Below are 178885 nucleotides of genomic sequence, written 5' to 3'. Positions count from 1 at the left end.
GCCTGCGCAGATGGTACTGCAGTTATGTGGGAGAGTATGTCGTCGCCTTTCTTTTTAAAAACCCTTCATCATAAGATGAAGGGTTTTTTCGTTTATAATGGGTTGTGTGTTTTTGCCATTTATTGCCTTTAAGAGACAAACCGGTGCTCTGAGAATCTGTTATTTCAAAAATACTAAACAAAAATACCGATAAATCGATTCTCAGAGAGGCGAGAGGTATTATCAATTTCTATTTAGCACTAAAATAGAATTAAAGAAATAATATTAATCTTTTTTTTATACATTAGATTCAAATTTAATCTATCTGAATTATGAAGTTTTATGTTATAATTTTATTGCTTTCAGGATTATCTGTAAATGCACAAAAGCTTGAAGTTCAAAAAACTATTGATATCTTTTTTGAAGGATTTCATCAAAAAGATACATTAAAGATACAGTCAGTTTGTTCGCCTAAAATAATTTTACAATCAATTAATGAAAGTGTTATCAAAGGAAATAAACTATCTGATGAAAGCGCAAAGGAATTTTATAAATCTATTGCCACAATTCCGTCAAGTATAAAATTTAACGAGAAAATCTTAAGTTATAATATTCAAATAGATGGCACAATGGCGCATGTTTGGGCACCTTATGAGTTTTATTTAAATGATAAATTAAGTCATTCTGGTGTTAATACTTTTACATTATTTAAAGAAAAAGATACTTGGAAAATTATTTATTTAATAGATACCAGAAGGAAATAAACTTATTTGGGTTTCACTACAGTATTGTAATAGAGACAGATATCTGTTAATTCACATTCCTCACACTTTGGTTTGGGTCTGCAAATTTCTCTTCCGTGAAACGAGATGGCCATTCCAATTTCTGACCAAATCTTTTTAGGTAAAACTTGCATAAGGTCTTTTTCTATTTTATTTCCATCCTTATTATCTTTTACGATTCCAATTCGTGGTGCAACTCTGATAACATGTAAATCTGCAATTATACCTTCTGCGGGCTTATCATTTTCCCTTAAAATTACATTGGCAGATTTTCTTCCAATACCTTTAAGGGCTGTTAATCCCTCCATAGTTAGAGGAATAGCATCATCATTTTTAATTGTTTTTGCAATTTCCAATAACCAGCTCGCTTTTGTAGAATGGTTGCGAACTTTACTGATGTAGGGTATAAATGTTTCAGGATCAGTTTTAGATAAACTTTTTAATGTTGGATATTTTTCAAATAATGGAGGTGCAACATTATTGATATTAGCATCAGAATCTTGTGCAGACAAAACTACCATTACCAATAATTGATAGGTATTTTCATATTCTAATGGATGCTTTTTTCCTTTATATTTCTTTAAAATAGGCTTTAATTCTACTTCCCAATTTGTTGTTTCTCCAAATAAATCCATTTTAGCATTTTTTAAAATTGAATGACAAAAACATAACTATTATAAAGTTAAGCACTTTTAATAAACTCTAAGATTTTTTTTATAACATTTTGATTCCCTAGTATTTTCCTATGACCTAAACCTTCTGTTAGATATAAAGTTCCATTTTGCAGTTGTTGATGAATATGAATTCCAGCTTTTACAGGAACTTCAGGATCGTCTTTGTCATGTATTACTAAAACTGGAATTTTTATTTTTTGTGCTGCTTTATATGCAGAAAAATCATTCATCTTAACCTTATATTTATTCTCAAATAGATCACGTAAACGATTGCTTATTTCTTGTTTTAATGTTAATTTAGAAATAAACTCATCTAATATGTCCTGAACAATATCTCCGCTTCCAATTATTATCACTTTTTCAACCATTAAGCCATCTTTAATTGCATTTAATACAGACATTCCTCCCAGTGAATGACCTATTGCAATTTCAAATGGTCCATACAACTTTTCAATTTCCAAAATAGAAAGAATAAATTCAGACATTATTGTCGTTTTTCCTTCAGATTTCCCATGTGCGGGAGCGTCAAAACTTATTGTTGAATATCCGGTTTTTACTAACTCATCTGCAATTTTAAACAATTGAGTTCCTCGTCCGGACCAACCATGAACTAGTAAAATCTGTCTTTCACTTGTTCCATATTTATAGGTTACAATGTTTTTATTAATTGCAGGAACAAATATTGTGGTTTGAACGCTTTTATGATCCATATCCAGTTCTCTCTTGGGAACTTTATGTTTTATTGGCGTTGTAAAAAGTCTGGCAGCGTATTTTGTAACGAGATTGGTTGAAATAAAAGCGCATATTCTACTTGTTAATATGATAAATTGTGGAATTTTTAAAGATTGTGTGGGATTGCTAGCCTTTTTTGCCATATTACTAATTTTTTTAGGAACTCTTTATTTCATTTATTTTTCCCTAAATTTAGGAAACATAAAAGTAGCATATTAATAGATGTTTACTAAAAAATAATTCCAAATTTAATTTTAATAATTGTTATACATTTCTAAAATGGAAATATTTCATATTAGTGCAGAATGCTATCCTATGGCAAAAGTTGGCGGATTAGCCGATGTTGTGGGTGCATTGCCAAAATATCAGACGAATGCAGGTCATAAGCTTCGGGTTGTTGTGCCTTGTTATGATACAAAATTTAGAAATGAAAATGAATTCGAATATGTTCATTGGGGAAGTGTAACATTGGGAAATTTCGAATTTCCTTTCAGCGTCTTAAAAGAAACCACTGATAAACTTGGTTACGAATTATATCTGATTGAAATTAAGGAATTATTTGATCGTCCAAATGTTTATGGATATGAGGATGATATCGAACGATTTGTATCTTTTCAAATAGCTGCTTTAGATTGGATTTCTGGTCGAAAGATAGTTCCGGCTGTTATTAATTGCCATGATCATCATACTGGTTTAATTCCGTTTTTACTTAAGTATGCTTATAAATATGAAAATTTAAGAGAGGTAAGAACTGTAATTACAATTCATAATGGTTTGTATCAAGGGTGGTTTGGTTTTGATAAATTGCATTATTTACCTGAATTTGATTTGATTCACGTTGGGTTTTTAGAATGGGGAAATTCTCTTAATTCTTTAGCTGTGGGAATTAAATGTGCAAATTTTGTTACTACCGTTTCACCAAGTTATTTAAATGAAATTAATATTTCGGCGAATGGTTTGGAATCCTTGTTTAATTCGGTTCGAACTAAATCAAGAGGAATTTTAAACGGAATTGATATTGAAGTTTGGGATCCTTCAAAAGATAAAATGATTATTAAAAATTATTCATTAGAATCTTCTGAAATTGGAAAACAAAAAAATAAAGAAAAATTATGTGAACAATTTGAATTAGATCCTTCAAAGCCGCTATTTAGTTTTATAGGACGTTTATTTGAAGAAAAAGGTGGAGATTTATTGCCTCAGGTTTCGGCATTAGCGTTGTCTGAAAATTTTGAAAATATCAATATCTTGATTTTAGGATCAGGAAATTCTGTTATAGAAGACCAATTGGTTCAATTGAGAAATGATTATAAAGGAAATTATAATGTTTTTATTGGTTATAATGAAGAATTGGCCCATTTAATATACGCGGGTTCAGATTTCATTTTAATGCCTTCGAGAGTTGAACCTTGTGGACTAAATCAGATGTATGCTTTGCGATATGGAACGATTCCGATTGTGAGAAGAACCGGAGGATTGCGCGATACAGTAATTGATTTTGGAGATGACGGAAACGGAATTTGCCATGATCAGGCATCGGTTGGAGATATTTGTTATTCTGTAAATCGTGCAGTAAAATTGTACGATGATAAAATAAACTTCAATAAAATTAGAAAAATCGGAATGGAAACAGACCATTCCTGGGAAAGAGTTTGCCAAGAATATATTGAGATATACAACCTAATAATTGAGAAAAATGAAATTTAAAAAGAAGAATGTCGTTGCTATTATTTTAGGAGGAGGACAAGGATCACGTTTGTTTCCGTTAACAGAAACCCGATCAAAACCTGCAGTTCCGATTGGTGGAAAATACAGATTGGTTGATATTCCTATTTCAAATTGTATTAATTCGGATATTTTTAAAATATTTGTATTAACGCAATTTAATTCTGCGTCATTAAATGCACATATCAAAAACACTTTTAATTTTAGTATTTTCAGTCAATCATTTGTTGATATTTTAGCTGCAGAACAAACTCCTGATAATCCAACATGGTTTCAGGGAACGGCAGATGCTGTTCGCCAATGTATGTCGCATTTTCTTAAACATGAATTTGACTATGCCTTAATTTTATCTGGAGATCAATTGTATCAAATGGATTTTAATGAAATGTTAGAAGCCCATATTGCTGCTAATGCTGCTATTTCTATTGCAACTTTGCCTGTAAACGCTAAAGATGCGCCTGAATTTGGAATTCTTAAAACGAATCATGAAAACTGTGTGGAATCTTTTATAGAAAAACCTGATGCCTCGCTTTTACCTGAATGGGAATCTGAAGTAAGCGAACAAATGCAGGAAAAAGGGAAAAAATATTTGGCTTCAATGGGAATTTATATTTTCAACCGCCAATTATTAGAAGATTTGATGTGTGATCCGCATACCAAAGATTTTGGGAAAGAAATCATTCCACAAGCGGTTGGAAAACACAAGATTCTAAGTTATCAATATGAAGGTTATTGGACGGATATCGGAAATATAGAATCATTTTTTGAAGCAAATATTGGCTTAACAGCTGATATTCCGGAGTTTAATTTATTTGATAATGATAATAAAATTTTCACCCGACCAAGATTATTACCTCCATCAAAATTTAGAAATTCAGTTATCAATCAATCTCTAATTTCAGAAGGATGTATTATCAATGCTAAAGAAATTAAAAGTTCTGTTATTGGCATTCGTTCCAGAATTGGTACAGGAACTGTATTGGAGAACTGTTATGTAATGGGTAATGATTTTTATCAGGACCTTGACGAAATGAATCATGAAAGTACGATCAATAAAATTCATATTGGAATTGGAGAAAACTGTTATATCAACAATGCTTTAATCGATAAAAATGTGCGAATTGGAAACAACGTTCACATTAGCGGTGGTAAGCATTTAGATAATTTTACCAACGAATTATATAGTATAAAAGACGGAATTGTCGTTATTAAAAAAGGAGCTGTTCTGTCTGATAATTTTAGAATAGAATAAACTCAAAAATAATTATTGCCTTAAAAACCAATTATGAATAAAGTCATCACGCACTCTTTATTTACTGATTTTGATATTGACTTATTCAAAGCAGGAAAACACTTCAAATTGTATGAAAAATTAGGAGCGCATTTAATTGAAGTTAACGGAGTTAAAGGCGTGTATTTTGCTGTTTGGGCCCCTACAGCACAATCTGTTTCTGTTGTTGGTGATTTTAATTATTGGACACAAGGTGAACATTTACTGCAAGTTCGTTGGGATTCTTCCGGTATTTGGGAAGGATTTATTCCGGAACTTAACAAAGGAGCAGTTTACAAATATAAAATTCAATCGAATATTGATGGAGTTGTAACCGAAAAAGCGGATCCATTTTCTTTGTATTGCGAAAAACCACCACATACAGCTTCTGTTGTTTGGGATTTAGATCATCATTGGAAAGACGAAAAATGGATGCAATCCCGCAAGGAAAACAATTCGTTAGACAAACCATATTCCGTTTACGAAGTGCATTTAGGTTCCTGGAAACGAGGAGAAAACAATCGTTTCTTAACTTATTTGGAACTGGCTGAAGACTTAGTTTCTTATGTAAAAGAAACCGGTTTTACGCACGTAGAATTTATGCCAATTATGGAATATCCTTATGATCCGTCATGGGGTTATCAATTGATGGGTTATTTTGCACCAACTTCCCGTTTTGGGAAACCACAGGATTTTATGGTTTTGGTAGATAAATTGCATCAGGCTGGTATCGGCGTAATTTTAGACTGGGTTCCGTCGCATTTTCCTGATGACGCACATGGTTTAGGTTTCTTTGATGGTTCACATTTATATGAACATCCTGATCGTCGAAAAGGCTATCATCCGGATTGGAAAAGCCTTGTTTTTAATTACGGAAGAAATGAAGTTCGCGCTTTCCTGATCAGTAACGCTGTTTTCTGGCTGCAAAATTATCATGTTGATGGTTTGAGAGTTGATGCCGTTGCTTCGATGTTGTATCTTGATTATTCGAGAAATGAAGGCGAGTGGGAACCGAATATTTATGGCGGAAGAGAAAATCTGGATACGATAAGTTTCCTTAAAGAATTTAATGAAGTTATCTACGCCAATTTTGATGGAGTCCAGACAATTGCTGAAGAAAGTACTTCGTTTCCGATGGTTTCCCGACCAACGTTTACCGGTGGCTTGGGTTTTGGAATGAAATGGATGATGGGCTGGATGCACGATACTTTACAATATTTTCAAAAAGAAACGGTTTACCGAAAATACCATCAAAATGATTTGACTTTCTCGATGACGTATGCTTTTACGGAAAACTTTATGCTTCCGTTTTCACACGACGAAGTCGTTTATGGAAAAAAATCTATTGCCAATAAAATGCCTGGCGATGAATGGCAGAAATTTGCTAATTTAAGATTATTGTACGGCTATATGTTTACACATCCCGGAACAAAATTATTGTTTATGGGATCTGAATTTGGGCAAAGCGATGAGTGGAATTTTGAACAAAGTTTAGACTGGCATTTGTTGCAGTATGATTATCATTCTGGCATTAAAAAATTAATTACAGATTTAAATCAATTGTATAAATCTCATCCGGCTTTGTATGAAAAACAATTTAGCGGAGAAGGGTTTGAATGGATTAATTATTCAGATCATCAAAATGCCGTATTATCGTATATCCGTAAAGGAAATAATTCTAAAGAAAATGTTATAGTAGTTTGTAATTTTACTCAAGTTTTAAGAGAAAATTATCGAATAGGAATTCCTCAGAAAGGTAATTTAAAAGAAATATTTAATAGTGATGCTATTGTTTATGGAGGAAGTGGAGTTTCAAATTCAAATGCATTGAAAATTGAAGCCGTACCTTACGATGGCAGAGATTTTTCTATCGAATTAATTTTGCCACCTTTAAGCGTTACCGTTTATTCTTTCGAATAAAAAAAGATAGACCAATTTCTGCGATACCATTTTATCAATTTAAGGTATTAAAATTATTGATTTGCTGATTTTACCAATTGTAATTTATTAGTCAGACAACAAAAACGTTTTCGTGAATAAACCTTTTATTCATAGAGGCTTATGAAGTTTTTTTGTATGTTTGAAATGGAGATAGAATTAGAATAATTAATTCATTAGCGATATGATTACAAATACATCATTAGAATATAAAGGCGATTTATACCCGTCAAAAATCGTTTCATACGAGCATGAGGGCGATACTATTTTTTTTAATACAGACAATAAAGTAATTTTAAAAGTCACCATTCTTAGAGATAGTTTAATACGGTTTCGCTTTACTACAAAAGGTTATTTTAGTAATGATTTCTCATATGCAATTGATAAAACCCAGTTACACGGCTATAATTTTCTGGAGCTGACAGAGGAAGAAACTTTTTTTCAAATCAGAACCAGCAAAGTAAAATGCAAAATTCAGAAAGCAGATCTTCGCTTGTCTATTTACGATTTAAATGATCTTTTAATTCTCGAAGATGAACTTGGTTTTCATTGGGAAGAAAGCTATGAATATGGCGGAAATATTGTAAAAATGAGTAAATCTTCTAAAGATGGAGAATGTTTTTACGGTCTTGGCGACAAAGCCACTCAAATGAATTTAAAAGGCAAAAGATTAGAAAATTTTGCTACAGATCAATACGCTTACCAAAAAGATCAAGATCCGTTATATAAAGTAGTTCCGTTTTATATTGGCTTACATAATAAACAATCGTACGGAATTTTCTTTGATAATACCTTTAGAACTTTTTTTGACTTTTGTCAGGAAAGAAGAAACGTTGCCAGTTTTTGGGCAGAAGGTGGCGAAATGAATTACTATTTTATTTACGGGCCACAAATGGAAGATGTGGTTGTAACGTATACCGATTTGACCGGTAAACCTGAATTACCACCTTTATGGGTTTTAGGCTATCACCAATGCAAATGGAGTTATTATCCTGAAAGTAAGGTAAAAGAAATCACCTCAAAATTTAGAGAACTTAAAATTCCCTGTGATGCCATTTATTTGGATATCGATTATATGGAAGGTTTTCGATGTTTTACCTGGAGTAAAGAATATTTTCCTGATCCGAAACGAATGGTAGCTGAATTAGCCGAAGACGGTTTTAAAACCGTTGTAATCATAGATCCGGGAATTAAAATAGATAAAGATTACTGGGTTTACCAGGAAGCACTCGAAAAAGATTATTTCTGCAAAAGAGCCGATGGACCTTATATGAAAGGAAAAGTTTGGCCAGGAGAATGTAATTTTCCTGATTATACAAATCCCGTAGTTAGAGAATGGTGGGCTGGATTATTTAAAGAATTAATTTCAGATATTGGCGTAAAAGGAGTATGGAATGATATGAATGAACCAGCTGTTATGGAAGTTCCTAATAAAACCTTTCCGATGGATGTTCGTCACGTTTATGACGGAAATCCTTGCAGTCATAGAAAAGCTCATAATATTTACGGTACCCAAATGGCAAGAGCCACTTATCATGGTGTAAAACGTTTTGCATATCCAAAAAGACCTTTCGTAATTACGAGATCGGCTTATTCTGGTGCACAGCGTTATACGTCTTCGTGGACAGGCGACAACGTTGCCACTTGGGAACATTTATGGATTGCCAATATTCAGGTTCAGAGAATGTGTATTTCAGGAATGGGTTTTACCGGTTCTGATATTGGAGGTTTTGCAGAACAGCCAACAGGAGAATTATATGCGCGTTGGATTCAGTTAGGTGTTTTTCATCCGTTTTGCAGAACACACTCTTCTGGAGATCACGGAAATCAGGAACCTTGGGCTTTTGATGAAGAAGTAATCAATATTACCAGAAAGTTTGTCAGCCTTCGTTACCAGTTATTACCTTATTTGTATACCATGTTTTGGCAGTATATTGAAGAAGGAATTCCAATGTTAAAACCATTAGTTTACTATGATCAGGATGATACACAAACGCATTATCGTAATGATGAATTCATCTTTGGAAACCAAATTTTGGTATGTCCAATTCTTGAACCTAATGCTTTAGGTAGACGTATGTATATTCCAAGAGGTGAGTGGTATAACTATTGGACAAATGAATTTATAATTGGAGGCCGAGAAGTTTGGGTAGATACTAAATTTGACGAGATTCCGGTTTTTGTTAAAGCAGGCGCTATAATCCCGAAATATCCCGTTCAGCAATATGTTGGAGAACTTGAATTTGATGAATTGACACTTGATATTTATTATAAAAAAGGCAAAGAAAAATCAGTTGTTTATGAAGATGCTCAGGATGGTTATGATTATAAAAAAGGACGTTACAGTTTTTTATCCTTCAAAACAATCGGAAAAGAAAAAGAAATGATCATTCAATTGCACAAAGAGGGAAAATTTGATACGCCTTACACCAAATATAAAATCAATTTACTTGGATTACCTTTTAAAGTTATTGAAATCGAAATTGACAATGAAAGAGTAGCATTTGACAGTATTAATTTTGGTGAGAATAATTCCTTAATCGTTGATAAAGAATTTACGGAGTTGCATATTGTTGGTGAATGATAAAATTATGATATGTTTAGCTTTAATTATATAAAATATCTGACTAAAATATTCGTTATTTTTACGCTATAATTAAAACATATGATCATGAAAAATTACTTTTTTTTAACAATTTTTACAGCACTTTTATTTTGTGCATGCGCAACCAATCCTGTTACAGGAAAATCAAATCTAAATTTTGTTTCAAATAGTGAACTATTTCCAACTTCTTTTCAACAATACAATTCTTTTATAGCCGAAAATAAAGTTATAACAGGAACAGCAGATGCAAAAAGAGTTGATGCAGTTGGCGGCAGAATAAAAACTGCAGCAGAAAAATACCTAACTTATTTAGGACAATCACAATATTTAAAAGATTATCGCTGGGAATATAAATTAGTTGATAACAAAGAAGTAAATGCATGGTGTTTGCCTGGAGGTAAAATCGTAGTGTATTCAGGAATTTTGCCTGTTACTCAAAATGATGCCGGTTTAGCAACCGTTATGGGACACGAAGTTTCTCACGCATTAGCAAATCACGGAGCACAAAGAATGAGCGCTGCACAATTGCAACAAATTGGCGGAGTAGCACTTGGTGCTGCAACAAGTGGTAAATCTGAGTCTACACAAGCAATATTTTCGCAAGCTTACGGGCTTGGTACTGAGGTAGGAGTGATGCTGCCATTTAGCAGAAGCAACGAAACTGAAGCTGATAAAATAGGCTTAACACTTATGGCAATTGCTGGATATAATCCGGATGATGCAATTGCATTTTGGAGCAGAATGTCGGCGAAATCAGCTGCATCAGGAACTCCTGAATTTATGAGTACGCACCCTTCTGACGCAACCAGAATTGCAAATTTAAAAGCGTTAATACCTGAAGCAAGAACTACAGCGGCTAAAGTTGGTATTATAAGATAAACAATATTTATATAGTAAAATATTTAGAAAGCTATTCACCGCGGTGAATGGCTTTTTTTTATGTTGTATGGTTTAAATTGTTTATAATTTATTAATACACGATTTATCAAATTTCTATTAGTTTATGATAAAAATTAGATAAATTCGTAGCCACTAACAAAACCATTTTTATGAAGAACTTACAAAAAGGAGATAAAAAATTACTAAATGCCTGGGCTTTTTACGATTGGGCTAATTCGGTTTATCCATTAGTTATTTCATCGGCTGTTTTTCCAATTTTTTACGAAGCTTTATTCTCAGACAGAGATCATTATATTGATGTTTTCGGTATGAATCTTAAAAATTCTGCCTTAATAAGTTTTATTACAGCTGCAGCATTTTTGGTTGTTGCTTTTATTTCTCCTCTGTTATCCGGTATTGCAGATTATGTGGGAAATAAAAAAACTTTTATGAAATTCTTTTGCTACATGGGCGCCTTGTCATGTATGGGTTTATACTGGTTTAATCTTGAAAATATATATGTTGGCTTACTTTTCTATTTTTTAGGATTGATTGGTTTCTGGGGAAGTTTAGTTTTTTACAATTCTTATTTACCGGATATTGCGTTTCCTGAACAACAAGATAAATTGAGTGCCAAAGGATATTCTTTAGGGTATTTTGGGAGTGTTCTTTTGATGGGTATTAACCTTTTCATGATTATGGGAGCTGAAGGTGGTGAAGCTAAAATGGCAGCAATGCGATATTCTTTTTTAATGGTAGGCATTTGGTGGATCCTTTTCAGTCAGTATACATATTATTATCTGCCAAAAGGAAATAATAATAAAGACCAAAAAGTAACCAAAGATGTAATTTTTAATGGCTTTAAAGAATTAAAAAAAGTATGGAAATTATTGGAAGATAATATTTCTTTAAAAAGATATTTAGGAAGTTTCTTTGTTTACAGTATGGCAGTTCAAACCGTGATGATTGTCGCCACTTACTTTGGTGCACAGGAAATTCAATGGAGTTCAGAAAGTGAAAGCACAACAGGGTTAATCATCTGTATATTGTTAATACAAATAGTTGCCATTTTTGGTGCGTTTTTAACATCAAGAGCATCTGGGAAATTTGGAAATATTCCCACATTAATTGTAATCAATTCTATCTGGGCAGTACTTTGCGTATTAGCATTTTTCATAACATTGCCCATTCATTTTTATGTTATGGCAACTCTAATAGGCTTTGTAATGGGAGGAATTCAGGCATTATCACGTTCAACCTATTCTAAATTATTACCGGAATCAGAAGATACAGCCTCTTTTTTTAGTTTCTATGATGTGGCAGAAAAAATCGGAATAGTAATCGGAATGTGTATTTATGGAATAATCGATCAGATTACAGGAAGCCCTAGATTTTCTATTGTTATTCTGGCCGTATTTTTTACAGTTGGAGTTTTGCTGTTAAGACGAGTGCCAAAAAAAGGTGTTCTAAATTAATAAAACACCTCATTTAACTTTGTAATTTTAGATTATAATCTATAAAAAAGCTCAATAATAAAAAGAAATGATTTGGTTCGTTTTAAAATGGATTGATGATTTTGTAAAATTATTATTGAGCTTTTTATTGAATTAACCTTTTGTGATATTTCCTGAACCTGAAACTTTTACGTCGCGCTTGTCAGGATTTCCAATATATTTGATGTCGCCTGAACCGGAAACTCTTGCCGTTAAATTTCCTTCGCAATTCACAATACTATTTCCTGAACCGGAAACATTTGCATTCACATTTTTAGATTTTAAATTTGATGCATTAATATTTCCTGACCCTGAAAGTTTCGTCGTAAAATTGTCAGCAGATCCTTTTAAAGCTACATTTCCTGATCCACTCACATTCAATTCAAAATCATTTGAATCAACATCTAATTTAAAATTTCCTGAACCTGCCAGTTTAGCTTCAAACTTGTCATTTTTAATGATGTTTTTTGTCTGAATATTTCCTGAACCTGCAAGGCTTACCGATGAAATTTTTTCAAACGGAACCGTAATTTCAATTTTATGTCCTGAACTAGAGCGAATATTTACTGTTTTATCAACATAGATTTTAAGCGCATTATCTTCAACTTCAATTTTTATAGATGATAATAAATTTTCTTCACCCTTAATCGTAATTTTTCCTTCATTTCCAGAAACTAAATTCACATCAAAAGGTCCTCCAACTTTTATAGCGTCATAATCTCCCGTATTTCTGGTTTCTGTAACAACTTTACCATTTCCTTTAATTTTGTTCTGATCATTTGATGACCATTGTGCATTAGCAATAAATCCTGTTAAGAATACACTGCAAGCTAATAATTGAATTGATTTTTTCATTTTGATTGATTTTTGATTATTGATTTTTGATTAATGTAACATTGCCGTAATTAGAGTTAACAATCACTTTATTCTGGCCTTTTTTATTATTAAATCCGCTGATTCTTTTACTGGTATTTTTACTTTCGCTAACTGAAATATCCAACGAGTTATCATTTTTAATGTTTCCGTATCTCGTATTAATATCAAAATCAAAAGAATAATTGTTATCGTAACCTAAAGAAACATCTGAATAACCGGAGCTGATATTTATATTATTGGCTTTTTCCGTAATATTCGAAATATTTACTTTACTGTAATTCACGTTTACATTTACACTGTTCGAAATTTCAGCAATATTTATTGTCAGATAATTTCCGGATCCTGAAAAAGAATTTATTTTTTGAAATTTAAAAGTTCCGTAATTGCATTCGTATTTAATATTCTGACCGTCTGCAATAGCTAAATCAGTATAATTAGTATCTAAATTTAAATTGCCCGAATCATTAATTTTTAAACCCGAATAACGAGCTTCAAGGGTTCCATTTTTAATATAATCAATACTCGAATTTTGACAATATGCAATTTCAACACGATTGCTTGAACCATTTAATTTCCCGAGTGTTACCTTACCATATTTACAGCTAATATCAGTAGCACCTTCTAAAGTAAACGTTGTAATATTTCCATACTTATTATCCAGTTTTACCGTTCCGTTTTTCGGAATTTTTATCACATAATTTATCTCAAAACTATTGCTGCTTCCCTGACTTTTTAAAGACGAACTTCCCATAGTAGTAACAGCTGTAACCATCGATTTAAGAGCAGTAATATCAATATCAATGCTATTCAGTTTTTCGTTCACCCAATTTTCATTTCCGCCCGTTACTTTTATAGTAATGTCAAGATCAATTTTGTCTTCATCCCAGGTACTTACCGTAATGCTTCCGTATTTATTTTGAATATCAATTCCGGCATTAGAATTTACGATATACGTTTTTTTGATTGTTTTTTGTTTTGAAATAAAAGTATCATCATTTGAAAACCCCAAAAACGGAATTAAAATGAATAGAATTAATATGTTATAATGTTTTTTCATGGGTCGTGTTTTTTAAATTTTCGTTTTCTTCAATGTGCTGCAAAACTGTTTGTAAAAAAGATATTCTCGTTTGCAAATTGCTAATCATTGCGTAAATAATCTGTTTGTTCTCTCCGTTTTTCTGAACTTCTTTTATGATTTTTTGATAATCAGCATCAAAAACTTTCATTTGTTTTAAAGCATCATTTACGATTTGTTCATTTTCCGGAGAACTTTTTTCTTTTAATTTAACTAGCTCATTCTCAATCAAAACATTAAAGATAGAATCTGTACGCTTCGTTTCATTCGATGCAAATTTAAATTCCTTAGGTTTTGCGTTATTATTGTATAAAACAGATGTTCCTAACAATAAAGTTATCGAAGCTGCAATGGCCCAAACCGCGTAATTCTTTTTCTTTGGCTGTTTTTTATTTAATTTATTTAAGAAATCAACCTGATGATCAGAATTCATTTCATGAACATCCCACTGGTTCTCTAATCTGTTAAATAATTGGTCTAAATCGTCATTTTCCTTTTTCATATACTCTCTAATTTTTTTCGTAAACTTTCTTTAGCTCTGCTTAATGTCGTCCTGCAATTGGCATAACTAATATTTAAGATTTCGCTGATCTCTTCCTGATCGTAACCTTCAATATAAAATAGTGTCAAAACCATCCGATAATTATCTTTTAAATCTGAAATGGCTTCTAAAACCTGTTTCACTTTAAGGTAATCCAGATCTATATTTTCAGAAAAGAAACTATCATTTTCTTCTATTTTATAAAGCGTTTTGTTGATGTCTTCCATCTGAAAAGCATTGTTCTTTTTATAAAAATCAATACTATAATTGATAATGATTTTTTTAAGCCATGCTCCAAATGCGACTTCCTGTTTATAATCGTTAATTTTTGTAAAAGCCTTCAAAAAACCTTCCTGCATGACGTCTTGTGCAAAATGTTCATCTTTTACGATTCTGTAAGCCACATTGTACATGGCTTTACAGTAACGGTTGTAAACTTCAAATTGCGCTTTCTGATTATTTGTTTTACAAAGCGCAATTAATTCTTCGATATTTTGATTGGTTGTACTCAAGTAATGGTTGCTAGTTTTTTATAATGACTTTGCTTTTTTGAAGATGTTACAGTTTTTGATTATTTTTTTAAAATTAATTAAAAGAACTTTAAAAGTAACCGTCATTTTAAGATCGCTATTTTAAAATTAAAGCTAATAATTTGATAATGAATAAACTAACTGTGAATATTGATTTTAAGAATTCATTTGTTAAAAAATGTTAAAATAATGCCAATGATTTTATTATTTTTGGAGAACTAAAAACAAAATTTAAAACTATGAAAAAATTAAAAAGCATTGCTTTAGTGGCATTATTTATGTCAACATCGTTATTCGTTTCTTGTTCTAGCGATACTGATAATCCTACTAATGAAGAAACTCCAGAAGTATCAACAGGAGATTATTGGCCAACTGCAATTAGCAATCAATGGGTTTTAAACCAAGGTGGTTCTGAAACTACTATGAAAATTATTAGTTCAGAAAAAATAAATGGAGAGACCTATTTTAAATTTGATAAATTTTTCTCAGCAAATACTGACGTTACAGCTTCTGCTACAGCTTCACTTAAAAAAGTACAAGGAGATTATTTTATTAAACTAGATGATATTGTAAGTAACGCCAACGGTATCTCAAGTAAAATTAGCGGATATGAATTTGTTTTCTTTAAAGATTATTTAGAAGTAAATAAAACATGGACAGGAACTTATACACAAACTACTACAATTGATTATCCTGGAATTCCTGTTATAAAAATGAATGTTAAATATACTGGAACAATTTTAGAGAAAGGAATAACAGCTTCTATCAAAAATGTTACTTATAAAGATGTTATCAAATTTAAACTAAAATTAGAAACTTCATTAGAAGGACAAAGTGCTGGTTCAACAGAAGCAGAATATTTGATTGCAAAAGGTGTTGGTGTCATTAAGTTTTCTTTTAATGATTCATCTTCTGAATTGGTTTCTTATAAATTAAATTAATTGTATTAAAAAAATAAAAAAAACCTGAAAGTAATTTCGGTTTTTTTTATGCTTTGTTTTTCTTTGTGTTATAAATATTAAGTATTAAAAACTAAATTTCAAAGCACACTCTTTTGCATTTGGCACAATGATTGTCTATTTTTACGATCTATCTTGTAAATGAAACACTTATTATAGTTTTTATAAAAACGTTAATATTTAAGTCAGCAAATACAATTAGGATTAAACTTTTAATGACAAAAAGACTTATATATTATTATGTCAAATCATAAAATACTTACTATTGACAATCTGTCACTTCAGGAATTTGATTCAGAAGCAGAATTAATTCCATTATTAACTCCAGAAGACGAAGAGGAAATGAACAATGAAGAGCTTCCGCTTTCGTTGCCAATTTTACCTTTACGTAATACCGTTTTATTTCCTGGAGTAGTTATTCCGATTTCTGCTGGAAGAGATAAATCGATAAAATTGATAAATGATGCTAATGCCGCCGGAAAGATTATTGGTGTAGTTTCTCAAATAAATGAAGAAGACGAAGATCCTTCAAAAGAAGATATTCATAAAATAGGGACTGTAGCAAGAATTCTGCGTGTTTTAAAAATGCCTGATGGAAATGTTACCGTCATTCTGCAAGGAAAAAAACGTTTTGAAATTAATGAAGTAGTTTCAGAAGAGCCTTATATTACGGCAACTATTAAAGAAGTTTCAGAAGAACGTCCTGACGAAAATGACACAGAATTTACAGCAATTTTAGATTCTGTAAAAGAGCTGGCCATTCAAATTATAAAAGAAAGTCCAAACATTCCTTCAGAAGCCACCTTTGCGATCAAAAACATTGAAAGCCAATCGTTTTTAATCAATTTTGTTTCTTCTAATATGAATTTATCCGTAAAAGAAAAACAAGGTCTTTTATCGATAAACGGACTAAAAGACAGAGCGCTTGAAACCCTGCGTTATATGAACGTAGAGTTGCAAAAATTAGAATTGAAAAATGACATTCAGTCAAAAGTTCGTTTTGATTTAGACCAGCAACAACGCGAATATTTTCTTCATCAGCAAATGAAAACCATTCAGGAAGAATTGGGAGGGGTTTCGCAGGAAGAAGAAATGGACGAAATGGGCATTAAGGCCAAAACCAAAAAATGGGACGAAAAAACGCAAAAACATTTCGAAAAAGAATTGTCTAAAATGCGTAGAATGAACCCACAATCTCCAGATTTTGGAATTCAGCGTAACTATTTAGAATTGTTTTTAGAATTGCCTTGGGGCGAATATTCTAAAGATAAATTTGATTTAAAATATGCTCAGAAAATATTAGATAAAGATCATTTTGGACTTGAAGAAGTTAAGAAAAGAATGGTAGAACATTTGGCAGTTTTAAAACTTCGTAACGATATGAAATCGCCAATTATTTGTTTAACAGGTCCTCCGGGAGTTGGTAAAACATCTATTGGGCGTTCTGTTGCCGAAGCTTTAGGCCGTGAGTATGTTCGTATATCGTTAGGTGGTTTGCGTGATGAAGCTGAGATTCGCGGACACAGAAAAACCTATATCGGTGCCATGCCAGGCCGAATTATTCAGAGTTTGAAAAAAGCAGGAACTTCAAATCCTGTTTTTATATTAGATGAAATCGATAAATTATCAAGCGGAAATAGTGGCGATCCTTCTTCTGCCTTATTAGAAGTTTTAGACCCGGAACAAAACAGTTCATTTTATGATAACTTCCTAGAAATGGGGTATGATTTATCTAAAGTGATGTTTATTGCAACGTCAAACAATATGGCGGCAATTCAACCCGCATTGCGTGACAGAATGGAAGTAATCAAAATGTCAGGTTATACTATTGAAGAAAAAGTAGAAATTGCAAAAAGACACCTTTTTCCAAAACAATTAGAAGCACACGGATTAACAAGCAAAGATTTAACGATTGGAAAAAAACAATTAGAGAAAATTGTTGAAGGTTATACACGTGAATCTGGTGTTCGTAATTTAGAAACTAAAATTGCTCAGGTAATTCGTAATGCTGCAAAAGCAGTTGCGATGGAAGAGGAGTATAATAAAAAGGTTACTGACGAAGATATTGTGACTGTTTTAGGCGTACCAAGACTAGAACGTGACAAATATGAAAATAATGATATTGCCGGAGTAGTTACAGGTTTAGCCTGGACTAGTGTTGGTGGAGATATTTTATTTATAGAATCTTTAATTTCTGAAGGAAAAGGTTCTTTGACCATTACAGGAAATCTTGGAAACGTCATGAAAGAATCGGCTACAATTGCTTTAGAATACATTAAAGCAAATGCCAAAAAGTTAGGACTTGGCGTAGAATTATTCCAAAAATATAATATTCATTTACATGTTCCTGAAGGTGCAACACCAAAAGACGGACCAAGTGCAGGTATTGCAATGTTAACCTCATTAGTTTCTTTATTGACTCAAAAGAAGGTTAAGAAAAGTTTAGCGATGACAGGTGAAATAACACTTCGCGGTAAAGTTTTACCAGTTGGCGGAATCAAAGAAAAAATCTTAGCAGCTAAAAGAGCTAACATCAAAGAAATCATTTTATGTCACGAAAACAAAAGTGACATTGATGAAATTAAAGCCGAATATTTAGAAGGTTTGACGTTTCATTATGTAAAAGAAATGAGCGAAGTTTTAGCCTTGGCTTTAACAGATCAAAATGTAAAAAATGCAAAACAGTTAAAGTAAACTTCAACTTTAATTTCAATATCTAAAATCCAAATTCCAATTATCAAATTGGGATTTGGAATTTTTTTTGACATTTATGAACGATTTAAAATTTTTAATTCTGCATATTAGTTGAATTTTAGATAGTTATAAAATTTATTTTTTAAATTATATAATTTTATATTTGTATTTGCGTTATTACCATATGAGAACGCCACCAAAAGTATGTTAAAACAATTTGTTTTACTTTATATAATACTAATTTGCTCGGTTTCTTACGGACAAATTGGAGGGCGTTACACCTATCAGTTTCTAAATTTAACGACTTCACCAAGGCAGGCAGCGTTGGGAGGAAAGACAATAACGATTTATGATGAAGATGTTAATCAGGTCATGTTTAATCCGGCAACTTTAAACGAAGATATGGATAATCATCTGGCCATGAATTATGGAAGTTATTATGGAGAGGCTTCTTATGGAACTGCTTCTTATGCTTATACTTACGACAGACACGTTCAAACTTTTTACGCCGGAATAAGTTATATAAATTACGGATCATTTGAAGGTTATGATGAAAACGGACAGGCAACTTCAGATTTTACCGGAAGTGAAGCCGCATTTTCTCTGGGTTACGCATATAATATTCCTTTTACAGATCTTCATATTGGAGCTAGTGCTAAGCTAATAACTTCGACATTAGAAAGTTATAATTCTATTGGTGGTGCAATTGATGTGGGAATTATGTATGAAATTCCAAAAAATAGTGTAAATTTGGCTTTGGTAATCAGAAATGTAGGTACTCAATTTACGACATATTCAGGAATTCATGAAAAATTACCACTTGAAATCATTGCAGGAGTATCACAAGAATTAGAGCATGTGCCTATACGTTGGCATCTATCTTTAGATAATTTACAGCAGTGGAAAGTTTCTTTTTCAAATCCGGTTCGTGGTGAAACCAATATCGACGGAACAACAAGTGAAGAAAAGGTTTCTTTTGTAAATAATGCTTTAAGACACGTAGTTTTAGGTGTAGAACTTTTTCCGAAAAAAGCAGTCAATTTGCGTTTAGGTTATAATTTTAGAAGAGCAGAAGAATTAAGAATAGATGATCAGCGCAATTTCTCCGGGATTTCTTTGGGATTTGGTTTGAGAATCAACAAATTAAAATTTAATTATTCATATTCACGATATACATTAGCAGGCAATTCGAGTCTTTTTGGACTAATTTTAAACTTTCAATAATTAGGTAATTTTATGAAGATATTTTATTTGATTCTATTTGTTACTGTAGGTTTTTTTAATACCTCAAAATTAAATTTTAAAGATGAAAATTTAACTGATGCTGAAATCGTAAGATTTAACAATCAGATAAACGTAGTAAAAGAGAAGATTGCAGCTGGCTCTAACTACAACACTAAAATTGCTTTTTTAGTGGACATGCGAATAAAATCAGGTAAAAATCGTTTTTTTGTTTACGACTTAGTAAACGATAAAATCTTAGATCAAGGGCTTGTAGCGCACGGATCAGGTTCTGAAACAGGAATTGGCGGCGAATTGAAATTTAGCAATGAACCAAATTCAAATTGCACTTCATTGGGCAGATATTCTATTGAAAAGTGCTATAAAGGAATTTTTGGAAAAGCTTACAGATTAACCGGTTTAGATGACACTAATAACAATGCTTTAAAAAGAGCAATCGTTTTACATCACTATTCTGCAGTTCCGCTTGATGAACAAGATCATTATATTTCACGTAGCCATGGCTGCCCGATGGTTAATGAAGCATTCTTTAAAAGAATTGAAAAGCTAATTGATGGTTCTAAGTCGAAAATCATTTTAGATATCTATTACTAGTATACTTCTTAAAAAATAAAAATCAAAAGCAATTCATTATATTATGAATTGCTTTTTTTATTGCTATTAAAATCTTAGGTAATTTTCTGTTTCTCAGTTATTATTTTAAAATAATAAAATTATTAATCAGGTTTTAGCTGTACATGGTTACAGTTCTGAACCTTAATTAATATTGGTTTTCATTGCTATTTTGATGTTTCATATAAGGAGAAAGATGGTTATATTTGCAACAGTATTGGCTACCAATTCAGATATTCTAATGAGTATCTATGATTAAATAGAATTTAGAAAATTTAAAAACATACAATTGAAAAAAATAACCATTGCAATCGACGGATTCTCGTCAACAGGAAAGAGCACATTAGCAAAACAGTTAGCAAAACAACTAGGATATGTATATGTTGATACTGGTGCAATGTACCGTGCAGTAGCTTTTTTTGCAATGCAAAATAAATTGATAGGAACTGATTTCTTTGATAAAAAAAGCCTTATTGATGCCTTACCAAATATTCGATTAGAATTCAATTTGAATGCTGACTTAGGATTCTGCGAGATGTATTTGAACGGAGAAAATGTTGAAAAACAAATTAGAACGATTGAGGTTTCTAATTTCGTTAGTATCGTAGCCGAAGTTTCTGAAGTGCGTTCTAAATTAGTAGAACAACAACAGGAAATGGGAAAAAACAAAGCTATTGTTATGGACGGAAGAGATATAGGAACGGTTGTTTTTCCGGATGCAGAACTTAAAATTTTTATGACAGCAAGTGCAGAAACCCGCGCACAAAGACGTTTTGATGAATTGCAGCAAAAAGGTGACAATGTTTCGTACGAAGACGTTTTGAAAAATGTAGTCGAAAGAGATCATATAGACACGCACCGTGAAGATTCTCCTTTAGTAATTGCAAATGACGCAATTGAAATTGACAATTCTTATTTAACAAGAGAAGAACAGTTTTCAACTGTTTTAGAATTAATAAATGACGTTGTTAAAACAGTTTAATTTTTTGCAGATATCATTTTTAATGGTAGTTTTACCGCTTCATTTATTTTTAAAGACAAATTCATCATATGGGCATTAAAAACAGGTTGATTATAATGAGCTTTCTTCAATTTTTTGTTTGGGGAGCCTGGCTTATAACAATTGGAAATTATTGGTTTGGAACTAAAAATTGGGAAGGAACTCAATTTGGTCTTGTTTTCGGAACCATGGGAATTGCTTCTTTATTCATGCCCACTCTTACCGGAATTATTGCTGACAGATGGATCAATGCAGAAAAATTGTATGGTTTTCTACATATATTATATGCAGTAGTTTTATTTGGTATTGCACAAATAACTACACCGGATAATTTTATTTATGTAATGTTTGCCGCAATGTGTTGCTATATGCCAACAATTGCTTTAAGTAATTCGATTTCGTATACTTCGCTTAAACTAAATGATAAAAACATTGTAAAAGATTTTCCGCCAATTCGTGTTTGGGGAACTATTGGTTTTATTGCCGCAATGTGGATTACTAATTTAAGTGGAAGCAAAGCAACAGAATATCAGTTTTACATTGCAGGAATAGGAGCTTTAATACTTGGTATTTATGCTTTTACATTGCCAAAATGCGCGCCGCAACGTTTAACTAAAGAAGATGCTTCATTGGTAGAAACATTAGGTTTAGAAGCTTTTAAATTATTTGGAAATTATAAAATGGCATTGTTTTTTGTGTTTTCTATGTTTTTAGGAGGTGCATTGCAATTAACGAATGCTTATGGAGATGTATTTTTAGATGAATTCAAGCATTTTCCTAAATATGCAGATTCTTTCGTAATTAAATATTCGACTATTATTATGTCGATCTCTCAGGTTTCTGAAACCTTATTTATCTTGGCAATTCCGTTTTTCTTAAGACGTTTTGGAATCAAACAAGTAATGTTAATTAGTATGTTAGCATGGGTTTTACGTTTCGGATTATTTGCTTTTGGAGATCCTGTAGGTGGCTTATGGATGATTATTATGTCTTGTATCGTTTACGGAATGGCATTTGATTTCTTTAATATTTCAGGTTCGTTATTTGTAGAAAGTAATACCGATTCTAAAATTCGTTCATCGGCACAAGGTTTGTTTATGATGATGACCAATGGAGTAGGAGCAGTTTTAGGAAGTTTAACTTCTGGTTGGGCTATTGATCGTTTCTTTACAAAATCGTTTAGTAATACAATTGAATTATCTGGATTTTTGCAAACAGAAACTACTAATCCTAAAATGTTAGAATTTGTAAAAAGCCAGGGAAATTCAATTTCTCCAGACGGAATTTTTAGAAACCCGATTCTAATGAAAGACTGGCATACAATCTGGTTGTCATTTGCAGCTTATGCTTTGGTTATTGCAATAGCTTTTGCAGTTTTGTTTAAACACAAGCATGATCCAAAGGAATTGGAAAATTTAAGTCATTAAAAAACTTATAATTTATACATAATCCCCATTTTCTTATTTTTAGAAATGGGGATTTTATTTTATAAAATAAATTGATTATATAATGAAAGATTTTATTAAAAAGTCATTGAGCTTAAGAAGATGTATTATTTATTCTTTTTTGTAATTAAAATAAAACTTTCTAATCTAGCCCCGATAAAACTGACATCCTTTTGTGCCGGGGTTCGGCGCAAAAGATATAGGGGATAGCGGGATGTCAGGTCTTGAAAAATCAGAAATCTTCTGCTCCTGAACAAATGGCTGATAATCATTTAGAATTGTTTTGCTATTACAAATAAATGTATTAATTTTGCAAACCTTTTGGCAAAGAAGAGTTTCCTTTAGGTATCAACTATTTATGTAAAACAACTTCTGTTTTTTCTACTGCTTTATGAAACTCAAGGAAAACAGAATACAAATTTTTTATCAGAGCATGTCTGAACAATTAAAATCACAAGAAGAGTTTTTAGCAAATTTTAACTGGCATAACTTCCAAGAAGGAATTGATGCAGTAGATGAGAAAAACTTACAAGAATTCGAAGAACTAGTATCTAAAACTTTCATCGCTACAGACCAAGAAGAAGTAGTTGAAGGAGTAGTTGTTAGAATTACAGATAGAGACGTTATCGTTGATATCAACGCAAAATCGGAAGGTGTTATTTCTTTAAACGAATTCCGTTACAACCCAAACTTAAAAGTTGGTGACAAAGTAGAAGTATTAATCGACATCCGTGAGGATAAAACAGGTCAATTAGTATTATCTCACAGAAAAGCACGTACTATTAAATCATGGGATAGAGTTATTTCTGCAAACGAAACAGGAGAAATCGTTAATGGTTTTGTAAAATGCAGAACTAAAGGTGGTATGATCGTTGACGTTTTCGGAATTGAAGCTTTCTTACCTGGTTCTCAAATTGACGTTAAGCCAATTAGAGACTACGATGTATATGTAAACAAAATGATGGAATTCAAAGTGGTAAAAATTAACCACGAATTCAAAAACGTTGTTGTATCTCATAAAGCGCTTATCGAAGCTGATATCGAAGTACAGAAAAAAGAAATCATCGGTCAATTACAAAAAGGACAAGTATTAGAAGGTGTTGTTAAAAACATTACTTCTTATGGTGTGTTCATTGACTTAGGTGGTGTTGATGGATTAATTCACATTACTGACCTTTCTTGGAGTCGTATTAACCACCCAAGTGAAGTTCTTGAATTAGACCAAAAATTAAACGTTGTAATCCTTGATTTCGATGATGAGAAAACAAGAATTCAATTAGGATTGAAACAATTAAACGCTCACCCATGGGATGCTTTAGATGCTAATTTAACTATTGGTGATAAAGTAAAAGGTAAAGTAGTTGTAATCGCTGATTACGGTGCATTTATCGAAGTTGCTGAAGGTGTTGAAGGTTTAATCCACGTTTCTGAAATGTCATGGTCTACTCACTTACGTTCTGCTCAGGATTTCGTAAAAGTTGGAGATGTTGTTGAAGCTGTTATCTTAACTTTAGATAGAGATGACCGTAAAATGTCATTAGGTATCAAACAATTGACTCAAGATCCATGGACTGATATTACTTCTAAATACCCAGTAGGTTCTAAACATACAGGTATCGTTAGAAACTTTACAAACTTTGGTATTTTCGTAGAATTAGAAGAAGGAATTGATGGATTAATTTACATCTCTGACTTATCTTGGACTAAGAAAATCAAACACCCATCTGAATTTGTAAATGTTGGTGAAAAACTTGATGTAGTTGTATTAGAATTAGATGTTGACGGACGTAAATTATCTTTAGGTCACAAACAAACTACTGCTAATCCTTGGGATCAATACGAAGATTCTTTCGCTGTAGGAACTATCCACAATGGTGAAATTTCTGAAATCGTTGACAAAGGAGCTACTGTAGAATTCGGAGATGATATCGTTGCTTTCATTCCTACTCGTCACCTTGAAAAAGAAGACGGAAAGAAATTGAAAAAAGGTGATACTGCTGATTTCAAAGTAATCGAATTCAACAAAGAATTCAAAAGAGTAGTTGCTTCTCACACTGCTATCTTCCGTGAAGAAGAAGAGAAAAACGTGAAAGCTGCAACTGAAAATACTTCATCTAACTCTACTACAAATGCACCAGCTGCAACTTTAGGAGATAACAATGATGTATTAGCTGCATTAAAAGCTAAAATGGAAAAAACTGAGAAAAAATAATTCTTAGTTTCCTCTAAATAGAAAGTCCCACATTCCTGTGGGACTTTTTTTATGCTCTTTTGTTTCAGGTTTTATTTGTTTTAAATTTAAATTCTGAGTTTTACGTTTTGTCAGTTCGAGAGGAATCGAGAACTTGAGCGTATTTCGACTTAGATTAATGTAAAACTAAAAAAGAAATAAATAGTCTAAAATTCTTTTTCATCAGGGGTTGGCAGTAATTTAAAAATAGATTTTATATTTTATTTGATTGCCAATAATTTTGTTTCTTCAGGAGTAAAATCATCTACAATTGCATAGCTATTTATTCCGATTATTTTTATTTCATCAAGTATATCAACCAAATTACCATAATTAGATTTTTTGCTTGGTTTTATTATTACAGAAATTCCTTCTCTTCTGCCTAATTTTGAGGAGCAAGCCTGCATAAATGTGTTTCTTACTAATAATTCCTTATGTATACCTTCTTTGCCATATGCAATTGTTTGAGGTTTTTTTATAGGATTTTCTAAAAAACCTATAAAGTAGATTAATTTATCATTTTTATCTAATAAAATTGTAATCGATCTATTTTCTTCACTGTGGTGAGGAATACAGTCACAACATCCGTGGTCAGAAAAATCTAAATCCATAATTTTTGGTTTAGACAATTCAATAGTCACCATAAAAAATATAATCAGCAAGAAAGAAACGCTGACCATTGTTCTTACTTTTTTCGGTAGATTTTGCATCGATTTTGGTTTTAGTTAATTTAAGAACTATTTAGAAGCCAATAATTTTGCTTCTTCAGGCGTGAATTCAGGCACAATAGCGTAAGTGTCAATTTTAGCAATCGCCATTTCATCCAGAATATCTACTAGATTTTTATAATTGCATTTTTTACTAGGTTTTATAATTACGGTAATTCCTCTTCCGGCTTTGCCAAGTGCAGCAGAATATTCTAATACTTTTTTATTTCGGGCATAAAGTTCCTTCCTAATTCCATTTTTACCATATATTGTTTCTTTAGGAGCAACAATAGGTATATGTAAAAGTCCTGTATAAGTTACTAATTTGTTGTTTTCTCCTAATAAAATTGTAACGGATCTATTTTCTCCTCCACATCCACCGCGCCATCCGCATGTGACATCATTATCAGGCAATCCCAAATCAATTCCCTTTGGTTTAGCCAACTCAATAGTAACCATAAAAAATATAATCAGCAAAAAAGAAACGCTGACCATTGCAGTTAAATCAACTCTTGTACTTAACTTTTTACTTCTTACTTTTTTTGGTAAATTTTCCATAATGAATTTATTTATTAGGAAAGTTATCGAAAAAAAGAATACAATACAGATGAAGATTCTAAAAATATTTAAAAATAATTTTAAGTAGTAAAACCTTGTTTTACAGTGTTTTTTGAGGATGTTTTAATGAAGTTAATGTTTTTTTAATTTTTTCACAAAACCAAAACTAATATTCCAGCGTAAATGAGCTTATAACTTAAAATATTAATTATGAAAACTAGAAAATTTTTAGCTGTAGCAGTATTAGCATTAGGATTTGGATTTACATCATTTGCACAAAAAACAGTAATGGTTGGTGGAGCAGCAATGTACCCAAATAAAAATATTGTTGAAAATGCTGTTAACTCAAAAGATCATACTACACTTGTTGCTGCTGTAAAAGCTGCAGGATTAGTAGAAACATTACAAAGTAAAGGACCATTCACCGTTTTTGCCCCAACAAATGCCGCGTTTGATAAATTGCCAGCAGGAACTGTTGACACATTATTGAAACCAGAAAATATCAAAACATTACAAAATGTTTTAACTTACCATGTAGTTGCAGGAAAAATGAATGCATCTGATATTGCTAAAGCAATAAAAGTAGGTAAAGGAAAAGCAACTCTTAAAACTGTTAGCGGTGGAACTTTAACAGCCTGGATGGATGGTAAGGATTTATACATAAGCGACGAAAGCGGAAGCAAAGCTAAAGTTACTATTGCAGATGTAAACCAATCAAATGGTGTAATTCATGTAGTTGATACTGTATTGTTACCAAAAATGTAATACCGATTTTAAATTGCCAATTCTAAAATTCCAAATTCCCAAATGAAATAAGTTGGGATTTGGAATTTTTAATATTTTAGAATTTGTTAATTTATTTCTTCGCTGTTAAAGTAGATCCAGCCGAAGCAACAACTACACAAACAACGGCTAAAATCTCATAAAAACTTAGATTTTCCTGCAAGAATATAAAAGCACAAATAGAAGCTGCTGCAGGTTCTAAGCTCATTAAAATACTAAAAGTACGCGGAGGAAGCTGACCTAAAGCTTTCATTTCTAATGTAAAAGGAATTGCACTTGATAACAATGCCAAAGCAACGCCCATTCCGAAAAGTTTTGGAGTAAGATTTGCCAATCCGTTTTCGTAAAAGCCAAAAGGTAAAATTAAAATGGCTGCAAATAACATTCCGGTTGAAACTGCCTGGCCGCCATTCATTATTTTAGAAATTTTTCCGCCCAAAACAATATAAGCTGCCCAAAGCGCACCTGCAATTAGAGCAAATAAAACGCCCAAGGGATCTATTCTATCATTCGACCAAGGAGCAATTAAAACAATTCCTGCTGCGGCAAGCAAGACCCAGCAATAATCGACCAAACGTCTTGATCCAATAATAGCAACTAGTAAAGGTCCTATAAATTCAAGTGTAACGGCAAGTCCAATCGGAATTCTTTCTATAGCGAGATAAAAAATTAAATTCATGGCACCTAAAGACAAACCATACGGAACTACAATTTTCCATTGTTCACGTGTAATTTCTTTTAAATTCGGTCTATAGGCTATAAGTAAAATTAAAGCCGAAACTCCAATTCGAATTGATGCTGTTCCTGCCGCTCCAATCGCAGGAAAAAGTGTTTTAGCTATTGCTGCACCGCATTGTACACTTATAATAGCTAAAAGGACTGCCGGAACAGGAGGGATGTTGAATTCTTTATTTTTCATAGAAATTGAGCTGAAATAGGTAAACTACAAATAGCAGTTAAAGAGCATGATTTTGTTCAGCTCAGTAGTTATTTAAAGGAAATTCTTTTAAATTAATTACTCTAAAGCACGTTTTGTAACGTAAGCACGATAGCCAATAATAGCCATTTGCCATTTTTTTGCTTTTGCAATATCTAAACCTTGTTTGGTAAAACTCGGTAAAAGAATTTTATTTATTTTGGCTAAAATTTTATACATGGAAGGTTAATTTTCATCAAAGATATAAAAAAAGACTTTGCATTTTAACAAAGTCTTTTTAGGTTTTAAATAGTAATTATTTGGTTATTCAATTTTTAAAATCAAATTTTTATCTCCGCCAGTTTCAATGTTTAGAGCATTTTTTGGTGCTTCAATCCAGCCTGTTTTATTGATTACAAATTTAAACATTTGGCTTTTGTCTTTTTCAAATTGACTTTTCGGAACAGAAAGTTCAAAAGTATTTTTGTTTTTTCTAATCATTTGATAATTTTTATCTTTAGGATTCCAATTGTCAAATGATCCGGCTATCGAAACACTTTTTACTAAGTCAGCATCCAATTCTTTATCATGTTGATATATAAAAACGACATTATCTTTTATGATTTTATATCCGTAAATTTCCTTTCTAGAATTTTCATTAGATAGTAAAGCTCCTGACAAACTCACAATAGCATTTCCTAATGCATTTGCCGTTTTTTCGTTGCTAATATTTACAATTATCGAAATTCCTAAACCACGTTCTGGATAAACTAAAAACATGTTTTGTGTGCCAAAAGCTCCACCATGTTTCCAACAATTTTTACCATTGTTATCAATTTGTATTCCGTCCCAAAAATAACCGTTAAAATCGCTGTCGCTGTTGTTGATATTTCTTTGAGATTCCAGAACCAGTTTGTTTTTGGTATTTAATTCAAAAGCAAGGAATTTGGTTAAATCACCTAAAGTAGATTTTAAATAACCCGCAGCACCCCAAAGATTATCAGAAATTGTTGGCATCAGTTTTTTGCCATTATAACCATTAGCAATCATATTTTTGTCTACGTTTAGTTGTGTAGATTTCATGTTGAGCTTTGAAAATATATTTTCTTTAAGTAGCGTTTCATAACTTTTATGATAAACATTTTCTAAAATATGCGCAGCAAGTTGTACACTTCCGTTGCTATATTTAAACTTTGTTCCAGGTAATGTATCTAATTTCATTGTTTTTAAATCTTCGAAGAATTTTTCTTTGTTATAAGATTCATCAAGTTTTTTAAAACCAATATAACTGCTGTCATTTTGAATTTTTCTCAACTCGCTATCGGGTAAATCTTTACTAAAACCGGACCTAAAAGAAACCAAATCTTTAATTCGAACAGGTTTCCCCTGATATTCTAAATTCGGATACGATCCTGTTATGTATTTTCTGATATCATCTTCTAAATTTATTTTATGTTCCAGAACTGCTTGAGCCATTAATAATCCGGTAAAACAATTTAGTGATTGAGGCAACTTCAAAAATGGTGTTATTATTGGCCTGATTGCCTTTTTCTTTGTCTATTTCGCCGTAATGTCTGGTGTACGTTTTGCCATCTTTTACAATGCCAATTGAAACCGAATTTGACTTTGAATTTTCTAATAATGTACTGGCATTTTTATCCATTAATGCCAAAATTTCTTTCTCAGAAAATGCAGCAATTTTTTGTTGCGCCAAACAAGAAAAACTGATTTTCATTAGGACTATTAAAATTATTTTTTTCATATTTATATAACTTAGAATTAGTATTTGTTTCACTTTCATGAAATAGTTAATCTCTATTTTTTTAACGATAAATCATAAAAAAAACCAGTGAATCATTCACTGGTTTTTATTCCTTCTAAAAAGATTTAAAAGCATTTTTCTCTTACTTCTGTCACTTCTTTAATATAACGATCTATTTTGTGTTTCGTTTCTTTACTTTCTATTTTAGGACCAAAACATAAATTTAGAACGAACAATAACGCTGCAATAAAAAATGTCTCTTTCATTCTAAATATTATTAAGATCGTTTATTTTCTTTCTGAAATTTCTTCAAAGCTTTTTCATGTTCCTTCATGTTCTTTTCATGAGCCTTCATGTCTTTTTCGAACTGTTTCATATTCTTACTATACTCTTCAGTATCCTTACCGTATTTTTGTTCTATGTACTGATTGTAGGTTTCCATTTCAGCATCATATTTCTCCATAGCAACATCATATTTTTCCATTTCTTTATCGAAAATAGCTTCGCGTTTAGACATGATTTCTTCTACTTGTTTTTCATAAGCAGATAAATCCGGTTCAAAAGCTTCCATTTTTTTCTCAAATTCCTCCAGTTCTTTTTCAAACTGTTTCATAGCTACCTTATCATTCACATTTTTAGGAGCTGTGGGAGCTTTTGGCATTTTAGACATGTCTATAGCAGGAGCAGGTGGCATTGGCCCAACAGGAAAGTTTGGCATTGTTGGAGGAGAAGGCGGAGAGGGTGGAGACGGAAGGTCAGCAGCGTCTACATTACTGTTATTATTATAATTATGCATCTCTCTTACTTCGACAATACGATTATCAATAATCATAGGTTCATCGATACCTCCATCTGTGATAACATTAATTTTTTTAGTACCATTGTTAGTTGTAATTACAATTCCACAACTTTTTATGGCATTATCGCCTTCAATCTGAATGGTTTGTGCTTTTCCTGTTCCTTTTTCGATATCAACTTTGATTGCAGTTAATTCGTTAGCAGAATTTCTCTTTACTTCAGATATTTCACAATTTACATCATGATTTTGCTTTAGCTTTTCAGCCATTGTTTTTAATTCCTGATCTGTTGTTGTTTTTTTGATTTTGTAAACATCGAGGTTTACATTTTTCTCAACTTTTTCAGTTTGCTCTTCAACTTCTTTTTTTTCTTGTGCAATTGTTTTAATTTGGAATAATAAAACAAAGGCTACAAGGGCAGGAAGTACCGCATAGTATTTCCAGTAATTCCTCTTTTTTGATTGATTTTTGTTTAACATGACAATTCGTTTTTTGATTAATGATTGATAAAAATGATTGGTAATGGCAACACATGATTCGTGTGTTGTTATTTTTAAAAGCGTGTATTGATACGCTTTTTTGTCGGATATTTTTTTGGCAGCCTCGCTGTCGGCAATAAATTCAAGGTTTTGAAGAATGGCTTTTTTGTACAGCCAAATAATTGGATTGAACCAGAAAAGCACACAAAAAACTCTCGAAATTAAAACATCAATAGTATGATTTTGATCACTATGCACTTTTTCATGTTCCAGAATATTTTCTAATTCTGCTTCCGTATACATTGATGAGTTGTACACGATATAATCAAAATAAGAAAACGGAGCAATATTTTCGTTGATATCTATAAATTTAAAATCAGCTTGTTGCTGCACTTTTTTTCCTTTTAAAACCGAATTTAAACTATAAAAATCAAGTGCAAATTTGATCATAAAAGCAGAAAATCCTATCGCATAAATAGCAAGTGAAACTAAATTCCAATTGATCTCAAAAGTTTCTTTCTCAATTGTTTGCGGAAAGTAAGCATGAGAATAATCAAGATTTGGCATTGGAGTAGGATCGACCCATACAATTTTAGTGTAAACCAAAAAAGGCAATACTACAGAAGTGATCAAACCTATTAATAAGAACCATCTGTTACTATTAAAAAATGTTTCTTTGCGTAGTAAAAAATAATAAGCAAAGTAAAACAAGACTAAAAGTCCACTTGATTTTGCGATAAAAATGAAAAGTGCTTCCATAAATAAATAATTATTTTGCTTCTATTTTTCTTCCTTTGGATTTTCGATCATAGCCAGAATTTCGCGTAATTCATCTGCCGAAATTTTTTCTTCCTTGGCAAAAAATGAAACCATATTTTTATATGAACTATTAAAGTAGTTATCAATGGCCGTTTTCATATACTTTTTGCTATAGGCTTCTAAAGTAATGATCGGAAAATATTGATGTGTGTTTCCAAAAGCATTATGCCCCACGAAACCTTTCTCTTCAAGATTACGAACAATAGTCGAAAGGGTATTGTAATGCGGTTGATCTTCAGTAATTTCTGCCTGAACTTCTTTTACGAATGCTTTTTTAAGCTTCCATAAAATGTGCATGATTTCTTCTTCTTTGTTGGTTAACTTTTGCATGTTTTCTAATTTTAATTCAAACCTACAACTATATTTTTAGTTACGCAACTATAAATATAGTTATTTAACTAAAAAGTAAGTTTGATTTAGGTTTGAAGTACCAAAAAGTGATTCAAATTTAAATGTAATAAATTGAATATTAGTAATTTATGAGGAATAAATTTTTTATGAAATTTTTTCGTCGAGTAATGCTTTTTTGATCCAAAAGCAACATAATGTAGCAACAATGCCAATGCAACCCATAAAAAGCCAATTGATTTGATAGCCTAAACGAGAAATCATTTCGAAACCAACTTTTGAACTTACAATATGTGCCAAACTAAAACTCATTGTATAAAGTGCCATATAACGGCCTTCCTGACCACGTGGAGCTCGGCTTAAAGCAAATGCATTCGAAAAAGGAAAGGTTAGAATTTCTCCTATCGAAATACAAATCATGCTAATAACTAACATTCCTGCCCAGACATTTATCAATAACAAAAAGAAACTCAAAGCCATTATGAACGATCCGAGAATGATAATTCGTATTTTAGGAAAACTTTTTCTTTCCATAAAACCAACAGTTGGCATTTCTAGAGCAAAAATTAAAAGTCCGTTTAAAGTCATAAGTAATCCGGTTTGAAATTCACTCAAACCAAATTTCTCATTATGATATAAAGGTAAAGTAGTAAACAACTGAAAGAAAATCATGGCCGTTATAAAACTTACAAACAAGAAAACCCAAAAGATACGATCATGAAAAACCGATTTTATTTCTGCCGGAATTTCCATTTTATCGCCGTGAACTGCTTTTTTCTTCTCCTTAACTAATAAGGCAAAAATTGAAATCGAGATAATGCATGAAGCGCCATCAACCCAAAAAAGTCCCTGATAACCAATTCCCATAATTATTAAACCTCCCAAAGCAGGTCCCGCAGCAAAGCCTAAATTTACCGCTAAACGTACTAAAGTTAAGGCACGGGTTCTGTTTTCGGGTTTTGCATAAGCGCCCAATGAAACAAACATTGCAGGCCTAAACATATCTGCAATAGCCATTAACACAAACATTGCAACGCACAATGCCCAGAAAGTGGTAATATATTGTATAAAAAACAACGAAACACCGCTGGTAAATAAACTAAAAATCATGATTTTATAGAAACCAATTTTATCAGATAATTTTCCGCCCAGCCATGAACCCAACATTGATCCCAATCCGAAAGAAACCATAATCCAGCCTACTTGATTATAAGTAAATTGCAAATCTTCTTTTAAGTATTTTGATAAAAAAGGAAGCACCATTGTTCCGGCACGATTTATAAAAGTAACGAGCGTAAGTATCCAAATTTCTCTTGAAAATCCTCTAAAATTATTGATGTATTGGTTAAAAACGGTTTTGAGCATTGTAAATGAAGTTATTTGCCACAAAGTTAGGAAACTTTGTCGGGTATAGCGGTTGGTGCTTTGTTACTTTTAAACTATTTTTGCTCAAAATTTCAAAGATGAAAAATGGTATTGCTTTTTTAGTATTGCTTGCTTTTAATTTCTGCTTTAGCCAAAGCAAATTTAACAAAGCTGACACAGAAAAATTTCAGAAAACAATAAACTCAGAATATGCTGATGCTAAGAAGAGTCCGTTGATGGAGGAAGATTTAAAAACTTTTAAAACTTTAGAATTTTATCCAATTGACGCAAAATATTTTGTGAATGCAAAGTTTGTAAAAGCAAAGAATGAAAAGGTTTTTGAGATGAAAACTACCGGGACAAGAACTCCAAAATATATCAAATACGGGACTTTATACTTTAAGTTAAATGGTGTTGCACTGCATTTGAATGTGTATAGAAATATTGAACTTTCTAAAACGGAAGAATATAAAGATCATTTGTTTTTGCCTTTTTCCGATTTAACTTCCGGAAAAGAAAGTTATATAGGAGGACGATATATCGATCTAAAAATTCCGAAAGGAAATACTATTGCAGTAGATTTTAATCAGGCTTACAATCCGTATTGTGCTTATAATCATAAATATTCTTGTCCGCTAGTTCCTCTGGAAAATGATTTGAATGTCGAAATTAAGGCTGGAGTAAAAACATTTCATTAATGGATTTCTTTAATTTTCATACGCATCACTTTACCAATCAACCCAATATTTTAGAGTTGGTTAATCAATATCCAAATGAATTTGATGCTGCAATTCCATCTTATTCAATCGGGATTCATCCCTGGTATATTACAGAAAACAGAGTTGATGCCGATTTGAAAATTATTGAAGAAAAATTGCAAACCGAAAATTGCCTTGCCATTGGTGAATGTGGTTTAGATAAACGAATTGAGATTCCGTTAGAATTACAAATTTCAGTTTTCGAAAGACAATTGGTTTTGGCCGAAAAATATAAAAAACCTGTTGTAATACATTGCGTCGCCGCTTTTCAGGAAGTTATAGCCATCAAAAAGAAAATGAAAATTTCGGTTCCGATGATTATGCATGGTTTTTCTAAAAACAATCAAATTGCGGAACAGCTTATTAAAGAAGGTTTTTATATATCGTTTGGAAAATATTTGCTCCGAAATCCAGAATTAAAAACCGTTTTTCAGAATGTACCCAATGATCTTTTTTTTCTGGAAACGGATAAAATTGAAGAAAATATTAAACAAGTTTACGATCTGGCGTCAGAATATAAAGGCATAACTATTAAAGATTTACAAGAGATTATTTCAAGTAATTTTAAGGAAGTGTTTGAGAGATAAAAGAATCAAGATTGAAGAATTAAGACTTGAAACTTGAAACAAAGAAAATTAAAACAAATAACATATATGGCAGAGTGGACAGAAAGAGCCGAGCTTTTATTTACAAAAGAAGGATTGCAAAATTTACAAAACGCGAATGTTTTAGTAGTAGGTTTGGGTGGAGTAGGATCTTTTGCGGCTGAATTTTTGGCAAGAGCGGGAGTAGGAAATATGACAATTGTTGATGGTGATGTAGTCGATATTACAAATATTAACAGACAATTACCGGCTTTGCATTCGACAGTTGGACAACCAAAAATTACAATTGTTGGAGATCGTTTGATGGATATTAATCCGGAATTAAAACTGACTCGTGTACAGGAATTTTTATCTCCGGAGCGCGCTTTCGAGATTGTTTCTCCAGAATTTGATTATGTTTTAGATTGTATTGACAGCATTACTCCAAAATTAAATCTAATTATTGGCGCAAAACGCAAAAGGGTTAAAATTATAAGCAGCATGGGTGCTGGCGGAAAAATGACAGCTTCTAAAGTAAAAGTAAGTGACATTTCTAAAACCATTAATTGTTATTTTTCTAAAGCAATTCGCAAGCGTTTAAAAGAAGTAAAAATCAATAAATTGAAAGTAGTTTTCTCATCTGAAATTCAGGACGAAAAAAGCTTAAAACTTACAGACGGAAAAAATTTCAAAAAATCTTTTTACGGAACTAACAGTTATATGCCGGGTTTATTTGGCCTTCACGCTGCCGAAACTGTAATTAGATATTTACTTAAGAAATAAAGGGGCTAAGATACTAAGGTTCTAAGTTGCTAAGGTTTTTTGGCATCGGAAGAATCCTTAGAACCTTAGTTCCTCAGAGCTTTAAAAAAGACTTTTAAAAAAGAACTTAGAACCTTAGCCCCTCAGAACCTCAGTACCTTAAAAGAAAAAAATGATTAAAACAGTAATTTTTGATATGGACGGTGTAATTGTAGATACAGAACCTGTTCACCGTTATGCTTATTACAAACAATTTTCAGAATTAAATATTGATGTAACCGAAGAAATGTATACTTCGTTTACGGGATTTTCAACTCGCAATACATTTCAGACCTTAAAAGGTTTTTTCCCAACAATCGAACATGAAGTTGAAGATTTGATTCAGAGAAAAAGAAACATTTTTAATGAAGCTTTTGACACTAAAGAAGATTTATATTTATTAGAAGGTGTTGAAGATTTAATTAAAGATTTGTATGCTAATGGAATTCAGTTGATTTTGGCATCTTCTGCATCAAAAGTAACGATCGAACGCGTTTTTACAAGATTCAATTTGCACCAATATTTTACGGATGTTGTAAGTGGTGAAGATTTTCCTCAATCGAAACCAAATCCGGCTATTTTCTTGCATGCAGCTTCATTATCAATTGCTCCAAAAGAAAATTGTATTGTAATTGAAGACAGTACAAATGGTGTAAAAGCAGCAAAGGCAGCTGGGATTTTTTGTGTGGGTTACAATAGCCATCATTCTAAATTACAGGATTTAGCTGATGCCGACTTAATAATAAATGAGTTTAGCGAATTAAATGCGCAAAAAATATCACAGTTAGGAACTTGAATTATGTAAAATTTAACATTTGTTCCCTAATTGAATTTGTAAATTTGAACAAAACAAATAAACTCAAGAAATGAAAAAACTACTAATTGCATTGGCCATCATTCTGGCACCTTTTGCTACAGAAGCGCAAATAAAAACACCACAAGCGAGTCCTAAAGGATATATTAAACAAACTGTTGGTTTAACTGATGTTGAAGTTACGTATTCAAGACCTGGAGCGAGAGGCAGAGCGGTTTTTGGAAATTTGGTTCCGTTTGGTAAATTGTGGAGAACCGGAGCAAACGAAAACACGATCATTAATTTTAGTGATGATGTTGTTATTGATGGTAAAACATTAAAAAAAGGAAAATATGCAATTTATACAATTCCTAAGATCGAAAGCTGGGAGATCATTTTTTATCTGTCTACTGATAACTGGGGATTACCTGAAAACTGGAACGAGGCTAATGTAGCGTTAAAAACAACTGTAAAAGAAGATGCTTTACCAACTCCGGTTGAAACTTTTACGATTGGAATTAATGGTTTAGATCCTAATTTTGCTTACTTAGAAATGGCTTGGGAAAACTCTCATGTTGCGTTGAAATTTGAAGTTCCTACTTCTAAAAATGCAACGGCAAGCATCGAAAAAACTTTAGCCGGACCAACTTCAAATGATTACTTTGCTGCAGCTCAGTATTTGTTTCAATCAAACGGAAATATTGCAACTGCCAAAGTATATGTTGATAAAGCCTTAGATATGAGCACTGATAAGCCATATTTTATGTCAAGATTAAAATCATTGATTCAGGCAAAACAAGGTGATAAAAAAGGAGCAATCGAAACAGCAAAAGCATCATTAGCTGCTGCCGAAGCTGCCAACAATCAGGATTACGTAAAAATGAACAAAGATAGTATTGCGGAGTGGAGTAGATAATAGCTTCGAAATTCCAATATTTTAAAATTCCAAATTCCAATGTTTTAGCTTGGAATTTGGAATTTTTTTATGCTTTATTGACAATAAGCGCATTGTGTGTCATTTCGACGGAGGAGAAATCACATCCAGAGAGCAACATTACGTTATCTGCAAACGTGTTCAGCACATGTGATTTCTCCTCCGTCGAAATGACAAAAGCTTAAGTCAGCAGAGACCTGACAGGTTTTTAAAACCTATCAGGTCTAACTATAAGAACTCGTAACTCGTAACTGTCAACTTGAAACTTAAAACCTTCTAATTCATAATAGGTGGTTCCGGAATTTTGATTTTTGTTTTGATTTTCTTTACAATGAGCAAATAAAAAGTTATTCCTCCCAAAATAATAAGCAAAGCAATCTGAAGTTGTCCTAAGCTATTATTTTTGTTATACATCGCATTAGCATTCGCTAATTTTGCTTTTCCTTCTTTAATTTGAATTTCAGATAAAGATTCTAAAGTTCTTAAAGCCTGATCACTAACAAAAACAATTTTATTCCAATTTTTATTTTCGACCAGATTGTTGATTTCTTTACAGGAAGCCAGAAAATTATCAAAATGTTCTTTTTCTTTATTGGTTAAAACGGTTTTAGCATACAGATCATCAATGTTGTGAACGATATTTAAAGTACGAATGATTTCATTTTTTTTGATGGCATCATTCAGATTCATTTTTTCGGCTTCACTTTTTATAAAGTGAAGTTCTTTTGAGTATTGAAAAATATAATGCGCTACAACAAGTCGGTCGTTATAAATCGCATTGATGTTCTCGTTGACTTTTTTAGAATTTTGCAGCGTATTGAAATTGCTTAAAAGTATAATCAACATTACAATCAGCAGTATGAAAGCAGCTTTTGTTTTATTACTATATTTATTTAAATCTTTCATAACGCTAAAATTAAAAAAGAAAATTACAATAATTATTCAAAAGAAATTTCAGAATTCGATTTCCTTTTACAAAATATAAACTGAATAATCAAAGCAAGTATAATTGTTAAAATCGCTCCAATAAAGTTCAGCCACAAATAACCCAGTTTTTCCTGTTGGTATATCAGGAAATAATAAATTATAAAAATGGTTGTCTGGCTTATTACAGCACTTGTAAACATTGCTTTTGCACCCACATGACGCAAATAAAATCCAACTAAAAATATTCCCAAAACAGTTCCGTAAAAAATAGAACCAATGATGTTTACGAGCTGAATTAAATTTTCAAATAAAGTTCCTACGCAGGCGAAAAGAATTGCTACAATTCCCCAAAAAAGCGTGAAAAATTTAGTTGCATTCAGATAATGTTTCTCTGATTTTTCGGTTTTGAGGTTTCGTTTGTAAATGTCAATTGCTGTTGTAGAGGCTAATGCGTTTAATCCTGAAGCTGTTGATGACATCGCTGCTGAGAGAATTACCGCCAGCAATAAACCAATAAGACCTTTTGGTAAATAATGCAAAATGAAATGAAAAAAGACGTAATCTTTATCGTTGGTTTCACTGTTGCTATCTGCCCTCGAAATGATTTCTTTGGCACGATCTCTTAAATCTCTTTCTTTGTTTGATAAAGTTACTAATTCTTTACGCAAAATAGGGTTATCAAAATCCTGATTTAACTGATCGATGTATAAAAGATTAATTACTTTTTTATCTTCAGAAAGTGTTGCTAGTTTTTTTTCTAAAGCATGATATTCTTCTTTGTAAGCTGATTTTTCAATGACGATTTTATTATTCGGATTAAAGTTCAGCGGAACGGGATTGAATTGAAAAAACACAAAAACCATAACTCCCGTTAACAAAATAAAGAATTGCATCGGAACTTTTAAAAGCCCGTTCATGATCAATCCCATTTGACTTTCGCGAACTGATTTTCCGGATAAATAACGTCCAACCTGAGATTGATCAGTTCCAAAATAGGCGAGGGCAAGGAAAAATCCACCGGTAATTCCGCTCCAAAAAGTATATTTTTCTTCCGGATTAAATGAAAAATCCACAATATTCATTTTATCATTTGCTCCTGCAATATGCAAAGCACTTGTAAAGGTCATATCGTTTGGTAAGTAATGCAGAATCAGAAAGAAAGTGATAATCATCCCCGTCATAATCACAAACATTTGCTGCTTTTGCGTTACGTTTACGGCTTTTGTCCCTCCGGAAAATGTATAAATAATAACAAGAAGACCAATAATGATATTCATGTACGTTAAATTCCAACCTAAAAGAGCCGATAAAATAATGGCTGGAGCATAAATCGTAAGTCCGGTACCTAAACCTCTTTGAACCAAAAATAAGATTGCTGCCAGAGAACGGGTTTTTAGATCGAATCGTTTTTCGAGAAATTCATAAGCGGTAAAAACTTTATTTTTGTGATATAACGGAATAAAAGTCACGCAAATCACAATCATGGCAATTGGCAAACCAAAATAGAATTGCACAAAACCCATTCCGTCATGATACGCTTGTCCGGGTGTCGATAGAAAGGTAATAGCGCTGGCTTGAGTTGCCATAACCGAAAGCCCAACGGTATACCAAGGCGTTTCGTTGTTTCCGAGAATAAAATCTTCGACGTTTTTACTTCCTTTGGTTTTCCAGGAACCATATCCAACAATAAACAAAAGGGTGACAATCAGTACGATCCAATCAAATAGTTGCATAGGTTATGAGTATAATTGCATGATTAAGAAAAAAATCACAATGTAAACAGCGTTCGCTACCAAAACGTAGGTATAGCTTTTCTTCCACTTTTTTGTTTTTTTAGCTTCCATAATTTTGATTTATTAGTTTTTTAGTTCCTGTTTAGGAGCTTCTATTGGCTGCTTTAGTGAAATTATATTCGACAACAATCGGTAAGCTCCGGCCACGCCTTCGGGTAATTCTCTAAAAAAGCTTAAACCGGTGTAAATATAATATCCTTTTCCATATGGTGCTACTAACAATGCACCATCTTTAGCAGATTCGCCTCTGTCGTGCGAGGATATAACAGGAGTAAAGGCAGGATCATATTCATTAGGATAATACAATCCTTGTTCTTGTGTCCAGCCTTCAAAATCTTTTGTACTGATTTTATTTGGCGTGTTTAAAACGGGATGATTTGGTGCCAAAAAAGTAATTTTTGCATTTTCTTCAGTAACACGATCATTCGAAATTTTTAAATCGTATGGTGCAATCTTATCTGTAACTAAACTATGTGGCGTATTGTACTGAACGATCATGTTTTTTCCGCTTTTTACAAAATCAAAAAGTATCTTTTGTTTGTTTGCTAAAACATTCACTGTATTATAGGCACGAATTCCTGTAATAACGGTACTAAAAGAATCCAGTTTTTCAGGAGTAATTTCTTCTGCTTTTAAAATCGTTACTTTATATCCCATTTGGGTTAAACTTCCCGGAACTTCGTCACCGGCTCCCATAATATAACCAATAGCGTCTCCGGATGTTTTTAAATCTATTCGAATACATTTAGATTCAGCTGGTTTTAAGACCATTTGTTTCGTGATATGACTGTAATCAATAATAGTTTCATCTTTATCAAAACGTTTATTATCAATCGTTATGATGCTTTTTGCAACAGCTTCTTCCGGTAATGTTGGTGGCGTAACTTCAAAATAAAATATTTGTTCATTTCCTTTTTTCTCTAAAGAAAACGGAATTTGCTGTGGAGAAACGGCCCAGCTTTTTGGTAGTTCAAGTTGTAAATTTCCTTTGATGCCATCTTTTCCGGCACGAACTTTTACCGGAATCATTTTGCTTTTGGTATCTTTAAAAATCAAAACTCTTTCAGGGATCGAAGTTGTCGCTTCCGGAACAATATCTAGAAAATTGTACATTTCGCCTTTTACACCATCATTATATTTATAAACAACGGTACGCTCAAACGGAATTTCAACTCCATTTATTTTTACATTAAAAACAACTTTGACTTCTCTTATAATATCCGGAATTCCAATATTTTCCTGGTTTGATACCGTGTACATTCCAACACTTGCTTTTTCTTTAAGCCAGTACGGTTGTGTATATTCAATCGTATTTGGAATTTGTAGTTGCAGGTTTATTTTCTGATCGTTATTATTTTTTAAAATAGCATTTTGAATCGTTGTTTTATTATCCGGTAAAGTTGTTACGCTGGTTAATTGCATTTCAATAGAAGATCTGTTAATGGCTTCAAGACTTAATTTTAGGGTACTTCCCGGAGTTGCTTCCTGTTCATTTGCGACGGCTTCAAGATATAAACCTGAACAAGAAGAAATGATATTTTTTATAGCGGTTGCTTTTAAGGTTTTCCAATGATCATCATCTAAAGCTTGGATCATGGTGTAAGCTTTTACTAAATCCGGAATGCTTGCTGACGGATTACTGAAGTTGTAATTCTGAATGATATTAGTAATTAATTCACCAACTGGTTTTCCGTTTTTAACACGGTTCCATGTTGTATCAATTCCGTCAAATAAATTATCACGATCTTTTGGATTTTCTCCATTAATAAGTTCCAGATATTCGGTTTCATTACCTCTTGCGCCTGTACTTCCAAAACCTTGCGATTGATGGCGGCTGCGGCTTAAAGCGGCAATTTCCTGATTTGATTTTCCAATTCCGGTATAATAAACGCCTGTTTCCAGCTTTGTAAATTTTGATTTATTCGCAGCATCAAATTTTTCCTGACTTCCGTAAAACCACCACGACGGATTAAAAAATTGACGTTTTACCTGCCATGGCGTTACATATTTTAATTGCTCAGGATATATTTTTGGATCGTTGGTTAGCTTAAAACTTTCGACACTCAACATTGCAGATGATGTATGGTGTCCGTGTGTTGTACCGGGCGAACGATGATCGAATCTGTTGATAATTACATCAGGCTGAAATTTTCTGATAGTCCAGACAACATCGGCAAGGACTTTATCTTTATCCCAAATTTGTAAAGTTTCATCAGGATTTTTAGAGAAACCAAAATCATTGGCGCGCGAAAAAAACTGTTCACCACCATCAATTTTTCTGGCTTCAATTAATTCTTGGGTTCTTATTACACCTAATAATTCTCGCAATTGGGGTCCAATTAAATTTTGTCCTCCGTCGCCACGTGTTAATGATAAATATCCTGTTCTGGCATTCATTTCATTTGCCATATAGGTTATTAAGCGGGTATTTTCGTCATCCGGATGTGCAGCAATATATAATACAGAACCTAAAAAGTTTAATTTTTTTATCTGATTATAAATTTCTACAGAACTGGGTTTTTGTGGTTGTTGTGCAAAAGAAATAGAAATCCCTGTAAAGAAAAATAGAAGAATTTGTAAATGAATTTTTCGCATGGCGCAATTAATATTTTTGAAAGAGCTTCAAAAATACTAATTATATTTTTGAAGATTATTTAAATGAAATGTTAATGTTGAATTTTAAAGATGACCACCAATAAAAAAAGAGCATCATTGTCTGATGCTCTCTGGTATTTGCTTGATTATCTTCTTCCGTGGTGATCATCGCGTCCGTGGTGATCATCATGTCTGTCATGTTTATCGTGCTTATCGTGTCTATCATGTTTGTCATGATATCTATTGTCTCTATGTTGGTGGTGGTCATTATATCCATAAACCGGTCTTGGTCTGTATGGTCTTTGTGGCGCACCGTGATATCCTTTATAATAGGTAACTCTATGTCTATCAAAGTAAGCGTAAGGAGTTCTTCCATGGTAATCATTCAAAACTACTTTATATCCTCCGTACAAATCATAATTACGGTATTGTCTTGGTAAACGACTTGCTCTAATCCATCTTCCTCCACCAAAATAAATAAATTGTGAAGCTCTAACATCATAATATGATTCTACATCAGGTAAATAGTAATATTCTGTTTCTGCATAACCCGATGGTCCCCAATCCGGACGTGTTCCAATATTTACGTTTACTGATACTTGGGCTTGTGTGGCATTTGCAATCAAAAGAAATAATCCTGCGATTGCTATCTTAATTGTTTTCATTTTTTTTAGTTTTTATGTTAATCTTAATGTTACTTAGCGATATTCATATACTGTGCCAAAAATGAAAATGAAGTGTATTTCGACGAATAAAATACATGTTTTGTCGAGTAAAATTCCTTACTGTAGATGGAAATGATTGATTATTAAAAAGTTATAAAAAGGTTAAAAAATAAAATAATTTTCAATTTATTTCATCCTATTTATATTCTACAGTTCTTGGTTTTGCAAGTTCAAAATTTTGTAAACCATAGTCTGTAGTTTCAAAAGTATTGGTTTTAAATACATTATCTCCCTGTAGTGGAATACTTGGATAGTATGACATGGATAACTGAAAAGAACTGAAAACCAAATAATCATTACTTATTAATAGACCAAGAGTAATTTTATGGTACGCTTTGTTATTGAACATAGCATCGTTTGGTCTTCCTAACAACGCCAATGTGTAATTAAAAAATGGATTCATACGAAATCCCCAAAGCGCATGAGGAGCATACGTTTGTGTTTGTACAGACAAAAGCATTTTACTGGTACCATACAAAGCAGTATTAAAACCCTGCAAACCATTTTGGTTGTTTAAATTAAGTTCATCTCCTATAATTTCTTCCCGATTTGCACCAAGAACTACTTTCGGATTAATGAATTGTCTTAATTTCCAGTTTCCAATACTATATAATTTTGTAAAATAATTGGTTTCAAATAAATAGGCAGTTTGATAGGTTTTTGATTGGTGAATAAAAGTTCCCACTTCAAAATTCCCACTTAAAAATCCCCAGTCATAATAATTTCCATACGAAAACTGCGCTCCTACATAAGGCCGCCAAATTTTATTTTTATATTGGTATCCAAGTGTTATACCATAAATCCGGCCAAGGGGTACGTCTTCTGTAACACCATTCCTGAAAATATAACTGTCCTTAATAAATTTTCTTGTATTGATTCCGATTCCGCTTAAAATCAATTTTTCATCCGAATAAAAATGAGTCGGGTCATATACTTCCGAAGGCATTTCTGTATAATCGACATTTAAAAAACGAGCAGAAACAATCAAATTTGTAATTCCGTTAACATCGTCTTCAAAAACCTTTGTAGCTTTTCCTACCCATAAATCCTGAATATTGTTTTTAAAAGGCTGAAAAGCAAAAGTTGTATCAGGTTTTGGTGCCTGAAGTGTATCTTTTCTAAAGTTCTGCGCAACCAAAATTCCTCCGGCCCATTTGGTTAAGGGAGAGTAAAATGCGCGTTCGAAATCAACACTTTTACTATAATTATTATCTAAGTCCATATTATATTTTAATACGGCGCTGATATAAGTATTGGTGATGTTTGGAACGGTATAAGTTATGTCATTTCCATTTTGACCATCGTCGAAACGGTTGGTAAAACGGTATTCAAGCTGTTGTCCGGAACCAAAGAAATCTTTTTCTTTGAATCCAACTGAAACCCGGCTGCCTGATATCGAAAATCTTGGAATAGTACTCCAGGAATCTAAAACACGAATGGTAACATCGACAGAATCTGATGCCGGGCTTACCAGTTCATTTGTAATTTTTACTGCGGAAACATATCTTTGAGAACGTATCAAACGTTCAGATTCCTGTATTTTATAAGAATCATAAATAGTATTTCTTCTAAAAAGCAATAAATTATAAATCGCTATTTTCTTTGTCTTTAAATGCAGTTTATTACCCGTTCTTTCACCCCAGTTTTTCGGTTGTTTTGTCGTGTCTACTATTGATTGACCGAAAGGATCGAGCGTAATAACATTAATTTTTCGAATAATTTTACCATCATAATTTTTGATCTTCTTTTCTATAAGCTGATCTTCTTCTCTTTTTGGTCTATTAGCCCTGAAAAGTAATTTATGAAGTGTTTTGGTAAATTTTCGTTTTTTAGAGTAATTCTGAATTTGTTTATATACTGCTGCACTGTCTTTTTTAGCCTCTTTTTTAGTTTTATTTGTTTGTGCACAAACGCTTTGTAGACAAAGGCAAAGTATAATAGAAAATAGTATTTTTAATTTTCGAATCATTCAGATGTAATTTGGCTTTAAAAAGATGATTTTTCATACGGAATATAAGATAAATATTACTCATATTCTCTCAAAGATCTGTTAATTGTTAATTTTCAACTTTTACTTTTCGAACTCTCCAGGTAAACTTTTTAGGCATGTGATTGCCCATTAAATAACCCCAGGGTTCTAACGATTCAATTCTCTCAAAAATGATTTTTACAATTGCTAAAAGTGGAATTGCTAAAAACATTCCTGAAATTCCTGCTGCAGCGCCACCAATGATAATCCCTAAAATGGATACAAAAGCATTAATTTCAACTTTAGAATTAATGATTAAAGGAACAAGTAAATTGTTGTCAATTAGCTGAACAATTACGTTTACTATTAAAATACTTAAAATTACAGAGGTTTCAAAAGTTCCGGTTAACGATGCCAACACCGTTATGATTCCCGCAATTACAATACCTATATATGGAATAAGGTTTAGAAGTCCTGTGATTAATCCTAACAGAATAAAATATTTAACGCCCACAATCCAGAGCCCTAAACTTGTTAGTACAGAAACGACAATCATTTCTAGTATTAAACTAATAATGTAATTATTTATTGAAACTTTTACCTGCGATAATATATCTTTCAACGCGGCATGGTCTTCTTTAGAAAATAATTTTGCCATAAAAAGAATAAAGTGATCTTTATACAACAAGAATAAAAAAGTATAAATTGGAATAATGGTACAATCTAAAAGCAAATCTGTTATTGATAAAATGGCAGTTCCCAATGTTCCGGTACCATTTTTTACAGAATCTTTAGTAACGTTATCCAGGTATTTTTTTTGTTCGCCGATGCTAACATGAAAATTATCTTTTACAAATTTATGAGTATCAGTAATAAGCGCATTTGTATTTTTCTTTATCATATCATAATCATTGGCAATATCTTTGACTTGATAAGATATAAACATTAGGATACCAAAGATACAGGCTGCAAAAAGCAGTACACAAATAATTGCCGCAAGATGTCTGGGGAATTTAAGTCTTCCGTTTAAAAAAGTAAAAATGGGAAGTAATAAAACTGAAAACAAAAAAGCCATTAAAACGGGCGTAATAATATCTTTTCCAAGGTAAAAAATAGTAGCTAAACAAATTAAACTTACAAGAACGAGAGAAAGTTTAGCATAAAAAGGCAATTCTACTGAACGAATCATTTGGTGGTGGAATTAGGTTGTGAATTAGATAGTATCAATAACAAAATTCCTGTTTATTATATAAATAATGTTCTACGTTTTTTAAATTACGTTACAAGATTCCCATTCAATTTTTAATCAAAAAATTCTTTTTCTTCGTAATGAGTTGGCATTATAGATATACCTTTTTGAAGTAGTAGGTTGTTTGGATATATTATTCTTTCACCTTCTCTCGTTCTTAAGTTAACGTGAAAGGCGCTAATATCTTCGATTTCTGCTTCGATAGGAAAATCCTTATCGTGTATTTTTATGGTATCTCCAATTCTAAAAGGAAATGAAAAAAATAAAATCATTCCTGAAGTAATATTGCTTAAAATAGACCATTGCGCAAAAAATGCCACACCAATCACGGTTGCTATTGAGGAAACTGTTATAAGAATATCTTCTGTATTAACGCCCCAGATAACAACTAAGCTTATAACAACTAACACATTCATTAATAAATGAATATATTTTATTACCAAATTTGTCCGATGTTCTAACAGTTGGCTTGTTTTTGCATAACGGCGAATTAATTTGGCAATAATCACTCGTAGAGCGACTAATGCAAAAAATAGAATTCCTGTAGCCAATATTTCCTGGCTATATTCTTTAAAAGAAAACATAGATATTTTTATGCTAAATTACTTAAATATTCGTAGACTTTGGCTGTTGGAAGTCCCATAACATTGGTGTAAGAACCTTCTACTTTTGCAACTGCCATAAAACCAAACCATTCCTGAATGCCATATGCACCGGCCTTATCGTAAGGTTTATAATTCTCAATGTAATACAAAATAGCTTCGTCAGACAAATCATTGAAAGTTACTTTGGTAATATCGTGCAAAAGAGTAGAAGTAGAGTGTGTTTTAAAACAAACAGACGTAATAACCTCATGTGTGGTATTCGACATAGATTTGATCATCTCAAAAGCTTCCTCAGCACTTTTAGGTTTTCCTAAGGCTTTATTCTGATGCCAGACAATAGTGTCACTTGTTACTAAAATCTCGTTTGGTTTTAGTTTTCCTTCAAAAGCGGCTGCCTTTAATTCAGCTAAAAAATTAGTGATTTCAACGGCTTTTAATTCCGGAGGATAAATTTCTTCAACCTCTTTTATTCTAATTTCGAAATCAAGATCTAAATCCTTGAAAAATTGCTGTCTGCGCGGTGATCCCGAAGCCAGGATTAAAGTATATTTTTTTAATTTTTCTTTAAGCATTGTACTTGATATTTAGAGTGATAACCAAAATTGATAAAATTCCGAAAAGTAAAATCAACTTTAAAATTGTACTTAAATGATGAAAATCCTTTTGTGATTTTGCGCTAAATATTTTTACGATAAAATATAAAAGTGGTGCTAAAACAAAAGCAAACGCATAAAAAGTAACAATAAAAAGACTGTTTTCTACAAAGTATTTATTGATGTAAAGCAAACATAAAATAAAAGGAATAATAGCTAATCCGATAACAATTTTAGAAGTTCGGGTTTTGCCAATCGCAATAGGTAAGGTATTCATTCCCTGATTGTAATCGCCATTTACATCTTCGATATCTTTTACGATTTCACGAATAAAATTAATCATAAAAGCAAATAAGGCATAATCTAATAAAATAGAAAACATACTCGCCATTTGCGCCTGATTTTCAGGATTTGTAGCCGGAAAAAGATCAAATACACCAATAATAATGACACTAAAAGACAATACCGCCGCTACAACAAAATTCCCTAAAACCATAATTTGTTTTAAGGATGTCGAATAAAAATAAAGCACAGAAGCAATCAGAATAAATATAACGGCAAAACTTGGTCTCATTATCACATTCGATAAATAACAACCTATAGCTACACCCGTTATATTTAAAGCGATGTAAATATTATAAGCAGCAGTCTCTGAAATTCCTTTACCAATAATAACATCATTTGGTTTGTTGATAGTATCTGTGGCTACATCAAGAATGTTATTAATTACATATCCCGCTGCTGCCAATAAAACAGTGCTTAAAACCAACAATCCGTATTGCCAGTCAGCCAAAGACAAAGGAATATCCTGCTGTTTTAAAAAGGCATAACGAAATAAGAGTTGCATAAAAGCAAGCATTAGTAAATTTTTATATCGAATTAGTTTTAAAAATTTCATTTTTTTTGAAGGTTCTGAGTGGCTAAGTTACTAAGGTTCTAAGGCTTAAAGGAACAAAGGTTTTTTGTTACTTTTAAATTTTGTCAAAGTTTTAAAACTTTGATAAGTATGCCGTGAAAAAATAATTTACAATTAACAATTCATAATTAACAATTACTAGTCGTGTTGCCCATTAAAATATTCCATCCATTTCCCTTGTACTTTCATGACTTGTTCAATTACATCACGTACAGCGCCTCTTCCGCCTTTTACATGTGAAACATAACGGCAAATATTTTTAATTTCCGGACTGGCATCTTGCGGGCAAGTTGGTAAACCAACTAATTTCATAACATGGAAATCAGGAATATCATCGCCCATGTATAAAACTTGTTCTGGTTTTATATTGTAACTATTGGTGTATTCTTTAAAAGTTTTAACTTTATCAGGAGTTCCTAAATGAATATCGGTAATTCCCAAATTACGAAGTCTCACACGAACACCTTCATTGCTTCCGCCAGAAATAATACAAACTTTAAAACCACTTTCTACAGCCGCTTTCATTGCATAACCATCACGAATATTCATGGTGCGAAGCATTTCTCCTTCATTGGTTACAAAAACTGAACTGTCTGTAAGTACGCCATCAACATCAAAAACAAATGTTGTAATGTCGTTCATTATTTCTTTAAAGTGTTTTTCTATCATCTTGAATAGATTGTGTTATGAGTTTATAGATGTTTTTTTGATTTTCATTTGTTAAATACTCCAAATGCGCGGCAATTGTTGTCGAATCATTGCGTTTTGCTGGCCCTGTTTGTGCATCAATAGGATTTAGCGTATTTATTTTTTCTGCAGTTTCCTGAATTAGAGGTTTCAGAATTTCAAATGGAACCTGATGTTCTTCGCAAATTTCGTGTCCAATTTGATATAAATGATTGCTAAAATTATTGACAAAAACAGCGGCAACGTGCAAAGCTTTTCTCTGATCTGAATTGATCGGAAAAACAGCAGTTGAAATGGTTTTAGCCACAGTTTCTAAAATACGAAAATCAAAAGTATTTTCAGCTTCCAAACAAAGAGGAACAGTTGAAAAATCAATTTCCTTATTTTTAGAAAATGTCTGAAGCGGATAAAAAACACCTTTTCTGTTTTTTGCGTCTAAAACGTCAAGTGAAGCCGCGCCCGAAGTATGAACTACAATTCGGTTTTGAAAAGGCAATTGCGCAGAAACATCTGAAATCGCTTTATCAGAAACTGCGATAATATATAAATCAGCTTCTTTTAGTTCTTCAAAATCATTGGTGATTTTATCAAACTCTATTAAAGAAGCCAGCGTCTCCTTTTTTCTGGAATATACTTGTACTATTTCTACAAGTTCAGTATTAGTGAAAGCTTTTATTAAATGTTGTGCAACATTTCCGGAGCCAATTAGCGTAATTCGAATCATATCGCAAAATTAGCATTATTTTTTAAAAGTAAAGACGCACAGAAGTGCGTCTTTACAATGTTCTCTGTATTTATTTTATTTAAAACTTCACAGCTCCTTTAGAAACTGTTTCTGAGATCGTTGTCTTTTTCGAATAATCTAATTTTTTATCCGTTACTAATTCAATATTTGAACTTGCTGCACCATCAATGGTAATAGCTTTCGTTGAAGTTGAGTTAAATTCGACATTTTTAAAGGACATATTTTTACCATTATAGATTTCAAAAACCGTCGGACTTTCGATGTCTAATTTAGCATTGCTAATTTTGATTCCGTTCGCATCAATAATCGAAAAACCCTTTTGTGCTTTTGCCGTTAGATTAGAAATTTCGATATTGTCAAGGTTCATTTCAGGCAAACCTTGTAAAAATACTGCCTGATAAGCTCCTGAAATGGTTATGTTTTTTATTGAAATATTTTTAAACTGTGGTGTCTCTTCATTTACAGGAACCATTTTTGTACTGACTTTATTTCCTCCATCAGCCAAAGTTTCAGCAATCGATTTTCCTCCGTAATAAAGATCAAAAGAAATCGCCTGCGATGGAATATCAATCATATAAATGTCAGAAATAAAGATATTTTCAACAATTCCGCCACGTCCGCGTGTGCTTTTAAAACGCAAACCAACATCAGTTCCCATAAAAGTACAATTCGATACGTGAAGGTTTTTTACGCCTCCTGACATTTCACTTCCCACCGTTACGCCTCCGTGTCCGTGATAGACGATATTGTTTTTTACAATAATATTTTCGCACGGAACACCACGATCACGGCCATCTTTGTCTTTTCCGGATTTAATACAAATGGCATCGTCACCAACATCAAAACTGGAGTTTTCTATGACCACATTTTTGCATGATTCTACGTCAAGACCATCTCCGTTTTGAGAATACCACGGATTTCTGACTGTTACATTACGCACAATTAAATCTTCAACCATTAAAGGATGGATGTTCCAGGCTGGAGAATTTTGAAAAACTGGTCCGTCAAAAAGAACTCTTTTGCTGTTTTGAATACTTACCATAACCGGACGAAGGAAATCTCGAATAGCCAGAAAGTCTTCTTTTGTTTTTAAATCCGACCGTACATTTTGATCCGCGTTTTGATTTCCTTTTACATATTGTTCAGAGGGATACCAGCTTTCTTTTTTATCATTAAGAACACCGCCTGAAGTAATTAGAGTTTTCCATTGGCTCTCTGTCAATTTACTTTTTTTCACCATACGCCAAACTTCTCCCGAACCATCATAAACACCGTTTCCTGTAAAGGCTACGTTTTCTAAATTTTTTCCATAAATAGGAGAGATGCAACGCCATGTATTCAATCCTTCAAAACTGGTTTCTATAATAGGATATAAATCTTTGTTTGGTGAAAATTTAATTAGCGCTCCGGTTGAAGCATATAATTCGATATTGCTTTTTAAAATAATTGGACCTGTTAACCAAATCCCGGGCGGAATTATAACTTTTCCTCCGCCTTTTTTAGAAACAGCATCTATAGCATCGGCGAAAGCCTTTGTATTTAGAACATATCCACCGTTCACGGCACCAAAGTCTACGATGTTTACGCTGTTTTTAGGTATAACAGGTTCCTGAACTTTTGCCATTTTGAATTCTATATTTTTATAGGTTTCATTTGACTTAGAATTTTGAGCAGTGCTTTCCTGAGAGTTTATCGCTAAAATCGTCAGAGCAATCCACAAAATGTTAGTTGGTTTAATTTTCATGTTAGTAATTATGAGGTGGTTATTAGATGAATTCTTAGCACGATTACCTTATTTTGCCGATATTGAAAAAATAGATGCTTATAAAAACAAATTAATAATGTAATCGATTACACAAATCTAATGAAAAATATCAATTTTCAAAGTAATTATTCGATAGTATTTCGGTGTAGAAATAAACTTACTTTTTAACAAAATTCAGTATTGATCAATGAGCTTTTTTGGTTTTAATTAACAAATCACAAATATTGGAACTCAACATTTTTAAGTACTTTTGTGGCACTTTTATACAATGTAATTCCTCAAAAATGGATAAAAAAATATTCTCTTTTTTATTTTCTACACGATTAATGGCCGTTCTTTTTTTAACATTTGCAGTTGCAATGGGTGTTGGAACTTTTATCGAAAGTAAGTACAATACAGACACAGCCAGAATTTTAATTTACAATACTTGGTGGTTTGAGGCTATAATGGCCGTTTTTATGTTGAATTTCTTCGGAAATATTAAGCGTTATCAATTACTTAAAAAAGAAAAATGGGCAACTCTTTTGCTTCATATTGCTTTTGTTTTTATCATTTTAGGAGCTTTTATTACACGATATATCAGTTATGAAGGAATGATGCCGATTCGTGAAGGCGCGGCAGAAAATCAAATTTATTCAGACAAAACATTTATCACTGTTTTTGCAGATGGAGAATATAAAGGTGAAATGAAACGCAGGGTTTTTGATAAAAGCCTTTTACTTTCTCCGGTTACCAATAATGATTTTTCTCTTTCAGGAAAGTTTGACGAAACTCCTTTTGAAGTGAGTTACGTAAACTACATTATGGGAGCGAAAGAAACCATAAAACCAAGCGCTAACGGAACTTTATACCTGAAATTAGTCGAAGCGGGAGCAGGCGGACGTGAAGAACATTTCCTGAAAGAAGGTGAAGTTCAAAACATTCATAACGTTTTATTTGCTTTGAATAAACCAACAGAAGGTGCGATCAACATTAATACAAAAGGTGAAAAATATACCATTCAAACTCCTTTTGAAGGGAAGTTTATGCGAATGGCAGACAAATTACAAGGTGATGTAACCAAAGATAATGTTCAGCCATTAATGATGCGTTCGTTATATAGTATTGGCGATATCAGAATCGTTTTTCCGGATCCTGCTGTAAAAGGAATTGTTGATTATGAATCGAATAAAGACTTTAAAGCGAAATCTCATACTGATGCTTTAATTGTAAAAGTGAAAGCCGAAGGTCAGGAAAAAGAAGTACGACTTTTAGGTTCTAAAGGAAGTATAGGAGAACCACAAACGGTTAAAATTGGTAAAATTGAATACAGTTTATTCTACGGAAGTAAAGCTTATGTTTTGCCTTTTAAAATTAAGTTGAACGATTTTATTGCTACAAAATATCCGGGAACAGAAAAAAGTTACTCTGCTTTTGAAAGTAAAGTAACTGTTCAGGATTCATCTGAAACATTTGATGCTGACATTTATATGAACCACGTTTTAGATCACAAAGGATATCGTTTTTTTCAATCATCATTTGATCCGGACGAAAAAGGAACTGTATTATCTGTAAACCATGATTTCTGGGGAACTTCAATTACTTATTTAGGATATTTTATGTTGTTTTTTGGATTGATGGCGATCATGTTTACCAAACATTCTCGTTTTGCAGATTTAAAACGCAAATTAGAAGTGGTTAAAAAGAAAAAAGAAAAATTAATTACCATTTTGGTTTTAATTATTGGTTTGAATGGTTTTGCACAAGCGCCTCACGTTCACACGCCAAGCCATGAGCATAATCATACAACAGATCCAAACGATCACGCCAATCACGTTACAGCGCCGCCGAGCCAAAAACAATTAGATTCATTATTGTCTATTTATAAAGCTCCGGAAGCACACGCCGCTAAATTTGGCCGTTTGATTATTCAGGATGCCGGAGGAAGAATGAAACCAATCAATACTTTTTCATCTGAATTGTTGAGAAAAGTAAGTCATGATGATAAGTATAACGGAATGAATTCTGATCAGGTATTTTTGTCTATGACACAATATGCACAGGTTTGGATTCAGATTCCGATTATTCATTTAAGATCAGGAAATGATAGTATTCGTAAAATTATTGGAGTTGACAAAGATGCTGAGAAAGCGCCTTTTGTTCAGTTTTTTGATGCGAATGGAAACTATAAACTTTCACCTTATTTAGATGCAGCTTACAAGGCCGCAAATCCGAATCAGTTTGAGAAAGATTTTATTGAAACTGATAAAAAAGTAAACTTAATGGAATCTGCATTAAGCGGAAGTATTTTAAAGATATTCCCGATTCCGAATGATCCAAACAACAAATGGGTTTCCTATTTAGAACGTCAAAATGGTGGTTTTAAAGGAATGGATTCTACTTATGTGGCACAAATTTTACCAATGTATTTTAGTGCTTTAAATACTGGTTCTATTTCTAAAAACTTTGGCACAGCAGACCAATTGGTTGAAAGCATTAATGGATTTCAAAAGAAATTTGGAAGCAAAGTACGCCCAAGCGAACAAAAAATTGATGCTGAAATCGCTTATAATAAATATGATGTTTTCAAAAAACTGCCTTATTGGTATATAACAGCTTCTATCTTGATGTTGATTTTTACGATAATAAATATCTTTTTTGAGAAAAAATGGCTTCGTATAACCGTAAATGGATTCCATATTATTGTTGGATTTTTATTTCTATTGCATACTATGGGATTAATTGCACGTTGGTATATTTCTGGTCACGCACCTTGGAGTAATGCTTATGAATCGATTATTTATGTGGGGTGGGCAACAATGTTCTTCGGATTGGCTTTTGATAGAAAATCTAAATTAACAGTAGCTTCATCTGCGTTTGTAACAGCCATGATTTTAATGGCAGCTTACATGAACTGGATCGATCCTGAAATTGCTAATTTACAACCTGTATTGAATTCTTATTGGTTAATGATTCACGTAGCAGTAATTGTAGCCAGTTACGGGCCTTTTGCTCTTGGAATGATTTTAGGTTTTGTAGCCTTATTATTGATTTTCTTTACAACAGAGAAAAACAAAGAAAAAATGAGCTTAAACATAAAAGAGATTACGTACATCAACGAAATGGCATTAACTATTGGTTTGATTATGTTAACAATAGGAAACTTTTTGGGAGGACAATGGGCCAACGAAAGTTGGGGACGCTACTGGGGATGGGATCCTAAAGAAACCTGGGCATTAATCTCGATAATGGTTTATGCGTTTGTAATTCACGCACGTTTTGTGCCTTCGTTACGCGGAAAATGGTTTTTTAACTTAATTAGTATGTACGCGTTTGTTTCTATTTTGTTTACTTATTATGGAGTAAACTTTCATTTAGTTGGTTTACACTCGTACGCAAGTGGAGAAGCACATTCATTAAACTGGATTTGGTATTCGTTGGCTACAATTACAGCAATTGGAGCGATAACCTATCCTAAATACCACAAGTATTATAAAAGTAAAAAATAATTAATTTCATAAAAAAAGGTTCAACGTAAGTTGAACCTTTTTTGTTATTAGATATTTGATCTGAATTCTTTATTCCTTTATGGCAGATTTATTTACTTCAACTGAAAAATATTTCTTTCTAAACCAGAAAGCTACATTTACTAAAGCAATCAAAGCAGGAACTTCAACCAAAGGACCAATTACTCCGGCAAAAGCCTGGCCACTATTAATTCCGAAAACACCAATCGCAACTGCAATTGCAAGTTCAAAATTATTTCCGGTGGCTGTAAACGCAATTGCTGTACTTTTAGAATAATCGGCTCCAAAATATTTTCCGGTAAAAAAGCTAAGAATAAACATGACCACAAAATATATTGCAAGCGGTATTGCAATTCTAATAACGTCTAATGGAATCTCAACAATTAATTTTCCTTTTAAGCTAAACATTATTATAATCGTAAATAATAGTGCAATTAAAGTAATGGGAGAAATAAAGGGAACATATTTATTCTGAAACCATTCTTCACTTTTTAGCTTTATTAAAGCATAACGGCTAATTATACCAAGTGCAAAAGGAATTCCTAAATAAATACCCACACTTTCAGCAATTTGACTAATACTTATAGCGACATTAAAACCTTTATATCCAAAAAATGGAGGTAAAATGGTAATGAAAATATAAGCGTAAAAACTATATAGCAGAACCTGAAAAATACTGTTTAGCGCAATTAATCCTGCAGCATATTCTCTGTCACCATCAGCAAGATCATTCCAAACCACGACCATTGCAATGCAACGCGCTAGTCCTATCAAAATTAGTCCAATCATATATTCTGGATATTCCTGCAAGAACAATAAAGCTAAAGCAAACATAAGAATTGGACCAATAATCCAATTTAAGAATAATGATGCGCCAAGTACTTTTACATTTGTAAAAACATTCAGCATTCGTTCATATTTTACTTTTGCTAACGGCGGATACATCATTAAAATAAGTCCAATGGCTAGTGGAATATTGGTACTTCCGTTCGAAAATGAGTTGATCGTATTTCCGCTTGACGGAATAAAATATCCAATTGAAACGCCAATTGCCATTGCCATGAAAATCCAGAGCGTTAGAAAACGATCCAGAAATCCTAATTTTTTTCTTTCTGCTGCCGGACTACAGTGATCTATTGCCATAATTATTTTTTTATTTGTGAAAACACATAAAACATCTCAGTAGCAATTTGCAGACTTCGTTCCTGATATTTTTCTGTTTGTTCATTAGTATTATCAAAAGCTTTTGGATCCTCATAAGTAATCGCAATTCTTTTTTCGGCTCCGGCTATAAAAGGACAACCGCCATCTGCTTGTGAGCACGTCATAATAGCTGCAAAAGCACTTTCAGGATTAAAAGCATCATCATAAGTTTTAGAAAATCCTATAATTGGAATTTCATTCTCAGAAAACTTTATCGCATAAACGGGATTATTTTCCTCTGATAATTTTCTGATATTAAAACCTGATTTTTCTAATGTCTCGGCAACTTTTGGAAATAAAGCGGTTGCTTCAGTTCCGCCAGAATAACAAAATACATTTTTTATATCATAATGATACGCCGCCGTTTGCGCCCAAACTTGAGACAAATGACTTCTTCTGGAATTGTGTGTACAAATTAAATTTAATCTGATTTGTTGTTGTGCATCACTTTTTAATTGAATAAAATCAATCAACAGTTGTAAAACACTTTTACGTTCTTCACTAATTGTTTCAAAATTGAGAGAAGAAATTGTTTCTTTTATTTCAGGAAATAACATATTGAATGGCTTTAATTATTAATTAACAACAACCTCCACCAGGAGTGCAGGAATTTGCCTGATCAGCATTTAATTCTGTAAGTTTCAATTTTGGTTTTTCTGCAGGAATCCCGCATTGTTGCTGCGCAAGGCAGGCTGTAGCTTTATTCAGTAATTCGAAATCTTTTCCATTAAAACCTAAATCATATTTACCAATTGTTTGATCCTGGTATTCAACTTCAATTTCAAAATCTTCAATTCCTAAAACTTTTTCTGAAAGTTCGATTATGTGAATTAATTTTTGAGGTTTTAAGCGGTGTTCAAAATCGTTTGCATCCCAAAGCTGAAAGTTTACAACAGTTTCTTTACGTACAACTCCGCCACAATCGATGAAGTTTTTTGTAATTAAACCTACTTCAGTAACATGAAAATGTTCCGGAACAAAATTTCCGTTAGGCAACTGAAAATTTACTGTTTCAACAGTATTCAATATTTTTTTAATTTCTGAAAGTTTCATAATAATTCAATTTTATAATTAACAACATTCGTTTTTTCTTTTCTCTAAATGAAGCGTAACAACATCAAAGAAGCCTTTTATTTTTTCAAATCCGGATTCATTAATACAATAACAAATTGCATTTCCTTCTATATTTCCTTTTATTAATCCGGCATTTTTAAGTTCTTTTAAATGCTGAGAGATAGTAGGTTGCGATAGAGGAAGTTCATTTACGATATCGCCGCAAATACAAGCATTTACTTTAAGTAAGTATTGTATAATAGCAATTCGTGCCGGGTGGCCTAAAGCTTTTGCTAAAACGGCCAGTTCGTTTTGATGACCTGTAAAATGATCAGATTTAGTTATTCCCATCGTTTATTTTTATATTGCAATATTACGATATAGATTTGTATTACAAAAGAAAAACGGGTTAAATTATTTTTTTAAGATTCTATTCAGGAAAATTGCCGGAGAGTTTTAAAACAATATATACCGTCAACATAAAAACAATTACGAATATAATATGACTTAAGAGAGATAATAAAAATGTTTTTATTTTTGAAATTCTATTAAAAAACTGAAGGTTGGTCCAGTATATTAAAATAATATCTATCGCATAGATGATGTTTATAATTTTTTGAATATAAGGTGTTCCATTGTAATGATATATTATTGGAAACAACAAAATATGTGCAAAAAGTCGTTGTGAAGCCTTGTAAGTATTTAAGACAAAAAATTCAACAAAATTATAACCTTGTTTTCTAAAGCAAATATAGGTTCCGATAGTGTAAAGGGGAATAGTCAGAATTGTAACCCACGAAAAATGCATTGCCATCCATTCATTAAATTCAGGATAATTTAAATTTGTTTCTGAATGATCCGGAAATAAATTGATATTAAAGTAATGATACAAAACGCCATAAAGGGTCCCTAAAACAACAACTAGTGATAATGGTTTAAAATGATCTACTCTTTTTCCTTCGATAAATTCCCGAATAAAATGTCCGGGTCTGGTAAATAACTGTTTTATTGAATAAGGAATTCCTTTATCAAAGTGCAAAAGTCCGTGCTGAATGTCGTGCCATAAAAAGTGCCAGTTTATTTTATGAGTATCAGCAGGCTGCCCACAATTGTTGCAATAATGTCCTATGTAAGTTTGATGACAGTTTTTACAAATTATTTCCATCTTTAAATGTGTTTTTCAATTATATTATTCTGCTGCCTTCTTTACTCCGTTTGGATACATAATGGCTAATAAAACGCAAATCAATAAAAAGTTGTATTCAACACCATTTCTTCCGCCACCAACTACAAACCAGCCTTCCTGAGAATGAACAAGGATAATTCCCATAATCAAAACAAAAATGGTTACAAATCCAGCCAGTTTTACATACTTATTAAGGAGTAAAAGTATAGCAGCAATAATATGCGATAATTTAATAGACCAGGCCAAAAAAAGGCCAAAAGGAGCAAACCCAATCTGGTTTAGATACAGATTTCCAAAATCATTAATTCCGTTATTGAAAATTCCGACAACAGAATGGGAGAGGAGGATAATCGCGGTTGCAACTCTTAAAAGTAAATTTCCGTTCATAAATTGATTTTGGTGGTTGATTTTATTTAAAAATAATAAAAAAACGCATATTAAAATAAATTAATATGCGTTTTAATTTTATAACAAATTGATTTTTAAACTTTTCCTAAAGTATACAACTGCGTCATTGTAGGAGTTAAACTTCCACCGGCCGGTTCGAGTGTAATTCCAAAAGCTTCAGCTGAATCTGTTTGTTCAACAGAAAATATCTTCTGATCATTTCCTTCAAAATTATCCAATAAACCTATACTTGTTGGTGTAAGAACCGGACTAAGTTTTAAAGCCCAAACCTGATACACCATTCCTTTTGGAGGTTTTGGTAAACCTGCAGCATCGATATAAGTAGTTTTGGTATCTTTATTCCAGTATACTTTTGCAAATGATGAAGGAGAAACTGCCTGACCGCCAAGGGTTACACCAGTGTTTTTGATGTCCCTAACAATGGTTAAGTTTTTCTCAGTTTCTTTGTTTTGTTGGTCTAAGTAAGCAAATTCTCTTTCAATTTTATTTTTTTCATTGCCAACTGTAGCAATTGCTTCTTTTGTTTTTGTTAACTCTAAGGTTTGGTATCCAAGTCCTAAAAGCAACACAACAGCAGCTGCCCAGCCCACATATTGAGCCCAGTTTGAAGTCGGTTTCATTTCGACTACTTTGCCATGTTTAAGTTCTAAACGAGCTTTTATCTTCTCGAAATTGGCTACCGAGTGAAATGGTGAAAAGCTTGATGATAGGGCTACAATAGCTTTTTCTATATCAATAATTTCATTATCAACGTCGGGATTTTTTTTGGCCAGTTCCGCTATTTCCAGATTTTCAGTTTCAGTTAATAAACCGTAAACGTACAATTCCAGAATTCCTGATTCTATATATTCTTGTGCTTCCATTATACTTTTAAATAATTACGTAAATCGTTAATACAGTTTCTGTTTTGAGTCTTGATAGTTCCCAACGGCATTGCCAATTCTTCTGAAGCTTCTTGTTGGGTATATCCTTTAAAAAATAATAAATCTATAATTTCAATACATTTTGGCTTTAGTTTTTTTACAAATTCCTGAATTCCAATTGTATCAATTCGATTAGTCAATTTATTACTGTCATCTAACAGATTTACGAAATTATCTGAAGAAAGGTTTTTTTGACTGTTATTAAAGTTTTTGGATCTTAACTTATCAATCGACGTATTGCGAGCAATATTAAGGATCCAGGTATAAAATCGGCCTTTGCCTTCATTATATGAATCTATGTTTTTCCAGATTTTGACAAAAACTTCCTGCAAAACATCTTCAGCTTCTTCACGGTTTTTTATTAAAACATTAATGACTGAAAACAGACTTTTAGAATACATGTCGTACAAATGGGTAAAAGCTCTTTCGTCTTTTTTGTAAATTAAAACTAATAATTCTTCCTGACTCATAGATGTGGATTTTAAGCTTAAACAAAATTTACAGAATCTTTTTTTAGATCCTGAGATAAAGATAATTTATTTTTTTGTGAAAAACATATTTTTTTTAACAGTCTAAACCTTAGTAAAATAAGGTGTTTTGAAAAAAAATAAGTTTTTTTCACATTTTTTAAAACCAAAAGTAATCCTATTACGTAAATGCTATTATAACATGAAATGAATGTTTTGATAAATAGCAAAAAAGATCCAATTTGTAGGAATTCAAATATTTGCGGATACATCAATTCAATAATGACTTTTAGAAATAATGATTTTTCAGACTGAAATTGGAAAATATTTGAATAATTAGAGAATTAATATCATGAATAATATGACAAATAATTTAAAAATATTAATTGTAGGCTTAACCACTGTTTTAGCATTTACAAATTCTAACAATAGTAGTTTTCAAAAAGGCAAAAAAGGTTTAAATATTTCGATTGATTCTAATGATAATGAAAATAGATTTAAAAAATTATAATAGCTTATAGTTGATGTCCTTGGACTTCCAGTGAACATTTATTTATAAACACTAAATATATACCGACAAATTAAAATAACATTTACAAGCCAAATTAAAATATTTTGAGAATTAGTGTAATTTATTGATAGATAATATGATTTCATTATAACCAAGGCGTCAGCTATAATTTTAATTAAAAACAAAATTTTAGAAAAATATAAAGATTAATTCATGGTTTGATTTGTTTGTATGGGGAGAAGCCTAGCGTCTGATTAACGCTAGGCTTCATTTTTTTATTTAACTTATGTTTAATAAAAATAAAGGACGCAAACGTAAACTCGAAAACAGATTTTCATTAATTTTATAAAAAATTATCAAAGATGAAAAAAATATTATGTCTAGCGTATGGTGCTCTATTTTTGTTTAGCTGCCAAAATCAAGCGCAAACCAATAAAACTAAAACGCCTAAAACGGATCAAGTCATGACAAAAGAAACTATTTATCAATATAAAGTAGAAGATTTATCTGGAAACACTTTTGATTTTGCTTCTTTAAAAGGTAAAAAGATATTAATTGTAAACACCGCTTCAAAATGCGGATTAACGCCTCAATACAAAGATCTTGAAGCTGTTTATAAAGAATATAAAGATAAAGGTTTTGTAATTGTAGGTTTTCCTGCTAACAATTTTGCTTCTCAGGAGCCGGGCACAAATGCAGAAATTGGTGCTTTTTGCCAACAAAATTACGGAGTGACTTTTCCTATGATGGATAAAGTTTCTGTAAAAGGAGACAATATGTGCGAAGTATATAAATTCCTGACACAAAAATCTAAAAATGGCTTACAGGATTCTGAAGTAGAATGGAACTTTCAAAAATACCTAATCAACGAAAAAGGAGAATTGGTAAAAGTAATCAAACCAAAAACTTTAGTTACAGAGCCGGAAGTTATCAATTGGATAAAAAGCTAGTTGAATTTATAAATAAAAAAAATTCACAAATTTGAATTATTTCAGGTTTGTGGATTTTTTTTTATTTATAATGTATGTGTCATTTCGACGGAGGAGAAATCACATAACGCAATTCCGTTTCGTTGCTCTCTGGATGTGATTTCTCCTCTGTCGAAATGACACAAATTGCGAAAAATATTTGCGAGTTTTGAATTAAAAACACTAGTAGTAATAATAAAATCCGCGTTAAATCTGCGTTTTCGCTTTAGCGAATCCGTGTCATCCGTGTTTTAATAAATTACTTCAATATCAACTGCATAAAAACCAAATCAAGCCAATGATCAAATTTGTAACCCACTTCACGGACGGTACCCGTAACAACAAATCCGAATTTTTCATGAAAGGCAATACTTCCTGCATTATCTGCATCAATAGCACCAATCATAACGTGCAGACCTTGTTCTTTTGCTAAGCGAATTAATTCTGTTAGTATTTGAGAACCAATACCTTTACCAATAATGCTATCTACAACATAAACAGAATGCTCAACCGTATATTGATAGCCAATTTTTTCGCGGAATTGTCCGTAACTTCCAAAACCAACAACTTCGCCATCTAACTCAGCTACAACGATTGGCAGGTTTTTAGCCTTTTTATCTTCAAACCATTTTGTCTGAACTTCAAGAGTTTGAATTTCATAATTATAATTTGATGTTGTATGCAGAATAGAATAATTTACAATATCAAGGATTTTTTCTAAGTCGTTTACTGTTGCGGGTCTAAGGGTAACGTTCATGGTTTTTGTATTAGATTATTTGGTATTTAATTCAGCTAATAAAGTATCAACTTCTTTAGCATTCCAATTCATTTCCTGAGAAATAATTTTGGCATCTTTAGCATATTTTAAAGCTGCTTTTTTATCTTTAATTTTATTGTAAAGCCTTGCTACGAGCAAATTCCCATCATAAGAATCACTTAATTCCAGAGAATGTTTTACCCAGAAAACAGCTTTTTTTAAACTCGAAACATCTGAAATATGCTTTAAATAAGTTTGACCAATATCTTTTAGAAAACTTGCGTCATTCCAAACCAGATTTTCTGTTTCTTCAAGAGTAACTTTTTTGTAAAACTCCCATTTTTCTGTTCTTTCAGCTAAAGTGAGATCAAATTTAAAAACCAGAGAATCTGCTTTTTGCAATCTGATTGATTTTGCAATTTCTCTTTGTTTATAATAGTTTATTATATCTAAATTATCTACATACGGGCGAAGCGATTCTGTCACAATACTTTCTATTTTGCGGTCAACGCGATTTTGAGAAGCCACAGCGGCAAATTCCTTCTGATGCTTTAAAACATATTGAAATTCTCTCGAATTAATATCGGTAACTCCATTTGAGATGATACGCCAATTTGTTTCACTCACCAATTGCGCATCCGTTTGTGTATTAAGATAAACATGTGTCGGAATTGATAAATCAGATCGCTCTCTTCCTTTTTTTAGAACATTCAATAAAGCAAAAAATTTGTCTGAGTTACTCGAATCTGCCATAAACGCGGCCTCCAGATGTGGATATTGCATTTTCGTGTTCAAAGCATTATTGGCTTCAGTCATAAAATCCGGAGTCTTCATTTCGCCTTTTAAAGCATACAAAAGTGTTTCATCAGAATCTAAAAACAAAAAAGTAGGCAATGCTTTTGTATTGAATTTATTTTTGAGCGCAATTCCTTCTTCCTTTTCAATATTTTTCCAAATACAGATGTAATTTTTCTTCAGAAAATCCATAACGACCGGATCACTAAAAACTTCTTTTTTCATCTGATTACAATGCGGACACCAATCGGCATAAAGCATTACAAAAAGTGGTTTTCCTTCTTTTTTAGCAGTTTCTAAAGCAACTTTATAAGGTACATCATCAGGAACAAACTGATTTTGGGATTGTAAAGTTTGCAGCGAAATACAAAGAAAGAACATATATAAAAAACGCATACCAAGTATATTTTATCGAAAGATTTTGCTTTTACAAATATATTCCCTTTTTCTAAAAGCATACTTAATATCTTCCTAATTTATAAGTAAATCCGATGCGAAGTTTGTAACTTTGTACTATCTAAAAAGAAATCTTTTATTATCGATTTTCTTTAAAAAAAAGTAATACGCCATAAGAATGATTTACCCCAAAATACCGCTTGCACAAAGCATTATCGAAATTTGTTTAGCAAAAGGAATCACAAATATTATTATTTCCCCAGGATCCAGAAATGCTCCTTTAACTATAGGTTTTGCACAAAATCATAATTTTAAATGTTACAGTATTGCAGATGAGCGTTGTGCTGCATTTTTTGCCTTAGGAATTGCTCAACAAACCAAACAGCCAACCGCAATTGTATGTACTTCAGGATCAGCTTTGTTAAATTATTATCCAGCTGTAGCCGAAGCGTTTTACAGTCAGATTCCGTTAATCGTGATTTCTGCCGATCGACCTCAGAGTAAAATTGATATTGGAGACGGCCAAACTATTCGTCAGCAAAATGTTTATGAAAATCATTCTGTTTTTAATGCGAATCTAACCGAAGAAGCTTCTGTAGAAAATGATTTAAAAATTAATCAGGCAATCGAAACGGCTATTCTTCAAAAAGGACCGGTTCACATAAATGCTCCGTTCGAAGAGCCTTTGTATGAAACCGTTGAAGCACTTTCTATAGAACCAAAAATCACACATTCTGAAGAAATTATGGGAACAAAAATTATAGAAAATGTAGACGAATTTATTTCTATTTGGAATTCGGCCAAACGAAAATTAGTTTTAGTTGGTGTGAACGAAGCAAATTCTATCGACGAAAAAATTATTGAAAATTTCGCCAGCGATCCGTCAATTGTAGTTTTAACAGAAACTACTTCAAACTTACATCATCCTGATTTTGTTAGTAGCATCGATACTTTAATTACACCTTTTGATGATGATGATTTTGAGGCTTTTAATCCTGAAATTCTGGTAACTTTTGGTGGAATGATTGTTTCAAAAAGAATAAAAGGCTTTTTGCGAAAGTATAAACCAAAACACCATTGGCATGTTGATACCTTACGTGCTTATGATACATTTGGTGCCTTGACAAAGCATTTTGTCATGAAACCAAACGATTTCTTTAATGAATTACTAACCAAAGCCAGTTTTACAGAAAGCAATTATTTTGATGAAATAAAAGAAGTTTATGATCTGAGAAAGTTAAAACGAATTGAATATTTAAATAAAATTCCATTTTCAGATTTCAAAGTTTTCGAAAAAGTAATAGAATCCCTGCCAGTCAATTCGCAATTGCAAATAAGCAATAGTTCGGCAATTCGCTACGCACAATTAATTGATATTGATCCTTCAATTGAAGTTTTCTGCAACAGAGGAACCAGCGGAATCGACGGTAGCACATCTACAGCAATTGGAGCTTCGGTTGCAAGCCAGAAGCAAACCGTTTTTATTACAGGCGATATTAGCTTTTTATACGATAGTAATGCATTATGGAATTCTTACATTCCTAAAAACTTTAAAATTATTTTGATTAATAATGGAGGAGGAGGAATTTTCAGAATCTTGCCTGGCCATGAAGAAAAACCTGTTTTTAATACCTATTTTGAAACATCACATAAGTTGACGGCTGAACATTTAGCCAAGATGTACAAGATGAATTATTTTACAGCTGCCAATTTAGATACTTTAAAAGAAGGTATTGATCTTTTATATGCAAATGATGAAGTGGCGGGAATATTGGAGGTCTTTACACCAACTGTTGAAAATGATGCAATCTTAAAACAGTACTTCAAAGAGCTGATTTAATTTGTAAGTTAAATAGTGTTAAAATTAATCATTCGATACTTATAATTTTTATATTTGGGACATTAAAAAAGTAACCAATATTAAATTTACTATGAGTGCAAGAGAAGAATTAATTAAAAAGTATGCAGAAGATTTAAAAGAAAAATGTGGTGTAACTCCTGATATGGATTTACTGACAAAAGTAACAATCGGTTGCGGACCATCAATTTACAATGCAGATGCATCGACAGTTGCAGGAAGTGACAAGTCTGAATTAGAAACGGTTAAAAATAATTTTTTAATTAAAAAATTAGGACTAAAAGATTCACCTGAATTAGATGCTGCAATTCATGCCGTTTTAGAACAATATGGCAAATCAAACAAACATAAACACAGAGCAGTGGTTTATTACTTACTGACTTTGCACTTTAAAAAAGAAAATGTTTATAAATAAGTTTTAAATTTCTTCAGGAATTACAAAAAGCACCTTTCATAAGGTGCTTTTCTTTTTTATATTACAATAATTGTTGATTTATTTAAAACATTTCTTTGAACCATTTTCAAACTTCGTACATTTGCACCTTAGAAACTTAGTTGCTTTACAACTCAGAACCTCATTAGAATGATTGAAATAGGAAAATACAATACACTTACCATATTACGTGATACCAAAGTTGGTTTATTTTTAGGAAATCCTGAAGAAGACCCTGAAGGAATTCATGATATATTATTACCCAATAAATATGTTCCAAACGAATTTGAAATAGGCGAAGAGCTTATTGTTTTTGTTTACCTGGATCACGAACAACGTCCGATCGCAACAACGCTTGAACCTTATATTTTACTAAATGAATTTTCACTTCTAAGAGTAAATTACATTAATCAGGTTGGTGCTTTTATGGATTGGGGAATGGAAAAAGATATTCTGGTTCCGTTTAAAGAACAGGCACGCCCTATGGAAAAAGGAAAACGCTACCTGGTTTATCTTTATATGGATGAAAAAACCAATCGTTTAGTGGCTTCAAGTAAATTGAACCAATTTTTAAAGAACGATGAGCTTACAGTTGAAAAAGGTGAAGAAGTGGATTTGATAGTTTCACATATTACCGAATTAGGAATCAACGTTATCATTAATGAAAAACACAAAGGATTATTGTACAAAGATGAAGTGTATGATGATGCTATTAGAACCGGCGACAGAATGCGCGGTTATATCAAAAACATTCGACCTGATAATAAAATAGATGTTGCTTTGCAAATACAAGGTTATGAGAGTATTGAACCAAATGCAGAAAAGGTTTTAGATGAGTTAAGAGCCAACAGAGGGTTTTTACGCTTAAATGACGCTTCGCATCCGGAAGATATTAAAACCGTATTGAAAATGAGCAAAAAAACCTTTAAAAAAGCAATTGGAGCTTTATACAAAGAAAAACTGATAGAAATCAAAGATGATGGAATTTATCTCGTAAAAGAAGAATAATTTCTTAAAATTCTAATAAAAAAAATCCAAATTCCATCTTGTCTAATAGTGCTGGAATTTGGATTTTTTTATTGGTTTTATTTATCAATTATAACAAGAAAGGCTACTCATTACGAGTAGCCTTTCCCTTTTTTATTCTAGTTTTAAAAAAAATTGTAATTAAAAAAAAACAGAAATAAAATTATTCGAATCAATCAAAAAAATAAAAGCTTTAAAAATTTTAGAAATTACTTCTTTGATCCTTTTTGTATGTCTTTAAATAGTCTAATGCATTCGTATTAAAAGCAAAAAATCAATTTCACGGCAGAACCATTTAGTTGGATATATATTTATAGAAAGCACTTCAATTTTTAATTAAGTCCCCATTATCGTAATCCTTTTAGACAAATTGAATAAACAATTCTATTCTTTTAACCATAGGTGTTACTATCTCTTTTTTGAAGTTTCAACAAACGAATAAACCATTTGCTCATCAATTAAAGTTTTAGCATTTAAAACCCCAAAAAAATGAGCGACAAATTTTTTAAATTTTCTCAAAAAAATCATTTTTTAGGTTAATAAATCAGTGAAAGAAAATCAATCTGAAAAGAATGAAATAAAATGTATCTCATTGATTTCTAGAGTATAAAATTAATTCTTTTTTTTTATATCCAATGTTAAATAATGTTATTTTTTGTAAGTAAATACTAATTGTTAACATTCGGAGACATTTTCACAAAGACTTAAAGCAAATTGAGTAGGTAAAAATATAAAAATGCTTTATTTTTACGCTATAATTTTAAAACAAAACAAATAGCAATGGATTGGATTACTGCCAGAGAATTTGAAGATATAACCTACAAAAAATGTAACGGAGTTGCAAGAATCGCTTTTAACAGACCAAACGTTAGAAATGCTTTCCGCCCAAAAACAACTTCAGAATTATACCAGGCTTTTTACGATGCACAAGAAGATACGTCAATAGGAGTAGTTTTGCTTTCTGCAGAAGGTCCTTCGACCAAAGACGGAGTTTATTCTTTTTGTAGCGGCGGAGATCAAAATGCCCGCGGACATCAGGGTTATGTTGGAGAAGACGGTCAGCATCGCTTAAATATTCTTGAAGTACAGCGTTTAATTCGCTTTATGCCAAAAGTAGTTATTGCAGTTGTTCCGGGATGGGCAGTTGGTGGCGGACACAGTTTGCACGTAGTTTGCGACATGACTTTGGCGAGTAAAGAACATGCTATTTTTAAACAAACAGATGCCGATGTAACCAGTTTTGATGGTGGATACGGATCTGCTTATTTAGCTAAAATGGTCGGACAGAAAAAAGCGCGTGAAATTTTCTTTTTAGGGAGAAATTATTCGGCTCAGGAAGCAATGGATATGGGAATGGTAAATGCTGTAATTCCGCATGATGAATTAGAAGATACTGCTTATGAATGGGCGCAGGAAATTCTTCAAAAATCGCCAACATCTATAAAAATGCTAAAATTCGCCATGAACCTTACAGACGACGGAATGGTTGGTCAGCAGGTTTTTGCCGGCGAAGCAACCCGTTTGGCCTATATGACCGAAGAAGCAAAAGAAGGTAGAAATGCCTTTTTAGAAAAAAGAAAACCAAACTTTGGAGAAAATAAATGGCTTCCATAAAAATATTTTAGATTTTCGATTGCAGCTTTTAGATTTTTAAAATTTGCAATTTAAATTCAGAATGTAACTATGTATCTATCTAAAATCTATCCCGAGGGTTCGGGACTAAAATCTAAATCAAAAATAAATGAAACATTGGATTGAAGCCGCCAGATTACGCACATTACCTTTATCAGTTTCTGGAATTATAGTAGGAAGTATTTATGCTTTATCTAACCCAACCGAAACCATTAATACTCCAACCGAAGTTTTTAGCTGGAAAATTTTTGGTTTTGCACTTTTAACAACACTTGGTTTGCAGATTTTATCAAATTTCGCAAACGACTACGGAGACGGTGTAAAAGGTACGGATAACGCGGATAGAGTTGGACCTGCAAGAGCAATTCAGAGTGGTGTAATCACGCCTCAGGCTATGAAAAAAGCCATAATAATAACTTCTATATTAACATTATTAGCCGCAATTACCTTAATCTATTTTGCGTTTGGACAAACAAATTTTGTTTACTCCATCTTTTTCTTATTGCTTGGCATCGCTGCAATTGCTTCTGCAATTCGTTATACCGTTGGAAATTCAGCTTATGGTTATAAAGGATTTGGAGACCTTTTTGTATTTGTTTTCTTCGGACTTGTAAGCACATTGGGCGTTAACTTTTTATATTCAAAAGAAGTTGATCCGATTTTAATCTTACCGGCAATTTCAATTGGTTTGTTAAGCGTTGGGGTTTTAAACCTGAACAATATGCGTGACGAAGAATCAGATAAAAAATCCGGAAAGAATACAATCGTAGTGCAAATTGGTGGCAAAAAAGCAAAAATTTACCATTTTACCCTGATCATTACCGCAATGCTTTTGGTTGTTATTTTTGCTGTTTTAAGCGATTATAATTTCGATCAGTATTTGTTTTTATTGGCTTATATTCCTTTAACCAAACATTTAATTACTGTTTATAAAAACCAAGATCCTAAGCTGTTAGATCCGGAATTAAAAAAACTGGCGCTTAGTACATTTTTGCTTTCAATATTATTAACAGTATGTATGATTTCATTAATTTCAGACATTATTGTTAACCTTTTCTTAGGCGGAAGATAAAACAAGTTCAACTTTAAAATTTACAAAAATGAAAATTACATTTTACGGACACGCATCTTTAGGCATCGAAGTTGGAGGAAAACACATTATCGTTGACCCATTTATTACTGGAAATCCGAAAGCGGCAGCAATCGACATAAACACATTAAAAGCAGATTATATTTTACTGACACATGCACATGGCGACCACGTTCTTGACGTTGAGGCTATTGCAAACCGTACGAATGCCGTTATAGTTTCAAATGCAGAAATAACAAGTTATTATGCTAAACAAGGACTTAACGCGCATCCTATGAATCATGGCGGAAGCTGGAGTTTTGATTTTGGAAAAGTAAAATATGTAAACGCAATTCATTCAAGTTCATTTCCTGACGGAAGTTACGGCGGAAATCCCGGTGGTTTCGTGATCGAAGGCGAACACAAAAACATTTACATTGCCGGAGATACAGCACTTACATACGATATGAAGTTGATTCCGTTACGAACAAAATTAGATTTAGCCATTTTTCCAATCGGAAATAATTTTACAATGGATGTTGAAGATGCAATCATCGCTTCAGATTTTGTAGAATGCGATAAAATTCTAGGCTATCATTTTGATACTTTTGGTTATATCGAAATCAATCACGAAGATGCAATCCGTAAGTTTTTTAATAAAGGAAAAGATTTGATGCTTTTAGAAATAGGAGAATCGATAGAATTGTAATATTTTCATCCTGAGCGAAGTCGAAGAAGGAGCTAATCCCGCTTTCGGCTATATCTTTTTTAAGTCGATGAAAAATCTCCTCAAAAAAGTATACCGCCTCTATCGGGGCTAAGACAATCGGTTTCATAAGAAAATTATTTTTGGCATAATATATGTCATTTCGATTAAAGAGAAACCAAAATGAAATAACAAATCATCTATCAATATGAATTTAAAAAGATTAGCCCTATTTTTTTTAATTACAATTTCATACAACACATTCGCCCAAAAAGACGGTTATTGGGACAAAGAACGTGCAACTACAAAAGAAATTATTGCGTACGCCCGTGATAGAATAACCCTTAAAACAGAAGATTTACCAGTAGGTACAACTGAAATTGTTTACAGAGTTACACTTTTAGATGAGAACCAACAAATGGCAAATAGTTTGGTTTCCGTTTTGAAAGCAATTCCGGACCCAACCGGAATCAGTCAGGGTTCTGCCGGAGCGGTTTTTATAATGTCTAAAATTTCAGGCGATGACACGTGTACGTATGCACTTTTTACTTCAAACGATGATGTAAAAAAGTATGTTGATGATGGTAAAACAAATAAAGCGTGTTATGCACAAGAAGAACCTATTAGCAAAGATGCCAAACGATTATCTTTAGATAAATCATCTTGTCTGGGACAGAATATTAGTAACATTTATTTTGGATTTCATAGCAAAAACTGGGTTTTAAGCCAAAAAATAGTTTTAGAAGTCGTGCCTTGGGTTGATACAAAACTAAATCGCGGTTGGAATCAGGATAATAAAAATGAAATTATAAGTTTGTGCAAAACATCAACGATGGCACAAAAAATGGCCGATTCTGATGATTTTTGCGTTTGCATTTTAGAAAAAATAATGAAACAATACCGTTATACGGAGTTTCAGAAATTATTACCAATCGAAAAAAACAAAGTGTATAAAGATTTCGGTAATCTATGTTATAACGATGCCGCTATTTCAAAAAACGTTTATAACGATTTAAGAACACAAGCAGCAACATTAATAAAATTACAGAAATACAACGAAGCAATTCCGAAATTAAATACTATAATTAATGATGGAAAAGCAACAGCAATTGATTACAGTTCAATTGGTTATTGCTATATTTTAACAAAGCAATATGCAAAAGCAATTAAATCTTTAAAAGAAGGTGAAAAGCTTGACGATACAGAATTATTGGTAAAACTAAATTTAGCGCATGTTTATTTGGTAAGTGACGATTATAGCGAAGCAAAAGCAATCTACAAAAAATATCAAACTCAAAACGTAACTGATAGTTTGAGCTGGACAGAGAAAACAAAACAGGACTTTACCATTTTCCAGAAAGCAGGATTACCATCAAAAGATTTTGAACGTGTTTTAAATCTTTTTAATTAAATCTTTTCTACCATATAAGTTATATAAGAAAATTTAAGCTCAAAATTGGCGTAAAGTTTAATGAACTTATATAACTTATATGGTGAAAAAATATTTCTATGAAAGCAACTTACCATAAATACATGCTCGAGTTTAAGCGCCCGTCCGGAACTTCTCGCGGCATTATGACCGAAAAAGAAACCTGGTTTATTGTTCTTGAAGAAAACGGTAAAAAAGGAATAGGCGAGTGTGGTATTTTACGTGGTTTAAGTGCAGATGACAGAGATGATTACGAAGAAAAACTAAAATGGACGTGTGAAAATATTCATTTGGGAGAAACGGCACTTTGGGAATCTCTATTAGAATTTCCATCCATACAATTCGGCATAGAAATGGCTTTTTTATCCTTAAAAAGTCAAAATCCATATTTATTATTTCCTTCTGAATTTACAAATAGTTCCAAGTCAATTGTAATAAATGGTTTGGTTTGGATGGGAGAAGCTTCTTTCATGAAACAGCAGATAGAAGAGAAATTAGCCGACGGATTTAACTGTATCAAACTCAAAATTGGAGCAATTGATTTTCAAAAGGAATTAGCATTATTAGAATTTATTCGAAGCCATTTTTCTGCTGAACAAATAGAAATAAGAGTAGATGCTAATGGCGCATTTTGTTTAAACGAAGCTTTAGATAGATTAAATCAACTCAATAAATTTCAGCTACATAGCATAGAACAGCCTATTAAAAAAGGAAATATCGAAGCAATGAAAAATCTTTGCAAAACCACTCCGTTTCCAATAGCTTTAGATGAAGAACTAATAGGCATTTTTTCATTAGAAGGAAAAGAAAAATTACTTCAGCAAATCAAACCACAATACATTATTCTTAAACCAAGTTTTATAGGAGGTTTTAGAGGAACTCAGGAATGGATAACATTGGCTAATAAATATAAAATTGGCTGGTGGATAACATCTGCATTAGAAAGTAATATTGGCCTGAATGCGATTGCACAATGGACATTTTTACAAAATTCTCAAATGCCTCAAGGTTTAGGAACCGGAGGTCTTTATACTAATAATTTTGATTGTCCGCTCGAAGTAGAAAAAGGACAGCTGTGGTACAATTCATTAAAAAAGTGGGATTCCAGTTTTCTTGATAAAGCATAAAAAACTGGCCGAAACAAGTAAAAAACGACAGAGTAGAAAAACCTTGTACTAGTGTTGTTTCTGAGCTAAATCAGCTTCTAAAGATAAAATTTTTGCATTTAAGCTTTTTGTATGTGCTTTGCAGGCATCTAAATCATCCTGAAGTGCTTCTTCAAGTGAATTGTCGCGTTTAGAATTCAGTTTTCCTAATAAGTAGCCCAAAATTCCACAGATTAATCCTGTTAGCACAGGAATTAAGATATAAGGCATATTCATAATAGTATATTTTATTATTTAATCATTTGCGAAAGCAGTGTTTAAAGTTTCAAATCCAGATACCTAAAAGCAGGTATTAAATTATAAGATTAAAGTTACGTAATTTTAAATTAAAAATGATGTATAAGTCTGTTTTTCAATACTTTATTTTAAAATCACAATTAAATTATTTGTAGCTTTTTAAGATAAGTTTAAAAGCTTGTTAATTGGTTTCCATGTTTTTTTTAAGTAAATTGAGTAACTTGCATATAAATTAATTTTCAAACTAAAATGATCGAAATAGAAAGAAAGTTTCTTGTAAAATCTGATGATTTTAAAGAACAGGCTTTTACTCAAAATAAAATTGCTCAGGGATACTTAAGTTCACTTCCTGAAAGAACAGTTCGTGTTAGGATTAAAGGCGAAAGGGGGTTTTTGACGATAAAAGGAATTGGTCATCACGGTGGCATGTCGCGTTTTGAATGGGAAAATGAAATTCCGATTGATGAAGCTCAGGAATTGCTCAAACTTTGCGAAAAAGGCAAAATTGAAAAAACCCGTTTTGAAATAAAATCTGGAGAACATGTTTTTGAAGTAGATGAATTTTATGGCGAAAACGAAGGATTGGTTATGGCTGAAATTGAATTGAAATCTGAAACAGATACTTTTGAAAAACCGGATTGGCTGGGAGAAGAAGTAACCAATGATAAACGCTATTATAATGCCTATTTGAGTAAAAAACCTTTTAAAGATTGGGCAAAAGAATAGATTATGACAGAACAATATGATTTGATTATTGTGGGAGGCGGCCCAATTGGACTTGCCTGCGCAATTGAAGCTCAAAAGAAAAATTTAAGTTATTTAATTATAGAAAAAGGCGCCATTGTAAACAGTATTTTTAATTATCCGTTATACATGACCTTTTTCTCTACGGCGGAAAGGCTGGAAATTGGAGATATTCCTTTTAATTGTCTGGCACCAAAACCCGGACGTCAGGAAGCATTAGAATATTATCGAAACATTCACCGCTATTTTAATTTTTCGATTCATCTGTTTGAAAAAGTAAATCAGGTTCAAAAATTGGAAAATTCCTTATTTAAAATTACAACTGATAAAGCAGTTTACGAATCAAAAAACGTAATTATTGCGATCGGTTTTTATGATATTCCGATCGAAATGAATATAAAAGGCGAGGAGTTGCCAAAAGTTCGTCATTATTATAAAGAGGCACACGAATATGCATTTAGAAATATTCTGGTTGTTGGTGCTAATAATTCATCTGTTGATGCGGCTTTAGAATGCTGGAGAAAAGGCGCTAACGTGACAATGGTTATTCGTAAGAATGAAATTAACAGCAGAGTTAAATATTGGGTAAAACCGGATATCGAAAACCGAATTGAAGAGGGAGGCATCAAAGCTTATTTTGAATCGAATATTTCTGAGATTCGAGAAAATGAAGTTGAAATTGAAACTCCAACAGGCAAAATAACTATAGAAAATGATTTTGTTCTGGCTTTAACCGGCTATAAACCAGATTTGAGTTTTCTTGAAAAAATGGGTATTCAACTTTCTGAGGATGAGTTAAAAACGCCAACTTATAATCCCGAAACAATGGAAACAAATATTGAAGGATTGTTTTTGGCAGGCGTTGTTTGCGGAGGAATGCAAACACATAAATGGTTCATTGAAAACTCACGCATTCATGCAAATATGATTGTGGATTATATTACATCTAAGTAAAAGTTTGCCACGAATTGCCCGAATTTACACTAATTTTTTGGCAGTTCGAGCGAAGTTGAGAACACTTTGCGTGCATTTCGACTTCGCTCAATGTGACATGCTTTGGAACAAAAAATTAGTGTAAATTCGGGCAATTCGTGGCAAAAAAATATTAAGAACTACAAGAAAGCATAGAGCAACCCACTTTAGAACGTGCCCAATCTGGTCGTTTCGCAAACCATTTCTCAGACTCAGGTTGTTCCTCGTAAGGCTTTTGCAAAAGCACAAATAATTCATCAACCAGAGAATAATCTCCCTCATCAGCGGCATCAATTGCTAGTTGCGACATATAATTTCGCAACACATATTTAGGATTTATGGTATTCATTTTTTCTGCGCGATTTTCATCAGAAAGTTCTTCAGTATTTAATCTTTCGATATAAACCGAAAACCATTTTGTCCAGGAATCTAGAATATCACCCGAAATTTCTTCTGGAATATAAAATGCATCATGAATTTTTTCAATGGGCACTTTTGCAGAATCTGTCTTTTTTATTTTGTTTAAATTTCTAAAAAAAATTGTCATATCAGTTTCAGATAATTGCAAAACTTTTTCTAGCCCTTCAATTAATTTATTGTCACTTTCTGTTGAAGTAAATAAACCTAATTTACTCAAAAACATTGTTTTATAATCAGAATCAAAATCAGTAATAAACGTTTCTAAGATTTTTTCTAAAGGTTCTGCCTCATTAATTAAAGGATAAAGCGCATTTGCCAATTGATACAAGTTCCATTGTGCCACTTGTGGTTGATTTCCGAAACGGTATCTTCTATTTTGACTGTCTGTTGTATTTGGAGTCCAATTTGGGTCATAATTTTCCAGCCAGCCGTATGGGCCATAATCAATTGTGATTCCGTGAATCGACATATTATCCGTATTCATAACGCCATGTACAAAACCAACTCTTTGCCAATGCAAAATCATTTCGCGTGTTTTATCGGCCACCGTTTTAAAGAATTGTAAATATTGTTCCTTAGGCTCGCCTTTAATTTCAGGGAAATAATGTTTGATGTTATATTCTACAAATTCTTTTAGATTTTTGAGTTCGTTTCGGGCTGTAAGCATTTCAAAACTTCCAAAACGAATAAACGATGGAGCAACACGACATACAATGGCACCTTTTTCGTAAGCAGGATTTCCGTTGTATAAAATATCGCGTAAAACTTCATCGCCGGACAACATTAAGGAAAGCGATCGGGTAGTGGGAACTCCCAAATAATGCATCGCTTCGGCACATAAATATTCTCTTATTGACGAACGTAAAACGGCCAAACCATCAGCAGTTCTGGAGTAAGGTGTTTTTCCTGCACCTTTTAGTTGCAGCGTAAAAAATTGATTATTATGTTCAACTTCAGTTAAATTAATGGCGCGGCCATCTCCTAATTGTCCAGCCCAATTCCCGAATTGATGTCCGGCATAACACATTGCGTACGGACGAGTTTCAGGAAGAATTTCTTTTCCTGAAAAAACATTCAAAAATGACTCAGACTGAATTTCTTCTGCAGAAATACCAATTAATTCTGCGACTTCTTTTGAAGCATGAATTAACTTAGGATTTGCCGGTTCTGTTGGATTCACATACGAAAAAACCGCATTTGATACCTGACGAATTTCATTATTTTCATTAGGATCAGCAGGTAATTCAGCTGTAAATCGATTATTTATTTTTAAATTTTTCATTTGAGTTTTTGTTTTTTTGCTACAGATTAAAAAATTAAAATGATTTTGTTTCACGCAGATCCTGCAGATTTAAGCAGATTTTTTAGATTTAGAAATAAAAAAAATCTGCTTAAATCTGCTTAAATCTTTTTTAAATCTGCGTGAAATAAATATTTAAATAATCTATGTAAATCATTTTAATTTGTGGCTAACATTTTTAATCAATTAATTTATCAGCGTACATTTTTTTTAATTTCTGTACTTTCGGATCGATTACGATTTGGCAATAACGAGCTTCCTGATTGTTGTTGTAATAATTTTGATGGTCTTCTTCTGCATTATAAAAAACTTCAAAATCCTTTAATTCAGTTACAATCGGATCTTCATAAAAAGCTTTAACTTCTTCAAAAACCTGAGATGCAATGCTTTTTTGTTCTTCATCATGATATAAAACAATAGAGCGATATTGTGTACCGCTGTCTGCACCCTGGCGATTAAGCGTTGTTGGATCATGGCTCGTCATAAATATAAAAACCAAATCGTGATATGAAATTATGTCAGGATTAAAGGTTACTTGTATGACTTCGGCATGACCGGTTCTTCCGGTACAAACTTCCCGATAAGGCGGATTTTTAATAAAACCTCCCGAAAATCCAGATTTTACGGATTCTACTCCTTTTAAACGCTGAATAACAGCTTCTACACACCAAAAGCATCCTCCACCAAAAGTGGCTACGGATAAATTTTCCATAAATGTAATAGTTAAGTTTATATGCCCTATTAATCTGATAGAATATTATGATAAATTATTTAAAAAAAGACCGTTTAGTTAAAGATACTAAAAGGTTGTTTAATGTTTGAAGTTTATAATTGATAAATTCACAATTCTATAAAAAAGCAATATATTTGCAATCAAATTTAGGCACAGCAATGAATAGCAAAAATAATACCATCACTTTAGAAACCTATTTTCAGAATTTTAGGCAACATATTGTTGGTGTAAATCAAGAATTTACATCTCCATACGGAAAAAAACAGATTATTTATACTGATTGGACTGCCAGCGGAAGATTATATCGACCAATTGAAGACAAACTTCTCAATGAATTCGGGCCTTTTGTAGCTAACACGCATACTGAAACAACTGTGTCAGGTACTGCCATGACAAAAGCATATCATCATGCCAGAAATATTATCAAGCGTCATACAAATGCTAATAATGATGATGTTTTAATAACTGATGGAACTGGAATGACGGGAGTTATTAATAAATTTCAGCGTATTCTGGGTTTAAAAGTGCCTGAAAATTTAAAAGATTTTATTACAGTTCCGGCTGAGAAAAAGCCTGTTGTTTTTATCTCACACATGGAGCATCATTCTAATCAAACTTCCTGGTTAGAAACTATTGCTGATGTTGAAATTATTCCTTCTTGCGAAAAAGGCCTTTTTTGTTTGGATAATTTAGCTCTATTACTTGAAAAATATGAAGACAGAACCATCAAAATTGCTTCTATTACTTCGTGTTCGAATGTTACGGGATTGAAAACACCTTTTCATGAAGCTGCCAAATTAATGCACCAAAATAATGGTGTTTGCTTTGTAGATTTCGCTTGTTCAGGACCGTATGTAGAAATTGATATGCATCCTGAAGATCCTGAATCGTATCTTGATGCTATTTTCTTTTCGCCACATAAATTTTTAGGCGGACCTGGAACTTCCGGAGTTTTGATTTTTAGTAAAAAATTATACAACAATATGATTCCTGATTGTCCGGGTGGAGGAACGGTAAGCTGGACAAATCCTTGGGGCGAACATAAATATATTGACAATATCGAGGATCGCGAAGATGGCGGAACTCCGGGTTTTCTGCAGGTTATCAAAACAGCTCTTGCAATTGAACTTAAGGAAGAAATGGGAATTAAAAACATCTTACAGCGCGAGCATGAAATTGTCGATTATGTTTTTAATGAATTAGATGCTGTACCAAATATCAAAATTTTGGCCGGACAGCACAAAAACCGTTTGGGTGTAATTTCATTTTTTATTGAGGATTTGCATTTTAATTTAGGTGTAAAATTGTTGAATGATAAATTTGGAATTCAAACCAGAGGCGGATGTAGCTGCGCGGGAACTTACGGTCATTTTTTACTTCACGTAGATCAGGAAACTTCGAATAAATTAGTTAACGAAATTACGATTGGAGATTTGATCAAAAAACCGGGATGGATCAGAATGTCGATTCATCCAACAACTACTGATGAAGAAATTGCTTTTGTTTGTAATGGCATTAAAGATTTAGCAGAAAATCACAAAACATGGGCTTTGGATTATTCTTATAATAAAAACACAAATGAGTTTATTCATAAAAACGCAAATTCATTTGAAGATGAATTAGTGGCTGGTTGGTTTAAATCCTAAAGTTATTAACCGCAAAGGGCACTAAGATTTTTTTATTTTGAGACTTATAAAAACGCAAAGTTCGCAAAGCTTTATATCGATTTTAGCTTTGCGAACTTTGTGTTTTTAAACCCAAAAACGCCACTTTATAAAAAAAATACTTTGTGAACTTTGCGGTAAAAGTAAGCCTTGTAATAATTTGAATCCGGTTTTTTTTTAAAACTTTGTTAGTTTTGTTACGACAACATTAAAGTTTTGGTCCTTAAAAATCTAGGTCTAAATAATTAAATTATTTTGCTTCCTGAAATTTTCTTAGTGATAATAAAGCCTGATCTTGTATTTTGTCCTGAAAAAATCCTGTCCAGCCTAATAATAATCCTGTAATTCCAAAAGCTTGTTTCGACCATTTCCAAACATCAAAATTATCGGTGTGTTTTATCATCAAGCCATCCTGAAAAACAAATTCTGCAGCAATTTTATTAATGACATTTCTATTGGTTCTGCTAAATTTATAAGTAGCAACCCAATTTGCTGAACCGGTAAAATCATCGGCCTTAATATTAAAGAACTCAATTTTTAAAGTTCCTTTGCTTCTTAATAGCAGCATTTGCCACATGTCAGAAACTTGTTCTTCTTTAAGCAAGCCAAAAGCCGGATCTATAAAATGAATTTTTGGGTGGTAGCATTCGCTCATTGTTTTGTAATCAGCGTTTGCAAAAGCAGAGTAGAATTTTTCTATAAGTTTTTCGTTTGAGTTCATAAAATACGTTTAGATCATAAATATAACATTTATTAAAGAAAAAAATCTTTATAAAACACTTATTTCTTTAGCCGTATTAAATGTTTTTTTTGATTGATCGTATGCGGTAGAAAAGTATGATATTTTATTTTGTGCCGTAAAATATCCTGTTTGATTGCCAAAAGTATTTGAACTGCCTGTAATTATAAATCTAATTGCTTTAATATCAGTGTTTTTGAGTTTGTTCATTTCTGCCGGCGTAAAATAATAGTAAGATGTTGTTTTACCATCAGCAGATTCTTTAACATTTTTATCGGTGCAGGCGATAACATCTGCATTTGCCAAATCTACATAAACTCCTCCTGCAATTCTGGCTTTATCATTTGCAGTAGCAATTGTTAATTTTAAAATTCCTCCTTTTTCTGTTTTCGCAATCTGAACATTTACTTCGCCGGTAAAAGCATATTTTTCGCAGATAAAAGTATAATTTTGTGTTGCTGAAAAAGGTTTAGAACCATTTACAATCATGGTTTGCTGGGCATTTGTCAAAGCCGAAATAAACAATAACACAAAAAGGGGGAATTTTATATTCATATTTTTTAGATTTATTAATCTTTTATTTGAGAATCGAATTTTTCGTCCCAATCCATTGATTTTATGGCAGAAACTAAATTATCTTCATTTACAAAAACGCGCAGTTCTTTGTTCGCTACTTTTTTTGTATACACTGCATGATAACGATAAATCGTTTCTTGTTTTGTTTTATAAACACCATCTAATTTCAAATCAACAAAACTTCCATAATATTGTCTAAACCTTTGGCAGGTTTTAGTCAATCGTTCTTCAGTTGTGTTTTCCATTACAGACTTCGTAACTTCTGTTTCATCAAAAGGTTTAAATTTTGATGTATTGCAAGTTTCCAGAACTCGCTTACCCAAGTCATAAGCCTTTCTTTGTTGGTCTGAATTGACTTCAGTAATTTTTTTAATTTTTAAATCTTCTGTGTCTCTGCTAATGTTTTTCGATTTGCAGCCAACTAGCAACAACAAACATATAATCAATCCCGCTTTCTTCATAATCATTTAAGTTATTTTTAATAATAAGTTTGGGTCGGGACAGTTTTCAATATAAAAGTTCAAGTCGTTTATGTTGCAAACTCCCGGATAATCGCCATTATAATTTTCAATATTATTTATAATCTGAAAATGCAGGTGTGGAGCATAATCTCCATTAACTGCCGAATTTCCAAAGGTTGCAAAACTTTCACCTTTTTTGAAAATAGTCCCAACGGTAAGGTTTTCTATACTTTCTAACGACAAATGTCCGTATAAAGTATAAAATTTTTCATTTTCAATTTCATGTTCCAAAATAATAGTCGGGCCGTAATCTCCCAACCCTACATTGTCTTTAAAACTGTGTACTTTGCCATCAATAGGAGCTAAAATTATAGTACCTTCTTTGCTCCACAAATCAAGACCGATATGAATATTACGTTCCGGATTTGATTCGTTTTTAAAAATGGTACTTCTTTGATATAAATTCCGTCCTTCAATATAGCCTCCATATGCAACTTCTGCATTATTTTTTTTCAAATAATTAGATATAAAAACTTCAAATTCAGCAGCATTATCAGGTTTTTTTTCAACCAATTCCTGATTTGTAGTGGATAAATCCAAAGCTATATATTTTGATAATTCTATACTCGAATCGATAACTTTAGTAGGTGGTAAAGTTTTTAAAATAGAAACAAGGGTCTTCATAAAATGGTAATTTAAGCGACTTTTTCGATAATTATTAATTCGTTGTGATCTTCTATGCGGGGCAACATTTTTGCGGTAAACAATTTAGGATTTATTTCTGAAATATACTTTCTATTCCTCACATTATGCGCTTCATCTAAAATCATTGTATTAAAAATAACAAATCCCATATTTTTTAAAAGAAATAAAATACGCTCTGTAAAAAATGTTTCAAATAAAAAATTCGGCATTTTGATATCTTCAAAAACATCAATAATAATTAAATCATAATTGTCTTTGGTTTTCAATACAAATTCAAAAGCATCATCAATAATTATTTCAAGTTGTTTAATTTTATCAAGATTAAAATATTGATTAGCAATCTGAATGATATCAGAATCAATTTCGACTCCCGTAATTTTACCTTTATACTCAACTTCGTCAACTAAGGTTTTAATTACACTTCCGCCGGCTACTCCCAACAATAAAATATGATCCATTTTGGTAATTTTTTCATAACCAATATTTCGTAAACCATACCTTAATATACGTTGCAAACTTCCGTACGAGTAATTGGTATTTTCAGAATCTAAAACTAATTCTCCGTTTGCCCAGGTAACTTCGATCGTTTTACTTCGGGCTGATTTCTTTTTAAATATTTTAATTGGAATAATATAACTAAATATTTTTTGGATCATTTTGTACGGGTTTTACTCAAATTTACCATTTTAAATCTTTTATTTTGCATGAAATAATAAATTTTAATGAAGAAACAATTGTACAAGTTCATCTTTTTTAAGTTAATGGGCTGGAAGATAGTAGGATTAGAAAATGCTGAAGTGAAAAAATCTGTTATGATGGTAATGCCCCATACAAGTAATCATGATTTTTATTTGGGAGTATTCACCCGTGGAATTTCCGGATTGAAAATGAATTGGGTGGGCAAAAAGGAATTATTTAAATTTCCTTTTGGATATTATTTTAAAAGTGTAGGAGGTGAGCCGCTGGATCGTACCGGAGGTTTGAATAAAGTAGATTCTATTGCTGCAATTTTTGACAGAAAAGAAGTTTTTCGTTTAGCTGTTGCACCTGAAGGAACCCGAAAAGGAGTAAAGGAAATAAAAAGCGGGTTTTATTATATTGCGCTTAAAGCTAATGTGCCAATAATTCCTGTTGCTTTTGACTGGGGCAAGAAAGAGGTTAATTTTGGAAAACCATTTTTCCCGACTGGGAATTATGAAGCCGATTTACAAATTTTAAAAAAGCATTATGACGGAGTTATAGGTAGAATTCCCGAAAATGGATTTCAACTCTAAATTTAGTTGTTTTTTGCTTCCCTGAGAATCGCTTAAATAAAAAATAATTGCAAAAATTTTCAAATACGCGAAAATTTTAAATCAAGGATTATATACCTTAAATGTTCCGTTTTTATAAAAAAACACAATTTTTTCAATTTCACTTTCTTCTGAACTAAAATTTGAATTTTTTGGTTCAGAGAATGTTCTTGTTTCTGAACTTTCATTTTTGGGCTGATTAATTTCAGAAAATAAATCAGATGAAATAATATTTTCATTTGACAAAATAGGAGCAGAAGATTTTTCAATTGCTACAGTTTCTTCAATTTTTGAAATAGTAGTTTCTTCATTTTTAGGAAAACTTCCCTTGCCATTTAAAATCCAATAGAGATCTACATCCGGAAAAACATCCAGAATTTTTAGTACAAAATCAAGACTCGGTTTGTTTCTGCCAGAAAGCAGGTGAGACATACTCGATCGCTGTACACCAATTTTATCGGCAAAAGAGGAGGCATTTAAACCATAATAATCAAGGATTATTTCAAGCCTTTTCACAAAATCATCTATGTTTACCATTGTAAATTATGTTTCTAAATTTATGTGTTTACAAATGTAACTAAAAGAAATAGAATAAACAATTTTACAGTTGTGAATCTCGTTTTAAAGGTGATATTTTAGCTAAAATCACTATAAGTAACTCAGTTTAATTAGTTGATTTTTAATAATTTAACTAAGTATGTTAACAATGATAACAATTGTTAACTCAAAGGTATTCAAATATTGATTTTAAGCTTTAAAACCTGTTTACATTTATAAATTATGGCGTTTTTTAATTGTTTACAATTGTAAAAATAAAGATGTTTACTTTTGTAAACTAATCGAAATACAATGAATTTAGAAGAATTATTTAGCCAATACAAAGAGCAATCTATTACAGGTCGTTATTTGACTTTAGATCATATTCAGCCATTATTAGATAAATTAAATACTAATAATCAAATAAATATTATTGGCAAATCTGTTTTAGATAAACCTATATATAGTTATCAAATTGGTACAGGAGAAACGCGTGTCTATTTGTGGTCTCAAATGCACGGAAACGAAAGCACAACCACTAAGGCATTGTTTGATTTCATTAATGTCTTAAACAGCGGTTCTGATTTTGCAGCTAAAATGCTTGAAACCTTTACTTTTTATGCAATTCCGATATTAAATCCTGATGGAGCAGCACTATATACGCGTGAAAATGCCAATAAGATAGACCTAAACCGTGATTCTCAAAACCTGACGCAACCCGAGAGTAATGTTTTAAGAAACGTATTCGAAACTTTCAAACCTCATTATTGCTTTAACCTGCACGATCAGCGTACTATTTTTGGTGCAGGAGAGACAGGTAAACCAGCAACAGTTTCGTTTTTAGCACCATCTTATAATGAAGAAAGAGCTATTAATGATAATAGATTAAAGGCAATAAACCTTATTGCAGGACTCAACGATGTTTTACAACACTATATTCCGGGTCAGGTAGGTCGATTTGATGATTCTTTTAATATTAATTGTATAGGAGATACATTTCAGTTTCTGGGAGTTCCGACAATTTTGTTTGAAGCAGGTCACTTTCCTAACGATTATCAAAGGGAAATTACCAGAAAGTTCATATTTTTCTCACTAATTTCAAGTTTCAAACTACTTTCCGAAAACGATTTAGTTGATAATCGAATTAATGATTATTTGAATATTTCACAAAATAAAGCTGTTTTTTATGATTTTATGTATAAAAACATCAAAATAAATTATGATGGTATCGAAATTATTACGAATTTTGTCGCACAATACAAAGAAGAATTGATTGAAAATGAGATTCAGTTCAACGCTTATATAGTTGAAGTAGGCGAATTGGAAAATTATTTTGGACATTTTGAATATGACGGGCAAGGAGCCAGTTACTCAGATGACGATACCAATTTTCCGAAATTGAATCAAAAAGCAGATTTTTATTTAAATAAAAATGTTAAATTTGTTAACGGATTGACAAAAAGTTAATTTTTATGTGAATTTGTTATTTTTTATACATATTTTTATACTTTGTTATAGCAATTAGTAATATTAATTAAAGAATTATGAGTAAATTTCGTTTAGATGAAGTAGATCACCAGATTTTAGATATGTTAATAGACAATACGCGAGTTCCGTTTACTGACATAGCAAAAAAATTATTGATATCTGCTGGAACAGTACATGTTAGAGTAAAAAAAATGGAGGATGCCGGAATCATAATGGGATCATCACTAGCCTTAGATTACGATAAATTAGGGTATTCATTTATTGCTTATGTAGGTGTATTCCTTAATAATACGTCTCAAACAAAATTTGTATTAGAGAGAATCAATCAAATTCCGTTCGTAACTGTAGCTTCAGTAACAACAGGAAAGTTTAATATTTTTTGCAAAATCAGAGCAAAAGATACTAAACACGCAAAAGAAGTTATTTTCATGATTGACGATATTGAAGGCGTTTACAGAACAGAAACAATGATTTCATTAGAAGAAAGTATAAACGATAAGAAGCGTTTGATGCATACTATTTTTAAAAATATGTAATATTTTCTTGAATGCTATATTAAAATATAACCTCAAGTTTATTCTTGGGGTTTTTTTATGACCTATTAACCAACCAACTACAACACACGATTATGTACACGTTACCAAAAATTGAACGTTTTAATCAAGACGTTTTATCAAAATATCATATTTATAATAGTGTTTTTATAACATTACCGTTTGATTCAATAGATAATACAGGAGTTTTACTTCCTTTATTTACAGAAACTTGCGAAACAGGATTTAAAAAACAGGAAACACCTAAAGAAATTTTTGATTTCTTTTCAGATAAATATTTAAATAATGCATCTGAAAGCGAAAAAATTGATTTAATGTTTCGATTTATTCAATATATAGAACGTCAAATTGTATTATTTGACGCTATTGAAGATGCTGCTTTCCCGGAAGTTAATAACATGGAAGGACGTGGTTCTCTTCGTGATATTAAAGAGAAAACAGATGCTAAGGAAAAAGAGGACGAGCTAGTTGAATTCCTTGAAAACTTTAATGTTAGAACAGTATTAACAGCGCATCCTACACAATTTTACCCAGGTCCGGTTTTGGGTATTATAAACGATTTAACGGCAGCAATTCGTGGTAATGATTTATTTCAAATAAAACAATTACTGGCGCAGTTAGGTAAAACGCCTTTTATTCAAAACGAAAAGCCAAATCCGTATGATGAAGCAGTTAGTTTGATTTGGTATTTAGAAAATGTTTTTTACGCAACTTCCGGAGAAATTGTTCATTATTTACAGAAAAATATTCTTCACGGAAACGCAATCCAAAATCAATTAATAAAACTTGGTTTCTGGCCAGGAGGAGACAGAGATGGAAATCCTTTCGTAACAACTGAAATTACTTTGAAAGTTGCTGATCGTTTACGAACTTCAATCTTAAAGTGCTACTATGTTGAAATGAGAAAACTAAAAAGAAAGTTAACTTTCTCAGGAGTAGATACTTTAGTAACTGAACTTGAACAAAAACTTTACCGATCTGTTTTTTATTCTAAAGGAGAAATTTACATTACTTTAGAAGAAATGCTTTCGCAATTAAACAAAATTAGAAGCATTATAATCGAGAAACATCAATCTTTATATTTAGATGAATTAGATGCATTTTTGGTTAAGATCAATTTATTTGGATTTCATTTTGCTACTTTAGATATTCGTCAAAACAGTAAAATTCATAATGTTGTTTTTAAAGATGTTGTAAATCATTATCTAAATTCAGGTTCGCAAATTTTCCCTAAAAATTATTTTGATTTATCTGAAGCGGAGAAATTAATTGTTTTATCTAAAGTTAAAGGAGAATTGAATCCTGCTGATTTTGAAGATGAAATTACAAGATCTACTTTAGAATCTGTACAGGCTATTAAAACGATTCAAAAAAACAATGGTGAATTTGGTGCAAACCGTTACATTATTAGTAATAACGAAAGTGCACTGAATGTAATGGAGACTTTTGCCATGATTCGTTTGAACAATTGGGAAAATCCTACGGTTGATATTATTCCGCTTTTCGAATCAGTTGATGATTTGCAAAAAGCGCATCAAATAATGGAGCAATTGTATACAAATCCTGAATATTCCAAGCATTTACAAGCAAGAGGAAATAAACAAACGATCATGTTAGGTTTCTCTGACGGAACTAAAGATGGTGGTTATTTAATGGCGAACTGGAGTATTTATCAGGCAAAAATTGCATTGACAGAAATTTCAAGAAAATATGGCATAAAAGCGATTTTCTTTGACGGTCGTGGTGGACCTCCGGCACGTGGTGGCGGAAAAACCCATAAGTTTTATGCTTCTTTAGGTCCAAAAATTGAAAACAACGAAATTCAGATTACCGTTCAGGGACAAACCATTAGTTCAAATTTTGGAACTCTGGACTCTTGTCGTTACAACATCGAAAACTTATTAAGTGCCGGTGTAACAAATCAGGTTTTTAGTAAAGAAAAAAATGAGCTGAGTAAGACAGAAACTGAAATTTTAACACAGTTGGCTGGTTTAGGTTATGATAAATATTTGAGTTTTAAAAATCACCCAAAATTTATTCCCTATCTAGAGAAGATGAGTACTTTAAAGTATTATTCTAAAACAAATATCGGAAGTCGTCCTTCTAAAAGAAGCAAATCTGAACAATTAGATTTTGCAGATTTAAGAGCTATTCCTTTCGTAGGTTCTTGGAGCCAGTTGAAACAGAATGTACCTGGTTTTTTTGGAGTAGGAACTGCATTGAAATATTTTGAAGAAACGAATCAATGGGATAAAGTGCATGATTTATATCAAAATTCTTTATTTTTCAAAACGTTGCTGGAAAACAGTATGATGTCGTTGGCAAAATCATTTTTCCCATTAACAGCATACATGAGAAAAGATCCTGAATTTGGGGAATTCTGGCAAATTATTTATGACGAATTTTTAGAAACAAAACGTCTTTTGCTTAAAATTGCAGATCATAAAAGTTTGATGGAAAATTATCCTGATGGTATAGCATCGATTCAAATAAGAGAGCGTATCGTAATGCCTTTGTTGACAATACAACAATATGCTTTATTAAGAATTAACGAATTGAACAAGGAAAATGATAATCATGAAGAGTTGATTAAAGTGTACGAAAAAATCGTAACAAGATCTCTGTTTGGAAACACAAATGCGAGTAGAAATTCAGCTTAATTTATATTTTAAATAAAATTTATAAAAAATATCAAAATGAATTCAGACCAATTATTAGAAACGGAATACTCAGGCGGATTTAAAACCTATATTCAGGAAGCAGGAAATGTAAATTTGATTGAAGAGTTAGAGATTTCTTTGCATGCTTTTATCAGGTTTGTACAAGATATTCCGATGGATAAATTTGATTATCGTTACGCTGAAGGCAAATGGACAATTAAAGATATTATTCAGCACATCATTGATTGCGAACGTATTTTTGCTTACCGTGCATTACGTTTTTCAAGGAATGACAAAACACCTTTGGCAAGTTTTGAAGAAGATCATTATGCAAATAATACAAACTCAAACGGAAGAAGTATTCAGGATTTATTAACAGAGTTATCTGCTGTAAGACATTCAAATTTATTGTTTTACAAAAGTTTATCTGAAGAACAACTTCAACGAATAGGAACAGCATCTAATAATCAGATTTCTGTTCGCGCTATGGGATTTGTGATTATTGGTCACCAAAAACATCATCAAAAAGTCTTTGCAGAAAGATATTTGTAGATTTTTGTAATATTTGAAAAATAAAAATCCTGTGAAATTTTAATTCACAGGATTTTTTATTTTTAGCAATCTTACTAACAAGAATAAAAAAGAATCACTTATTTCTCTCTACATAAGCAAGCCCAAATCTAATCTTATCATACGACATTTTTTCTTCAAAATGATCATAATAAGGTTTTAAGGCTGTAGGGTATTCAAGTTCGATTTGCGCTTTATACAATAACATAACTTCTTCTTCAGAAACAAACTGACTTAAATCGATATCATTTCCGTCTACATATAATTTTGCTAAATGCGAAACAATTGTAGTTTGTCCCAGATTTCGTTTTTCTGCAATTTCCTGAACAGAATCACCGTTTTGAAACATTTCTAAAGTTGTTTTATACGTGTTGCCTTCTTTTTTAGCCTTTGCAATTGTTTTTTTTGCTTTTTCATAATACACAATAGCGTCTATAAATTCCTGACCATATTTTTCAAGTTTTACTTTACCAACACCATCAATGGCGAGAAATTCTTCATCGCTCATTGGACGTAAAGTTTCCATTTCTCTTAAAACGGCATCACTAAAAATTACATAAGCCGGAACTTCTTCATCTTTAGCAATCTCATAACGTAATTTTCGAAGTATTTCAAATAGGGAACTTTTGGCAGCTTTAGTTTTAGTTTCCTTAATTTCTGTTTTATCAATTACTTTTTTAACTACAGTTGTCAGTTTTACTTTTTCTCCTTCAAATAAAACTTTCTTTGCAAAAGGGGTAAGTAAGATTTTATTATGCTGATGAAAAGCAATTTCACAATATCCCAAATTTATTAACTGAATCAAATATTGATTCCAATCGTACCAGGAAATATCGGCGCCAATTCCGTACGTTTTTAAGCTTTGATAATTTTTTTCGTAGATATACGCGTTTCTCGAACCGCGCAAAAAATCTACAATTACAGCCAAAGGCTCAGATTCCTGCAAACGACTAATAGCTGACAAAGCTTTTTGCGCGAGAATCGTACCATCAAAAAAAGTTGGAGGATTTTTACAAATATCGCAGTTTCCGCAATTCTCTTTAACAAGTTCACCAAAGTAAGAGAGTAAAATTTTTCTTCTGCAGCTCAAAGCATCAGCATATTGCTTCATTCTTTCCAATTTTGCCAACTGAACATCTGAGTTCAATCCTTCTGAAGCAAATTTTTGCAACTGAATCACATCAGCATAACTTTCAAACAAAACCGTTTCCGCAGGCAATCCGTCACGCCCGGCGCGTCCAATTTCCTGATAATAACCTTCAATATTTTTTGGTAAATTATAATGAATTACCCATCGAACATTTGATTTGTCAATTCCCATTCCGAAAGCAATCGTAGCACAAACTACCTGACAATCATCATTTATAAACTCATCTTGAGTTTTTGCACGAAGCTTATTTTCTAAACCTGCATGATATGCTTTTGCTTTAATTCCGTTTTTTTGTAATTTATCTGCGAGTTCCTCTGTCGTTTTTCTGCTTAAGCAATAAATAATTCCAGATTCATTGGGCTTATTCTCTACAAAATCAATGATTTGTTTAACCCTGTCTAATGCCGGACGAACTTCTAAACTTAAATTTTTACGGTCAAAAGAAGCTACAAATGTTTTAGGGTTTATTAGTTTTAACTGTTTTATAATATCTGTACGTGTAGCTTTATCTGCCGTAGCTGTCAAAGCTAAAACAGGAGTAGAAGGGAAGCGGCTTTTTAAATATCCTAAATTAGTATAAGCCGGGCGAAAGTCATGCCCCCAGGATGAAATACAATGGGCTTCATCAATTGCAATTAAGCTGACAGTTAGTTCATTAAAAATAGCATCTAAATAAGATAAACTTTCGGGAGCAATATAAACAAGTTTAAAAGTATTTGATTTTAAATTATCAATATAAAATTGCTGTTCTTCACTCGATTGGCTGCTATTTATATAACAAGCATTAATTCCATTGGTTTTTAAACTATCTACCTGATCTTTCATCAATGCAATTAACGGAGAAATAACAATAGTAATTCCCGGCAATACTAATGCTGGCAACTGAAAACAAATTGATTTCCCTCCACCGGTAGGCATAATGGCCAATGTGTCCTGACCAGAAAGTATGGTATTTATAATGGTTTCCTGATTGGGCCTGAATTTTTCAAATCCAAAGTTTTCCTTTAGTTTGGCGTGTAATATTTCTGATGTCATTATGATGCTAATTATAAATCGTTAAATATAATAAAAGTATTTTATATAGTATTTTTCTTATATTTAAAATTTGTTTTATTAATAAAAAAAGGAACCCGAATAGAGTTCCTTTAGTTTATTTTGAAAGAGAAAAATTAATCTTCGTCGTCTTCGTCATCTTCATCGTCAGCAATATCATCTTTATCTTTGTCATCGTCATCATCGTCATCATCTCCGGCATCAACATCTGGTTTGTCCAGCGTATCATCATCATCGTCGTCATCAATATCATCGTCAAGATCAAGACCTTTTACTGGTTCGATTACATCATCAACATCAACGTCGATATCATCATCTTCATCGTAATTTTCAATTCTGTCTGCAAGTTTAGTACTAATTTTTACTAAATAAATAGTGTCTTCAGTACGAACTTCAACAGCTTCGATCAGTTCGTTTTTAGCATTTCTAAAACGGATAACATCCGAATCATCATAACCATCAGGAAATTTTTCCACCAAAAGGTTTAAAATTTCGTTGGTAAGTTTAGCGTAGTCTACTATAACTCTTTTCATAAATATCCTATAAATCTAATAAGTAAGCAAAAATTAACGGCGCTACAATTGTTGCATCCGACTCAATAATAAATTTAGGGGTTTTAATATCTAATTTACCCCAAGTGATCTTCTCGTTTGGAACTGCTCCAGAGTAAGAACCATAACTGGTTGTTGAATCTGAAATCTGGCAAAAATAAGACCAAAACGGAATATCATGCATTTCCATATCCTGATATAACATTGGAACCACACAAATAGGAAAATCTCCTGCAATACCACCACCAATTTGGAAAAATCCAATTCCGTTTGCGCTATTTTTTGGATACCAATCTGAAAGGAAAACCATATACTCAATTCCTGATTTCATGGTAGAAGCTTTCAAGTCTCCTTTGATTACGTATGATGCAAAGATATTTCCCATTGTACTATCTTCCCATCCCGGAACAATAATAGGTAAATTTTTCTCAGCAGCTGCATACATCCAGCTATCTTTTAAATCTATTTCATAATATTCTTCTAAAACGCCGGATAGTAGCATTTTATACATAAATTCATGAGGAAAATAACGCTCACCTTTATCATCAGCATCTTTCCAGATTTTGTAAATATGTTTTTGTAAACGACGAAATGCTTCATGCTCAGGAATACAAGTGTCAGTAACACGATTTAATCCTCTTTCCAGCAAAGCCCATTCATCTTCTGGTGTCAAATCACGGTAATTAGGCACTCTTTCATAATGAGAGTGTGCAACTAAGTTCATGATGTCTTCTTCTAGATTGGCTCCAGTGCATGAAATAATTTGCACTTTATCTTGTCTAATTATTTCGGCAAATATTTTACCAATTTCTGCTGTACTCATAGCGCCAGCCATACTTACCATCATTTTGGCACCATTTGCTAATTGTTGTTCATACGCTTTTGCAGCATCAACCAGAGAAGCAGAATTAAAGTGTAAATAATGTTTTTCAATAAACTGACTGATTGGTCCTTTCATTTTGTCTTGTTTTTTTGTTTTTTTTTGAATTAAAAGTTAACCTTTTAGATGGTACTGCAAATTAATGATTTTATGGATATTAACATTTAATTTGCAGGTTTTTTTTTATACTTTTTTTGTATACCCTAAAATTTTCAATACATCGTCAGAAGTTTGCTGTTCTGAGAAAACTTCAGTAGCTAAAATTCCATTCTCATCGCGATCTATTAGGATATGTTTAGGTTGTGGAATCAAACAGTGGTGCAGACCTCCGTAACCCCCAATAGTTTCCTGATAAGCGCCTGTATTAAAGAAACCAATATAAAGTGGCTTTTCTTTGCTGTATTTAGGCAAATAAATGGCGTTCATATTTTGTTCGGAATTGTAATAATCGTCACTATCACAAGTCAAACCTCCTAACAGAACCCGCTCGTAGGTATCATTCCAACGGTTAACCGCTAACATGATAAAACGTTTGTTTATCGCCCAGGTATCCGGCAAAGTGGTGATGAAAGAAGAATCAATCATATTCCATTTTTCTCTGTCATTTTGTTGTTTTTGATACAAAATCTGATAGATAGCGCCACCGCTTTCTCCTACTGTAAATGATCCAAATTCAGTAAAAATGTTTGGAACATCTACTTCTGCTTCGTCACATGCAATTTTAATCTGATTGATGATTTCATCAATCATATATTGATAATCATATTCAAAAGCCAATGAGTTTTTAATTGGAAAACCGCCTCCAATGTTCAAACCATCAAGAGTAGGGCATTCCTTTTTTAGCGCAATGTATACTTTGATACATTTTACCAACTCATTCCAGTAATATGCTGTATCATTTATTCCGGTATTAATGAAGAAGTGAAGCATTTTCAGCTCTAGCTTATCATTTTCCTGAATTTGTTTTTTATAGAACGAAACAATATTTTTGTATCCAATACCTAATCTTGAAGTATAAAACTCAAATTTAGGTTCTTCCTCAGCGGCAATACGGATTCCAATTTTGAATTTTCCTTTTATTTCAGCCTGAAGCAAATCTAATTCTTCATAATTATCAATAATCGGAATAGCATTTCTATGTCCGTTATTAATTAATCTCGCAATATTGCTAATGTATTCGTCTCTTTTAAAACCATTACAAATAACATAAGTACTTTTGTTAATTTTACCATTTTCTAACAAATTCTCTACTATATTAACATCAAAAGCCGATGATGTTTCAATATGAATGTTATTTTTGAAAGCTTCATTCATAATATATTCAAAATGAGAGCTTTTTGTACAGTAACAATAGTAATACTTTGCTTCGTACTTATTTTTTTCCATTGATTTTCTGAACCAGGCTTTTGCCTTATTGATATTTTCAGAAATTTGAGGTAAGTAAGTAAATTTTAATGGTGTACCATATTGCTCAACTAATTTCATCAAATCGATATTGTGAAATTGTAAGTTGTCTTTATTTAATTTAAATTCCTCTTGTGGAAAATAATAAGTTTGATTTATTAGGTCAGAATATTTTGTATTCATTTATTTTTCAATATTATAAGTTGCAATTATTAAATTTAGTGATTTTATGCTAAATCTAAAATTCAAACTCTAATATTGGCAAATACAATTTGCAGTTTTTCGTGTTCTGCTTTTGAGCATTGAAAAACATCAAAACAAAACGGACTTTTACTATTATAAAATCGATTCAACATTCTTAGTAAGGAACTATTGAGCCGGTTTCTATAAGAACTAAAGCGTCTTTGTTTGTTGTTTGTTTTCATTGTGGCAAATGTAAAAAATAATATGTACCTAAAGCAAATGGTTTCGATTAAAAAAAGTTTAAGATTTATAATCTTGAAACGCGTTCAGAATCAATTTATTTTCAACGGATTGGTTAATTTTTATTCTTCCGATTCCTTCAATTAATGCAAATTGAATTAAACCATATTCATTTTTTTTGTCATGAATAAGCAATTCCAAGATCGGTTCGATGTCATTTTCATCAATAATAACATCATCATAAATGCTTTTAATAGTGGTTTTAATTTCAGCATATTCTTCTGCTGTAATTAAGTTTTTATGCAAGGAGATATAACTTTCCAAAATCATTCCAATCGCAATTGCTTCTCCATGCAATAATGTCGTTTTAGTATCACTTTCTAAAAAGTAACTTTCTATCGCATGCCCTAAAGTATGTCCGAAATTCAATGCCTTACGAATGTTTTTCTCGGTTGGGTCCTGAATTACAATATCATTTTTAATTTCAACTGAACGAAAAATCAATTCATCAAAATCAGCATAGTCAATAGCTTTTAAATCTAAAAACTGTTTCCAGTATGCTGTATCATATATTAAACCGTGTTTTAGCATTTCTGCCAAGCCGGAACGCATTTCACTTTGTGATAAAGTTTCAAGATATTGTGTATCAATTAATACCATTTGCGGTACATTAATTACACCAATTTGGTTTTTAAGATTTCCTAAATCTACACCGGTTTTTCCTCCAACAGAGGCATCAACCATAGACAGTAGGGTAGTAGGAATATTGATAAAATCAACACCACGTTTAAAAGTTGAAGCTACAAATCCGCCTAAATCTGTTACTACGCCACCGCCAAGGTTAATTACAAGAGATTTTCTGTCGGCACCAAGTTCAGTCAAGACGTTCCAGATTTCAATACAAGTCTCAATGTTTTTATTTATTTCACCTGACTCAAATTCAATAATTTCTATCGTTAAATCAGTTTCAAGTAAAGGTAAAAACTTCGGCAAACAATACTCATTAGTTTCATTATCAACTATAATGAACAAATTAGAGTATTTATTTTCTTTTAAATGTTTATTTAAAGCTTCGTAGGCATTCTGGTTAAAATGGACGAGGTAATTGTTTGCTTGAATAGATTGCATAATTCTTCGGTTAATTGAAAGCGCAAAATAAGGGATTTTTAGCTAAATAACGCTCAAATTTTGTCTATTATTTGCAGAAAAATAATGTCTAAAAAAAATAATTTTGTGTCATTTCAATTAATATGTAAGGCTTTCCATCTTTTACTTACAGCTTTGCATTATCATTCCATTTGCGTTTGAAAAATTCTTGGTTTTAGCTATATTAAAATATTTACAGGCATTTGCTTTGTCATTTACCTTTAAGTAGCAAATTCCTAAAAAGAATTCAGTTTTTCCGTCATATAAACCCGGATATTTTAATGCTTCTAAAAGGTAACTTATTGCTTCTTTATTTTGACCTTTTTTTAAATAATAGAAACCAACATTTTGCAGGACATACACATTCTTTGAATCCAATTTTAAAGCTTTCATATAAGATTCAATCGCCTTTTCAGATTTTGCCTGTGACTCAAAATTTTGACCTTCAACAATATAATTTGTAATTAAAATTGTGTTTTTTCGTTTTGTTAAAATGCTGTCATTTGGCATTTTTTTTAATCCTTCATTTAGAAAATTAATTATTCTTTTTTGATCAGCGCCGTTGCTTTCTAGTGTAGCAGCCACAGCAGACCAAGCCTCAGGAACATTTCTAAATTGAGAAAAAATCTTATGTTGCTTCAGTAATTCCAGCGTATCCTTTTTTTGCATGGCATAATAAGATGCTGATTTATATAAATCGTAATTTCTCGGACGAAGATAAAATGCTCTTTTGGCATAGATATAGGCGCTATCAATATTTCCCCTCTTAGAGGCTATTAGCTGCTTATAAAAATCGATTCTTCCTGAATACGGATTTACTTTTGAAGCTTTCGAGAAACACTTAAAAGCTTTTTCATAGTTTTTCTCACGTATGTAATAAATTGCGGCATACTCATAAAATGACTCAGAAGTACTAAGGGTATTTGGGTATTTAGGAATTCGAGCCACCACTTCATCGCCGGTAAGAGTTCCTTTCAAATTCATATTAATGTTATCAGTTGACAATAAATATTCAAGATTTGAAGCTTTATAAATTATATAACCAGAATAACTTGTCAATGATGCAATGACAATTAATACGACACTGACGATTTTAATTTTCCGAGCATTATTTTGCGCAGGCTGAGAATTTAAAATTGAATTATTAACAACCGTAAAAGCAAGGATTAAAGCAAAGAAAATCTGCATAGTGGGTCTATACATCGGGAAGTTAAGAGATGAATCGATCCCGTATACAATAACCATCATTAATATTAGTAACGACAGTATTCTTTTATTTCTATCAATAGATTTTACTAAGTTTCTCACATTAATAATTACTACAAAAACAAATAAAGAAAGATAAATCAACCCATTTAATATGCCGGTTTCTGCAGCAATTTCTAAAAAATCATTATGTGTATGAAGTGAAACAACGAAATCATCAGCAGCTTCCTTTTCATAAGGAATAGATTCTACCTGATAATTGCCTAAACCTATACCTAAAACAGGATTTTTCTTGCTCAATTCTATTGCATTACCCCAATAAGCTAATCGGAGTTTTGATGATCCATCTTCTGCATTAATACGTCCAATTTTATTTTCTAGTGAAACGTATCTGTTTTTGTCTTTTGACTTTTCAAAAATTGAATTTGAAAATAAAATTGCAGTTAGAGCAGGAATAATTAGATATAAACTTTTAGTAAGAGTAGCTTTTTTAAATGAATTATCTTGTACTAAATAAATAATGTAGACAGAAAATATTAAAAATAAATTAATTAATGGCGTTCTTGCCCCTGTTAAAAAGATTACTGAAGTCACTGAGAATAAGACAACAACCAAAAACCATTTTTTATAACTCGTAAAGTGAGTAATACCAATTAATAAAAAAGGAACTTTGATTGTAAGACTGGCTGCAAGAATATTTATGTTACCAGTATTACCTTTCATATTGGTTAAAAGATCTGTAATCGAAGCAAATCTTGGTATAATTACAAAATGACAAAGCTGTTGCCATGATTGTAAAAAAGCAGCAACAGAAACTAAAAAAATAATTTTATAAAGCTCGTTAATCTTGTCTTTAAGTAAAATGGAAAGATTTATAAATAAGCAAAATACAATTGTTATTTCGGTAAGTTTAGTTACTACAAGTGATGTGTTTTTAGCAGAAAAAAAAGAAATTCCACAGAAGAATAAAAATAAAAGATAGATTCTAAAGACATAATTTAGTTTAAACAAAGGAAAAACATCAAAAGAAATACGATCTGAATTAAAATAAAAATAAATACCTACAATTAAATTTATTATTGATAAATATAAAAATTGTGGATTGATAATTTCAAGACTTTTAAAATAAGGAAAAAAGTCAATTACTAAAAGTGAGACTATAAAGGATAATACAACAAAGTTTGGAATGGATTGTTTTCCTTTCGTTTCATTAATTATATTTTCAATCGTATTATGCATGAGATCTTATTTTTTGCAAAAATACACAAAATTTAAAGTAAAATCCTACTTTTTAAATATAAAAAATTTTTGAAGAGATTAAAGATATAAAAAATTATGATGCGTTTAAGTAAATAATATTCAAAACAGTCTATATCTTTGCACAAAAACTAAACTTAATGGAAAAAATATTCGATAACACTCAAGTTGCATTCTCATTAAAAAGCGATACTGAACTTGATAGAGCTTATTTTCTTTTTAAAATGATTGACAGTGAACCTTTAGTTCGTATTGGAACTGCTGTTACTAATTTTGCCATCAAAGCACACCTTCCGGTAGAAGGGCTTATTCGTGCTACAGTATTTGATCACTTTTGTGGTGGTGTCAACGAAAACGATTGTATTACAGTTGTAGATAAAATGTTTACTAAAGGCGTTTCATCTGTATTGGATTATTCAGTTGAAGGAAAAGAAGAAGAGGCTCAATTTGATGCAGCTTTAGAAATGACATTAAAAACAGTAGAATTTGCTAAAGAACGTTTAGCAATTCCTTTTGCGGTTTTTAAACCAACTGGTTTAGGACGTTTTGAATTATATGAAAAGCTGGGAGAAAAACAGACATTATCTCCGGCAGAGCAGGAAGAATGGAATAGAGTTGTAGCCCGTTTTGATAAAATTTGCAGCGAAGCTCACAAAAAAGATGTTGCATTATTAATTGATGGTGAAGAAAGCTGGATGCAGGATGCTGCTGATGATTTAGTTACTGAAATGATGCGTAAATACAATAAAGAAAAAGCAATTGTTTTTAATACATTGCAAATGTACCGTTGGGATCGTTTGGATTATTTGAAAAAATTGCATGAGACTGCTAAAAATGAAGGTTTCTTTATTGGAATGAAATTGGTTCGTGGCGCTTACATGGAAAAAGAAAACAAAAGAGCGGAAGAGAAAAATTATGTTTCGCCAATTTGTGTTTCTAAAGAAGCAACTGATGTTAATTATGATGCTGCAGTACATTATATGTTAGAGCACTTAGATATTATGTCAATTTTTGCAGGAACTCATAACGAATTGAGTTCATACAAATTGATGAAAATGATGCAGGAAAAAGGAATTGCAACCAACGATAATAAAATTTGGTTCGGACAATTATACGGAATGAGTGATAATATTAGTTATAACCTGGCTGAAAACGGTTATAATGTTGCTAAATATTTACCTTTTGGTCCTGTTAGAGATGTTATGCCATACTTAATTCGTCGTGCTGAAGAAAATACATCTGTAGCCGGACAAACAAGCCGCGAATTGTCTATGATAAAAGCAGAACGTAAAAGAAGAAAAGAAAAATAGTCTTGATTTAGATTTTAGATTTTACAAAAAAGTCCATTTGCGTTGCAAATGGACTTTTTTTTTGGGAATTTGTATTTTTAAAATTGAAATTTCGATCCTTAAGAATTACTAAATTGTAAGTTGCTTAGGTTTTTATAAATTCCGTTTTCAAGGTTTATTAATTCCTGATGTGTTCCTTCTTCAGTAATTCTTCCGTTATCTAGAACTAGGATTTTATCTGCGTTTCTAATGGTTGAAAGGCGATGCGCAATGATAATGCTTGTTCTTCCTTCCATTAATACCTCTAAAGCTTCCTGAACTAGTTTTTCGCTTTCACTATCTAATGATGATGTTGCTTCATCCAAAATTAAAATACTTGGATTTTTAAGTAATGCTCTTGCAATAGCAATACGCTGACGCTGACCACCTGATAATTTCACGCCGCGTTCTCCCACTAAAGTTTCGAATTTTTCAGGAAAACCTTCCACAAAATTCAATGCGTTTGCTTGTTTAGCAGCCAGCATAATTTCTTCATTTGTTGCGTCTGGCTTTCCGTATGCGATATTTTCTCTAATAGTTCCTCCAAATAAAATAACATCTTGAGGAACAATACTCATATTGCCACGAAGATTTTCTAAGTCGTAATCATAGATGTTTTTTCCATCAACCAGGATTTCTCCCGAAGTAATATCGTAAAAACGTAATAATAACGAAGAAATAGTAGATTTTCCTGCGCCACTCGGGCCAACAATAGCAATTTTTTGACCAAAATCGGCTTTGAAATTAACATCTTTAAGAACCTGAACTTCCTTACGGGAAGGGTAACTAAAAGCTACATTATTGAACGCTACAATTCCTTTAATTTTTTCTACAGCTGATGTTTTTTGGTTTGCTTTGATGTCTTCCGGAACTTCTTCTAACAATTCAAAAACACGTTCTGTTGCTCCAACCGCTTTTTGAATTTGGGCATACATTTCAGCAATTCCTCCAAAAGAAGCACCAATAAATGTTGTATAAAGAACAAAGGAAATTAAATCCCCAACACCTTGAACTTCACCTTTAATGGTTAACGTTATTCCGTACCAAACTACGGCAACAACACATCCAAAAAGACATAGAATTATAAACGAAGCAAAATAACCTCTGTACTGACCGCCTTTTATAGCGATTTTTACAATTTCTTTAATCTTGTTTTTATAACGCTGAATTTCGTACCATTCGTTAGCAAATGCTTTTACATTACTAATTCCCTGTAAAGTTTCTTCAACAATTACCTGGCTTTCGGCTACTTTATCTTGTGTTTTTTTTCCGTATTTACGAATAAATCTTCCGAAAATTACGGCTGCAACGGCCACGATTGGCACAATTGCCAGCATCATTAAAGTTAATTTTGGGCTAATGTTTCCTAAAATAACAAAACCACCAATAATTAAAATAAATTGACGCAAAAACTCTGCAATTGTCGTTGTAAATGTGTCTTGCAATTGTGAAATATCAGCACTGATTCGGCTATTAAGTTCTCCTACACGTTTTTGAGAGTAAAAAGACATTGGAAGTTTTACCAAATTTTCATACAATGCAAAACGAATATTTGATAACGAGTTTTCAGTAAAATTTACAAAAAGAGAAATTCTGAAAAAAGAGAAAACAGCCTGCAGCATTAGTATTACTATAAGTGCAACGGCTATTTCGTTAGCCCTGTTTAAGTTTTTATTGGTTACACAATCTACAAGCATTCCCATTAATTTAGGAAAGGCGAGGGCAGTGGCACTGGTTAAAAGTAAAAAAATTAAGCCCAGAAAAAATTTCCATTTATGATTTTTACCATATTTAAAAATTCGGAGTGCTTTTTGAAGTGAATTAGAGTCTAATTTAGCTTTCGGTAAATCATTTTCTTGGTATCTTGCCATTTGAATATACGATTAAGGTATGCAAATGTATGATTATAGCAAGTGAATACAAAAGAATATTATTAATTAGACTTGTAGATTTTGTTTTTTAACGTAATGCTAAGAAAAACATAATTTTTATTTTCATTTTAAAAAGCTGAAAAATAGATTGATAAATAAAATTGCAATAAAATATTTGATTTTTTTACGAAAAACACTTGCAAATACAAATTCTAGCTGTATATTTGCACACCTTTAAGAAAGGGCGATTAGCTCAGCTGGTTCAGAGCACCTCGTTTACACCGAGGGGGTCGGGGGTTCGAACCCCTCATCGCCCACAAAATAACTCCATTAGAAATAATGGAGTTATTTTTTTTATAACCTTTTTCCATAAACCTACACTTTTCTGTTTTCCCCTTTTCGAAGAAGTAAATTGTAATTTATAAAATTTCATAATCGCTATATCTATTTTTTAAGTAATATTGTGAAACTTAACAGACACATGATAGCGTAGATACACTTTGTTATAGATATATGCATTGCAAAGTTTAGGATATACATAAGTTAGCGGCAACCCTGACAAAGCATATGATGAAAAAAAATATTCCAACAATTTCTTTAAATGAGTTTACAAATCAGGAAATAAGTGTTTTTCATTTTGTCGCTGCGGAGGATAATAACGCTTTATATCAAAAAACACCACATCGGAGGGATGACCATTTCTTGTTCATTCTTCAAAAAAATGGATATAGCAAACTTGTGATTGATTTTAAAGAAATTATCTTAACAGAAAACTGCATAATCTGTATTTTACCGGGACAAGTACATTACGTTATTTTTGTAGATTCCGGTACAGAAGCGTGTTTATTGGCTGTTGATTCAGAACTGATAAGCAAAGAAAACAGAAGTATCTTCGAAGAAAATTACTTTGATTACCAGTCTATAAACTTAAATCCAACTACCAGCCATTTTTTTAATTCTTGCATAGAATTGGTAGAAGCTTCTCAAAAAATAAATACAAGTTCAGAAGTAATTTATTCGCTTACAAATACTTGTGTCTGTCTATTTGCAAATGCTTATGAGCAAATAAAAGTTAGTCAAACTATTATTTCCCGAAAGCATATCATTACAAAACAATTTAAAAGTTTGTTATTACAGCATTTCAGAACTCATAAAAGTGCGGTAAACTATGCAAATGAATTACACATCTCTTCGGCTTACCTGAATGAGGCTGTTAAATTAATTACCGGTTTAACTGTTAGCTATTGGATACAACAAATGATACTAACTGAAGCTAAACGATTACTTTATGCCACTGATACTACAGTAAAGGAAATCGCCTATCAACTTGGTTATGATGACCACGCATATTTTAATCGTTATTTTTCTAATTTAGAAAAGATGACTCCACTGCAATTTAGGGTAAGTTCCCGCAAATAGTCCAATCATTACCATTGTATTTGTATTGTTATTAAAAGAGTATTGAAATAGCTTTGTAACAAAATTACAACTATGATAAATCAACTTATTTGGAGCATTGGAATTCTCACATTAACGGTATTGCTTTTTCAACTTTTTAAATTCATAATACCATATTTACGTTCCTCACAACTACTTAAATACAAAACAGAAGATGCCTATGCTTTGATAACAGGAGCAACTGACGGGATTGGCAAAGCAATTGCATTAGAACTTGCTAATAATGGATTTAATGTCATTATTCATGGAAGAAACGTAGAAAAGTTAAAATCGGTAGAAAACGAGATTATGACAAAAAATACAACTTGTAAGGTTATACATTTGTTACATGATGGAAGCGAAAGCAGTAAAATGGATATATCATCTATTGCCAATTTACCGATAAACATTTTAGTAAACAATGTTGGTGTTGGTCCCATTTCTGAACTAACCGAAATGAGTAATGAGGAAATTGACAAAACAATTATGCTGAATACTACATTTCCTTCGCAACTAACACATGATTTAATACCCTTTTTCAAAAGGCCCGCTTTAATACTCAATATGTCTTCTTATGCAGGGCTTTTACCTCCGCCTTATTTAGCAATATATGCTGGAACAAAAGCATATAATAATGCTTTCTCTATTTCTTTGGCTTGTGAACTTGAAAATATAGAAGTAATTTCATTGGTGACAGGAAGCGTAAATACCGGAAGTAATAGAAAGCCTGTTTCCCTTATGCGTCCAAGTGCCGAAACTTATGCAAAATGTGTTTTAAATAGAATAGGTTGTGGTAAGCAAACTATAATGCCTTATTGGCAACACGCAATACAGACTTTTTTGATTTCAATTTTACCACAAAAATTTATAGATAAAGTTACCAAAAATGCATTAAAAAAAGAACTTGCGACAAAGGGCGCCATATAATAGGCTTTTGGAATTTGTATTTTAACTGAAACATTTCAGCGTTGGAAGTCTGGCTGAAGGCAAAGCTTAGAAATGCTTTTATCATACATCAATTTTGCCAAATATTTTATTTTATATTTTCGAAAAACGTCAAAATTGGCAGTAAGTGTTCGATTGCTATCCCTAACACTCCACAAAAAAAACTCCATTAGAAATAATGGAGTTTTTTTATGCTTATATATTTCTAAATTATAAGTTTATAACACATACACTATTTTTTTTCTTTCATCAAGATGACTTACTAAGCTGGCTCCCAGAGCTCAATCTTATTGCCATCTGCATCTAAAATATGAACAAATTTACCGTAATCATAAGTTGCAATATCATCAAGTATAGTTACTCCGTTTTCTTTTAGTTTTTTGATAAGACCTTCAATATTTTGAACTCTGTAATTAATCATGAATTCTTTTTTGGATGGAGAAAAATATTCGTCTCCTTTTTTGAAAGGGCTCCATTGAAGCGACTCTATTTCTTCTGGATTAGCAACATTTCTGGATTCAAAAGTTGAACCCCAGTCATTTGTATCAAGTCCTAAATTTTTAGCATACCATTCTCTCGTTTCTTTCGGATTGTCTGAAAAAAAGAAAATACCGCCAATTCCGGTTACTTTTGGAGTTGGATCTGATGATGAAGTTGAGCTTTTTTGATCTTCCATAATAAATTTTTTAGTTGTCCTATTACAAATGTAAAGAACTCCTAATAATGGTTATTGATTTATTTATAAATATTTAATACTGAATATCAAACCTTAAGCTTTGATAATAAAAGGAAAAACCTCCAAAATCAAATGATGATGGAGGTTTTTGGTTTTTAAAAGAAACAATAATAAATTATTTCATCAGGCTGATATTGGTTAAACCGCCATCTGATAAAATTTCTGTACCCACTATAAAAGCAGAATCATCTGATGCTAAAAACACAGCCGCATTTCCAATATCAGACGGAAGTCCTTGTCGGCCAACCGGTGTAATATCGATCCAAAGTTGTTTTACCTGCTCTAATTGTTCCTGCGGCACTAGTTTTCCAAAAACCGGTGTATCAATAGAACCCGGTGAAAGTGTATTAACCCTTATTTTTCTGGACAGTAAATCCAGCGATAAACCTTTTGCTAATGATATAATTGCCGCTTTTGCTGCTGAATAAATGGCCATTCCCGGTGCAGCGCGATGTGCAGCACTCGAACCAATAAGAATAACAGAAGCTCCGTCGTTTAAATACGGAAGCGATTTTTGTACCGTGAAATAAGCACTTTTAAGATTCAAATCCATATACTTATCATAACTTTCTTCTGTAGTATCGATTATACTGCCCATTGCAACGCCGTCTACAACACCGCCGGCATTTACTACCAATGCATCAATTTTTCCAAATTTCTCAAATGTTTTTTTGAAGATGTTTTCCAAATCGTCTCCATTGGTAACATCACCTGTAATACCAATAAAATCAGTACCCAAGGCTTCAACAGCTGTATTTAACCTTATTTGATTTCTTCCTGTAACAGTTCCAACAGCGCCTTCGTTTCTAAATGCTTCTGCTATACCAAAACCGATACCGCTATTTCCACCTGTAACAACTGTTACTTTGTTTTTTAATTTGCTCATTTTTTCAATCTTAAATTATTAAATAGGGAAATTATAATCCGTAAATACCTCCTGAAACTGAAATTTTTTCACCTGTAATCCAACCTGAATCATCAGAAGCTAGAAATACTGCTACTTTTGCAATATCTTCTGGCTGTCCGGTGCGGCCAAGTGGCGTAGTAGCGACAAATTTTGCTTCGGCATCGCTGCCAATAAATCCCGCACTGCGAGAACCTTCTGTTTCTACAACTCCGGGTAAAATTGAATTGATACGAATATTTCTTCCGCTGAATTCTTTCGATAAAGCAATTGTAATGGCATCCAGAGCCGCTTTGGTTGCTGAATATACAGCTCCGGTTGGAAGTGGTGTTTTACCGGCTTCTGAACTGATATTGATGATATTTCCACCCTTCTCTCCAAATAATTTTAAAGACTCCTGAATAGCCAATAAAGATCCTAAAACATTAATGTTGAATTGAGAATGAAAAGAAGCCGCAGAGAATTCTTCGATTGGTGCATATTGATAAATTCCGGCATTGTTAACCAAAATATCCAATGTACCGAAAGCTTTTTTGGTTTCTTCAAACAATCTTGTCACATCCGATTCTTTAGAAACATCACCCTGAACAGCAATTGCAGTTCCGCCATTGGCTGTTATGGACTTTACTACATTTTCTGCATCCTCTTTACTTGATGCATAATTTACGACTACTTTTGCGCCTTCTGCAGCGAAATATTTAGCGATAGAAGCACCAATTCCTTTTGATGCGCCAGTAACTATTGCTACTTTGTTTTTTAATTTGCTCATTTTATATGTCTTTTATAATATTGATGATGCAAATTTAGAACGGATTAATTTATTTTAGTAACTTTGTAACCAAAAGTAACAGTAACCTTGAAGTAACAAAGTAACATTATGGAATGTAAACCACTTGAAAAAGAACTACATAAAAAGGAAATGATGGCAGTCCAGGACTCAATGGACGTGCTAAGTGGCAAATGGAAAATTTCTATTATATCTTCGATTTGTTATTATAATAAAAGAAGATTTTCTGATATTTTGAATGATGTAGTAGGCATTTCAAATAAAATGCTGAGTAAGGAATTGAAGGAATTGGAAATAAATAAACTGATTAAAAGATCGGTTTTGGAAACGCAGCCGATAACTGTGCAATATACACTGACAGATCATGGAAAAACCCTTCAGACTATAATTAATAACCTGACAGATTGGGGAAAAGAACACCGTAAAAAGATTATTGAAGATTAAAATTATAATACTTCTTTCTGTTTATATTTATGGGAAATAGCTTAAATCATCTCTGTAAATCATTGTTTCAGATTGAACTGAAGAAATCACTTTATCATTCATTTTTGATTCAATTTTAGAAATTTCATCCATTATATTTTCGGATGCAGCATATTCTTCCCAATTAGAAAAACCTAACAGGATAATAAATTCATTCAAATTTCCACCATCTGCTATTTTGAAAGTATTTACGGTTTTAATATTTTTAGATTTATAAAAATTTTGAAGCTCTTCAAATACAATTTTTGTTTTACTGCTATTTGCGAACTTAATTGTGAGCATTTTAGTTAATTTAAATTTACTCGAATAAAGATCTTGCGTACTTAATTCCTTTAGATGCATGACTTTAAAGACAGTTTGAACATCTGCATACGGAAAAACATTAATTTTATTATCTGCCATATCATCAGAAGGATTAACAGGTTTGTCAAAATCTGACCATTTTAAATTAAAAGTCGCATCAACAAATTGTCCATATCTCTCGCCGGAAATAATAAACCAGCCATACCAACTCCAGGAATCGCCATTTGTTTTATGCCAGTTCAAATGTTGTTTGTAACCGTTTTCAAAATTTTTGGTTTGTCCTTCTTTTGGTTTCCATATTGCAAATTGCCCAATATTTTTAGTTTGTCCAAAAATAAAAATTGAAAACAATAAGAAGAAGCAGGTAATTTTAGTTTTTTTCATGTGTTTATCTCTTTAAGCTTTCCAAAGTTTAATTTTATTTTCCTCAATATCATTGGTATGAAGAACTAAATTTGTAGTATACCAGTTTATTGCTTCTTTTACAAATTTAATCTTTTTTATAAACCTTTTTCAGATCATTTTGATAAACTCTTTTAATTGGCACAAAACAAAACCTCTGAAATCAGCTGATTCAGAGGTTTTTAAATTTTAGGTTTTCTAATTTTACCAAGGACTCACTTCAGTTCCATCCTCAATATCATTACTAAAGAATTTCCCGGTTGGCGCATTTTCATCTGTAAAAGTATGTTTAATGATAAATGATGCTGCACTTTCTACTGTTCCGGGACCACTATGATGGTTAAAGTCTGTTGCTGTATAACCCGGATCAATTGCGTTTACTTTGAAAGGCAAATCTTTAAGTTCATATGCTAGAAGAATAGTAAAAGCATTTAAGGCTGTTTTTGATGGTAAATAACTCGCTAATTTAACATTGTAATATTTCCAGTTAGGATCGCTGTGCAAAGTTTGAGAAGCCAGGCCTGAAGTGATATTACTTATTCGTGGACTTTCAGACTTTTTAAGCAATTCTAAAAATGTTTGTGTAACTTTTATAACACCAAAATAATTGGTATCAAATACTTCCTGAATATCTTCTATAGAAGTCGTTAAAGCACTTTCAGGAAATCCTTTACTTATTCCGGCGTTGTTAATCAAAATATCTAATTTTCCCTGTTCGCTTTCTACAATGTTTTTTGCGGCCAGAATTGAAGCTTCATTTGTAACATCAATTTCGATAGCTTTGATGTTTTGGAAGCCATTTTCGTTTAACTCTTTTACAACGGCATTTCCTTTTTCGAGATTACGGCTTCCTAAATAAACAAATAATCCTTTTTCTGAAAGTTGTTTGGCTGTTTCTAAACCAATGCTTCTATTTGCTCCTGTAATTAATACTGATTTCATTTTTTATAGTTTTAAATTATTGAAGCAAAGTTCCTTACTTTAAAAATAGAATCATTTGTCATTTGGCAAAAAGCGAATTATTAAATGTTTTTTCTGATTCTGCTTAAAGAAGATTGTGTAATACCCAAATAAGAAGCCACAAACGAAAGCGGAACACGATTTACGATATTAGGATAAATTTCGAGAAATTTTAAATAACGATCTTTGGCATCTTCTGTAACCAACGGGCTTCGTCTCTCTACTTTTTGGCGTAATGCATGCGAAACCAATTTATATACAATAGCTTCCCATCCAACGATGATATTAAAAAGTTCTGTCCAGTCTTTTTTAGAAAAAACCAGGATTTTAGTATCCACAACAGCTTGTACGTAAGCCGTTGAAGCAATTTGATTGTCAAAACTTTCTAAATCGACTACCAGATTATTTTCGTCAATAAAGTATTTGGTTATTTCTTCGCCTTTGTTACTGTAATAACAAACCCGGACAATGCCATCTAAAACAAAACCAACTTGTTGCGCTATTTTTCCGGCTTCAGAAAAATATTCGTCTTTTTTAATTTCTATTACAGTTGCTTTCTTAGAAATCAAATCGATTTGCTGCTGGTTTAAATTGCCAAACTGCAGTATATAGTCTATAAATTGTTTCATACCGCAAGATAAGTAAAGTTATTTTTTGATGATTTGTCATTTGGCAAAAAGTGATCTTGTTTTATTTAATCTCCACCACAACCTCGCAGGAACTCCCGCAAGAACTGCCACAAGAGCTTCCGCATGAACTTCCACCAGAGCCACAGCTGCTGTTTGAACTGCCATTAGAACTTCCAAAGTTACTTGTATTTGTTGTGGCAATTAACGGCATAAAAGAATTAACCAACACCATATTTCCAAATAAAAAATAATTTAATTCCCAGTCTTTTTCAACTGCAGTGTTGTTTTTTTGCTCTTTAAAAGATTGAGGTATGGTTTTTTGAAATAAGTGTTTTATTACCCGATTGAAATAATAATCACAGATTACGATTAAAAATATCATAGCAAATACTAAAAAAGTAACCGGTTTGTCTCTGGTAATTCCCGAAATAAGCCTGCTAAAACCTACGCTTAACAATAATCCTAAAACAACCATTACGACTATTATAACTGATATAAATTGTTTTGAATTGCTTATTGTTTCCTTTATTCGGTTTACCGATTTTTGTATCTGATCATATACAGGAATTCTTCTTATTGTGTGGTATAATTGAAAATAGGGCATAGGCTGATAGGCCTTCATCATTTCAAGAACACAGTTTTCATATTGATTTTCAGTGTAATTTTCGTCAATTATTTCTAATTTATTATTTCCAACAACCTTAATTTTTTTATTACTTATAAGATTGTTTACAACGCCATGAACCACAAACTCCATTTTGTCTTGCTCAAGGAAAACCAACTCAAACGGACTTAGATTTGATAAAATTGAATTCGACTTGATTTTATAATAAAATGCTTGAAAACTAAATCGGATATATAATTCTACCAAACCAATTACAATAGCAAATACAATGAAATACCCAGTTAAAAAGTCCGGATTGTCAATTTCTATTAATATGGGTTTGATTACGAAATAAATTGGAAAAATTGAAAGAAAAAATAAAACTAAAAATATTTTCTTTAATGTTGAAATTTTAGTTGTGCTTTCAGTCAGATTAAGAGAGTCTAATTCGTTCGTATAATTCCAAATTTCATCAGGCTGATTTCCAAAATTTATTTCATAAAGTTCTTTGGTTCTTTCTTTAGCTTTATGAAATTTCTCAAAGTCAGATCTATTATGTGTCGACGGAATATGTTCTATTCTTTTACCTAATAAAGTGCAAAAATCAGAGTAAGAATTGGTAAAAATTAAATGTTGATGCCAAACAATATCAACAGATTCTGACGGTGAAACCATTTCATCTGAAGTTGCTGCCAAATACATGAATTTTTTGTATTCGAGAATAGCCATTTTAGTAAAAAATGACGTCCAACTATTTTCAAATGCTAATCTTGTCGAAAATCCGTATTGATCATTCGGATTGTCTAATTCAAAATTTAAAACCTTTTCCCAAAGTGCTGTATTCATTAAAATTGCTTTATTTCTTTTATTAATTGATTTGGTTCTTTCAACAATTTTGAATGGTTAAATTATTCATTTATAAATTATAGTACTTTAATTAGATATTAATTTTTAATTCCATAATTGGTAAAAATCTGTTTTTAATGGAAGATTCCAGTTGTCCAATTTTTATAAAACCAAATTTAGAATAAAACATTTCGGCATTGGGTTCTGAGTGAAGAATCACTTTTTTGAAGTTTGTATTCTTTAAACGATTAAGGAAATCATTCATTAAAAATTGTCCAATTCCTTTTCCTATATATTCGGGTAAAACAAAAAGATTGTCAAGTTTTACAGTTTCTTCATCTTCATTGAAAAATGAATAATAAGCAACAATTTGATTATCAACGCTTAATTTATATACTGATTTGGTTTCAATATACTTTTTTGTAACCGTTAATGAATCTGACCAAACTTCAATTTGTTCTTCAGAATATCCCCAATAAGCTTTTGACTTTTTGGTGATTATTGTCAAAATTTCGTGATTGTTTGGAATTGCTTTTTCGAGAATCATTCGATAAATTATTCATTTTAATTTCAATCGAAAATAGCGTTTTAAATGGAATTATGTAAATAAAATTCAGTCCTAAAAACTAAAGGTTTCTTAAATTGATTGTGATTCAATATTTTTCGTATTAAATTAGCTACAATAATCATTAAATATGAAATCATGAAAACGAAAATAATTTTTGCCTTATCATTACTGAGTTTTGTAATATCGGCCAGCGCTCAAAAGAAAATCCAATTTACAGAACTGCCAAAAACTTCGCAGGATTTTATACAGAAGCATTTTAATCACACCACCGTTGACATTGTCAAAAAAGATGCTGAACATGGTGAAAAAGGTTACGAAGTCATATTAAAAGATGGTACCGAAGTAGAATTTTGGAAAGATGGTTCATACCGAGAAGTCGATGGAGACAACAAACCAATTCCGACTGATTTTATTCCAAAAGAAATTAAAGATTATGTTGCAAAGCATTACCCAAATGAAAAAATTACTCACATCGATTATGGTCACAAAGATCTTGACGTTGATTTAACAAACAAAATTGACCTGGAATTTACCAAAGAGGGGAAATTTATAAAAGGCGATAAAGATTAAAGAACATAAAAACAATTAAAAATAAAAAAGACTTCATTATTGCTATGAAGTCTTTTTTATTTTATTTAAACTCTTAAAGAACCACGAAATCCTCTCGCAGCATAATACGATTCAGCTCCGTTATGATATACAAAAATGGTGTTGTAACGGAAATCTGCAAAAATAGCGCCTCCAAGTTTCCTAATCTCAGATGGCGTTGCAATCCAGCTTGACGTTTTGGTGTCGAATTTTCCAAGTTTTTGCAATTCGCGGTATTCTTCTTCATTCAAAATTGAAATTCCCATTTCATCGGCCATATTTACAGCACTGTCGTTTGGTTTGTTTTCTTTTCTTTTTTCTAGTGCTTCATGATCGTAACAACAACTTCTTCGGCCTTTTGGGCTTTCTGCTGCACAATCATAAAAAATATATTCGCTTGTTTTTTTATCAAAACCAACAACATCAGGTTCACCTTCCGTTCTTTCCATTTCGTCCAGCGACCATAATTTTTCTGGATTTACTTCCAGTTTTGTTTGTATTGCGTTCCAGTCAAGACCTTTATGGCGGTTCATATTTTTCTCAAAACGAGCTTGCAATACTTTAAATAATGCAGCAGCTTGTTCTGTCGATAATTCTTTTTTAATGCTTTTCATCTTTGTTTATTTTATTTATTAAGCTAACCCTGTCTTCGAACTATTTCATTAATCCAAATAGGAGCGAAGGGTGAAGTACAGCCTTTTGAAGTTGGATAATCTTTATAAATTCCCAATTTTTCTCCAATTGCAATGGCGCGTTCCCGATATTCAGAAAAATGAATTCCGATGTTGGCTAAAGTTGAATTCATTGTCCATTGAACTTCCGGTGCCGCTTTTGGCATTTCAGTTTCAATTGTATTAAGTAAAGCCGGAATATCAAGTACTTCCGGATTTCTGGCAACACATCCGCTTGTCAGGCTCCATGCGGCTCGAATAGCCATTGTGTTAGAGGATTTCATCCATTCGTTTCTTAAAATTTCTTTATTTGCATTCACTTTTATAACATTTGTATACAGCCAATCTGCAACGTGCGGAAACTTTTCAGACATTACTAATTTCGTTAGTTCTTCTGTAGATATTTTTTTCGGATCAAGAAGTAAAACAGCTAAAAATCGGGCATCAACATTTTCTGTTTCCCAAAGTTCTAAGGCTAATTCATGATTCGTTTTTATTTTCTTTGCCAACGCACGAATATCTCCCATTTTAACACCAAACTGATTTTCGCCTGCGCCATATTTAGCATTATGCGCACGCATTTTTTCGTTGCCCAATTTTTCAAGATGGCTAAGTATTTCTTTTGAATCCATACGTGAGATGATTTAATGTAACATCAAATATACTAATCGTTTAATTGTTATTCAGAAAATAATATTTCTAAAACTAAGCTGAAATAACTTTTCTTTCTGCAGGTCTAAAATACCAGAATACTACAACTAAAACAAGTAACAATGTTGGTCCGAAAAATTCTTTAGCGCTATCGTCACAAGCCAAATGAGAAAAAATAGCTCCGGACATTGCAAAAAAGAAACCAGCATAAGTCCATTCTTTTAATAACGGAAATTTCGGGATAAGAATTGCCATAACGCCCAGAATTTTCCAAACTCCAATTATGGTTAAAAAATAGGCAGGATAACCCAAATGTGCCATCATATCCACTTCTTCCTTCATTTTTATTACTTGTACGATTCCGGTCGATAACATTCCTAAAGCAAGCCATAAAGTAGCAACCCAATAAATAATTTTATTTCTCTTTGTCATGATGTATTATTTTGATTTGTTTAAAATTTCTTGTAGCCTGTTATGTGCCATATTTAAACCTTGTGCAAAAGGTAATTTCAGCATTTGGTCTCTGAGTTCAACACTTTTATAAACGATTTGCATAACGAGTTTACTTGTGTTATCGCTCATTTTTTGAAATTCTAAAAACTCCAGCTGAACGGCAAAAGGAGAATTTTCCATTTCAAATGTTCGCGTTATCTTTTCATTCAGATTAAATTCATGAATTGTTCCGTTAGCTTTAAAAACAACATTTCCGTTAGGATCTGAAGTTTCAAATTGATAACCACCGTGTTTTTTGTTTTCAAGCTTAATAACTTTTGTTCCCATCCATTGTGCTACAATTTCGGCTTCGGTATAAGCTTTAAAAAGCAAGTCTAAAGGCAAATCAAATTCTCTTGTTATTACAATTTCCTGCTTGTTATCTTCAGCTTTTATTTGTGTTTTTAATTCCATAATCCGTTATTTTTTAGGTTGGTAGTTTTTCATTATTGCTTCTAACGAATTAAATCGGTCATCCCACATTTTGCGGAATGGCTCAATAAAATCAGCTATTTCTTTTATTTTTTGAGGATTTAATTGATAGTAAATTTCTCTACCTGTTTGCGTTTGATAGAGTAGTTCACATTCATTAAGTATTTGAATGTGTTTTGAAATTGTTTGCCTCGACGAATCAAAATTTTCAGCGATAGTACCAGGTGTCATCGCTTGTATTGCCACCAAACTTAAAATTGCCCTGCGGGTAGGGTCGGCTATTGCCTGAAAAACATCTCTACGAATTTCCATTGTGCAGTTATTTGACTGCAAATATAATGCAGTTATTTGACTGCGCAAAATTTTATAGGAAAATATTTAGTTAAATTTAAAAAAAGATTACATGCCTGATTTTTTTTGGCAATTAAAATCTTATTTTATTTCAACTTTTTTTCCCGTTTCTGCCGATTTGTAAATTGCATTAATTATCCTGATATCTTTTATTCCTTCTTCGCCGGTAATATGGTTGGGTAATTTTTTATTTTCTGCTAATACTTTACAAATTTCATCCAATTGTGTTTTCTGTTGATTGATTACAGGAAAATTTAATTCTTTTTCCGATGTTTTCCCAACAAAGGGCCCGTAACTAAGCGCAGGACTTAATTCAAAGAAGCCTTCATCTGCAGCAGCATAAAATCTGTCAATATTAAAACCGCAAGAAGTATTGCAATTGGCAACCGCACCACTCGGAAATTCCATTTGCCAGCTAATGCTTTCTTCTGTTTCAGAAAATCTGTCTTTGTCATTTATAGTTCCAAATTGAGCTGTAACCGCAATTGGTTCTTCTCCAAGAACATAACGAGCACTTTGAATGCAATAAATTCCGAGATCCATTAATGGTCCGCCACCCGATAAAGCTTTAGTCAGTCGCCATTCGTTACGGTCTTTTTTATCCACTTTAACCTTACTAGTTGTATCGTAGGTTTTATAACCCAGTGAAGCTTCAATAAAACGAACTTGCCCGAAAACTTTATTTTGTCCTAATCGTTTCAATTCTAAATGATAAGGCTCATAATGCAAACGATAACCAATAGCCAGCTGCACATTTGCATCGTTGCAGGCTTTTATCATTTCTTCGCAATCTTTTACAGAAACCGCCATTGGCTTTTCAGTGATTACATGTTTACCGGCTTTTGCAGCACGAATAGTAAATTCCTTATGCAAACCATTTGGTACAACAACATAGACCAGATCTATATTTTTGTTGTGTATAATTTCATCAAAATTTTGATAGTTGTAAATGTTTTTCTCCGGAATATTATATTGAGTTTTCCATTTTTTAGCTTTTGATAGTGTTCCTGTAACAATTCCTGCAAGTGTGCAATAATCTGATTTTTCAATTCCGGACGCTAGCATTTCAGCATAATATCCGAGGCCGCAAAGTGCAATGTTTATTTTTTTTCCGGTATAAGGTTGTTGCTCAATCTCTGATGGAACTAAAAAGGAGGGAAGCGTTGTCATTACAACCGAAGCGCCAACACCAACGCCAAATTTGTTTACAAACGAACGTCTTGAAATTTTTTGCATAAGATTACTTTTAAGTTAAACACTAACTTATTAGTAACCAGTCTCTAAAAAATGTTACAAAAACTATATGTATTGTTTTACAAATGAAATTATCTAAACTGTTTTGGTTTCAGTTTTTGTGCAGCAAGTTCTGCTATTTCATTAATTCGGTTTTGTCTTGTTTCCGGACGTTTAGCCATAACGAGCCATTGCAGAATGCTTTTTCTGGCAGATTTACTCAAACTTAAAAAATAAGCTGCAGCGCCCGGTTTTGCTTCAAATCCTTTCTCGAGATCTTCAGGAATAAGTAATTCTTCAACATCATCTAAAATTGTCCATGAACCATTTTGTTTTGCTTTTTCAATGCTATCAAAACCTGCTTTCATCATCAATCCGTCAGCGATTAACCGTTCTACTTTTGCTTTGTTGATTTTTGACCAAACGCTATTTGGTTTTCGTTTTCCAAAAAATTGTATAAACTTATCATTGTCAATCGATTTTCGAACACTGTCGATCCAGCCAAAACAAAGCGCTTCATCAACAGCGTCACTCCAGGTTATTGTTGGAATGTTAGCTTGTTTTTTATAACAAAGAAGCCAAACAGATTGTTTTGAGTGATGGTTTTCTTGCAACCATTCTCTCCAATCCGTTTGGCTAGTCGGACAAAAAGTTTCTATTTCATTTTGTTCCATTATTTATGTTTTATTTCATCGCAATTATGATCGAATTTACAATCAAAATTCCCACTAAATGATAACTTCCACTAATAATTCCGTACAAAATTGGTCTTGGAATATTTGGATTAATTGCAATGTTTACTGTATTTGCAACTAAAAATCCGATACCAATAAATAGTGAAAACTCAAAACCATCTTTTAAAGAAGATACATTTAAAGCGTAAACTAAAACGGCACTTGCAATTGTAATTATCAGCGAACATAGGGCGGGTCCGACTATAAAAATAGGCTTATTTTCTAAAATTTCTTTTTCTCCTCCTAAGGATTTTTTATACGATTTACTAAATAATAAAGTAAACCAAAGAGCTCCGAGTAAAAAATAGGCTACGAATGCAAGCAAAACACTAATCCAATTTAAATTTGGTAATTGATTAATCATAAAATTAATTTTTAAAAGTTTATACTGCAAAGCTAAATTGGCCGTATGACAACTGTTTGTCAGCAGTAAAAACAAATCTTAATTTTATTTCTTTAATTCATATAAAATATATTCACCATGATTAGAAACGCCCTTTTCTTTTTCAACAAATCCTTTGCTTTCATAAAATTTGACTGCGTTAGTATTTTTTGCCAAACATTTTAAAGTAATCGGAGAATTCATGACTTTGATTGCCTCATCTAAGAGTTTTGTGCCGATATTTTTGCCTTGGTATTTTTCGTCAATATATAAATGATGGATAAAATTACCGGACATCCACAACGAAATAAAACCAACAACTTTATCATTAAAAAGAGCAACTAAAATAAATTCGCCTTGAGTATCACGTTCAAAATCAGTTAGATTGTAATCTTTAATATCTTCTAGCCAATAAAAGGTTTTCCTGCGACTTTCCAGATAAATTCTTTGTAAATCCTGAATATGATCTTTTCTCTTTTCAACTATTTGAAGCATCTTGAATTTGATATTTATTTTAAAGATAACAATTTGAATATAATTATCTCAATAGGCACAACATATACGAAATATGTTTTCTAATATGTTGAAGAATTCTTAAAAAGTAGATGTCAAAAAATAAGCTTTGTCAAAGTTTTAAACCTTGGCAAAGCTTATGCGTATACTAGTTTCATTTTGAGGAACGAAAAATTACATAACGAATTCATGGTTTGTTGATTTCTCCTCAGTCAAAATGAAAAATTATTATATTTTTTTAAGCGTTAATTTCATTTCTTTACTATCTAATATCAGTTCATCATCTGTTATCGTACTTTCACAAGGATATGGGGTTCCGGTTTCATCTTTAATTACTAAACTTTTTCCTCCTTTTGTTAAGGCATACGTTCCATCAGTTATTTCGTTCTGCAAATATCCCGTTACGTGTCCGTCTTCTGTAAACGTTAGGGTTCCGTTAGTTAAGATTGCATTTTTTGCAGAATCCGAAAGTGGAAGTTTGGCTTCAACAGCAGTGATTTTCCAGGAATTTACCAGTTTTCCTCGTTTTTGACATGAAATTAATACAAACAAAAATGCAATTCCAAAGATAAATAATTTAGATTTTTTCATGGTTTTGTGATTAAGGTTAGACCACAGAAAATTACAAAAATATTTTTAATTAAGAATCTAAAAATCAAATATTTAGAAGAAAATATTTATAAAACACAGCGCTAAGCCAATAAAATAAGAAGATTTAAGGAAAAATGTAAACTATCAGAACCTTAGTAACTTAGCCTCTAAGAGCCTTAATTAAGCGTCAACGCTCCCAAAATCTCTTCATACATAAAGGGTCCGCCCGGATATTTGGCTGTATAATCAAGATTTAACCAAACCTGACCGCGTTCATCAATGTGATAATGCAGTTTTTGCCTGTAACTTTCTTTTGCAAAAAGCACATTCTTTATTAAGTAATTGACCTTTTCTAAGTCTATTAAAGAGCCAATTAGTATTTCAGGATAAATGTGTCCTTTTGTATGAATAAGTCGCGGAGTTCCGCCAATAGAACGAATTGCGGCGGCCATTAAAATAGAATGATCGTCGCAATCGCCAGAAAAATATTCTAATGATTCACTTGCAGTGGCAATATAATCGCCTTCTTTAGGATCGTTGACATAATTCCATCGACTGTTAATTTCTTTAAAAACCGCAAAACATTGTATTGTAGTTCTATAATCAGAGTAGCCTTTTATGCCTTTAAAATGCTTTGTTGTCGCCATAATGGCAAAGTTTCGAACCTTAGGATTCTCGTATTCAATGGCGCTTAGAATTAATGATTTATTTGGAAACGGAAGTAATTTTGCCACGATAATATCCTGAGGAAACGGATTGTCTGACATGGTGTAAATCATCGAATTATAATCTTCAGAAATTTCATTGAAACCGTAATTTCCAATAACAGATCCGTATACTAAAATCAACAAATACACAGCAATACAAACAATTATGATCGTTCGCAAATACATTAAAAGAAAAAATATTGCTGCAAAAACAAAGATGAAAATAAAAACACGGTCTAAATTAAAAGGCCATTCTAAGTCGATTAAATTTTGATGCAGTATGATAAAAACCGGAATTGTTATCAAAAGACTCAACAGCGAAATAATAATTCTATCCCAGGGTGATTTCACCTGTAATTTGGATTTTAATTGCGGAAAGTCAATTTTAGGAATTTTTATCATAAGAATCAAAAGCAGAATTTACAGTGCTTTTACTGTTTCTACAAAAGTACTTTTTTTATCAATAATTCCCAGATCAAATAATTGATTTTGAATTTTATCAAATGCTTTTTCACTTAGATGTTTTTGCGACCATTGCGTTAATTTCAGCCATTCCTGAATATCTTCAAGTTTTTGATTAAAAAGCTCTGCTAAAGTTTTATCAATGTTCGGAATTAGAGCAAAATCATGCGTTGTTTTATTGATGACTTCGAGAATTTTTTCAATTACTTTCGGATTTTTTTTCAAAAACTCATCACGAACCGTAATGACAAAAGAAGGCCATGGAGTAGGGCAGTCGCCAACTCTTCTAAAAACACCCTGATCTACAAGAGGTTTTGTCATAAAATGTTCCCACATAAAATAATCTGCAGTTCCGTTGGTTAAGGCTTCAACAGCGCCATCGATGGTATTTACAATCTCAAATTCTAAATCGTCAGTTTTCCAATTTTGTTCGTTGGCATTTACATAAGCCATTAATTGAGAACCTGATCCAAGTCTTGAAATCGCAACTTTTTTATTTTGAAGATCTTTAATAGTTTGAAAATTCGATTTTGTAGCCACGTGAATTCCCCAGATTAAAGGAGATTGTACATAAATCTGAACAATTTTACTTGGGTTTCCGGCAATAATATCTTTTACAATTCCTTCGGTCAAAATTACAGCAATATCAGCCTCTCCGTCACGAAGCATCTGGCACATTTTTCCTGTACCTTCAGGTATATTTTTCCATTGTAAATCTATGTTTTCAGCTTCAAATTCACCATTTTCGATCGATATACGCCATGGCAAATTGAAGTGTTCGGGAACACCAACAATTTTTACAGTTTTCATTAGGTTTAAGTTTAAGTTTGTTTGGTATGCGTATTCTAAGTTTGTTTGTTGTTTATATTTTAATTTTTTAATAAATCAGTTCTGTGTTTTTCAGATAGGCAAGGTTCTGCAAATTCAATTACAGAAAGCGTTTCATATTCTGTTAATAAACTTTTTACAATCGAATAATCAACTTCTTTTACCACTTCAACAGCAAATAGAGTGTCATTTAATCCTTCTGATAAACAGTTAATTGCTTTTAATTTTTCTATGATAATTTCCTTATCAAAACCTTTTTCTAAAATTACAACCTGCAGAATCGAATTTCCAAAACTTTCTATTGTTTCTCTGTAAACGAGCGTTTGTTCTTTTTCATCAAATTCTGCATAGAAAATATCATCTGTGGCAATTAAAGGCCCGAAAAACGGAATATTATCTAATTTGAAATATCCTTTTTCCAGATCAATAATTTCTCCCCACATGGTTTCTACAACCGTATCTTCTAACAAATCGCTATAATATCTAAATAGGATTTTTTTGTGTGTTTCTGCCATTATTCAATTTCGCTAATTACCGCTTTTAGTGGTGAAACAACAATTCGATAACCGTCAGGATCCTGAAACATTTTTCCGTTTTCATTCCAAAAAGGATTAGTTGCAGTTATGATTGAAATGTTGTTTCGTAAAAGTTTATTTATTAATTCATTATAATCTAAAATTGTTTTGGGATAAAGCACGATAACATCATCTTCATCAAACGTATGATTGGCTTTTGTTTCAGATTGCGTAAATTCAAAATGCCAGTCTAAACCTGATTTTCCAATAAAAACGCCATCATAATTATTGTGATTTTGAAAACGGCCTAAACATTCAAAATCCAAAATATTAATATAAAAATCTTCAATTTTTTCTATATTATCGGTATGTCTGGCAACTCTTAAAAACATAGTCTAAGCTTTTAATTGATTAATGTGATGTTCTAAATGTTCTACATAATCAGTCATTAGAAACTTTAAATCAACTACAGACTGATCGCTTAAAACAATTTTATAATTTAAAACTCCTTCATCAACAGATTTCATAATTCTGACAATTTGTTTATTTAATGAAAACAATAATGTTGTCAACTCAACAATATCCATTGTTTGGTACTGATTCAAATTCACCAAATCCATTTGACTGTAAGGTCTGTGCTGATAAGGCTTTTCAACATAATTTATTTCTGTAAAACGAACTAAATTATGAATTGCAGAATCTATTAAATGTCCCAAAATTTCTTTTTTTGACCATTTCCCCGGAATTTTAGCTTCTAAAACTTCAGTATTTAATGTCGGAAAATAATTGACATTTTCATTTAGTAATTTTTCAAATTTAAAAATGGCATCTTGCATTATTTACTATTTGAAAGTTTATTTAATGTATATGTAATTAACTCATCAACCGCTTTATATGGATCTTCGCTAAAAGTTCCCGAAGCACGATTGGCAATAATTGCATTTAATGATAATGCGTTATGACCTAAAAGTGCAGAAAGTCCGTAAATAGCAGCCGTTTCCATCTCTAAGTTAGTAATTCTTTCGCCATTAAAATTAAAATTATCCATTTTATTGTTTAATTCTTCATCCTGGATATTCAAACGCAAAACACGCCCTTGCGGACCGTAAAATCCTCCGGCAGTGGCTGTAATTCCCTTAAATATTTTATCAGATTCAATTATTTTTTCTAATTTTTCTGAACAAGGAATTGCATACGGCCTTCCTTTTCGAATATCCCAATTGGTATGTACGATAAAAGCATCTTCAAGAGCATCTTGCGAAACTTCATCTATTAAATAGGAGCGAAGCATATTGTCTAATCCCAGACCAAATTTAGACATTACAAAACTATCCACAGGAATATCTTTTTGCAAAGAACCCGAAGTTCCAATTCTAATGATATTTAGTGAAGTTAAATTTTCTTTTGGCTCACGTGTTTTTAAATCGATATTCACCAAAGCATCTAGTTCATTTACAACAATATCAATATTATCAGGTCCGATTCCGGTTGACATTACTGTGATACGTTTTCCTTTATAAATTCCGGTTTGGGTTTTAAATTCTCTTTTTTGAGTAGAAAATTCAATAGAATCAAAAAACTGAGTAATTTTTTCTACTCGGTTTTGGTCTCCAACAAAAATTATATCGTTGGCAATATGTTCAGGAAGAAGATTTAAGTGGTAAACACTTCCGTCTGGATTAAGTATTAATTCTGAGTTTTGTATCATTTTTTTTTAGGTTCTAAGGTTCTGAGTTGCTAAGGTTTGAAAATAAATTCCAATTTTTTAAATTCCAAATTCTAATCTTGATTTACAAAGCTTTGCGAACTTTGAATTTTTTATTAAAACTTCTAACTATAATTCTTTGCGAACTTTGCGGTTAAATTTTATAGTTAATGGGTAGACAATCTAAATTCTTAAATCAGAAATCTAAAATTATCATCCGCCAACTCTTTTGGTTTTAAATCCTTTTTCTTTTAAAATAGCCATAATTTTATCCCGATAATCGCCTTGAATGATGATTGCATCGTCTTTAAAAGTTCCGCCAACGCTTAATTTTGTTTTAATTTCTTTGGCAAGAATTTTAAAATCTTCATCGCTTCCTTCGTAACCTTCAATTATGGTGGTTGCTTTTCCTTTTCGTTTTTCGAATTTGCAAATCATCGGTTCTTTTTGAACATAAAGTACATGCTCTTCTTCCTGAACTTCTTCAGGTTCATTTGATTCGACGTGATCCGGAAACAAATTTTTTAATTGATCTTGTAAATCCATAAATTGTTCATTCTAAAAAAATAAATTCCAAGCAATAAGGCTATTAAAAATTAAATTCCAAATTCCAATGAAAGTTTGGAATTTGGAATTTTAATATTAGAATTTATTTAAGTTTTTACTTTTTTATTAAACCTAAATCTACCAAACGTTCGTATAAATAATCGCCCGCCGTAATGTCTTCAAATTTCTTAGGATTTTCAGCATCAATACAGTTTTCTAAACAATCCAGACGCATATCGCTTACGGGGTGCATAAAAAACGGAACAGAATAGCGAGAGGTTCCCCATAATTCTCTTGGCGGATTTACCACCTGGTGAATTGTAGATTTTAGTTTGTTATTAGTATGTCTTGACAACATATCGCCCACATTTATAACTAATTCATCGTCTGCAGCAATAGCATCAATCCATTCTCCATCATGATTTTGAACTTGTAATCCTTTCCCTTGCGCTCCCATTAAAAGCGTGATCAGGTTAATATCTCCGTGAGCAGCTGCACGAATTGCATTTTCAGGCTCAGAAGTAATTGGTGGATAATGAATTGGTCTTAAAATTGAGTTTCCTTCTTTAGCATACTGATCAAAATAAAACTCATCTAAACCTAAATGCAAAGCCAAAGCTCGTAACACATAAACACCTGTTTTTTCAAGCATTTGATACGCTTCTTTACCAACAGCATTAAAATGCGGTAACTCTTTTACTTCAACATTTTCCGGATATTCTGAAGCGTATTTTGAATCTTTGTCAACATACTGCCCAAAATGCCAGAACTCTTTTAAATCTCCCTCTTTGCGTCCTTTAGCATGTTCTTTTCCAAAAGAAACATAACCTCTTTGACCGCCAATTCCGGGAATTTCATAATTATGCTTGGTTTCTACTGGCAAAGCGAAAAATTTTCGAATTTCGCTATAAAGCTCGCCTACCAACTGATCATCTAAGAAATGACCTTTTAGGGCTACGAAGCCAATGTTTTCAAATGCACTGCCGATTTCATTTACAAATTTTTGTTTACGTTCCGGGTTGTCCGAAAGGAAATCACGTAAGTCTACACTAGGAATGTTTTGCATACTTTACATTTTTTATTTAAAAGAAGAATTTAAAATCCTTACAATAACAAAGGTAGAGAATATTTTAGTTTTGAATTTTAAATTTTACCATAAAATTTATTTTTTAATACACTTTTTAACCTAAATTCCAGAGCTTAATTTTTAAATATTGTAAAATAAAAACTTAATAATTTGTAAATAAAATAATACAAATTTTATTTTGAGACAAAAATTTACTGTTATCTTTGGCCTGTGTTTTTACAAAATAAAAAAGGTAAGATTATTTTTTTATTTTTATTAAGGCTAACAAAAGCAACTTAAAATTATTTAACAAATAATGTTAAAATTGTTATATTTTTATATATTTGAAAACAATAAATCAAACTCAAATGATCTTTTACAGACAAGACTTAACCAATACTGAATTACTGGACTTATACAAGAAAATCTTAAAACCTCGTTTGATCGAAGAAAAGATGTTAATTCTGATTCGGCAGGGTAAAGTTTCGAAATGGTTTTCAGGAATAGGGCAGGAAGCCATTGCTGTTGGTATTACTGCTGCTCTGGAAGAGTCAGAATATGTATTGCCAATGCACCGCAATCTTGGTGTTTTTACCACAAGAAATATCCCTTTGCACCGACTTTTTTCGCAATGGCAGGGAAAAGCAAATGGTTTTACAAAAGGAAGAGACCGCAGTTTTCATTTTGGAACTCAGGAATATAATATTGTTGGAATGATTTCGCATTTGGGTCCGCAATTAGGAATCGCTGATGGAATTGCTTTGGCAAATAAACTTCAAAAAAATAAAAAAGTAACAGCCGTTTTTACTGGTGAAGGCGCGACAAGCGAAGGAGATTTTCATGAAGCGCTGAATATTGCTGCTGTTTGGAAATTGCCTGTAATGTTTGTCATTGAAAATAATGGCTACGGACTTTCTACACCAACAAATGAACAATATTTATGCGAAAACCTTGCAGACAAAGGCATCGGCTACGGCATTGAAAGTCATATAATTGATGGAAATAATATTCTCGAAGTCTATCATAAAATAAAAAAGCTAAAAGCTGAAATGCAGGAAGACCCACATCCTGTTTTATTAGAGTTTAAAACCTTCAGAATGCGTGGTCACGAAGAAGCCAGCGGTATCAAATATGTACCTGAAGACACGATGAAAATGTGGGCTACAAAAGATCCTGTTGATAATTACAGAATGTTTTTATTAGATCAGGGTGTTCTTTCAGAAGATCAGGATGCTGTTTTACGAGCTGAAATCAAACAAGAAATAGACGAACATTTAGCAATTGCAAATGATGAACCTGAAATTGTTCCTACTTATAGTGGAGAATTAGACGATGTTTACAAACCTTTTCAATATGAAAAAGTTACACCATCGACAGAAACTAAAAATATTCGTTTTATAGATGCAATTAAAACGAGTTTAGAGCAATCTATGCAGCTTCACAAAAACCTTGTTATTATGGGTCAGGATATTGCAGAATATGGCGGTGCTTTTAAAATTACAGAAGGTTTCGTTGAATTTTTCGGAAAAGACCGCGTTCGCAATACACCTATTTGCGAAAGCGCAGTTGTTTCGACCGCAATGGGATTATCGATTAATGGTTACAAAGCCATTGTCGAAATGCAGTTTGCTGATTTTGTGTCTACAGGATTTAATCCGATCGTGAATTTATTAGCTAAATCGCATTATCGTTGGGGCGAAAAAGCCGATGTTGTTGTTCGAATGCCTTGCGGAGGTGGCACTCAGGCAGGACCATTTCATTCACAAACAAATGAAGCATGGTTTACTAAAACGCCAGGTTTAAAAGTTGTTTATCCGGCTTTTCCGTATGATGCAAAAGGATTATTAAATACTTCGATTAACGATCCAAATCCAGTTTTGTTTTTTGAACACAAACAATTGTACAGAAGTGTTTATCAGGACGTTCCAACAGATTATTATACCATTCCGTTAGGGAAAGCAGCTTTGATAAAAGAAGGAAAAAAAGTTACCATTATTGCTTTCGGTGCGCCTGTACACTGGGCTTTAGAAACATTAGCTCAAAATCCTGAAATAGAAGCAGATTTAATAGATTTGAGAACTTTACAGCCTTTGGATACTGAAACCATTTTTGCTTCGGTTAAGAAAACAGGAAAAGTTATTATTTATCAGGAAGATACTTTGTTTGGCGGAATTGCAAGCGATATTTCGGCTTTAATTATGGAAGAATGTTTTGAATATCTTGATGCTCCCGTAAAAAGGGTAGCTAGTTTAGATTCTCCAATTCCGTTTACAAAAGCGCTGGAAGATCAGTTTTTATCAAAAAATCGTTTTGAGGAGGTTCTAAAAGAATTATTAGAATATTAAACTGGTATAAATATTATTTAAACACATAGAAACATAGATTAAAACTTTAAAAAGAGGCGTTTCACTTGTATTAACACACATAGCTATGTGTGAGAAACTGGTTTCTTTTTACAATCTTTTTTCTTTGCATATAAAACCTATGTCTCTATGTGTTTAAAAAAATCATCACATTGTCACAACTAAACGCTTACCGTCAGAAACTTCAGCATTCCACATTTTTTCAATATCCGATAAAGGAACTTCTTCAATATTAACCTTCAGTTTGTTTTGAGCGGCTAAGAGAAACATTTCCGGAAGTATTTCTGAAAATAATAATTTCACTTCTTCTTTAGTCCAGCTTCCTAAACCTGAACCTGATAGCTGCAGATTAACGCTTCTTAAAATCCCGGATGATAATTGAATGTTTTCACTAGCCATCGAACCAATAGTAACAAATCGTAAGCGATTTGTAAAAGAACCATTTCCTTTTAAAGCGCTTAAAATCAATTCTGCCGGATGTCCCCACAAATAATCTAAAACAATATCGATTGGAGTTTCCTTATGAATCGCCTGAATTTGTTTTAAAATAGTTTCATCATCTTGTTTTAGCGAAATAATTTCATCAGCGCCCAATTTTAAAAGTTCCTGAAGCGTGTTTTCATTTCGTCCTGTTACAATAATTTTCTTTGCGCCATAATGTTTCGCAATCTGAATCGCCATTTGACCTGTAAAACCGGTGGCTCCGTTTATTAAAACCGTTTCTCCGGGTTGTATTCCGGCTCTAAATTTTAGCGCCATTGCAGAACCTGCAACTGCATTTGGCATCGCTGCGGCTGTTGCGTTGCTAATTCCGTCAGGTAATAATACCATTCTGTTTTTTTCTACAACCGCTTTTTCTGCAATTGTTCCGCTGATGCCGCGGCCGTAAACCCTTGTTCCGTCTTCTAATAAACCAACGCCGTCGCTGCCCACAACAAATCCGTTTTGGTTTTCATTTTCAGATGAATAATGTTTTCCGCTGGCTTTTCCTTTGTCCAGATTTGTAATCGCAACTGCTTTGACCGAAATTAAAACTTCGTTTTCGTTTTGAACAATTGGTGCCGGAAATTCGGCATATTTTGGCATTTCGCCTTTTGTGTAAATTACTGCTGCTTTCATAATTATTAAATTTTATGAAGCAAAATTAGACCGCAGTTTTTGGTTGAGCGATAACATTTGTTATCAAATGCAATTGCGTTATTTTTCTTGAACCAGCTTACTTTTTATTCGGCTTAAATGAACCGTAGTTACGCCAAGATATGATGCAATATAGTGTTGCGGAACACGTTGAACAATTTGAGGTTTTTCCTGAATTAAATTGAGATAACGCTGAGTAGGAGAGTCTTTTATAAAAGAGAAAAAGTGCTTCATATAATCAAATGTACGTTGAAAAATCATGTTGATGAAACGATCTCGCAACGCTGGAATTTCTTTAATTTCTTCTAAAATAAAATCCATATCTTTTTTATGAATCCACCATAAAACAGAAGCTTCAATGGTTTCGATAAAAACCGGACTTGGGAATTTTTTTACAAAACTTTCAATAGAAGAAACGCTCTGATTTTCGAAAAAGAACTGTGTAGTAATATCTTTTCCGTTATTATTAAACCAAACTCTAATGCAGCCTTTTTCTATAATAAATAGCTTTTTTGAGATTTCGCCTTCTTGTAAAAGGATTGTTTTGGTAGGAACTTCAATGCGATTGAAATAGTTGGTGTATTCATTCCATTTTTCATCGGTTAAGGGGAATTTATTTCGGAATTGGTTAAACATTTTATTCAATTTAATTCTAAGCAATTATATCATTTCAAGTTGTTTTGCTAAATCAAAATTTGTTGTAACAAGCAAATTATCACTCATGCCATAAATTTTAGTTTGTTCAGTCTCTTTAAATTCTGAAGCACTTAAAATTATTAATATGCCATTCTCCATTTTTAATTGAAAAGTTTGCGGGTATGTAAAATACATTTTGTTTGTACCATTCATATTTGAAGTATAAACTTCTTCCCAAATTATTTTAAAATCGATTATTTTTTCACCTATTATCTTAATCCATTTTTCATCATTTGTTACATCCCATTTTTGCTCATAATCGTTTGCCGTTACTTTAAAATCAATTTCCTTTGAGGAAAGTCCATAACTAAAGAATGTACTGTCCCAAAAAATATAAATCGTTTTATTATTTGTTTTAAAATAAATAGAATGATCTAAGGTATCAATATCGGGATATATTGTAGAATATGAAGGTTCTGGATCAATATTTTCGCTATCTTCAAAATAATATTTTATTTCTCCATATATAACCTCAAGAATTGTTTCTCCAATGAAAATTTGTCGACAATCGTTTTCAAAACCTATATGTTTATCCGTTAAAGTCATATTAAAAATAACTATTCCAAATTCGATTCAACCTCAAACAATTGCACCTGACTTTTCAATCGTTCCACCAATAAATTCATCATTCTTTTATTTAAACTAGATGAATTTTGAATGTAAGTATCATATTCCTGCACCGTAAAAAGCGCGATGATCATTCCTTTTAAAGAATTTCTGAATTTAATATCTTTTTGAATGGAATTTTCAATGGTTTGAATTTTCTTTTCGACGGTGTAAGAATAAAAATCGGCTTTGTTTTTATTGACATAGTTAATAAAAACTGCCAGAAATAAATCGTTTTGGAGTTTTAAAATTGGCCTGATCGTCTGATTTTGGAACAACTCATCTGTAGAAGATTGAGCACTTACGGTTCCTAAAGTTTCGCCTCTGAATTCTTTTAAAAAAGTATCTCTATCTGCCATGTTTTTTCTTTAAATTTAGAAAAAAAAATCCAATGAATTTAAAATCTTTTCTATTTCTGCTCATAATTTTAACTGCAATAGTTTCTTGTAATTCTAAAGCAGAACAAAAGGACTACAAACAAGTTTTGTATCGCGCTATAAATAATAAAGACACCTCAATTTTAGCCCTTAATATCAATGATAAACGTTTTTACGGACGCTATGAAATATTGCATTATAAAATTGGAAAAGATTCCGGCGATGTAAGAGGGAATATTACGGGCGATACGCTAAGAGGTGATTTTCATTTTATAACGTATGGCGGAGAATGGAAAAGAATTCCTTTAGCATTATTAAAAAAAGAAAATAAGCTGTTTTTAGGTACAGGAGTAATTGGTACTTTTATGAATCTGCCATGCTTTGTGCCACAGATTCCTATAAATTATAAAAGTTCAGGAGTTGTTTTTGAGGAAGTTATTAAATAATTGTTTCAGGTTTCAGTTTTTTGTTTCCGGTTACGTTTGAGAAACATGCGATTAAACAAATAAACGGTTAACCATTAAACAATTATTCTACAAACTCAAAAAAAGCAAATTCCTGTGGCTGATGAAAACCATATTTTAAACTCTTATACCGCTGTAATGCAAGATATTCGGTTGTGTTACCGTAATCAATTCTAAAAACATTTGCTTTCCATTTTGTGCCGGTTTTTGGTTTTATAAATTTGCCGTTTTTTACCATTTCTAAGCTTGAAAATGGAATTTTAATTTCGGTACAAAAACCTTCAGCAGATATTTTACTTACGGTTTCTAATCCGGAAATATTAAATTGCGTTGATGTTTTCCAACCGCCACAATCGCGAGAAACGCATTTAACCAGCATATCGTAATTTGTTGAAAAAGCATTTACTCCAATTTCTACATAATTTTGGCCGTCTCCGTCAGGATCTATAAAAATTTCTACTAAATCATCTGTTTTATATATTGGAGAATCTTTCTTTTTTGATTCGCCAACAATTTTAGAATCATCGGAACGATAGGCTATATAAAGATTTTCATCATTCCACGAAAGTGAAACCATAGTACTTTGAGTTGCCTTTTCACCAGAATTATGAATCACAAACGGAGCTAAAAATGGCGTTTTCCAATCTGCTAAATCTCCATCAATAGTTATTTTTTCAGAAGTTTTTTGAATAGAAAACGTCTGAGAATAAAGGGATGATGAAAAAATGAAAAGTAAAAGAGGAAAAAGTTTCATAAAATGGAATAGGATTTTAAATAGTTAAAAATAGAGAAAGAATAATCAATTTCAGCATTAATTTTCAGAATAGAAATTAAAAAATTAATTCGATTGTTTACATTTGTTAAAGACTAAAACCAATAATTATAAAAAAATTCCTAAATGATGAAAAAATACTTTGTGAGCATTTTTACTGCTTTTTTAATTGGTTTTACGGCCAATGCTCAGGGACTTCTTAAAAAAACAGACGCGGTTTTTACACATCAGGATACTTTACGCGGAAGCATTACAAAAGAAAGAGCCTGGTGGGATTTGAAATATTATCATCTTGATATAAAGGTAAACCCAACGGAGAGAACCATTACAGGATCGAATACGGTTCGCTACACTGTTTTGACTGAAGACAATATTATGCAGATCGATTTGCAGGAACCAATGCAAATTTATAAAGTAACTCAGAATGGAAAAGAATTGAAATTTGAGCGAAATGGAAATGCATTTTTCATTCATTTAATTGAAAATCAAAAGATAGGAGAAACAAAAGAAATTGTAATTTCTTATGGAGGAAAACCAAAAGAAGCTGTCAGACCGCCATGGGACGGTGGCCTTACTTGGAAAAAAGATAAAAACGGAAAAGATTTTATAGCTTCGACTTGTCAGGGTTTGGGCGCCAGCGTTTGGTGGCCGTGCAAAGATCATATGTACGATGAAGTGGAGAATATGCTAATTAGCGTAAATGTTCCGGGAGATTTAACAGATGTTTCTAACGGAAGGTTACAAAGCGTTAAAAAAGAAAAAGACGGAACAAAAACGTTTAATTGGTATGTTGCCAACCCAATTAATAATTACGGTGTGAACATCAATATTGGTGATTATGTTAATTTCTCCGAAAAATTTAAAGGAGAAAAAGGCGATTTAGATTGCAATTATTATGTTTTGAAAGATAATCTGGCTGTTGCTAAAGAACATTTTAAGGATGCTACAAGAATGTTGAAAGCATTTGAAAGCTGGTTTGGACCTTATCCGTTTTATGAAGACAGTTATAAATTGGTTGAAGCACCTTATTTAGGTATGGAACACCAAAGTAGTGTGACGTACGGAAATGACTTTAAAAAGGGATACAATGGTACTGACATGAGCGGAACGGGCTGGGGATTAAAATACGATTATATCATTATTCATGAATCAGGACATGAGTGGTTTGCCAACAATATTACGTATAAAGATATTGCAGATATGTGGATCCACGAGAGTTTTACAACTTATTCAGAGGCTCTTTTTATAGAATATTATTATGGTAAAGAAGCGGCTAGTGAATATATAAGAGGAATTCGAAAAATTATTACGAATAAAAAACCAATCATTGGGTATTATGACGTAAATACCGAAGGATCAGGTGATATGTATCCAAAAGGAGCGAACGTGATTCATACCATTCGTCAGGTAATAAATGATGATGCAAAATGGAAATCAATTTTAAGGGGTTTAAACAGTACTTTTTACCATCAAACCGTCACTACCAAACAAATCGAAGACTATATAAGTAAAGCATCCGGCATAGATTTTAGTTCAGTTTTTGATCAGTATTTAAGAACGCCGCAGGTTCCTACTTTAGAATATTATTTTAAGAATCAAAAATTAGTGTACCACTGGATAAATGCTGTTGAAAAATTTGATCTGCCATTAAAAGTAACTTTAAATGGTGTTGAAACATGGCTAAAACCAACAACAGAATGGAAGGCAGAAGACGCAAAAGCGGATAATCCTACCTTAATCATTAATAAAAACTTTTATGTGACTGAATTCAATATCACAAACTAAATTATACTGAATAAAAAACAATCCCAATAAATGATGAAATTTATTGGGATTGTTTTTTTAGTAGAAATCATAAAATGTTAGAAAACTTAATTTGAATGTTTACTTTTGTGAAGATTAAGTTCGATTAAATACGCTATTATTTCAAATTTCTACAATTATGAAAAATTACTTTGGAGGCCTTTTTATTGCCTTTTTGGTTTCTTTTACTTCAAATGCCCAAGGACTTTTAAATAAGTCTGAAACGGCTTTTACACATCAGGATACTTTACGCGGAAGCATTACAAAAGAAAGAGCCTGGTGGGATTTAAAATACTATCATTTAGATATAAAAGTAAATCCGTCTGAAAAAACAATTACAGGTTCTAATACTGTAAAATATACTGTTCTAAGTGAGTACAACAAAATGCAGATTGATTTGCAGCAACCAATGCAGATTTACAAAGTAACACAGGACGGAAAAGAATTGAAATTTGAAAGAGACGGAAATGCATTCTTTATTCAATTAACTGCAAAACAAAAGGTTGGTGAGACTAAAGAAATCGTAATTTCTTTTGGAGGAAAACCGAAAGAAGCGGTTAGAGCTCCGTGGGATGGAGGCCTAAGCTGGAAAAAAGATAAAAACGGAAAAGATTTTGTGGCTTCGTCTTGTCAGGGATTAGGCGCCAGCGTTTGGTGGCCGTGCAAAGATCATATGTACGATGAAGTAGAAAATATGTTGATTAGCATAAATGTTCCGGGAGATTTAACGGACGTTTCTAACGGAAGATTAAAGAGTGTTAAAAAGGAAAAAGACGGAACAAAAACTTTTAATTGGTATGTTTCGAACCCAATTAATAATTACGGTGTAAATATAAACATTGGTGATTACGTTAATTTCTCAGAAAAATATAAAGGAGAAAAAGGTGATTTAGATTGTAATTACTATGTTTTGAGAGATAATTTGGCTGTAGCAAAAGAACAGTTTAAAGATGCTCCAAAAATGCTGAAAGCTTTTGAAAACTGGTTTGGACCGTATCCGTTTTACGAAGACAGCTACAAACTGGTTGAAGCGCCTTATTTAGGTATGGAACACCAAAGTTCTGTAACCTACGGAAACCAATATAAAAATGGATATTTGGGACGTGACTTAAGCGGAACGGGCTGGGGATTGAAATTTGATTTTATCATTATCCATGAATCCGGACACGAATGGTTTGCTAATAATATTACGTATAAAGATATTGCAGATATGTGGATTCACGAGAGTTTTACCAATTATTCTGAAAGCCTTTTTGTTGAATATTATTACGGAAAAGAGGCTGGAGCTGAATATGTTATTGGCTGCAGAAAAAATATTCATAATGACAAACCAATTATCGGGAATTATGACGTAAACAACGAAGGATCTGGCGATATGTACCCAAAAGGAGCAAATATGCTGCATACGATTCGTCAAATTGTAAACGATGATGCCAAATGGAAATCAATTTTAAGAGGTTTAAACAGTACTTTTTACCATCAGACAGTAACTTCTAAACAAATTGAAGATTATATAAACACACAATCAGGAATTAATTTTAATAGAGTTTTTGCGCAATATTTAACAACAACACAGATTCCGGTTTTTGAATATATTTTTAAAAATGGAACTTTAGGTTATCATTGGACAAATTGTGTTGCTAAGTTTGATATGCCGGTAAAAGTTAAAATAAACGGTGTTGAAACATGGTTAAAACCAACAACAGAATGGCAATCAGAAAAAACAACTAATGAAAACAGAACATTGGAAGTTGATAAAAATTTCTATGTAACGAGCTCTAATATTGTAGAATAAAAATTATAAAATTCCAATCTCGAAGTTTCGGGATAAAATCCCAAATTCCAATTTCTGGAGTTTGGGATTTTTTATTAGGGTTTGAATTGTAGGCTAATAGTAAACCCTACAAGTTTTTTAAAACCTGTCGGATTTCGTATTTTACGAAATCCTCTCATCGTTTGTCATTTCGACGAAGGAGAAATCTCCGAAAGTGGCTCGACAAAGTTTGGCACTTTTAGGAGGCGAGTTACTTGCGAAGATTTCTCCTTCGTCGAAATGACAAAAAAGCGTAAAAAATCTGATGTTTTACGCTTTTTTTATTGGAATTTGGAATTTTAAAAATTGGAATTTTTTATCTACTATTTAACTTAGCCTTCTCCTTAATGATATCAGCAATTTTGCGGTTTTCAATTTTGCTTTCCAGCCAGGAAATAATATCTAAATATAAAAAAGCTCTCTTTTCATAAGTATTCTTTTCAAGTTCAACAAAACGGACATGCATTTTTTTGAATTCTTTTTTAATGTCTGCCGGATAAAAATTATTCAAGTTTCTCAAGAATTTAATAATCTCCTTTTGAACTTCGTGTAAGTCATTCATTTTCAATAGAAACTTATATGTATTTTTAAGATGATTATCTAAATAATAATCTTTTCCTAACTCATAATGCGCAATTAAGGACAAAAGTCTGGCAAAGCACATTAAATCTTCTCGCATCGTTAAGTTCTTGTTAGTTATGATTTTATCTAAGTAAAAAATACATTCCGTATACTTTTCATTTCCAAAATAAATAGAAGCAATTTTATAATAAAACAACATTTCGTGATGTTCGTCAAGATGTTCGCTGTGCAGTTTTATTTTATCTAAAATTTCAGGAATCAAATATTCGCTTTCTGCAAACGTACCTTCCAGAATATGAAGGTTTAGTTTGTTATTATAGATATATAAAAAGGATAGCGATGCAATATTATCATTTACAGGAAATTTATCATCCTGGATAGTTTCTTCTAAAAGCGACAAATATTTTTTGAAATTCGATTTATACTTTAACATATAAAGCGATTCTAAAAAGTAATGATTTCCTTTTAGAAAAAATACCGGATTCTGATAAATCATATTTGGATTATCATAAAACAATGTAACCCATTTATAAGCGTATTTATAACTTGCTAAAAAGTCCTGAACCAAGAAACTACGCCATAAATTGGCATTATAAAACCAATATTTTTCACGAAAACCAAACTTGCTTTCGTCTAATTTCGAGATATGTTTATTAAAATAATCGTCTATATATTTATACTCTTCGTCACTTTTTACATAACCCGTTTTTAGCATGATTCCGTACAACTGAAGCGATAAATTCGATAATTTACTTGAAATTGTATTTCTGTAATTCAGTTCTTTAGCCTGAACTACCAATTCATCTGCACGGCCCTGAATACTTCGGGTAATATATTGTGATTCGATTAGTTTTTCGAATTCTACAATTTCATACGCCATATATTTTTCGTCATTTTCAAGCGCAATCATTTTTGTCTTATCCAGAATTTTTAAACTCTGTTTATACAAACCTTTATTATATAAAATACCTGCAAAATCTATTTGTTCGCGAAGCTGGTATCGGATATTCTGACTCGGAATATTCAATCGAATACTCACTAATATTTGTTTGTATAAGTATGATTTTAAGTTAGATAACTGAATTTTTTTGATAATTCCGCTTTTCAAAATAAGCTTTTCATCATAGGTTTCAGACTTATCCAAAATATTAAACAATTCGATGAATTTAGTATTTGAACTCGTTTCTAAACGGCTTGCAAAAATTTTAAACTGTCTTTTTTCAGATTTTGAAAGTGATTTTATCAGAACAAATAAGAAATCTTTTTGATGGTTAGCCATTGTAAAATATAATAATGTAACTTATTGGTTTTTAGTTATTTAATAGCGTATAAATTGTTTTATGAACAGTATAATTTCATTAAAATGAATTTCATACTTATAATGTACAATATATATTTGTTATCAAGATGTGAAATTACATTAAATAAATGAATATGAATAGAGAGAAAGTTCAAATTTTTGACACGACATTGCGCGACGGCGAGCAAGTTCCAGGATGTAAGTTAGATACTAAACAAAAATTAGTTATCGCAGAACGACTTGATAAAATGGGAGTTGACGTTATCGAAGCAGGTTTTCCTGTGTCTAGTCCGGGCGATTTTTTATCGGTCTCTGAGATTTGTAAAATTGTAGAAAATGCAACCGTCTGCGGACTTACCAGAGCCGTAAAAAATGACATCGATGTTGCAGCAGCTGCCCTTAAGCATGCTAAAAGACCTAGAATCCACACAGGAATTGGAACATCTGAATCTCACATACTTCATAAATTAAATACCACAAGAGAAGATATTATTGCCAGAGCAAAATTTGCCGTATCACATGCCAAATCTTATGTAGAAGATGTTGAGTTTTATGCAGAAGATGCAGGCAGAACAGACAATGCTTTCCTTGCAAAGGTTTGTGAAGAAGTGATAAAATCCGGAGCAACCGTATTGAATATTCCTGATACAACAGGATATTGTTTACCGGAAGAATACGGAGCAAAAATTAAATATTTAAAAGAAAACGTAAAAGGTATCGAAAACGTAATCCTTTCATGTCACTGTCATAATGATTTAGGAATGGCAACTGCAAACTCTATTGCAGGCGCTATAAACGGAGCAAGACAAATAGAATGTACTATTAACGGTATCGGAGAAAGAGCAGGAAACACGGCACTTGAAGAAGTGGTAATGATTTTTAAACAACATCCTTACCTTAATTTAGATACCAACATCAATACAAAAGAATTAAACGAAATGAGCCGTTTGGTTTCTGAAAGCATGGGAATGATTGTTCAGCCAAATAAAGCAATTGTTGGTGCAAATGCTTTTGCACACAGTTCCGGAATTCACCAGGATGGCGTTATCAAAAACAGAGCAACGTATGAAATCATGGATCCGCTTGATGTTGGTGTAAACGAATCTTCGATTATTCTAACAGCAAGAAGCGGAAGAGCTGCTTTGGCTTACAGAGCTAAAAAAGTAGGTTACGAGCTTACAAAAGTACAATTAGACATTGTATATATTGAGTTTTTGAAATTTGCTGATATCAAAAAAGAGGTTTTAGATGCTGATATTCATCAAATTATTGAAGCTTCAAAAATTGAAGGTGATTTAATCAGAAGCTAGTTAGAAAGAAAATAGACGAAAGAAAAAAAGAGAAACAAATAAAGATTTAAATACATAAAGAACGAGACGTTATGAATTTGAAAATAGCAGTTTTACCAGGAGACGGAATTGGACCGGAAGTAATTTTACAAGCCAAAAAAGCATTATACGCCATTGGCGAAGTGTACAATCATGAATTTGTTTTTGAAGAAGCGCTCATGGGTGCCATCGCCATTGACAAAACAGGAAGTCCGTTGCCGGAACAAACGCTAAATCTTTGTTTAAATACAGATGCTGTCCTGCTTGGTGCTATTGGTGATCCAAAATATGATAACAACCCAAATGCAAAAGTTCGTCCGGAGCAGGGATTGTTGAAACTTCGTAAAGAGCTTGGTTTGTTTGCGAATATTCGTCCTATTAAACCTTATAAAGCCTTGATTGACGCTTCTCCTTTAAAAAGAGAAATTATTGAAGGAGCTGATTTTACCATTTTTAGAGAATTAACAGGTGGCGCTTATTTTGGAGCAAAAACATTGAATGAAGAAGGAACACATGCTTCGGATTTATGTGAATATTCAGAAGAAGAAATTACCAGAATTGCACATTTAGCTTTTAAATCGGCACAAAACCGACGTAAAAAGTTAACGATGGTTGACAAAGCAAACGTTTTGGAAACCTCTAGATTATGGAGAAAAGTAGTTCAGAAAGTGGGCGAAAATTATCCTGATGTTAAGCTTGATTTCTTATTTGTGGATAATGCAGCAATGCAGTTAATCTTAAATCCAAAACAATTTGATGTGATTTTAACTGAGAATTTGTTTGGAGATATATTATCTGATGAAGCCAGTGTAATAACTGGATCTATTGGTTTACTGCCATCAATATCTATAGGAGAAAAAAATGCTTTGTTTGAGCCAATTCACGGATCTTATCCTCAGGCAAAAGGAAAAAATATTGCCAATCCGATTGCTTCGATTTTAGCAGCAGCCCTTTTGTTAGAACATTTTGGGTTAACTAAAGAAGCTAATGTAATTTATAAAGCGGTAGAAAAAGCAATTGAATACAAAGTAGTTACAGTAGATCTTAAACCAGATTCTAAATTTGGCACAAATGAAGTAGGGGAGTTTGTTTCTAACTTCATTTTTAGTAAAGATGATTTGCTATATTTTAATAATGACAACGTTAGCATTGGTCAATCGACAATTGTTTAAGTTTTTTATTAAAATTTTGAAATAAATAACAAGAAGTACTGTAAATGTTGAGATTTTATTTTTTTTAGTTCTTAAAGTTTTCATACTTTTGAATCACTAAAAAAATAAAAATGCAAATCTCAATTATTATTACTTCTGTCGTTGTTGTCAATGTGTTTAGCACATCTGCAGCGGGAATGGTATAAATATAATTGAAAAACTATATGACAAACCTTCCAAATACTGGAAGGTTTTTTTTTGAATAAAAAATTAAAATAAATATTACATAATGGAATTAAATAAGTACAGCAAAACCATCACTCAAGATCAGACACAACCTGCAGCGCAAGCCATGTTGTACGGTATTGGTTTAACTGAAGAAGATTTAAAAAAAGCACAAGTAGGTATTGTGAGCATGGGTTACGATGGTAACACTTGCAACATGCACTTAAATGATTTAGCAAAAGATGTTAAAAAAGGTGTTTGGGATGTAGATCTGGTCGGACTTATTTTTAATACCATTGGTGTAAGTGACGGAATTTCGAACGGAACTGAAGGAATGCGTTTTTCATTGGTTTCACGTGATGTAATTGCAGATTCTATTGAGACAGTTGCAGGAGCACAATGGTACGACAGTATCATCGCAATTCCTGGTTGTGATAAAAATATGCCCGGAGCGTTAATCGCAATGGGAAGATTAAATCGCCCGTCTCTTATGGTGTACGGAGGATCAATTCATTCCGGAAAATGGAAGGGAGAATCTTTGAATATTGTTTCTGCTTTTGAAGCTTTAGGAAAAAAAGTAAAAAACGAAATTACGCCGGAAGATTTTAAAGGTGTAATTCAAAATGCATGTCCGGGAGCTGGTGCTTGTGGCGGAATGTACACTGCAAATACAATGTCGTCTGCAATCGAAGCATTAGGAATGAGTTTGCCATATAGCTCTTCAAATCCTGCTTTGAGTCAGGAAAAAAGAGACGAATGTCTTGCTGCCGGAGCTGCTATTAAAATTTTATTAGAAAAAGATATTAAGCCGAAAGATATCATGACGCGCAAAGCTTTTGAAAATGCTATTACAATTGTAGCAGTTTTGGGAGGTTCTACAAATGCCGTTATGCACTTAATTGCAATGGCTCATGCTGTAGATATTAAAATTACGCTGGATGATTTTCAGGCAATTAATGATAGAACACCGGTATTGGCTGACATGAAACCAAGTGGTAAATATATGATGGAAGATATTCACGCTGCCGGCGGAATTCCTTCAGTAATGAAATATTTATTAAGCGTAGGTTTAATTCATGGAGATTGTTTGACAGTAACAGGAAAAACAGTAGCTGAAAATTTAGCTTCTGTACCTGATTTACAAGATGGACAACAAGTGATTCATGAAATTCATAAAGCTTTAAAACCGACAGGAAATATTCAGGTTTTATACGGAAATCTTGCTTCTGAAGGTGCTGTAGCAAAAATCAGCGGAAAAGAAGGAGAATATTTTGAAGGTCCTGCGGTTGTTTTTGAAGGAGAATTTGAAGTAATTCCAGGTCTTGAAGCCGGAAAAATAAAACCAGGAAATGTAGTCGTCATCAGGTATTGTGGACCAAAAGGTGGTCCGGGAATGCCTGAAATGCTTAAACCTACATCTGCGATTATTGGAGCCGGATTAGGAAGCACTTGTGCTCTTATCACAGACGGCAGATTCTCCGGAGGTTCACATGGCTTTGTCGTAGGACACATCACACCAGAGGCTTATGACGGTGGTGGTATTGCTTTAGTTAAAGATGGAGATTTGATTGCTATCGATGCTGTAAAAAATACAATCAACCTGAAAATATCTGACGAAGAATTTGCAGCTCGAAAAGCGGCCTGGGTTCAACCGCCGTTAAAAGTCACAAAAGGAGTTTTACTTAAATATGCCAGATCGGTTTCAAGCGCATCAACAGGTTGCGTTACTGATAATTAATTATAAAAAAACAAAAATCAATTGCAATTGTTTTTTAATTGACATTGATAAAAAAAATATACTATGAAAATATCAGGGGCAGAAGCCGTTATAAGATGTTTATTAGAAGAAGGAGTGGACCTGGTTTATGGTTATCCGGGAGGAGCAATCATGCCGGTTTACGACGAATTATATAAATTTCAGGATCAGTTACACCACGTTTTAGTACGCCACGAACAAGGTGCAACACACGCTGCGCAAGGTTACGCCAGAGCTACAGGAAAAGTAGGAGTAGCAATTGCAACTTCAGGACCGGGAGCAACAAATCTGGTTACCGGAATTGCCGATGCTCAAATCGATTCAACGCCAATGGTTTGTATTACAGGGCAGGTTGGGAAACATTTATTGGGTTCTGATGCATTTCAGGAAACGGATATTATCGGAATTTCGACTCCGGTTACAAAATGGAATTACCAGATAACTGAAGCTTCTGAAATTCCGGAAATCATTGCAAAAGCTTTCTACATCGCCCGTTCTGGTCGTCCGGGTCCTGTATTAATCGACATTACTAAAAATGCTCAGTTTGATGAGTTTGAATTTAGTTATGAAAAATGTACCGGAATTAGAAGTTATGTACCGGTTTCAAAATTAAAATTAGACAAAGTTGCCGAAGCTGCAGCAATCATCAATAATGCAAAAAAACCTTTTATTGTTTTTGGTCAGGGAATTATTCTCGGTCAGGCCGAAGAACAACTAAAAGCATTGATTGAAAAATCAGGAATTCCGGCAGGATGGACTATTTTAGGTCTTTCTGCTTTGCCTACAGATCATCCATTAAACGTTGGTATGCTTGGAATGCACGGAAATTATGGACCTAATATGCTGACTAACGAATGTGATGTTTTAATTGCTTTGGGAATGCGTTTTGACGACCGTGTTACAGGAAATTTAAAAACATATGCCAAACAGGCAAAAGTAATTCACTTTGAAATTGATCCAGCCGAAGTTGATAAGAACGTAAAAACAGAAGTTGCCGTTCTAGGCGATGTAAAAGAAGCTTTAAACGCTTTATTACCTCTAATTGACGCAAAATCACACGATTTATGGCATAACGAATTCAAGGAATTACATAAAATTGAAGTAGAAACAGTTATTACTGAAGAACTTAATCCAACAAATGGTAAAGGTATTTCGATGGGAGAAACACTTGAAATGATCAACAAACACTCAAAAGGCGATGCAATTATCGTTTCAGATGTTGGTCAGCACCAAATGTTTGCATGTCGTTACGCGAAATTTAATACAACCAAAAGTAATATTACTTCCGGAGGTTTAGGAACAATGGGATTTGCTCTTCCAGCTGCAATTGGAGCTAAAATGGGAAGACCGGATCGTGAAGTTGTCGCTATTATTGGTGATGGTGGTTTCCAGATGACGATTCAGGAATTAGGAACCATTTTTCAAACCAAAGTTCCGGTAAAAATTGTGGTTTTAAACAATGAGTTTTTAGGAATGGTGCGTCAATGGCAGGAATTGTTTTTTGACAACAGATATGCTTCAACAAAAATGATCAATCCAAATTTTGTCGCGATTGCGGAAGGTTATCATATTAAATCTAAAAAAGTTTCACAAAGAGAAGATCTTGATGCAGCTGTAGCAGAGATGCTGGCTTCAAAAGATTCTTATTTCTTAGAAGTTATGGTCGAAAAAGAAAACAACGTTTTCCCAATGATTCCAACAGGAGCATGTGTTTCAGAAATTAGATTAAGCTAAAATAGAAGTTTCAAGTTTTAAGCTTCAAGTTTCAAGTTCTCAGTAACGTGAAACCTGAAACTTGAAACAAAACAAACTAAAAAACAAATGGAAGATAAAACATTTACCATATCGGTATATTCAGAAAATAACGTTGGATTGTTGAATAGAATATCAGGAATATTCTTAAAGCGTCACATTAACATATTAAGTCTAAACGTTTCAGAATCAGAAATAGATAATGTTTCAAGATTTATTATTGTTGTAGAGACAACAGAGAAATGGGTTCAGAATATTGTGGGTCAGATTGAAAAACAAATTGAAGTTATAAAAGCATTTTATCATACAGATGAAGAAACAATTTATTTGGAGAATGCATTATTCAAAATTGCTTCAAGTTTATTGTTTGATGAGAAGCAAATTCAGAATATCATCAAAGACAGTCAGTCTACAATTGTAACCGTTTCTCGAGATTTCTTCGTGATTTCAAAATCAGGAAGACGTTCTGAAATTGAAGAATTGTACGAAAAATTCAAACCTTACGGCATTATGCAATTTGTACGTTCGGGAAGAATATCAGTTTCTAAAGAAAAAATGGAAATTTCAACTTTACTGGAAACATTCAAATAATAACCCAAATCGCGGTTTAGATCGCAAAATTATAAATCAATTATTAAATTTTATTTCATTAAATATTTTAAAACAAAATGGCAAATTATTTCAACACACTACCACTTAGATTACAATTAGAACAATTAGGCGTTTGCGAATTTATGGAGCAATCAGAATTTGCAGACGGAATTTCAGCATTAGCAGGAAAAAAAGTTGTCATTGTAGGATGTGGTGCACAAGGTTTGAATCAAGGTTTAAATATGAGAGATTCTGGTTTAGATATTTCTTATGCATTGCGTGCAGATGCAATTGCAGAAAAGAGAGCTTCATATAAAAATGCAACTGAAAATGGTTTTAAAGTAGGTACATATGAAGAGTTAATTCCAACTGCTGATTTAGTTTGTAACTTAACTCCGGATAAACAACATACTTCGGTTGTTACCGCTATTATGCCTTTAATGAAACAAGGATCTACATTAGCCTATTCTCACGGTTTTAATATTGTTGAAGAAGGAATGCAGATTCGTAAAGATATTACTGTAATAATGTGTGCTCCTAAATGTCCTGGTTCTGAGGTTCGTGAAGAATACAAAAGAGGATTTGGTGTGCCAACGCTTATCGCAGTTCACCCGGAAAATGACCCAAACAGTTTTGGTTTAGATCAGGCAAAAGCTTACGCTGTAGCAACTGGTGGGCATAAAGCAGGAGTTTTAAAATCATCATTTGTAGCTGAAGTAAAATCAGATTTAATGGGCGAGCAAACAATCCTTTGCGGATTATTGCAAACCGGATCTATTTTATGTTTTGATAAAATGGTTGAAAAAGGAATTGATAAAGCATATGCTTCGAAATTAATTCAATACGGATGGGAAACTATCACAGAGGCTTTGAAACACGGAGGTATCACAAATATGATGGACCGTTTATCAAACCCTGCAAAAATTGAAGCTTACGAGCTTGCAGATGAATTAAAAGACATCATGCGTCCGTTATTTCAAAAACACCAGGATGATATTATTTCTGGAGAATTCTCAAGAACAATGATGGTTGACTGGGCTAACGATGATGTTAACTTATTGAAATGGAGAGCTGCAACCGGAGAAACGAATTTCGAAAAAACAGCACCGCAAGAAGCAGCAATTCCGGAACAAGAATATTTTGACAACGGAGTTTTAATGATTGCAATGGTTAAAGCGGGTGTAGAATTAGCTTTCGAAACCATGACAGAAGCCGGAATCATCGAAGAATCAGCTTATTATGAGTCATTACACGAATTGCCATTAATCGCTAATACAATTGCAAGAAAAAAATTATTTGAAATGAACCGTGTTATTTCGGATACAGCAGAATATGGTTGTTATTTATTTGACCATGCGTGTAAACCGTTATTAACTGAATTCATGAAAAAAGTAGACACAAACATAATAGGAAAACCATTCTCGACTTCAAACGGAGTAGATAATGCAGTTTTAATAGCAGTAAACAAAGAAATTCGTCAACATCCTATCGAAGAAGTAGGAGCTTGGTTGAGAGAGTCAATGACTGCAATGAAAAAAATCGGATAATAAATTGGGAATTACCACACATTCGACTGTGTTGGGATTTGCGCTGTATCTCTCCTTATATAATATTTTGAATTAGTAAGCACTTATTAAAATAATATAGATATAGATGCATATTGCATTCACTTAACTTCTCACACAAAGAAAGTTAAGTGAGGTAATCCCAAATAATGGGGTATATTTTTGGTTATAAAATATACTTGTAGAAGTTTCTATATTAATTAATAAAGCTGCTGCTATTTCAAAGTAGTAACGGCATTGTAATACAGAATTACAATATTAATTGTTATTGAAATTGTTAAATTAAAAGGCATGATATTTATTTATCGTGCCTTTTTTGCAATAAGCATATTTTGTTCAAAATACATTTTTTTTCATTATACTCATTAAAAGATGTTATTTTTTTTAAAATGTGTTTTTATTTGACAAAATTTATGAATTAAATAATTTTAAGAATACGCACAGATTTAATACATTTATAAAAAAAATAGACTACCTATGAGTTATTATAAAATTGAAAATTTAGAACAATATTTTAAACATTACAATAAGTCAATAAGAGAGCCAAGGAAATTTTGGGGGAAGATCGCTGAAGAAAATTTTACATGGTATCAACAATGGGATAAAGTAGTAGATTTTAATATGGCTGAAGCCGAAGTAAAATGGTTTACGGAAGCTAAGGTAAACATTACCAAAAATTGCATCGACAGACATTTAAGCAAAAGAGGAGAAAAAACGGCTATTATTTTTGAACCGAATGATCCTTCAGAAAGTGCTTTACATATAACGTATAATGAATTATACGAAAGAGTTTCAAGAATGTCGAACGTTTTGCGTGAGCAGGGTGTTCGTAAAGGAGATCGTGTTTGTATTTATTTACCAATGATTCCAGAATTGGCAGTGGCCGTTTTAGCCTGCGCAAGAATTGGAGCCATTCACTCTGTTATTTTTGCAGGTTTCTCAGCGTCAGCAGTTACAGCAAGAATTAACGATTGCGAATGCAAAATGGTGATCACATCTGATGGTGGTTACAGAGGAAACAAAACAATTGATCTTAAAGGAATTGTTGATGAAGCGTTGGATACTTGTCCAACTGTTTCTAAAGTTTTGGTTGTAAAAAGAACTCAAAACGAAGTGAAGATGAAAGACGGCCGCGACGTTTGGTTGCAGCCTTTATTAGACGCTGCTATTGATAATAGCGTTGCCGAGATTATGGATGCTGAAGATCCTTTATTTATCTTATATACTTCAGGTTCTACGGGTAAACCAAAAGGAATGGTGCATACTACAGCCGGATATATGGTTTATACAGCTTATACCTTTAAAAATGTTTTCAGTCACGAAGAAAATGATATTTTTTGGTGTACTGCAGATATTGGCTGGATTACAGGACACTCTTATATTTTATACGGACCTTTATTAAATGGAGGAACAACCGTAATTTTTGAAGGAGTTCCGTCTTATCCGGATTTTAGCCGTTTTTGGGAAATTATCGAAAAACATAAAATCACACAATTTTATACAGCGCCAACCGCAATTCGTTCATTAGCAAAAGAGAGTTTAGATTATATCCAAAAATATCCTCTAAAATCGCTTAAAGTTATCGGATCTGTTGGAGAACCAATTAACGAAGAAGCATGGCACTGGTTTAATGACCACGTAGGAGATAAAAGATGTCCGGTGGTTGATACCTGGTGGCAAACTGAAACGGGTGGAATCATGATTTCGCCAATTGCTTTTGTAACACCAACAAAACCAACTTACGCAACTTTACCATTACCGGGAATTCAACCTGTTTTGATGGATGAAAAACGCAATGAAATTGAAGGAAACCAAGTTGTAGGTAGTTTATGTATTAAATTTCCGTGGCCGGGAATCGCCAGAACTATCTGGGGAGATCACCAACGTTACAAAGACACGTATTTCTCTTCTTTCCCTGGAAAATATTTTACAGGAGACGGAGCTTTAAGAGACGAAGTAGGATATTACAGAATCACGGGTAGAGTAGATGATGTTGTTATTGTTTCAGGACATAATTTAGGAACAGCTCCTATTGAAGATGCTATTAATGAGCATCCTGCAGTTGCAGAATCTGCAATTGTTGGATTTCCACATGAAATTAAAGGAAATGCTTTGTACGGTTTTGTTATTCTAAAAGAAACTGGAGAAGTTAGAAATAAAGAAAATCTGTCTAAAGAGATTAATCAATATATTTCTGATCACATTGGCCCAATTGCTAAATTAGATAAAATTCAGTTTGTGTCTGGTTTACCAAAAACACGTTCAGGAAAAATTATGCGTAGAATTTTGCGTAAAATTGCTGAAGGAGATTTTTCTAATTTTGGAGATACTTCAACATTATTAAATCCTGAAGTTGTAGAAGATATTATGAAGGAAAGAGTTTAACTCTAAAACAATAGAAATAAAAAATGCCTCTTAATTTTAAGAGGCATTTTTTATTATCTCAAAGTTTGTCATTTCGACGAAGGAGAAATCACACTCGCAGCTCGTCAAAGATTGTCAACATTCTTTACAGAATTCCTAGTGTGATTTCTCCTTCGTCGAAATGACACAAATGCTGTATATATCTATATGGTTTAAAATTTTCAGTATTATTTAATTCCTAATCTCGATTTCAACTTCAAAAACAAAAGCGAAATTTTATAAGCATCTTCAGAAGAAGAATTTCTGTCGCTTTTCGGGATTTTAAAAATATCACATAAATCATCCAATGAAAATTGTTTGTCATTAATGTCCATCAATTTACGGTACATCATATCCACGTCTAAAGCTTCATTTTTTATTCTTCCGCAATCAAGACGTTCTAATGCGCTATTCAGCATTTCGATATCAAAATTAATGTGATGACCAACAAGAACTGCATTCCCAATAAAGTTGATAAATTTTTCTATTGCTTCCGGTTCTTCCATCTTTATCATTTTGCTTTCAATGATAAATTCATTTGAAATGTTATTATCCTGCAAAAAATTAGTTTGCAGCAATACAGATTCAAAACTATCCTTAATTACAATACTGTCATCTACTATAGAAAATGCACCCAAAGATAAAATCACATCTTTATCAGGGTTCAAACCAGAAGTTTCTGTAGATAAAACGACAAATCTGTTAGGCTTTGTTTCAAATTTCGTTAAATAATCTTTCCAAAAATCAGGATGTTCTTTATTTATATTTTTAATCCAGTCTAACATATTATGAGAATTGCGTAAGTTGAAATTTGCTTTTAATTAATTCCTCAAGATCCTTCATTGGTGTTAAAGCATTTTTTAATTTCTCTCTGTCTGTTTTAGACATTTCTTTAATATTAATATATTGTCCCGAATCGTCATTTTTCAGCCCTTCAACAGTTCTAAATTTTGATAAAGTTAAAAATGCCTCAGCACAGCTTAAATATATTTCTGCATTTTTAGAATCAGTTATTGCTAATTGTTTGAATCTCAAATTAGTATTTTGAATTCCTTTTATGTTTGAATTTAAAATCAACAAACGTGCTCCATCAATCAAAGGCATTAAGGCGCGAGTTTTAATATCAAATTTCCCTTTATTCGGACCTTCTTCTTCAACAATAAATTTTTTGAAGAAACTCAAAGGAGAATTTCTCTTTAAGGCATCATTTCCTAAAAAGTCAAAGAATAAAGTATTGTTTACCGCATTCTTGAAAATAACATTTTCTATTGCTTCTTCAATCTTTGCTTCACCAAAAACAATCTCGTAATCAAAGAAAATACTACTTAAATCGTTACTATTTTCACCTGGAGTATTCATCCAGCTGTTGTACTGTTTTGTCCAGTCGCTCAATGACTTACACCATAACATATTACTTCCCATATGTCCGTTTGGACACAATTCGTAACCTACTTTTTCTAATATCGCTGTCGTTCTTTTCGCCAGTCTTAAAAAGTAATCTTTTACATCTCTGTACTTTTCAGGAGTCACATCTTCAAATATTAGAATACTATCCTGATCTGTAAGCAAAAGTTGCTCTTTACGTCCCTGACTACCAATACTTAACCATGCGAATCGAGCAGGAGGAGAGCCTAAATCCAAAATAGACAATTCAACAGAACGTTTGATAATAGCAAGATTTATTTCGCTCGCAATATTGCTAACATGCGAAAGCGGAATATTTTTTTGAATCGAATTCTGAATCAAATCTGATAAACGATCGCGTATTTGTTTTAAATCTTTTGGAAGCTGCGAACGCTTGATTTCTTTAATTAAAACCCCAGGGTTACTGGCCTGAGCCACAATTAAATCATGTTCAGAGATAATTCCTTTTACAGCAGATTTACTTGTACCGTCTTTGGTAACACATAAATGGGTTACATTATGTTTAAGCATTAATAATTGCGCTTCGGCCAAAGAAACATTTTCTAATACCGTAACAACCGGCGAAGACATGATTTTGTCAATGGTTTCAGTAATAGGATAGCGGCCTGTAGCAATTTTAGAAGACAAATCAGCATCTGTAACGATACCAATTGGATGATTTTTTTCGCAAACGACAATATTATCAACCATTGATTCGGTCATTAAAATAGCAACATCCTTAACAATACGGTTAGGTTCTGTTTTTAATGGCGAATTATTATAGGTAAGTGATTGAATATATTGCATTTCTGACTGTTGATCTACATAAAATGAAGTATCAGAAATTAATTTTCCGTTAGAACTTAAATTGTCTTTGGTATGTCTGGAATTTATTGCAAAACTTTCCAGCAAAAAGTTTAAAACATCTGAATTATTCGCAACAAAAGGCCTGAAAACAGCAATTGGAATAGCATAAACAATGCTTTCCTCACGTGCTTTAGACGTCATCATGTAATTGTTTTTTGCAAAAAACGGACGTAAACCAAAAATATCACCTTCATGACATTTATTGATTAGCGTTTCTTCAGCGTCTGCAATAGTAGTTAGATTTATAACACCGGAAGCCACTACATAAAAACTATCATGTAGAGGTTCATTGTTTTGAAACAATACTGCATGTTTTTCTAAATTAATAACACGAATATTGGTTGCAATATCAGATAATTCCTGAAAAGTTAAATTGTTAAATGGCGGATATTCTTTTAAAAAATCTGCAATATGCTCAGCAATTGTATTCATACGTTTTGATAATTTTTTTAAAGTATCGAATGTAAAAATAATAAAATAAACTCTTACAATGACAGCATTAAGTTAGAATATAATTATTATTCATTAGTTATATTTTTTTATGATTTTAAAAAGATTTAAACGATTTTTTTTGCTTTTAATCGAGTAATCTGAAATTATATTTGAAAGGTAGTAATATAGAATTCGAAAGATTAAGCTTTTAATTCTAAAATGAAATTAGCACAAATAACTACTATAGAGGAGTTCTTGAAATATTCTATTTTACATAATATAAATTATAGTTCATTTGTGGTATAACTAATCATCAATAAGACATGACCTTAAAACGTTACTTGTAGAACTTACAGTTGCACAATCTTTAATAAAGATAAAAGTATAAGACCTATAAAAGTTCAGTTTTGTAAATCAATATATTATCTACACAACTGGTGTAAAAAATGTCGGATTTGATTATTACTACATTAATATTTACAATCGAAAAACTGGTAATTACATTTCTCGGCAATACTATAATGATTATATAATAGATAAGCCTTTGTATTAATTTACAAAGGCTTATCTGTTAACACAAAACATCATTTTGTTAAATTTAATTAAATGTCTAAAAATTAATTATTATTTCTTTTAGAAATAAATAAATAAAGTTGTATTTTTGTGCAAGTTATTTGATAAACGGTACTGTTATCAAATAACACTACGGTTTCCGTAGTAATAAAAAAGAAAACGCGATAGTTTGTACCTATCGAGTCTTCGAGAATTAAAATTAAAAGAATAGCCATTTAACAAATTCAATTATGCCCATACAGCATAAATCAATTGTTAAATTTTTTAGCCATTCAAGAATAGATTTTTTATCCATTTTTGTTTAGTTGTTAATAAATTATAAATTATTTTGTGGAAGCTCCCTCCACTGGGACAAAAATCGTGGTTACCGATTGTTTTCATAATAATTAATTTTAGATTTGAAATTCGCCCTCTTACACTTGTGAGAAAGGGCTTTTTTTATTTAAGAGGTAAATTTACTACTTCCTTCTTTCCTAGGCAACCCATAATTTTAACAAATCGAGTTACTTATCAACATTTTTTAGTTAATAGTTTCACTCAGGAAAAAGCATTGCGAAGGTTTACTATTTATTCTTTTATAGCAATTGACAAAGTGAAATTAAAATTATTGACACTATATTTGAAAATGTTTAGTAATTATAAACTCACAAACAAAACCACATGAAAAAAATTACTTTATTACTTATTTTATTACTTGGTGTTTCTTCATATTCTCAGGAAAAGAAATTTTTTCAATCTCCGCCTGAAAAATTAACGGTTCTTCAGCAAGCATTTATGGTAATGGTTGGTGTCAATTATCCAGAATTTTCTAGACCGGCAAGCATTGTCAATATTTATGATGATAAAAAGCAGATAGCCGAGAGTTATCTTGAATATCAAAAACCGCCAAATGAATGTGACGATTATTTAATAGTTATGCAATCTGATAGTAAAAGATTAGATTATGAGCTTAATTATGGCGCACGTAATGGCAATCTAACAGTAAAAGGTTCAATATATCTTGTCGATTCTAATGTTTATAAATTAGAAATTTCAACAAAAGGTAAAAGTAAAAACTTTGTTCAATTATATAAAAATGGCAAGGAAGTCTATAGCGAAAATCCTTATAAAGGATTAAATTAAAAACGATAAATAAGCCCCAATAAAACGGTTTTTTTTATGTCCATATTTTTTTTATATCTTTAGATTTCTACAAAATAGTACTAAAATCGATGTTGATAAAGTTCTTAACATCTTCTTGGACATACTGCCAATAATACTATTATATTTCAAAATACACAAAGCTAATAATAGCTCTTATTCATATAATTTCTTCAAAATAACTTCTTTAGGAACCAAATCAGATCCGCCACTTTTATTAAACTCAATAATATTTTCACTTACATACAAAGTTGCCCCTGCAGATAAACCGCTTTTGGTCTTCATAGTAATTTGAGCTTTTTCTCCAAGTACATAAACATGTCCGGTAACTTCCATAAGGCCGCTATTTAGTTCTGCGTTGTCGCTTATAACTTCAGCAGTTCCAAAAATCTTATTATTAGATTGCGCCATAGTAATTTTCAAAATATATTTTTTACTGCAGTCTTTGCAATTTTCATTGCTCCAGGTTCCGGTAAATAGATTTGTTTGAGAATGTGCAGAAAAAGAAATAAATATGATAAGCAGAATAATTTTTCTCATAAGAATGAAACTATAAAATATATTGGTTTCAAATATAAATAAAAAAGCATCCGCCGTAGCGAATGCTTTCAATAATCGTAAAATTAAATTTTACTTAAATTTTTTCACGTAAACTGCTTTTCCGTTTAGTGCAACTTCAATTTGATTCGTTTTTTCAGAAAAAGTTGTTCTTAAAGCATTTCCTTTAAAAATTTGAACATCTCCGTAAACTTTTCCACTTTCTTCAGATACGTATTCAAACAATAATTTTCTATTATCCGGTTCAATTCCTAATTTGTAGCTGGAAAATTTTGATGTCGTTAAATTAAATTCTTGTTGTGTGTCGATAATTTTTCCATCAGCATAAAAATTTGTAACCGATTTATTTAACGTAATATCCGGATAATATTTGTTCACTTTTTCAAGTAATGCGTATTGTTCTGGACTTGCATCCTCGATTTTTGTTGTAATAGATTGTGCGAACGAAATTGTAGTAAAAATAAGGGCTAAGAGTAATGTTAATCTTTTCATATTTTAGATTTATTGGTTAATGTTTCAAAATAATTTTTAAAACTTACATAATATCCATTTTTTGTTTAAAATTGAATAATTATATGTATCAAGGTAGTAAATATTTATCTTTGCACGAAATAAAAAGCAAAGTTTTAAGAAAATGACAACAAAAAAATATATTCAACTCATTCTGATTTTAGGTTCTTTAACAGCACTTGGTCCTTTTTCTATCGATATGTATTTACCTGGTTTTTCTGGTATTGCAAAGGATTTACATACAACTGTTGCTAAAGTTTCAATGAGTTTATCGAGTTATTTTATTGGAATTTCTGCTGGACAATTACTTTACGGACCATTACTCGATCGTTTTGGGCGTAAAAAGCCATTATTTATTGGTTTGCTGGTTTATATTTTAGCTTCTTTAGGATGTGTTTATGTTACTGATATTGATACTTTTATATTCCTACGCTTCATTCAGGCAATTGGCAGCTGTGCTGCGACAGTAGCTTCAGTGGCAATGGTTAGAGATTTATTTCCGGTAAAAGACATTCCGAAGGTATTTTCATTATTGATGCTTGTTCTTGGGCTTTCGCCGATGTTAGCGCCAACAATTGGCGGCTATGTTACCGAAGATTTTGGCTGGCATGTGGTTTTTTTAATATTAATGTTCATGGGAATCGCGATTTTAATTGCCGCACAATTAGGTTTGCCCAATAGTTATAAGCCGGATCTTTCGATTTCATTAAAACCCAAACCAATTATTTCGGGTTTTATAAAAGTGCTTAAAGAACCACAATTTTATACTTATGCCTTTACAGGTTCTATAGCTTTTTCAGGTTTATTTACATATGTAGCGGCATCTCCTATAATTTTTATGGATATTTATCATGTAGACGCTAAAACTTACGGTTGGATTTTTGCCTTTATGTCTGTGAGTTTTATTGGTTCAAGCCAATTGAATTCAGTTTTATTGAAGCGATTTTCAAGCGAGCAAATGATTTTCGCTGCATTAATTTTACAATCTGTCATCAGTATTGTTTTTCTGATACTTGCTGCAAATAACTTATTAGGATTATACACAACTATTGCAATGCTGTTCTTGTTTTTAGGCTGTTTAGGAATCTCAAACCCCAATACCGCAGGGCTTACCATGGCTCCTTTTGCGAAAAATGCCGGAATTGCCTCAGCTTTAATGGGCGCTATTCAGTTAGGTTTAGGAGCCTTAGCTTCTTTCGCTGTTGGAATTTTTGTAAAAAATTCTGTAACCCCAATGGTTCTTATTATGACAGCCACAACAATAATTGCTTTCGTTGTTTTGAATGTTGGAAAACGTTCTATCAAGGAAAAAGTTGAAGTTTCTGAAAATGATGATGTTTTGGTTGGGCATTAAGGACAATCTTGTCATTTCGACGAAGGAGACTCGAGCGATAGCGAACAGACGAAGTAAATCACATAACGAAATTCCGGTTCGTTGCTCTCTGGATGTGATTTACTTCGTCTGTTCGCTATCGCTCGAGTCTCCTTCGTCGAAATGACACAAAATGCGTGAATAAAAAAAGCCAGAATTTTTGATTCTGGCTTTTTTTATTGGAATTTGGAATTTAGAAGTTAATATTTAACTTCTCTTATCCGGTCTGATAATCATTCTAAGTGATTGATCGCTGGCAAAATAAGCAATCATCCAGTTGTAAAAAGTTTTTAATCTGTTTCTGTATGTTATTAAAGAAATCAAGTGAATAAACAACCAGATAATCCAGGCAAAAAATCCTTTAAAATGCCATTTTGGACTTGGTAAATCTACAACAGCTTTGTTTTTTCCGATAATTGCCATAGAACCTTTGTCATTGTATGCGAAAGGTTTAAGAGGTTTGTTCTTAACGATTGCTTTAAAGTTTTTAGCCAGATTTAATCCTTGCTGAATAGCAACCTGAGCCACTTGCGGATGTCCTTCAGGAAAATTTTTATCTCCCGCTAAAATTGCTGTATCACCAATAGCATAAATATTTTCAAGTCCGTTTACCTTATTATATTGATCTGTTGCCATACGTCGGCCGCGACCGTAACTTTCTGTTGGAATTCCCTCAAAAACTTTGGCCGAAACTCCGGCTGCCCAAATTAAATTTTTGGTTTTGATGGTTTCTCCATTTTCAAAATATACCGTGTCATCAATATAATCTGTAACACGACTGTGTAATTTAACTACAACTCCTAATTTTGTCAATGCTTCCAGAGTATCTTTTTGAGAAGCCTCGCTCATTGGTGACAGTAAAGCATCTCCTCCATCAACCAAATAAACATTGCTTGCAGAAGTTTCTAATTCCGGATATTCTTTAAGCAGGATATTTTTTCGCATTTCAGCAAACATTCCTGAAACCTCTACTCCTGTCGGCCCTCCTCCGGCAACAACAATCGTTAATAATTTACGACGTTTACGAATATCTTTGCAAATTGCAGCTTTTTCAAGATTTTTTAGCAATGTATTACGCATTTCGATGGCATCATTTAAGGTTTTCATCGGGATAGCGTTTTTCATTACGTTTTCCATACCAAAATAACTCGTTTCTGCGCCAGTCGCAAAAACCAAATAATCATACGTTACTTCGCCATTGTTAAGTATTATTTTTTTCTCGGCAGGAACTACAGATTGTAATTCGCCTAAACGAAATTCCAGGTTTTTTTTACCTGCAAAAAATTTTCTGAAAGGATAACTGATGCTTGATGGCTCTAAAAAAGCGGTAGCAACCTGATATATTAGTGGTGGAAAAAAATTATAGTTGTTTTTATCTACAAGCGTTACTTGTATTTCGGGCTGGTTGACAAGTTCTTTTGCAAGATTTATACCTGCAAAACCACCTCCAATAATGACTATTTTCATATATGTTGTTTATTAAATAGGATTTATGAGTAAAACTATTCTGCTTCTCGCAGCTTTATAAATTTAACATTATAATTCCACATACAAAACCCATTTTCGAGATTTCTTTTAAAATGTTTCAGGATTAATTTGTCAATTTAAGTTTCATCATTAGATCCGTTTGCTCGTCAGTTCCCAGTCTAAAAATATGTTTGTCGAATTCAACAAAACCATTCTTTTTATAAAAACTTACAGCTCTGTGATTTTCTTCCCAAACGCCTAACCATACATATTCTGATTTTTTGTTTTTTGCTATCTCAATCGCTTTTTCATAAAGCAATTGCCCTACTCTTTTTCCGTGAAATTCTTTTGAAACATAAATTCGTTCAATTTCAAGTGCTTTTTCGTCTTTTAATTCTGTTTGAGTTTCTCCAAAATTAATTTTTAAATAACCAATCACTTCACTTTCCAGAATCGCAAAATAAAATTCAGAGTCTTCATTGCTAAGCTCCGCTGTCAATTTTTCGATTGAGAATTTTTCGTCGAGATATTTTTTCATGTTTTCTTCAGAATTTGATTCTGAAAATGTATCATGAAAAGTTTGTCTGCCAATTTTTTGTAACTGATCAATCTCGTTTAAAGCAATTTTTCTTATTTCAATAGTTTCCATAGATAAACTGTATTGTATTTTTCAAGTTTAAAATAAACTTATAAAAATACAACACAAACCACGAAAAATAAGAATTTGGAATATTACTTTTTGAATTTTTTAACAGGCTTTTCAGTTACTTCAACCTTGTTTTGCAAAACATAATTGGCTAACAATTTCTCAATCAGTTCGTCTTTCGTAAGATGATGAAAAACTGTTTTTACTTTTGTTTTTAAATCCGTTGAAATATCGTGATTTGGTTTTGTTTTAAAGATTTGTTTCGCCCATAAAAGCGTATTATTTTCTTCTAAACTAATGGCTGAAGGTTTTTTGAATTCCGTAAATTTCAAACCTAATTCTTTTTCGAATTCCGGAATTTCAACTAATTCTTCTTGTTGTAAAACGGTTAGCGAAAGTCCCTTTGCTCCTGCCCTTGCCGTTCTTCCGCTTCTGTGAACGTAGTTTTCGTAAGTATCCGGCAAATGGTAATTTACAACATAGGATATTTCTTTGACGTCAATTCCTCTTGCTGCTAAATCTGTAGCGACCAGAATATTAATATGTCCTTCACGAAATTGCTCCATTATTCTGTCACGAATTCCCTGAGATAAACTTCCGTGAAGCGCTCCAGAAGAAAAACGATTTATAGCCAGATTTTTAGCTAATTTATTGACTGCTGCTTTTGTTTTACAGAAAATAATACCGCGTTCACCGTCTTTTGAATTTAAAAAATGCATTAAAACATCTAATTTTTCAATTGGGTCAACCACAATATATTCATGATCAATTCCTTGGTTACCAACAGTTTCCATGCTAGCGCTAATTTGCACTACATTTTTGTTTAAGTAATTCTGAACCAATTGTTTGATTGTTCCCGGCAAAGTAGCTGAGAACAATAAAGTGCGGTGTTTTTTAGGAAGTTCAGCAACTATTTCGTCGAGGCTTTCTTTTAGAATCGAAACCATTTCATCGGCTTCATCTAAAACTAAATATTGTGCTTGTTTTAAATCAATTGCTTTGCGCTGAATCAAATCGATTAAACGTCCCGGCGTTGCAACAACAATATGAGTTGGCTGTGTAAGTCGCTCAATTTGTGGCTTTATGGGGATTCCACCACAAGTTGAAGCTATAGATATGTTTGGAATATGTTTTCCAAAATCTTCTAAATTTCTAAATATTTGATGTCCTAGTTCTCTCGTTGGTACCAAAATTACCGCCTGAACAATAGCCGTTTCTGTATCTATTAATTGTAACAATGGCAATCCGAAAGCGGCTGTTTTTCCTGTTCCGGTTTTTGCTAAACCTACTACATCATGACTTTCAGATAAAAGTAACGGAATTGTTTTTTGTTGAATTTCTGTTGGTTCAACGATATTCAATTCGCTTAAAGCTTTTAAAATTGGTGCTGAAATTCCTAATGATGAGAATTGTTTAGACATACTTTGTATTTTAGAGTTCTGATTTTAGATTTTAGATTTCTGCCACAGATTACTCAGATTAAAATGATTTTTTATTGTAATGTTTTCGTTTTGTCCTCCTGAGCGAAGTCGAAGGATTTAGGTCGATACACTAAAAAATCTTTGTCAAGTTTTGAACTTTGACAAAGATTATATTTTATGATTTACAGTTCGTAACTCTCTGGTTGTGATTTCTCGTTCCTCGAAATGACAGATTGCTGAAACTTCTAACTTTTAACAGTTAACATTTAACTTCAAAAAATCAATCCGGTTCGTTCATGATTTTCTCACGGTATTTTTTACCTATAAGTAAAACCAATTTTAGTTTATAATCGTCAACCAGCCATTCGCGATAGTTTTTACTACATTGACTTAAACATTTTGCATAACGTTTAATTCGGCATTCGATATCGTCATCAAGTTCTTTTCCTAATGATTTTGCTTCCTGTAAAGTTTCCGTATTATCCACACACATAGAAGCGTGTTGTTCTAACGATTTGTCTAATACAACTTTAGAACGCAGGTTTTGCTTTATAATAAGTTTATGCTCTTCATCAACATCAAAAGTCACTTCTGCAGTTTTACTAAATTTTGCACGCAATTCCGGTGGCATACTGTATTTAAAGTACAATTCGATTTCAGTATCATCACGCAGATTTTCTAGATAAAATTCAGGAGATTTAAAAATGTGTTGCCAGTTAACCGGCTCGCTCCATAAACCAAAACGTGCTGCATTATTTCCTAAATCGATAACCGTAAACTCATCTTTACCAGGTAATTTACGAGATCCACGACCAATCATTTGGTAATATAAAGTAAGCGATTTTGTAGCTCTGTTTAAGATAATCGTTTCTACAGTCGGTTCATCAAAACCGGTAGTTAAGATTCCAACAGAAGTTAAAATAGCATCCGGAGTTTTCTTAAACCACGCCAAAATATCTTTACGTTCTTCTGAACTGCTTGTGTTATCAAGGTGTCTGATATCGTAACCTGCTTCTCTAAAAGTTTCATATACATATAATGAAGTATGTATACCGTTATTGAAAATCAAGGTTTTTTTACCCAAAGAACGCTCTGTATAAGCATGCAGAAGTTTTTCCTGCATTACTGTATTGGTATACAAATCATCAGAAGATTTTACGGTATAATCTCCGTTGATACCCACTTTTAGTGATGTTAATCCAACATCATAACTGTAAGTTGTAGCGCGTGCCAGGAAACCTTTGTCGATCAATGAACTAATAGTGTCTCCCACAATAAGTTCATCGTAACTCTGGTGCATTGGTAATTTTATATTCGAACTCAAAGGTGTTGCAGTTACTCCAAGAATAAAAGCATTTTTGAATGAGTTTAATAATTTTCTAAAGGAGTTATAATGCGCCTCATCAATAATAACCAAACCAATATTATCAAGATGCAATTTTTCATCATTGATACGGTTTTTTAAAGTTTCAACCATTGCCACAAAACAAGAATAATCATTTTGATCCGGCAATTCTTTTACCTTACTATTGATGATTTTATTAGAAACACCAAACCCTTTCAGCATTTTTGAGGTTTGTTTACATAGTTCGATACGATGCGTTAAAACCACCACTTTTTTATCATTATTAGCTAAATAACGACGAACGATTTCAGAAAAAATAACTGTTTTTCCTCCACCTGTAGGTAATTGATATAATAAGTGATGTTGCGGAGGAGCATTGTCTAAACGTTCAAAAATGGCATCGATATCGCCTTTTTGATATGCATAAAGTTCTTTTTTCTCTTCTCTTTCTATTTCTAAAGTGTTTTGAGACATTGTTAATTTTTGGATTTTTGCAAAAATACACCTAAAAAACAGTTATTCATCCTATTTTAACGTAAAATAAATCATTTTTTTAAATAAGATTTTTTATGAGAAGTGCTTTTTTTAGTCTATTTTATCTAAAATAACTTCAAAATCGTACTTATTTTTCCATTTTTGTTGAATAGTTTGCTGCTGAATTTCTACAATTCTTGATTTAAATTCATTTAAAATTCCGTTAGAAATGACAAAATTTACTGCTTGTTCGAAAGAATTTAAAATACTTTTGTAAAACAATTCGTATTTAATGTGATTTTGAGAGGAGTAAGTTTGCGCTATTTCGATGTTATATAACATGATATCAGCTATTACAAAAGAATCAACACCCAGCATTATAAAATGTTTTATAATTTTTTGAGCTACAGAACGACGCATTTTTGCTCTTGGCCGCCATTTAGCATTAGGCTTTTTTACAGGAAAATATTCATGTGAAATTTTAACCTTCGATTCCTGCAAAAGTTTATCTTCTTTTGGATTAAAAACAAAATCGTAATACACTTTTACGGGAGTAAATTTTTCGTACAACTCGATCAGTTGTTCTTCGAGTTGTTCTTTATTTAATTCGGCTAAATATTTTTTTAAATCGCGTTTGCTCATTATCAAAGTTTAAGACTACAAAAGTAAATTACTTTCCTGATACATAACTCAAAAACCAATCCTAATACTTAATTTTGCTGTTATAAACTCAAAAAAACAACTACATGCTCAAGATTTTTAAGGTTACTGCAATTTTAGAAGGTATCTCCTATTTAGTATTATTCGCTAATATGTTGATTATTAAAACCAACAATCCTGAACTTTATCATACTTTATTGCGACCATTAGGAATGACACATGGCGTTTTGTTTATTGGTTATATTATATTGGCAATTTTACTTAGAAAATCTCAAAATTGGGATTTAAAAACTTTCGGAATCATACTAATTGCTTCGCTTATTCCATTTGGAACTTTTTATGTTGAGAAAAAATATTTAGAAAATAATGCATAACCTTTTGGATAAAATATTCAATTTCTTATACCCTCTTTTTAGGCATTGGGGCATGAGCCGCAACTTTGCGTCTTACATTAGCCTTGTCTTTAATATTGCCATAATGGTGGCTTTTGCTTTTGCCATATATTATGTTGCCAAATTTGTTTTAGTAACGCTTACTGCAATTTTTGCTCAAAAAACTAAAACAAAATTTGACGATTATCTAATTCACAATAAAACAACCAAATACACGGCTTATTTAATTCCGTTTTTCTTTATTTATAAGGCCGTTCCAATTATTTTGGACAAATACGAGTATTGGGAATCTCTTTTCGGAAAAATTGTCGGTATCTATATTGTCTTAATCACTTTATGGATTGTTAGAACGATTTTTAATTCGGTACGTGATTACTTAAAACAATTACTGGAATACAGCGACAAACCTATCGACAGTTTCGTTCAGGTAATTATGATTGTGCTGTGGATTTTTGGAGTTGCTCTTATTATTTCGACTTTATTCGGAATTAAAAAAGGAGAATTACTTACTATTTTAGGAACGCTTTCGGCCATTATTATCTTGATTTTCAGAGATACTATTTTAGGATTTGTTTCGAGTGTTCAGGTTGCGATAAACGACATGGTTCGTATTGGCGACTGGATTACGATGGAAAAATTTGGTGCCGATGGAGATGTTATCGAAATTAATTTAACAACTGTAAAAGTTCGAAATTTTGACAATACAATAACCACGATTCCAACGTATGCTTTGAGTTCAGATTCTTTTCAGAACTGGCGCGGCATGCAAAAATCTGACGGAAGACGTATTAAAAGACATATTTTAATAAAAAGCAGCAGTATTCGTTTTCTTCACAATGAGGATTTAAATCATATGAAAAAAGTGCAGCTTATAAGTTCGTATATCGAAACAAGACAAGCTGAAATTGAAAAATACAATAATGCAAATGGTGTAGATAAAAGTCTCGCATTAAATGGCCGAAACATGACAAATTTAGGTTTGTTTCGAAAATATATTATGCAATATTTAGTAACGCATCCGGGCTTAAACAAAGACATGCATATTATGTGCCGCCAGTTACAATCGAGTGCACACGGGGTTCCGTTAGAAATTTATGCTTTTTCAAGTGATAAACGCTGGGCAAATTACGAATATATAATGTCTGATATTTTCGATCATGTTATGGCATCTGTCATTTATTTCGATCTTGAAATATTTGAACTGCCTTCGCAGATTGGGCATTTAGATTAGGTTCTTTGTAGGTTCAAAGTGGCAAAGACTCAGAGGGACAGAGGTTTACTTTAAGAACGTACAGTTTTTTTAAAATTATATTCATTTTGTGTGATTTCTCCCTTCGATCGAAATGACACAAACTTTGTCTACAACAACAAACCCGACAGGTTTTAAAAACCTGTCGGGTTTGCTATATCATATAGAAAAATTCAAATGTTTTGTGGTGCAATCTTTATCAAAGTTTAAAACTTTGATAAAGATCTATGTGTAAAGTTTTACCCACTATAACGCATAAACCTTTGCCGCTCTGAGCCTTTGCCACTTTAAACCTTATAAAAAAAAACCAAATAATTTCTTTCTTACTACCGTAGGCAATCCTTATATTTGTATTCTTATTCAAGAACAAAAAAGTTAACATGAAAATATCTTACAACTGGTTAAAACAATTCATTAAAACAGACTGGACGTCGGAACAAACTTCAGAATTATTGACAGATTTAGGTCTGGAAGTGGAAGTTGTCGAGAAATACGAATCCGTAAAAGGCGGTTTAGAAGGAGTTGTTGTAGGACACGTACTTACTTGCGAAAAACATCCTGATGCTGACAGACTAAAAGTTACGACCGTAAATATTGGCGCAGAAGCTCCTATACAAATTGTATGCGGTGCTGCCAATGTTGCAGCAGGTCAAAAAGTGCCGGTTGCTACTATCGGAACTGTTTTATATGATAAAGAAGGTGCAGAATTTACCATTAAAAAAGGAAAAATTCGCGGACAGGAAAGTCACGGAATGATTTGTGCCGAAGATGAGTTAGGATTAGGTACAAGCCACGACGGAATCATGATTCTTGATGAAGAACTAGTGCCTGGAACGCCTGCTTCTGAGGTATTTCAAATTGCAAGCGATGAAGTTTTCGAAATTGGTCTAACACCTAACCGAGCTGACGCAATGAGCCATTTTGGTACAGCGCGTGATCTAAGAGCGGGAATGTTGCAGCGTGGTGTAAATGTGGAATTAATTACGCCATCTGTAAGTAATTTCAGAGTCGAAATGCGTACATTAAAAATTGATGTAAGTGTTGAAGATGCTCATTTAACTCCAAGATATTGCGGATTAACGATTTCAGGAATTGCTGTTGGAGAATCGCCAAGGTGGTTACAAGACCGTTTGAAAGCTATCGGATTGACTCCAAAAAATAATATTGTCGACGTTACTAATTATGTTTTACATGAATTAGGTCAGCCTTTGCATGCTTTTGATGCTTCAAAAATTACCGGAAAAATAATTGTAAAAACACTTCCGGAAGGTACAAAATTTACCACTTTAGATGATGTTGAAAGAACGTTACACGCTGAAGATTTGATGATTTGTGACGAAAAAGGACCGCTTTGTATTGCTGGTGTTTTTGGAGGAAAAAAATCTGGTGTTACTGATGCAACAACTACAATATTTTTAGAAAGTGCTTATTTTGATGCCGTTAGCATTCGTAAAACAGCAAAAAGACATAATTTAAATACCGATGCTTCTTTTAGATTTGAAAGAGGAATTGACCCAACTATAACAGAATATGCTCTAAAACGTGCAGCCCTTTTAATTCAGGAAGTTGCCGGAGGAAAAATTACGTGTGATGTTGTAGAAGTATATCCTAAAAAAGTAGAAGATTTTTCTGTTCTATTAAATTTCGATCATGTTTCGAAAATTATTGGTCAGGAAATTCCAAAAGATACCATCAAGAAAATCCTGGTTTCTTTAGATATTAAAGTAAACAGCGTTTCTGATTCTGGTTTGGGATTAACAATTCCGGCTTATCGCGTTGATGTTCAGCGTGAAATTGATGTTATCGAAGAAATCTTGAGAGTTTACGGTTATAACAACATCGATTTTTCTCAAAAATTTAATGCAACGGTTTCTAATTCGCCACGAACAGAAGACTATAAAGTACAAAATGTAATTGCCTCTCAATTGAACTCGCAAGGTTTTCATGAAATGATGGCCAATTCTTTAACAACTGCAGCGTATGCGAAATTATCGACTTCTTTAAAAGAAGAACATAACGTTACCATGTTAAATCCTTTAAGTAGCGATTTATCGACAATGCGTCAGTCTTTGTTATTTTCTGCCTTAGAAGCGATTTCTTATAATATAAACCGAAGAAATTCAGATTTGAAATTGTTTGAATTTGGAAAATCATACCATAAATATTTAAATGGTTATGAAGAACACAAACATTTAACGTTGTCTATTTCAGGAAACAGAAATAAAGAAAGCTGGACAAACCCGCTAAAATCAACTGATTTCTTTTTATTAAAAGGATATGTTACTGCGATTTTAAATCGTTTGGGAATTGAAAAAATTTCGAACGCACCTATGCAGTCAGATGTTTTTTCAGAAGGAACTTCAATTTCCTATAACAACGATACTTTAGTTGAAATGGGTGTTGTTAAAAAGCCGATATTGAAACATTTCGGAATAAAACAAGATGTTTATTTTGCTGATTTTAATTGGGATTTGGTTTTGAAAATTATCACAGGAAAAATCAAATATTCTGAAATTCCTAAATATCCTGAAGTTCGCAGAGATTTAGCGTTATTAATTGATGAGAATACATCTTACGAAAGTGTTTATAATTTAGCCAAACAAACGGAAAAGGTACTTTTGAAAGACGTTAATTTATTTGATGTTTACGAAGGTGATAAACTTCCTGCAGGCAAAAAATCGTATGCTTTAAGTTTTACCATTCAGGATAATACAAAAACGCTTACTGATTCTCAAATTGATAAAATTATGTCTAAACTGCAACAAACTTTTGAGACAGAACTTGGAGCAAGTTTAAGATAAAACCTTATTGTATTTTGTTTCAGGTTTCTTTGTTTTAAGTTTCAGGTTGTCGTATAAAACTTGAAAAATGAACAAAATAAAATATTCCAAACCCGACAGGTTTTAAAAACCTGTCGGGTTTTGTTTTATATATTGGTTTCAGGCTGCTCAAATTGAACATAATTTTACGTCAAAACTATGCTTTCTTTGCGTAAACCTTTGCGGTTAATTGGCTTTTATTCCTCTTTTTCAAAATAAATCAGCGGTACAAAAAAAGGGTGAATTTACCCTTGTATCAATCAAAGGTTTAAAATAATTTTGTCGGAAATATTTAATAAGATATTGTTAACTAAACTTTTAACCACTAAATTAGATTAAAATGAAAAATCCACCTGCAAAACCAAGTCAATTAATTACCAGAGAATTTGCTCAACAGTTAAATCTGAATTACAATGATAAAAAACAGACAAACCTAAAGGCGATGTCTAATGAAAAAGAAGATGCAAACGCCATTTGGTATTCTATAGAAGAATTAGAAAAATACATTCATTATGTAAAAACAAGAGGAATTGAAGACGGCTATAATGTTGATGGCATTCGTTTTTACTTTGGCGTTTATCCTGATGATGAGCAACATGGAGATAAAGCCGGATTAACTACTTTATTTTTGGTTCCAACCGGTAAAAAAATAAAAACAAACGCTGCAAAAATTCAAAGTTTTGCTTTAGTTGAAGAACAAGAAGAAGAAACTATGGATATTCAAAGCCTTGAACCTATGAATTATGGAAATATTGGCAGACCGCCAAGTTTAATATATTAAAAAATTATGTTTGAATTTTTAAGATCTTATATTATCTATTTAGCTTTATTATCAGGAATTATTGGTTTGATTTCGTTTCACAAACTTCCTGGTAAAAAAGCTAAATCTTTAGTTATTTTAATTTGGTTTTCGGTACTAACAGAATTTGTTGGCTATTACTTTACTTACTGGACGGGCTTATTAAACTATTATGTTTATAACTGTTATATGCTGGTTAGTTTTTCGGCTTACATTTTACTTCTCAGGAGTCTTTTAATCAAACAAAATAACAAAATATCAGCCTTTCTGTTTTTAGTCTTGTTTGTGTTTTCTTTTTTTCTAAACGTTATATTTTTCAAAGAAGACATTAATAAATCTTTTATTTATAGCTTTGCCGTTGGCGTTCTGGTAGTTATGATATTATCTTGCTTATATTTGGTAGAGATTTTTAATTCAGACAAAATATTGAACTTTAAAAAATCTGTTTTTTTCTGGTACATATTGGGCATATTATTATTTCATGTTCCTTTCCTGCCTTTTATGCTTGCCATAAAATGGTTTTTAATTAAACAAGACGACTCAATATTCAGTTTAGTATTGTTTCTTTTAAATTTTCTAACACACAGTTGCTTTATTATTGGATTTATATGGAGCGAAAAGAAATACAATTATTAGTAATTTCGTTAGGTATTGTTTTCTTAACTTTACTAGTGACTGTACTTGTCATATTCTTTTATTTTTTGAAGAAAAAAAACAACTATGTGATTGAAAAAATGGAAGCTGAACTTTATTTTCAATCAGAATTGATTAAAACCAGAATTGAAATTAAGGATCAGACACTTTCTGAAATTAGCAAAGAACTGCACGACAATATTGGTCAAATTGTATCTGTTGGAATTATGCAGCTCAACATGTACATCAATAGCGGAAAAGCAGTTCAAGTAAATGAATTACGCGATTTAAAAGAAATTTTAGCCAAATCACTTGACGAAATCAGAATTTTATCCCGAATTATAAATAAAGACAATTTACTGCAAAGCGATTTTATACAAGCCATAAAACAAGATCTTGAGCGCATCAAAAAGCTTAAAAAAATTCAGTACAAGTATACCCTTTCGGGAGAAATACCTATAATTAGTCAGGAACATGATTTATTTATATACCGTATTTTTCAGGAAGCTTTGCACAATAGTCTGAAACATTCTCATAGCGATATGTTTGAAGTAATTATTAAAACAACCAAAACTGTTTTTTGCCTAAAATTTAAAGATTTTGGAATTGGTTATGATCCGGAAAAGATAAATTCAGGAATTGGATTAAACAGTATGAAATTAAGAGCTAAATTAATTGGAGCCCAATTAATTATGAATTCAGACACATCAGGAACAACGGTAACCTTAGAATATCCTTTAATTAAATCCGATGAAAACTAAAAATAAAATTATTATTGTTGACGATCATTTGTTGTTTTCGCAATCGCTTGAACTTCTGATCAATAGTTTTAAAGATTTTGAAGTCATTAATCGTTTCGAAAACGGAAAAGTATTTATTTCTTATTTACAGGAAAATATTGATACTGAAGTTGATTTGATTTTATTAGATGTTAATATGCCTGTCCTGGACGGTATTAGCACCATGAAATGGATCAAGGAAAATATGCCGGGACTCAGGGTTATTGCGCTATCTGTAAATGATGACGAAGAAGTAATCATAAAAATGATTGCCAATGGCGCCAAGGGATATTTATTGAAAGATACTTCGCCGGAAATATTTAGGGACGCGATTAAATCTGTAATCGAAAAAGGTTTTTATTTTACCGAATTAGTTTCGGGAATGTTGGTTAAAAAAGCCAATGATGATTCTAAAAAAATCAATTTAAAAGAAAAAGAGATCGTTTTTATAAAACATGCCTGTACGGAAAAAACATACAAGGAAATCGCTTCTGAAATGTGTTTAAGCCCTAAAACAATCGATGGTTATCGCGAATGTTTATTTGATAAACTGGAAATAAAAACCAGAATTGGATTGGTTTTGTATGCTATAAAAAACAAAATTGTCTTAGTTTAAAATTCTAAGACAATTTTCGGTTCTTTTTAATCAAATTTGACTAATTTATCATTTGCCAAATCGTATTCGTATAAATTTCTGGTTTCATTATCCAGATACAACCATTGAATGATATTGGTATGATGTTCAAAATCATTAGAAATTCCTAATACATAATATGAACGACCATCTTTCTCTTTTTCTTCAATTGAATAACTTAAATCTGCATTCGGACTTTTTATAGCCAATTTTACAAGTTCATTTTTAGAATTGGCCAAATAATATTCAACTTGCTCGTAAAGATAATCTTTAAAATCAGCCGTTAATTCGTCTTTTTCAGAAGTATATTTTATTGGATTCTTATACTTTTTTCGAAATAAACTTACAGGGCCGTCTTTTACTTTTTTAACCGTAATAAGCCATTCTCCAAAACCTTGCTTCTCCCCTTCTCCAGCTTCATAAATGGTATCCATTTTCCATTCTACATCAAGTACATCACCTCTTTTAAACGGACGTGCATCTTCAAGATTTGTATAAAATGAAACTAATTTTTTATTCTTTTGAACTGTAAATAACGCATAATCACCATTGCCATCAAAATTTATAAATTCGACCTGATCAGAATACCTTTCTTCGGTTTTTAATTTTTCATTTGGTCTAAGATCACTAACTAAGTTTTCATTTGAAACAATATTGGTTTCTGTTACTTTTATCGAGTCCTTTTGAACTGTTTTGCCTAAATTTTCAGCCGTTATTTCCTTGTTTTCTTTACAGGAAAGTAATAAAACAAAGAGGGCTAAACAATAAAATGGTTTCATGTAGATTTGGGTTTAAGATCGGAGGGTTAATTAATAGGTTATGGCAGCAAATATAGGATTGTTCTTTATTTTATCCCTTCCGTTTAGGAAAGAAAGTTCCATTAAAAAATTAAACTGAATAATTTCTCCGCCAAGCTTATTTACCAATTCTTCAAGCGCTTTTGCAGTTCCTCCAGTCGCTAAAACATCATCGTGAATTAATACTTTATCTCCTTTTTGAATAGCGTCAATATGAATTTCTAATGAATCAGTGCAGTATTCTAATTCATACGAAGCCGAAATAGTGGTAAAAGGAAGTTTTTTTGGTTTACGTACCGGAACAAAACCGGCATTTAATCGATCTGCCAATAACATTCCGAAGAAAAAACCGCGACTTTCAGCTCCAACAACCTTATCGATTTTTTGTCCTTTTAAAGAATCGACTAGAATTTTTAGGCATTCTTCTCTTGCATTTACGTCATTTAATAGTGGCGTGATATCTTTAAACAAAATTCCTTCTTTAGGAAAGTCCTGAATATCACGTATATAATTTTCTAACTTCATTTTTTTTCACTTTTATGTTATTTTCTTCTTGTTTATCTCACATTTATACCTATATTTGCACCCGCAAACAGCGTTCACCAAAGGTATAAAAAATAGCTTAGTGAAAAAAATAGGCCTCGTGGCGCAACTGAATAGCGCACTTGATTACGGCTCAAGAGGTTACTGGTTTGAATCCAGTCGAGGTCACTACTCGGGACAAAAGAAAAATATCATCTTTTGTCCCGTTTTTTTTTGCCCGTAACCTGTTGTTTACCAGATAAATACAATTGACCATTTCGTTGACTCTAGCGGTTTTTATTTTGCTTTCGTGAAATGTAAAATTTTCGGGAAAAATTAAACCAATCATCTCACGAGAATCAGCTAAAGCGCCATTTTCAAAGGCTTCGCCGAGCTTTAAAAGGTTTTCTAATCCAGTAGTCGTTAACTGCTCTATACTTGCCCTATCTTCCTCTACATTTCCAATGTCTTTTTCCAGCTTACTGATAATTGCATTGTATTCAACTTTCATAAGATTGTAATCTTCAGCATCAATTTTTTCGGTGACCAATAAATTTCTGGCCACTGATAATTTTTTTTCATAAACTGCAATCTGCTCAATTGACTTCTTTTTTTCGCTAGCAATTACCCCGGTATGCTCTCTGTATCCTTCGAGCAGAACTACCGTATATAATTTCTTGACTTCCACTAGGGGTATAAATTTATTTAAATGTTCTTTAAATATTTTATTAGCTACCTCTGAGTTTATCCTCCATTTGCAGTCGTTAGTACAGTGATAATAGTAATAGAATTTACTCCTTCCTTTGCATTTACTGCCAGTTAACTTCTGACCACACTTTGGACAAAGAAAAAAGCCTCTGAGTGGAAAATTTTCGATAGTCTTAATTTTTGGTCTGTAGGTCCTCGCTTTACTGTCAAGAACGTCCTGTACCCTATAAAACAATCCCTCGCTAATAATTGCCTCATGCTGACCCGTGACCCACCTCTCCTCTTCATCCTTGTACTTAGGAACAACTATCTTTCCACAGTAAAGAGGATTTCTTATGATAAGCCATAAGTTATTCTTAGAGATACCATAACCTTTTTCTTTGGTCATTTGATAAATAGATTCAGTGCTAAAGATATTTTTCGCAATCTGTTCAAAAACCCATATAACTTTTACGGCTTTATCCGGTACAATGGCGATATACTTTTTCCCATCCTCTGTTATTTTATTGGCGTATCCATAAGGAGCCATCCCCATATGCCTTCCCTCCTTTTTGCCACGTCTAAGTCCTTGAAACGTATTCAGTGCTCTTCGATCATTCTCAACTTCAGGTGCTGCAAGATAAAATGCAAGCATCATCTTGTTTTCAGGTACTTGTTCATCCAAAGCATAAATTCTTGTAAAGTTAGTGATCTGAGTGGCCTGAACACCAATATCCAGAAAGAAGGGTTCTGTCACATCTGTCAGAATCAAATATAAGAATTTAAGTGATTTAAAAGTTAGCCCGCCAATTTACAGAATGATTTAAACATAGATATCCCTGGTTCAATCATCTGATTCTTTCTAAGCATATTCACAACTTCAATTCCGCTTAGAGTTCTCTTTGCAGATTCAAAACTTTTAAAACCTAATCCGTTTTGTATGCGCCACTTGATAAAACGATGGTCCTGTTCGACAACATTGTTAAGATATTTACATTGCCGAATTTTAATCTTTGAGAACGAGCGCTTGTTATAGACTTTGATAGCTGCTGTATTAGAACCGCTTTTATCAATGTTTATTACTCGTGGTTTGTAGTTATTACTAATTGCTTTAATTAGAAAAGACTGAGCACTCATTCTCTGTCTTTTTCTAGTCAAAAGAAAGTCAACCGTATTGCCTAATTTATCAACTGCCATATATAAATAACACCAAATACCTTTTACCTTGATATAGGTTTCATCCAATCTCCAGCTTGCCCCCACTCTAACCTTTCTCTTCTTCATCTCTGATTCAATGAAAGGTGTAAATTTATAAACCCAGCGTTGGATCGTAGCATGATCCACAATCACTCCCCTTATCTTCATTATTTCTTCAACATCTCGATAACTTAAAGTAAACCTAAGCTTGAAATATACCGCCTGCAGAATGACTGACTTTGGATAGCAATGACCTTTAGTATTCATTTTTTATTAGTTTTGAAAACCAAAGATAAAACTTAGTCATAGATGCGACAGAACCGAAGTGACTGGGCAGTCATTCCAACAAATGAAAAATTGAGCGATATGCAAAATTAAATTAGTAAATTGCATAGAAAAGTAATTCATTAATGGATACCTTAAAAATACTATTAATCGACGACGATGAGGATGACCGTGAATTCTTTAAAATTGCACTTGATGCAACTCAAATTCCAATGACATGCCTGACTGCTGAGCGGGGCACTATCGCAATCGATCTTTTGAATGGAGCTGATCAATCTCCTGACTTTATATTTCTTGATCTAAATATGCCGCTAATGTCGGGAAAGGAATGCCTTTTTTACCTGCGAAGTGTTCCTGCACATTCTGAGATACCGGTAGTAATATTTACCACATCATCATATAGCGAAGACATTGAAGAGTGCAAAAAATTGGGTGCGACAAACTTTTTAACCAAAACACCCGACTTAGACCATCTGAGCACAATGATTTTGAAGATACTAACAGGAAATGCTGAGTCATTTAATCTTATCTAAACGATGGCTGCTATGAATAATGAAAATAAATTACAGTCGTTTACCACTGAACAGCGCTACCACAGAATGGTTGACGAGGTACAGGACTATGCAATCCTTCTTCTGGATACCAACGGCGATATACAAAACTGGAATAAAGGTGCTCAAAAAATCAAGGGCTATACGGAAGAGGAAATATTGGGAAAGAATTTTAGCATTTTTTATCTTCCGAATGACATTAAGGAAGAACTTCCTTTCAGGCTTATAAGGGAAGCTGCCACACATGGCAAGGCAGCACATGAAGGATGGCGTGTACGTAAAGATGGTACCGCTTTCTGGGGCAATGTAGTGATTACAGCTCTGCATGATGATGAAAATAACGTAATAGGATTCACTAAGGTAACCCGCGATTTAACGGAACGGAAATTAGCTGAAGAACAGAAGGAAAGGGATGCCCAAAGCATCGAGATCCAGAACAAGCAGCTGGAAGAGTTTGCCTACGTAACCTCACATGACCTGCAAGAGCCAATACGTAAAATCAGAACTTTTATCAATTTGGCAAAAAAGAATTTAGCAGATGTTGAAAGCGTGGGCAGCTATCTGGAAAAGATAGATGCAAGTGCTGAGAAAATGGTAAGACTGATTAAGGACGTACTGACATTCTCAAGACTTTCACACGATCATTCTGAATTTACGGAGGTCGATCTCAATATAATAATTCAAAACGTATTGGCTGACAGCGAACTGACGATAGCAGAAAAATCGGCAGTAATTGAAGTTACGCAACTCCCAACTGTTAAAGGGATTCCTGTTCAACTGCACCAGTTATTTACTAACTTACTGAGCAACACTTTAAAATTTAATTATGGTATTCCAAAGATCAGTATCACAGCGACTACTATTGTTGAATCGGAAGCTGGTGCAAAAACTTATTCCGCACATATCCTTTCAGTTATTGATAATGGCATTGGCTTTGATCAAAAATACGCAGATCAGGCTTTCCAGCCGTTCAGAAGACTTTCAACTGAGTTTGAAGGAACCGGTATAGGTTTATCACTCTGTAGAAGGATAGTAGAAAATCATAAAGGTTCAATCCACGTTCATAGCGAACCTGGCAAGGGTTGTATCTTTAAGATCAAACTCCCTGCTTATAACTAGATTATTCTATTTCAATGATTAACTGAACAAATTTCCGATCCTACTTTCTATAGTTAATGCAAGAAAAAAGTAACATCATAAAATATCATTTAGAATGCTTTTTATGCTGCAAAACTGTTTGGCTTCGATAATATCTTATGTCTATGTTATTTTTGCTTCAATATCAGGTAACTGAGGGTAAATATTACTTTAAAAACAATATTTTATACTTTTTCGCATTCCTAAAGACTGAAGTAATTAGCAGGGCTTTTAAACTCCGACCTCAGACCAATAAATTTCTGTTGAAGGTCTGTTTTCACCGTCAATGATTTTAGAATGCGCCTTACAAATTTCTGAAATTGAGTCTGCATAGTTACGGGTGAAGCCACTTTTGGGATAGGCACAGTAGATCGAAAAATTGTCCATTGAATGTAGATTGTGCCATAAATTTTCCAGTCGCACAGTTGCACCATTATTACCCTGCTCCCATAGGATTGCCACCATTTCACCAAATGCTCGAACTTTTCTATCGTTCTTTCTTGCGCGTTTTAAAATCGCTGAAACGACATCGTTAAATAACTTTTCATCAGGCCAGCTATTCACCATAAATTTGGCTAATATATCATTAGCTTCGAGAGGAATGTATAAGTCATTTTTCATTAAACTTGCTAGATCAAAATTATGATTTATAAGTCTTTGCTGTAATTGGTCAAGATGGCTTTGCTTGGCAATAATCACAACACTATCACCTGAAAGAATACCACTTCCCGCAAATCCTTCCAGAGTGTTTAGAAAATGACCTTCATTTTCATAGATTTGAACTAAATGGTCCGAAGGGGCAATTTCTCCCCAAAACACCTGTATATTAGAATTCTTCCAATTATTTGCTTTAAAATTTGTATTTTCCATTATCATGATTTGAACCATGACAAGATACGGCTTCTTTTTTAAAACACACTAGTACCTGTATAACATTCGTAATAACTTAATGAGCAATGCATTCTACTTGAATTTTTAAGGGTTTCTGTCGCATCTGACATATAAAAACAGAAAGAAATATCAATACTAAAATTATGCTGCCAATTTACAAAATGATTTAAACATAGTTGTTCCTGGCTTAAGCATCTGATTTTTTTATCGACATATGTACCACTTCTATTCCTCCCAAGGTTCTTTTGGCAGAAATTACTATAGCCAAAGAAAGACAATTCTGCCTTAAGCATAACAATCTTTTCAAATCCTCCATAATATTTGTAGAATTTTATATTAGTGTAATGCCATAAACCAATTGAGTTTTTGTATTTTTTTTTCATCAATCCCAACAGGACATCCAAACCAAATTCATAAAGCCAATCAAAGACAGCTACTATTTGTAGTAAGCCAATCTCTTCAAATCTTCCAGAAAATTTATAGAAATTTGTCCCGTAGATCACTTAAGAGACAACTAGTAAATAGTTGTCTCTTTTTTTATGCACAAACATGTAGACTTTTCAAGTCTTAAGAGCCTAAAAATTGTGGTTCGATTTTTTCAAAAGAAATTCTTAGTCTGTTTGAAATAAACAGTCTAAAAGTGGCTTTATTAGAGATTTAATCGAAGCTGGACGATGGTTCGAAATCCCGTTAAGGATATAGGATTTTTTTCTCTTTTGGTTTATCGTAATTTTTTGATACTAAATATAGTAATTCCAAAATAATTTTAGCTTCCTTCTCATCTACCTGAATGCCGTTTTTGGAAAGAATAAAAACGGCTTTTTCTACTGAAACATTCTTCTCAATGAAATTCATTTTTTCGATTGGTTTTTCGGTTTCTTTTTTTTGATAATATTTTCAAAAATGCTTGATTTAAACCTAAAGATAAATCTCCTGTTTTGAAATTAATGTCTGTCGGTGGAATAAGATTTACAAGATGTCTCTTATCAGAGGTCTCAAATTCAGAAAATCTTTGAAAAATTTCGACTAACGCCTTCTCTTCTATTTGATTTTTTCTATCAATGGCTTTTAATTTAACAACAATATCTTGTGCTTCTTTTTTAAGATTTTTGGTACTGACTTGATTCTCTTTTTTTAATTCGTTGTAGTCATCAATTTTTAATATTCCGGCTATAAATAACTTTCTGCCTCGAGAAAGGGTCAGCTCTTCATCATTTATTTTTCTCTCTAATACTTTTTGAGAATATAGATAACTTGCTTTCTGTGTCTTTATATTTTGGTCTTCCAAAATTTTTTTAAATAATTCAACTGCATTCTTCGCGAGCATCAATTGTTGAAGTTTATTATGATAAAGGTCATTAAGAAATAATGCATTAATTCTCGTTCTACAGCCATTATGACAATGATAATATGGATAATTTTTTGATCTGCCTTTTGAAACACTTCCACTAAGTTTTCGATTACAAACAGGACAGATTAAAAAACCTCTAAGAAAAAATATTGATTGTAAATCATCTCTTTTTGCAGTAGTTTTTCTTCTTGTATTAATAATAGACTGAACCTGATTAAACAAGGACTCAGATATCAATGGCTCATGTAATGCTTTTACTACACCCTCTTCACCAGAGTCAAGTCTGACTGGTATAAGTCCGCAATAAACAGAATTATGTAAAATCCTGAAAAAGTGTGACCTTGAACATACTAATCCTTTATCATTGACTATTTTAATAATTTCCGATATTTTATGATCGTTCTTGGCAACTTGATAAAAAGCCCATTTTATAATTTCGGCTTCAGGCTCTTTAGGAGCGATACCTTTTTTACCATCCATCATTGTCAAATTAATAAATCCTAATGGTGCCTTGCTAGGATGTCTACCCATCAACTTTGCTCGACGAATGCCATTTGCTGTGTTTTGGGCTCTCCTTGTATTTTCTGCCTCTGGAACTGCTAAATATACAGCCAGCATAACTGTGCTTTCCGGCACAGAGAAATCAATTGGCTGATCAATAGCCTTTGCTATTGTTTTGTATTTCCGAAGCTTTCCAATCATTTCGTAAGCATATTCAACATTACGGCTAAATCGATCCCATTTGATAAATAGTATATTTTTATTTTCTCCTGATGATTTCTTTTTGATTTCTGAAAATAATTGATTCCATTCTGGTCTATTGAAATTCTTTGCGGAGAAATCTTCCCGATAAATTCCTTTGACTTCGATATCATAATATTTACAATACTTCAATAATCTGTCCTCCTGCTCAGGCAAGGAGTAACCTTTTCTTTTTTGTTCGTCCGTACTTACACGAACGTATAAATAGGCTGACTTCATATAATTAATGTATTTGTTGGCTCTGTCGCATCAATCAAAACAGAATTAACCAGAGAATAAAGCTTTTACTTTATTACTGCTCAAACTAGAAGTAAAAGGATAAATTTAAAAAACAATCTTTAGAAAGTAACAAGTAATCAAATAAAGTTTAATGAATTTTTTGTGGGTTCTGTCGCATCTGATAAAGTACAAAGTAATAAATCAAAGATTTGAATGTTATGCCGCCAATTTACAGAATGATTTGAACATACTTATCCCTGGATCAATCATCTGATTCTTCCTAAGCATATGCACAACTTCAATTCCACTCAATGTTCGTTTGGCAGATTCAAAATTTTTGTATCCTAATCCATTTTGTATCCTCCACTTTATGAATCGATGATCCTGTTCAACTATATTATTCAAATACTTACATTGTCGAATCTTAATCGTAGAAAATGAGCGTTTATTATAAACTTTTATAGCTCCAATGTTTGATCCGCTTTTATCAATATTTATTACTTTGGGTCTGCCATTATTATTAATTGCCTTAATTAAAAAGGACTGCGCACTCATTCGCTGCCTGTGTCTGGTTAGAAGAAAATCAATTGTATAACCAAACTTATCAACCGCTCTATACAAATAACACCAGATTCCTTTTACTTTTATATAAGTTCATCAAGCCTCCAGCTCAGTCCTACCCTATATTTCCTTTTCTTCATCTGTGACTCAATAAAGGGAGCAAACTTGTACACCCAGCGCTGGATTGTTGAATGATCAACCTAAACTCCCCGCATTTTCATGATTTCTTCCACATCTCGAAAACTCAATGTAAATCTAAGTTTAAAATAAACAGCTTGAAGTATGACAGATTTAGGATAACAATGACTTTTGGTATTCATGAACGATCTAATTTTAAAAACCCAAAGATAAATCTTAATAGTAGATGCGACAGAACCGGGCCGTAATCCTTACTGGAACTGTAGACAACTATTATAAAAAAAAACGGAAGCCGAAAATGCAGCTAAAAAAGCCGGTGGCGTAAAAGCGGTCGTCGAAAAAATTGACATACAAGATGCCTGACATTTCATTAAAAATGATATGAAATACAAATTAAACTTCCCTGAATATCTTATGGCATTAGGGATTTTTTTTACAATACTCTCAATAAAATGTAATGAGGGTCACTTCCGGCAATGATATCCATCATTTTTAAAACCATGATGATCCTCCACCTTTGTCTTAGAAATTATATTAAATATTTAAAACTAAAAGTATCATAACTCAATTTTATAGCGGTCAAGAGAAGAAAATTCACCTGTACTGAAATCAGGTCCTAACCCAATAAAATTGTTTTTTAAACTTATAATCTAAAGTATAATGATAGCCATCGTAAAAGAGCATCTTACACAGGCAGGAAATTTTTCATTGTTCATAGGACGTTTTTTTAAAGAAATTCTCGTTCCTCCTTTTCAAATCAATGAATTTCTTCGCCAGTGTTACACCATCGGATGTAAATCACTTCCCCTTGTAAGCATCACGGGTTTTATCATGGGCCTTGTACTGACCATTCAGTCCCGGCCGACTATGACAAAGTTTGGTGCGGAATCCTGGTTGCCGAGCATGGTTTCACTTTCCCTCATTAGGGAAATAGCCCCTGTGGTTACAGCACTTATCTGCGCCGGAAAAATTGCTTCGGGCATTGGCGCCGAACTGGGGTCAATGAAAGTATCCTCACAAATCGACGCTATGGAAGTCTCTGCCGTGAATCCCTATAAATATCTGGTAGTTACCAGAACATTAGCCACAACGCTAATGGTACCTTTGCTGGTTATTTTTGCTGATCTGGTTGGTATTTTCGGAGGTTATATCGGCTATAACATACACAATACCATTACAATGAGAAGGTACTTTCAGAAGTAATTGAACATCTGGATTATCTGGATCTTATGCCCGCAACGATAAAAACGTTTTTCTTTGGATTTTTTATTGGTGTGATTGGCTGCTACAAAGGTTTTAATGCCTCAAGTGGTACGGCAAGTGTGGGTCTTGCAGCAAATTCAGCAGTAGTAACCGCATCACTTTCTATTTTTATTGTCGATATGCTGGCCGTTCAAATCACCGATTTATTTTTTTAGACCATGAAAGAGCCCATCATAAAAATCAAAAACCTCTACAAAGCCTTTGGGAAAAACAAAGTACTCAAAGGGATTAGTTTTGAGGTAAACAAAGGCGAGGATCTTGTGATCCTTGGACGTTCAGGCTCGGGGAAATCAGTAGCCATAAAATGCCTGGTCGGCCTTCTGGATCCCGACAAAGGAAAAATGGAAATCCTCGGCACGGATATGACAAAACTTACTTATAAAGAACTTAATGAAATCAGGCTCAAGATAGGTTTTATGTTCCAGGATGGAGCATTATATGATTCCATGTCCGTTCGTGAAAACCTGACTTTTACCCTCAAACACCATACGCACCACCTGACAGAAAAAGACATCGAGCAGCAGATTCTTGAAGCCCTGGATAGCGTCGGATTAAAAGAGGCTATTGACAAAATGCCTTCTGAATTGTCAGGCGGGATGGTCAAACGCATTAGTCTGGCACGAACGATAATCATCAAGCCCGAAATTATATTTTACGATGAGCCCACTGCCGGACTCGATACCATTACAGCACAGGAAATCAGCGAACTGATCTTGTCGGTACAGAAAAAATACAAAACAACCTCCATCATCATTACCCATGATATGATCTGCGCCAAAATGACCGGAAACCGCATCATCATTATAAAAGATGGCTTAATCCATGCAGAGGGAACCTACAAGGAACAGGAAAACAATACCGACCCATGGGTACGATCATTCTTTTTTGCAACCAATCAATATGCAATGGGCCTTGACCCACTGTTTAAATAATAGCATCATGAAGAAAAAATCAGGTTATATCTGGAAATTGGGATTATTCGTTATTGCAGCTCTGACGATTTTTCTCGTTGCGGTTTATTTCATTGGCAAAAGCCAAAATCTTTTTGGTGATACCTTCCGTTTAAAAGCAAAATTCAAAAACGTCAGCGGACTAAAAAATGGCAATAATGTACTATTGTCCGGAATCACTATTGGAACGATAAAAGGTATCTCCTTTATTTCCGATTCTACAGTAGTGGTAGAGATGATCATCAGGGAAGAAGTGCATCAATACATTAAAACCGATGCGTGGGCCAGTATTGGCTCCGATGGGCTGATGGGCGATAAAGTACTAACAATATCTCCTAAAAACAGTCTTTCACAAGTGGTAAAAGACGGCGATATGATTGCCTCCAATGAAGCTGTGGGAATGGAGGATCTAATTGCAGGACTCAAAAAAAGTATCGACAATGCCCAGATCATCACCAAAGAACTTTCTGAATTCAGCTATAAAATCAATAATGGCAAAGGGGCACTTTCCAAAGTACTGACCGATGAAAATTTTGCAAAGAGCATCGATGTTACCCTGAAAAACCTAAAGGACAGTTCCAACGAATTTGCTGTTTTTACCAAAAAAATAAACGATAAGGACGGCACATTATCAAAACTCATGACAGATCCTTATTATGCCAACAGTATTAAAAAAACACTCTCCGGTTTCGAAAATAGTGTCACTGATTTAAATGTTTTTACTAAAAAACTAAATAGTGGAAAAGGCATCCTGCCCAAGCTGATCAGCGATGAAAGAATGGCCAATTCACTAGACTCAACTTTAACGAATTTACAAGCAGGATCTGAAAATTTAATTGAAATCGAACAGGCTGCCAAGCAGAATTTTCTGCTAAGAGGTTATTTGCAAATTCTGGCAAAAGTGAGCATGCCATTCCGGTAAAAGAGATCAGTTGATTCCGGTTTAAAGTGACCACCCTATTCTTGTAAAAGAGATCA

Annotated in this window: 170 protein-coding genes, 2 tRNA genes and 2 pseudogenes; 70 read left to right on the top strand and 104 right to left on the bottom strand. The window is 32.4% G+C overall.

Translation table 11 applies throughout. From position 1 onward, the window contains the following. The first annotated feature begins 311 nt into the window (after nucleotides 1-311). Nucleotides 312-743, top strand: a complete 432-nt coding sequence (locus EV143_RS17520) for a nuclear transport factor 2 family protein (protein WP_133509239.1) — start codon at nucleotides 312-314, stop codon at nucleotides 741-743. A gap of 2 nt (nucleotides 744-745) precedes the next feature. Here EV143_RS17520 and EV143_RS17515 read toward each other — a convergent pair whose 3' ends face one another. Together EV143_RS17515 and EV143_RS17510 are read right to left on the bottom strand one after the other, a co-directional pair. After that, on the bottom strand, nucleotides 746-1396 hold the full coding sequence (locus EV143_RS17515) for an endonuclease III domain-containing protein (RefSeq protein ID WP_133509238.1): 651 nt from the start codon (nucleotides 1394-1396) through the stop codon (nucleotides 746-748). A 47-nt stretch (nucleotides 1397-1443) separates the two neighbouring features. Next, nucleotides 1444-2310 carry an alpha/beta fold hydrolase gene (locus tag EV143_RS17510; RefSeq protein WP_133509237.1) on the bottom strand — a complete coding sequence of 289 codons (867 nt, stop codon included), beginning with the start codon at nucleotides 2308-2310 and terminating at the stop codon, nucleotides 1444-1446. Between the two features lie 136 nt (nucleotides 2311-2446). Between EV143_RS17510 and EV143_RS17505 the strand changes: the two genes are divergently transcribed. The 6 genes from EV143_RS17505 to EV143_RS17480 all read left to right on the top strand — a co-directional run bounded on the left by EV143_RS17505 (nucleotide 2447) and on the right by EV143_RS17480 (nucleotide 12059). Further along, nucleotides 2447-3874, top strand: a complete 1428-nt coding sequence (locus EV143_RS17505) for a glycogen synthase (protein ID WP_133509236.1) — start codon at nucleotides 2447-2449, stop codon at nucleotides 3872-3874. Continuing rightward, nucleotides 3864-5144 (top strand): glucose-1-phosphate adenylyltransferase, encoded by a 1281-nt coding sequence (locus EV143_RS17500; RefSeq protein WP_133509235.1) that lies wholly within the window; start codon nucleotides 3864-3866, stop codon nucleotides 5142-5144. The genes EV143_RS17505 and EV143_RS17500 overlap by 11 nt, the downstream gene beginning before the upstream one ends. 33 nt (nucleotides 5145-5177) lie before the next feature. Further along, the gene (gene glgB / locus EV143_RS17495; RefSeq protein ID WP_133509234.1) at nucleotides 5178-7082 is read left to right on the top strand and encodes a 1,4-alpha-glucan branching protein GlgB; all 1905 of its coding nucleotides are present in this window, start codon (nucleotides 5178-5180) and stop codon (nucleotides 7080-7082) included. Nucleotides 7083-7284: 202 nt separating this feature from the next. Then, nucleotides 7285-9684, top strand: a complete 2400-nt coding sequence (locus EV143_RS17490; protein WP_133509233.1) for a glycoside hydrolase family 31 protein — start codon at nucleotides 7285-7287, stop codon at nucleotides 9682-9684. An 87-nt stretch (nucleotides 9685-9771) separates the two neighbouring features. Then, the gene (locus EV143_RS17485; RefSeq protein WP_133509232.1) at nucleotides 9772-10584 is read left to right on the top strand and encodes a M48 family metallopeptidase; all 813 of its coding nucleotides are present in this window, start codon (nucleotides 9772-9774) and stop codon (nucleotides 10582-10584) included. A 170-nt stretch (nucleotides 10585-10754) separates the two neighbouring features. Continuing rightward, nucleotides 10755-12059: an MFS transporter gene (locus EV143_RS17480; RefSeq protein ID WP_133509231.1), complete on the top strand. Its 1305-nt coding sequence runs from the start codon at nucleotides 10755-10757 to the stop codon at nucleotides 12057-12059. A 132-nt stretch (nucleotides 12060-12191) separates the two neighbouring features. Here the strand turns inward: EV143_RS17480 and EV143_RS17475 are convergent, their stop codons facing one another. From EV143_RS17475 to EV143_RS17460, 4 genes are read right to left on the bottom strand one after another with little or no spacing between them, the layout of a single operon-like run. Continuing rightward, entirely contained in the window at nucleotides 12192-12932 is a 741-nt protein-coding gene (locus EV143_RS17475) for a head GIN domain-containing protein (RefSeq protein ID WP_133509230.1), read from the bottom strand. Between the two features lie 16 nt (nucleotides 12933-12948). Next, the gene (locus EV143_RS17470) at nucleotides 12949-14010 is read right to left on the bottom strand and encodes a DUF4097 family beta strand repeat-containing protein (protein ID WP_133509229.1); all 1062 of its coding nucleotides are present in this window, start codon (nucleotides 14008-14010) and stop codon (nucleotides 12949-12951) included. After that, entirely contained in the window at nucleotides 13994-14530 is a 537-nt protein-coding gene (locus EV143_RS17465) for an anti-sigma factor (RefSeq protein ID WP_133509228.1), read from the bottom strand. The genes EV143_RS17470 and EV143_RS17465 overlap by 17 nt, the downstream gene beginning before the upstream one ends. Continuing rightward, a complete protein-coding gene (locus EV143_RS17460; RefSeq protein ID WP_133509227.1) occupies nucleotides 14527-15081 on the bottom strand; it encodes an RNA polymerase sigma factor in 555 nt (184 codons plus the stop codon). The genes EV143_RS17465 and EV143_RS17460 overlap by 4 nt, the downstream gene beginning before the upstream one ends. A 257-nt stretch (nucleotides 15082-15338) precedes the next feature. On the opposite strand from EV143_RS17460, the gene EV143_RS17455 reads away from it, so the two are divergent. The 7 genes from EV143_RS17455 to rpsA all read left to right on the top strand — a co-directional run bounded on the left by EV143_RS17455 (nucleotide 15339) and on the right by rpsA (nucleotide 25263). Further along, nucleotides 15339-16040 carry a hypothetical protein gene (locus tag EV143_RS17455; protein WP_133509226.1) on the top strand — a complete coding sequence of 234 codons (702 nt, stop codon included), beginning with the start codon at nucleotides 15339-15341 and terminating at the stop codon, nucleotides 16038-16040. A 258-nt stretch (nucleotides 16041-16298) separates the two neighbouring features. Further along, nucleotides 16299-18752: an endopeptidase La gene (gene lon, locus EV143_RS17450; protein WP_133509225.1), complete on the top strand. Its 2454-nt coding sequence runs from the start codon at nucleotides 16299-16301 to the stop codon at nucleotides 18750-18752. A gap of 204 nt (nucleotides 18753-18956) precedes the next feature. Further along, the gene (gene porQ / locus EV143_RS17445) at nucleotides 18957-19976 is read left to right on the top strand and encodes a type IX secretion system protein PorQ (RefSeq protein WP_133509224.1); all 1020 of its coding nucleotides are present in this window, start codon (nucleotides 18957-18959) and stop codon (nucleotides 19974-19976) included. A gap of 12 nt (nucleotides 19977-19988) precedes the next feature. Further along, entirely contained in the window at nucleotides 19989-20588 is a 600-nt protein-coding gene (locus tag EV143_RS17440) for a murein L,D-transpeptidase catalytic domain-containing protein (RefSeq protein ID WP_133509223.1), read from the top strand. Between the two features lie 307 nt (nucleotides 20589-20895). Next, on the top strand, nucleotides 20896-21588 hold the full coding sequence (cmk, locus tag EV143_RS17435) for a (d)CMP kinase (RefSeq protein WP_133509222.1): 693 nt from the start codon (nucleotides 20896-20898) through the stop codon (nucleotides 21586-21588). Nucleotides 21589-21656: 68 nt separating this feature from the next. Beyond that, nucleotides 21657-23033 carry a nucleoside permease gene (locus EV143_RS17430; RefSeq protein WP_133509221.1) on the top strand — a complete coding sequence of 459 codons (1377 nt, stop codon included), beginning with the start codon at nucleotides 21657-21659 and terminating at the stop codon, nucleotides 23031-23033. A gap of 451 nt (nucleotides 23034-23484) precedes the next feature. Further along, nucleotides 23485-25263, top strand: coding sequence for a 30S ribosomal protein S1 (gene rpsA, locus EV143_RS17425; protein ID WP_133509220.1), 1779 nt, complete (start codon nucleotides 23485-23487; stop codon nucleotides 25261-25263). Between the two features lie 239 nt (nucleotides 25264-25502). Here the strand turns inward: rpsA and EV143_RS17420 are convergent, their stop codons facing one another. Together EV143_RS17420 and EV143_RS17415 are read right to left on the bottom strand one after the other, a co-directional pair. After that, entirely contained in the window at nucleotides 25503-25991 is a 489-nt protein-coding gene (locus EV143_RS17420; RefSeq protein ID WP_133509219.1) for an ExbD/TolR family protein, read from the bottom strand. Between the two features lie 27 nt (nucleotides 25992-26018). Next, nucleotides 26019-26546 carry an ExbD/TolR family protein gene (locus EV143_RS17415; protein WP_133509218.1) on the bottom strand — a complete coding sequence of 176 codons (528 nt, stop codon included), beginning with the start codon at nucleotides 26544-26546 and terminating at the stop codon, nucleotides 26019-26021. Nucleotides 26547-26756: 210 nt separating this feature from the next. On the opposite strand from EV143_RS17415, the gene EV143_RS17410 reads away from it, so the two are divergent. After that, nucleotides 26757-27311, top strand: a complete 555-nt coding sequence (locus EV143_RS17410; protein WP_133509217.1) for a fasciclin domain-containing protein — start codon at nucleotides 26757-26759, stop codon at nucleotides 27309-27311. Between the two features lie 91 nt (nucleotides 27312-27402). Here the strand turns inward: EV143_RS17410 and EV143_RS17405 are convergent, their stop codons facing one another. The 8 genes from EV143_RS17405 to EV143_RS17375 form a co-directional block, all read right to left on the bottom strand. Beyond that, the gene (locus EV143_RS17405; RefSeq protein ID WP_133509216.1) at nucleotides 27403-28248 is read right to left on the bottom strand and encodes an EamA family transporter; all 846 of its coding nucleotides are present in this window, start codon (nucleotides 28246-28248) and stop codon (nucleotides 27403-27405) included. A 96-nt stretch (nucleotides 28249-28344) separates the two neighbouring features. Continuing rightward, nucleotides 28345-28485 carry an SsrA-binding protein gene (locus tag EV143_RS17400; protein WP_133509215.1) on the bottom strand — a complete coding sequence of 47 codons (141 nt, stop codon included), beginning with the start codon at nucleotides 28483-28485 and terminating at the stop codon, nucleotides 28345-28347. Between the two features lie 84 nt (nucleotides 28486-28569). Further along, a complete protein-coding gene (locus EV143_RS17395) occupies nucleotides 28570-29721 on the bottom strand; it encodes a serine hydrolase (RefSeq protein ID WP_133509214.1) in 1152 nt (383 codons plus the stop codon). Beyond that, nucleotides 29696-30007 (bottom strand): serine hydrolase, encoded by a 312-nt coding sequence (locus tag EV143_RS21920; protein ID WP_166638180.1) that lies wholly within the window; start codon nucleotides 30005-30007, stop codon nucleotides 29696-29698. Before EV143_RS21920 ends, EV143_RS17395 begins: the two co-directional genes overlap by 26 nt. Before the next feature lie 125 nt (nucleotides 30008-30132). Next, nucleotides 30133-30273: a hypothetical protein gene (locus EV143_RS21530; RefSeq protein WP_166638179.1), complete on the bottom strand. Its 141-nt coding sequence runs from the start codon at nucleotides 30271-30273 to the stop codon at nucleotides 30133-30135. A gap of 11 nt (nucleotides 30274-30284) precedes the next feature. Further along, the gene (locus tag EV143_RS17385) at nucleotides 30285-32042 is read right to left on the bottom strand and encodes a M56 family metallopeptidase (RefSeq protein WP_133509212.1); all 1758 of its coding nucleotides are present in this window, start codon (nucleotides 32040-32042) and stop codon (nucleotides 30285-30287) included. 21 nt (nucleotides 32043-32063) lie between these two features. Beyond that, entirely contained in the window at nucleotides 32064-32432 is a 369-nt protein-coding gene (locus EV143_RS17380) for a BlaI/MecI/CopY family transcriptional regulator (RefSeq protein ID WP_133509211.1), read from the bottom strand. Between the two features lie 165 nt (nucleotides 32433-32597). Then, nucleotides 32598-33815, bottom strand: a complete 1218-nt coding sequence (locus EV143_RS17375) for an MDR family MFS transporter (protein WP_133509210.1) — start codon at nucleotides 33813-33815, stop codon at nucleotides 32598-32600. 98 nt (nucleotides 33816-33913) lie between these two features. Here EV143_RS17375 and EV143_RS17370 point away from each other — a divergent pair, with 98 nt between their 5' ends. The 5 genes from EV143_RS17370 to EV143_RS17350 all read left to right on the top strand — a co-directional run bounded on the left by EV143_RS17370 (nucleotide 33914) and on the right by EV143_RS17350 (nucleotide 37667). Continuing rightward, entirely contained in the window at nucleotides 33914-34513 is a 600-nt protein-coding gene (locus EV143_RS17370; RefSeq protein WP_133509209.1) for a DUF1684 domain-containing protein, read from the top strand. Then, nucleotides 34513-35160 carry a TatD family hydrolase gene (locus EV143_RS17365; RefSeq protein ID WP_133509208.1) on the top strand — a complete coding sequence of 216 codons (648 nt, stop codon included), beginning with the start codon at nucleotides 34513-34515 and terminating at the stop codon, nucleotides 35158-35160. The genes EV143_RS17370 and EV143_RS17365 overlap by 1 nt, the downstream gene beginning before the upstream one ends. 66 nt (nucleotides 35161-35226) lie before the next feature. Next, complete coding sequence (locus EV143_RS17360) at nucleotides 35227-35940, top strand: tRNA threonylcarbamoyladenosine dehydratase (RefSeq protein ID WP_133509207.1); 714 nt, start codon at nucleotides 35227-35229, stop codon at nucleotides 35938-35940. Nucleotides 35941-36091: 151 nt separating this feature from the next. Next, on the top strand, nucleotides 36092-36754 hold the full coding sequence (locus EV143_RS17355; protein ID WP_133509206.1) for an HAD family hydrolase: 663 nt from the start codon (nucleotides 36092-36094) through the stop codon (nucleotides 36752-36754). A 70-nt stretch (nucleotides 36755-36824) separates the two neighbouring features. Continuing rightward, a complete protein-coding gene (locus tag EV143_RS17350) occupies nucleotides 36825-37667 on the top strand; it encodes a DUF2911 domain-containing protein (RefSeq protein WP_133509205.1) in 843 nt (280 codons plus the stop codon). A 294-nt stretch (nucleotides 37668-37961) separates the two neighbouring features. On the opposite strand, the gene EV143_RS17345 is transcribed toward EV143_RS17350, so the two are convergent. The 12 genes from EV143_RS17345 to EV143_RS17290 all read right to left on the bottom strand — a co-directional run bounded on the left by EV143_RS17345 (nucleotide 37962) and on the right by EV143_RS17290 (nucleotide 52233). Beyond that, nucleotides 37962-38591, bottom strand: coding sequence for an MCP four helix bundle domain-containing protein (locus EV143_RS17345; protein ID WP_133509204.1), 630 nt, complete (start codon nucleotides 38589-38591; stop codon nucleotides 37962-37964). A 32-nt stretch (nucleotides 38592-38623) separates the two neighbouring features. Beyond that, on the bottom strand, nucleotides 38624-40345 hold the full coding sequence (locus tag EV143_RS17340; protein ID WP_133509203.1) for a sodium:solute symporter family protein: 1722 nt from the start codon (nucleotides 40343-40345) through the stop codon (nucleotides 38624-38626). Nucleotides 40346-40468: 123 nt separating this feature from the next. Then, complete coding sequence (locus EV143_RS17335; RefSeq protein WP_133509202.1) at nucleotides 40469-43000, bottom strand: PIG-L family deacetylase; 2532 nt, start codon at nucleotides 42998-43000, stop codon at nucleotides 40469-40471. Nucleotides 43001-43146: 146 nt separating this feature from the next. After that, a complete protein-coding gene (locus tag EV143_RS17330; protein ID WP_133509201.1) occupies nucleotides 43147-43665 on the bottom strand; it encodes a hypothetical protein in 519 nt (172 codons plus the stop codon). Between the two features lie 196 nt (nucleotides 43666-43861). Further along, complete coding sequence (locus EV143_RS17325) at nucleotides 43862-45694, bottom strand: hypothetical protein (RefSeq protein ID WP_133509200.1); 1833 nt, start codon at nucleotides 45692-45694, stop codon at nucleotides 43862-43864. A gap of 88 nt (nucleotides 45695-45782) precedes the next feature. Continuing rightward, nucleotides 45783-46883 carry an AI-2E family transporter gene (locus EV143_RS17320; RefSeq protein WP_133509199.1) on the bottom strand — a complete coding sequence of 367 codons (1101 nt, stop codon included), beginning with the start codon at nucleotides 46881-46883 and terminating at the stop codon, nucleotides 45783-45785. A gap of 113 nt (nucleotides 46884-46996) precedes the next feature. Next, nucleotides 46997-47527, bottom strand: a complete 531-nt coding sequence (locus EV143_RS17315) for a mechanosensitive ion channel domain-containing protein (RefSeq protein WP_133509198.1) — start codon at nucleotides 47525-47527, stop codon at nucleotides 46997-46999. 8 nt (nucleotides 47528-47535) lie between these two features. Further along, the gene (locus EV143_RS17310) at nucleotides 47536-48120 is read right to left on the bottom strand and encodes a Maf-like protein (RefSeq protein ID WP_133509197.1); all 585 of its coding nucleotides are present in this window, start codon (nucleotides 48118-48120) and stop codon (nucleotides 47536-47538) included. Further along, the gene (locus EV143_RS17305) at nucleotides 48113-49039 is read right to left on the bottom strand and encodes a geranylgeranylglycerol-phosphate geranylgeranyltransferase (protein ID WP_133509196.1); all 927 of its coding nucleotides are present in this window, start codon (nucleotides 49037-49039) and stop codon (nucleotides 48113-48115) included. The genes EV143_RS17310 and EV143_RS17305 overlap by 8 nt, the downstream gene beginning before the upstream one ends. 156 nt (nucleotides 49040-49195) lie before the next feature. Beyond that, on the bottom strand, nucleotides 49196-49723 hold the full coding sequence (locus EV143_RS17300) for a KdsC family phosphatase (RefSeq protein ID WP_133509242.1): 528 nt from the start codon (nucleotides 49721-49723) through the stop codon (nucleotides 49196-49198). Further along, the gene (locus tag EV143_RS17295) at nucleotides 49707-50468 is read right to left on the bottom strand and encodes a Rossmann-like and DUF2520 domain-containing protein (RefSeq protein ID WP_133509195.1); all 762 of its coding nucleotides are present in this window, start codon (nucleotides 50466-50468) and stop codon (nucleotides 49707-49709) included. Before EV143_RS17295 ends, EV143_RS17300 begins: the two co-directional genes overlap by 17 nt. Before the next feature lie 79 nt (nucleotides 50469-50547). Next, entirely contained in the window at nucleotides 50548-52233 is a 1686-nt protein-coding gene (locus EV143_RS17290; protein ID WP_133509194.1) for a glycoside hydrolase family 28 protein, read from the bottom strand. A gap of 305 nt (nucleotides 52234-52538) precedes the next feature. On the opposite strand from EV143_RS17290, the gene EV143_RS17285 reads away from it, so the two are divergent. Further along, nucleotides 52539-55742 carry a cytochrome c biogenesis protein CcsA gene (locus tag EV143_RS17285; protein WP_133509193.1) on the top strand — a complete coding sequence of 1068 codons (3204 nt, stop codon included), beginning with the start codon at nucleotides 52539-52541 and terminating at the stop codon, nucleotides 55740-55742. Between the two features lie 69 nt (nucleotides 55743-55811). Here the strand turns inward: EV143_RS17285 and arsB are convergent, their stop codons facing one another. From arsB to EV143_RS17245, 8 genes are all read right to left on the bottom strand, one after another. Beyond that, entirely contained in the window at nucleotides 55812-56903 is a 1092-nt protein-coding gene (gene arsB / locus EV143_RS17280; RefSeq protein WP_133509192.1) for an ACR3 family arsenite efflux transporter, read from the bottom strand. A gap of 2 nt (nucleotides 56904-56905) precedes the next feature. Continuing rightward, nucleotides 56906-57520, bottom strand: coding sequence for an arsenate-mycothiol transferase ArsC (locus EV143_RS17275; RefSeq protein WP_133509191.1), 615 nt, complete (start codon nucleotides 57518-57520; stop codon nucleotides 56906-56908). Nucleotides 57521-57542: 22 nt separating this feature from the next. Then, nucleotides 57543-58016, bottom strand: a complete 474-nt coding sequence (locus EV143_RS17270) for a DUF6428 family protein (protein WP_133509190.1) — start codon at nucleotides 58014-58016, stop codon at nucleotides 57543-57545. An 18-nt stretch (nucleotides 58017-58034) separates the two neighbouring features. Beyond that, nucleotides 58035-58367 (bottom strand): ArsR/SmtB family transcription factor, encoded by a 333-nt coding sequence (locus tag EV143_RS17265; RefSeq protein ID WP_133509189.1) that lies wholly within the window; start codon nucleotides 58365-58367, stop codon nucleotides 58035-58037. A gap of 79 nt (nucleotides 58368-58446) precedes the next feature. After that, entirely contained in the window at nucleotides 58447-59181 is a 735-nt protein-coding gene (locus EV143_RS17260; protein WP_133509188.1) for a DUF3667 domain-containing protein, read from the bottom strand. Between the two features lie 24 nt (nucleotides 59182-59205). Continuing rightward, nucleotides 59206-59589, bottom strand: a complete 384-nt coding sequence (locus EV143_RS17255) for a DoxX family protein (protein ID WP_133509187.1) — start codon at nucleotides 59587-59589, stop codon at nucleotides 59206-59208. A 95-nt stretch (nucleotides 59590-59684) separates the two neighbouring features. Next, nucleotides 59685-60473 carry an anti-sigma factor gene (locus EV143_RS17250; RefSeq protein ID WP_133509186.1) on the bottom strand — a complete coding sequence of 263 codons (789 nt, stop codon included), beginning with the start codon at nucleotides 60471-60473 and terminating at the stop codon, nucleotides 59685-59687. Next, nucleotides 60473-61003: an RNA polymerase sigma factor gene (locus tag EV143_RS17245; RefSeq protein WP_133509185.1), complete on the bottom strand. Its 531-nt coding sequence runs from the start codon at nucleotides 61001-61003 to the stop codon at nucleotides 60473-60475. Before EV143_RS17245 ends, EV143_RS17250 begins: the two co-directional genes overlap by 1 nt. 358 nt (nucleotides 61004-61361) lie before the next feature. Between EV143_RS17245 and EV143_RS21525 the strand changes: the two genes are divergently transcribed. Together EV143_RS21525 and EV143_RS17240 are read left to right on the top strand one after the other, a co-directional pair. Further along, nucleotides 61362-61511 (top strand): hypothetical protein, encoded by a 150-nt coding sequence (locus EV143_RS21525; RefSeq protein ID WP_166638178.1) that lies wholly within the window; start codon nucleotides 61362-61364, stop codon nucleotides 61509-61511. 362 nt (nucleotides 61512-61873) lie between these two features. Next, nucleotides 61874-62461 (top strand): glutathione peroxidase, encoded by a 588-nt coding sequence (locus tag EV143_RS17240; protein ID WP_133509184.1) that lies wholly within the window; start codon nucleotides 61874-61876, stop codon nucleotides 62459-62461. A 277-nt stretch (nucleotides 62462-62738) separates the two neighbouring features. Here EV143_RS17240 and EV143_RS17235 read toward each other — a convergent pair whose 3' ends face one another. Continuing rightward, complete coding sequence (locus EV143_RS17235; RefSeq protein WP_133509183.1) at nucleotides 62739-63236, bottom strand: GNAT family N-acetyltransferase; 498 nt, start codon at nucleotides 63234-63236, stop codon at nucleotides 62739-62741. Nucleotides 63237-63251: 15 nt separating this feature from the next. Continuing rightward, on the bottom strand, nucleotides 63252-64427 hold the full coding sequence (locus EV143_RS17230) for a thioredoxin family protein (RefSeq protein ID WP_133509182.1): 1176 nt from the start codon (nucleotides 64425-64427) through the stop codon (nucleotides 63252-63254). 178 nt (nucleotides 64428-64605) lie between these two features. On the opposite strand from EV143_RS17230, the gene menD reads away from it, so the two are divergent. The 8 genes from menD to EV143_RS17190 all read left to right on the top strand — a co-directional run bounded on the left by menD (nucleotide 64606) and on the right by EV143_RS17190 (nucleotide 73707). Beyond that, nucleotides 64606-66267 carry a 2-succinyl-5-enolpyruvyl-6-hydroxy-3-cyclohexene-1-carboxylic-acid synthase gene (gene menD, locus EV143_RS17225; protein ID WP_133509181.1) on the top strand — a complete coding sequence of 554 codons (1662 nt, stop codon included), beginning with the start codon at nucleotides 64606-64608 and terminating at the stop codon, nucleotides 66265-66267. Between the two features lie 91 nt (nucleotides 66268-66358). Next, a complete protein-coding gene (locus EV143_RS17220; RefSeq protein ID WP_133509180.1) occupies nucleotides 66359-66700 on the top strand; it encodes a DUF2853 family protein in 342 nt (113 codons plus the stop codon). A 168-nt stretch (nucleotides 66701-66868) separates the two neighbouring features. After that, complete coding sequence (locus EV143_RS17215) at nucleotides 66869-67726, top strand: CvfB family protein (RefSeq protein ID WP_133509179.1); 858 nt, start codon at nucleotides 66869-66871, stop codon at nucleotides 67724-67726. Nucleotides 67727-68524: 798 nt separating this feature from the next. After that, the gene (locus EV143_RS17210; RefSeq protein ID WP_035681238.1) at nucleotides 68525-69358 is read left to right on the top strand and encodes a 1,4-dihydroxy-2-naphthoyl-CoA synthase; all 834 of its coding nucleotides are present in this window, start codon (nucleotides 68525-68527) and stop codon (nucleotides 69356-69358) included. Nucleotides 69359-69485: 127 nt separating this feature from the next. After that, complete coding sequence (menA, locus tag EV143_RS17205) at nucleotides 69486-70448, top strand: 1,4-dihydroxy-2-naphthoate octaprenyltransferase (RefSeq protein WP_133509178.1); 963 nt, start codon at nucleotides 69486-69488, stop codon at nucleotides 70446-70448. A 28-nt stretch (nucleotides 70449-70476) separates the two neighbouring features. Further along, a complete protein-coding gene (locus EV143_RS17200; protein WP_133509177.1) occupies nucleotides 70477-71154 on the top strand; it encodes a metal-dependent hydrolase in 678 nt (225 codons plus the stop codon). Between the two features lie 205 nt (nucleotides 71155-71359). Continuing rightward, complete coding sequence (locus tag EV143_RS17195) at nucleotides 71360-72562, top strand: tetratricopeptide repeat protein (RefSeq protein ID WP_133509176.1); 1203 nt, start codon at nucleotides 71360-71362, stop codon at nucleotides 72560-72562. Nucleotides 72563-72660: 98 nt separating this feature from the next. Beyond that, entirely contained in the window at nucleotides 72661-73707 is a 1047-nt protein-coding gene (locus EV143_RS17190; RefSeq protein ID WP_133509175.1) for an o-succinylbenzoate synthase, read from the top strand. Nucleotides 73708-73755: 48 nt separating this feature from the next. Here EV143_RS17190 and EV143_RS17185 read toward each other — a convergent pair whose 3' ends face one another. After that, nucleotides 73756-73962: a hypothetical protein gene (locus tag EV143_RS17185; RefSeq protein WP_243739898.1), complete on the bottom strand. Its 207-nt coding sequence runs from the start codon at nucleotides 73960-73962 to the stop codon at nucleotides 73756-73758. Between the two features lie 270 nt (nucleotides 73963-74232). Between EV143_RS17185 and EV143_RS17180 the strand changes: the two genes are divergently transcribed. After that, complete coding sequence (locus tag EV143_RS17180; RefSeq protein WP_133509174.1) at nucleotides 74233-74709, top strand: CYTH domain-containing protein; 477 nt, start codon at nucleotides 74233-74235, stop codon at nucleotides 74707-74709. Between the two features lie 3 nt (nucleotides 74710-74712). Continuing rightward, nucleotides 74713-75681: a YpdA family putative bacillithiol disulfide reductase gene (locus EV143_RS17175; RefSeq protein ID WP_133509173.1), complete on the top strand. Its 969-nt coding sequence runs from the start codon at nucleotides 74713-74715 to the stop codon at nucleotides 75679-75681. Between the two features lie 151 nt (nucleotides 75682-75832). Here the strand turns inward: EV143_RS17175 and EV143_RS17170 are convergent, their stop codons facing one another. Together EV143_RS17170 and msrA are read right to left on the bottom strand one after the other, a co-directional pair. Continuing rightward, nucleotides 75833-77401, bottom strand: a complete 1569-nt coding sequence (locus EV143_RS17170; protein ID WP_133509172.1) for a protein adenylyltransferase SelO — start codon at nucleotides 77399-77401, stop codon at nucleotides 75833-75835. Nucleotides 77402-77597: 196 nt separating this feature from the next. Then, nucleotides 77598-78131 (bottom strand): peptide-methionine (S)-S-oxide reductase MsrA, encoded by a 534-nt coding sequence (gene msrA, locus EV143_RS17165; RefSeq protein WP_133509171.1) that lies wholly within the window; start codon nucleotides 78129-78131, stop codon nucleotides 77598-77600. 179 nt (nucleotides 78132-78310) lie between these two features. Here msrA and EV143_RS17160 point away from each other — a divergent pair, with 179 nt between their 5' ends. Then, the gene (locus tag EV143_RS17160) at nucleotides 78311-79798 is read left to right on the top strand and encodes an aminotransferase class V-fold PLP-dependent enzyme (protein ID WP_133509170.1); all 1488 of its coding nucleotides are present in this window, start codon (nucleotides 78311-78313) and stop codon (nucleotides 79796-79798) included. Between the two features lie 268 nt (nucleotides 79799-80066). Here EV143_RS17160 and EV143_RS17155 read toward each other — a convergent pair whose 3' ends face one another. From EV143_RS17155 to EV143_RS17135, 5 genes are read right to left on the bottom strand one after another with little or no spacing between them, the layout of a single operon-like run. Then, on the bottom strand, nucleotides 80067-80537 hold the full coding sequence (locus tag EV143_RS17155; RefSeq protein ID WP_133509169.1) for a nuclear transport factor 2 family protein: 471 nt from the start codon (nucleotides 80535-80537) through the stop codon (nucleotides 80067-80069). Between the two features lie 48 nt (nucleotides 80538-80585). Further along, nucleotides 80586-81110 carry a hypothetical protein gene (locus EV143_RS17150; RefSeq protein WP_133509168.1) on the bottom strand — a complete coding sequence of 175 codons (525 nt, stop codon included), beginning with the start codon at nucleotides 81108-81110 and terminating at the stop codon, nucleotides 80586-80588. Between the two features lie 14 nt (nucleotides 81111-81124). Further along, complete coding sequence (locus tag EV143_RS17145; protein WP_133509167.1) at nucleotides 81125-81592, bottom strand: hypothetical protein; 468 nt, start codon at nucleotides 81590-81592, stop codon at nucleotides 81125-81127. A gap of 6 nt (nucleotides 81593-81598) precedes the next feature. Continuing rightward, on the bottom strand, nucleotides 81599-82276 hold the full coding sequence (locus EV143_RS17140) for a peptidoglycan DD-metalloendopeptidase family protein (RefSeq protein ID WP_133509166.1): 678 nt from the start codon (nucleotides 82274-82276) through the stop codon (nucleotides 81599-81601). 11 nt (nucleotides 82277-82287) lie between these two features. Then, entirely contained in the window at nucleotides 82288-82953 is a 666-nt protein-coding gene (locus EV143_RS17135; RefSeq protein ID WP_133509165.1) for a spermidine synthase, read from the bottom strand. A 66-nt stretch (nucleotides 82954-83019) separates the two neighbouring features. Here EV143_RS17135 and EV143_RS17130 point away from each other — a divergent pair, with 66 nt between their 5' ends. Beyond that, nucleotides 83020-83571 (top strand): 1-acyl-sn-glycerol-3-phosphate acyltransferase, encoded by a 552-nt coding sequence (locus EV143_RS17130; RefSeq protein ID WP_133509164.1) that lies wholly within the window; start codon nucleotides 83020-83022, stop codon nucleotides 83569-83571. An 81-nt stretch (nucleotides 83572-83652) separates the two neighbouring features. On the opposite strand, the gene EV143_RS17125 is transcribed toward EV143_RS17130, so the two are convergent. Next, a complete protein-coding gene (locus EV143_RS17125) occupies nucleotides 83653-84126 on the bottom strand; it encodes a helix-turn-helix domain-containing protein (RefSeq protein ID WP_133509163.1) in 474 nt (157 codons plus the stop codon). Between the two features lie 312 nt (nucleotides 84127-84438). Here EV143_RS17125 and EV143_RS17120 point away from each other — a divergent pair, with 312 nt between their 5' ends. From EV143_RS17120 to EV143_RS17105, 4 genes are all read left to right on the top strand, one after another. Then, entirely contained in the window at nucleotides 84439-85593 is a 1155-nt protein-coding gene (locus EV143_RS17120) for a M14 family metallopeptidase (RefSeq protein ID WP_133509162.1), read from the top strand. 77 nt (nucleotides 85594-85670) lie between these two features. Next, nucleotides 85671-86150 carry an Lrp/AsnC family transcriptional regulator gene (locus tag EV143_RS17115; RefSeq protein WP_007805990.1) on the top strand — a complete coding sequence of 160 codons (480 nt, stop codon included), beginning with the start codon at nucleotides 85671-85673 and terminating at the stop codon, nucleotides 86148-86150. A 92-nt stretch (nucleotides 86151-86242) separates the two neighbouring features. Beyond that, a complete protein-coding gene (locus tag EV143_RS17110; protein WP_133509161.1) occupies nucleotides 86243-88828 on the top strand; it encodes a phosphoenolpyruvate carboxylase in 2586 nt (861 codons plus the stop codon). A 36-nt stretch (nucleotides 88829-88864) separates the two neighbouring features. Further along, a complete protein-coding gene (locus EV143_RS17105) occupies nucleotides 88865-89380 on the top strand; it encodes a DinB family protein (RefSeq protein WP_133509160.1) in 516 nt (171 codons plus the stop codon). 94 nt (nucleotides 89381-89474) lie between these two features. On the opposite strand, the gene recQ is transcribed toward EV143_RS17105, so the two are convergent. The 6 genes from recQ to EV143_RS17075 form a co-directional block, all read right to left on the bottom strand. Then, complete coding sequence (gene recQ, locus EV143_RS17100) at nucleotides 89475-91583, bottom strand: DNA helicase RecQ (protein ID WP_133509159.1); 2109 nt, start codon at nucleotides 91581-91583, stop codon at nucleotides 89475-89477. 134 nt (nucleotides 91584-91717) lie between these two features. Further along, a complete protein-coding gene (locus tag EV143_RS17095; protein WP_133509158.1) occupies nucleotides 91718-92134 on the bottom strand; it encodes a DNA primase in 417 nt (138 codons plus the stop codon). Nucleotides 92135-92141: 7 nt separating this feature from the next. Then, nucleotides 92142-93110 carry a deoxyhypusine synthase family protein gene (locus EV143_RS17090; protein WP_056253513.1) on the bottom strand — a complete coding sequence of 323 codons (969 nt, stop codon included), beginning with the start codon at nucleotides 93108-93110 and terminating at the stop codon, nucleotides 92142-92144. Nucleotides 93111-93215: 105 nt separating this feature from the next. Next, nucleotides 93216-94619, bottom strand: a complete 1404-nt coding sequence (locus EV143_RS17085; protein WP_133509157.1) for a type III PLP-dependent enzyme domain-containing protein — start codon at nucleotides 94617-94619, stop codon at nucleotides 93216-93218. Nucleotides 94620-94919: 300 nt separating this feature from the next. Next, nucleotides 94920-95987 (bottom strand): 3-dehydroquinate synthase, encoded by a 1068-nt coding sequence (aroB, locus tag EV143_RS17080; RefSeq protein ID WP_133509156.1) that lies wholly within the window; start codon nucleotides 95985-95987, stop codon nucleotides 94920-94922. A gap of 141 nt (nucleotides 95988-96128) precedes the next feature. After that, complete coding sequence (locus EV143_RS17075) at nucleotides 96129-98222, bottom strand: O-antigen ligase family protein (protein ID WP_166638177.1); 2094 nt, start codon at nucleotides 98220-98222, stop codon at nucleotides 96129-96131. A 386-nt stretch (nucleotides 98223-98608) separates the two neighbouring features. Here EV143_RS17075 and EV143_RS17070 point away from each other — a divergent pair, with 386 nt between their 5' ends. Further along, on the top strand, nucleotides 98609-99778 hold the full coding sequence (locus EV143_RS17070) for a proline dehydrogenase family protein (protein ID WP_133509154.1): 1170 nt from the start codon (nucleotides 98609-98611) through the stop codon (nucleotides 99776-99778). 98 nt (nucleotides 99779-99876) lie between these two features. Here the strand turns inward: EV143_RS17070 and EV143_RS17065 are convergent, their stop codons facing one another. Then, nucleotides 99877-101667, bottom strand: a complete 1791-nt coding sequence (locus tag EV143_RS17065; RefSeq protein ID WP_133509153.1) for an ABC transporter ATP-binding protein — start codon at nucleotides 101665-101667, stop codon at nucleotides 99877-99879. 242 nt (nucleotides 101668-101909) lie between these two features. On the opposite strand from EV143_RS17065, the gene EV143_RS17060 reads away from it, so the two are divergent. From EV143_RS17060 to EV143_RS17050, 3 genes are all read left to right on the top strand, one after another. Beyond that, nucleotides 101910-101984 (top strand) — tRNA-Val (locus EV143_RS17060). A 253-nt stretch (nucleotides 101985-102237) separates the two neighbouring features. Continuing rightward, a complete protein-coding gene (locus EV143_RS17055; protein ID WP_166638176.1) occupies nucleotides 102238-103086 on the top strand; it encodes an AraC family transcriptional regulator in 849 nt (282 codons plus the stop codon). 72 nt (nucleotides 103087-103158) lie between these two features. Then, nucleotides 103159-104031, top strand: coding sequence for an SDR family NAD(P)-dependent oxidoreductase (locus EV143_RS17050; protein ID WP_133509151.1), 873 nt, complete (start codon nucleotides 103159-103161; stop codon nucleotides 104029-104031). A gap of 280 nt (nucleotides 104032-104311) precedes the next feature. Here the strand turns inward: EV143_RS17050 and EV143_RS17045 are convergent, their stop codons facing one another. The 3 genes from EV143_RS17045 to EV143_RS17035 all read right to left on the bottom strand — a co-directional run bounded on the left by EV143_RS17045 (nucleotide 104312) and on the right by EV143_RS17035 (nucleotide 106458). Continuing rightward, the gene (locus EV143_RS17045; protein WP_133509150.1) at nucleotides 104312-104725 is read right to left on the bottom strand and encodes a VOC family protein; all 414 of its coding nucleotides are present in this window, start codon (nucleotides 104723-104725) and stop codon (nucleotides 104312-104314) included. 175 nt (nucleotides 104726-104900) lie between these two features. Continuing rightward, nucleotides 104901-105671, bottom strand: a complete 771-nt coding sequence (locus tag EV143_RS17040) for an SDR family oxidoreductase (RefSeq protein ID WP_133509149.1) — start codon at nucleotides 105669-105671, stop codon at nucleotides 104901-104903. A gap of 31 nt (nucleotides 105672-105702) precedes the next feature. Continuing rightward, nucleotides 105703-106458, bottom strand: a complete 756-nt coding sequence (locus EV143_RS17035; RefSeq protein ID WP_133509148.1) for an SDR family NAD(P)-dependent oxidoreductase — start codon at nucleotides 106456-106458, stop codon at nucleotides 105703-105705. A 108-nt stretch (nucleotides 106459-106566) separates the two neighbouring features. On the opposite strand from EV143_RS17035, the gene EV143_RS17030 reads away from it, so the two are divergent. Beyond that, nucleotides 106567-106920: a winged helix-turn-helix transcriptional regulator gene (locus EV143_RS17030; RefSeq protein ID WP_133509147.1), complete on the top strand. Its 354-nt coding sequence runs from the start codon at nucleotides 106567-106569 to the stop codon at nucleotides 106918-106920. 27 nt (nucleotides 106921-106947) lie between these two features. Here the strand turns inward: EV143_RS17030 and EV143_RS17025 are convergent, their stop codons facing one another. From EV143_RS17025 to EV143_RS17005, 5 genes are all read right to left on the bottom strand, one after another. After that, nucleotides 106948-107646, bottom strand: a complete 699-nt coding sequence (locus EV143_RS17025) for a hypothetical protein (protein WP_133509146.1) — start codon at nucleotides 107644-107646, stop codon at nucleotides 106948-106950. A gap of 222 nt (nucleotides 107647-107868) precedes the next feature. Next, nucleotides 107869-108606, bottom strand: coding sequence for an SDR family NAD(P)-dependent oxidoreductase (locus EV143_RS17020; RefSeq protein WP_133509145.1), 738 nt, complete (start codon nucleotides 108604-108606; stop codon nucleotides 107869-107871). A gap of 80 nt (nucleotides 108607-108686) precedes the next feature. After that, nucleotides 108687-109253, bottom strand: coding sequence for a Crp/Fnr family transcriptional regulator (locus EV143_RS17015; RefSeq protein WP_133509144.1), 567 nt, complete (start codon nucleotides 109251-109253; stop codon nucleotides 108687-108689). Nucleotides 109254-109314: 61 nt separating this feature from the next. After that, nucleotides 109315-110703, bottom strand: a complete 1389-nt coding sequence (locus tag EV143_RS17010; RefSeq protein ID WP_133509143.1) for a glycine-rich domain-containing protein — start codon at nucleotides 110701-110703, stop codon at nucleotides 109315-109317. 91 nt (nucleotides 110704-110794) lie between these two features. Continuing rightward, nucleotides 110795-111250 (bottom strand): GNAT family N-acetyltransferase, encoded by a 456-nt coding sequence (locus EV143_RS17005; RefSeq protein WP_133509142.1) that lies wholly within the window; start codon nucleotides 111248-111250, stop codon nucleotides 110795-110797. Nucleotides 111251-111406: 156 nt separating this feature from the next. On the opposite strand from EV143_RS17005, the gene EV143_RS17000 reads away from it, so the two are divergent. Then, nucleotides 111407-111841, top strand: coding sequence for a PepSY-like domain-containing protein (locus EV143_RS17000; protein WP_133509141.1), 435 nt, complete (start codon nucleotides 111407-111409; stop codon nucleotides 111839-111841). Between the two features lie 65 nt (nucleotides 111842-111906). Here the strand turns inward: EV143_RS17000 and EV143_RS16995 are convergent, their stop codons facing one another. The 18 genes from EV143_RS16995 to EV143_RS16910 form a co-directional block, all read right to left on the bottom strand. Continuing rightward, nucleotides 111907-112473, bottom strand: coding sequence for a DUF4256 domain-containing protein (locus EV143_RS16995; protein WP_133509140.1), 567 nt, complete (start codon nucleotides 112471-112473; stop codon nucleotides 111907-111909). Between the two features lie 23 nt (nucleotides 112474-112496). Next, nucleotides 112497-113162 carry a DNA alkylation repair protein gene (locus EV143_RS16990; protein ID WP_133509139.1) on the bottom strand — a complete coding sequence of 222 codons (666 nt, stop codon included), beginning with the start codon at nucleotides 113160-113162 and terminating at the stop codon, nucleotides 112497-112499. Nucleotides 113163-113235: 73 nt separating this feature from the next. Then, on the bottom strand, nucleotides 113236-113613 hold the full coding sequence (locus EV143_RS16985; RefSeq protein ID WP_133509138.1) for a DoxX family protein: 378 nt from the start codon (nucleotides 113611-113613) through the stop codon (nucleotides 113236-113238). 6 nt (nucleotides 113614-113619) lie between these two features. Further along, nucleotides 113620-114087, bottom strand: a complete 468-nt coding sequence (locus EV143_RS16980) for an SRPBCC domain-containing protein (RefSeq protein ID WP_133509137.1) — start codon at nucleotides 114085-114087, stop codon at nucleotides 113620-113622. Nucleotides 114088-114093: 6 nt separating this feature from the next. Next, entirely contained in the window at nucleotides 114094-114417 is a 324-nt protein-coding gene (locus EV143_RS16975) for an ArsR/SmtB family transcription factor (RefSeq protein WP_133509136.1), read from the bottom strand. 120 nt (nucleotides 114418-114537) lie between these two features. Further along, complete coding sequence (locus EV143_RS16970) at nucleotides 114538-115692, bottom strand: Gfo/Idh/MocA family protein (protein WP_133509134.1); 1155 nt, start codon at nucleotides 115690-115692, stop codon at nucleotides 114538-114540. Nucleotides 115693-115781: 89 nt separating this feature from the next. Further along, a complete protein-coding gene (locus EV143_RS16965) occupies nucleotides 115782-116363 on the bottom strand; it encodes a YdeI/OmpD-associated family protein (protein ID WP_133509133.1) in 582 nt (193 codons plus the stop codon). Nucleotides 116364-116373: 10 nt separating this feature from the next. Then, entirely contained in the window at nucleotides 116374-116787 is a 414-nt protein-coding gene (locus EV143_RS16960; RefSeq protein WP_133509132.1) for a DUF1761 domain-containing protein, read from the bottom strand. Between the two features lie 84 nt (nucleotides 116788-116871). Then, entirely contained in the window at nucleotides 116872-117300 is a 429-nt protein-coding gene (locus tag EV143_RS16955; protein WP_133509131.1) for a GNAT family N-acetyltransferase, read from the bottom strand. Between the two features lie 246 nt (nucleotides 117301-117546). Next, on the bottom strand, nucleotides 117547-117909 hold the full coding sequence (locus tag EV143_RS16950) for a hypothetical protein (RefSeq protein ID WP_133509130.1): 363 nt from the start codon (nucleotides 117907-117909) through the stop codon (nucleotides 117547-117549). Between the two features lie 176 nt (nucleotides 117910-118085). Continuing rightward, nucleotides 118086-119018: a transglutaminase gene (locus EV143_RS16945; protein ID WP_133509129.1), complete on the bottom strand. Its 933-nt coding sequence runs from the start codon at nucleotides 119016-119018 to the stop codon at nucleotides 118086-118088. An 18-nt stretch (nucleotides 119019-119036) separates the two neighbouring features. Continuing rightward, nucleotides 119037-119888: a substrate-binding domain-containing protein gene (locus EV143_RS16940; protein WP_133509128.1), complete on the bottom strand. Its 852-nt coding sequence runs from the start codon at nucleotides 119886-119888 to the stop codon at nucleotides 119037-119039. 59 nt (nucleotides 119889-119947) lie between these two features. Beyond that, nucleotides 119948-120421, bottom strand: a complete 474-nt coding sequence (locus tag EV143_RS16935) for a DUF4265 domain-containing protein (RefSeq protein ID WP_133509127.1) — start codon at nucleotides 120419-120421, stop codon at nucleotides 119948-119950. After that, nucleotides 120421-120813 (bottom strand): VOC family protein, encoded by a 393-nt coding sequence (locus EV143_RS16930; protein WP_133509126.1) that lies wholly within the window; start codon nucleotides 120811-120813, stop codon nucleotides 120421-120423. Before EV143_RS16930 ends, EV143_RS16935 begins: the two co-directional genes overlap by 1 nt. A 3-nt stretch (nucleotides 120814-120816) precedes the next feature. Next, the gene (locus tag EV143_RS16925) at nucleotides 120817-121257 is read right to left on the bottom strand and encodes a DinB family protein (RefSeq protein ID WP_133509125.1); all 441 of its coding nucleotides are present in this window, start codon (nucleotides 121255-121257) and stop codon (nucleotides 120817-120819) included. Beyond that, complete coding sequence (locus EV143_RS16920) at nucleotides 121257-122129, bottom strand: nucleoside phosphorylase (protein WP_133509124.1); 873 nt, start codon at nucleotides 122127-122129, stop codon at nucleotides 121257-121259. The genes EV143_RS16925 and EV143_RS16920 overlap by 1 nt, the downstream gene beginning before the upstream one ends. 210 nt (nucleotides 122130-122339) lie before the next feature. Beyond that, complete coding sequence (locus tag EV143_RS16915; protein ID WP_133509123.1) at nucleotides 122340-122672, bottom strand: translation initiation factor; 333 nt, start codon at nucleotides 122670-122672, stop codon at nucleotides 122340-122342. A 115-nt stretch (nucleotides 122673-122787) separates the two neighbouring features. After that, nucleotides 122788-123738, bottom strand: coding sequence for an isopenicillin N synthase family dioxygenase (locus tag EV143_RS16910; RefSeq protein ID WP_133509122.1), 951 nt, complete (start codon nucleotides 123736-123738; stop codon nucleotides 122788-122790). 368 nt (nucleotides 123739-124106) lie between these two features. On the opposite strand from EV143_RS16910, the gene EV143_RS16905 reads away from it, so the two are divergent. Then, nucleotides 124107-126083 carry an alpha-ketoacid dehydrogenase subunit alpha/beta gene (locus tag EV143_RS16905; RefSeq protein WP_133509241.1) on the top strand — a complete coding sequence of 659 codons (1977 nt, stop codon included), beginning with the start codon at nucleotides 124107-124109 and terminating at the stop codon, nucleotides 126081-126083. Nucleotides 126084-126248: 165 nt separating this feature from the next. On the opposite strand, the gene EV143_RS16900 is transcribed toward EV143_RS16905, so the two are convergent. The 4 genes from EV143_RS16900 to EV143_RS16885 form a co-directional block, all read right to left on the bottom strand. Further along, on the bottom strand, nucleotides 126249-127220 hold the full coding sequence (locus EV143_RS16900) for a quinone oxidoreductase family protein (RefSeq protein ID WP_133509121.1): 972 nt from the start codon (nucleotides 127218-127220) through the stop codon (nucleotides 126249-126251). A gap of 78 nt (nucleotides 127221-127298) precedes the next feature. After that, nucleotides 127299-127874: a Crp/Fnr family transcriptional regulator gene (locus EV143_RS16895; protein WP_133509120.1), complete on the bottom strand. Its 576-nt coding sequence runs from the start codon at nucleotides 127872-127874 to the stop codon at nucleotides 127299-127301. A gap of 24 nt (nucleotides 127875-127898) precedes the next feature. Beyond that, a complete protein-coding gene (locus tag EV143_RS16890) occupies nucleotides 127899-128480 on the bottom strand; it encodes a hypothetical protein (protein ID WP_133509119.1) in 582 nt (193 codons plus the stop codon). An 11-nt stretch (nucleotides 128481-128491) separates the two neighbouring features. Continuing rightward, nucleotides 128492-128899 (bottom strand): glyoxalase, encoded by a 408-nt coding sequence (locus EV143_RS16885; RefSeq protein WP_133509118.1) that lies wholly within the window; start codon nucleotides 128897-128899, stop codon nucleotides 128492-128494. Between the two features lie 32 nt (nucleotides 128900-128931). Between EV143_RS16885 and EV143_RS16880 the strand changes: the two genes are divergently transcribed. Next, a complete protein-coding gene (locus EV143_RS16880) occupies nucleotides 128932-129363 on the top strand; it encodes a hypothetical protein (RefSeq protein ID WP_133509117.1) in 432 nt (143 codons plus the stop codon). Between the two features lie 82 nt (nucleotides 129364-129445). Here the strand turns inward: EV143_RS16880 and EV143_RS16875 are convergent, their stop codons facing one another. Then, the gene (locus EV143_RS16875; RefSeq protein ID WP_133509116.1) at nucleotides 129446-130135 is read right to left on the bottom strand and encodes a carbohydrate-binding family 9-like protein; all 690 of its coding nucleotides are present in this window, start codon (nucleotides 130133-130135) and stop codon (nucleotides 129446-129448) included. A gap of 147 nt (nucleotides 130136-130282) precedes the next feature. On the opposite strand from EV143_RS16875, the gene EV143_RS16870 reads away from it, so the two are divergent. Further along, on the top strand, nucleotides 130283-131938 hold the full coding sequence (locus EV143_RS16870) for a M1 family metallopeptidase (RefSeq protein ID WP_133509240.1): 1656 nt from the start codon (nucleotides 130283-130285) through the stop codon (nucleotides 131936-131938). A 157-nt stretch (nucleotides 131939-132095) separates the two neighbouring features. Next, nucleotides 132096-133751 carry a M1 family metallopeptidase gene (locus tag EV143_RS16865; protein ID WP_133509115.1) on the top strand — a complete coding sequence of 552 codons (1656 nt, stop codon included), beginning with the start codon at nucleotides 132096-132098 and terminating at the stop codon, nucleotides 133749-133751. Between the two features lie 334 nt (nucleotides 133752-134085). On the opposite strand, the gene EV143_RS16860 is transcribed toward EV143_RS16865, so the two are convergent. Continuing rightward, nucleotides 134086-135630, bottom strand: a complete 1545-nt coding sequence (locus tag EV143_RS16860) for a hypothetical protein (RefSeq protein WP_133509114.1) — start codon at nucleotides 135628-135630, stop codon at nucleotides 134086-134088. 155 nt (nucleotides 135631-135785) lie between these two features. On the opposite strand from EV143_RS16860, the gene EV143_RS16855 reads away from it, so the two are divergent. From EV143_RS16855 to acs, 7 genes are all read left to right on the top strand, one after another. Further along, nucleotides 135786-136961 (top strand): 2-isopropylmalate synthase, encoded by a 1176-nt coding sequence (locus EV143_RS16855; protein WP_133509113.1) that lies wholly within the window; start codon nucleotides 135786-135788, stop codon nucleotides 136959-136961. Between the two features lie 71 nt (nucleotides 136962-137032). Next, nucleotides 137033-138151: a 3-isopropylmalate dehydrogenase gene (gene leuB / locus EV143_RS16850; protein WP_133509112.1), complete on the top strand. Its 1119-nt coding sequence runs from the start codon at nucleotides 137033-137035 to the stop codon at nucleotides 138149-138151. 268 nt (nucleotides 138152-138419) lie between these two features. Further along, the gene (ilvD, locus tag EV143_RS16845; RefSeq protein ID WP_133509111.1) at nucleotides 138420-140093 is read left to right on the top strand and encodes a dihydroxy-acid dehydratase; all 1674 of its coding nucleotides are present in this window, start codon (nucleotides 138420-138422) and stop codon (nucleotides 140091-140093) included. A gap of 63 nt (nucleotides 140094-140156) precedes the next feature. Beyond that, nucleotides 140157-141845 carry a biosynthetic-type acetolactate synthase large subunit gene (gene ilvB, locus EV143_RS16840; protein WP_133509110.1) on the top strand — a complete coding sequence of 563 codons (1689 nt, stop codon included), beginning with the start codon at nucleotides 140157-140159 and terminating at the stop codon, nucleotides 141843-141845. Between the two features lie 87 nt (nucleotides 141846-141932). Further along, nucleotides 141933-142454, top strand: coding sequence for an acetolactate synthase small subunit (gene ilvN / locus EV143_RS16835; RefSeq protein WP_059115380.1), 522 nt, complete (start codon nucleotides 141933-141935; stop codon nucleotides 142452-142454). A 77-nt stretch (nucleotides 142455-142531) separates the two neighbouring features. Continuing rightward, nucleotides 142532-144001 (top strand): ketol-acid reductoisomerase, encoded by a 1470-nt coding sequence (gene ilvC, locus EV143_RS16830; protein ID WP_133509109.1) that lies wholly within the window; start codon nucleotides 142532-142534, stop codon nucleotides 143999-144001. Nucleotides 144002-144496: 495 nt separating this feature from the next. Beyond that, nucleotides 144497-146404: an acetate--CoA ligase gene (gene acs / locus EV143_RS16825; RefSeq protein WP_133509108.1), complete on the top strand. Its 1908-nt coding sequence runs from the start codon at nucleotides 144497-144499 to the stop codon at nucleotides 146402-146404. A gap of 206 nt (nucleotides 146405-146610) precedes the next feature. Here the strand turns inward: acs and EV143_RS16820 are convergent, their stop codons facing one another. Both EV143_RS16820 and EV143_RS16815 read right to left on the bottom strand, forming a co-directional pair. Beyond that, nucleotides 146611-147207, bottom strand: coding sequence for a 3'-5' exonuclease (locus EV143_RS16820; RefSeq protein WP_133509107.1), 597 nt, complete (start codon nucleotides 147205-147207; stop codon nucleotides 146611-146613). A gap of 1 nt (nucleotide 147208) precedes the next feature. Continuing rightward, nucleotides 147209-149125: a DUF294 nucleotidyltransferase-like domain-containing protein gene (locus tag EV143_RS16815; protein ID WP_133509106.1), complete on the bottom strand. Its 1917-nt coding sequence runs from the start codon at nucleotides 149123-149125 to the stop codon at nucleotides 147209-147211. Nucleotides 149126-150358: 1233 nt separating this feature from the next. Here EV143_RS16815 and EV143_RS16810 point away from each other — a divergent pair. Next, complete coding sequence (locus EV143_RS16810) at nucleotides 150359-150820, top strand: hypothetical protein (RefSeq protein WP_133509105.1); 462 nt, start codon at nucleotides 150359-150361, stop codon at nucleotides 150818-150820. Nucleotides 150821-150994: 174 nt separating this feature from the next. On the opposite strand, the gene EV143_RS16805 is transcribed toward EV143_RS16810, so the two are convergent. Continuing rightward, complete coding sequence (locus EV143_RS16805) at nucleotides 150995-151378, bottom strand: hypothetical protein (protein WP_133509104.1); 384 nt, start codon at nucleotides 151376-151378, stop codon at nucleotides 150995-150997. Between the two features lie 90 nt (nucleotides 151379-151468). After that, on the bottom strand, nucleotides 151469-151888 hold the full coding sequence (locus tag EV143_RS16800; RefSeq protein ID WP_133509103.1) for a hypothetical protein: 420 nt from the start codon (nucleotides 151886-151888) through the stop codon (nucleotides 151469-151471). 142 nt (nucleotides 151889-152030) lie between these two features. On the opposite strand from EV143_RS16800, the gene EV143_RS16795 reads away from it, so the two are divergent. Next, nucleotides 152031-153260, top strand: coding sequence for a multidrug effflux MFS transporter (locus EV143_RS16795; RefSeq protein ID WP_133509102.1), 1230 nt, complete (start codon nucleotides 152031-152033; stop codon nucleotides 153258-153260). Between the two features lie 225 nt (nucleotides 153261-153485). On the opposite strand, the gene EV143_RS16790 is transcribed toward EV143_RS16795, so the two are convergent. The 5 genes from EV143_RS16790 to EV143_RS16770 all read right to left on the bottom strand — a co-directional run bounded on the left by EV143_RS16790 (nucleotide 153486) and on the right by EV143_RS16770 (nucleotide 159273). Continuing rightward, nucleotides 153486-154745: an NAD(P)/FAD-dependent oxidoreductase gene (locus tag EV143_RS16790; protein WP_133509101.1), complete on the bottom strand. Its 1260-nt coding sequence runs from the start codon at nucleotides 154743-154745 to the stop codon at nucleotides 153486-153488. 124 nt (nucleotides 154746-154869) lie between these two features. Beyond that, on the bottom strand, nucleotides 154870-155394 hold the full coding sequence (locus EV143_RS16785) for a GNAT family N-acetyltransferase (protein ID WP_133509100.1): 525 nt from the start codon (nucleotides 155392-155394) through the stop codon (nucleotides 154870-154872). A gap of 83 nt (nucleotides 155395-155477) precedes the next feature. Continuing rightward, nucleotides 155478-156812, bottom strand: a complete 1335-nt coding sequence (locus tag EV143_RS16780; RefSeq protein WP_133509099.1) for a DEAD/DEAH box helicase — start codon at nucleotides 156810-156812, stop codon at nucleotides 155478-155480. A 280-nt stretch (nucleotides 156813-157092) separates the two neighbouring features. After that, complete coding sequence (locus EV143_RS16775; protein WP_133509098.1) at nucleotides 157093-158631, bottom strand: DEAD/DEAH box helicase; 1539 nt, start codon at nucleotides 158629-158631, stop codon at nucleotides 157093-157095. A gap of 111 nt (nucleotides 158632-158742) precedes the next feature. Next, nucleotides 158743-159273: a DUF6155 family protein gene (locus EV143_RS16770; RefSeq protein ID WP_133509097.1), complete on the bottom strand. Its 531-nt coding sequence runs from the start codon at nucleotides 159271-159273 to the stop codon at nucleotides 158743-158745. A gap of 104 nt (nucleotides 159274-159377) precedes the next feature. On the opposite strand from EV143_RS16770, the gene EV143_RS16765 reads away from it, so the two are divergent. The 6 genes from EV143_RS16765 (at nucleotide 159378) to EV143_RS16735 (ending at nucleotide 166578) form a co-directional block, all read left to right on the top strand. Beyond that, entirely contained in the window at nucleotides 159378-159665 is a 288-nt protein-coding gene (locus tag EV143_RS16765; protein ID WP_133509096.1) for a DUF3817 domain-containing protein, read from the top strand. Then, nucleotides 159658-160914, top strand: coding sequence for a mechanosensitive ion channel family protein (locus tag EV143_RS16760; protein WP_133509095.1), 1257 nt, complete (start codon nucleotides 159658-159660; stop codon nucleotides 160912-160914). Before EV143_RS16765 ends, EV143_RS16760 begins: the two co-directional genes overlap by 8 nt. A gap of 398 nt (nucleotides 160915-161312) precedes the next feature. Continuing rightward, a complete protein-coding gene (gene pheT / locus EV143_RS16755; protein ID WP_133509094.1) occupies nucleotides 161313-163733 on the top strand; it encodes a phenylalanine--tRNA ligase subunit beta in 2421 nt (806 codons plus the stop codon). Nucleotides 163734-164091: 358 nt separating this feature from the next. Then, a complete protein-coding gene (locus tag EV143_RS16750; protein ID WP_133509093.1) occupies nucleotides 164092-164532 on the top strand; it encodes a hypothetical protein in 441 nt (146 codons plus the stop codon). Nucleotides 164533-165284: 752 nt separating this feature from the next. Beyond that, nucleotides 165285-165944: a sensor histidine kinase gene (locus EV143_RS16740; protein ID WP_243739897.1), complete on the top strand. Its 660-nt coding sequence runs from the start codon at nucleotides 165285-165287 to the stop codon at nucleotides 165942-165944. Further along, complete coding sequence (locus tag EV143_RS16735; RefSeq protein ID WP_133509090.1) at nucleotides 165934-166578, top strand: response regulator transcription factor; 645 nt, start codon at nucleotides 165934-165936, stop codon at nucleotides 166576-166578. Before EV143_RS16740 ends, EV143_RS16735 begins: the two co-directional genes overlap by 11 nt. A gap of 26 nt (nucleotides 166579-166604) precedes the next feature. On the opposite strand, the gene EV143_RS16730 is transcribed toward EV143_RS16735, so the two are convergent. Together EV143_RS16730 and EV143_RS16725 are read right to left on the bottom strand one after the other, a co-directional pair. Beyond that, entirely contained in the window at nucleotides 166605-167375 is a 771-nt protein-coding gene (locus tag EV143_RS16730) for a hypothetical protein (RefSeq protein ID WP_133509089.1), read from the bottom strand. Nucleotides 167376-167405: 30 nt separating this feature from the next. Further along, nucleotides 167406-167918 (bottom strand): adenine phosphoribosyltransferase, encoded by a 513-nt coding sequence (locus EV143_RS16725; protein ID WP_133509088.1) that lies wholly within the window; start codon nucleotides 167916-167918, stop codon nucleotides 167406-167408. Nucleotides 167919-168030: 112 nt separating this feature from the next. Between EV143_RS16725 and EV143_RS16720 the strand changes: the two genes are divergently transcribed. After that, nucleotides 168031-168104 (top strand) — tRNA-Arg (locus EV143_RS16720). On the opposite strand, the gene EV143_RS16715 is transcribed toward EV143_RS16720, so the two are convergent. Beyond that, the gene (locus EV143_RS16715) at nucleotides 168070-169374 is read right to left on the bottom strand and encodes a recombinase family protein (RefSeq protein ID WP_243739896.1); all 1305 of its coding nucleotides are present in this window, start codon (nucleotides 169372-169374) and stop codon (nucleotides 168070-168072) included. The genes EV143_RS16720 and EV143_RS16715 overlap by 35 nt on opposite strands. A 26-nt stretch (nucleotides 169375-169400) precedes the next feature. Next, complete coding sequence (locus EV143_RS16710; RefSeq protein ID WP_133509087.1) at nucleotides 169401-170066, bottom strand: IS6 family transposase; 666 nt, start codon at nucleotides 170064-170066, stop codon at nucleotides 169401-169403. A gap of 143 nt (nucleotides 170067-170209) precedes the next feature. On the opposite strand from EV143_RS16710, the gene EV143_RS16705 reads away from it, so the two are divergent. Together EV143_RS16705 and EV143_RS16700 are read left to right on the top strand one after the other, a co-directional pair. Next, on the top strand, nucleotides 170210-170617 hold the full coding sequence (locus tag EV143_RS16705; protein WP_133509086.1) for a response regulator: 408 nt from the start codon (nucleotides 170210-170212) through the stop codon (nucleotides 170615-170617). 12 nt (nucleotides 170618-170629) lie between these two features. Then, nucleotides 170630-171754, top strand: coding sequence for a sensor histidine kinase (locus tag EV143_RS16700; protein ID WP_166638175.1), 1125 nt, complete (start codon nucleotides 170630-170632; stop codon nucleotides 171752-171754). A gap of 249 nt (nucleotides 171755-172003) precedes the next feature. Here the strand turns inward: EV143_RS16700 and EV143_RS16695 are convergent, their stop codons facing one another. From EV143_RS16695 to EV143_RS16675, 5 genes and pseudogenes are all read right to left on the bottom strand, one after another. Next, nucleotides 172004-172642 carry an MEDS domain-containing protein gene (locus tag EV143_RS16695; RefSeq protein WP_166638174.1) on the bottom strand — a complete coding sequence of 213 codons (639 nt, stop codon included), beginning with the start codon at nucleotides 172640-172642 and terminating at the stop codon, nucleotides 172004-172006. 38 nt (nucleotides 172643-172680) lie between these two features. Continuing rightward, the gene (locus EV143_RS16690) at nucleotides 172681-173166 is read right to left on the bottom strand and encodes a hypothetical protein (protein WP_133509083.1); all 486 of its coding nucleotides are present in this window, start codon (nucleotides 173164-173166) and stop codon (nucleotides 172681-172683) included. A 187-nt stretch (nucleotides 173167-173353) separates the two neighbouring features. After that, a complete protein-coding gene (locus tag EV143_RS16685) occupies nucleotides 173354-173518 on the bottom strand; it encodes a PTS sugar transporter subunit IIBC (protein ID WP_133509082.1) in 165 nt (54 codons plus the stop codon). Then, nucleotides 173505-174995, bottom strand: coding sequence for a recombinase family protein (locus EV143_RS16680; RefSeq protein WP_133509081.1), 1491 nt, complete (start codon nucleotides 174993-174995; stop codon nucleotides 173505-173507). The genes EV143_RS16685 and EV143_RS16680 overlap by 14 nt, the downstream gene beginning before the upstream one ends. A 216-nt stretch (nucleotides 174996-175211) precedes the next feature. After that, a pseudogene (locus tag EV143_RS16675) lies at nucleotides 175212-175876 on the bottom strand (IS6 family transposase). A 478-nt stretch (nucleotides 175877-176354) separates the two neighbouring features. On the opposite strand from EV143_RS16675, the pseudogene EV143_RS16670 reads away from it, so the two are divergent. The 3 genes and pseudogenes from EV143_RS16670 (at nucleotide 176355) to EV143_RS16660 (ending at nucleotide 178829) form a co-directional block, all read left to right on the top strand. Then, a pseudogene (locus EV143_RS16670) lies at nucleotides 176355-177112 on the top strand (MlaE family ABC transporter permease). A 3-nt stretch (nucleotides 177113-177115) separates the two neighbouring features. Next, nucleotides 177116-177889, top strand: coding sequence for an ABC transporter ATP-binding protein (locus tag EV143_RS16665; RefSeq protein ID WP_133509080.1), 774 nt, complete (start codon nucleotides 177116-177118; stop codon nucleotides 177887-177889). A gap of 7 nt (nucleotides 177890-177896) precedes the next feature. Then, entirely contained in the window at nucleotides 177897-178829 is a 933-nt protein-coding gene (locus EV143_RS16660; protein WP_133509079.1) for an MlaD family protein, read from the top strand. Nucleotides 178830-178885: the final 56 nt, after the last annotated feature.

This window comes from Flavobacterium chryseum (genome assembly GCF_004362015.1).
Classification (GTDB): domain Bacteria; phylum Bacteroidota; class Bacteroidia; order Flavobacteriales; family Flavobacteriaceae; genus Flavobacterium.
Note: the sequence above shows the minus strand (reverse complement) of the source record. Positions and strands in the feature narration are given on the sequence as shown.

What these genes read in the sequence shown, in the direction of transcription:
- EV143_RS17520 (WP_133509239.1), top strand. Translation starts at nt 312, where the DNA reads ATGAAGTTTTATGTTATAATTTTATTGCTTTCAGGATTATCTGTAAAT.
- EV143_RS17515 (WP_133509238.1), bottom strand. Translation starts at nt 1,396, where the DNA reads ATGGATTTATTTGGAGAAACAACAAATTGGGAAGTAGAATTAAAGCCT.
- EV143_RS17510 (WP_133509237.1), bottom strand. Translation starts at nt 2,310, where the DNA reads ATGGCAAAAAAGGCTAGCAATCCCACACAATCTTTAAAAATTCCACAA.
- EV143_RS17505 (WP_133509236.1), top strand. Translation starts at nt 2,447, where the DNA reads ATGGAAATATTTCATATTAGTGCAGAATGCTATCCTATGGCAAAAGTT.
- EV143_RS17500 (WP_133509235.1), top strand. Translation starts at nt 3,864, where the DNA reads ATGAAATTTAAAAAGAAGAATGTCGTTGCTATTATTTTAGGAGGAGGA.
- glgB (WP_133509234.1), top strand. Translation starts at nt 5,178, where the DNA reads ATGAATAAAGTCATCACGCACTCTTTATTTACTGATTTTGATATTGAC.
- EV143_RS17490 (WP_133509233.1), top strand. Translation starts at nt 7,285, where the DNA reads ATGATTACAAATACATCATTAGAATATAAAGGCGATTTATACCCGTCA.
- EV143_RS17485 (WP_133509232.1), top strand. Translation starts at nt 9,772, where the DNA reads ATGAAAAATTACTTTTTTTTAACAATTTTTACAGCACTTTTATTTTGT.
- EV143_RS17480 (WP_133509231.1), top strand. Translation starts at nt 10,755, where the DNA reads ATGAAGAACTTACAAAAAGGAGATAAAAAATTACTAAATGCCTGGGCT.
- EV143_RS17475 (WP_133509230.1), bottom strand. Translation starts at nt 12,932, where the DNA reads ATGAAAAAATCAATTCAATTATTAGCTTGCAGTGTATTCTTAACAGGA.
- EV143_RS17470 (WP_133509229.1), bottom strand. Translation starts at nt 14,010, where the DNA reads ATGAAAAAACATTATAACATATTAATTCTATTCATTTTAATTCCGTTT.
- EV143_RS17465 (WP_133509228.1), bottom strand. Translation starts at nt 14,530, where the DNA reads ATGAAAAAGGAAAATGACGATTTAGACCAATTATTTAACAGATTAGAG.
- EV143_RS17455 (WP_133509226.1), top strand. Translation starts at nt 15,339, where the DNA reads ATGAAAAAATTAAAAAGCATTGCTTTAGTGGCATTATTTATGTCAACA.
- lon (WP_133509225.1), top strand. Translation starts at nt 16,299, where the DNA reads ATGTCAAATCATAAAATACTTACTATTGACAATCTGTCACTTCAGGAA.
- porQ (WP_133509224.1), top strand. Translation starts at nt 18,957, where the DNA reads ATGTTAAAACAATTTGTTTTACTTTATATAATACTAATTTGCTCGGTT.
- EV143_RS17440 (WP_133509223.1), top strand. Translation starts at nt 19,989, where the DNA reads ATGAAGATATTTTATTTGATTCTATTTGTTACTGTAGGTTTTTTTAAT.
- EV143_RS17430 (WP_133509221.1), top strand. Translation starts at nt 21,657, where the DNA reads ATGGGCATTAAAAACAGGTTGATTATAATGAGCTTTCTTCAATTTTTT.
- rpsA (WP_133509220.1), top strand. Translation starts at nt 23,485, where the DNA reads ATGTCTGAACAATTAAAATCACAAGAAGAGTTTTTAGCAAATTTTAAC.
- EV143_RS17420 (WP_133509219.1), bottom strand. Translation starts at nt 25,991, where the DNA reads ATGCAAAATCTACCGAAAAAAGTAAGAACAATGGTCAGCGTTTCTTTC.
- EV143_RS17415 (WP_133509218.1), bottom strand. Translation starts at nt 26,546, where the DNA reads ATGGAAAATTTACCAAAAAAAGTAAGAAGTAAAAAGTTAAGTACAAGA.
- EV143_RS17410 (WP_133509217.1), top strand. Translation starts at nt 26,757, where the DNA reads ATGAAAACTAGAAAATTTTTAGCTGTAGCAGTATTAGCATTAGGATTT.
- EV143_RS17405 (WP_133509216.1), bottom strand. Translation starts at nt 28,248, where the DNA reads ATGAAAAATAAAGAATTCAACATCCCTCCTGTTCCGGCAGTCCTTTTA.
- EV143_RS17400 (WP_133509215.1), bottom strand. Translation starts at nt 28,485, where the DNA reads ATGTATAAAATTTTAGCCAAAATAAATAAAATTCTTTTACCGAGTTTT.
- EV143_RS17395 (WP_133509214.1), bottom strand. Translation starts at nt 29,721, where the DNA reads ATGGCTCAAGCAGTTCTGGAACATAAAATAAATTTAGAAGATGATATC.
- EV143_RS21920 (WP_166638180.1), bottom strand. Translation starts at nt 30,007, where the DNA reads ATGAAAAAAATAATTTTAATAGTCCTAATGAAAATCAGTTTTTCTTGT.
- EV143_RS21530 (WP_166638179.1), bottom strand. Translation starts at nt 30,273, where the DNA reads ATGAAAGAGACATTTTTTATTGCAGCGTTATTGTTCGTTCTAAATTTA.
- EV143_RS17385 (WP_133509212.1), bottom strand. Translation starts at nt 32,042, where the DNA reads ATGGAAGCACTTTTCATTTTTATCGCAAAATCAAGTGGACTTTTAGTC.
- EV143_RS17380 (WP_133509211.1), bottom strand. Translation starts at nt 32,432, where the DNA reads ATGCAAAAGTTAACCAACAAAGAAGAAGAAATCATGCACATTTTATGG.
- EV143_RS17375 (WP_133509210.1), bottom strand. Translation starts at nt 33,815, where the DNA reads ATGCTCAAAACCGTTTTTAACCAATACATCAATAATTTTAGAGGATTT.
- EV143_RS17370 (WP_133509209.1), top strand. Translation starts at nt 33,914, where the DNA reads ATGAAAAATGGTATTGCTTTTTTAGTATTGCTTGCTTTTAATTTCTGC.
- EV143_RS17365 (WP_133509208.1), top strand. Translation starts at nt 34,513, where the DNA reads ATGGATTTCTTTAATTTTCATACGCATCACTTTACCAATCAACCCAAT.
- EV143_RS17360 (WP_133509207.1), top strand. Translation starts at nt 35,227, where the DNA reads ATGGCAGAGTGGACAGAAAGAGCCGAGCTTTTATTTACAAAAGAAGGA.
- EV143_RS17355 (WP_133509206.1), top strand. Translation starts at nt 36,092, where the DNA reads ATGATTAAAACAGTAATTTTTGATATGGACGGTGTAATTGTAGATACA.
- EV143_RS17350 (WP_133509205.1), top strand. Translation starts at nt 36,825, where the DNA reads ATGAAAAAACTACTAATTGCATTGGCCATCATTCTGGCACCTTTTGCT.
- EV143_RS17345 (WP_133509204.1), bottom strand. Translation starts at nt 38,591, where the DNA reads ATGAAAGATTTAAATAAATATAGTAATAAAACAAAAGCTGCTTTCATA.
- EV143_RS17340 (WP_133509203.1), bottom strand. Translation starts at nt 40,345, where the DNA reads ATGCAACTATTTGATTGGATCGTACTGATTGTCACCCTTTTGTTTATT.
- EV143_RS17335 (WP_133509202.1), bottom strand. Translation starts at nt 43,000, where the DNA reads ATGCGAAAAATTCATTTACAAATTCTTCTATTTTTCTTTACAGGGATT.
- EV143_RS17330 (WP_133509201.1), bottom strand. Translation starts at nt 43,665, where the DNA reads ATGAAAACAATTAAGATAGCAATCGCAGGATTATTTCTTTTGATTGCA.
- EV143_RS17325 (WP_133509200.1), bottom strand. Translation starts at nt 45,694, where the DNA reads ATGATTCGAAAATTAAAAATACTATTTTCTATTATACTTTGCCTTTGT.
- EV143_RS17320 (WP_133509199.1), bottom strand. Translation starts at nt 46,883, where the DNA reads ATGATTCGTTCAGTAGAATTGCCTTTTTATGCTAAACTTTCTCTCGTT.
- EV143_RS17315 (WP_133509198.1), bottom strand. Translation starts at nt 47,527, where the DNA reads ATGTTTTCTTTTAAAGAATATAGCCAGGAAATATTGGCTACAGGAATT.
- EV143_RS17310 (WP_133509197.1), bottom strand. Translation starts at nt 48,120, where the DNA reads ATGCTTAAAGAAAAATTAAAAAAATATACTTTAATCCTGGCTTCGGGA.
- EV143_RS17305 (WP_133509196.1), bottom strand. Translation starts at nt 49,039, where the DNA reads ATGAAATTTTTAAAACTAATTCGATATAAAAATTTACTAATGCTTGCT.
- EV143_RS17295 (WP_133509195.1), bottom strand. Translation starts at nt 50,468, where the DNA reads ATGATTCGAATTACGCTAATTGGCTCCGGAAATGTTGCACAACATTTA.
- EV143_RS17290 (WP_133509194.1), bottom strand. Translation starts at nt 52,233, where the DNA reads ATGAAAATTAAACCAACTAACATTTTGTGGATTGCTCTGACGATTTTA.
- EV143_RS17285 (WP_133509193.1), top strand. Translation starts at nt 52,539, where the DNA reads ATGGATAAAAAAATATTCTCTTTTTTATTTTCTACACGATTAATGGCC.
- arsB (WP_133509192.1), bottom strand. Translation starts at nt 56,903, where the DNA reads ATGGCAATAGATCACTGTAGTCCGGCAGCAGAAAGAAAAAAATTAGGA.
- EV143_RS17275 (WP_133509191.1), bottom strand. Translation starts at nt 57,520, where the DNA reads ATGTTATTTCCTGAAATAAAAGAAACAATTTCTTCTCTCAATTTTGAA.
- EV143_RS17270 (WP_133509190.1), bottom strand. Translation starts at nt 58,016, where the DNA reads ATGAAACTTTCAGAAATTAAAAAAATATTGAATACTGTTGAAACAGTA.
- EV143_RS17265 (WP_133509189.1), bottom strand. Translation starts at nt 58,367, where the DNA reads ATGGGAATAACTAAATCTGATCATTTTACAGGTCATCAAAACGAACTG.
- EV143_RS17260 (WP_133509188.1), bottom strand. Translation starts at nt 59,181, where the DNA reads ATGGAAATAATTTGTAAAAACTGTCATCAAACTTACATAGGACATTAT.
- EV143_RS17255 (WP_133509187.1), bottom strand. Translation starts at nt 59,589, where the DNA reads ATGAACGGAAATTTACTTTTAAGAGTTGCAACCGCGATTATCCTCCTC.
- EV143_RS17250 (WP_133509186.1), bottom strand. Translation starts at nt 60,473, where the DNA reads ATGGAAGCACAAGAATATATAGAATCAGGAATTCTGGAATTGTACGTT.
- EV143_RS17245 (WP_133509185.1), bottom strand. Translation starts at nt 61,003, where the DNA reads ATGAGTCAGGAAGAATTATTAGTTTTAATTTACAAAAAAGACGAAAGA.
- EV143_RS21525 (WP_166638178.1), top strand. Translation starts at nt 61,362, where the DNA reads ATGACAAATAATTTAAAAATATTAATTGTAGGCTTAACCACTGTTTTA.
- EV143_RS17240 (WP_133509184.1), top strand. Translation starts at nt 61,874, where the DNA reads ATGAAAAAAATATTATGTCTAGCGTATGGTGCTCTATTTTTGTTTAGC.
- EV143_RS17235 (WP_133509183.1), bottom strand. Translation starts at nt 63,236, where the DNA reads ATGAACGTTACCCTTAGACCCGCAACAGTAAACGACTTAGAAAAAATC.
- EV143_RS17230 (WP_133509182.1), bottom strand. Translation starts at nt 64,427, where the DNA reads ATGCGTTTTTTATATATGTTCTTTCTTTGTATTTCGCTGCAAACTTTA.
- menD (WP_133509181.1), top strand. Translation starts at nt 64,606, where the DNA reads ATGATTTACCCCAAAATACCGCTTGCACAAAGCATTATCGAAATTTGT.
- EV143_RS17220 (WP_133509180.1), top strand. Translation starts at nt 66,359, where the DNA reads ATGAGTGCAAGAGAAGAATTAATTAAAAAGTATGCAGAAGATTTAAAA.
- EV143_RS17215 (WP_133509179.1), top strand. Translation starts at nt 66,869, where the DNA reads ATGATTGAAATAGGAAAATACAATACACTTACCATATTACGTGATACC.
- EV143_RS17210 (WP_035681238.1), top strand. Translation starts at nt 68,525, where the DNA reads ATGGATTGGATTACTGCCAGAGAATTTGAAGATATAACCTACAAAAAA.
- menA (WP_133509178.1), top strand. Translation starts at nt 69,486, where the DNA reads ATGAAACATTGGATTGAAGCCGCCAGATTACGCACATTACCTTTATCA.
- EV143_RS17200 (WP_133509177.1), top strand. Translation starts at nt 70,477, where the DNA reads ATGAAAATTACATTTTACGGACACGCATCTTTAGGCATCGAAGTTGGA.
- EV143_RS17195 (WP_133509176.1), top strand. Translation starts at nt 71,360, where the DNA reads ATGAATTTAAAAAGATTAGCCCTATTTTTTTTAATTACAATTTCATAC.
- EV143_RS17190 (WP_133509175.1), top strand. Translation starts at nt 72,661, where the DNA reads ATGAAAGCAACTTACCATAAATACATGCTCGAGTTTAAGCGCCCGTCC.
- EV143_RS17185 (WP_243739898.1), bottom strand. Translation starts at nt 73,962, where the DNA reads ATGAATATGCCTTATATCTTAATTCCTGTGCTAACAGGATTAATCTGT.
- EV143_RS17180 (WP_133509174.1), top strand. Translation starts at nt 74,233, where the DNA reads ATGATCGAAATAGAAAGAAAGTTTCTTGTAAAATCTGATGATTTTAAA.
- EV143_RS17175 (WP_133509173.1), top strand. Translation starts at nt 74,713, where the DNA reads ATGACAGAACAATATGATTTGATTATTGTGGGAGGCGGCCCAATTGGA.
- EV143_RS17170 (WP_133509172.1), bottom strand. Translation starts at nt 77,401, where the DNA reads ATGAAAAATTTAAAAATAAATAATCGATTTACAGCTGAATTACCTGCT.
- msrA (WP_133509171.1), bottom strand. Translation starts at nt 78,131, where the DNA reads ATGGAAAATTTATCCGTAGCCACTTTTGGTGGAGGATGCTTTTGGTGT.
- EV143_RS17160 (WP_133509170.1), top strand. Translation starts at nt 78,311, where the DNA reads ATGAATAGCAAAAATAATACCATCACTTTAGAAACCTATTTTCAGAAT.
- EV143_RS17155 (WP_133509169.1), bottom strand. Translation starts at nt 80,537, where the DNA reads ATGAACTCAAACGAAAAACTTATAGAAAAATTCTACTCTGCTTTTGCA.
- EV143_RS17150 (WP_133509168.1), bottom strand. Translation starts at nt 81,110, where the DNA reads ATGAATATAAAATTCCCCCTTTTTGTGTTATTGTTTATTTCGGCTTTG.
- EV143_RS17145 (WP_133509167.1), bottom strand. Translation starts at nt 81,592, where the DNA reads ATGAAGAAAGCGGGATTGATTATATGTTTGTTGTTGCTAGTTGGCTGC.
- EV143_RS17140 (WP_133509166.1), bottom strand. Translation starts at nt 82,276, where the DNA reads ATGAAGACCCTTGTTTCTATTTTAAAAACTTTACCACCTACTAAAGTT.
- EV143_RS17135 (WP_133509165.1), bottom strand. Translation starts at nt 82,953, where the DNA reads ATGATCCAAAAAATATTTAGTTATATTATTCCAATTAAAATATTTAAA.
- EV143_RS17130 (WP_133509164.1), top strand. Translation starts at nt 83,020, where the DNA reads ATGAAGAAACAATTGTACAAGTTCATCTTTTTTAAGTTAATGGGCTGG.
- EV143_RS17125 (WP_133509163.1), bottom strand. Translation starts at nt 84,126, where the DNA reads ATGGTAAACATAGATGATTTTGTGAAAAGGCTTGAAATAATCCTTGAT.
- EV143_RS17120 (WP_133509162.1), top strand. Translation starts at nt 84,439, where the DNA reads ATGAATTTAGAAGAATTATTTAGCCAATACAAAGAGCAATCTATTACA.
- EV143_RS17115 (WP_007805990.1), top strand. Translation starts at nt 85,671, where the DNA reads ATGAGTAAATTTCGTTTAGATGAAGTAGATCACCAGATTTTAGATATG.
- EV143_RS17110 (WP_133509161.1), top strand. Translation starts at nt 86,243, where the DNA reads ATGTACACGTTACCAAAAATTGAACGTTTTAATCAAGACGTTTTATCA.
- EV143_RS17105 (WP_133509160.1), top strand. Translation starts at nt 88,865, where the DNA reads ATGAATTCAGACCAATTATTAGAAACGGAATACTCAGGCGGATTTAAA.
- recQ (WP_133509159.1), bottom strand. Translation starts at nt 91,583, where the DNA reads ATGACATCAGAAATATTACACGCCAAACTAAAGGAAAACTTTGGATTT.
- EV143_RS17095 (WP_133509158.1), bottom strand. Translation starts at nt 92,134, where the DNA reads ATGAAAAGAGTTATAGTAGACTACGCTAAACTTACCAACGAAATTTTA.
- EV143_RS17090 (WP_056253513.1), bottom strand. Translation starts at nt 93,110, where the DNA reads ATGAAAGGACCAATCAGTCAGTTTATTGAAAAACATTATTTACACTTT.
- EV143_RS17085 (WP_133509157.1), bottom strand. Translation starts at nt 94,619, where the DNA reads ATGAATACAAAATATTCTGACCTAATAAATCAAACTTATTATTTTCCA.
- aroB (WP_133509156.1), bottom strand. Translation starts at nt 95,987, where the DNA reads ATGCAATCTATTCAAGCAAACAATTACCTCGTCCATTTTAACCAGAAT.
- EV143_RS17070 (WP_133509154.1), top strand. Translation starts at nt 98,609, where the DNA reads ATGGAAAAAATATTCGATAACACTCAAGTTGCATTCTCATTAAAAAGC.
- EV143_RS17065 (WP_133509153.1), bottom strand. Translation starts at nt 101,667, where the DNA reads ATGGCAAGATACCAAGAAAATGATTTACCGAAAGCTAAATTAGACTCT.
- EV143_RS17055 (WP_166638176.1), top strand. Translation starts at nt 102,238, where the DNA reads ATGAAAAAAAATATTCCAACAATTTCTTTAAATGAGTTTACAAATCAG.
- EV143_RS17050 (WP_133509151.1), top strand. Translation starts at nt 103,159, where the DNA reads ATGATAAATCAACTTATTTGGAGCATTGGAATTCTCACATTAACGGTA.
- EV143_RS17045 (WP_133509150.1), bottom strand. Translation starts at nt 104,725, where the DNA reads ATGGAAGATCAAAAAAGCTCAACTTCATCATCAGATCCAACTCCAAAA.
- EV143_RS17040 (WP_133509149.1), bottom strand. Translation starts at nt 105,671, where the DNA reads ATGAGCAAATTAAAAAACAAAGTAACAGTTGTTACAGGTGGAAATAGC.
- EV143_RS17035 (WP_133509148.1), bottom strand. Translation starts at nt 106,458, where the DNA reads ATGAGCAAATTAAAAAACAAAGTAGCAATAGTTACTGGCGCATCAAAA.
- EV143_RS17030 (WP_133509147.1), top strand. Translation starts at nt 106,567, where the DNA reads ATGGAATGTAAACCACTTGAAAAAGAACTACATAAAAAGGAAATGATG.
- EV143_RS17025 (WP_133509146.1), bottom strand. Translation starts at nt 107,646, where the DNA reads ATGAAAAAAACTAAAATTACCTGCTTCTTCTTATTGTTTTCAATTTTT.
- EV143_RS17020 (WP_133509145.1), bottom strand. Translation starts at nt 108,606, where the DNA reads ATGAAATCAGTATTAATTACAGGAGCAAATAGAAGCATTGGTTTAGAA.
- EV143_RS17015 (WP_133509144.1), bottom strand. Translation starts at nt 109,253, where the DNA reads ATGAAACAATTTATAGACTATATACTGCAGTTTGGCAATTTAAACCAG.
- EV143_RS17010 (WP_133509143.1), bottom strand. Translation starts at nt 110,703, where the DNA reads ATGAATACAGCACTTTGGGAAAAGGTTTTAAATTTTGAATTAGACAAT.
- EV143_RS17005 (WP_133509142.1), bottom strand. Translation starts at nt 111,250, where the DNA reads ATGATTCTCGAAAAAGCAATTCCAAACAATCACGAAATTTTGACAATA.
- EV143_RS17000 (WP_133509141.1), top strand. Translation starts at nt 111,407, where the DNA reads ATGAAAACGAAAATAATTTTTGCCTTATCATTACTGAGTTTTGTAATA.
- EV143_RS16995 (WP_133509140.1), bottom strand. Translation starts at nt 112,473, where the DNA reads ATGAAAAGCATTAAAAAAGAATTATCGACAGAACAAGCTGCTGCATTA.
- EV143_RS16990 (WP_133509139.1), bottom strand. Translation starts at nt 113,162, where the DNA reads ATGGATTCAAAAGAAATACTTAGCCATCTTGAAAAATTGGGCAACGAA.
- EV143_RS16985 (WP_133509138.1), bottom strand. Translation starts at nt 113,613, where the DNA reads ATGACAAAGAGAAATAAAATTATTTATTGGGTTGCTACTTTATGGCTT.
- EV143_RS16980 (WP_133509137.1), bottom strand. Translation starts at nt 114,087, where the DNA reads ATGGAATTAAAAACACAAATAAAAGCTGAAGATAACAAGCAGGAAATT.
- EV143_RS16975 (WP_133509136.1), bottom strand. Translation starts at nt 114,417, where the DNA reads ATGGAAATTCGTAGAGATGTTTTTCAGGCAATAGCCGACCCTACCCGC.
- EV143_RS16970 (WP_133509134.1), bottom strand. Translation starts at nt 115,692, where the DNA reads ATGCAAAAAATTTCAAGACGTTCGTTTGTAAACAAATTTGGCGTTGGT.
- EV143_RS16965 (WP_133509133.1), bottom strand. Translation starts at nt 116,363, where the DNA reads ATGGAACAAAATGAAATAGAAACTTTTTGTCCGACTAGCCAAACGGAT.
- EV143_RS16960 (WP_133509132.1), bottom strand. Translation starts at nt 116,787, where the DNA reads ATGATTAATCAATTACCAAATTTAAATTGGATTAGTGTTTTGCTTGCA.
- EV143_RS16955 (WP_133509131.1), bottom strand. Translation starts at nt 117,300, where the DNA reads ATGCTTCAAATAGTTGAAAAGAGAAAAGATCATATTCAGGATTTACAA.
- EV143_RS16950 (WP_133509130.1), bottom strand. Translation starts at nt 117,909, where the DNA reads ATGAAAAAATCTAAATTATTTATCTTTGGAATTGCATTTTTGTTTGTA.
- EV143_RS16945 (WP_133509129.1), bottom strand. Translation starts at nt 119,018, where the DNA reads ATGATAAAAATTCCTAAAATTGACTTTCCGCAATTAAAATCCAAATTA.
- EV143_RS16940 (WP_133509128.1), bottom strand. Translation starts at nt 119,888, where the DNA reads ATGAAAACTGTAAAAATTGTTGGTGTTCCCGAACACTTCAATTTGCCA.
- EV143_RS16935 (WP_133509127.1), bottom strand. Translation starts at nt 120,421, where the DNA reads ATGGCAGAAACACACAAAAAAATCCTATTTAGATATTATAGCGATTTG.
- EV143_RS16930 (WP_133509126.1), bottom strand. Translation starts at nt 120,813, where the DNA reads ATGTTTTTAAGAGTTGCCAGACATACCGATAATATAGAAAAAATTGAA.
- EV143_RS16925 (WP_133509125.1), bottom strand. Translation starts at nt 121,257, where the DNA reads ATGCAAGATGCCATTTTTAAATTTGAAAAATTACTAAATGAAAATGTC.
- EV143_RS16920 (WP_133509124.1), bottom strand. Translation starts at nt 122,129, where the DNA reads ATGATACAAAACTCAGAATTAATACTTAATCCAGACGGAAGTGTTTAC.
- EV143_RS16915 (WP_133509123.1), bottom strand. Translation starts at nt 122,672, where the DNA reads ATGGATTTACAAGATCAATTAAAAAATTTGTTTCCGGATCACGTCGAA.
- EV143_RS16910 (WP_133509122.1), bottom strand. Translation starts at nt 123,738, where the DNA reads ATGCAAAACATTCCTAGTGTAGACTTACGTGATTTCCTTTCGGACAAC.
- EV143_RS16905 (WP_133509241.1), top strand. Translation starts at nt 124,107, where the DNA reads ATGATCTTTTACAGACAAGACTTAACCAATACTGAATTACTGGACTTA.
- EV143_RS16900 (WP_133509121.1), bottom strand. Translation starts at nt 127,220, where the DNA reads ATGAAAGCAGCAGTAATTTACACAAAAGGCGAAATGCCAAAATATGCC.
- EV143_RS16895 (WP_133509120.1), bottom strand. Translation starts at nt 127,874, where the DNA reads ATGTTTAACCAATTCCGAAATAAATTCCCCTTAACCGATGAAAAATGG.
- EV143_RS16890 (WP_133509119.1), bottom strand. Translation starts at nt 128,480, where the DNA reads ATGACTTTAACGGATAAACATATAGGTTTTGAAAACGATTGTCGACAA.
- EV143_RS16885 (WP_133509118.1), bottom strand. Translation starts at nt 128,899, where the DNA reads ATGGCAGATAGAGATACTTTTTTAAAAGAATTCAGAGGCGAAACTTTA.
- EV143_RS16880 (WP_133509117.1), top strand. Translation starts at nt 128,932, where the DNA reads ATGAATTTAAAATCTTTTCTATTTCTGCTCATAATTTTAACTGCAATA.
- EV143_RS16875 (WP_133509116.1), bottom strand. Translation starts at nt 130,135, where the DNA reads ATGAAACTTTTTCCTCTTTTACTTTTCATTTTTTCATCATCCCTTTAT.
- EV143_RS16870 (WP_133509240.1), top strand. Translation starts at nt 130,283, where the DNA reads ATGAAAAAATACTTTGTGAGCATTTTTACTGCTTTTTTAATTGGTTTT.
- EV143_RS16865 (WP_133509115.1), top strand. Translation starts at nt 132,096, where the DNA reads ATGAAAAATTACTTTGGAGGCCTTTTTATTGCCTTTTTGGTTTCTTTT.
- EV143_RS16860 (WP_133509114.1), bottom strand. Translation starts at nt 135,630, where the DNA reads ATGGCTAACCATCAAAAAGATTTCTTATTTGTTCTGATAAAATCACTT.
- EV143_RS16855 (WP_133509113.1), top strand. Translation starts at nt 135,786, where the DNA reads ATGAATAGAGAGAAAGTTCAAATTTTTGACACGACATTGCGCGACGGC.
- leuB (WP_133509112.1), top strand. Translation starts at nt 137,033, where the DNA reads ATGAATTTGAAAATAGCAGTTTTACCAGGAGACGGAATTGGACCGGAA.
- ilvD (WP_133509111.1), top strand. Translation starts at nt 138,420, where the DNA reads ATGGAATTAAATAAGTACAGCAAAACCATCACTCAAGATCAGACACAA.
- ilvB (WP_133509110.1), top strand. Translation starts at nt 140,157, where the DNA reads ATGAAAATATCAGGGGCAGAAGCCGTTATAAGATGTTTATTAGAAGAA.
- ilvN (WP_059115380.1), top strand. Translation starts at nt 141,933, where the DNA reads ATGGAAGATAAAACATTTACCATATCGGTATATTCAGAAAATAACGTT.
- ilvC (WP_133509109.1), top strand. Translation starts at nt 142,532, where the DNA reads ATGGCAAATTATTTCAACACACTACCACTTAGATTACAATTAGAACAA.
- acs (WP_133509108.1), top strand. Translation starts at nt 144,497, where the DNA reads ATGAGTTATTATAAAATTGAAAATTTAGAACAATATTTTAAACATTAC.
- EV143_RS16820 (WP_133509107.1), bottom strand. Translation starts at nt 147,207, where the DNA reads ATGTTAGACTGGATTAAAAATATAAATAAAGAACATCCTGATTTTTGG.
- EV143_RS16815 (WP_133509106.1), bottom strand. Translation starts at nt 149,125, where the DNA reads ATGAATACAATTGCTGAGCATATTGCAGATTTTTTAAAAGAATATCCG.
- EV143_RS16810 (WP_133509105.1), top strand. Translation starts at nt 150,359, where the DNA reads ATGAAAAAAATTACTTTATTACTTATTTTATTACTTGGTGTTTCTTCA.
- EV143_RS16805 (WP_133509104.1), bottom strand. Translation starts at nt 151,378, where the DNA reads ATGAGAAAAATTATTCTGCTTATCATATTTATTTCTTTTTCTGCACAT.
- EV143_RS16800 (WP_133509103.1), bottom strand. Translation starts at nt 151,888, where the DNA reads ATGAAAAGATTAACATTACTCTTAGCCCTTATTTTTACTACAATTTCG.
- EV143_RS16795 (WP_133509102.1), top strand. Translation starts at nt 152,031, where the DNA reads ATGACAACAAAAAAATATATTCAACTCATTCTGATTTTAGGTTCTTTA.
- EV143_RS16790 (WP_133509101.1), bottom strand. Translation starts at nt 154,745, where the DNA reads ATGAAAATAGTCATTATTGGAGGTGGTTTTGCAGGTATAAATCTTGCA.
- EV143_RS16785 (WP_133509100.1), bottom strand. Translation starts at nt 155,394, where the DNA reads ATGGAAACTATTGAAATAAGAAAAATTGCTTTAAACGAGATTGATCAG.
- EV143_RS16780 (WP_133509099.1), bottom strand. Translation starts at nt 156,812, where the DNA reads ATGTCTAAACAATTCTCATCATTAGGAATTTCAGCACCAATTTTAAAA.
- EV143_RS16775 (WP_133509098.1), bottom strand. Translation starts at nt 158,631, where the DNA reads ATGTCTCAAAACACTTTAGAAATAGAAAGAGAAGAGAAAAAAGAACTT.
- EV143_RS16770 (WP_133509097.1), bottom strand. Translation starts at nt 159,273, where the DNA reads ATGAGCAAACGCGATTTAAAAAAATATTTAGCCGAATTAAATAAAGAA.
- EV143_RS16765 (WP_133509096.1), top strand. Translation starts at nt 159,378, where the DNA reads ATGCTCAAGATTTTTAAGGTTACTGCAATTTTAGAAGGTATCTCCTAT.
- EV143_RS16760 (WP_133509095.1), top strand. Translation starts at nt 159,658, where the DNA reads ATGCATAACCTTTTGGATAAAATATTCAATTTCTTATACCCTCTTTTT.
- pheT (WP_133509094.1), top strand. Translation starts at nt 161,313, where the DNA reads ATGAAAATATCTTACAACTGGTTAAAACAATTCATTAAAACAGACTGG.
- EV143_RS16750 (WP_133509093.1), top strand. Translation starts at nt 164,092, where the DNA reads ATGAAAAATCCACCTGCAAAACCAAGTCAATTAATTACCAGAGAATTT.
- EV143_RS16740 (WP_243739897.1), top strand. Translation starts at nt 165,285, where the DNA reads ATGGAAGCTGAACTTTATTTTCAATCAGAATTGATTAAAACCAGAATT.
- EV143_RS16735 (WP_133509090.1), top strand. Translation starts at nt 165,934, where the DNA reads ATGAAAACTAAAAATAAAATTATTATTGTTGACGATCATTTGTTGTTT.
- EV143_RS16730 (WP_133509089.1), bottom strand. Translation starts at nt 167,375, where the DNA reads ATGAAACCATTTTATTGTTTAGCCCTCTTTGTTTTATTACTTTCCTGT.
- EV143_RS16725 (WP_133509088.1), bottom strand. Translation starts at nt 167,918, where the DNA reads ATGAAGTTAGAAAATTATATACGTGATATTCAGGACTTTCCTAAAGAA.
- EV143_RS16710 (WP_133509087.1), bottom strand. Translation starts at nt 170,066, where the DNA reads ATGAATACTAAAGGTCATTGCTATCCAAAGTCAGTCATTCTGCAGGCG.
- EV143_RS16705 (WP_133509086.1), top strand. Translation starts at nt 170,210, where the DNA reads ATGGATACCTTAAAAATACTATTAATCGACGACGATGAGGATGACCGT.
- EV143_RS16700 (WP_166638175.1), top strand. Translation starts at nt 170,630, where the DNA reads ATGAATAATGAAAATAAATTACAGTCGTTTACCACTGAACAGCGCTAC.
- EV143_RS16695 (WP_166638174.1), bottom strand. Translation starts at nt 172,642, where the DNA reads ATGGAAAATACAAATTTTAAAGCAAATAATTGGAAGAATTCTAATATA.
- EV143_RS16685 (WP_133509082.1), bottom strand. Translation starts at nt 173,518, where the DNA reads ATGAATTTCATTGAGAAGAATGTTTCAGTAGAAAAAGCCGTTTTTATT.
- EV143_RS16680 (WP_133509081.1), bottom strand. Translation starts at nt 174,995, where the DNA reads ATGAAGTCAGCCTATTTATACGTTCGTGTAAGTACGGACGAACAAAAA.
- EV143_RS16665 (WP_133509080.1), top strand. Translation starts at nt 177,116, where the DNA reads ATGAAAGAGCCCATCATAAAAATCAAAAACCTCTACAAAGCCTTTGGG.
- EV143_RS16660 (WP_133509079.1), top strand. Translation starts at nt 177,897, where the DNA reads ATGAAGAAAAAATCAGGTTATATCTGGAAATTGGGATTATTCGTTATT.